This is a genomic window from Arthrobacter sp. BG5 (assembly GCF_056680155.1).
The window spans coordinates 3,055,218-3,285,903 of record NZ_CM155268.1; the positions used below are offsets into that span (position 1 = coordinate 3,055,218).

180 protein-coding genes, 2 tRNA genes and 1 riboswitch (2 of these 183 only partly in view) are annotated in these 230,686 nt (G+C 69.4%); of the genes, 106 read left to right on the forward strand and 76 right to left on the reverse strand.

The window, feature by feature from the left end:
- On the forward strand, positions 1–1,790 hold the 3' portion of the coding sequence (locus tag AC1MBE_RS14115; protein ID WP_479779139.1) for a catalase. 424 nt of this gene lie to the left of the window's left edge; only the last 1,790 of its 2,214 coding nucleotides appear in the window; the start codon falls outside the window, past its left edge; the stop codon is at positions 1,788–1,790.
- Between the two features lie 94 nt (positions 1,791–1,884).
- On the opposite strand, the gene AC1MBE_RS14120 is transcribed toward AC1MBE_RS14115, so the two are convergent.
- The 10 genes from AC1MBE_RS14120 to AC1MBE_RS14165 form a co-directional block, all read right to left on the reverse strand.
- Positions 1,885–2,418, reverse strand: coding sequence for a mucin-associated surface protein (locus AC1MBE_RS14120; RefSeq protein WP_479779140.1), 534 nt, complete (start codon positions 2,416–2,418; stop codon positions 1,885–1,887).
- Positions 2,419–2,420: 2 nt separating this feature from the next.
- On the reverse strand, positions 2,421–3,743 hold the full coding sequence (locus AC1MBE_RS14125; protein ID WP_479782617.1) for a serine/threonine-protein kinase: 1,323 nt from the start codon (positions 3,741–3,743) through the stop codon (positions 2,421–2,423).
- Positions 3,744–5,730: 1,987 nt separating this feature from the next.
- A complete protein-coding gene (locus AC1MBE_RS14130; RefSeq protein WP_479779141.1) occupies positions 5,731–6,801 on the reverse strand; it encodes a Gfo/Idh/MocA family protein in 1,071 nt (356 codons plus the stop codon).
- A 27-nt stretch (positions 6,802–6,828) separates the two neighbouring features.
- Entirely contained in the window at positions 6,829–7,536 is a 708-nt protein-coding gene (locus AC1MBE_RS14135; RefSeq protein ID WP_479779142.1) for an ABC transporter ATP-binding protein, read from the reverse strand.
- A 2-nt stretch (positions 7,537–7,538) separates the two neighbouring features.
- Positions 7,539–8,972 carry an ABC transporter permease gene (locus AC1MBE_RS14140; RefSeq protein WP_479779143.1) on the reverse strand — a complete coding sequence of 478 codons (1,434 nt, stop codon included), beginning with the start codon at positions 8,970–8,972 and terminating at the stop codon, positions 7,539–7,541.
- 256 nt (positions 8,973–9,228) lie between these two features.
- Positions 9,229–10,329, reverse strand: coding sequence for a substrate-binding domain-containing protein (locus AC1MBE_RS14145; RefSeq protein ID WP_479779144.1), 1,101 nt, complete (start codon positions 10,327–10,329; stop codon positions 9,229–9,231).
- Positions 10,330–10,392: 63 nt separating this feature from the next.
- A complete protein-coding gene (mmsB, locus tag AC1MBE_RS14150) occupies positions 10,393–11,661 on the reverse strand; it encodes a multiple monosaccharide ABC transporter permease (RefSeq protein ID WP_479779145.1) in 1,269 nt (422 codons plus the stop codon).
- Positions 11,662–11,706: 45 nt separating this feature from the next.
- Positions 11,707–13,263 (reverse strand): multiple monosaccharide ABC transporter ATP-binding protein, encoded by a 1,557-nt coding sequence (gene mmsA / locus AC1MBE_RS14155; protein ID WP_479779146.1) that lies wholly within the window; start codon positions 13,261–13,263, stop codon positions 11,707–11,709.
- Between the two features lie 130 nt (positions 13,264–13,393).
- A complete protein-coding gene (locus AC1MBE_RS14160) occupies positions 13,394–14,584 on the reverse strand; it encodes an ROK family transcriptional regulator (RefSeq protein ID WP_346960679.1) in 1,191 nt (396 codons plus the stop codon).
- Between the two features lie 104 nt (positions 14,585–14,688).
- Positions 14,689–15,207, reverse strand: coding sequence for a gamma carbonic anhydrase family protein (locus AC1MBE_RS14165; RefSeq protein WP_479779147.1), 519 nt, complete (start codon positions 15,205–15,207; stop codon positions 14,689–14,691).
- Positions 15,208–15,295: 88 nt separating this feature from the next.
- Here AC1MBE_RS14165 and AC1MBE_RS14170 point away from each other — a divergent pair, with 88 nt between their 5' ends.
- Positions 15,296–15,799 carry a DUF2231 domain-containing protein gene (locus tag AC1MBE_RS14170; RefSeq protein ID WP_479779148.1) on the forward strand — a complete coding sequence of 168 codons (504 nt, stop codon included), beginning with the start codon at positions 15,296–15,298 and terminating at the stop codon, positions 15,797–15,799.
- A gap of 342 nt (positions 15,800–16,141) precedes the next feature.
- Here AC1MBE_RS14170 and AC1MBE_RS14175 read toward each other — a convergent pair whose 3' ends face one another.
- Positions 16,142–16,555: a class I SAM-dependent methyltransferase gene (locus AC1MBE_RS14175; RefSeq protein WP_479779149.1), complete on the reverse strand. Its 414-nt coding sequence runs from the start codon at positions 16,553–16,555 to the stop codon at positions 16,142–16,144.
- A 67-nt stretch (positions 16,556–16,622) separates the two neighbouring features.
- Positions 16,623–17,483 (reverse strand): formyltetrahydrofolate deformylase, encoded by an 861-nt coding sequence (gene purU, locus AC1MBE_RS14180; protein ID WP_346959440.1) that lies wholly within the window; start codon positions 17,481–17,483, stop codon positions 16,623–16,625.
- Between the two features lie 30 nt (positions 17,484–17,513).
- Positions 17,514–17,599: riboswitch (ZMP/ZTP riboswitch) on the forward strand.
- 168 nt (positions 17,600–17,767) lie between these two features.
- On the opposite strand from purU, the gene glyA reads away from it, so the two are divergent.
- From glyA to AC1MBE_RS14230, 10 genes are all read left to right on the forward strand, one after another.
- Entirely contained in the window at positions 17,768–19,069 is a 1,302-nt protein-coding gene (gene glyA / locus AC1MBE_RS14185; RefSeq protein ID WP_479779150.1) for a serine hydroxymethyltransferase, read from the forward strand.
- Between the two features lie 4 nt (positions 19,070–19,073).
- Positions 19,074–20,018, forward strand: coding sequence for a bifunctional methylenetetrahydrofolate dehydrogenase/methenyltetrahydrofolate cyclohydrolase (locus tag AC1MBE_RS14190; protein ID WP_479779151.1), 945 nt, complete (start codon positions 19,074–19,076; stop codon positions 20,016–20,018).
- Positions 20,019–20,225: 207 nt separating this feature from the next.
- Positions 20,226–21,176, forward strand: a complete 951-nt coding sequence (locus tag AC1MBE_RS14195; RefSeq protein WP_479779152.1) for an ABC transporter ATP-binding protein — start codon at positions 20,226–20,228, stop codon at positions 21,174–21,176.
- Between the two features lie 10 nt (positions 21,177–21,186).
- Entirely contained in the window at positions 21,187–22,050 is an 864-nt protein-coding gene (locus AC1MBE_RS14200; protein WP_479779153.1) for an ABC transporter permease, read from the forward strand.
- Positions 22,047–22,907 (forward strand): ABC transporter permease, encoded by an 861-nt coding sequence (locus tag AC1MBE_RS14205; RefSeq protein ID WP_479779154.1) that lies wholly within the window; start codon positions 22,047–22,049, stop codon positions 22,905–22,907. Before AC1MBE_RS14200 ends, AC1MBE_RS14205 begins: the two co-directional genes overlap by 4 nt.
- Before the next feature lie 63 nt (positions 22,908–22,970).
- Positions 22,971–23,543, forward strand: a complete 573-nt coding sequence (locus AC1MBE_RS14210) for a hypothetical protein (RefSeq protein WP_479779155.1) — start codon at positions 22,971–22,973, stop codon at positions 23,541–23,543.
- A gap of 10 nt (positions 23,544–23,553) precedes the next feature.
- Complete coding sequence (locus AC1MBE_RS14215; protein WP_479779156.1) at positions 23,554–24,387, forward strand: exodeoxyribonuclease III; 834 nt, start codon at positions 23,554–23,556, stop codon at positions 24,385–24,387.
- 16 nt (positions 24,388–24,403) lie between these two features.
- Complete coding sequence (trpS, locus tag AC1MBE_RS14220; RefSeq protein WP_479779157.1) at positions 24,404–25,525, forward strand: tryptophan--tRNA ligase; 1,122 nt, start codon at positions 24,404–24,406, stop codon at positions 25,523–25,525.
- Between the two features lie 4 nt (positions 25,526–25,529).
- The gene (locus AC1MBE_RS14225) at positions 25,530–26,207 is read left to right on the forward strand and encodes a 2'-5' RNA ligase family protein (RefSeq protein WP_479779158.1); all 678 of its coding nucleotides are present in this window, start codon (positions 25,530–25,532) and stop codon (positions 26,205–26,207) included.
- Positions 26,152–27,315: a YihY/virulence factor BrkB family protein gene (locus AC1MBE_RS14230; RefSeq protein ID WP_479779159.1), complete on the forward strand. Its 1,164-nt coding sequence runs from the start codon at positions 26,152–26,154 to the stop codon at positions 27,313–27,315. Before AC1MBE_RS14225 ends, AC1MBE_RS14230 begins: the two co-directional genes overlap by 56 nt.
- Here AC1MBE_RS14230 and AC1MBE_RS14235 read toward each other — a convergent pair.
- From AC1MBE_RS14235 to sdhC, 5 genes are all read right to left on the reverse strand, one after another.
- Positions 27,272–28,042, reverse strand: coding sequence for an alpha/beta hydrolase family protein (locus tag AC1MBE_RS14235; RefSeq protein WP_479779160.1), 771 nt, complete (start codon positions 28,040–28,042; stop codon positions 27,272–27,274). The genes AC1MBE_RS14230 and AC1MBE_RS14235 overlap by 44 nt on opposite strands.
- Positions 28,043–28,136: 94 nt before the next feature.
- Positions 28,137–28,919 (reverse strand): succinate dehydrogenase iron-sulfur subunit, encoded by a 783-nt coding sequence (locus AC1MBE_RS14240; protein WP_354187049.1) that lies wholly within the window; start codon positions 28,917–28,919, stop codon positions 28,137–28,139.
- A 1-nt stretch (position 28,920) separates the two neighbouring features.
- On the reverse strand, positions 28,921–30,720 hold the full coding sequence (sdhA, locus tag AC1MBE_RS14245) for a succinate dehydrogenase flavoprotein subunit (protein ID WP_479779161.1): 1,800 nt from the start codon (positions 30,718–30,720) through the stop codon (positions 28,921–28,923).
- Positions 30,721–30,840: 120 nt separating this feature from the next.
- Entirely contained in the window at positions 30,841–31,323 is a 483-nt protein-coding gene (locus tag AC1MBE_RS14250; RefSeq protein WP_479779162.1) for a succinate dehydrogenase hydrophobic membrane anchor subunit, read from the reverse strand.
- 2 nt (positions 31,324–31,325) lie between these two features.
- Positions 31,326–31,706 (reverse strand): succinate dehydrogenase, cytochrome b556 subunit, encoded by a 381-nt coding sequence (sdhC, locus tag AC1MBE_RS14255; protein ID WP_082576094.1) that lies wholly within the window; start codon positions 31,704–31,706, stop codon positions 31,326–31,328.
- 307 nt (positions 31,707–32,013) lie between these two features.
- Between sdhC and AC1MBE_RS14260 the strand changes: the two genes are divergently transcribed.
- The 24 genes from AC1MBE_RS14260 to AC1MBE_RS14375 all read left to right on the forward strand — a co-directional run bounded on the left by AC1MBE_RS14260 (position 32,014) and on the right by AC1MBE_RS14375 (position 58,160).
- The gene (locus AC1MBE_RS14260) at positions 32,014–33,171 is read left to right on the forward strand and encodes a mannose-1-phosphate guanylyltransferase (protein ID WP_479779163.1); all 1,158 of its coding nucleotides are present in this window, start codon (positions 32,014–32,016) and stop codon (positions 33,169–33,171) included.
- A 125-nt stretch (positions 33,172–33,296) separates the two neighbouring features.
- Complete coding sequence (locus tag AC1MBE_RS14265) at positions 33,297–34,496, forward strand: amidohydrolase (RefSeq protein ID WP_479779164.1); 1,200 nt, start codon at positions 33,297–33,299, stop codon at positions 34,494–34,496.
- A 180-nt stretch (positions 34,497–34,676) separates the two neighbouring features.
- Complete coding sequence (locus AC1MBE_RS14270) at positions 34,677–35,126, forward strand: MarR family winged helix-turn-helix transcriptional regulator (protein WP_479779165.1); 450 nt, start codon at positions 34,677–34,679, stop codon at positions 35,124–35,126.
- 54 nt (positions 35,127–35,180) lie between these two features.
- Positions 35,181–35,612, forward strand: coding sequence for an organic hydroperoxide resistance protein (locus tag AC1MBE_RS14275; protein WP_479779166.1), 432 nt, complete (start codon positions 35,181–35,183; stop codon positions 35,610–35,612).
- Positions 35,609–36,634, forward strand: a complete 1,026-nt coding sequence (locus AC1MBE_RS14280) for an NADP-dependent oxidoreductase (RefSeq protein ID WP_479779167.1) — start codon at positions 35,609–35,611, stop codon at positions 36,632–36,634. The genes AC1MBE_RS14275 and AC1MBE_RS14280 overlap by 4 nt, the downstream gene beginning before the upstream one ends.
- A 309-nt stretch (positions 36,635–36,943) precedes the next feature.
- Positions 36,944–38,053 (forward strand): BMP family lipoprotein, encoded by a 1,110-nt coding sequence (locus tag AC1MBE_RS14285; protein ID WP_479779168.1) that lies wholly within the window; start codon positions 36,944–36,946, stop codon positions 38,051–38,053.
- A gap of 170 nt (positions 38,054–38,223) precedes the next feature.
- Complete coding sequence (locus AC1MBE_RS14290) at positions 38,224–39,837, forward strand: ABC transporter ATP-binding protein (protein ID WP_479779169.1); 1,614 nt, start codon at positions 38,224–38,226, stop codon at positions 39,835–39,837.
- Positions 39,838–40,117: 280 nt separating this feature from the next.
- A complete protein-coding gene (locus AC1MBE_RS14295) occupies positions 40,118–41,371 on the forward strand; it encodes an ABC transporter permease (protein WP_479782619.1) in 1,254 nt (417 codons plus the stop codon).
- A complete protein-coding gene (locus tag AC1MBE_RS14300) occupies positions 41,368–42,708 on the forward strand; it encodes an ABC transporter permease (RefSeq protein ID WP_479779170.1) in 1,341 nt (446 codons plus the stop codon). The genes AC1MBE_RS14295 and AC1MBE_RS14300 overlap by 4 nt, the downstream gene beginning before the upstream one ends.
- 2 nt (positions 42,709–42,710) lie before the next feature.
- Positions 42,711–43,154 carry a cytidine deaminase gene (locus AC1MBE_RS14305; protein WP_479779171.1) on the forward strand — a complete coding sequence of 148 codons (444 nt, stop codon included), beginning with the start codon at positions 42,711–42,713 and terminating at the stop codon, positions 43,152–43,154.
- Positions 43,151–44,473, forward strand: coding sequence for a thymidine phosphorylase (locus AC1MBE_RS14310; RefSeq protein WP_479779172.1), 1,323 nt, complete (start codon positions 43,151–43,153; stop codon positions 44,471–44,473). Before AC1MBE_RS14305 ends, AC1MBE_RS14310 begins: the two co-directional genes overlap by 4 nt.
- A 145-nt stretch (positions 44,474–44,618) precedes the next feature.
- A complete protein-coding gene (locus AC1MBE_RS14315) occupies positions 44,619–45,275 on the forward strand; it encodes a DedA family protein (protein WP_479779173.1) in 657 nt (218 codons plus the stop codon).
- A 181-nt stretch (positions 45,276–45,456) separates the two neighbouring features.
- The gene (locus AC1MBE_RS14320; RefSeq protein WP_479779174.1) at positions 45,457–46,182 is read left to right on the forward strand and encodes a DedA family protein; all 726 of its coding nucleotides are present in this window, start codon (positions 45,457–45,459) and stop codon (positions 46,180–46,182) included.
- 32 nt (positions 46,183–46,214) lie between these two features.
- A complete protein-coding gene (locus AC1MBE_RS14325) occupies positions 46,215–47,390 on the forward strand; it encodes an adenosine deaminase (protein ID WP_479779175.1) in 1,176 nt (391 codons plus the stop codon).
- 64 nt (positions 47,391–47,454) lie between these two features.
- On the forward strand, positions 47,455–48,126 hold the full coding sequence (locus tag AC1MBE_RS14330; protein ID WP_479782621.1) for a MazG nucleotide pyrophosphohydrolase domain-containing protein: 672 nt from the start codon (positions 47,455–47,457) through the stop codon (positions 48,124–48,126).
- Between the two features lie 128 nt (positions 48,127–48,254).
- Positions 48,255–49,535: a phosphopyruvate hydratase gene (gene eno / locus AC1MBE_RS14335; protein WP_346959465.1), complete on the forward strand. Its 1,281-nt coding sequence runs from the start codon at positions 48,255–48,257 to the stop codon at positions 49,533–49,535.
- Positions 49,536–49,643: 108 nt separating this feature from the next.
- Positions 49,644–50,393: an FtsB family cell division protein gene (locus tag AC1MBE_RS14340; RefSeq protein WP_479779176.1), complete on the forward strand. Its 750-nt coding sequence runs from the start codon at positions 49,644–49,646 to the stop codon at positions 50,391–50,393.
- A 141-nt stretch (positions 50,394–50,534) separates the two neighbouring features.
- On the forward strand, positions 50,535–51,203 hold the full coding sequence (locus AC1MBE_RS14345; protein ID WP_479782623.1) for a DUF501 domain-containing protein: 669 nt from the start codon (positions 50,535–50,537) through the stop codon (positions 51,201–51,203).
- Complete coding sequence (locus AC1MBE_RS14350) at positions 51,200–52,150, forward strand: Ppx/GppA phosphatase family protein (RefSeq protein ID WP_479779177.1); 951 nt, start codon at positions 51,200–51,202, stop codon at positions 52,148–52,150. Before AC1MBE_RS14345 ends, AC1MBE_RS14350 begins: the two co-directional genes overlap by 4 nt.
- Before the next feature lie 114 nt (positions 52,151–52,264).
- Positions 52,265–53,764, forward strand: coding sequence for a S8 family serine peptidase (locus AC1MBE_RS14355; RefSeq protein ID WP_479779178.1), 1,500 nt, complete (start codon positions 52,265–52,267; stop codon positions 53,762–53,764).
- Between the two features lie 34 nt (positions 53,765–53,798).
- Positions 53,799–55,256: an NAD(P)/FAD-dependent oxidoreductase gene (locus tag AC1MBE_RS14360; protein ID WP_479779179.1), complete on the forward strand. Its 1,458-nt coding sequence runs from the start codon at positions 53,799–53,801 to the stop codon at positions 55,254–55,256.
- 147 nt (positions 55,257–55,403) lie between these two features.
- Entirely contained in the window at positions 55,404–56,381 is a 978-nt protein-coding gene (locus AC1MBE_RS14365; RefSeq protein WP_479779180.1) for an N-acetyltransferase, read from the forward strand.
- Positions 56,382–56,441: 60 nt separating this feature from the next.
- Positions 56,442–56,515: transfer RNA gene (locus AC1MBE_RS14370), tRNA-Leu, on the forward strand.
- A 292-nt stretch (positions 56,516–56,807) separates the two neighbouring features.
- A complete protein-coding gene (locus tag AC1MBE_RS14375; RefSeq protein ID WP_479779181.1) occupies positions 56,808–58,160 on the forward strand; it encodes an ABC transporter substrate-binding protein in 1,353 nt (450 codons plus the stop codon).
- Between the two features lie 566 nt (positions 58,161–58,726).
- Here the strand turns inward: AC1MBE_RS14375 and AC1MBE_RS14380 are convergent.
- Genes AC1MBE_RS14380 through AC1MBE_RS14395 form a run of 4 tightly spaced genes read right to left on the reverse strand, consistent with a single transcriptional unit; the run spans position 58,727 to position 62,852 of the window.
- Positions 58,727–59,500, reverse strand: a complete 774-nt coding sequence (locus tag AC1MBE_RS14380) for an ABC transporter ATP-binding protein (protein ID WP_479779182.1) — start codon at positions 59,498–59,500, stop codon at positions 58,727–58,729.
- Entirely contained in the window at positions 59,497–60,603 is a 1,107-nt protein-coding gene (locus AC1MBE_RS14385; RefSeq protein WP_479779183.1) for an ABC transporter ATP-binding protein, read from the reverse strand. Before AC1MBE_RS14385 ends, AC1MBE_RS14380 begins: the two co-directional genes overlap by 4 nt.
- The gene (locus tag AC1MBE_RS14390) at positions 60,600–61,568 is read right to left on the reverse strand and encodes a branched-chain amino acid ABC transporter permease (protein ID WP_479779184.1); all 969 of its coding nucleotides are present in this window, start codon (positions 61,566–61,568) and stop codon (positions 60,600–60,602) included. The genes AC1MBE_RS14385 and AC1MBE_RS14390 overlap by 4 nt, the downstream gene beginning before the upstream one ends.
- A 9-nt stretch (positions 61,569–61,577) precedes the next feature.
- Positions 61,578–62,852, reverse strand: coding sequence for a branched-chain amino acid ABC transporter permease (locus tag AC1MBE_RS14395; RefSeq protein WP_479782625.1), 1,275 nt, complete (start codon positions 62,850–62,852; stop codon positions 61,578–61,580).
- Positions 62,853–63,376: 524 nt separating this feature from the next.
- On the opposite strand from AC1MBE_RS14395, the gene AC1MBE_RS14400 reads away from it, so the two are divergent.
- Positions 63,377–64,291, forward strand: a complete 915-nt coding sequence (locus tag AC1MBE_RS14400; RefSeq protein ID WP_479779185.1) for a Bax inhibitor-1/YccA family protein — start codon at positions 63,377–63,379, stop codon at positions 64,289–64,291.
- 74 nt (positions 64,292–64,365) lie between these two features.
- Here the strand turns inward: AC1MBE_RS14400 and AC1MBE_RS14405 are convergent, their stop codons facing one another.
- The 3 genes from AC1MBE_RS14405 to galT all read right to left on the reverse strand — a co-directional run bounded on the left by AC1MBE_RS14405 (position 64,366) and on the right by galT (position 67,983).
- Positions 64,366–65,601, reverse strand: coding sequence for an acetyl-CoA C-acetyltransferase (locus AC1MBE_RS14405; RefSeq protein WP_479779186.1), 1,236 nt, complete (start codon positions 65,599–65,601; stop codon positions 64,366–64,368).
- Between the two features lie 64 nt (positions 65,602–65,665).
- Positions 65,666–66,826 (reverse strand): galactokinase, encoded by a 1,161-nt coding sequence (galK, locus tag AC1MBE_RS14410; protein WP_479779187.1) that lies wholly within the window; start codon positions 66,824–66,826, stop codon positions 65,666–65,668.
- Entirely contained in the window at positions 66,823–67,983 is a 1,161-nt protein-coding gene (gene galT / locus AC1MBE_RS14415) for a galactose-1-phosphate uridylyltransferase (RefSeq protein ID WP_479779188.1), read from the reverse strand. Before galT ends, galK begins: the two co-directional genes overlap by 4 nt.
- Positions 67,984–68,066: 83 nt before the next feature.
- Between galT and AC1MBE_RS14420 the strand changes: the two genes are divergently transcribed.
- From AC1MBE_RS14420 to AC1MBE_RS14435, 4 genes are all read left to right on the forward strand, one after another.
- The gene (locus AC1MBE_RS14420) at positions 68,067–69,035 is read left to right on the forward strand and encodes an aldose 1-epimerase family protein (RefSeq protein WP_479779189.1); all 969 of its coding nucleotides are present in this window, start codon (positions 68,067–68,069) and stop codon (positions 69,033–69,035) included.
- A gap of 123 nt (positions 69,036–69,158) precedes the next feature.
- Positions 69,159–70,502: an AI-2E family transporter gene (locus tag AC1MBE_RS14425; protein WP_479779190.1), complete on the forward strand. Its 1,344-nt coding sequence runs from the start codon at positions 69,159–69,161 to the stop codon at positions 70,500–70,502.
- A 3-nt stretch (positions 70,503–70,505) separates the two neighbouring features.
- Complete coding sequence (ilvA, locus tag AC1MBE_RS14430) at positions 70,506–71,744, forward strand: threonine ammonia-lyase (RefSeq protein WP_479779191.1); 1,239 nt, start codon at positions 70,506–70,508, stop codon at positions 71,742–71,744.
- A gap of 9 nt (positions 71,745–71,753) precedes the next feature.
- Complete coding sequence (locus AC1MBE_RS14435; RefSeq protein WP_479779192.1) at positions 71,754–72,347, forward strand: rhomboid family intramembrane serine protease; 594 nt, start codon at positions 71,754–71,756, stop codon at positions 72,345–72,347.
- 60 nt (positions 72,348–72,407) lie between these two features.
- Here AC1MBE_RS14435 and greA read toward each other — a convergent pair whose 3' ends face one another.
- Together greA and AC1MBE_RS14445 are read right to left on the reverse strand one after the other, a co-directional pair.
- Positions 72,408–72,902, reverse strand: a complete 495-nt coding sequence (gene greA, locus AC1MBE_RS14440) for a transcription elongation factor GreA (protein WP_346959484.1) — start codon at positions 72,900–72,902, stop codon at positions 72,408–72,410.
- Positions 72,903–73,138: 236 nt separating this feature from the next.
- Positions 73,139–73,597, reverse strand: coding sequence for a DUF4307 domain-containing protein (locus AC1MBE_RS14445; protein ID WP_479779193.1), 459 nt, complete (start codon positions 73,595–73,597; stop codon positions 73,139–73,141).
- A gap of 96 nt (positions 73,598–73,693) precedes the next feature.
- Here AC1MBE_RS14445 and mca point away from each other — a divergent pair, with 96 nt between their 5' ends.
- The 4 genes from mca (at position 73,694) to AC1MBE_RS14465 (ending at position 77,926) form a co-directional block, all read left to right on the forward strand.
- Positions 73,694–74,599 carry a mycothiol conjugate amidase Mca gene (gene mca, locus AC1MBE_RS14450; protein WP_479779194.1) on the forward strand — a complete coding sequence of 302 codons (906 nt, stop codon included), beginning with the start codon at positions 73,694–73,696 and terminating at the stop codon, positions 74,597–74,599.
- Positions 74,600–74,680: 81 nt separating this feature from the next.
- A complete protein-coding gene (locus AC1MBE_RS14455) occupies positions 74,681–75,049 on the forward strand; it encodes a hypothetical protein (protein ID WP_479779195.1) in 369 nt (122 codons plus the stop codon).
- On the forward strand, positions 75,024–77,252 hold the full coding sequence (locus AC1MBE_RS14460; RefSeq protein ID WP_479779196.1) for a thioredoxin domain-containing protein: 2,229 nt from the start codon (positions 75,024–75,026) through the stop codon (positions 77,250–77,252). Before AC1MBE_RS14455 ends, AC1MBE_RS14460 begins: the two co-directional genes overlap by 26 nt.
- On the forward strand, positions 77,249–77,926 hold the full coding sequence (locus AC1MBE_RS14465) for an HAD family hydrolase (RefSeq protein WP_479779197.1): 678 nt from the start codon (positions 77,249–77,251) through the stop codon (positions 77,924–77,926). The genes AC1MBE_RS14460 and AC1MBE_RS14465 overlap by 4 nt, the downstream gene beginning before the upstream one ends.
- A 36-nt stretch (positions 77,927–77,962) precedes the next feature.
- Here the strand turns inward: AC1MBE_RS14465 and trhA are convergent, their stop codons facing one another.
- Positions 77,963–78,706, reverse strand: coding sequence for a PAQR family membrane homeostasis protein TrhA (trhA, locus tag AC1MBE_RS14470; RefSeq protein ID WP_479779198.1), 744 nt, complete (start codon positions 78,704–78,706; stop codon positions 77,963–77,965).
- A gap of 154 nt (positions 78,707–78,860) precedes the next feature.
- Between trhA and AC1MBE_RS14475 the strand changes: the two genes are divergently transcribed.
- Entirely contained in the window at positions 78,861–79,622 is a 762-nt protein-coding gene (locus tag AC1MBE_RS14475) for an isoprenyl transferase (RefSeq protein WP_479782627.1), read from the forward strand.
- A gap of 235 nt (positions 79,623–79,857) precedes the next feature.
- On the forward strand, positions 79,858–81,300 hold the full coding sequence (locus AC1MBE_RS14480) for a PhoH family protein (protein WP_479779199.1): 1,443 nt from the start codon (positions 79,858–79,860) through the stop codon (positions 81,298–81,300).
- 406 nt (positions 81,301–81,706) lie between these two features.
- On the opposite strand, the gene AC1MBE_RS14485 is transcribed toward AC1MBE_RS14480, so the two are convergent.
- Positions 81,707–82,357, reverse strand: coding sequence for a GNAT family N-acetyltransferase (locus AC1MBE_RS14485; protein ID WP_479779200.1), 651 nt, complete (start codon positions 82,355–82,357; stop codon positions 81,707–81,709).
- A gap of 94 nt (positions 82,358–82,451) precedes the next feature.
- On the opposite strand from AC1MBE_RS14485, the gene AC1MBE_RS14490 reads away from it, so the two are divergent.
- The 3 genes from AC1MBE_RS14490 to AC1MBE_RS14500 all read left to right on the forward strand — a co-directional run bounded on the left by AC1MBE_RS14490 (position 82,452) and on the right by AC1MBE_RS14500 (position 84,231).
- Complete coding sequence (locus tag AC1MBE_RS14490; protein WP_479779201.1) at positions 82,452–82,976, forward strand: prepilin peptidase; 525 nt, start codon at positions 82,452–82,454, stop codon at positions 82,974–82,976.
- Positions 82,977–82,985: 9 nt separating this feature from the next.
- On the forward strand, positions 82,986–83,456 hold the full coding sequence (locus AC1MBE_RS14495) for an NUDIX hydrolase (RefSeq protein WP_479779202.1): 471 nt from the start codon (positions 82,986–82,988) through the stop codon (positions 83,454–83,456).
- Positions 83,457–83,562: 106 nt separating this feature from the next.
- On the forward strand, positions 83,563–84,231 hold the full coding sequence (locus AC1MBE_RS14500) for a VWA domain-containing protein (RefSeq protein WP_479779203.1): 669 nt from the start codon (positions 83,563–83,565) through the stop codon (positions 84,229–84,231).
- A gap of 148 nt (positions 84,232–84,379) precedes the next feature.
- Here the strand turns inward: AC1MBE_RS14500 and AC1MBE_RS14505 are convergent, their stop codons facing one another.
- The 3 genes from AC1MBE_RS14505 to AC1MBE_RS14515 form a co-directional block, all read right to left on the reverse strand.
- Entirely contained in the window at positions 84,380–85,816 is a 1,437-nt protein-coding gene (locus AC1MBE_RS14505; protein ID WP_479779204.1) for a class II fumarate hydratase, read from the reverse strand.
- A gap of 64 nt (positions 85,817–85,880) precedes the next feature.
- Entirely contained in the window at positions 85,881–86,495 is a 615-nt protein-coding gene (locus AC1MBE_RS14510) for a carbonic anhydrase (protein ID WP_479779205.1), read from the reverse strand.
- 10 nt (positions 86,496–86,505) lie between these two features.
- Positions 86,506–87,195: a DUF4245 domain-containing protein gene (locus tag AC1MBE_RS14515; protein WP_479779206.1), complete on the reverse strand. Its 690-nt coding sequence runs from the start codon at positions 87,193–87,195 to the stop codon at positions 86,506–86,508.
- A 211-nt stretch (positions 87,196–87,406) separates the two neighbouring features.
- On the opposite strand from AC1MBE_RS14515, the gene glpX reads away from it, so the two are divergent.
- Together glpX and galE are read left to right on the forward strand one after the other, a co-directional pair.
- Positions 87,407–88,429 carry a class II fructose-bisphosphatase gene (glpX, locus tag AC1MBE_RS14520; RefSeq protein WP_346959535.1) on the forward strand — a complete coding sequence of 341 codons (1,023 nt, stop codon included), beginning with the start codon at positions 87,407–87,409 and terminating at the stop codon, positions 88,427–88,429.
- Between the two features lie 96 nt (positions 88,430–88,525).
- Positions 88,526–89,500 carry a UDP-glucose 4-epimerase GalE gene (gene galE / locus AC1MBE_RS14525; RefSeq protein ID WP_479779207.1) on the forward strand — a complete coding sequence of 325 codons (975 nt, stop codon included), beginning with the start codon at positions 88,526–88,528 and terminating at the stop codon, positions 89,498–89,500.
- A 58-nt stretch (positions 89,501–89,558) separates the two neighbouring features.
- On the opposite strand, the gene AC1MBE_RS14530 is transcribed toward galE, so the two are convergent.
- From AC1MBE_RS14530 to AC1MBE_RS14550, 5 genes are all read right to left on the reverse strand, one after another.
- Positions 89,559–90,530 carry a lipid II:glycine glycyltransferase FemX gene (locus tag AC1MBE_RS14530; protein WP_479779208.1) on the reverse strand — a complete coding sequence of 324 codons (972 nt, stop codon included), beginning with the start codon at positions 90,528–90,530 and terminating at the stop codon, positions 89,559–89,561.
- 3 nt (positions 90,531–90,533) lie between these two features.
- The gene (manA, locus tag AC1MBE_RS14535) at positions 90,534–91,805 is read right to left on the reverse strand and encodes a mannose-6-phosphate isomerase, class I (RefSeq protein ID WP_479779209.1); all 1,272 of its coding nucleotides are present in this window, start codon (positions 91,803–91,805) and stop codon (positions 90,534–90,536) included.
- A 69-nt stretch (positions 91,806–91,874) separates the two neighbouring features.
- Complete coding sequence (locus AC1MBE_RS14540; protein ID WP_479779210.1) at positions 91,875–93,515, reverse strand: LCP family protein; 1,641 nt, start codon at positions 93,513–93,515, stop codon at positions 91,875–91,877.
- Positions 93,516–93,526: 11 nt separating this feature from the next.
- Positions 93,527–94,051 (reverse strand): 5-(carboxyamino)imidazole ribonucleotide mutase, encoded by a 525-nt coding sequence (gene purE / locus AC1MBE_RS14545; protein ID WP_479782629.1) that lies wholly within the window; start codon positions 94,049–94,051, stop codon positions 93,527–93,529.
- A gap of 74 nt (positions 94,052–94,125) precedes the next feature.
- Entirely contained in the window at positions 94,126–95,274 is a 1,149-nt protein-coding gene (locus AC1MBE_RS14550; RefSeq protein ID WP_479782631.1) for a 5-(carboxyamino)imidazole ribonucleotide synthase, read from the reverse strand.
- A 253-nt stretch (positions 95,275–95,527) separates the two neighbouring features.
- Between AC1MBE_RS14550 and AC1MBE_RS14555 the strand changes: the two genes are divergently transcribed.
- A complete protein-coding gene (locus tag AC1MBE_RS14555; RefSeq protein ID WP_479779211.1) occupies positions 95,528–96,100 on the forward strand; it encodes a GtrA family protein in 573 nt (190 codons plus the stop codon).
- Between the two features lie 59 nt (positions 96,101–96,159).
- Here the strand turns inward: AC1MBE_RS14555 and AC1MBE_RS14560 are convergent, their stop codons facing one another.
- A complete protein-coding gene (locus AC1MBE_RS14560; protein ID WP_479779212.1) occupies positions 96,160–96,891 on the reverse strand; it encodes a TIGR03089 family protein in 732 nt (243 codons plus the stop codon).
- A gap of 383 nt (positions 96,892–97,274) precedes the next feature.
- On the opposite strand from AC1MBE_RS14560, the gene AC1MBE_RS14565 reads away from it, so the two are divergent.
- Genes AC1MBE_RS14565 through AC1MBE_RS14575 form a run of 3 tightly spaced genes read left to right on the forward strand, consistent with a single transcriptional unit; the run spans position 97,275 to position 102,998 of the window.
- On the forward strand, positions 97,275–97,820 hold the full coding sequence (locus AC1MBE_RS14565) for a WhiB family transcriptional regulator (RefSeq protein WP_479779213.1): 546 nt from the start codon (positions 97,275–97,277) through the stop codon (positions 97,818–97,820).
- 29 nt (positions 97,821–97,849) lie between these two features.
- Positions 97,850–101,254 (forward strand): glycosyltransferase family 2 protein, encoded by a 3,405-nt coding sequence (locus tag AC1MBE_RS14570; RefSeq protein WP_479779214.1) that lies wholly within the window; start codon positions 97,850–97,852, stop codon positions 101,252–101,254.
- On the forward strand, positions 101,247–102,998 hold the full coding sequence (locus tag AC1MBE_RS14575) for a DUF5719 family protein (RefSeq protein WP_479779215.1): 1,752 nt from the start codon (positions 101,247–101,249) through the stop codon (positions 102,996–102,998). The genes AC1MBE_RS14570 and AC1MBE_RS14575 overlap by 8 nt, the downstream gene beginning before the upstream one ends.
- Before the next feature lie 37 nt (positions 102,999–103,035).
- Here AC1MBE_RS14575 and AC1MBE_RS14580 read toward each other — a convergent pair whose 3' ends face one another.
- Positions 103,036–103,536 (reverse strand): metallopeptidase family protein, encoded by a 501-nt coding sequence (locus tag AC1MBE_RS14580; protein WP_479779216.1) that lies wholly within the window; start codon positions 103,534–103,536, stop codon positions 103,036–103,038.
- A gap of 209 nt (positions 103,537–103,745) precedes the next feature.
- Here AC1MBE_RS14580 and AC1MBE_RS14585 point away from each other — a divergent pair, with 209 nt between their 5' ends.
- The 5 genes from AC1MBE_RS14585 (at position 103,746) to AC1MBE_RS14605 (ending at position 108,776) form a co-directional block, all read left to right on the forward strand.
- Positions 103,746–104,135 carry a DUF3499 domain-containing protein gene (locus tag AC1MBE_RS14585; protein WP_479779217.1) on the forward strand — a complete coding sequence of 130 codons (390 nt, stop codon included), beginning with the start codon at positions 103,746–103,748 and terminating at the stop codon, positions 104,133–104,135.
- An 82-nt stretch (positions 104,136–104,217) separates the two neighbouring features.
- Positions 104,218–104,466 (forward strand): hypothetical protein, encoded by a 249-nt coding sequence (locus AC1MBE_RS14590; protein ID WP_479779218.1) that lies wholly within the window; start codon positions 104,218–104,220, stop codon positions 104,464–104,466.
- A gap of 135 nt (positions 104,467–104,601) precedes the next feature.
- Complete coding sequence (ahcY, locus tag AC1MBE_RS14595) at positions 104,602–106,089, forward strand: adenosylhomocysteinase (protein ID WP_479779219.1); 1,488 nt, start codon at positions 104,602–104,604, stop codon at positions 106,087–106,089.
- 142 nt (positions 106,090–106,231) lie between these two features.
- Entirely contained in the window at positions 106,232–107,455 is a 1,224-nt protein-coding gene (locus AC1MBE_RS14600) for a L,D-transpeptidase (RefSeq protein ID WP_479782633.1), read from the forward strand.
- A gap of 58 nt (positions 107,456–107,513) precedes the next feature.
- Positions 107,514–108,776: a L,D-transpeptidase gene (locus tag AC1MBE_RS14605; protein ID WP_479779220.1), complete on the forward strand. Its 1,263-nt coding sequence runs from the start codon at positions 107,514–107,516 to the stop codon at positions 108,774–108,776.
- A gap of 42 nt (positions 108,777–108,818) precedes the next feature.
- Here the strand turns inward: AC1MBE_RS14605 and AC1MBE_RS14610 are convergent, their stop codons facing one another.
- Entirely contained in the window at positions 108,819–109,625 is an 807-nt protein-coding gene (locus tag AC1MBE_RS14610) for an RDD family protein (RefSeq protein WP_479779221.1), read from the reverse strand.
- 82 nt (positions 109,626–109,707) lie between these two features.
- Here AC1MBE_RS14610 and AC1MBE_RS14615 point away from each other — a divergent pair, with 82 nt between their 5' ends.
- The gene (locus tag AC1MBE_RS14615; RefSeq protein WP_479779222.1) at positions 109,708–110,700 is read left to right on the forward strand and encodes a stage II sporulation protein M; all 993 of its coding nucleotides are present in this window, start codon (positions 109,708–109,710) and stop codon (positions 110,698–110,700) included.
- A 125-nt stretch (positions 110,701–110,825) separates the two neighbouring features.
- Positions 110,826–112,076: a TIGR01906 family membrane protein gene (locus tag AC1MBE_RS14620; RefSeq protein ID WP_479779223.1), complete on the forward strand. Its 1,251-nt coding sequence runs from the start codon at positions 110,826–110,828 to the stop codon at positions 112,074–112,076.
- An 87-nt stretch (positions 112,077–112,163) separates the two neighbouring features.
- Here the strand turns inward: AC1MBE_RS14620 and AC1MBE_RS14625 are convergent, their stop codons facing one another.
- Positions 112,164–113,993 (reverse strand): AMP-dependent synthetase/ligase, encoded by a 1,830-nt coding sequence (locus tag AC1MBE_RS14625; RefSeq protein ID WP_479779224.1) that lies wholly within the window; start codon positions 113,991–113,993, stop codon positions 112,164–112,166.
- A gap of 61 nt (positions 113,994–114,054) precedes the next feature.
- Entirely contained in the window at positions 114,055–115,809 is a 1,755-nt protein-coding gene (locus AC1MBE_RS14630; protein ID WP_479779225.1) for a dolichyl-phosphate-mannose--protein mannosyltransferase, read from the reverse strand.
- A 56-nt stretch (positions 115,810–115,865) separates the two neighbouring features.
- Between AC1MBE_RS14630 and rsmI the strand changes: the two genes are divergently transcribed.
- Entirely contained in the window at positions 115,866–116,798 is a 933-nt protein-coding gene (gene rsmI / locus AC1MBE_RS14635; RefSeq protein ID WP_479779226.1) for a 16S rRNA (cytidine(1402)-2'-O)-methyltransferase, read from the forward strand.
- Between the two features lie 189 nt (positions 116,799–116,987).
- Positions 116,988–118,487: an NAD-dependent succinate-semialdehyde dehydrogenase gene (locus AC1MBE_RS14640; protein WP_479779227.1), complete on the forward strand. Its 1,500-nt coding sequence runs from the start codon at positions 116,988–116,990 to the stop codon at positions 118,485–118,487.
- Here the strand turns inward: AC1MBE_RS14640 and AC1MBE_RS14645 are convergent.
- From AC1MBE_RS14645 to AC1MBE_RS14655, 3 genes are read right to left on the reverse strand one after another with little or no spacing between them, the layout of a single operon-like run.
- Positions 118,484–120,988 (reverse strand): transglutaminase TgpA family protein, encoded by a 2,505-nt coding sequence (locus tag AC1MBE_RS14645; protein ID WP_479779228.1) that lies wholly within the window; start codon positions 120,986–120,988, stop codon positions 118,484–118,486. The two genes, AC1MBE_RS14640 and AC1MBE_RS14645, sit on opposite strands and share 4 nt — an antisense overlap.
- On the reverse strand, positions 120,985–122,385 hold the full coding sequence (locus AC1MBE_RS14650) for a DUF58 domain-containing protein (RefSeq protein ID WP_479779229.1): 1,401 nt from the start codon (positions 122,383–122,385) through the stop codon (positions 120,985–120,987). Before AC1MBE_RS14650 ends, AC1MBE_RS14645 begins: the two co-directional genes overlap by 4 nt.
- A 15-nt stretch (positions 122,386–122,400) precedes the next feature.
- A complete protein-coding gene (locus AC1MBE_RS14655) occupies positions 122,401–123,528 on the reverse strand; it encodes an AAA family ATPase (RefSeq protein ID WP_479779230.1) in 1,128 nt (375 codons plus the stop codon).
- 161 nt (positions 123,529–123,689) lie between these two features.
- On the opposite strand from AC1MBE_RS14655, the gene AC1MBE_RS14660 reads away from it, so the two are divergent.
- The 5 genes from AC1MBE_RS14660 to AC1MBE_RS14680 all read left to right on the forward strand — a co-directional run bounded on the left by AC1MBE_RS14660 (position 123,690) and on the right by AC1MBE_RS14680 (position 130,028).
- Positions 123,690–124,607: a TatD family hydrolase gene (locus AC1MBE_RS14660; protein ID WP_479779231.1), complete on the forward strand. Its 918-nt coding sequence runs from the start codon at positions 123,690–123,692 to the stop codon at positions 124,605–124,607.
- Between the two features lie 283 nt (positions 124,608–124,890).
- Positions 124,891–126,090, forward strand: a complete 1,200-nt coding sequence (locus AC1MBE_RS14665; protein ID WP_479779232.1) for a ubiquitin-like domain-containing protein — start codon at positions 124,891–124,893, stop codon at positions 126,088–126,090.
- An 85-nt stretch (positions 126,091–126,175) separates the two neighbouring features.
- On the forward strand, positions 126,176–127,087 hold the full coding sequence (gene rsmA, locus AC1MBE_RS14670; protein ID WP_479779233.1) for a 16S rRNA (adenine(1518)-N(6)/adenine(1519)-N(6))-dimethyltransferase RsmA: 912 nt from the start codon (positions 126,176–126,178) through the stop codon (positions 127,085–127,087).
- A gap of 58 nt (positions 127,088–127,145) precedes the next feature.
- Complete coding sequence (locus AC1MBE_RS14675) at positions 127,146–128,108, forward strand: 4-(cytidine 5'-diphospho)-2-C-methyl-D-erythritol kinase (RefSeq protein ID WP_479779234.1); 963 nt, start codon at positions 127,146–127,148, stop codon at positions 128,106–128,108.
- 90 nt (positions 128,109–128,198) lie between these two features.
- On the forward strand, positions 128,199–130,028 hold the full coding sequence (locus AC1MBE_RS14680; protein WP_479779235.1) for an ABC-F family ATP-binding cassette domain-containing protein: 1,830 nt from the start codon (positions 128,199–128,201) through the stop codon (positions 130,026–130,028).
- 769 nt (positions 130,029–130,797) lie between these two features.
- Here the strand turns inward: AC1MBE_RS14680 and AC1MBE_RS14685 are convergent.
- Positions 130,798–131,397 carry a TetR/AcrR family transcriptional regulator gene (locus AC1MBE_RS14685; RefSeq protein ID WP_479782635.1) on the reverse strand — a complete coding sequence of 200 codons (600 nt, stop codon included), beginning with the start codon at positions 131,395–131,397 and terminating at the stop codon, positions 130,798–130,800.
- Between the two features lie 199 nt (positions 131,398–131,596).
- On the opposite strand from AC1MBE_RS14685, the gene AC1MBE_RS14690 reads away from it, so the two are divergent.
- The 11 genes from AC1MBE_RS14690 (at position 131,597) to sufU (ending at position 149,718) form a co-directional block, all read left to right on the forward strand.
- Positions 131,597–131,668 (forward strand) — tRNA-Gln (locus AC1MBE_RS14690).
- A 209-nt stretch (positions 131,669–131,877) separates the two neighbouring features.
- Positions 131,878–133,368, forward strand: coding sequence for a bifunctional UDP-N-acetylglucosamine diphosphorylase/glucosamine-1-phosphate N-acetyltransferase GlmU (gene glmU, locus AC1MBE_RS14695; protein WP_479779236.1), 1,491 nt, complete (start codon positions 131,878–131,880; stop codon positions 133,366–133,368).
- A 5-nt stretch (positions 133,369–133,373) separates the two neighbouring features.
- On the forward strand, positions 133,374–134,354 hold the full coding sequence (locus AC1MBE_RS14700; RefSeq protein ID WP_346960591.1) for a ribose-phosphate diphosphokinase: 981 nt from the start codon (positions 133,374–133,376) through the stop codon (positions 134,352–134,354).
- Positions 134,355–134,578: 224 nt separating this feature from the next.
- Positions 134,579–135,205 carry a 50S ribosomal protein L25/general stress protein Ctc gene (locus tag AC1MBE_RS14705; RefSeq protein ID WP_479779237.1) on the forward strand — a complete coding sequence of 209 codons (627 nt, stop codon included), beginning with the start codon at positions 134,579–134,581 and terminating at the stop codon, positions 135,203–135,205.
- A gap of 99 nt (positions 135,206–135,304) precedes the next feature.
- A complete protein-coding gene (gene pth, locus AC1MBE_RS14710; RefSeq protein ID WP_479779238.1) occupies positions 135,305–135,892 on the forward strand; it encodes an aminoacyl-tRNA hydrolase in 588 nt (195 codons plus the stop codon).
- A gap of 266 nt (positions 135,893–136,158) precedes the next feature.
- Positions 136,159–138,828: a helix-turn-helix transcriptional regulator gene (locus AC1MBE_RS14715; protein WP_479779239.1), complete on the forward strand. Its 2,670-nt coding sequence runs from the start codon at positions 136,159–136,161 to the stop codon at positions 138,826–138,828.
- A 10-nt stretch (positions 138,829–138,838) separates the two neighbouring features.
- Positions 138,839–141,526, forward strand: coding sequence for a helix-turn-helix transcriptional regulator (locus AC1MBE_RS14720; protein WP_479779240.1), 2,688 nt, complete (start codon positions 138,839–138,841; stop codon positions 141,524–141,526).
- Between the two features lie 224 nt (positions 141,527–141,750).
- Positions 141,751–144,486, forward strand: coding sequence for a helix-turn-helix transcriptional regulator (locus tag AC1MBE_RS14725; RefSeq protein ID WP_479779241.1), 2,736 nt, complete (start codon positions 141,751–141,753; stop codon positions 144,484–144,486).
- 60 nt (positions 144,487–144,546) lie between these two features.
- Positions 144,547–147,189 (forward strand): helix-turn-helix transcriptional regulator, encoded by a 2,643-nt coding sequence (locus tag AC1MBE_RS14730; RefSeq protein WP_479779242.1) that lies wholly within the window; start codon positions 144,547–144,549, stop codon positions 147,187–147,189.
- 735 nt (positions 147,190–147,924) lie between these two features.
- Positions 147,925–149,232 carry a SufS family cysteine desulfurase gene (locus AC1MBE_RS14735; RefSeq protein ID WP_479779243.1) on the forward strand — a complete coding sequence of 436 codons (1,308 nt, stop codon included), beginning with the start codon at positions 147,925–147,927 and terminating at the stop codon, positions 149,230–149,232.
- Between the two features lie 12 nt (positions 149,233–149,244).
- The gene (gene sufU / locus AC1MBE_RS14740; protein ID WP_479779244.1) at positions 149,245–149,718 is read left to right on the forward strand and encodes a Fe-S cluster assembly sulfur transfer protein SufU; all 474 of its coding nucleotides are present in this window, start codon (positions 149,245–149,247) and stop codon (positions 149,716–149,718) included.
- Positions 149,719–149,739: 21 nt separating this feature from the next.
- Here sufU and AC1MBE_RS14745 read toward each other — a convergent pair whose 3' ends face one another.
- The 4 genes from AC1MBE_RS14745 to AC1MBE_RS14760 form a co-directional block, all read right to left on the reverse strand.
- Positions 149,740–150,150, reverse strand: a complete 411-nt coding sequence (locus tag AC1MBE_RS14745; protein WP_479779245.1) for a VanZ family protein — start codon at positions 150,148–150,150, stop codon at positions 149,740–149,742.
- A gap of 170 nt (positions 150,151–150,320) precedes the next feature.
- A complete protein-coding gene (locus tag AC1MBE_RS14750; protein WP_479779246.1) occupies positions 150,321–150,542 on the reverse strand; it encodes an SCO4848 family membrane protein in 222 nt (73 codons plus the stop codon).
- Between the two features lie 3 nt (positions 150,543–150,545).
- Positions 150,546–151,043 carry a DUF2505 domain-containing protein gene (locus AC1MBE_RS14755; protein ID WP_479779247.1) on the reverse strand — a complete coding sequence of 166 codons (498 nt, stop codon included), beginning with the start codon at positions 151,041–151,043 and terminating at the stop codon, positions 150,546–150,548.
- A 48-nt stretch (positions 151,044–151,091) separates the two neighbouring features.
- Positions 151,092–152,615, reverse strand: a complete 1,524-nt coding sequence (locus AC1MBE_RS14760; protein ID WP_479779248.1) for an SDR family oxidoreductase — start codon at positions 152,613–152,615, stop codon at positions 151,092–151,094.
- Positions 152,616–152,836: 221 nt separating this feature from the next.
- Between AC1MBE_RS14760 and mfd the strand changes: the two genes are divergently transcribed.
- Both mfd and AC1MBE_RS14770 read left to right on the forward strand, forming a co-directional pair.
- The gene (gene mfd / locus AC1MBE_RS14765; protein ID WP_479779249.1) at positions 152,837–156,484 is read left to right on the forward strand and encodes a transcription-repair coupling factor; all 3,648 of its coding nucleotides are present in this window, start codon (positions 152,837–152,839) and stop codon (positions 156,482–156,484) included.
- A gap of 6 nt (positions 156,485–156,490) precedes the next feature.
- The gene (locus tag AC1MBE_RS14770; RefSeq protein WP_479779250.1) at positions 156,491–157,318 is read left to right on the forward strand and encodes a metal-dependent hydrolase; all 828 of its coding nucleotides are present in this window, start codon (positions 156,491–156,493) and stop codon (positions 157,316–157,318) included.
- Between the two features lie 530 nt (positions 157,319–157,848).
- Here the strand turns inward: AC1MBE_RS14770 and AC1MBE_RS14775 are convergent.
- The 6 genes from AC1MBE_RS14775 to nirB form a co-directional block, all read right to left on the reverse strand.
- Complete coding sequence (locus AC1MBE_RS14775; RefSeq protein ID WP_479779251.1) at positions 157,849–158,073, reverse strand: hypothetical protein; 225 nt, start codon at positions 158,071–158,073, stop codon at positions 157,849–157,851.
- 62 nt (positions 158,074–158,135) lie between these two features.
- Complete coding sequence (deoC, locus tag AC1MBE_RS14780; RefSeq protein WP_479779252.1) at positions 158,136–158,864, reverse strand: deoxyribose-phosphate aldolase; 729 nt, start codon at positions 158,862–158,864, stop codon at positions 158,136–158,138.
- Between the two features lie 114 nt (positions 158,865–158,978).
- Positions 158,979–159,854, reverse strand: coding sequence for an FAD-dependent oxidoreductase (locus AC1MBE_RS14785; protein ID WP_479779253.1), 876 nt, complete (start codon positions 159,852–159,854; stop codon positions 158,979–158,981).
- A gap of 148 nt (positions 159,855–160,002) precedes the next feature.
- Positions 160,003–161,151, reverse strand: a complete 1,149-nt coding sequence (locus AC1MBE_RS14790; RefSeq protein ID WP_479782637.1) for a uroporphyrinogen-III synthase — start codon at positions 161,149–161,151, stop codon at positions 160,003–160,005.
- Positions 161,152–161,156: 5 nt separating this feature from the next.
- A complete protein-coding gene (gene cobA / locus AC1MBE_RS14795) occupies positions 161,157–162,191 on the reverse strand; it encodes a uroporphyrinogen-III C-methyltransferase (protein ID WP_479779254.1) in 1,035 nt (344 codons plus the stop codon).
- Position 162,192: 1 nt separating this feature from the next.
- The gene (nirB, locus tag AC1MBE_RS14800) at positions 162,193–164,904 is read right to left on the reverse strand and encodes a nitrite reductase large subunit NirB (RefSeq protein WP_479779255.1); all 2,712 of its coding nucleotides are present in this window, start codon (positions 164,902–164,904) and stop codon (positions 162,193–162,195) included.
- 297 nt (positions 164,905–165,201) lie between these two features.
- Between nirB and nirD the strand changes: the two genes are divergently transcribed.
- Complete coding sequence (gene nirD, locus AC1MBE_RS14805; protein ID WP_479779256.1) at positions 165,202–165,585, forward strand: nitrite reductase small subunit NirD; 384 nt, start codon at positions 165,202–165,204, stop codon at positions 165,583–165,585.
- Here nirD and AC1MBE_RS14810 read toward each other — a convergent pair.
- The gene (locus AC1MBE_RS14810) at positions 165,582–167,336 is read right to left on the reverse strand and encodes a phospho-sugar mutase (RefSeq protein ID WP_479779257.1); all 1,755 of its coding nucleotides are present in this window, start codon (positions 167,334–167,336) and stop codon (positions 165,582–165,584) included. The genes nirD and AC1MBE_RS14810 overlap by 4 nt on opposite strands.
- A gap of 317 nt (positions 167,337–167,653) precedes the next feature.
- Between AC1MBE_RS14810 and AC1MBE_RS14815 the strand changes: the two genes are divergently transcribed.
- Positions 167,654–168,136 carry an RrF2 family transcriptional regulator gene (locus AC1MBE_RS14815; RefSeq protein ID WP_479782639.1) on the forward strand — a complete coding sequence of 161 codons (483 nt, stop codon included), beginning with the start codon at positions 167,654–167,656 and terminating at the stop codon, positions 168,134–168,136.
- A 26-nt stretch (positions 168,137–168,162) separates the two neighbouring features.
- Here the strand turns inward: AC1MBE_RS14815 and AC1MBE_RS14820 are convergent, their stop codons facing one another.
- Entirely contained in the window at positions 168,163–168,981 is an 819-nt protein-coding gene (locus tag AC1MBE_RS14820) for a purine-nucleoside phosphorylase (RefSeq protein WP_175322747.1), read from the reverse strand.
- Between the two features lie 82 nt (positions 168,982–169,063).
- On the opposite strand from AC1MBE_RS14820, the gene AC1MBE_RS14825 reads away from it, so the two are divergent.
- Positions 169,064–170,479 carry an NAD(P)H-quinone dehydrogenase gene (locus tag AC1MBE_RS14825; protein ID WP_479779258.1) on the forward strand — a complete coding sequence of 472 codons (1,416 nt, stop codon included), beginning with the start codon at positions 169,064–169,066 and terminating at the stop codon, positions 170,477–170,479.
- Between the two features lie 21 nt (positions 170,480–170,500).
- Positions 170,501–171,226: a hypothetical protein gene (locus AC1MBE_RS14830; RefSeq protein ID WP_479779259.1), complete on the forward strand. Its 726-nt coding sequence runs from the start codon at positions 170,501–170,503 to the stop codon at positions 171,224–171,226.
- 72 nt (positions 171,227–171,298) lie between these two features.
- Here AC1MBE_RS14830 and AC1MBE_RS14835 read toward each other — a convergent pair whose 3' ends face one another.
- The gene (locus AC1MBE_RS14835; protein ID WP_479779260.1) at positions 171,299–172,756 is read right to left on the reverse strand and encodes a benzaldehyde dehydrogenase; all 1,458 of its coding nucleotides are present in this window, start codon (positions 172,754–172,756) and stop codon (positions 171,299–171,301) included.
- Between the two features lie 125 nt (positions 172,757–172,881).
- Positions 172,882–173,748 (reverse strand): right-handed parallel beta-helix repeat-containing protein, encoded by an 867-nt coding sequence (locus AC1MBE_RS14840; RefSeq protein WP_479779261.1) that lies wholly within the window; start codon positions 173,746–173,748, stop codon positions 172,882–172,884.
- A 277-nt stretch (positions 173,749–174,025) separates the two neighbouring features.
- On the opposite strand from AC1MBE_RS14840, the gene AC1MBE_RS14845 reads away from it, so the two are divergent.
- The gene (locus tag AC1MBE_RS14845; protein WP_479779262.1) at positions 174,026–174,565 is read left to right on the forward strand and encodes a flavodoxin domain-containing protein; all 540 of its coding nucleotides are present in this window, start codon (positions 174,026–174,028) and stop codon (positions 174,563–174,565) included.
- Here AC1MBE_RS14845 and AC1MBE_RS14850 read toward each other — a convergent pair.
- Entirely contained in the window at positions 174,562–175,200 is a 639-nt protein-coding gene (locus tag AC1MBE_RS14850) for a hypothetical protein (RefSeq protein ID WP_479779263.1), read from the reverse strand. The genes AC1MBE_RS14845 and AC1MBE_RS14850 overlap by 4 nt on opposite strands.
- Before the next feature lie 173 nt (positions 175,201–175,373).
- On the opposite strand from AC1MBE_RS14850, the gene AC1MBE_RS14855 reads away from it, so the two are divergent.
- Positions 175,374–175,754 carry a hypothetical protein gene (locus tag AC1MBE_RS14855; RefSeq protein WP_479779264.1) on the forward strand — a complete coding sequence of 127 codons (381 nt, stop codon included), beginning with the start codon at positions 175,374–175,376 and terminating at the stop codon, positions 175,752–175,754.
- A 96-nt stretch (positions 175,755–175,850) separates the two neighbouring features.
- On the opposite strand, the gene AC1MBE_RS14860 is transcribed toward AC1MBE_RS14855, so the two are convergent.
- The 6 genes from AC1MBE_RS14860 to AC1MBE_RS14885 form a co-directional block, all read right to left on the reverse strand.
- Positions 175,851–177,404, reverse strand: a complete 1,554-nt coding sequence (locus tag AC1MBE_RS14860; protein WP_479779265.1) for an FAD-dependent oxidoreductase — start codon at positions 177,402–177,404, stop codon at positions 175,851–175,853.
- On the reverse strand, positions 177,401–179,614 hold the full coding sequence (locus tag AC1MBE_RS14865; RefSeq protein ID WP_479779266.1) for a molybdopterin oxidoreductase family protein: 2,214 nt from the start codon (positions 179,612–179,614) through the stop codon (positions 177,401–177,403). The genes AC1MBE_RS14860 and AC1MBE_RS14865 overlap by 4 nt, the downstream gene beginning before the upstream one ends.
- A complete protein-coding gene (locus tag AC1MBE_RS14870) occupies positions 179,615–181,081 on the reverse strand; it encodes an MFS transporter (protein ID WP_479779267.1) in 1,467 nt (488 codons plus the stop codon). It lies immediately after the preceding gene.
- 260 nt (positions 181,082–181,341) lie between these two features.
- The gene (locus tag AC1MBE_RS14875) at positions 181,342–182,049 is read right to left on the reverse strand and encodes a DsbA family protein (protein ID WP_479779268.1); all 708 of its coding nucleotides are present in this window, start codon (positions 182,047–182,049) and stop codon (positions 181,342–181,344) included.
- Between the two features lie 44 nt (positions 182,050–182,093).
- Positions 182,094–182,870, reverse strand: a complete 777-nt coding sequence (locus AC1MBE_RS14880) for a cation diffusion facilitator family transporter (protein ID WP_479779269.1) — start codon at positions 182,868–182,870, stop codon at positions 182,094–182,096.
- Positions 182,867–183,193 (reverse strand): ArsR/SmtB family transcription factor, encoded by a 327-nt coding sequence (locus tag AC1MBE_RS14885; protein WP_479779270.1) that lies wholly within the window; start codon positions 183,191–183,193, stop codon positions 182,867–182,869. Before AC1MBE_RS14885 ends, AC1MBE_RS14880 begins: the two co-directional genes overlap by 4 nt.
- Positions 183,194–183,384: 191 nt before the next feature.
- Here AC1MBE_RS14885 and AC1MBE_RS14890 point away from each other — a divergent pair, with 191 nt between their 5' ends.
- The gene (locus AC1MBE_RS14890) at positions 183,385–184,797 is read left to right on the forward strand and encodes an MFS transporter (RefSeq protein WP_479779271.1); all 1,413 of its coding nucleotides are present in this window, start codon (positions 183,385–183,387) and stop codon (positions 184,795–184,797) included.
- Positions 184,798–185,422: 625 nt separating this feature from the next.
- On the opposite strand, the gene AC1MBE_RS14895 is transcribed toward AC1MBE_RS14890, so the two are convergent.
- The 6 genes from AC1MBE_RS14895 to AC1MBE_RS14920 form a co-directional block, all read right to left on the reverse strand.
- A complete protein-coding gene (locus AC1MBE_RS14895) occupies positions 185,423–186,154 on the reverse strand; it encodes a glutamine amidotransferase (protein ID WP_479779272.1) in 732 nt (243 codons plus the stop codon).
- Positions 186,155–186,187: 33 nt separating this feature from the next.
- Positions 186,188–188,026 carry an acetyl/propionyl/methylcrotonyl-CoA carboxylase subunit alpha gene (locus AC1MBE_RS14900; RefSeq protein WP_479779273.1) on the reverse strand — a complete coding sequence of 613 codons (1,839 nt, stop codon included), beginning with the start codon at positions 188,024–188,026 and terminating at the stop codon, positions 186,188–186,190.
- Positions 188,027–188,150: 124 nt separating this feature from the next.
- Positions 188,151–188,834: a Maf family protein gene (locus tag AC1MBE_RS14905; RefSeq protein WP_479779275.1), complete on the reverse strand. Its 684-nt coding sequence runs from the start codon at positions 188,832–188,834 to the stop codon at positions 188,151–188,153.
- 105 nt (positions 188,835–188,939) lie between these two features.
- Positions 188,940–191,489, reverse strand: coding sequence for an MMPL family transporter (locus tag AC1MBE_RS14910; protein ID WP_479779277.1), 2,550 nt, complete (start codon positions 191,487–191,489; stop codon positions 188,940–188,942).
- Between the two features lies 1 nt (position 191,490).
- A complete protein-coding gene (locus AC1MBE_RS14915; protein WP_479779279.1) occupies positions 191,491–192,210 on the reverse strand; it encodes a TetR/AcrR family transcriptional regulator in 720 nt (239 codons plus the stop codon).
- A gap of 4 nt (positions 192,211–192,214) precedes the next feature.
- The gene (locus AC1MBE_RS14920; protein ID WP_479779281.1) at positions 192,215–192,706 is read right to left on the reverse strand and encodes a YbjQ family protein; all 492 of its coding nucleotides are present in this window, start codon (positions 192,704–192,706) and stop codon (positions 192,215–192,217) included.
- Positions 192,707–192,888: 182 nt separating this feature from the next.
- On the opposite strand from AC1MBE_RS14920, the gene AC1MBE_RS14925 reads away from it, so the two are divergent.
- The gene (locus AC1MBE_RS14925; protein WP_479779283.1) at positions 192,889–193,464 is read left to right on the forward strand and encodes a hypothetical protein; all 576 of its coding nucleotides are present in this window, start codon (positions 192,889–192,891) and stop codon (positions 193,462–193,464) included.
- Between the two features lie 118 nt (positions 193,465–193,582).
- Here AC1MBE_RS14925 and AC1MBE_RS14930 read toward each other — a convergent pair whose 3' ends face one another.
- The 4 genes from AC1MBE_RS14930 to AC1MBE_RS14945 all read right to left on the reverse strand — a co-directional run bounded on the left by AC1MBE_RS14930 (position 193,583) and on the right by AC1MBE_RS14945 (position 198,934).
- Entirely contained in the window at positions 193,583–195,043 is a 1,461-nt protein-coding gene (locus AC1MBE_RS14930) for a dicarboxylate/amino acid:cation symporter (RefSeq protein ID WP_479779285.1), read from the reverse strand.
- Positions 195,044–195,354: 311 nt separating this feature from the next.
- Positions 195,355–197,064, reverse strand: a complete 1,710-nt coding sequence (locus AC1MBE_RS14935) for a DUF885 domain-containing protein (protein ID WP_479779286.1) — start codon at positions 197,062–197,064, stop codon at positions 195,355–195,357.
- Positions 197,065–197,117: 53 nt separating this feature from the next.
- Entirely contained in the window at positions 197,118–197,339 is a 222-nt protein-coding gene (locus AC1MBE_RS14940; RefSeq protein WP_479782641.1) for an acyl-CoA carboxylase subunit epsilon, read from the reverse strand.
- Between the two features lie 11 nt (positions 197,340–197,350).
- Positions 197,351–198,934, reverse strand: coding sequence for an acyl-CoA carboxylase subunit beta (locus AC1MBE_RS14945; RefSeq protein WP_479779288.1), 1,584 nt, complete (start codon positions 198,932–198,934; stop codon positions 197,351–197,353).
- A gap of 370 nt (positions 198,935–199,304) precedes the next feature.
- Between AC1MBE_RS14945 and AC1MBE_RS14950 the strand changes: the two genes are divergently transcribed.
- The 15 genes from AC1MBE_RS14950 to AC1MBE_RS15020 form a co-directional block, all read left to right on the forward strand.
- Positions 199,305–200,210, forward strand: coding sequence for an SDR family oxidoreductase (locus AC1MBE_RS14950; protein WP_479779290.1), 906 nt, complete (start codon positions 199,305–199,307; stop codon positions 200,208–200,210).
- 192 nt (positions 200,211–200,402) lie between these two features.
- On the forward strand, positions 200,403–201,320 hold the full coding sequence (locus AC1MBE_RS14955) for a biotin--[acetyl-CoA-carboxylase] ligase (RefSeq protein WP_479779292.1): 918 nt from the start codon (positions 200,403–200,405) through the stop codon (positions 201,318–201,320).
- A complete protein-coding gene (locus tag AC1MBE_RS14960; protein WP_479779294.1) occupies positions 201,313–201,909 on the forward strand; it encodes a PH domain-containing protein in 597 nt (198 codons plus the stop codon). The genes AC1MBE_RS14955 and AC1MBE_RS14960 overlap by 8 nt, the downstream gene beginning before the upstream one ends.
- A complete protein-coding gene (locus AC1MBE_RS14965; RefSeq protein ID WP_479779296.1) occupies positions 201,899–203,224 on the forward strand; it encodes an adenylate/guanylate cyclase domain-containing protein in 1,326 nt (441 codons plus the stop codon). The genes AC1MBE_RS14960 and AC1MBE_RS14965 overlap by 11 nt, the downstream gene beginning before the upstream one ends.
- Before the next feature lie 150 nt (positions 203,225–203,374).
- Entirely contained in the window at positions 203,375–209,581 is a 6,207-nt protein-coding gene (locus AC1MBE_RS14970; RefSeq protein WP_479779297.1) for an Ig-like domain-containing protein, read from the forward strand.
- Positions 209,582–209,725: 144 nt separating this feature from the next.
- Entirely contained in the window at positions 209,726–215,863 is a 6,138-nt protein-coding gene (locus AC1MBE_RS14975) for an Ig-like domain-containing protein (protein WP_479779298.1), read from the forward strand.
- 96 nt (positions 215,864–215,959) lie between these two features.
- A complete protein-coding gene (locus tag AC1MBE_RS14980; RefSeq protein ID WP_479779300.1) occupies positions 215,960–216,931 on the forward strand; it encodes an AAA family ATPase in 972 nt (323 codons plus the stop codon).
- Positions 216,932–217,005: 74 nt separating this feature from the next.
- Complete coding sequence (locus AC1MBE_RS14985; protein ID WP_479779302.1) at positions 217,006–218,337, forward strand: DUF58 domain-containing protein; 1,332 nt, start codon at positions 217,006–217,008, stop codon at positions 218,335–218,337.
- Positions 218,334–220,838, forward strand: a complete 2,505-nt coding sequence (locus tag AC1MBE_RS14990) for a transglutaminase-like domain-containing protein (protein ID WP_479779304.1) — start codon at positions 218,334–218,336, stop codon at positions 220,836–220,838. The genes AC1MBE_RS14985 and AC1MBE_RS14990 overlap by 4 nt, the downstream gene beginning before the upstream one ends.
- Positions 220,835–222,292, forward strand: coding sequence for an RDD family protein (locus AC1MBE_RS14995; RefSeq protein ID WP_479779306.1), 1,458 nt, complete (start codon positions 220,835–220,837; stop codon positions 222,290–222,292). The genes AC1MBE_RS14990 and AC1MBE_RS14995 overlap by 4 nt, the downstream gene beginning before the upstream one ends.
- A complete protein-coding gene (locus AC1MBE_RS15000; protein WP_479779307.1) occupies positions 222,289–223,302 on the forward strand; it encodes a PP2C family protein-serine/threonine phosphatase in 1,014 nt (337 codons plus the stop codon). Before AC1MBE_RS14995 ends, AC1MBE_RS15000 begins: the two co-directional genes overlap by 4 nt.
- Positions 223,289–225,019, forward strand: a complete 1,731-nt coding sequence (locus AC1MBE_RS15005) for an FHA domain-containing protein (RefSeq protein ID WP_479779309.1) — start codon at positions 223,289–223,291, stop codon at positions 225,017–225,019. The genes AC1MBE_RS15000 and AC1MBE_RS15005 overlap by 14 nt, the downstream gene beginning before the upstream one ends.
- Entirely contained in the window at positions 225,016–226,701 is a 1,686-nt protein-coding gene (locus AC1MBE_RS15010) for a serine/threonine-protein kinase (RefSeq protein ID WP_479779311.1), read from the forward strand. The genes AC1MBE_RS15005 and AC1MBE_RS15010 overlap by 4 nt, the downstream gene beginning before the upstream one ends.
- A 71-nt stretch (positions 226,702–226,772) precedes the next feature.
- Positions 226,773–227,477 (forward strand): hypothetical protein, encoded by a 705-nt coding sequence (locus tag AC1MBE_RS15015; protein ID WP_479779313.1) that lies wholly within the window; start codon positions 226,773–226,775, stop codon positions 227,475–227,477.
- Positions 227,474–230,686, forward strand: the 5' portion of a protein-coding gene (locus tag AC1MBE_RS15020) for an FtsK/SpoIIIE domain-containing protein (protein WP_479779315.1). The gene runs 1,233 nt beyond the window's last position; only the first 3,213 of its 4,446 coding nucleotides appear in the window; it begins with the start codon at positions 227,474–227,476; its stop codon lies off the right edge, out of view. Before AC1MBE_RS15015 ends, AC1MBE_RS15020 begins: the two co-directional genes overlap by 4 nt.

The window sequence follows — 230,686 nt, forward strand, 5'->3', positions numbered from 1 at the left end:
CCCCGGTCTTCGTCCGTTTCTCCACGGTGCTCGGCTCGCGGGGCTCTGCGGACACGGTCCGGGACACCCGCGGCTTCGCCACGAAGTTCTATACCGACGAAGGCACGTTCGACCTCGTTGGGAACAACATCCCGGTGTTCTTCATCCAGGACGGCATCAAGTTCCCGGACATCATCCACGCCGGCAAACCCCATCCGGACCGGGAAATCCCGCAGGCCCAGAGCGCGCACGACACCTTCTGGGATTTCGTCTCGCTGCACACCGAGGCGCAGGCCCACACCATGTGGAACATGTCCGACCGTGCCCTGCCGCGCTCCTTCCGCACCATGGAGGGCTTCGGCGTCCACACCTTCCGTTTCGTCAACGCCGAGGGCAAGACCAGCCTGGTGAAGTTCCTCTGGAAGCCCAAGCAGGGCGTGCACTCGCTCGTCTGGGAGGAAGCGCAGCTGATCAACGGCATGGACCCGGACTTCCACCGGCGGGACCTTGCCGATGCCATTGAGGCGGGCGCCTTCCCGGAGTGGGAACTGGGCGTGCAGGTCTTCCCGGACACCGAGGAGGAGTTCTTCGAGGGCATCGACCTGCTGGACCCCACCAAGTTCATCCCCGAGGAGCTCGCCCCGGTGCAGCCGATCGGCCTGATGACGCTCAACGCCAACCCGGTGAATTACTTCGCCGAGACGGAGCAGGTCGCTTTCCACCCCGGCCACCTCGTGCCCGGGATCGACGTCACGAACGACCCGCTGCTGCAGGTGCGCCTCTTCTCCTACATCGATACGCAGATCAGCCGGCTGGGCGGGCCCAACTTCAGCCAGCTGCCGATCAACCGTCCGCACGCACCGGTCAACGACATGCTGCGCGACGGGATGCACCAGACGGCGGTCCACGGCGGGGCCGCACCGTACCACCCGAACTCCCTGGACGGCGGCTGCCCCTTCCTGGCCGGGGCCGACGTCGGCGCCTTCATCGATGTGCCGGAAGAACTCGCGGCAGCCGTGAAGGAACGGAAGTCCCCGGCCTCCTTCGACGACCACTACAGCCAGGCCCGCCTCTTCTTCCGCAGCCTGACACCGGTGGAGCAGGACCACGTGATCCAGGCGTACACCTTTGAACTGGGCAAATGCCGCGAGCAGGCGATCCGTGAGCGGCAGCTGCTGGCGCTCGCGAACATCGACGCCGGCCTGTGTGCGGCGGTGGCGGCGGGGCTGGGAATGGACGCCCCCGCAGCCAGCGAAGAGGTCCCGGACACGGCCCCGAGCCCGGCGGTTTCGCAGCTGGGCGGCAGCTGGCCGGTGGCAGGCCGGGTGGTCGGGATCGTCGCGGACGCGGACAGCGACCTCGACTCCGTCCAGGCGGCCCGGGAGGCGTTGAATGCCGCTGGCATCGTGCCGCTGGTGATCGCGCCGTCGGGCGGGTTTCTGGGCGGGCCCGACGGCGGGATCCCGGTCCAGCGCAGTTACCTCACCGCGCGCTCCACCGAGTTCGACGCCGTCCTGCTGGCGGGCTCGGGTGCGCCGGCGAAGGATGCGGCGGCGGGCCGGGACGCCAAGGCGGGCGAGCCGGGTGCCGCCGTCGACCCGCGGCTGGTGCTGCTCCTCGCCGAACTGTTCCGGCACTCCAAGGCAATCGGCGGCTGGGGAGAAGCCGGCAGCGTCCTGGACGCGGCGAGCATCCCGCAGGATGCCGCCGGACTGGCACTGGGGGAGGCGCCCGCGGATGTGGTGCCCCGGCTCACTGAGCTGCTGGCGGCGCACCGGGCCTGGGACCGGTTCCCGGCCGTGGGCGCCTAGGGACCGGGTGCCGGACTAGCGCCGGGGCGCTAAGGCTCAGGGGCGCCGGGGGTCAAAAACCTCCGGTGCCCGGGGATCCGCAGGGCGGGGGCGGTTAGCCTCCGCCTTTGCCTTTGTCCTTGCCCTTGGCTTTTCCGCCCGGCGCGTTGTTCACGGGTGCCGGGGCGGGAGCGGGCGCGGGCGCCACGGCCGCTGCGGCGGCCCGGGCTGCGGCGGCCGCCTTGGCGTCGGCTGCTGCTTTGGCTGCAGCCGCTGCCTTGTCGGCGGCGGCCTGCTTCGCCGCGGCGGCGTCCCGCGCGGCCTTGGCAGCCGCCGCTTGCTTGGCGGTGAGGTCGGCGCGGACGGCATCGATGGCGGCCGTGATGCTTTGGTGGCGTTTGAACGACACCTGGCCGTCCGCGGCGGCGGTGTCGAGCTGGGCCGCCAGCTCATCCAGCAGTTTCAGCGCGGCCGCGGTGTCCTCGGTGGCGGCCGCTTCGGTGACGGCCAGGACCTGGGACTGGAGCTGGCGTGCGGCGGCGCCGTCCAGGTCCGGAGCTGGCCCCGCACATCCGGACAGCGAGCCCGCGATCAGCGCCGCAGCGACCAGGGGGCCGGCTATAGCCAGAGTGCGACGCCGCTTACTCATGATCATGGTTCCACGCTTTTCTGCAGTTGTTTCAGGTGCTCACCCAGGTTGCCGGTGACGGCCGGGTAGGGGACGACGGCGGGCGGCTTCGGCGTGGCCAGGGAGAAGGCGACGGCGACCGCCGCCAGAAGGGCTACGAGGGCCAGGATCACGGCGGCCTTGGTGCGGCGGCGGGACCGCCGGAATCCTGCGGCCGTGCGGGACAGGGCGCCTGTGCGGCGCACCCGTCGGCTGGCGGCGTCCGGGGCCAAGGCGCGCCGGCCCGGCGTGCCGGCTCCGGTGGGCGCGGGTTGCGCCGGCTCCTGCGCGGTGTCCTGCGCCGTGTCCTGCGCCGTGTCCTGCGCGGTGTGGTGGAGGGCGTCCGGGGGATTCACCGGTGCGGTAACCCCCGCGGCGGAAGCCGAAAGCGGCGGCCTGGCGGGTGGGGCAGGCAGTACCCGGGTCCGCTCCTCGGCCAGGGGGCCGGGCAGGGAGTCAGGCGACACCAGGGCATGGCGCAGGGCAACTTCCAAGTCGGCGGCTGCGGGCCGGTCCAAGGGGTCCAACGCCGTCATTGCCCGGATCAGCTGCGCCCATTCGGCCGGAACGCCGTCCGGCACCACGGGGGCCCGGTGCAGCCGGGCCACAGCTGACTCGACGGCGCTTCCGGGGTACTCCACGGAGCCCTTGATGCATTCCAGCAGCACCAGTCCCAACGAGTAGATGTCGCTCGCCGGACCCATGTCCGCGCCGCGGGCCTGCTCGGGACTGAGGTACGCCGCGGTTCCCACCATCGTGCCGGTGGCGGTAAGCCTGGTCCCGTCCACGATCCGGGCGATGCCGAAGTCGGTCAGTTTCGGTCGCAGCGGTTCGCCGGGCCGGACCTGCACCAGCAGGACGTTGGCCGGCTTGATGTCGCGGTGAATGATGCCGAGCGAGTGGACGTAGGCAAGGGCGTCGGCGAGGCCTGCGCCGATGACGGCAAGCTCGTCGAACGGGACCGGGCTGTGCCGGATCCGGCTCCGCAGGTCCTGGCCGTCCACCAACTCCATGGTCAGGAACGGCCTGGGCTCGTCCGGGACCCGGGTGTCAGTGCCCGCGTCAAAGAGCGTGACCAGGCTCGGATGGTTGAGCGTGGCCAGCAGTTCGATCTCGGCCTGCTGGCGTTTGAGTTCGTCAGCATCCGCGGTCTGCGGCGCGAACAGCTTGAGCGCGACCTCCCGGCCCAGGTTCTCGTCCCGGGCCGAGTAAACGGACGCCATACCGCCCCGGCCGATCACATCGCCCAGACGGTAGCGGCCGCCGAGGATCTCGGTCGTGACCTTACTGGGTGAAGCGTCCACGATATTCCCCGTCTTTTTCCTGGCGCCTCGGTGGCGTCCCTAAAGAATAATACGGGTGCGGGTATCGGGTTCCGGCATCGGGGGCAGCCCGGCACCCGCCTCTCATCACGGTCATCTGTGGTTGCAGTTCCACCTTTCACGGGAAGGGATCGGTTCCCGCCGGAGCCCGCGGAGCCGTTGAATCCCCCAGCGGACCCAACGACTTCGCTCCGGCGGTAATGGACCTGGACGGGAGCGCCCGCGGTTAGGGCGGGCGTCCCGCGGCCGGGGCTATCGCGGGGGTGGGGTGCTGCGGCAGGAACGCGCGGCTTACGGCCGCCGGGCCCGCCGTCGGGGGCACTGAGACGGTGCGCCTAGCGGGGGTGGCGGTGGTGGTTGGCCGGACGCGGAGGGTGGTGTCCATGGGGAAAGCTCCTGAATGACTGGTGGCGGGCGCACATGGCAACCCGAAGGACCGTGCTCTGCGCAGGAAAATGGCAGAGGACGGCCCGACTAGTCAGGAGAAGACCCGGGATCGGCGGAATCAGCCGGATGGACGTGCTGTAAAGGGCCGCTGATGGGATCGGTGCCCATGGGCGGAATGAGGAAGAACGCGCTGGGGGTCAACGCAGCAGCGCCGGAGGGCCCGCTGGACGCGGACCCGCCGCCGGAAGCTGACCCGGGCGCCGCAGGCAGGGCGTTCGGCGCCGGCAGGCCGGGACCGCCGCCGTACGGGCGGGGCCCGTCGTCGCCGCCGGTGGGCGCCGCAGGGGCGCCGTCTCCAGAGGACCGGGGGTGGACCGGAGCGGGGTTTCCGCCAGTGGCCAGGTCAACGGGCGGACTCAGCGGGCCCCCGTGTATCGGCAGGGCGAGGAAGGCAAGGCCGCCGGGGAGCGCTGCAGGCTGAACGTCCATGCCGGCAAGGCGCCGCGGCTGTCCTCCGGCGTCCGTGCTGAGTGCCCTCGCAGGATCAGCCGCCGGGGAGGCAGCAGCTACGGTGCTCCGGGGCAGGACGCGCGGTGCCGGAGCAGCCGCTGGAGCGTTAGGACCGGCAACGGGACTGGTCCCCGGACTGGTCCCCGGGCTGGCCACGGGGGTGGGGACGGGCGGGACCACCGCGGGCGGCGTCGCCGGCGGCACAGTACCGGGGGCCGGGTCACCCGTCGGAAGCGTTGGCTCGGGAACAGGCTGGGTGCCGGGTTCGGTGCCGGGCAAGGGGGCGGAGTCCGGATCGGGACTCGTTACCGGAACGGCGGGATCAACGGCTGGCGGCGAAGGGTCGCCGATCGGGACGGGCCCGGGACCGGGGGCAGGCTCTGACACCGGCTCCGGTGCGGGGGGAACGGGGACCGGCGGCTCCGAAACCGGGGAAACGGGGACCGGGGGCTCAACAACCTGCGGGACCGGTTCCGGCTGCGCCGCCGGAGGCACGGCCGCCGGCTCCGAGGCCGGGGGGACGGGGACCGGGGCCTCAACAACCTGCGGGACCAGATCCATTTGCCCGACCGGCAGCAGCGGCAACGGGTCGGGAAGGGGAACAACCGGGGAAGAAACAGGCTCGGCAGGAACAGGATCAGCAACGGGCGCCGGAACCGGATCAGCAACGGGCGCCGGAACCGGAACAGGATCGGGGCCGGCGGCGGGCTGGGAGGGGGCATCCGGCGACTGGGCCACCGGGCTGGGCGCCAGCGGATCATCGGATTTCGGCAATTGGATCATGGTCACCACGGCCGAGCCAGGCACCGGAACCGCGCTGGAAACCGTGAGTTCCCCGGCGTTTGCCGGGGCCGCCGACAGTGCCAGCCAGGTCAGCCCGGCCCCCACCGCCAGGAGCCCCCGCCGCAGATAGCGGCGAACGTGGAGAGGGTGCGGGCGGAGAGGGCTTGCGGCAAATTCCATGCGCAACACACCTCCCCGAAAGCTATCGACGATTGGTCTACAGCGTAAGTCCGGGGGCCGGGGCGAGTCCATAGCGCAGCGCGAATTGGGGCCGACGGGCCCGGGTTTTAGGTCAGCGCACGTCGTTCGGGTAGCTCACCCCGAGTTGCGCGCGGACGCCGTCGAACAACCGCATGGTGTTCAGGGAATCCTCCAGCGGCATGACCGGGCTCTCGGTGAGCCCCTGCTGGATGCAGCGGGTCACTTCGCGGAGTTCGTAGCTGTAGCCGCGCCCCACCACACTGAACTGCTCGGTGCGCGGCTCCTCGAAGCCGACCCGCACCACGAGTTCCTTGGGGTTGCTGACGGACCCCAGGCTCTGCATGAAGCCCTCGCTGCCGGCGACGGTGGCGGCGCGCGGACCGTGGGCAAGGAGCGAGGACGTCAGCTGCGCCTGCGCACCGTGGTGGTAGCCCAGGGTCAGCGCGTTCTGGGCGTCCACGCCGTCGTCGTTGATCCAGCCAGTGGCACTGACCGTCTGTGGGAACCCCAGCGTGCCCAGCGCCCACAGCAGCGGGTAGATGGTGATGTCCAGCAGGGCGCCGCCGCCGTCCCTGGGCGCCCAGAGCCGGGAGGTGGGGGAGTAGGGGGCCGGGAAACCCAGGTCGGCCCCCACCCACTTGACCTCGCCGATCTCGCCCGAGGCCGCGATCTCGAAGGCCCGCTGCATGCTGGGCAGGAACCGGCTCCACATGGCTTCCATCAGGAACAGGCCCTTGTCCCGTGCCAGCTCCACGAGTTCGGCGGCCTCCCGGGCATTGACCGTGAGGGCTTTCTCGCACAGGACGTGCTTGCCGGCCTGCAGCGCTGCCAGGGCTATTTCGTGATGGTGGGCGTGCGGCGTGGCGACGTAGACGACGTCGACGGCGTCGTTGGCGAGCAGCCGTTCGTAGCCGGCCACGCCGTCCTGGTCGCCGTAGGCCCTGGCGAAGCCGTAATCGGACGCGAACGCATCGGCCGCAGCCTGGCTGCGTGAGCTCACCGCGTACAGCTCGGCATCGGAGAGCAGCTCCAGGTCCCGGGTCACGCCGGCGGCGATCCCGCCGGTGGCGATCACGCCCCACCGCAGCCTGGCTCCGGTGGCGGTCCGCGGATCCTGGTCGGGTTGGCTGGACAGCCAGGGCTTGGCGATGGGGGCAGTCATGATGCCATCCTCTCACCCGCGCCCGGTCTACCCGGCGGTTCCCGCCGTCGCGCGGTTCCTCGCGGTCTCCTCGGTGAGCCGGCCCTGCTGCAGACGGAAGCGCCGGTCCGTCTTGTTGGCCAGGGCGCGGTCGTGGGTGACCACGAGGATGGTGGTGTTGTGGTCCCGGCTCAAGGCACTGAGCAGTTCGATGATGTGCTCGCCGGTCTGCTCGTCCAGGTTCCCGGTGGGTTCATCCGCCAGGATCAATTTGGGCTCGTTCGCCAGGGCCCGGGCAATGGCCACGCGCTGCTGTTCGCCGCCGGAGAGCCGGTTGATCCGCCGCACATGCTTGTCCGGGTCCAGTTGCACCTGCTCCAGCAGCTGCCTCGCCCGCTCCAGCCGTGCTGCCTTGCGGATGCCGGCAAATTCCATCGGCAGCATGACGTTGTCCACGGCCGACAGGTTGGGGATGAGGTTGAACTGCTGGAAGACGAAACCGATGTCCCCGCGCCGGTACTGGGTCAGCTTCCCGTCCGGCATGCCGGCCAGGCTGACGCCATCCACCAGCACGTCGCCGCTGGTGGGCTTGTCGAGGGCTCCTAGCAGCGACAGCAGCGTGCTCTTGCCGCTGCCGCTCTTGCCCACGATCGAGGCGAGGGTGCCTTGTTCGAGGGCGAAGCTGACGTCATTGACCGGCTTGATGGTGCGGTCGCCGGACTTGAAGGTGCGGACCAGGTTCTTGACTTCAATCATGGCTATTCTCCTCGGAGGACTTCGATGGGGCGGATGCGGGCGGTGAGCAGCGCCGGGACGAGCGCACCGAGGATGGCGACGCCGAACACCGCCGCAATGCCCGCGGCGATGACGCCGGGCGAGGCGCTCGCGGTGACGGAGGTCAGCAGCTGGTTGGCCCCGCCGAAGGGGTTGCCGGCACCGCCGCCGGGGAACCCGACGCCGACCGGGAACCCGACGCCGCCGGGGCCGCGCTGGCCGGTGGTCGCCGCGGTGGTGCTGTTGGAGCTGATCAGTGCCGAGGCGATGCCGCCGCTGGCAAAGGATGCGACCGTGGCGCCCACCACGCTGCCGAGGGCCACGAGCACGAGGGCCTCGAGCACGAACTGCAGGCCGATCGTGCGGTTGGGGGCGCCGATGGCCTTGAGTACGCCGATTTCGCGGCGGCGCTCACGGACCAGCATGACCATGATCAGCAGAATGATCAGGCCCGCGGTTCCAAGGGCTGCGGCAAAGGCGATGAAGGAGATGCTCTTGACGCTGCCCAGCGAGCTAACGGCCGTCTGCAGGCCCCGCTGCCCCTGGCTGATGTCGGCCTTGCCGGCGCCGAGCGCAGACTGCAGGGCAGTCTTGGCGGCATCGACGTTGTCCATGCTGTTCACGGTCACGATCATCGCGGACAGTTCACCGGGCAAAGCTGCAAGGGTCTGGGCCGTCGGCAAGGTCAGGTAGAGGGCGTTGTTGCCGAAGGCCGTGCCGGCGTCGAACAGGCCCGCAACGGTAAATTTCTGGTCCTTGATGGTGAACGTCGAGCCCACGCTCAGGCCATTCTTCTCAGCCAGCGTGGTACCCAGGAGGGCCTTCATGGACGCGGCGTTGTAGTCGCCCAGACCGGTGCCCTGCGTCAGCTCCAGTGCCTTGCCCGTGGCGTCTACCTCGGCGCCGATACCGGTAGCGGTGACAGGGAGGGAGAACACAGGCGCCGCCTGGCCCGTGCCGCCGGTGCTGCCGCCGCCGGTCCCGGTCGAGGCCTGGTTGCGGTTGCCAAGTGTGCCGGCGTCGATGGCAGCCGTGAGGCTCGTGGTCACCGTGGTGGCTGACCGCCCGCCGGGACCGCCCGGCATGCCCCCGGCCTGACCGGCCGCTGCGGTGGCGTTACTCAGGCGCAGCGCCTTGGTGCCAACGACGCTGCTCACGTTGGGCACCGCGGCCGCGGTCGCTGCCTGCGCGGCGGTCAGCGGCTCGCCGCCGCCTTCGAAGCCCTGGCCGCCGGCCGGATTGACGGTCAGCACGGTGCCCATGGAGGCGTTCAGTTCGGCGACCTTGCCGGTGACTGCCTGGTTGGCCACCAGCATGGCCAGGGCAAGGCCGATGGCCACGGCCAGGACGGCGACGACGGCGGCGGTTCTGACCTTGTTTCGAAAGGCGTTGCCTACACTCCGGGCAAGGACGCTCACGGTACTCCTAGGGATCTGGCGCCGGACGGTTTGGCCGGCGGCTGCTCCCACACTGGTACCGGCGGCTGTGCGAACGTCCGGCCGATGCTGTGGATCCGCTGTGAAGGTGAAGGCCGCCGCAGCGGCGGCCCGCCGTCGGGCGTGGCCCGCGCGCCGCAACCCGGCCCGTCGTCGACGCCGCAGCCGGGCCGGGACACAAAAAAGGCCCCGGCCCTCCCTTGCGGGGGAGCCGGGGCCCAGGTGTTGGAGCGTCAGGCTACTTGGTGATCGGTCCGAGTACCGGATCGTCGACGTAGGCCGTCTTGACGTTTTCCTTGGTCACGATGACCGGTTCCAGCAGGTACGCCGGGACGGTCTTGACCTTGTTGTTGTAGGACTTGTCATCGTTGATCTCAGGCGTCTTGCCGGCCTGGATGTCCTTGACCATGGTGATCGCGTGCTCGACGAGCTTGCGGGTGTCCTTGTTGATGGTGGAGTACTGCTCACCGGCCATGATCGACTTCACGGACTCAACTTCGGAGTCCTGGCCGGTGATGATCGGCAACGGCTTGCCGGCGGCCTTGACCGAGGTCAGGACCGCGCGGGCCAGCGTGTCGTTCGGGGACAGCACGCCGTCCAGCGCAGCGCTGGCGTAGTTGCTGTTCAGCAGGGTGTCGGCACGACGCTGCGCGTTCTCTGCCTTCCAGCCCTGGGTAACGGCCTGGTTGAAGGACTTCTGGCCGGACTTGACCACGAGGGTGCCGTCGTCGATCTTCGGCTGGAGCACCTTCATGGCGCCGTCGAAGAAGACCTTCGCGTTGGCGTCATCGGGGGAACCGGCGAACAGTTCGATGTTGTACGGGCCTTCGGGCTTCTTGGCCTTCATGCCGTCCAGCAGGGCCTGGCCCTGCAGCTCGCCGACCTTGAAGTTGTCGTACGCCACGTAGTAGTCCACGTTGGGGGTGTTCAGGAGCAGACGGTCGTACGCGATGATGGTGGCGCCGGCGTCCTTGGCCTGCTTGAGCTGGGTGCCCAGCTGGGCGCCGTCGATGGCACCCACGATGATGACCTTGGCACCCTTGGTGACCATGGCGCTGATCTGGTTCTGCTGTTCCGAGACGCCGCCGTTGGCGAACTGCACATCTGCCTTGAACCCGGCACCCTTGAGGCCGTCGTTGAACAGCTTCTCTGCCAGCACCCAGTTTTCGCTGGTCTTCTGGGGGAGTGCGACGCCGATCGAGGAGTCCTTGGGGAACGCCTCGCCGCCGCCGCTGGCGCCACCGGAAGTTCCGCTGTCGGAACGGCCGCAGGCTGTCAGCGCCAGTGCCGCAATAGCAGCGATCGCTGCTGCCTTTCCTGCTTTACCAATCATTTGCATTGCTTGGTTCACTTTCTATAGATGGTGTTCGGAGAATCAGGGGTTCGGGAGCCGGGAAGCCGTTCAGGCTTCCTTGGCAATGACCTCTTTGGTGGAAGTGGTCTCGTCGGGCTTGATTTCATTGCCGCGGCCGAAGTTCTTCATCATCATGCCGATGATCGACCGCTTGCCCTGGGACTTGTTGTAGACGTCGAAGGCGACGGCGATCAGGAGCACGAGGCCCTTGATGATCTGGGTCAGGTCGGCGCCGACGCCGAGCAGCTGCAGGCCGTTGTTGAGCACGGCCATCACGAGGCCACCGACGATCGAGCCGATCACGGTGCCGACGCCGCCGGTTACTGCGGCGCCGCCGATGAAGACGGCGGCGATGGCGTCAAGTTCCCAGCCCACGCCGTCGAACGGGCCGGAGGCGGTGGAGCGGCCGACGAAGATCATGCCGGCCAGGCCGGCCAGGATGGACATGTTCATCATCACCAGGAAGTTGACCTTCTTGGACTGCACGCCGGACAGCTCGGCCGCGTGGCGGTTGCCGCCGACGGCGTAGACGTGGCGGCCGACGATGGTCTTGGAGGAGATGAAGCCATAGACCAGGACCAGGACGGCCAGGATCAGGCCCGGGATCGGGAACGAGGTGCCCGGGCGGCCGGTCGCGAACAGGTACGTCGCGTAGAGGATGGCGCCGCAGATCAGGACGAGCTTGGTGACGGTCACCCAGGCTTCGGGTACCTCGGCGCCCAGGGACTTGGCCTTCCGGCGGGAGCGGATCTCGCTGACGACGACGAACGCCACACCGGCCAGCCCCAGCAGCAGGGTCAGGTTGTTGTAGCCGGTGTTGGGCCCGAATTCAGGCAGGTAGCCGGAACCGATGTACTGGAAGTCGGCGGGGACCGGGATGGTGTTGGACTTGCCGACGAACTGGTTGAAGCCGCGGAAGAGCAGCATGCCGGCCAGCGTGACGATGAAGGCCGGGATGCCGACATAGGCGGTCCAGAAGCCTTGCCAGGCGCCGATCAGGACGCCGAGCAGCAGGCCGAACAGGATGCCGAGGTACCACGGGATGCCCCAGTCCTGGATCATCAAGGCGACGCTGACGCCGACGAACGCCGCGACCGACCCCACGGAGAGGTCGATGTGGCCGGCGATGATCACCAGCACCATACCGATCGCGAGGATCAGGATGTAGGAGTTGCCGTTGAAGAGGTTGATCACGTTGCCCGGGGTGAGGGTGTTGCCCCCGGTGGCGATCTGGAAGAAGACGATCAGTGCAACCAGGGCGAAGATCATGCCGAATTGGCGGGTATTGCCGCCAAAGAGCTTCTTGAGCGCGTTCATTTTGTCAGTCCTTGTTGTCCGGAATGTTCTGGATGGTCCAGAGGGTCAGGCAGTCTTGCGGGCGGAAGTCATGAGTTTCATGAGGCTTTCCTGGCTGGCTTCCTCTTTGTTCAGCACGCCGGTGATGGCGCCTTCGAAGATGGTGTAGATGCGGTCGGAGAGCCCCAGTAGTTCAGGAAGCTCCGAGGAGATCACGATGACGCCCTTGCCCTGGTTGGCCAGTTGCTGGATGATCCCGTAGATCTCGTACTTGGCGCCGACGTCGATCCCTCGGGTCGGCTCGTCCAGGATCAGCAGGTCCGGGTCGGTGAACATCCACTTCGCCAGCACCACCTTCTGCTGGTTGCCGCCGGACAACTTGGCGACGCCTTCCTCCACGGACGGCGTCTTGGTGCGCAGCGACTTGCGGTACTGCTCGGCGACGGTGAATTCCTTGTCGGCGTCGACGACGTTGTGCTTGCTGATTTTCTTCAGCGCCGCCGAGACCGTGGTGGCCTTGATGTCGTCCAGCAGGTTCAGGCCCAGGGACTTGCGGTCCTCGGTGACGTAGCCGAGGCCGGCGTCGATGGCCTGCTTGACGGTCTTCAGGTGCAGTTCCTTGCCGTCCTTGTAGACCTCGCCGGAGATGAAGCGGCCGTAGGAGCGGCCAAAGAGGGAACGGGCGAGCTCGGTGCGTCCGGCGCCCATCAGGCCGGCGAAGCCGACGATCTCGCCGCGGCGGACGAAGAAGTTGGAGTTCTTGCAGACCAGGCGGTCCTGGATCTGCGGGTGCCCCACGTTCCAGTTTTTGACCTCGAAGAACTTCTCGCCGATCTTGGGCTCGTGCTCCGGGAACCGGGATTCCAAGGTCCGGCCCACCATGCCCTTGATGATGCGGTCCTCGTCGACCCCGTCTGCCTTGACGTCGAGGGTCTCGATCGACTTGCCGTCGCGGATGATCGTGATGGAATCGGCGATCTGCTCGATCTCATTGAGCTTGTGCGAAATGATGATCGACGTGATGCCGCGGCCCTTCAGGCCCAGGATCAGATCCAGCAGGTGCTGGGAGTCGGACTCGTTCAGCGCGGCGGTGGGCTCGTCCAGGATGAGGAGCTTGACCTTCTTGTTCAGCGCCTTGGCGATCTCGACCAGCTGCTGCTTGCCGACGCCGATTTCCTTGACCGGGGTGTCCGGGTCCTCGCGGAGGCCGACCCGGGCGAGCAGTTCGGTGGAGCGGATCCGTGCCTCGGCCCAGTCGATCACCCCGCGCCGGGTGGGCTCGTTGCCCAGGAAGATGTTCTCCATGATGGACAGCTCGGGGATCAGCGCCAGTTCCTGGTGGATGATCACGATGCCGGCGTGCTCGCTGGCCCGGATGTCCTTGAACTGCTGGACTTCGCTCTGGTAGACGATGTCGCCGGTGTAGCTGCCGTAGGGGTAAACGCCCGAGAGCACCTTCATGAGGGTGGATTTTCCTGCGCCGTTTTCACCGCAGATGGCGTGGATCTCGCCGGCCTTCACCCGCAGGTTCACCTCGGCCAATGCTTTAACGCCGGGGAACTCTTTGGTGATGGAGCGCATCTCGAGAATTATCGGATCGCTGTGCGTGTTGAGGGACGTCATCTGCCCTTACGCCTCCAATGCATGACTTCGTTGTCCGCCCCTGCAAACCGCAGGGCCGTCTGATGGAAAAGTAAACTGGATCACGCCGTTGTCGTCAAGTCTTTAACGCAACGGCCTGGTAACGGCTGCTTTAGTTTCGCCGGATTCCGGCATGTTGGAAGACTAGGGCCGTGGCGCCCAGGGCCTCGGCGCGGTCGCCGAGCGAGGACATCGTCAGGGTGGTGGTTTCGCCGATCACGGGCACCGCGTGGCGCACCAGGCCGCGCCGGATCGGGTCCAGCAGCACCTCGCCGAGCCCTGCCAGCGGACCTCCCACCACGATCACCTCGGGGTTGATCAGGTTGGCGACGTTTCCCAGCGCACGGCCGACGGCGAGCCCGGCGTCGTCCACCACGCGGAGCGTTGCGGAGTCCCGGGCGAGGGCCTTGCGCACAATGTCCTCGGGGGTCAGCGGCTTGTCCTCGCCGCGGCCCAGGAGCTCGATCATGGTGGTGGTGGAGGCGATCGTTTCCAGGCAGCCGCGGTTGCCGCAGCGGCAGACGAGGCCGTGCTCGTGGATGGTGGCGTGGCCGATTTCGCCGGTGATGCCGACGTTGCCGTAGTACGGCATTCCGTTCAGGATCAGCCCGGCGCCGATGCCCGAGCCGATCTTCAAAAAGAGCAGGTTGCTGATGCCGGTGTGCGGGCCCCAGGTCACCTCGGACAGGGCGCCGAGGTTGGCGTCGTTGTCGACGAAAACCGGGAGATCCAGCGCGTCTTCGAGCCGTTCGAGGATGTTGATGCCCACCCATTCGGGCAGGATGGCGCCCTGCGCCACGGTGCCGGTGCGGCGGTCGATGGGGCCCGGGATCCCGACGCCGGCGCCCACCAGGGCGCTGCGTTCCACGCCGCTGCTGGCCAGCAGCCGGTCCAGCACCCCGACGGCGGCCGTGATGCCTTCCTCGGCGTGGTGGCCCAGCGGCAGCAGGACCGATTCCTCGGCGACGACGTGGTAGCTCAGCGAGGCCAGGACCACCCGCAGGTGGCGGCGGCCGAAGTCGATGCCGACGGCGACGGCGCCGTTGCTGTTGAGCCGGACGTTCAGGGCGCGGCGGCCGGAGCTGGTGATCGGCTCGGTGGACGCCAGCCCGGCGTCCTGCATGATCTTGACGATGTTCGAGACCGTCGCCGTGGAGAGGCCGGTCTGCCGGGCCAGTTCCGCCTGGGTGGACGGCCCGGCCAGCAGGCATTCGATGATCCGCTGCTGGTTCAGATGCCGAAGGGCGGACTGCGACCCGGGGTTTTTGGTGCGGCTCCTCGTTGAGCGCGTTGGTGAGGGCATGCAATGAAGAGTGCCCCATCATGGGCTTGTAGTCAAGAAGTTAACGCAACGGCCGGGAGCCGTGTCCCCGCGGGTCTCCCGCCCGGGTGCGCGGGGGCCGGCGGTCAGGCGTGCAGCTCGCGGTGGGCGCGCGCGAGGTCCTGGTAGTGGGCGGCGTTGTGCTTGACGCCGTCGAACTCATCATCGTTCAGTTCGCGGCGGACCTTCGCCGGTACCCCGGCGACGAGCGAGCGGGGCGGCACGACGGTTCCCTCCAGGACCACGGCGCCGGCAGCCACGAGCGAACCGGCGCCGATCACGGCCCCGTTGAGGATGGTGGCGCTCATGCCGATCAGGCAGTCGTCCTCGACCGTGCAGCCGTGCACCACAGCGCTGTGGCCCACGCTGACCCGGGCGCCGATAGTGCAGGGGAAATCCGGATCCGCATGCAGCACGACGTTGTCCTGCAGGTTGGTGCCGGCGCCCACGGTGATCGCGGCGGTGTCGGCGCGGACGGAGACGCCATAGAAGGCGCTGGAGTTCTCGGCCAGCGTGGCCTTGCCGATCACCGAGGCGCTCGGGGCGACGAAGGCGGATTCGTGGATGTCCGGGGTGTTGCCGGCGAAAGCGTATACGGGGCTCATGCCTCCAGCCTAGGACACCGGACCCTTGCGGGCCGGGCGGCGCTGAGTAGGATCGGGGCCATCCCAACGCACACCCCAGGAGGCAGTCATGTTCCTGCAGTTGATGAATCGGTTGGAAAACGCCGAGGTGCTCGACCCGGCCGTCCGGACCGCGGAGCCGCTGGCCGCCCGGCTGATCGCCGACCCGCGGCTCCGGCGCTTCTTCCACGGCGACGCGACCGGCATCCCGCCGCACACAATCCTCACCGATGTGCCCTTCGGCGCCTGGTTCATGGCGATGTTCCTGGACCTTTTTCCGGACGAGGGCAGCCGCCGCGCGGCCCGCAGGCTGGTGGGCCTCGGCGTCCTCGCGGCGGCGCCGACCGGGTTCAGTGGCTGGGCCGAGTGGGCGCGGGCCGATCCCGCTACGCGGCGGGTCGGCGTCGTCCACGCCGCCGCAAACCTGACCGCGACGCTGATCTTCCTCGCATCCTGGCGCGCCCGGCGCAAGGACCGCCACCGGCTGGGCATCGGCCTGGCAAGGGCGGGCGCCGTCCTGCTGGTGGGCGGCGGATTCCTAGGCGGTTACATGCGCAGCGTCCAGCGTCCCTGACAGACCCTCCCGCAGGTCTGGCGGTTTCGGAGGCGACCCTCCCGCAGGTTTGGCGGCTATTGACGGGACGCTCCCGCAGATCCGGCGGTTATCGGTGGAACGCTCGCGCCCTGCGTGCGGAGTTAGGGGAAGGCCGGGCTGATGTGCGGGAGCGTTGGAGGAAAGCCGGCCATACGTGAGGGAGGGTTGGAGGAAAGCCGGCCATACGTGAGGGAGGGTTGGGGAAAAGCCCTCCGGATGTGCGGGAGGGTTGGGGGAAAGCCCGCCAGACGTGAGGGAGGGTTGGGGGAAAGTCGGCCAGACGTGAGGGAGCGTGTGGTGAGAGGCGAACGGTGGGAGGGCCTAGCCGGGGTTGCGGAGGACCGTGAAGCCGCGCCCGATGTCCGGTTGCCCGGGTTCGGGCAGGACGACGGCGATCGGCGCGCCGGGTTCGGCCACGCGCTGAAGCTCGCGGACGACGTCGTTCCACTCCTCGGGCGGCCGTCCCGCCAGTGCGTCCACCGCCCAGACGGCAGGGAACGCGGCGTCCGCAAAGGGCAGCGCCTGCCCGGTGGCGACCGAGGCCGAGAGGCCCCGGGCCCGGGCGGCGTGGATGTTCTCCTCCGAGGGATCCACGCCGGCGAAGTGGATGCCGGCACGGACAAAGAGAAGCCCGTCGGCGCCCGGTCCGCAGTCCAGGCCCAGCACGCCGTGGCGGCCCTCGGCCTTGAGCAGGGCGAGGAAACCGGAGAGTTCGTCCTGCCGCGTGGTTGCCATGGCTCCAGTTAAGGGCGGCAACGGGTCGAAGACAAGCCCCGGCCGAGACAGGCCCCCGGCAGGGAACCTAGCTAAAGACCACGGTCCGGTTGCCGTCCAGCAGCACGCGGTGCTCGGCGTGCCACTGTACCGCCTGCGCTAGCGTGCGGCCTTCGACGTCGCGGCCCATCTGGACGAACTGCTCGGCGGTGCGCCGGTGGTCCACCCGGATGACTTCCTGCTCGATGATCGGGCCTTCGTCCAGGGCGGCGGTGACGTAGTGGGCGGTGGCGCCGATGAGTTTCACGCCCCGGGCGTGCGCCTGGTGGTACGGCTTGGCGCCCTTGAAGGAGGGCAGGAAGGAATGGTGGATATTGATGGCCTTGCCGGTCAGCTCCGTGCAGAGCTCGTCGGAGAGGATCTGCATGTACCGCGCCAGGACGGTGAGCTCGATGTCGTGCTCGGCCATAAGCTTGCGCAGCGCGTCCTCGGCCTCCACCTTGGTGTCCCGGGTGACAGGGATGTGGTGGAACGGGATGCCGTAAAACTCGGCCAGGCCGGCGAGGTCCCGGTGGTTCGAGACGATGGCCGGGATCTCGATCGGCAGGGTGCCGGAACGCTGCAGGAACAGCAGGTCGTTGAGGCAGTGCGCGGAGGTGCTCGCCATCAGCAGGGTGCGGAGTTTCCGGCCAGCCGGGTTGAGGCTCCACTGCATGCCGAACGCCTGGGCCACGGGTTCCAGCGCGGCGTGCAGCTCGGCCGCCGGGGCCGCCGTCGTCGCCTCCACCCGCATGAAGAAGGTTCCGGTGCCCTGGCTGCCGTACTGCTGCGAGTCCGTAATATTGCAGCCGGCCACCAGGAGGGCGCCGGCCACGGCGTGCACGATCCCGGGCCGGTCCGGGCAGGAAAGGGTGAGGATATAGGAGGCAGTCAGCTGGTCTTCAGTCACGAAGACAGCCTACCCGCGGCTGGGATAGTCTTGATGTGTCGCAACTGGCGTTGGGTGGCTAACCACCAGGGAGCGGCACGCACGCAGACCACGGATCGTACGCCTGGGCCGAGGGTCATGTTTTCCGGCCGGCAGCCACGCTGCCGCCCGCCGACGGCACCCTTCGCGGGTGCCCGCCCCGCCTTGCGGGTCCCGTTCCGGGCCCCGTAATTTAAGGGCGCCGCGGCGGGCCAGCCGGTAACCTGACCTTTAAGCAGTGACCGTTGCCAAGCCAGGAGTTCTTCGTGACTACTTCCGTACGCCTTACCTCAGCAGCCGTGAGCAACCAGCCGCTCGCTGAACTCGACCCCGAAATCGCCGCCGTCCTGACCCAGGAGCTCGGCCGCCAGCGCGGCACCCTGGAAATGATCGCTTCCGAGAACTTCGCGCCGCGCGCCGTGATGGAGGCGCAGGGTTCCGTCCTGACCAACAAGTACGCCGAGGGCTACCCGGGCCGCCGCTACTACGGCGGTTGCGAGTACGTCGACATCGCGGAGCAGCTCGCGATCGACCGCGTCAAGGACCTGTTCGGCGCCGAATTCGCCAACGTCCAGCCGCACTCCGGCGCGCAGGCCAACGCCGCCGCGCTGTCCGCGATGATCACCCCCGGGGACAAGATCCTGGGCCTCTCGCTGGCGCACGGCGGGCACCTGACCCACGGCATGAAGCTGAACTTCTCCGGCAAGCTCTACGACGTTGCCGCCTACCAGGTCGAGGAAGACAACTTCCGGATCGACATGGACAAGCTGCGCGAACAGGCCCTCGCGGAGAAGCCCCAGGTCATCATCGCCGGCTGGTCCGCCTACCCGCGGCACCTGGACTTCGCCGCCTTCCGCTCGATCGCCGACGAGGTCGGGGCGCTGCTCTGGACCGACATGGCGCACTTCGCCGGCCTCGTCGCCGCCGGGCTGCACCCCAGCCCGGTCCCGCACTCCGACGTCGTCACCTCCACCGTGCACAAGACCCTCGCCGGGCCCCGCTCCGGCGTGATCCTGGCCAAGCAGGAGTGGGCCAAGAAGATCAACTCCAACGTCTTTCCCGGCCAGCAGGGCGGACCGCTGATGCACGTCATCGCCGCCAAGGCCGTGGCCTTCAAGATCGCCGGCACCGAGGAATTCAAGGAACGCCAGGAGCGTGTGCTCGAAGGCGCCCGGATCATCGCGGACCGCCTGAACCAGTCCGACGTCTCCGACGCCGGCGTCTCCGTGCTCACCGGCGGCACCGACGTGCACCTGGTCCTGGTGGACCTGCGCAACTCCCAGCTGGACGGCCAGCAGGCCGAGGACCTCCTGCACTCGGTCGGCATCACGGTCAACCGCAACGCCGTACCCTTTGACCCGCGCCCGCCGATGGTCACCTCGGGGCTGCGCATCGGAACCCCCGCACTGGCCACCCGGGGCTTCGGTGCCGCGGAGTTCACCGAGGTCGCCGAGATCATCGCGACCGCGCTGAAGGCGGGTTCCGGCACCGACGTCGAGGCCCTCCAGGCCCGCGTGGACAAGCTTGCCGAGGACTTCCCGCTGTACCCGCAGCACGAGCAGTGGTGATCCGATGACCGCCACCAACTCCGCGCCCGCCAACTCCGCACAAGTCCAGGAGCACACCGCCCGGATCCTGGACGGCAAGGCCACCGCCGCGGCGATCAAGGCCGAACTGACCGAACGCGTCGCCGTCCTGAAAACAAAGGGCATCGTCCCCGGCCTCGGCACCATCCTGGTGGGCTCCGACCCGGGCAGCACCTGGTACGTGGGCGGCAAGCACAAGGACTGCGCCGAGGTGGGCATCACCTCGATCCGCCGCGACCTGCCGGAAGAGACCACCCAGGACGAGCTGCTGGCCGTGGTCCGGGAACTCAATGAAAACCCGGAATGCACCGGCTACATCGTCCAGCTGCCGCTGCCCAAGCACATCGACCAGGACACCATCCTGGAGGCCATGGACCCGGACAAGGACGCCGACGGCCTGCACCCGATGAACCTGGGCCGGCTCGTGGCGAACGTCAGCGGACCCATGAAGTCCCCGCTGCCCTGCACGCCCAAGGGCTGCGTGGAGCTCCTGACCCGGCACGGCATTGACCTCAACGGCAAACGCGTGCTGGTGGTGGGCCGCGGCGTCACGATCGGCCGCCCGGTCGGCCTGCTGCTCACCCGCAAGGACGTCAACGCCACCGTCATCCTGGCCCACACCGGCACCGTGGACCTCCCCGCCGAACTCCGGCAGGCCGACGTCGTGATCGCCGCGGCCGGGCAGCCGCACATGATCAAGGCCGCGGACCTCAAGCCGGGCGCCATTGTGCTCGACGTCGGCGTCAGCCGCGTCGACGACGGCTCCGGCAAGGCCGTGGTGACCGGCGACGTCGAGCCGGCCGCGGCCGACGTCGCCGCCTGGCTGTCGCCCAACCCCGGGGGAGTGGGCCCGATGACCCGCGCCATGCTGTTGGCCAACGTGGTGGAAACCGCCGAACGGCACCTCGAGGCGGAGCACGCTCCCGCCTAGGTGTAATTCACGCGCCTAGGTCACCCCCGCCGCAAAGGGCGCCCCCTCCTGACCGGAGCGGGCGCCCTTCTGCTGCCCCTGCAGTTCCAGCCGGACCTGGCGGCGCCGCGGAAAAAGTCCGGACTTTTTACGAAAAGACTCTTTCATAGTTTGCCGGGATCGACTACCGTGTTCCGGGTGTCTGAACTTGTGTCGAAAGAGTCTCCCGTGAGCAACCCCGAGGAGACCGGTTCTCCCCAGTACGTCATCACCGCAGAAAACCTCACCAAAAGCTACGGGGACGTCACCGCCGTGGACGGTATTTCCTTTCGTGTGCCCGCCGGCGAAGCCTTCGGACTGCTGGGCCCCAACGGCGCCGGCAAGTCCACCACCATGAAGATGATCGGCGGCGTCTCGCAGCGGACCTCCGGCAGCCTGAGCATCATGGGGCTGGACCCGGAGCAGCACGGCCCCGAGGTCCGCGCCCACCTCGGCGTGGTCCCGCAGCAGGACAACCTGGACGAGGAACTGAAGGTCCGCGACAACTTGCTGGTCTACGGCCGCTACTTCGGCCTGCCGATGAGCTACCTGAAACCCAAAGCAGACGAGCTGCTGGAGTTCGCGCAATTGACGGACAAAGCCAAGTCCAAGGTGGACGCCCTCTCCGGCGGCATGAAGCGGCGCCTCACGATCGCCCGCTCCCTGATCAACGAACCGCGGATCCTGCTCCTGGACGAGCCCACCACCGGCCTCGACCCGCAGGCCCGCCACATCCTCTGGGACCGGCTGTTCCGGCTCAAGGAACAAGGCGTCACCCTGATCCTCACCACCCACTACATGGACGAGGCCGAGCAGCTCTGCGACCGCCTGATCGTGGTGGACAAAGGCAAAATCATGGCCGAAGGTTCCCCCGCCAGCCTGATCCGCGAATATTCCACCCGCGAAGTCCTCGAACTGCGCTTCGGCTCCGAACGCAACGCCACGGTCGGCGCCGAGCTTGAGGGCATCGGCGAACGGATCGAAACCCTGCCGGACCGCGTCCTCATCTACGCCCACGACGGCGAGGCCGCCCTGGAGCAGGTCTCCGCCCGGGGCCTGCACCCGGTCACCTCGCTGGTGCGCCGCTCCTCGCTGGAAGACGTCTTCCTGCGGTTGACCGGACGGAGCCTTGTTGACTAAGAAAGCAGAGTTGACTGACCCGATCAACGCGGCGGGTACGACGGCGGCGCCCGCCCTGCGCGCGCACCCGCCGGCCGTCTCGGCGGCCCGCGCCCGCCGCTGGGGCGCCTTCTATTACGCCGAGCAGGTCCTGCGGGTGATGAAAGGCTACGGCTGGACCATCGTGATGTACGGCGTCGGCCAGCCGGTCGCCTACCTCTTCGCCATGGGCGTGGGCCTCGCCACCCTGGTGGACACCAACTCCACCGCGGCCTTCGGCGGCGTCAGCTACCTGACTTTCATCGCCCCCGCGCTGCTGATCTCCGCCGCCGTGATGACGGCGGCCAACGAGTTCACCTTCCCGGTGATGGACGGCTTCAAATGGCGCCGGGTCTACTACGGCCCGCACGCCTCGCCGCTGACCCCGGAACAGATCGCCGCCGGGCAGATCATTGCCGTCACGGTGCGGTTCCTGCTGCAGTCCGCGATCTACTTCGGCGTCGTGGCACTGTTCGGCGCGTCCCCGGGCGGCTGGGGCTGGGTCTCGATCCTGGTGGCCACGCTGGCCGGTTTGTCCTTCGGCCTGCCGCTGATGGCCTACGCGGCCACCATCAAAAACGACAAGGGCCAGTTCGCCATGGTGATGCGCTTCATCGTGATGCCGCTGTTCCTGTTCTCCGGCACATTCTTCCCGCTGGACACCCTGCCCCTGGCGGTCCGCTGGATCGGCTGGATCTCCCCGATCTGGCACGGCACCGAACTGGGCCGCGTGTTCAGCTACGGCTACGAGGAGGCGCCGCTGCTCACCCTGGTCCACGTCGTCTTCCTGCTCGGCCTCGCCGTCCTCGGCTGGGTCCTGACCCGGCGCCAGTTCGCCAGAAGGATGGCATCATGAGCGTGCTCGCCGGACACTACGATTCGGGAAAGCAAGACGCCGGCCGCAGCGTCACCGACGCCGCCCGCAACCGCCGCTTCGGGCCGCTCTACTCGCGCAACGTGCGCGCCGTCGTCGCCCGCGGGTTGATGGCCACCAAGAGCAGCAACTGGATGGTCATGCTCTCCGGGTTCTTCGAACCGGTGCTCTACCTGATCTCAATGGGGGTGGGTCTGGGCGCGATCGTCGGCGAGGTGCAGGGCCCCGGCGGGCAGCAGATCTCCTACGCCGCGTACATCGCCCCGGCCCTGCTGGCGGTCTCGGCCATGAACGGCGCCGTCTACGACTCCACCTGGAACGTCTTCTTCAAGATGAACTTCGCGAAGCTCTACCAGGGCATGCTCTACACCTCGCTCGGGCCGATCGACGTCGCGATGGGCGAAATCTTCCTCGCCCTGCTGCGCGGACTGATGTACGCCACCGGCTTCACCGCCGTGATGGGCGTGATGGGCCTGATCACCACGCCGTGGGCCATCCTGATGATCCCGGCGTCGGTGCTGATCGCGTTCGGCTTCGCCAGCTTCGGCATGGGCATCACCAGCTTCATGAAGACCTTCCAGCAAATGGACTGGATCAACTTCGTGATGCTGCCGATGTTCCTCTTCAGCGCCACCTTCTACCCGTTGAGCGTGTATCCCCAGTGGATCCAGTGGCTGATCCAGGCGATGCCGCTGTGGCACGGCGTGGAGCTGCTGCGGCAGATCAGCGTCGGCGTCTTCACCCCCGCCACCGCGGTGCACATCGGCTACTACCTCGCCATGATCGTGCTCGGTGTGGCGCTTACCACCGGCCGGCTCCGCAAACTGTTCCTGAAGTGACCGCGGCGTTCGCCCGGGGTGGAAGCGCAGCCCCGGGCCCGGCCGGTTTGCGATAATAGGCGCATGCGATCTCTGGACAACCCTTCTGCCAAGCCCTCCGCGTTCAACGCCGCCGCCGGAAAATTCCCCATGTTCCGCCTCAGCGGCCTCGGGATGACGGTCTTCATCATCGCGTTCCTGGTGGCCGTCATCTTCGCGGCGAACCAGAACGACGTCGTGGGCTGGGTTGTCGCGGTCATCGCCGCCTTCTGGCTCGCGCTGGCAGCCTTTGTGGTGTTCAGCATCCAGCGCGCCGCCAAGAAGGCCGGCGCCAAGCTGAACGAGGCGCAAAACGCGTTCAACTCCGCGGTGGGCCGGGCACCGTCGTCGGGAAGCGCCGACCACGGCGGCACGCGCCTGGTCGGTGACCGCCGCGAAACCGACGATATCCGCGACATGAAGCTGGACCACTCCTTCAAGATCGTCCAGGTGCAGGTCCGTGTGGTGGAGCAGGAACGCGCCAAGGGCGGCGCCGCGGACCAGGACACCATCCGCCGCGCCCTCGAAACCATCGAGATCACGGCCACCAACGCGCGGGACATGATCAAGTCCGCGGACGGCACCGACGAGCCGGTCCGCGGAACCATCATCGACTAGAGTGGAGCGGGTGAGCTCGGCATTGAAGAAGGACCCCCTTCGCATCGCATCGGTCAACGTCAACGGCCTCCGCGCCGCCTACAAAAAGGGCATGGCGGAGTGGCTGGCGCCGCGGGACGTGGATATTCTCTGCCTCCAGGAGGTGCGCGCGCCTGACGCGATCGTCCGCGAACTGCTCGGCGACGGCTGGTACATCCTGCACGCCGAGGCCGAAGCCAAGGGCCGCGCCGGTGTCGCCATCGCCTCGCGCACCGAACCGACCGCCACCCGCAACGGCATCGGCGATGACTACTTCGCCACGGCCGGCCGCTGGGTCGAAGCCGACTACATCGTCCGCGACGCCGCGGGGGAGGCCTCGCGGCTGACCGTGGCGAGCGCGTACGTGCACTCCGGCGAGGCCGGCACCCCCAAGCAGGACGACAAGTTCCGCTTCCTGGACGTAATGTCCACCCGGCTGCCGGAACTCGCCAAGCACAGCGACCACGCCCTCGTGGTGGGCGACCTGAACGTCGGCCACACCGAGCTGGACATCAGGAACTGGAAAGGCAACGTCAAACGTGCCGGCTTCCTGCCCGAAGAGCGCGCCTACTTCGACCGCTTCTTCGGCGAGGAAATCGGCTGGAAGGATGTTCACAGGGGCCTGGCGGGTACCGTCGACGGCCCCTACACTTGGTGGTCGCAGAGGGGACAGGCCTTCGACAACGACACCGGCTGGCGCATTGACTACCACATGGCCACGCCCGCTCTCGCCGCCGCGGCGGTGTCAGCAGTTGTTGACCGGGCGCCGTCCTGGGACACACGCTTCTCCGACCATGCCCCGCTGGTAGTGGACTACCGGCTCTAGTCTTAAGGTTTTTCCCATGACCTCTCCTTCCAACGCGTCGACCCTGGCTGGCGCCGACGCCGGCGTCGCACTCGACGTTGCCGTCTCACCCGCCGGGCAGACAGCGGCCGTTCCCGGTGCCAGGCATCGCATCCTTTCCGGCATGCAGCCCTCCGCCGACTCGTTGCACCTCGGCAACTACCTGGGCGCCCTGGTGAACTGGGTCAGGATGCAGGACGAATACGACGCCGTCTTCTTCATCCCCGACCTGCACGCCATCACGGTGCCGCAGGATCCTGCCGAACTGGCCCACCGCACCCGCGTCACCGCCGCGCAGTACATTGCCGGCGGCGTCGACGTGGACAAGTGCACGCTTTTCGTCCAGTCCCAGGTCCCGGAACACGCCCAGCTGGCCTGGGTGCTGAACTGCATCACCGGCTTCGGCGAGGCCTCCCGAATGACGCAGTTCAAGGACAAAGCCCTGAAGCAGGGCTCGGACCAGGCCAGCGTTGGGCTCTTCACCTACCCGATCCTGCAGGCCGCGGACATTCTGCTGTACCAGCCGCACGGTGTGCCGGTAGGGGAGGACCAGCGCCAGCACGTGGAGCTGAGCCGGGACCTCGCGCAGCGTTTCAACTCCCGCTTCGGTGAGACCTTTACGGTGCCCCAGCCCTTCATCCAGAAGGAGTCGGCCAAGATCTACGACCTGCAGAACCCGACGGCGAAGATGTCGAAGTCAGCGGAGTCGCCGGCCGGCCTGATCAACCTGTTGGACGACCCCAAGGTGATTGCCAAGCGGATCAAATCCGCCGTGACGGACGCGGAAACCGAAATCCGTTTCGACCGCGAGAACAAGCCCGGCGTCTCGAACCTGCTGACGATCTACTCGGCCATCAGCGGTCGGAGCGTAGAGCAGCTCGTCGCCGCGTACGAGGGAAAAATGTACGGCCACCTCAAGGTGGACCTCGCCGAGGTGGTCACCGAGCACCTGAGTCCGATCCGGGACCGGGCGAACCAGCTGCTGGACGATCCCGCAGAGCTGGACCGGCTGCTCGCCTTGGGCGCCGACAAGGCCCGGGAGATCGCCTCCGTGACGCTGAGGGACGTCTACGCCAGGGTTGGTTTCCTCCCCTATGCCGGAGCACGGGGAGTCCACTAGCCCAATGTCCTCCGCCAGCAAAGTCACCGCCAGCGACACCGGGCGCGGCAGCCACCACGGCGCCCGCCGGGGTTCGGGTGCCGCACCCCACCGGAGTGCGGCAACCGCCAGCGGTGGAACTCCGGACGAAGGCATCAGCATCGGCGTCATCCTGGGCTTCCCGCCGGACATCGCCGAGGAGCTGCAGCGCTGGCGCGCCTCGTTCGGTGACCCGATGGCCGCGACCATCCCGGCGCACATCACGCTGGTCACCACCACCGTGACGCAGGACTGGGAGGCCACGTGCCACCACGTCCGTGAGGTGGCACGCAAGCAGGAACCGTTCACCGTGACGATCGCCGGCACCGGTTCGTTCCGGCCGGTGTCACCGGTGGTCTTCCTGAACGTCGAAGACGGCTTCGGCGAGTGCGTCAACCTGCACCGCCAGCTCCAGGCCGGGCCGCTGGATCGTGAACTCCCGTTCGCCTACCACCCGCACGTCACCGTCGCCCACGACGTGGCCCCGGAAAGCCTCGACGAGGCCGAAGCGGCGCTCAAGGATTACAGGGCCAGCTTCCCGGTGGTTAGCATGGGACTTTACGAGCACGATGACAACGGCATCTGGCAGCTACGGGAAGAGCTTGACTTTGGCACCGAACCTGACGAGCACCGAGGCGCGGCCGGCGCCGCAGGCACCCGCTGACCCTCCACTTCCCACCGATCTCGCCGGGCTGAAACTGGAAGTCATCCGGAAACGGGTCGACTGGGGCAAGGCACGGCGCTCCTCCGGCGGGGGCCCGGCCGCGCCGCTCGCGATGGTCCAGTGGCTCATCGCCCGCCTCAACGTCCTCCGTCCGATGCGCGCCTTCCAGCACTACAACCTGCAGCACGGCCCGCTGCTGAGTGCCGGCATCGGCTTCCGGATGTTCTTCTCCATCACCGGCCTGCTTGCCACCGGCTTCTCCGTGGCGGGGCTCTTCCTCAGCGCCCAGCCCGTGCTGCTGGACCAGATCATCAAGAGCGTCGTCAGGGCGGCCCCCGGCCTGCTGAAGGTCGGCGGCCGGGACGGGCTGGTGGACCCGCAGGACCTGCTGAACCCCAACGGCCTCGGCTGGACGGCCGTGATCGCCGCCGTCGTCACCGTGGTGACCTCGCTGGGCTGGATCGGCGGCCTGCGCGACGGCCTGCGCGGCGTCCTGCGGCTGGGACCCCTCAAGATCAACCCGGTCCTGCTGAAACTGCACGACGTCGGCACCCTCCTGCTGCTCGGCGTCGCCCTGGTGATCAGCGCCGGCGCCTCGCTGGTCTTCGGCACCGCCGCCGGGTGGGTGGCAGAGCAGCTCCACCTGGACCCGCTGCTGGCCGGTCCGCTGACCACGTCCATCAAGATCGCGGTACCGCTGCTGCTGGGCTGGGTGACCGCACTGATCATGTTCCGGCTCGCCGGCGGCCTGAAACTGCGGCGCCGCGCCCTGCTGGAGGGCACCATCCTGGCCGCGGTGGGCACCAGCGTGCTGCAAATCTTCAGCGCCGAGCTCCTGGCCAGCGCCGGCCGGAACCCCATCCTGGCGCCCTTTGCGATCATCATCGGGCTGCTCATCTGGTTCAACCTGGTCAGCCAGGTCTACCTTGTCGCCGCCGCGTGGTCCGCGGTACGGGAAGAAGACCTCAGCACCGCCACGGCCGCCAAAACGACCGGCTGGGGAGCCCGCCAGGTGCAGCCGGGAAAGACCCCGGTGGAGCCGCGGGAGCGCCGCCTCCCGGCGGCTAGCTTCCGGCGTCGAGGTACTGGTCGGCCCACGCCGAAATAATCTTCGCCGCACGGGCCGCCTGGCCCTTGCCGGTGAGCAGGTGGTCGGAACCCTCGAGCGAGACAAAGCTGCGCGGGTGCCGCGCAGTCTGGAAAATGCTGCTGGCATTGTCGATCCCCACCGTGTTGTCGGTGGGGGAGTGCAGCACCATCAGGGGCTTGTGCAGCCGCCGGATGCAGTCGGTCAGGTCCGCGTTCTCCAGGTCCTCAACAAAATGCCGGCGGATCTCCACACGCTTGCCGCCCAGGTCCACCTCGGCGCTGCCCTCGCTCAGGATGCGGTCCAGCGCAGCGTCAAAGACGTGCGCGACGTGCTTGGGCGAGAACGGCGCACCTACCGTGGCGACGGCGTCGAGCTCCGGGATGCTCCCGGCGGCCGCCAGCACCGCGGCGCCGCCGAAGGAGTGCCCCACCAGCAGCGAGACGGGCCGGCCGGAGTCGCGCATAAACTCGGCGGCCTTGACGGTATCCGCCACCTTGTGGCTGAAGGACCCCTCGGACCAGAGCCCCGCGGACTCGCCCAGGCCGAGGTTGTCGAAGCGGAGCATGCCCACCCCGTTGTCCGCCAGGGCCTTGCACATCCGGGACGCCGAGGGGCTGTCCTTGCCCAGCGTAAAGCCGTGCGAGAACACACCCCAGCCCTTCACCGTCCCCTCGGGGAGGTCAAGGACGCCGGAGAGCCGCTCCCCGGTGGAACCTTCGAAGCTGACTTTTTCGGAGCGGGACACAGGGGCCTTTCGTTTACGGGGCTTACGACGGCGGCGCCCCCACCGGAAGGTGGGAGGCGCCGTCGTCGTTAAAGCTGGTGCGGTGGTGCAGGTGCTAGATCTTGCGGGACAGGATGGCCTGCTTGACCTCGGCGATGGCCTGCGTGACCTGGATGCCGCGGGGGCAGGCCTCGGTGCAGTTGAAGGTGGTGCGGCAGCGCCACACGCCTTCCTTGTCGTTGAGGATCTCCAGGCGCATGTCGCCGGCGTCATCACGGGAATCGAAGATGAAGCGGTGCGCGTTGACGATCGCGGCCGGGCCGAAGTACTGGCCGTCGGTCCAGAACACCGGGCAGGACGAGGTGCACGCCGCGCACAGGATGCACTTGGTGGTGTCGTCGAACCGCTCGCGGTCCTCGGCGGACTGCAGGCGTTCCTTGGTGGGCTCGTGGCCGCGGTTGATCAGGAACGGCATGACTTCGCGGAAGGACTGGAAGAACGGCTCCATGTCCACGATCAGGTCCTTCTCCACCGGAAGGCCCTTGATCGGCTCCACCGTGATGGGCTTGGAGGTGTCCAGGTCCTTCAGCAGGGTCTTGCAGGCGAGGCGGTTGCGGCCGTTGATGCGCATGGCATCGGAGCCGCAGACGCCGTGGGCGCAGGACCGGCGGAAGGAGACGCTGCCGTCGATTTCCCACTTGATCTTGTGCAGGGCGTCCAGGACACGGTCGGTGCCGTACATGGTGACGTGGAAGTCGTCCCAGGTGGACTCGTCGGAGACCTCGGGGTTGTAGCGGCGCACGCGCAGGTGGACGTCGAAGGACGGGATGTCCCCGCCGCCGCCGACGCCGGCGGGCAGTTCGATCTTGGAGGCTGGCTCAGCGAGTTCAGCGGTCATCTTAGTACTTCCTCACCATCGGCTCGTAGCGCGTAAAGACCACCGGTTTGGTGGCAAGCCGGATGCCGGCAATCGACTCGGCGGAACCGTCCGCCGGGGCGTGGTCATCCTTGTACGCCATGGAGTGCTTCATGAATTTTTCGTCGTCGCGCTCGGGGAAGTCCTCGCGGAAGTGTCCGCCGCGGGATTCCTCGCGGTGCAGGGCCGCCACGGTCATGACCTTGGCGAGCTCCAGCAGGAAGCCCAGCTCCACGGCCTCGAGCAGGTCCAGGTTGAAGCGCTTGCCCTTGTCCTGGACGCTGATCCGCTGGTACCGCTCCTCGAAGGACGCAATGTCCTTCAGGACCTGGTTCAGCGTCTCGGCGGTGCGGAACACCTGCATGTTGGCGTCCATGGTGTCCTGCAGTTCCTTGCGGATCTGGGCCACCTTCTCGGTGCCGTCGGCGGTGCGGACGTGCTCCAGCAGGTTCAGCGTGTACGCCTCGGGATCCGCGGGCAGTTCCACAAAGTCCGCGGTCTTGGCGTACTCCGCGGCCGCGATGCCCGCGCGCTTGCCGAAGACGTTGATGTCCAGCAGCGAGTTGGTGCCCAGGCGGTTGGAACCGTGCACCGAAACGCAGGCAACCTCACCGGCGGCGTAGAGGCCGGGGACGACGGTGTCGTTGTCCTGGAGGACCTCGGCGCTGATGTTGGTGGGGATGCCGCCCATGGCGTAGTGCGCCGTCGGGAAGACCGGCACCGGCTCCGTGTACGGCTCCACACCCAGGTAGGTGCGGGCGAACTCGGTGATGTCCGGCAGCTTGGCGTCGATGTGCGCCGGCTCCAGGTGGGTCAGGTCCAGCAGCACGTAGTCCTTGTTCGGGCCGCAGCCGCGGCCTTCCCGGACTTCGTTGGCCATGGACCGGGCCACGATGTCGCGCGGGGCGAGGTCCTTGATGGTGGGGGCGTAGCGCTCCATAAAGCGTTCACCCTCGGAGTTGCGCAGGATCGCGCCTTCACCGCGGGCGGCCTCGGAGAGCAGGATGCCCAGGCCGGCCAGGCCGGTCGGGTGGAACTGGAAGAACTCCATGTCCTCCAGCGGGATGCCACGGCGGAACGCGATGCCCATGCCGTCACCGGTGAGGGTGTGGGCGTTGGAGGTGGTCTTGAAGACCTTGCCCGCGCCGCCGGAGGCGAACACCACGGACTTGGCCTGGAAGACGTGCAGCTCGCCGGAGGCGAGGTCGTAGGAGACGACGCCGGCGACGCGCTTCTGCTTGTACGGCGTGCCGTCCTCGCGAACCGCGTCTTCCTCGACGGTCAGGAGGTCCAGGACGTAGTACTCGTTGTAGAACTCGACGTTGTGCTTGACGCAGTTTTGGTAGAGCGTCTGCAGGATCATGTGGCCGGTGCGGTCAGCGGCATAGCAGGCGCGGCGGACCGGAGCCTTGCCGTGGTCACGGGTGTGGCCGCCGAAGCGGCGCTGGTCAATCCGGCCCTCGGGCGTGCGGTTGAACGGCAGGCCCATCTTCTCAAGGTCCAGGACGGCGTCGATTGCTTCCTTCGCCATGACCTCGGCTGCGTCCTGGTCCACCAGGTAGTCGCCGCCCTTGATGGTGTCGAAGGTGTGCCACTCCCAGTTGTCTTCCTCGACGTTGGCCAGGGCTGCACACATGCCGCCCTGTGCCGCGCCGGTGTGGGAGCGCGTGGGGTAAAGCTTGGTCAGTACTGCTGTTCGCGCACGCTGACCGGATTCGATCGCGGCGCGCATGCCAGCGCCACCGGCACCGACAATGACGACGTCGTACTTATGGACCTGCATACCAGATGCTCTTTCTCTCAAAATTCGCTGTAAACACCGCCGGCGGAGCCTGCGCAGTGAAGTCTTGCGATCCTAGGCCCGCGCGGGCAGGCAGGGATCAACGCCCGGGGGACCGGGCTGCTACGGGGCGGGGCAGAACCCGCCGGGCAGCTGCACGCCGTCGACCACGGGGCACGGGTTGAAGGTGAAGATCACCAGGGTGCCGAGGATGATGATGGCTGCGGCGGCCGCGTAGAGCACGACCTTCAGCCAGAGACGCGTCGCGTCCTTTTCGGCGTAGTCGTTGATGATGGTGCGCACGCCGTTGGTGCCGTGCAGCATGGCGAGCCACAGCATGGCCAGGTCCCAGACCTGCCAGAACGGGTCGGCCCACTTGCCGGCGACGAAGCCGAAGTCGATCGCGTGGATGCCTTCGCCCACCAGCAGGTTGACGGTCAGGTGGCCGAAAATGAGGACCACGAGGACGACGCCGGAAAGCCGCATGAAGAGCCATGCCAGCATTTCGAAGTTGCCCTTCGAGGAGCCGCTGCGGTTGTACTGCGGGGCGACGCGTCCTGCGCCGACCTTCGCCGCGCGCGGGCTCTGAATCTGCGTTGCATCCATGGCTAGTGACCTCCGAGGGCGAGGGACAGGTGGCGGATGGAGAAGCCGACCATGACGACGACCCAGAGGGCCAGGACCGTCCACAGCATCTGGCGCTGGTACTTCGCGCCCTTCTTCCAGAAGTCGACGGCGATGATCCGCAGGCCGTTGAAGGCGTGGAACACGATCGCTGCGACGAGGCCCGTTTCACCCAGGGCCATAAGGGGGTTCTTGTAGGCGCCGATCACGGCGGTGTAGGCCTCGGGGGACACACGCACCAATGAGGTGTCCAGCACGTGGACCAACAAGAAGAAAAAGATCACTACACCGGTAATGCGGTGTCCAACCCAGGACCACATGCCTTCACGGCCGCGGTACAAGGTGCCAGCTGGTTTTGTCGGCACTGAATAAACCTCCCTGCAACACAGCGGCGCTGGCATGGGATCCACGCGGGGGGAACGCCTGCTGCGAGAGCACTCGTAAGCTCAAGCCTAAATCTAGGCTTCGCTGTCAGCTTATTCAATTCAGCGGATCGATGGTGACGGCGCCCGGCGCGGTTTTTGACCGGATTTGAGACGAACGCCACATTCGCGCACCGTCCGCTGACAGTTCCCCAAGCGCGCACGGTGCGCGCAGCGTGCGCCGCGGTTCTTCCGGCGCCGCGTGCGTGCCCCGCGGCCAACGGGCGGGGTTCGGCTAAAGTAGCCCGTGATGACTACACAGAATACGGACAGCCACGTTTCACCCGAGGGCGCTGCGGCGGACTCCCCGCTGAGGCGCTTCATCGCGGTGATTCCGGCGGGCGGTGTGGGGACCCGGCTCTGGCCGCTGTCCCGGGCCGCCGCGCCGAAGTTCCTGCACGACCTCACCGGGTCCGGCAGCACCCTGCTGCGCGCCACGTACGACCGGCTGGAACCCCTCGCCGGCAGCAAGGTGCTGGTGGTCACCGGGACCGCGCACCGCGAGGCCGTGTGCCGCCAGCTGCCCGAGGTGGACGAGGCGGACCTCGTGCTCGAGAGCGAGCCGAAGGATTCGGGCGCGGCCATCGGCCTCGCCGCGGCCATCCTGCACGAGCGCGATCCGGAGACCATCATGGGTTCCTTCGCCGCGGACCAGGTCATCAGCCCCGACTCGCTGTTCCAGGACGCCGTCCGGGAAGCCATCCACACCGCGGCCTCCGGCAAGATCGTCACCATCGGCATCAAACCCACGCACCCGTCCACCGGCTTCGGCTACATCCGGGCCGGCGACAAGCTGAGCGTGCCCGGCGCCCCCAGCGCCCACACCGTCGTCGAATTCGTCGAAAAGCCCAGCGAGGAAGTCGCCCAGCAGTACCTGGACAGCGGCGAGTACGTCTGGAACGCCGGCATGTTCGTCGCTCCGGTCTCGCTGATGCTCAAGCACCTCGAAGCCAACCAGCCGGAGCTTTTCGCCGGCCTGCAGGAGATCGCCAAGGCGTGGGACACCCCGCTGCGCGACGAGGTCACCGCCCGCGTCTGGCCCACGCTGCCCAAGATCGCCATCGACTACGCGGTCGCCGAGCCCGCCGCGGCGGCCGGGGACGTCGCCGTCGTGCCCGGCACCTTCCGCTGGGACGACGTCGGAGACTTCGCCTCCGTGGGCCGGCTCAACAGCGCCAAGGAAGTCGACGACGTCACCGTGATCGGCGAAGGCGCCCGCGTGTTCACCGAAAACGCCAGCGGCGTGGTGGTCACCGACACCAAACGGGTGATCGCCCTGATCGGCATCAAGGACGTCGTCATCGTGGACACCCCGGATGCGCTGCTGGTGACCACGAAGGCGCACTCCCAGCGGGTCAAGGCCGCGGTGGACGCGCTCAAGGCCAGCGGCGACACGGACGTGCTCTAGGCCGCTGACCATGGCGCTGCCGTGGCCGGGCCCCGGTCCCGCCACGGCGCCGGCCCATTGCCTGCGGCGGCGTAACCCGCCGACCGCGATGCCGCTATTTTTCCGACTCTCGCTAGAGTAATTGTGTGCGCAATTACACTACTGAAGCTGAGCCCACCACCCTTGTGGGGCCGTGGCTGGAGCCACTCCTGCCGGAGCTGATCGCCTTCCGCCGCGACCTGCACGCGCACCCGGAACTGTCCTTCAAGGAGTTCCGCACCACGGACAAGCTGGCCCAGCGCCTCGAAGCCGCAGGCCTGGCGCCGCGCCGGCTCGAGGGCACCGGGCTCACGGTCGACGTCGGCGAGGGCCCCATTGCCACGGCGCTCCGCGGCGACATCGACGCCCTGCCCATCATCGAGGAAACCGGGCTGCCGTTCGCCTCCAAAAATCACGGTGTCACGCACGCCTGCGGCCACGACGTCCACACCACCACCATGCTGGGCATCGCCCTGATCCTGCAGCGGATGCACGCGTCCTCGCCGCTGGGCGGCACGGTGCGGATCATCTTCCAGCCGGCCGAGGAGACCATGCCCGGCGGCGCCCATGCCTGCATCGAACAGGGCGTGCTGGAAGGGGTGCCGCGGATCCTGGCGCTGCACTGCGACCCCCGGATCGAGGTCGGCAAGATCGGCACCCGGATCGGCGCCATCACCTCGGCGTCGGACACCATCAAGATTGAACTGACCGGCCGCGGCGGCCACACCTCGCGCCCGCACCTGACCGAGGAGCTCGTCTTCGCCCTCGCGCAGATCGCCATCAACGTCCCGGCCGTGCTGTCCCGCCGCGTGGATGTGCGCAGCGGTGTGTCCGTGGTGTGGGGGCACATCTCGGCCGGCTCGGCCCCCAACGCCATTCCCGCGAGCGGCTACATGGCCGGCACCATGCGCTGCCTGGACCGCGACGCCTGGCACAGCGCGGGGGAGATCCTCGACGAGGTGGTTCAGCAGATCGCCGCGCCCTACGGCGTCGACGTGCACCTGGAACACACCCGGGGCGTGCCGCCGGTGGTGAACTCCGAACACGAGACCGCCCTGATCGAGGCCGCGGCCCGGGCCGAAATCGGCGAGAGCTCCGTGGTGCTGACCCCGCAGTCCATGGGCGGCGAGGACTTCGCCTGGTTCCTGGCGGACCTGCCCGGCGCCATGATGCGGCTCGGCACCAAGACCCCCGGCGGCGAGGAGTACGACCTGCACCGCGGCGATTACATCCTGGACGAACGGGCCCTGGGCCTCGGCATCCGAGTGCTCACGGCGGCGGCCCTCCGCACCCTCCGCGACCTCTGACCCCGCCCCACCCAGCGCGAACGTATTCTTGGGGCCCACTCACCCCGCGCGAACGTACACATGAGGCCCTTAAATCAATGATTTTTGGGGCCTCAAGTGTACGTTCGGCCTTCAGCCAGACGGTTTTGGGTTGTGCACGTTTGAATTGTGTGCAATTGAATTGTGGGCTATGGTTGAAGCATGACTGAAGCTACCCCTCTGGATGCGCCCCGGCTTGACCGGCAGGTGTGCTTCGCCATGTACTCGGCCTCACGGGCCGCCACCGCCGCCTACCGGCCCATGCTGGACGAACTCGGGCTGACCTACCCCCAGTACCTCGCGATGATGGTGCTCTGGGAAAACCAGCCCCGCAGCGTCCGCGAACTGGGCGAGGAGCTCGGCCTGGACTCCGGGACGCTCTCGCCGCTGCTGAAGCGGCTTGAGGCCCTGGGGTTCGTGGAACGACGGCGGTCCGCTGCGGACGAGCGGCGCGTCGAGGTATTCCTCACCGAGGACGGCGCCGCCCTGAGCGCCCGCGCCACCGGCATCCCGCAGCGGCTTGCCGAAGCCGCAGGCCTCTCCGCCGCGGAACTCGACCAGCTCCGCGAAACGCTGGGCCGGCTCACCGCTGCGCTGCACGCCCGGGGCTGAGCGCCGCCGCTCTCCCTAAAAACCTCCCTGACGTCCCAACAGATCGGAACCGAAATGAAGACTCTCTATACGGCCGAGGCGCTGGCCTCCGGCGAAGGGCGCGACGGCAACGCGCAGACGTCCGACGGCAAACTCAACGTCACCCTGGCCAGCCCGGTGGAATTGGGCGGCAGCGGCGAAGGAACCAACCCGGAGCAGCTTTTCGCCGCCGGCTACGCGGCCTGCTTCCACTCGGCGCTGCGCCTCGTCGGACGCCAGCAAAAGGCGGACCTGACGGACTCCGCCGTCGCCGCGAAGATCCACTTCGGCGCGCTGGCGGAAGGGCCCGGCTACGGCCTCGCCGCCGAACTTGAAATTGCCTTGCCCGCCGTGGACCGGCAGACCGCCGAGTCGCTCGTCGCCAAGGCCCACCAGATTTGCCCTTACTCCAACGCCACCCGAGGCAACATCACCGTAGACATCAAGATCCTGGAGGTCGCCGCATGAGCACCGAAATCACTACCCTCCCCACCACCACCCGCGAGGTCCAGCTGGCGTCCCGCCCGCACGGCCGGCCCGTGCCGGAAAACTTCCGGCTCGCCGAATCGGCCCTGCCGGAGCTGCAGGACGGCCAGGTCCTGGTCCGCAACCTCTTCATCTCGGTGGACCCGTACATGCGTGGCCGGATGAACGACGTGAAGTCCTACTCCGCGCCGTTCGCGCTGGACGCGGCCATGGAGGGCGGCGCCGTCGGTGAGGTGATCGCCTCCCGCTCGGCCGACCGCGCCGTGGGGGACACCGTCGTGCACAGCCTGGGCTGGCGCGAATACGCGGTGCTGGACGCCGGTGCCACGTCGCCGGCCCGCACCGATCTGGCGCCGGCGTCGGCGTTCCTCGGCGCACTGGGGATGACCGGACTGACCGCCTACGCGGGTCTGCTCAAGGTTGCCGAATTCAAGCCCGGCGAGGCCGTCTTCGTCTCCGGAGCAGCCGGCGCCGTCGGCTCCCTGGTGGGACAGATCGCCAAGGCCATGGGCGCTTCCCGCGTGATCGGCAGCGCCGGCACTCCGGAGAAGGTGGCCCGCCTCCTGGAACTGGGCTTCGACGCCGCGTTCAACTACCACGACGGCCCGGTCCGCGACCTCCTGAAGGAAGCCGCCGGAGAGAAGGGCATCGACGTCTACTTCGACAACGTCGGCGGAGAGCACCTCGAGGCTGCGCTGTCGGTGCTCAACGTCGGCGGCCGGGTGGCCATGTGCGGCGCCATCGCGCAGTACAACTCCACTGAGCCCACGCCGGCGCCGCGGAACCTCATGCTGGCGATCGGCAAGCAGTTGACCCTCAAGGGATTCCTGGTCGGCGGTTACTGGCAGTACATGGGGGAGTTCGTCGAGAAGCTTTCCGGGTGGCTGGCTGACGGCACCGTCCGCTACGACGAAACCATCGTGGACGGCCTGGAAAATGCGCCGCAGGCCTTTATGGACCTGCTGGACGGGGCGAACACCGGAAAGATGCTGGTCCGCATCTGACCCTGCGGCCCTGATCAGCAGGGCGCGAACGTACACTTGGGGCCCCGATTTCTAAGGATTTCGGGGCCTCAAGTGTGCGTTCGCGCAGGGAGGGCGGTACCGGTTGGTAACAAGTTCTCAACAATCCGGGAAACGGCTGTGAAGTGTGTTACTAGACGTGTTCCATGACACTAAAGTAGCTTCCATCAGTGCGCCTCGGCGCAGTGCTGCGAATCCGTCAGTGACAACAGTGTTTCGGGGGAAAACCGGAAGCAGACACTCATTGGACTTCCGTCGTAGCGCCTATCTCTTTTTCTTCCTGGAGGAACTTTGAAGAACTCACTGCGCGCAAACTTCAAGCGCGGTTCAATGGCCGGCGTCGCCACCGCAGGTGCGGCCGCCCTGCTGCTCACCGGTTGCGGGGCCGCCCCGACCGCCAGCAGCAGCGCCAGCGCCAGCGCTACCAACTACACGGGCTGCATCGTGTCCGACTCCGGTGGATTCGACGACCAGTCGTTCAACCAGTCCTCCTACGAGGGCCTGAAGAAGGCCGAAAAGGACCTGGGGATCAAGGTCAACCAGGTCGAATCGAAGACCAACAACGACTTCGAACCGAACCTGCGCGCCATGGTTACCGCCGGCTGCGACCTGACCGTCACGGTCGGCTTCCTGCTCGGTGATGCCACCAAGGCGCAGGCCACCGCGAACCCGGACAAGCACTTCGCGATCATCGACTTCGGCTACGACAAGCCGATCGCCAACGTCAAGCCGATCATCTACGACACGGCCCAGGCCGCCTTCCTGGCCGGTTACCTCGCAGCCGGCACGACCAAGACCGGCACCGTCGCGACCTTCGGCGGCATCAAGATCCCCACCGTCACCATCTTCATGGACGGCTACGCCGACGGCGTGAAGTACTACAACGAGAAGAAGGGCAAGAACGTCAAGGTTCTTGGCTGGGACAAGGCCAAGCAGGACGGCTCCTTCACCGGTGACTTCGAGAAGCAGGACAAGGGCAAGCAGTTCACCCAGAACTTCCTGGACCAGGGCGCGGACATCGTGATGCCCGTCGCCGGTCCGGTCGGCAAGGGTGCAGGCGCCGCATTGAAGGAAGCGAAGGCTGCCGGCAAGGACGTCAAGCTCATCTGGGTTGACTCCGACGGCTTCCTCACCGCCCCGGATTACAAGGACATCATGCTCTCCTCCGTCATGAAGCAGATGGGCGAGGCCGTTGAGACCGTTGTGAAGGAAGACAAGGACGGCAAGTTCACCAACACGCCGTACGTCGGCACCCTCGCGAACGACGGCGTCCAGCTGGCTCCGTTCCACGACCTGGATTCCCAGGTTCCGGCCGAACTGAAGTCCGAGCTGGACCAGATCAAGAAGGACATCGCCGACGGCAAGCTGAAGGTTGAGTCCGCAGCCAGCCCGAAGGCCTAACTTCCGCCGCTAAGCGCCACGGCCCGGACGGTCCCAGACCGCACGGGCTGTGGCGCTTTTCGTTGCGGCGGCCCCGCCCGGGCCGCGCCCGCAGGCACTAGGCTGGTCCTGCAGCCCCATCACCGGCATCCGGGCCGTGACCCGGACATACTTCGAGATTGGTCAGAGTTTTGAAACTTGAACTCAAGGGGATCACCAAACGCTTCGGCTCCCTGGTAGCCAACGACCACATTGACGTGGTGGTTGAACCCGGGCAGATCCACTGTCTGCTCGGCGAGAACGGCGCCGGCAAGTCGACGCTGATGAACGTCCTCTACGGGCTCTACGAACCCACCGAGGGCGCAATCCTCATCGACGACAAACCCGTCAGCTTCCGCGGACCCGGCGACGCGATGGCCGCCGGCATCGGCATGGTGCACCAGCACTTCATGCTGGTCCCGGTGTTCACGGTCGCCGAGAACGTGGCCCTGGGGGCGGAAACCACCAAGGCGGGCGGCTTCCTCAATCTCGACGACACCCGCCGGAAGATCCAGGAGATCTCCGACCGGTACGGCTTCGACGTCGATCCCGACGCCCTGATCGAGGACCTGCCGGTCGGCGTCCAGCAGCGCGTGGAAATCATCAAGGCCCTGGTCCGGGACGCCAAGGTGCTCATCCTGGACGAGCCCACCGCCGTGCTCACCCCGCAGGACACCGACGAGCTGCTGGACATCATGCGCCAGCTCAAGAGCCACGGCACCTCGATCGTGTTCATCTCGCACAAGCTCCGCGAGGTCAAGGCCGTCTCGGACACCATCACCGTGATCCGGCGAGGCAAGGTCGTCGGCACGGCCAGCCCCGCGGCCTCGACGACGGAACTCGCCTCGATGATGGTCGGCCGCGCCGTCAACCTCACCCTGGACAAGGCCCCCGCCACGCCGCAGGAAACCACGTTCCAGGTCAAGGACCTCACCGTGATCGCGCCCAGCGGCCAGCACGTTGTGGACGGCATCAGCTTCGACATCGCCCGTGGCGAGATCCTCGCCGTCGCCGGTGTCCAGGGCAACGGCCAGACAGAACTGACCGAGGCGATCCTCGGCCTGCAGGACCGGGTCCACGGCTCCATTCTGCTCGACGGCGAGGAACTCCTGGGGCGCAGCGTCAAGGACGTGCTCAAGGCCGGCGTCGGCTTCGTACCCGAAGACCGCTCGGTGGACGGGTTGATCGGGACGTTCTCGATCGCCGAGAACCTGATCCTGGACCGCTACGACCAGGAGCCGTTCGCCAAGGGCATCAGCATGAGCCCGGCCAAGGTGCTGGAAAACGCGAAGACCCGGATCGACGAGTTCGACGTGCGCACCCCGTCCGGCTCGCTCGCCGCGGGCACCCTGTCGGGCGGCAACCAGCAGAAGGTGGTTATGGCGCGCGAGCTGTCGCGCCCGCTGCGCCTCTTCATTGCCTCCCAGCCGACCCGCGGCGTCGACGTCGGCTCCATCGAGTTCCTGCACAAGCGGATCGTGGCCGAGCGCGACCACGGCACACCCGTCATGATCATCTCCACCGAGCTCGACGAAGTCATCGAGCTGGCGGACCGGATCGCCGTGCTTTACAAGGGCCGGCTGGTGGGCATTGTGCCCGCCGGCACCGGACGCGACGTCCTGGGCCTCATGATGGCCGGCCTGTCGCCAGACGAGGCTCACGCCGACACCACCAAGACCCTGGCGGCCGCTGCCGCCGCCCCGGCGCCCGCCGCCCAGCCCGCGCAGGAGTCCCGCTCCGGCGCCGTAGGAGAGCACCATGACTGATACCAACCACCCCCGCCACGCGGCTGAGCCGGACCCGTTGAAAACCCCGGAAACCCCCGACGCCGGAGCGGCCTCCCCGGCGCCCGAAACCCCGGAAACCCCCGACGCCGGAGCGGCCTCCCCGGCGCCCGAAACCCCGGAAACCCCCGACGCCGGAGCGGCCTCCCCGGCGCCCGAAACCCCGGAAACCCCCGACGCCGGAGCGGCCTCCCCGGCGCCCGAAACCCCGGACGCCACGGACGCCGCCACCGCGACCTCGCTGGACACCGCAGGAGGGGCGATGCGTCCCTCCGCCGTCCCGGTCTCGGCCCAGAGCGGCACCGTCCCCGGCGGCCCCGACTCCCTCCTGCGGAAGATCTTCACCGGCAGCGGCATGGTCTCCGTGCTCGCCGTGCTGCTCGCGCTGATCCTCGGCGGCCTGCTGATCGCCAGCACGGACAAGACTGTCAGCGCCACCGCCAGCTACCTGTTCGCCCGGCCCAGCGACTTCTTCTCCGCCGTCTGGTCCGCCGCCACCCGTTCCTACGTGGCGCTCTTCCAGGGTTCCGTGTTCAACCCGCGCGGCAGCGGGGCAGCAGGGCAGTTCGCCCCGCTGATGGAAACCCTCACGATCGCCACTCCGCTGATCACCGCAGGCCTCGGCGTCGCCCTGGCGTTCCGCGCCGGCCTCTTCAACATCGGCGCGCAGGGCCAGATCATCATGGCCGGCATCCTCGCATCCTGGGTCGGCTTCGCGCTGCACCTGCCGATGGGCCTGCACCTGCTGCTGGTCCTCGTGGCCGGCATCCTCGGCGGCGCCCTCTGGGCCGGCCTGGTCGGCTTCCTCAAAGCCCGGACCGGCGCGCACGAGGTGATCCTGACGATCATGTTCAACTACATCGCGCTGTACTTCCTGCGGTACCTGCTCAACACCCCCGCCTTCCAGCGCCCCGGCGAAACCAACCCGATTTCCCCGATCCTGGATCCCAGCGCCGTCTACCCGCAGATCCTGGGCACCCAGTACCGGCTGCACCTGGGCTTCATCCTGGCCATCGCTGCGACCGTCTTCGTCTGGTGGGTGCTGAACCGCTCCACGATCGGCTTCGAATTCCGGGCCGTCGGCGCCAACCCGAAGGCCGCGCTCACCGCCGGCATCAATGTGCCGCGCGCCACCATCCTGGTGATGGCGATCGCGGGCGCCCTGGCCGGCATGTCCGGCGTCGCCCAGGTGGCCGGCACCGAAAAGGTCCTCACCGACGGCGTCGCGGCCACCTACGGCTTTGACGCCATCACCGTTGCGCTGCTGGGACGCTCGACGCCGTGGGGCACCTTTGCCGCCGGCCTGCTGTTCGGCGCCTTCCGCGCCGGCGCCGTCCAGATGCAGATCCAGACCGGCACCCCGATCGACATCGTGCTGGTGGTCCAGTCGCTGATCGTGCTCTTCATCGCCGCCCCGCCGCTGGTCCGCGCGGTGTTCGGCCTGAACCCGCGCAAGAAGAAGGCCGCCTCGGCCGCCAAATCCAAAAAGGCAGCAACCACCGGAGTAGCAGCATGAGCACAACAGCAACGTCGCCCCAGCCGGGAAAGCCGCAGCCTGCGCCCCTCGGGGGCGGATCCCCGTCGCCGAAGCACCACAAGACGGCCGTGACCGCCAAGCCCGTGACCTGGAGACTCCCGATCACCCTGCTGGTGCTCGCCGTCGTCGCGTTCATCTTTTTCGGCCTCATGGGTCCGCACCAGACCGCCAAATTCGGCATTTCCACCGGCAGTGACTTCTTCCAGCTGCCGGCCCTGGAGATTCCGGCGTTCCTGGGCGGCATCGTCCTCTCCGTGATCATGCTCGCGCTGGCCGGCTACGCCGTGTTCCTCAAGACCCGCAACCGCAAGGTTCCGGGCTGGGTCGCGGTCGCCTTTATTGTGCTGTTCGTCGCCGCGTTCCTGATCTGGGTGGTCGGCGGGGCCCGGACCACCAGCATCTCCCTGGCCGGGCTGATCGCCGGGTCCGTGACGCTGGCCGTGCCGCTGGTGTTCGGTTCCCTCTCCGGCGTGCTCTGCGAACGCGTCGGCGTCGTGAACATCGCGATCGAAGGCCAGCTCCTGGGCGGCGCCTTCACGGCCGCGATCATCGCCACGCTGACGCACAACCCCTTCCTGGGCCTCATCGCAGCGGCGGTGGCCGGAGCGCTGGTGTCCATGATCCTGGCCCTGTTCAGCATCAAATACGTGGTCAACCAGATCATCGTCGGCGTGGTGCTCAACGTCCTGGTTTCCGGCGTCACCGGCTTCCTGTTCAGCACCGTCATGCAGGCGGACAAGGACAAGTTCAATTCCCCGGCGCACCTGGACCCGATCACCATCCCGGTGCTGGGCGACATCCCGCTGATCGGGCCGATCCTGTTCAAGCAGTCCCTGATCGGCTACCTGATGTACATCGCCGTGATCGTGGTCTGGGTCGGGCTGTTCAAGACCAAGTGGGGCCTGCGCGTCCGCGCCGTCGGTGAGCACCCGCAGGCCGCCGACACCATGGGCATCAAGGTCAACGCCACCCGCTTCTGGAACGTCACCCTCGGCGGCGCCGTCGCCGGCATCGGCGGGTCCTTCTTCACCCTGGTCGCGATTGACAGCTTCACCAAGGAGATCTCCGGCGGACGCGGCTTCATCGCCCTGGCCGCTCTGATCTTCGGCCGCTGGAACCCGATCGGGGCCTTCTTCGCGGCGCTGCTGTTCGGCTTCGCGGACAACCTGCAGAGCATCGTGACCATCATCGGCACCCCGGTGCCGAGCCAGTTCATGGCGATGCTGCCCTACCTGGTGACGGTGCTCGCCGTCGCCGGCCTCGTCGGACGCTCCAGGCCGCCGGCGGCCAGCGGCATCCCGTACGTGAAGGGCTGACCGTGGCGGACAACATCACTGATAACAGTGCCCAGGCACCCAACCCGGATTCCGGCGTCGACTGGGCAGCGCTGGAAGCCGCCGCCGTCACCGCGATGAAAAACGCCTACGCGCCGTATTCGAAGTTCGCCGTCGGGGCTGCGGCCCTCACCGCGGACGGCCGGATCGTCAGCGGCTGCAACGTCGAAAACGCCAGCTACGGGCTGACCCTGTGCGCCGAGTGCGCGCTGGTCGGCAACCTGCACATGACCGGCGGCGGCCTGCTGCGCGCCTTCTACTGCGTCGACGCGGACGGCAACGTGCTGATGCCGTGCGGACGCTGCCGGCAGCTGCTCTACGAATTCCGGGCCCCGGACATGGAACTCATGACCACACAGGGCATCAAGACGATGGACCAGGTGCTCCCCGACGCATTTGGCCCCCAACACCTGGAGGAAACCCGGTGACCCAGACCACCCAGAACACTGAAGCGTTCGACGCCGTCGACATCATCCGCATCAAGCGGGACAAAGGCGTGCTCAGCGCCGCCCAGATCGACTGGACGATCGACGCCTACACCCGCGGCGCGATCGCCGATGAGCAGATGGCCGCGCTCAACATGGCCATCCTGCTCAACGGGATGGACCGGGCCGAGATTTCGCGCTGGACCGCGGCGATGATCGCTTCCGGCGAGCGGATGGACTTCTCCAGCCTGCGCCGGCCCGACGGCGGTGTGAAGGCCACCTCGGACAAGCACTCCACCGGCGGTGTCGGGGACAAGATCACGCTGCCGCTGGCCCCGCTGGTGGCCGTGTTCGGCGTCGCCGTCCCGCAGCTTTCCGGCCGGGGCCTCGGCCACACCGGCGGGACCCTGGACAAGCTCGAGTCCATCCCGGGCTGGCGCGCGGCGCTGAGCAATGAGGAAATGCTGGCGCAGCTGCAGGACGTGGGCGCCGTCATCTGCGCCGCGGGCGCGGGCCTGGCCCCGGCGGATAAGAAGCTCTACGCCCTGCGCGATGTGACCGGCACGGTGGAGGCCATCCCGCTGATCGCCTCCTCGATCATGAGCAAGAAGATCGCCGAAGGCACCGGATCGCTGGTGCTGGACGTCAAGGTGGGCAGCGGCGCGTTTATGAAGGACGAGGCCCGCGCCCGGGAGCTGGCCGAAACGATGGTGGCCCTGGGCAAGGACGCCGGTGTGAACACGGTGGCGCTGCTGACCAACATGAACACGCCCTTGGGCCTCACCGCCGGCAACGCGATCGAGGTGGAGGAGTCCGTGGAGGTCCTCGCCGGCGGCGGCCCGGAAGACGTCGTCGAACTCACCGTCCGGCTGGCCGAGGAGATGCTCGCCTGCGCCGGCGTGCACGACGCCGACCCGCGCGCCGCACTTAAGGACGGCCGCGCCATGGACGTCTGGAACCGGATGATCCAGGCACAGGGCGGCGACCCCCGTGCCAAGCTGCCGGTGGCCAAGGAATCCGAGACCATCTACGCGCCGGCCGACGGCGTGCTGGTCGAGCTCGACGCCATGGCCGTGGGCGTCGCGGCCTGGCGCCTCGGCGCCGGACGTGCCCGCAAGGAGGACCAGGTCCAGGCCGGAGCCGGCGTGCGGATGCACGCCAAGCCGGGCGCCACGGTCCGGGCCGGCGAGCCGCTGATGACCCTGCTGACGGACACCCCGGAGAAGTTCGAGCGGGCCAAAGAAGCACTGGAACACGCAGCCGTGATCGCCCCCGAGGGATCCCGCCCGGCCCAGCAGCTCATCATCGACCGCATCGCCTAGGTCCCTCCGGTTGCTCTCTCACTTATGGTCCCTAAACCCCGTGTTCAGGGACCACAAGTGAGAGAGCAACCGCGGCGGGGCCGGCAGTACACTGGCACCACAGTATTTCCGGGAGAAACCGGGCACCGCCGTGCGTTAGGAAACCGTGCAGGCAATCAACGACTTCATCCTGGCAGCCGCAGGCCAACCCTGGGTCCTGGTCCTCGTGTTTGCCTGCTGCCTGATCGACGGCTTCTTCCCGCCGGTTCCCAGCGAGTCGGTGGTGGTGGGCCTGGCCGCCGTCGCCGCCTCGGCCGATGTGCCCAACCCGCTCCTGCTGATCGCCGTGGCAGCCGCCGGCGCTTTCTCCGGGGACAACATCGCCTACCTGATTGGCCGTGCCACCGGAACCGGGCGCTGGGCGTGGATGCGCGGGTACCGGGCGCAGCGGGCGTTCCTCTGGGCCGGCAACGAACTCCGCAAACGGCCCGCGTCACTGATCATGGTCGCCCGGTTCGTCCCGATCGGACGGGTGGCCGTCAACCTGACCGCCGGTGCCACCAGCTACCCGCACTCCCGTTTTGTTGGCCTGACGGTGCTGTCCGCGGTGCTGTGGGCCGGCTATTCGGTAGGCATCGGCCTGTTCTTCGGGCAATGGTTCGAAGAAAACCACCTGCTGGGTGCCACCATTGCGATCATTTGCGCGGTCATCCTCGGCATCGCCGTCGACGTCGTCCTCGGCCGGTTGCGCGGCAGGGCGCCGGGGGAGCCGGCCACGGACGACAGGGGCCGGGGCCGGGCCGTGCCGCCGGCGGACGGCTAGGGCCCGCGCCGGAACCGCCCGCGCCGGCACCGGATTCATGGTGCCGTGCGCGTAGCGCAAGATGCCCCGCCCGTGGGACACTTAGGTGCGATTCACGTCACGTCTGTGCCGTGTGCGCTTTGCCGTAAGTCCTGTCCGTCCCGGGTACGTCCCCCATCAGTTTTCTAGGAGCACAGCCCGCGTGGAGTTCATTAATGAGGCCGTGCTCCATGCAGCGGGGCAGTGGTGGATCTATCCGCTCCTGCTGGTGTTCTTCTTCGTCGACGGCTTCGCCATGGTGGTCCCCAGCGAGACGTTGATTGTGGCCCTCGCCGCGTACTCCCGGCACAGCGGCCAGCCCAACCTCTGGATCCTCGGCCTCACCGCCCTGGTCGGCGCCATCGCCGGCGACAACATGGCCTACCTGCTGGGGCGCAAGATCGGCATCGAACGGTTCCGCTGGATGCGCAAGCCCAAGGTCCAGCGGGTCTTCGCCTGGGCCCGCTACGAACTGGAAAAGCGCGGGGCCGTCCTGATCTTCACGGCCCGCTACATCCCCTGGGGCCGGGTGGCCGTCAACTACGTCGCGGGCACCACGGGCTTCCCGCACCGCAGGTTCTTCCTCCTGGACGCGTTCGCCTGCGTCACCTGGGTCCTCTACTCGATCGGGATCGGCATCCTCGCCAGTTCCTTCCCCTGGCTGCACCACAACCCGCTCCTGAGCGCCGGGATCGCCGTCGTCTTCGCGATCGTCCTCGGCATCGCCGTCGACCACGTGCTGCGCTGGTGGCACAAGCGCCTCGGCCGGCACGACGAGCCGGGGGACACCGAGCCGGCGGAGGACACCGCGGCGGAGCCCGCCGCGGTTCCCCGGCCCGAGTCCGTGCTGACCGCCCGGTCCGCGGAGACCGGCCCCGTCGGCAAGTAGCGCGCGGCGCCGTCCGACCCTATGGTTGGAACGTGACTGAGACTATTCTTGACGCTGCCCCTGACCTCGAATTCGACCTGAAGGGCCTCCCCAAGGTTTCCCTTCACGACCACCTGGACGGCGGACTGCGTCCGGCCACCATCATTGAACTTGCCGAAAAGGCCGGCCACACCCTGCCGTCCACCGACCCGGTCGCGCTGGGGGAGTGGTTCCGTGAATCCGCTGACTCCGGCTCGCTGGTCCGTTACCTCGAAACGTTCGACCACACCATCGCGGTGATGCAGACCAAGGAAGGCCTGTTCCGCGTCGCCAAGGAGTTCGTCGAGGACCTCGCGGACGACGGCGTCGTCTACGGCGAGGTGCGCTGGGCCCCGGAACAGCACCTGCAGCAGGGCCTGTCCCTGGACGACGCCGTTGAGGCCGTCCAGGCCGGCCTCGACGCAGGCGTCGACGCCGTTGCCGAGACCGGCCGCGAGATCCAGGTGGGCCAGCTGATCACCGCCATGCGCCACGCCGACCGCGGCCAGGAAATCGCCGAACTTGCCGTCCGCCACCGCTACAAGGGCGCCGTCGGCTTCGACATCGCCGGAGCCGAGGACGGCTTCCTGCCGTCCCGCTTCAAGGACGCCTTCACCTACCTGGCCCAGCACAACTTCCCGGCCACGATCCACGCCGGCGAGGCCGCCGGGCTGGAGAGCATCCAGTCCGCCCTGGTCGACGGACGGGCGCTGCGCCTGGGCCACGGCGTGCGGATCGCCGAGGACGTCACCGTCGAATTCGAGGACGCCGATGACGCAGCCGGCGCCGCCGCCGTCGATTCGGACAGCGACGAAGTCGACGACAACATCGGCCTCGTGACCCTGGGCGAGCTCGCCAGCTGGGTCCGGGACCGCGGCATCGCGTTGGAAATCTGCCCCTCCTCCAACCTGCAGACCGGCGCCATCGCGGGCTTCGGCGAGGGCATCGACAGCCACCCGGTGGACATGCTCTACCAGCTGGGCTTCAACGTCACGATCAACACGGACAACCGGCTGATGAGCGGCGTGACCCTCACCGACGAGTTCGAACTGCTCGTGGAGACCTTCGACTACGACCTGGACGACCTGCTCGAGCTGACGCTGAACGCCGCCGAAGCCGCGTTCCTGCCGCTGGAGGAGAAGGAAGCCCTGGTCGAGTACATCAACGAGGCCTACGCCGATCTTGGCTAAGGACTCCAACGCAGTGGGCGCGCTGGTCGATTGCATCAGCGAGCTGCGCGTCCACTGCCCCTGGATGGGTGCCCTCACCCACGAATCCCTCGTGGAGTACCTCCTCGAGGAGGCCCACGAGGTGGCGGAAACCATCGAGGCCGACGGCGGCGACGCCGAACTGCAGGCCGAACTGGGCGACGTCCTGCTGCAGGTGGTGCTGCACGCCCGGCTTGCCGAGGAACGCGGCGCCTTCACCTTCGACGACGTCGCTCACGGCCTCCGGGACAAGATGATCCGGCGCAACCCGCACGTCTTCCGCCCCGACGGCACCCTGCAGGACTCCTTCCCGGCCACGGTGCAGGAGATCGTGTTGAAATGGGACGCCGTTAAGCAGGCCGAGAAGCCGGAACGGGGCCACGCCTTCGACGGGGTCCCCGCGGCGTTGCCGGCACTGGCGCGGGCGCAGAAGCTCCTGGACCGGGCCGAGCGCGCCGGACTCCCGGCAGGGCCGGAGGCCGCTCCGCCCGCCCCGGAGGCCGCCGCGCCCGCTGTAGCGACCGCCGTCGGCGGTGCCCCGGCAACCCCCGCCCCGGCGACCGAGGAGGAGCTCGGCGAGCTGCTGTTTGGCATCGTCGCGGCGGCCCGGCGCAACGGACTCGACGCCGAACGCGCCCTGCGCGGCGCCAACCGCCGCTTCCAGGACACCCGGCCGGGCGGCGCCGGCGCCGCAGCACCGCGTCCGGGGACTGGATAGCTTTCCGTAACTTACCCCACTCTCGACTAGGCTAGGGGCGACGAGGACGTCGGTTTCCAGCTTGATCCACCGCTAGATTTCCAGCAGTCAGATTCCCAGCAGATCGCTTCACCCAAAGGAGCATATTCATGGCGCTTATCGATGCCATCCACGCCCGCGAGATCCTCGATTCCCGTGGCAACCCGACCGTAGAAGTTGAAGTCCTGCTCTCCGACGGCCAGATCGGCCGCGCAGCAGTTCCCTCCGGTGCCTCCACCGGCGAACACGAGGCCGTAGAACTCCGCGACGGGGACAAGGGCCGCTACCTCGGCAAGGGCGTCCAGAAGGCCGTTGACGCGGTCATCGACCAGATCGCCCCGGCCCTGATCGGCTTCGACGCCACCGACCAGCGCAGCATCGACCAGGCCATGATCGACCTGGACGGCACCGCCAACAAGAGCAAGCTGGGCGCCAACGCGATCCTCGGCGTCTCCCTGGCCGTCGCCAACGCCGCGGCTGCCTCGGCGGACCTGCCGCTCTACAAATACCTGGGCGGCCCCAACGCGCACGTCCTGCCGGTGCCGCTGATGAACATCCTCAACGGCGGCTCGCACGCCGACTCCGACGTGGACATCCAGGAATTCATGGTTGTCCCGCTCGGCGCCGAAACCTTCTCCGAGGGCCTGCGCTGGGGCGTCGAGGTCTACCACGCGCTCAAGGCAGTCCTGCAGTCCAAGGGCCTGGCCACCGGCCTCGGCGACGAGGGCGGCTTCGCCCCGAACCTGCCGTCCAACCGCGCCGCCCTGGACCTGATCCAGGAAGCCATCAAGAACGCCGGCTACACCCCGGGCAAGGACATCGCCCTGGCCCTGGACGTCGCCTCCTCCGAGTTCTTCAAGGACGGCGCCTACCAGTTCGAGGGAAAGACCCTGAGCTCCGCCGAGATGAGCGCCTACTACGCCGAGCTGGTCGCCGACTACCCGCTGGTCTCCATCGAGGACCCGCTGGACGAGAACGACTGGGACGGCTGGAAGACCCTCACCGACTCGATCGGGGACAAGGTCCAGATCGTGGGCGACGACCTGTTCGTCACGAACCCGGAGCGCCTGCAGACCGGCATCGACTCCAAGACCGCCAACTCGCTGCTGGTCAAGGTCAACCAGATCGGTTCACTGACGGAGACCCTCGACGCCGTGTCCCTCGCCCAGCGCGCGGGTTACACGACCATCACCTCGCACCGCTCCGGCGAAACCGAGGACACCACGATTGCTGACATCGCGGTGGCCACCAACGCCGGCCAGATCAAGACCGGCGCCCCGGCCCGCTCCGAGCGCGTCGCGAAGTACAACCAGCTGCTGCGCATCGAAGAGGAACTCGACGACGCCGCACGCTACGCCGGACGTAGCGCGTTCCCGCGTTTCAAGGGCTAGTAGCCGCAAAAACCAGGAACCGGTGGCTATGGTGGAAAGACCATGGCCACCGGTTCTGTTTTGGCCGGTTCTATTGTGGCCGGTTTTTGGCCTGTTTGAAGGAGTGACATGGCAACCCGCCGTCCCAAGGTTCCCCGGGCCGCCGCTGCGGCCCCGAAGTCTGCGGCCACCGGCCGGGGGGAAGCCAGCGGCGGTGACGTCATCCAGGCGGACTTCGGCGGTGCGCGGCACGACGCCGGCCGGCCGGTCAACCACGACGCCGGACGGGCCGCTGCCGAAGCGGCGGGCGCCGGGTTGCGCGCCCCGGCCCAGGGAACGGCGCCGGCAGCCAGGACAACCGCCGGCAGCGGCACCCCCGCCAAGCCCGCGGGCAGGCCTTCCGCCGGCAGCGCCGGGCAGGCTAAGGGGCCCTCTAAGGGGGCGTCCGCGAAACCCGGCCAATCCGCTGAGTCCGACGGGCTGGACCCCGTTCCGGCCAAGGCCTTCTCCGGCCGGCTGCTGGCGCTCGGCGTCGTGATGATCGCCATCACCATCATGCTCGCGCCCACGGTCCGGATCTTCCTCGAAAAACGCGCCGAAATAGCGGCGCTGGAAGCGGATATCTCGGCCAAGCAGGCGAAGCAGACGGACCTGAAACGCCAGGTCTCGCGCTGGCAGGACCCGAACTATGTGAAGCAACAAGCCCGCGACCGCATTAACATGGTTATGCCCGGCGAAACCGGCTACTGGGTTTACGGCAGCGATCTGCCTGCCGCGACCTCCGGTGCCGGCGCCTCAGCAGCAACAGCCACAGACCCGGCCAATCTGCCGTGGGTGGACACTCTCTGGGAGTCCATCCGGCGTTCGGCAACAGACTAGGAGCGGCGCCCGCCGCCGGATTACCGCCACCCGGTGATTCCAACAGGGCAGGAAGGTGCCGCGCCAGTGGACCAGAACCGAGTGGACCAGTCCCCGGCAGCCGGGAACCCCAACAACGCGACCCCCGAGGACGCCGCCCCTGTGCCGGCCGAGTCCCGCCAGCCGTCGGCCCGCGACCTCGACGTGCTGAGCCGCCAGCTGGGGCGGCCGGTGCGCGACGTCGTCGAAATCCCCGCCCGCTGCGTCTGCGGCAACCCGCTGGTGGCGGCGACCTCGCCGCGGCTCAGCAACGGCACGCCGTTCCCCACCACCTTCTACCTGACCCACCCGGTCATCACCTCGGCCGTGTCCCGGCTCGAGGCAGCCGGGCTGATGAACGAGATGAACGACCGGCTCGGAGCCGACGACGCCCTGGCCGCGGATTACCGTGCCGCGCACGAAGCGTACCTGCGCTCCCGTGACGAGATCGGCGCCCGCTCCGGCATCGGTGCCGTCCCGGAGATCGACGGGATCTCCGCCGGCGGCATGCCCACCCGCGTCAAATGCCTGCATGTCCTGGTGGGGCATGCGCTGGCCGCCGGCCCCGGCATCAACCCGCTCGGCGACGAGGCCCTCACGGCCATCAGCGAGTGGTGGACCCGCGACCGGTGCTACTGCGACGGCGCGTGGGACACCGGCGGAGAGGCCCCCTCGCGGGACCTGAGCCGCCACGGCCCGCAGGGCCTGCCGGAATTCGTCGGACGGCCGGCCCCGGTGCGCAAGTCCCGCGCCGCTGACGCGGCCCACGATGGCACCGGAGCGGCCCAGTGACCCGCGTGGCCGCCATCGACTGCGGCACCAACTCCATCCGCCTGCTCATCGCCGATGTCGGCGCCGCCGGCGGCACCTCGCCGAAGCTGACCGACGTCGTCCGTGAAATGCGCGTGGTCCGGCTCGGGCAGGGCGTCGACGCCACCGGCGAATTCGCCCAGGAGGCGCTGGACCGCACCCTTGAGGCCACCGCCGACTACGCCGAGCTGATCCGCCGCCACGGGGCCGGGAAGATCCGCTTCGTGGCCACCTCCGCCACCCGGGACGCCCGCAACCGGCAGGTCTTCATCGACGGCGTCCGGGAACTGCTCGGCGTCGAACCCGAGGTGATCAGCGGCGACGAGGAAGCCGCGCTGTCCTTCGCCGGCGCCAGCAGCGTGCTGCCCTCGCGCGGCAAGGACCCGGTGCTGGTGGTGGACCTGGGCGGCGGCAGCACCGAGTTCGTGCTGGGCGACGCCGACGGCGTCATCGCCGCCAAGTCCGTCGACGTCGGGTGCGTCCGGATGACCGAACGGCACCTGCAGGCCGACCCGCCCACGGCGGAACAGATCGCCGCCGCGGAGGCCGACGTCGACGCCGCCATCAGCCATGCCGCGCTGACCGTACCGCTCGACCGCGCCACCGCCGTGATCGGCGTCGCGGGGTCCGTCACCACCATCACCGCCCACGCCCTGAAGCTGGCCGAGTACTCGGCCGCGGCCATCCACGGCACGGAACTGGAGCTGGAGACCGCCCGCGACGCCTGCAGTTCGCTGCTGAACATGGCCCGCGAGGACCGCGCCGCCCTGCCGTACATGCATCCCGGCCGGGTGGACGTGATCGGTGCCGGCGGCCTCGTCTGGCGCCGCGTACTGGAACGCATGGCGGACGTCACAGACGGCCGCATCAAAACTGCCATCACCAGCGAACACGATATTCTTGACGGGATTGCCCTGAGCATCAGCTAGCCCCGCGCCCGTACCGGCGCCGCCCAGCACGGGCGGACCCGGGGCCGGGCAGCCCCCGCCGACTGCCGCGCCCGACTCCGCGGCGCCCGCAGACATACCGCCGATTGGACCCGAATGACCAGAGCAACAGCCCGGCACCGCCGGACCGCCTCGGCGTTGATGGCCCTGGCACTTGCCGGCGGCAGCGTCGCCGGCACCCTGACGGCGGCCCCGCCGGCCTACGCGGACTCCACGCGGGACAAGGAATACTGGCTGGCAGGGTCCGGAATCAAAAAAGCCTGGGAAGTTTCGAAGGGCGCCAACGTCAAGGTCGCCGTGATCGACAGCGGTGTGGACGGCAAACACCCGGACCTCAAGGGCGTGCTGTCCGGGGGAACCGACGTCTCCGGCGCCGGGGGCGCCGACGGCCTCAAGAGCATCGGCGCCAAACCCGAACACGGCACCCTCGTCGCGACCATGCTTGCCGGCCGCGGCCACCAGCCCAAAAAGTCCACGGCCAGCCCCCGCCCCTCGGCCTCCGCCGGCGTCGGCCCGGACGGGATCGTGGGCGTCGCCCCCGAGGCCCAGATCCTCTCCGTCTCCACCTGGCTGGGATCGGCCAACCCCGGCGGAAAGAGCGACCAGGACCAGATCCCCGAGGCGGTCCGCTGGGCGGTCGACAACGGCGCCCAGGTCATCAACATCTCCCTCGGCAGCACCTCGCCGGAATGGCCGCAAAGCTGGGACGCCGCCTTCCTGTACGCCGAACAGAAAGACGTGGTCATTGTGTGCGCCGCCGGCAACCGGGTGGGCGGCAACATCCAGGTGGGTGCACCGGCCACCATTCCCGGCGTGCTGACCGTGGCCGGCCTGAACCGCAAGGGTGTGGCCAGCATCGATTCCTCCTCGCAGGGCATCAGCATCGGCGTCGCCGCACCGGCCGAGAACCTGGTGGGCGGCATGCCCGGCGGCGGCTACGCAGAGTGGGCCGGCACCTCGGGCGCGACCCCCATCGTCGCCGGCGTCGCTGCACTGATCCGCTCCAAGTGGCCGGACATGTCCGCCAGCCAGGTCATCAACCGGATTGTCAGCACCGCAAAGGACGCCGGGCTGCCGGGCAAGGACCCGCTGTACGGCTTCGGCGTGCTCAACGCCGAGGCTGCCCTCAAGGCCGATGTCCCGGAAACCAGTGCCAACCCGCTGGGAACGATCTCCGACTGGATCCGGGTCCACCGGCGTGGCAACCCGGTGAGCTCCGCGGCCCCTGCCGCGCCTGCCCCCTCGAGCGCGGCGCCGACCCTGCCCGAACCGACCGTGCCCGTTGCGGCGGCCCCGTCACCGGCCGACAGCGCCGTCCCGGCCATGGTGGTGCTTGGCTTCGGCGGGCTGTTCGTCTGCATCATCGCGGCGGCCGCCATCCAGCTGCGGCGCGCGCTCCGCGGGCCCGGGTCCGGCTCGGAGGCGGATCCCGGGGCGGAGCCTGACGCGGCGCCCGGCGCAGCGCCTGAGGTTGCGCCCGGCGCAGCGCCTGAGGCTGCGCCCGGTGGAGCACCTGAAACGGGCCCGGGCGCAACGCCCGGCGGGACTTCCCAAAGCACCCCGGATTCCGCGGAAACCCGCGCCGCGGGGAGTTAGTGAAGTTTTTCACAAACTACGGTATTCTTGAACCATGGCATCCACCCCTCAGCTCCAGGACCGTCCCAGGGTACTCGTCGTCGGCGGCGGGTACGTCGGCCTGTACGTAGCCCTCAAACTGCAGAAAAAGATCGCGAATGCCGGTGGCATCGTCACCCTCGTTGATCCGCTGCCCTACATGACCTACCAGCCCTTCCTGCCGGAAGTGGCCGGCGGAAACATCGAGGCCCGGCACGCCGTCGTCTCGCACCGCAAGCACCTCAAGCAGACCGAACTGATCCAGGGCCGCGTCACCTCGATCGACCACGCCAACCGCACGGCCGTGGTGGCACCGGCCGACGGCGGCGAGAACTTCGAGGTCCCGTACTTCGACGTCGTGCTGGCCGCCGGCGCCATCACCCGCACGTTCCCGATCAAGGGCCTCGCGGACAAGGGCATCGGCCTCAAGACGATCGAGGAAGCCGTCGCCCTGCGCAACGGTGTCCTCGAGCGCATCGAAACCGGCTCGCTGATGACCGATCCGGTCGAGCGCGCCCGCGCCCTGACGTTCGTCGTCGTCGGCGGCGGCTTCGCCGGCATCGAGTGCATCACCGAAATGGAAGACCTGGCCCGCGCCGCGGTCAAGAACAACCCCCGCGTCAAGCAGGAGGAAGTCCGCTTCGTCCTGGTCGAGGCCATGGGCCGCATCATGCCCGAGGTCACCGCCAAGCAGGCCGAGTGGGTCGTCGAGCACCTGCGCAGCCGCGGCATCGAGGTACTGCTGAACACCTCGCTGGACAACGCCGAGGGTTCCCTGAAGCTGATCAACCTGCCGGACAAGACCCCCGCGCAGGAATTCGAATCCGACACCCTGGTCTGGACTGCCGGCGTGCAGGCCAACCCGATGGTCCGCTCCACCGACTTCCCGCTCGAGCCCCGCGGCCGCGTCCGGGTCCTTCCGGACCTGCGCGTCTCCGGCGACGAAGGCATCATCGACAACGCCTGGGCCGCCGGCGACATCGCGGCCGTGCCGGACCTCACCGGCAGCGGCCTGCCGGACGGCACCTGCGTCCCCAACGCCCAGCACGCCCTGCGCCAGGCCAAGCGCCTTGCCAAGAACCTGTGGGCCTCCCGCTGGGACAAGGAGCTCAAGGACTACAAGCACAAGAACCTGGGCGCCGTCGCCGGCTTCGGCGAGTGGAAGGGCGTTGCCAACATCAACCTCATCGGCCGCATCGGCCTCAAGGGCCCGCTGGCCTGGCTCGCACACCGCGGCTACCACGGCCTGGCCATGCCAACGTTCGAGCGCAAGATCCGCGTGATCTCCGGCTGGTTCTGGGCCCTCTTCCTGGGCCGCGACACCACCCAGCTGATGGACCTCGACAACCCGCGCGGGGCCTTCGTGGCCGCAGCGACGCCGGCCCCCAAGCCGGCCGCCGCACCCGCGGCACCGGCGGCCGACAAGCCCGCCGAGGCCCCTGCCAAGGAAACTGTCTCGGCCGACGCCAAGTAACCCGCAGCAGCCCGACGACGGCGGCCGCTCCCTTCGAAGGGGAGCGGCCGCCGTCGTCGTTGGTGCCGCCGGCCAGCGCCGGCCACCGCCGCCTGGATTGGCGGGCGGATTGGCCGGGAGGCGGGCCCACCTGCCTAGACTGGGCCCATGACTCCCGCTGAAAAGGACCTGCATACCCTGCTCGCAACCATGCGGCCGGTGATCCGCGAGGGCGAGTACGTTTACGCCCTGTGGCCGCACGGCAAACCGCTGGCCGGCCACATGGCGGCCGCGGTCCGGGAAGCGGAGGGCCTGACCGTGGTGCTGCCGCGGGCCGACGCCGACGCCCTCGGCCTGCAGTACGACTTCGTGGCCGCATGGATCACCCTGCAGGTGCACTCCTCCCTGGAAGCCCTCGGGCTCACCGCGGCCGTCAGCGCCGCCCTGACCGAGGCGAAGATCAGCTGCAATGTGCTGGCCGGCTTCCACCACGACCATCTGCTCGTTCCGGTGGCCGAAGCAGAGCGGGCCCTCGAAGTTCTCCACGAACTGTCCCTGAACAGCCGTTCGGCGAACGGCGGAGGGCAGCAGCCGGCGCCACAACTGGTCCTGCGCTCCGAGCTGCCTGAGGACCGGCCGGCGCTCCTGGACCTCACCGCGGCGGCCTTCTCCATCTCGCCGGTCACGGGCCTGCCGGTTGACGGGGAGCCGGAGGAAGTTGACCTGCTGCGGCGGCTCTTCGAGTGCGGCGAATACCTGCCGGAGTTCAGCATTGTCGCTGAGCTGGACGGCGAGATCGTCGGCCACGTCATCAGCACCCGCGGCCGGGCGGATGAGCTGGAGCTGCTGGGGCTGGGCCCGATCGGGGTGCTGCCGCGGCTGCAGCGGCACGGCATCGGCTCGGCGCTGATGAAGGAAACCATCGACCGGGCCAACGCCGCGGGGGAGCGGGGCATCGCGCTGCTCGGCAGCCCCGACTACTATGCCCGATTTGGCTTTGTGCCCTCCACCTCGCTGGGCGTGCAGGCACCGGATCCCGCCTGGGGTGAGCATTTCCAGCTGCTGCCGCTCGCGCTCTGGCCGGGCGGCGTCAGCGGGGCGTTCCGCTACGCGGCGCCCTTCGACGAAGCCCCGGCCACACCCTAGGAAGCTCCGTCGGATGACCTCCGGCGGGATAGCCTCCACGCGGGATACCATTGACCGGGCGCCCCAGTAGCCCAATTGGCAGAGGCAGCGGACTTAAAATCCGCGTGTTGTGGGTTCGAGTCCCACCTGGGGCACTTCACAATTGCCGCATCCTGCGCCACAATTGCAGTCCCGTGGCCTTTAGCGCCTCCGGCCCGGCCGCAGCCCCAACGGGAACGCGAAGGCGAACGCCCGGTTTTGGGCGGCTGGAGGTCGTCTATGGCGCTTTTGCCGCCGCCTGATTTCCTCTATGCAACGAGTGTTATAAGGATGTGACCGTAGTCACTTCTGTCCGCGCGGAAATTGCACTAGCTTGAAGCTAAATCAGGAACACCTGATCTTTCGCATCAAAGGCCGTTCGCACCTTTAGATCGAGGAGATTTCTCTATGACTTCACTCCCCCAGGTGGCGCCGCGCATCGCTAAGCTCACAGCGCTTAGCCTCGGCGTCGCCCTTCTGGCTACGGCTTGTGGCGGTTCGTCCACGCCGTCGGCAACCACCGGCTCGGCATCCGCCCAGGCCGCCGGCATCGCTTGCCCGGCCCCGAGCGCAACCGGTGGAGCCACCAGCTCGGCCAGCGCGGAAGGTTCCGTGCCTGCGTCCTCGACCACCACGGACACCCCGCTCAAGATCGGCTCCCTGCTGCCGACCACCGGTTCCCTGGCCTTCCTCGGCCCGCCCGAAATCGCGGGCGTGAACCTTGGCATCAAGGAAGTCAACGACGCCGGCGGCGTCCTCGGCAAGCCCGTCCAGGTCATCCACCGCGACTCCGGTGACACCAAGACGGACATCGCCACGCAGTCCACTACTGCGCTGCTGGGCCAGGGCGTCAGCGCCATCATCGGTGCCGCTTCCTCGGGTGTCTCCAAGACCGTGATCAACCAGATCACCGGTGCCGGCGTCATCCAGTTCTCGCCGGCCAACACCTCGCCGGACTTCACCTCATGGGACGACAAGGGCCTGTACTGGCGCACCGCCCCCTCTGACGTGCTGCAGGGCAAGGTCCTCGGCAACTACATGGCCACCTGTGGCGCCCAGACCGTTGGCATGATCGTACTGAACGACGCTTACGGCACGGGTCTGGCAAAGAACGTCAAGTCCGCGGTGGAGGCCGCCGGCGGCAAGGTTGTGGCGGAAGAGCTCTTCAACGAAGGCGACTCCCAGTTCAGCAGCCAGGTGGACAAGGTCCTCGCGGCCAAGCCGGATGCCATTGCCTTGATCACCTTCGACCAGGCCAAGAGCATCGTTCCGCTCATGACGGGCAAGGGCATCAAGCCCACCCAGATCTTCATGGTGGACGGCAACATGTCCGACTACAGCAAGGACTTCAAGGCTGGCACCCTGAAGGGCGCCCAGGGCACTATCCCGGGCACCTTCGCCAAGGATGACTTCAAGAAGAAGCTCCTCGCGATCGACCCGGCGCTCAAGGATTACAGCTACGCAGGCGAGTCCTACGACGCCGTGAACCTGATCGCGCTGGCCTCCGAAGCTGCCAAGAGCACCAAGGGCGTCGATATCGCCAAGCAGCTCAAGGCAGTCTCCGAAGGCGGCGAGAAGTGCAACGACTACGCCTCCTGCGTCACCCTGCTCCGCAACGGCAAGGACATCGACTACGACGGCCAGTCCGGCCCCGTAACGTTCTCCGACGCCGGCGACCCGACGGAAGCCTACATCGGCATCTACGAGTTCCAGGATGACAACAGCTACAAGCCCGTCAAGGAAGAATTCGGCAAGCTGTAAAGCCGCTTCCCCAGACAACCAAGAGACCCCCGTCCCCTCCGGACGGGGGTCTCTTGCGTGCGGGGGAAGGTGCCGGGGGCCTGCGTCACGCACAGCCGACTTTTGACCGCGGGGGAAGTACCCGACGCCGGAAACCCGCCCCGCGCCGCCGAAAGCCGCCCCAAGAGCCTGCGCAGCGTGACGCCGTCGAGGTTCCGGCGGGGAAGACGAACGCCGAGGGCCGGGGGACCGGCGGACGGCGTCGGGCCCGGCCGCAGGCGCTGAGGGGCTGCGGAACCGGATTTTCGCTACGGCACAGGACGAGGGCACCGCGGATCCGGGGTGCGCCAGTCCGGAACTGCCGCGGAAACATGGCCCGCCGCGGATAACGTTCGGTGAGAGTAACGCTAAGGGCGACGGAGGCAGGCGCTTGCGAAAGCGCCGTTGTTGCGTGAGGAACGAGCGCAGGCGCCGAGCAAGTGGCTGCGGAGGCGCCCGGAGCGCAGCACACACGCCGGGCACGCGGAAGGGCCGCCACCGGCTGGTGACGACCCTTCTGGACGGCTCCTGCGGGGCCGCCGCCACAGCTAGTCGACTGTGTCGGCCAGGGTGCCCAGGTACAGCTGGATGACCTTGGGGTCCTTCATGAGTTCCCGTCCGGTACCCGTGTACGCGTCCTTGCCCTGGTCCAGGACGTAGCCGCGGTCACAGATCTGCAGGCAGCGCCGTGCGTTCTGCTCCACCATGATCACGGAGACGCCCGCGCGGTTGATCTCGTGCACCCGCAGGAACGTCTCGTCCTGCTTGACGGGGGAGAGGCCTGCCGAGGGCTCGTCGAGCAGCAGCACGGCCGGGTCCATCATCAGGGCCCGTCCCATGGCAACCATCTGGCGTTCACCGCCGGAGAGCGACCCGGCGCGCTGGGCCCGGCGCTTGGCCAGCTCCGGGAACAGCTCCGAGACGAAGTCGAAGCGTTCGGCGAAGTCCTTCGGCCGCTGGAACATCCCCATCTGGAGGTTCTCTTCGATGGTCAGGGCCGCGAAGACGTTGTTGGTCTGCGGCACGAAGCCGACGCCCCGGCTCACCAGCTTGTTGGCCTTCAGCCCGGTGATGTCCTGGCCTCGGACCACCACGGAGCCGGAGTGGACCTTGACGAGGCCGAACATGGCCTTCAGCAGGGTCGATTTGCCGGCGCCGTTGGGGCCGATGATGCCGATCAGCTCACCCTTGCGGGCCTCGATGCTGCAGCCGTTGAGGATGTTGACGCCCGGAATGTAGCCGGCCACCAGGTTGGTGACTTTGACGACCGAGTCGCCGTCGTATCCGTTCTTAGCGGCGGGGGCCGCGCTGGTGGCGCTCATTCTGTGTCCTTCTCTCTCCGGTTGGGCTCGCCGAGGTGGGGCTCCTCGGCGCTCCGCCGGCCGTGTGGTGCGCCGTTGGCGGTGTCGGGCCCGGGCGTCTCCGTGACGAGCACATCGGAGGAGATGATGCCCGCGTTCTCGGTGCCGACGATTGATTCCTCGTCGGCTTCGAGTTCGGCCGCGAGTACCTTGATCCCTTCCGAGTCGCCCAGGTCCACATCGTGGTGCGCGCCCAGGTAGGCGTCGATAACGGCCGGGTTCTTCATGACCTCAGCGGGTGGCCCCTCGGCCACGATTTTGCCCTCGGCCATCACCACAACCCAGTCGGCGATGTGGCGGACCATGTGCATGTCGTGCTCGACGAACAACACGGTCATGCCCTCGGCCTTGAGGTTCTTGATGTGGTCCAGCAGGGACTGGGTCAGTGCCGGGTTGACGCCTGCCATCGGCTCGTCAAGCATCACGAGCTTGGGCTTCACCATGAGCGAGCGGGCCATTTCGAGGAGCTTGCGCTGGCCGCCGGAGAGGGACGCAGCGTAGTCGTCCTTCTTGGCGTCGAGCTTGAACTTCTCCAGCAGCACGTTGGCTTCTTCGGTGATCTTCTTTTCCTGGCCGCCCCAGATTCCCTTGAACAGGGCTTTGGAGAGCTTCTCGCCGGACTGCTGCGAGGCGCCCAGGCGCATGTTCTCCATAACGGTGAGCTTGCCCATGACCTTGGTCAGCTGGAACGTGCGGACCATGCCCATCCGGGCCACCTTGTAGGAGGAGACGCCGGCCAGGCCGTTGCCCTCGAACTGCCACTTGCCCGTGTTCGGTGTATCGAAGCCCGTGAGCAGGTTGAACAGGGTGGTCTTGCCGGCGCCGTTGGGACCGATCAGGGCCGTGATCTTGTGCCGCGGGATTTCCAGGTATTCGACGTCGACGGCGTTGATGCCGCCGAAGCTGCGGGTGACGTTTTCCGCCACCAGGATCGGGTCGCGCTTCTTGCAGCCGGGGGCGGTCTCGCCCGCGGCAATCGGACGCGAGTCCGTCATGTAGTCGATGGTCTCGGCGGCGCCGGAGGTCCCGGCGCCTGCCTGTGGTTCTTCGCTGTGCATGCTCATGCGAACGCCAGCTCCTTCTTGTTGCCGAAGACGCCCTGGGGCCTGAAGATCATCAGCAGCATCAGTGCGATGCCGACCAGGATGTAGCGCAGCTGGCCGGCCTGGACCGTGTTCAGCCACGTGACGGCGCCCGATTCGATCAGGCCGTAGAGCACGCCCTGGGTGAGGGACAGGACGACCCAGAAGATCATCGCCCCGACGACGGGGCCCAGCACGGTGCCGAGTCCGCCGAGCAGCAGGCAGGTGTAGAGGAAGAACGTCAGCTCGGTGCCGTAGTTCGCCGGCTGCACCGCGCCGCGGGGGAGGGTGAACACCATCCCGGCGAGGGCTCCGAGCACGCCGCCGATCACGAGGGCCTGCATCTTGTAGGAGTAAACGTTCTTGCCGAGTGAACGGACAGCGTTCTCGTCCTCGCGGATGCCCTTGAGGACGCGGCCCCACGGGCTGCGCATCAGGAGCCAGACCACCAGGCAGCAGACGATCACGAGCCCCCAGCCGACGACGCGGATGAAGAAGTCGCGGTTGTTCATGCCGAAGTAGGATCCGTCGGGGAACGGGTTCATCGCGTAGAAGTCGCCCTCGAAGGCGGCCAGGCCGTTGGCCGAACCGGTCACCGAGGTCAGCTGGTTGGTGGTGACGATGTAGCGGACGATTTCCGCGGCCGCAATCGTGACGATGGCCAGGTAGTCGGCCCGCAGCCGGAGCGTGGGGATGCCGAGCAGCAGGGCGAAGATTGCCGAGCAGACGACGGCGATCAGCAGGCCGACGAAGAACGGCACGTGGAACGTCAGGGTGGAGATGGCGAAGCCGTAGGCCCCCACCGCCATGAAGCCGGCCTGGCCGAAGTTCAGCAGGCCCGAGTAACCGAAGTGGACCGCCAGGCCGAGCGCGGCGAGGGCGTACGCCGCCGTCGTCGGGCTGAACAGTTCACCGGCAGCGCTGGTAAGAATAAATCCGAAGTCCATGTCTGTCTCCTAACCCACGCGCTCGCGGCGGCCCAGGATGCCCTGAGGCCGGAACAAGAGGACAACGATCATGATGAACAGCGCTCCCACGTACTTGAGGTCGGCTGCGAGGCCGAAGACGGTGGTCAGCTCCACGAAGATGCCGACGATGATGGAACCGAACAGGGCGCCCCAGACGGTGCCGAGGCCGCCCAGGGTCACGCCGGCGAAGATGAGCAGCAGGATCTGCGAACCCATGTCGAAGGTGACGCCGGGACGGTAGTACGCCCAGAGAATGCCGCCGAGCGAGGCGAGCATGCCGCCGGTGACCCAGACGATCCGGATGACCGAGTCAACGTCGATGCCGGAGGCTGCGGCCAGTGCCGGGTTGTCGGCCACCGCGCGGGTGGCCTTGCCCAGCCGGGTCTTGAGCAGGACGACGCCGAGCACGGCGATGACGACGACGCTGATGAGCAGGGACCAGAGGTTGTTGGGCGAGATCGACACCGGCCCGATCTGGATTTCCGCGCTCTGGGCGAAGGGCAGCTGCTGGGTGGCGCCGCCGAAGTAGAACTGGATCACGTAGCGGACGGCGAGGGCGAGGCCGATGCTGACGATCATCATCGGGACCAGGCCGGTGCCGCGGCGCCGCAGCGGCTTCCAGAGCCCGGCGTCCTGGACATAGCCGAACAGGCCGCCGCCGAGGAGCGCAAGGATGATGGAGAGCCAGAACGGCAGGTTCATGGCGTTGAAGCCGAAGACCAGGACGGCGCCGAGCGTGACCATCTCGCCGTGCGCGAAGTTGGTCAGGCCCGTGGTGCCGAAGATCAGGGACAAGCCCACCGATGCCAGGGCCAGGAGCAGGCCGAAGCTCAGGCCGGCGACCAGCCGGTTAAGCAGGTTCTGGCCGAAGTCCTGTTCCTGGACCACGATGCCTTTGCCGAAGGCGAAGATCACCGAGAGGTTGGACGTCTGGCTGAAGGTGACCTTGCGCGGGTTTTCCTGGCCCTCGGCGAGCTTGATGCCCTCGGGGAGGGTCGTTTCGTCCAGCTCGACCTCGTACGTCCCCTGGGTGGGGACGCCGATGGTCCAGGAGCCGTTGGCACCCGATTTGGTCGTTCCGGTGAAATCACCGCTCTTGGCGGTGATGGTGACATCGGCGAGCGGAGCGCGGTCATCGCCGCGCAGGAAGCCGCTGATGCTGTTCTGGAACGAGGTGCTCGACGGGGATGGTGTCGGCGACGGCGTCGCGGCCTGGGACGCCGGGGCGACGATGAGCAGAAGGGCGGCCACGGCGGCGAACATGGCCCCCACAGCTTTCAGCAGTCTGCCGCGCCGTCTCTGCGACAGGCCTTTCGGTGTGCTTCTCAAATTGAAAACCTCCACATGGGGATGGTCTGGGTTGCGCCTTTGCAACCGCTGCGAACGGTCAGGGGGACGGGATGGAGCGGTTACTGCGATGCGACGGAGCAACTGCCTTCCGGCAGCCTTCCTTGTGACGTTCGTCACCCTGTTGGCCCAATGTTACAGCCCGGGCAGGCCAACTATTGCCGCCGCGAGCAGGGATAACGTCGCGATCGCGTAACAACCGTGAAGCCGGACCCGCGGCGCGGTTTAGCAAGGCTAAAGAAAACTTTTGTTGTTCCCGAGGATTCCTAAACAGTGGGCCCGACAGCGTCCGGGATGGGCCCCGCCACATCACGGTTGGGTTGCGGCCGGAACCGGCCGGGAACTATCCCTGCCCGCCGGGCGTGGAAATTGGTAGCGTGAGTCATAACGATCTTCACCACCGATCATCACTTACCCCCTTAATTTGGAGGACACCAGCAATGGCACTTGGCGGAAACCCGATCTTCAACGGAAAGAACTTCCGTGGAGCCACCCAGGCACCGCCTGCCCCCTACGGGCAGGGCTACGGCCAGGCCCCGTACGGCCAGAACGGCTACGGCCAGCCCCAGTTCGGCCAGGCCCAGGCCGGCTGGAACCCGGCGCAGCAGGCGATGAGCAGCGACCAGCTGCAGGACATGTACAACCGCCCTGCCGCCGGACCGGCCGACAGCGGCCGCATGACCTTTGACGACGTCATCATGAAGACCACGGCCTGCCTCGCGGCCGTGATCGCGGGCGCGGCCGTCACCCTCGTGGTGGCGCAGGGCCTGGCCTCGATGCTGATGATCGTCGGTGCGCTGGGCGGCTTTGTCCTGGCACTCGTCAACACCTTCAAAAAGCAGCCTTCGCCGGCGCTGATCCTCGCCTACGCCGCCCTTGAGGGCCTGTTCCTCGGCGGCCTGACCCGGATCCTCGACGGGATGTTCCCCGGTGTCGGACTCCAGGCCGTGATCGGCACGCTCTCCGTCTTTGCCGTCACGCTGGTCCTGTTCAAGAGCGGCAAGGTCCGCGCCACCCCCAAGGCGATGCGCTTCTTTATGATCGCCATGATCGGCTACGCCGTCTTCGCGCTCATCAACATGGTCATGATGTGGACCGGCGCGGTGGACTCCCCGTTCGGCCTGCGCACCAGCTTCGAGATCTTCGGGATCCCGCTGGGTGTCTTCATCGGCCTGCTCGCGATCGGCCTGGCCGCCTTCTCGCTGATCATGGACTTCACCAGCATCGAAGCCGGCGTCCGCAGCGGCGCCCCGCAGCGCTTCTCCTGGACCGCGGCGTTCGGCCTCACGGTCACCCTCGTCTGGCTCTACGTCGAGATCATCCGCCTGCTGGCCATCCTCCGCGGCGACGACTAGCCGCAGCCGAACCACAGCGTAACGAACGAAGCGGGCCCCGCCGGATGGCGGGGCCCGCTTTTTGTCGCCGGCCCTTAGCCGAGCCGCTCGAAGACGACGGCCATGCCCTGGCCGCCGCCGACGCACAAGGTGGCCAGGCCGAGGGTGCCGTCGCGCTCGCGCAGCCCGTTGAGCAGTGTGGTGGCCATCCTGGCGCCGGTCATGCCGAACGGGTGCCCCAGGGCGATGGCTCCGCCGTGGACGTTGAGCCGGTCCGGGTCAATCCCCAGTTCCCGGGCGCTGGCGACCACCTGGACGGCGAAGGCCTCGTTGAGTTCGACGAGGTCAAGGTCGCCGATCGAGAGGCCGGCGAACTTCAGCGCCCGCCGGGTCGCCTCGACGGGCCCCATGCCCATCAGCTCCGGGGACAGGGCGCTGACCCCGGTGGAGACGATCCGGGCCAGCGGCTCCAGCCCGAGCTCCCGGGCACGGGAATCGCTCATCACGACGACGGCGGCGGCGCCGTCGTTGAGCGGGCAGGCGTTGCCGGCCGTGACGGTTCCCGCGCTGCGGAAGACCGGCTGCAGGGCGCTCACCGCGTCGAGCGTGACCCCTGCCCGGGGCGAGTCGTCCCGGTCGATCACGGTGCCGTCCCGGCGCGTGTAGGGCGTGATTTCACGGGCGTAGAACCCGGAGGCGATGGCCGCCTCGGCCCGGTTCTGGCTCTGCACCGCCCAGGCGTCCTGCTCGGCGCGGCTGATGCCGTAGCTGGTCGCGACGTTTTCCGCGGTCTGGCCCATGGAGGTATAGATGTCCGGCATCCTGCCGCCGAGCCGGGGATCGGTCCACGGCGTGTTGGACGCTGCCCTGGCGGCGGTGCGCTTGCCGGCGGCGTCGAAGCGCGGGTTATGGCTGCCGGCGTCGGTTTCCCCGGCGCCGGCCCAGTCGCGGTAGCGGGAGACCGCTTCGACCCCGGCCGCGACGAAGGCGTCGCCCTCGCCGGCCTTGACGGCGTGGAACGCCATCCTGATGGTCTGCAGGCTGGAGGCGCAGAAGCGGTTGATGGTGGCGGCCGGGACGTTGTCGAGGCCGGCCAGGATGGCCACCACCCGGGCCATGTTGGATCCGGCCTCGCCGCTGGGCTCGGCGCAGCCCAGGTAGAGGTCGTCGAGGCCGCGGCCGGTGTCCTGCGGGTCGAAGGCGGGCACTTTGGCGAGGGCCGCGGAGACCATGGCGGCGGCAAGATCGTCGGGCCGCTCGTCCTTTAGCGATCCTTTGAAGGCGCGGCCGATGGGGCTCCGGGCGGTGGCAACGATGACGGCTTCCGGCATGCGCCCAGCCTACGCCCGAACGGGCCCGGACCGGCAGGAACGGGCCCGGACCGGCAGGAACCGGTCAGGCCAGCCGCAGCGCTCCCGCCGCGGGGCTCACCCGGAAGACATCCGGGGCGGCGTAGCCGGCGCGCGCGAAGGCCCGTCCGACGTCGGCCCGCACCCGCTGCTCCGTGTCCGCGGGGATGAGGGCGATCGCGGAGCCGCCAAACCCGCCGCCGGTCATCCGGGCGCCGATGGCGCCCGCGGCGCGGGCCGTGTCCACCGCGAGGTCCAGTTCGGGGCAGGAGATTTCGAAGTCGTCCCGCATCGAGGCGTGGGAGGCGTCCAGCAGCGCGCCGATCGCCTGCGGGCCGGTGCCCTCGAGGAGCTCCACGGTCCGCAGCACGCGGTCGTTCTCCGTGACGACGTGCCGGACCCGATGGAACGTTTCCGTGTCCAGCAGTCCGGCGGCCTCCTGGAGATCCGCGAGTCCGACGTCGCGCAGCGCCCGGACGCCGAGCACATCGGCGCCCAGTTCGCAGGACGCGCGACGGGCCGCGTAGCCGCCGCCGGCGTGTGAGTGCGAGACCCTGGTGTCGATCACCAGCAGCACCAGGCCGGCGGCCTCGGCGTCGAACGGCACCAGCCGGACGCTCTGGTCGCGGCAGTCGAGGAACACGGCCCGGCCTGCGGCGCCCCGGAGCGAGGCTGACTGGTCCATGATCCCGGTGGGCGCGCCGACGAAGTCGTTTTCCGCTCGCTGGGTGGCCAGCACCATGTCTTCTGCGCTGAGTCCGGCGCCGGTCAGTTCGTTGACGGCCAGGATGACGGCGCATTCAATGGCATGCGAGGAGGACAGCCCGGCTCCGCGCGGCACATCCGAATCCAGCAACAGGTCCAGGCCGGGAACGGCGAGGCCGCGCTGCTGCAGGGCCCACAGGACGCCGAGCGGATACTTGGTCCAGCCCCGGGCCGCGGCGGGGTCCAGGGCCGCGGTGTCCGCCGTCGTCAGCCCCTGGTTTCCGAAGGTGGACAGCATCCGCAGCGTGGTGTCGGGCCGGACCCGGACTGCCACCCGGGCGGTCCGGTCGATGGCGAACGGCAGCACGAAGCCCTCGTTGTAGTCCGTGTGTTCGCCGATCAGGTTGACCCGGCCGGGGGCCTGCCAGACGCCGTCGGGGTCCGCCCCGAAGACGTCCGCAAACCGGGACTGGAGTTCACTGGTGCCCAGCGGGACGCTCATCGTGCGCTGCCTTCCGTGCCGGCCGTGGAGCGTGTGGCGGTTGCGCCGCGCAGCCGGGCCGCGACCTCCTCCGGCGTGGTGTCGTTGATGAAGGCCCCCATCGCGGCCTCGGACCCGGCCAGGTACTTCAGCTTGTCCGCGGCGCGGCGGGGCGAGGTCAGTTGCAGGTGCAGGTAGCCGGCGGGCCGCAGCAGCTCATCCAACGGCGCCTGCTGCCACGCTGCGATGTAGGGCGTGGGTGTGGGGTAGAGGGCGTCCAGGCGCCGCAGCAGGTCCAGGTACAGCCGTGCCAGTTCGTCGCGCTCGCCGCCGTGGAGGGCGGCGAGGTCGGGGACCTGCCGGTGCGGGACCAGGTGGACCTCCAGCGGCCAGCGGGCGGCGAAGGGCACGTAGGCGCTGAAATGCCGGCCCTCGAGCACCATCCGGCTGCCGTCCGTGCGTTCGGCCCGCAGCAGCGAGCCGGTCAGCGTGTCCCGGCTCCCGGCGTCGTCGTAGAACTTCCGCGCGGCGGCGGCCAGCACCGCGGCGCGCGGCGGAAGGTAGGGATAGGCGTAGATCTGGCCGTGCGGGTGGTGCAGGGTGACGCCGATTTCGGCGCCGCGGTTCTCGAACGGGAAGACCTGGCGGATCCCGGGCAGTGCGCTGAGCGCCGCGGTCCGGACGGCCCAAGCCTCCACCACGGTGCGGGCCCGGGCCTCCCCGAGGCCGGCGAAGGAACCGGCATGGTCCGGGGTGAAGGAGACCACCTCGCAGCGCCCGTACGCCGGCAGGCTGGTTCCCCACGCGGGCTGCTCCGGGAGCTGTCCGAGCTCGGGGCCCAGGGAGGGGAAGCGGTTTTCGAAGACGACGACGTCGTAGTCCGGCGCCGGGATTTCCGAGCGGCGCTCCGGGGTGCTGGGGCACAGCGGGCATTCCTCGGCCGGCGGCAGGTGCGTCCGGGACTGGCGGTGGGCGGCGATGGCGACCCATTCACCGGTCAGCGCGTCGAAGCGCAGCTCGCCGGCGGGACCGCGTGCGTCGAGGGTCCTGCCATCGGCGGGCGCCCGCAGGGCAGCATCGGCACCGCCGCCGTCGCGGCCCTCCCCGCCGGCGTCAGCGAAGTAGAAGAGCTCCCGGCCGTCGGCGAGGGTTCCCCTGGTAAGGCTGTTGGCGCACATTCCATCATTCGATCAGACTTCACGAGTTTCCGGCAAAGCCCCGCCGTGTACGGGCGGGCGCACGGTTCGGTACCGTGGTGCCCATGGACCTCACCGCTTCCCCGGCTTCCCCTTCCTCCGACCCGTCCGCCGACACCTCCGCCCGGCGCTACGCGAGCGGCCGGCAATACGAGCTGCGCCGCGGCGACGCCCTGGCCGTGGTGACCGAACTCGCGGCCGGCCTGCGGCTGTACAGCCGTGCCGGCGTCCAGCTGACGGAGAGCTACGGGGACGCCGAGATCCCGCCGGGCGCCACCGGCATCACCCTGGCGCCGTGGGCAAACCGGGTGGAGGACGGCCTCTGGCACCTCAACGGGAAAAAGCAGCAGCTCGACATCACCGAGGTGGCCAGGAACAACGCCAGCCACGGGCTTCTGCGCAATGCCTCCTACGACCTGGTGGACGAATCGGAATTCTCCGTGACCCTGGAGGCGCCCGTGTTTCCGCAGCACGGTTATCCGTTCCTGCTACGGCACCGGGTGCGCTACGAGCTGGACGAAACCCTGGGGCTCTCCGTCCGGCAGACGCTGGTCAACGACTCCATGGACCCGGCCCCTTTCGTCCTCGGGGCGCACCCCTACCTGCGGCTCGGCGAGGTGCCCAGCGGGGAACTGACCGTCACCGTCAGCGGCCGCACCCGGCTGGTGACGGATGACCGGCTGATTCCACGCAGCACCGAACCGGCCGCCGGGGACTTCGACCTCCGGGCCGGCCGGCTGGCCGGGCACCTGGACCTGGACAGCGCGTACACCGACCTGGACTTCGACGGCGGCGTGGCACGCAGCACGCTGCGCGCCGCCGACGGCCGCAGCGTGAGCCTCTGGCAGGACGAGCACTGCCGCTACGTCCACGTCTTCGTCACGGACCAGTACCCCGGGCGGGCCAAGGCGGTGGCGCTTGAGCCCATGACGGGACCGGCCAATGCGTTCAACAGCGGCGACGGGCTGCGCTGGCTGCCCGCGGGGGAGTCCTTCACGATGAGCTGGGGAATCACCGCGTCACTGGCGAGCTAGCCCCGACCGGGCCCGGGACGCGGTGCGGCGGCGTCCTGCCCCCAAGGGCCTGCGGCCGCTTGGGCGGGCCCGTTTTCCCTGCCGCCGTTTCCCTTGTGGGCCGCACTGGGGAATTATTGGGCTATGACGCCAGCTGAGGACGCCACCGCCCGCCCCGACTCCGAGCTGCCCGGGTATGCCGCCCCCGGGCTCTCCGCCCCGCCTGCCGGCACCCCCGCAGGCCTGCCCGCCGCCCCGGAAGCAGGTCCGCGCGACACTGCGCCGACCGCGGCTTCCCGGGTCCGCAGCGACGAGGAAGTTGACGAGGACATTCCCTACGGTGTGCGGATCGCGGCGTCGTGGGCGTGGCGGATCGGCCTGATCCTGGTGGTGACCGGGGTGCTCGTCTGGCTGCTCAGCAAGATCAGCTTCCTCATCATCCCGGTGATGGTCGCCGCCCTGCTGGCCGGACTGCTCAGCCCCGTCACCCGCTGGCTGCGCAGGCGCCGGGTGCCCAACGGCGCCGCCGTCGCTATCACCCTGCTCGGCTTCATCGGACTCATCGCCGGCGCGCTCGCCCTGGTCGGCCGCCAGCTCACCGCCGGCTTCGGCGAGCTCTGGGGCCAGGCACTGGAGGGCGTGCAGCAGGTCCAGACCTGGCTGGCCGACGGCCCGCTGCACCTGACAGCCGCCCAGATCGACACCTACGTCAAGGAAGGGGCCGACGCGCTGCAGAAGAACAGCAGCAGCATCCTCAGCGGCGCGCTGACCTTTGGCAGCACCGCCGGGCACTTCGCCGCCGGGCTCCTGATCGCCTTGTTCGTCACGATCTTCTTCCTGCTCGAGGGAGACCGGATCTGGGGGTTCCTGGTCCGGCTGATGCCGCGGAAGGCCCGCCCGGCCGTCAACGGCGCCGGCCGGCGCGGCTGGAGCTCCATGGTCAGCTACACCCGGATCCAGATGTTCGTCGCGTTCGTGGACGCCGTCGGGATCGGCGTCGGCGCCGCGATCATCGGTGTGCCGCTGGCGCTGCCGCTCGGCGTGCTGGTGTTCATCGGCTCGTTCATCCCCCTGGTCGGCGCACTCGTCACCGGTGCCGTCGCCGTGCTGCTGGCACTGGTGGCCAACGGCCTGGTCAACGCGCTCATCATGGTCGGCATCGTGCTGCTGGTCCAGCAGCTGGAGGGCCACATCCTGCAGCCGCTCGTGATGGGCAAGGCCGTGTCGCTCCACCCGGTTGCCGTCATCCTGTCCGTCGCCGCCGGCTCCTACCTGGCCGGCATCCCGGGCGCCCTGTTCTCCGTGCCGATCCTCGCCGTAGCAAACTCGGCCGTTCGGTACATTGCGGCCAGAACGTGGGAACATGATGGAGAGCTGGCAGCCGCGAGCCGGCAGGGAGCCCCTGCCCTCGCCGGCGCCGGCCAGGACCCGGATTCCAGGGAGGTCCACCGCCCTGGCGCCGACGCCGGAACCCCCAAAGGAGACTAGTTCGTGAATACCCTCGAGAGCCTGCCCGTCACGCTGGACGATGTCCTGGAGGCGCAGAAGCTGCTCGACGGGATTATTACGCGGACCCCGGTGGAGTCATCCCGGGCGCTGGGCAGCATCGCCGGCGGCGACGTCTACTTCAAATGCGAGAACCTGCAACGCGCAGGCTCCTTCAAGGTGCGCGGCGCCTACGTCCGGATGGCCAAGCTCTCCGCCGAGGAGAAGAAGCGCGGCGTCGTCGCCGCCTCGGCCGGCAACCACGCCCAGGGCGTGGCCGTCGCCGCGAAGGCCCTCGGCATCAAGGCCCGCATCTACATGCCGCTGGGCGTCGCCCTGCCCAAGCTCGCCGCGACGCGCAGCCACGGCGCCGAGGTGGTGCTGCACGGCCACAACGTGGACGAGGCGCTCGCCGAGGCTAAGCGCTACGCGGACGAAACGGGTGCGGTCTTTGTGCACCCGTTCGACGACGTCGACGTCGTCGCCGGCCAGGGCACCGTCGGACTGGAGATCCTCGAGCAAATCCCCAACGTGGACACCATCCTGATGGGCGTCGGCGGCGGCGGGCTGCTGGCCGGCGTCGCCGTGGCCGTGAAGGCCCGGGCCAAGGAACTCGGCCGGGAGATCCGGATCATCGGCGTGCAGGCCGAAAACGCCGCCGCCTACCCGCCCTCGCTCGCCGCGGACGCGCTCGTGCCGCTCAAACGCGTCTCCACGATGGCCGACGGCATCGCCGTGGGCCGGCCGGGACAGCTGCCGTTCAGCATCATCCGCGAGCTGGTCGACGACGTCGTCACGGTCAGCGAGGATGCGCTGGCCCGGGCGCTGATCTTCCTGCTGGAACGGGCCAAGATGGTGGTCGAACCGGCCGGCGCCGTGGGCGTCGCCGCGCTGATGGAAGGCAAGATCGAGAACCCGGGAACCGTCGCCGTCGTGCTCTCCGGCGGCAACATCGACCCGATGCTGATGCTCAAGGTCATCCAGCGCGGCCTCTCCGCAGCCGGACGCTACATGACCGTGCGGATGATGCTGGACGACCGTCCCGGCTCGCTGGCGACCATCGCCCGGATCATTGCCGAAAACGACGCCAACGTCACCGGCCTGGACCACACCCGGGTGGGCGGCTCGATCAGCATGGGCGACGTGTCCATCACCGTCAACCTGGAAACCAAGGGCCACGAGCACTGCGAGCAGGTCCTGGGCGCGCTCCGGGCCGAGGGTTTCCAGCCGATCGTGGTGCACTAGGCGGCCGCCGTGCTCGAAGCGTCCCCAGGAGAACGGCGCTGTGACACCCCTGCGGCCCGGGCACGGCAGGGCCTGCTGGTGGTGGGCTCCTTTGTGCTGCTGCTCTACGCGATCGAGATCCTCAATACCCTGCTGCTGCACTCGCTGAACGGCACCTTCGGGCTGCGCCCGCGCTCCGCCGACGGGCTGCTGGACATCGTGACGTTTCCGTTGCTGCACGCCAACCTGGCCCACCTGCTCTCCAACACCCTGCCGCTGATCATCTTCGGCTTCCTGGTCTTCCTGTCCGGGGTGCGGGTCTTTGCGACGGCGCTGGCCTCAAGCTGGGTGGGCTCGGGCGCGACGGTCTGGCTGATCGGCGGCCACAACATCACGGTGGGGGCGTCCGGGCTGGTCTTCGGGCTCTTCGCGTTCCTGCTGGTGCGAGGCTTCTTCAACCGCCACTGGGGCCAGATCCTGCTGTCCGTGGTGCTCTTCCTGGCCTACGGCGGCATCCTCTTCGGTTTGCTGCCCATCGTGGCGGGCTACGTCTCCTGGCAGGCCCATCTGGGCGGGGCCGCCGGCGGCGTGATCGCGGCCCTGCTGCTGCGCCGCAGACGCTAGTTAAATGCCGACGCCGGCCCTCCCGCTGCAGGGGAGGGCCGGCGTCGTGCGCTGCTGCACTTAGCCGACGTACGGCTTCGCGGAGATGATCTCCACGGTGATGTCCTTGCCGTTCGGGGCGGTGTAGCTGAGCTTGTCGCCTTCCTTATGGCCGACGATGGCGGAACCCAGCGGGGACTTCTCGCTGAAAACGTCCAGGTCCGAGTCGCCGGCGATTTCGCGGGAGCCCAGCAGGAACGTCTCTTCGTCCCCGGCGATCTTGGCCACGACTATCATGCCCGGCTCGACGATTCCGTCGTCGGCAGCGGCTTCGCCCACGTGCGCATCGCGGAGCAGTACGGTCAGCTGGCGGATGCGGGCCTCGATCTTGCCCTGCTCTTCCTTGGCCGCGTGGTAGCCGCCGTTCTCCTTGAGGTCGCCTTCCTGGCGGGCAGCTTCGATCTTCTGAACGATGTCTGCACGGCCGGCGCCGGAGAGGTGGTCCAGCTCTGCCTTCAGGCGGTCAAAAGCTTCCTGGGTAAGCCAAGCTGCAGTTGCGCTGTTGGTGGTCGACACGGACTTCTCCTTTTGGTGGTCAAACAAGCTGGTCAAACAAGCAAAGACCCCGCCACGGTGGCCACTTATGGATCTCAGTAACCAGCTCAGCGGGGTAGAGGTATTGATCCATTGTAGTCAATGCTGTGGATAAACCCAAGAACCCCTGCGGCGCAGATCACACCGTGTTACGCCAGGGCTCGCTCCCGGACCCCGGCGGCCGGCCCGGTGCGGCCCGGGCTCCTGCCGGCGGACGGCTACTTGGCGGCGTCCGGAATCCAGCAGTTGTCGACGACGGCGGACACGGACTGCGATTCGGTGCGCACGCTCACCCGGTGCACGGTGGTGCGGCCGCCGTCGGTGCCGGCATCGGCGGCGTGGGGGCCGACGTCGACGACTTTCCAGCCGACGACGGCGAACTTGGCATCCAGGGCCTTGACGGCGCACTTGGCCGCCGTTTCCGGATTCTTGGTGACCTGGAAATCGACCTCGGCCACGGTGGCGTCGGGGGTGCTGTAGCCGATGTCCTTGAAGCTGACGGATTCCGTGGCCGCCGACGTCGAAATCCAGGCCATCAGGCCAATCCCGGCCGCGAGGGCAGCGATCAGGATGTTCCGCTTCGTCCGGCCGCCCAGCACGCGCTTTTGGCCGCCGTAGCGATTGGCTAGGCTGGTAGATGCCGGCGCGGGCGCGGCGGGCTGCTCCTCGGAAGTCACCAGTCCAGTTTAGTGTGGATCGGGCGGGGGAGTCGCCGCACCGCTGTTCCGCCCGTCCAGCACCGAACCCGCAGAAGAAAGAGGAGCCGTCCCACGATGACAGCGTCCCCCAGCCCGTCAGCCCCGCTTCGGCTGCTCGCCGTCCACGCGCACCCCGACGACGAGTCGAGCAAGGGCGCCGCGACCATGGCCATGTACGCAGCCTCAGGCATCGACGTGATGGTGGCCACCTGCACCGACGGGTCTCGCGGTGACATCCAGAACCCGGCTATGGAGAGCGCGCCGCACCCCAAGCGGGACATGGCGGGCGCCCGCCGGCTGGAGATGGACAATGCGGCCAAGGTCCTCGGAATCCGCCAGCGCTGGCTGGGTTTCGTCGACTCCGGCCTGCCCGAAGGCGACCCGCTGCCGCCGCTGCCCGTCGGCTCGTTCGCCACCTTGCCGCTGGAGCGGGCGGCCGCGCCGCTGGTCCGGCTGGTCCGCGCGTTCAAGCCCCAGGTCATCCTCAGCTACGACGAGAACGGCGGCTATCCGCACCCGGACCACATCATGGCGCACCGGGTCGCCGTCGAAGCGTTCGAGGCCGCCGGGGACCCGGCCCGGTACCCCGGAACCGGCGAGGCCTGGGAACCCAGCAAGCTCTACTACGACCGGGCCTTCAGCCCCGAACGGTTCCGCGCGCTGCATTACGCCCTGGAGGAAGCCGGGCTGCAGTCGCCGTACGCCGAACGGCTCGCGGCGTGGCTGGAGGCCGACGCCGAGGGGCACACCCCGCCGGCGCCCACGCACCCCACCACAACCCAGATCGAGTGCGGGGACTTCTTTGAAGCCCGCGACGACGCCCTGCGCGCGCACCGGACCCAGATCGATCCGGAGGGGTTCTTCTTCGCCGTGTCGCCGGCGATGCAGCGGCAGACCTGGCCGTGGGAAGACTACTCGCTGATCCAGTCCCGGGTCCCCGCGGACCTGCCCGAAACGGACTTCTTCGCCGGGCTAAGATAGATCCAGCAGGGACTTCTATGCCGCGTAGAAGAGCGGTATCGGAAGACCCGCAGAAGACGTTCCCCACAGAAGGTTTCCACCGTGCATTCCTTGCTCACCGCCTTGGCGACATCCCCGGCGCCCACACCGACGCCGTCGCTGCGCCCGGGGCTCAACCAGGACCAGGTCACCCCGGGCCTGCTGGGCTTCCTGCTGACCGCGTTCATCGTGGTGCTCACGGCGCTGCTGATCGTGGACATGGTGCGCCGGATCCGCCGGGTCCGGTACCGCGCCCAGGTGGAGGAAGAGCGCGCCGCTGCCGAAGCCGCCCTGAACGACCCCGACCTGAACGACGTCGGCGGGGACCTGACCGGGCTGCCGGAAAGCGGCGGCCCTGCCGGCCGCCCGCCGGCCCGCGAGGTGGACACCCGGCCGGAGCCCAACGGTGACGCAGGATCCGGAAACCGCTGACCGCGGTCCCTCCGAGGCCCGGCCCGGGGCAGCCAACGCCCTGGGCCGGGAACCCTCTGCCTACCTCCGCCAGCACGCCGGCAACCCGGTGCACTGGCAACCCTTCGGCGATGAAGCCTTCGCCTTCGCCGCCGCCCGCGACGTCCCGGTGTTCCTTTCGATCGGATACGCGGCGTGCCACTGGTGCCACGTCATGGCCCGCGAGTCCTTTGAAGACCAGGATACCGCCGACTTCCTGAACACCAATTTCGTCGCCGTGAAAGTGGACCGGGAGGAACACCCCGACGTCGACGCCGTCTACATGACCGCCACCCAGGCCATCAGCGGCGAGGGCGGCTGGCCGATGTCCGTTTTCCTCCTGCCCGACGGCCGCGCGTTCCACGCCGGCACGTACTACCCGCCCCGGCCGATGCCCGGCCGTCCCTCCTTCCGCCAGGTGCTGGAGGCGGTCCGCGAAGCCTGGCTGGAACGCCGCAGCGCCCTCGAAAAGAACGCCGAGTCCCTGGCGCGCGGCATCGCCACGGCCCAGACGGGTTCCGCCGTCCGGCTCGACGCACCCCCGCCCGCCCTTGACCCGGCGCTGCTCTCCGAGGCGGTGCGTGCGCTGGCACGAACCGAAGATGCCGCCGGGGGATTCGGCGCCGCCCCCAAGTTCCCTCCGTCGGCCGTCCTGGAGTTCCTGATCCGGCACGCCGCCGCGGGTTCCGGGACCGCGGCGGCGGCCGCGGACCTGGCCGGCCGCACGCTCGCGGCGATGGCGCGTTCGGCCCTGTTCGACCAGCTCGACGGCGGCTTCGCCCGCTACTCCGTGACCCGCGACTGGTCCGTCCCGCACTTCGAAAAGATGCTTTATGACAACGCCCAGCTGCTGCGCTGCTACACCCACTGGGTGCGGCTGGGCGGCACGGACGGCTACCCGGCCGGGGAGGCCGCCGCCGTCGCCGGCAGCACCGCGGACTGGATGCTGTCCTCGCTGGGGCTCGCGGAGTCCCCGGTAGCCACGGAGTCCCAGGTGGCCACGGAGTCCCCGGTGGCCCGGGGCAGTGCCGGCGGCGCCGCGGCGCTGGCGTCCTCCCTCGATGCGGACACCGTGGTGGACGGGGAACACTCCGAGGGTGCCAGCTATCTGTGGACCCCCGCGGAACTGACGGCGCTGCTGGGACCGGACGACGGCCCGGCCGTGGCCCGGCTGATGCATGTCCGCGACGCAGGCACCGTCTCCGACGCCGGTTCGCCGCTGCATCCCGGCCGCGCGCTGGACGGCCCGGAAACCGGGTTGTGGCGGCGGGTGCGGCCCGTGCTGCGCCAGGCCCGCGCGGCGCGGCCGCAGCCTGCCCGGGACGACAAAGTGGTGGCCGGCTGGAACGGCCTGGCCGTCGCGGCCCTGGCCGAGGCCGGCGCCGTGCTGGACCGGCCCGAACTGGTGGCCGCCGCCGAAGGGATCGCCGGCTACCTCGAGCGGGTGCACTGGAGGCCCGGGCCCGGAGCGGAGCCCGGCCGGCTGGTCCGGGTCTCCCACGACGGCGCCGCCCGCGGGATCGGCGGCCTGCTGGAGGACTACGCCTTCTGCGCGGAGGGCTTGTTCGCCCTCTACGCCGTCTCCGGGCGGACCCGCTGGTATGCCCTCGCCGACGCCATCGTGGCTGCGGCCTGCTCTCGGTTTGCCGCCGGCGGGGCGCTGCGCGACGCCGCCGGGGAATCGGCGCAGGTCCTCAACGCGCAGGGCGGCCGGGCCGGAATGGATCCCTTCGACAACGCCGCCCCCAGCGGCGCGGCCGCGTTTGCCGGGGTCCTGCTGTCCTCTGCCGCGCTGTCCGGATCCGCGGATCGCCGGGCCATGGCCGGCAACATCCTGTCCCTGCTGCCGCCGCTGGCCACCAACGCACCCCGGGTGGCAGGGTGGCTGCTGGCCACGGCGGAGGCCGCGCTGGCGGGCCCGGTGGAGGCCGCCGTCGTCGGAGCCGACACGCCGGAGCGGAGGGCGCTGCACCGCGCGCTGCTGCACTCGCCCAGCCCGGGGCTGGTGATCGCGCTCCAGGACCCGGCCGCCGACGTCGATGATGCGCAGGTGCCCCTGCTGCGGGGGCGGGCGGCGGCGCCGGACGGGGCGCCGCTGGCCTACCTGTGCCGCGGCATGGTGTGCACGCTTCCGGCGGGTTCTGTCGCGGCGCTCCGGGACCGGCTGGCTAGCATGGCTGAATGACTTCTGTGCCGGTGGTCCCGGACCCCTTTGAACTGGTGGTGTTCGACTGCGACGGCGTCCTGGTGGACTCCGAGGTGATCTCCGTCCGGGTGGACCAGCGGGTGCTGGCCGATCTCGGTTGGGAGCTGGAGATCGAGGAGATCGTGCGGCGCTTCGTCGGCCGGAGTGAGGCCAACTTCATCGCCACTGTGGAACGGCAGTTGGGCATCGAACTGGCTGAAGGCTGGGACCGGAGCTACCAGCCGTGGTACCACGAGGCCTTTGAGCGGGACCTCACGGCCGTCGACGGCGTGGAGGAGGCCCTGGACCGGATCCGGCTTCCGCACTGCGTCGCCTCCAGCGGCAGCCACGCCAAGATGCAGCGCACCCTGGGCCGGACCGGCCTGCTGCACCGCTTCGCCGGCCGCATCTTCAGCGCCACCGAAGTCGCCAACGGCAAACCCGCCCCGGACCTCTTCCTGCACGCGGCCGGGACGCTCGGGACGGCGCCGCACCGCTGCGCCGTCGTCGAGGACAGCGCCTACGGCGTGCAGGCCGCGCGGGCCGCGGGGATGCAAGTGTTCGCCTACGCGGGCGGCGTGACGCCGGCGAAACGGCTGGCCGGCCCCGGCACCACGGTCTTCCACGACATGCGCCAGCTCCCGGAGCTCATCGCCGCTGGCCGGCCGGACTGAACGGTCAGCCGACGGGAACAGCGGGCGGAGGGCGGGTCAGCCGAGGACGGCGATCGCGATCGCGATGTAGTGGGCGGCAAAGGCGAAGACGGTAAAGGCGTGGAAAAGCTCGTGGAAGCCGAAATGCTCGTAGCTGAAGTTCGGCTTCTTTAGCGCGTAGAAAACGGCGCCGGCAATGTAGAGGGCGCCGCCGACGCAGATGAGCACCGCGGCGGGAACGCTGGCGGCGAAGAAATCCGGCAGGTAGAACAGGGCGCCGCAGCCCAAGGCGATGTAGATCGGCACGTAAAGCCAGCGCGGCGCATGTGTCCAGAGCAGGCGGAAGAGTACGCCCAGCACCGCGCCGGACCAGATCACCCACAGCAGGACGACGGCGGTGGGCCGGGCCAGGAGCGCCCACGCCAGCGGTGTGTAGCTGCCGGCGATGACCAGCATGATGTTCGTGTGGTCCAACCGCTTCAGCACGATCTTCACGCCGGGGGACCAGTTTCCGCGGTGGTAGACGGCGCTGACCCCGAAGAGCAGCACACCCGTGAGGGCATAGACCGCCGAGGCGATTTTCAACTCCGTGGTGGGGGCCAGGAGCACCAGCACCAGGCCCGCGGCGAAGGCCAGCGGCGCGGTGACGGTGTGGATCCAGCCCCGCCATTTCGGCTTGATCATCAGGAGCTCGGCGATCCTGGCGGCTGCGTCGTCCACCGGGCTGTTGTCGCGGCGCGCCGGGCCGGTGCCGCTGTCCGCGGACCGTCCGGGTCCGGGCTCGGGACTGGTGCTCTCCATCCCGCCATAATAACCTACGGTGCGGTAAGTTACCGGTGAGTAGCAAAGCTGGCGGGCATGAATCGCGGCCGGGGTGCGCGCGGGAGGAGCCGTCCGGCGGGTAGCCTAGGAATGCACTGCCGTCAGACCTCAAGGAAGCCAGGTGAATCTCCGGATGGAACTGCCCGGGTTCCTGTATGGCTTCTACGAGCGCAGCCTCCAGCGGTCCCTGGACCCGGAGCGCGTCCCCAAGCACATCGGCGTGATGGTCGACGGCAACCGGCGCTGGGCCCGGCAGTTCAACGCCCCCACCAGCCAGGGCCACCAGGCCGGAGCGGACAAGATCCACGAGTTCCTCGGCTGGTGCCAGGAGCTCGGGATCAAAGTCGTCACGCTGTACATGCTCTCCACGGACAACATGAACCGTTCCGGCGAAGAGCTGGACCTGCTGATGGGCATCATCGCCAACACCCTGGACCGCCTCGACGAGGACGCCGACATCTCGGTCCACGCCATGGGCGCCCCGGAGCTGCTGCCGGACTACCTCGCCGAGCGGCTGCACAAACTCACCGCCCGTACGCCCGTACACGAAAAGATCCACGTCAACGTCGCCGTCGGCTACGGCGGCCGCCGGGAGATCGTCGACGCCGTCCGCGAACTGCTGCACGACGCCGTCGCCCGCGGCGCCGACATCGGCAAGCTGGCCGACGAACTCAGCGTCGACGATATTTCCCGCTTCCTCTACACCCGCGGCCAGCCCGATCCCGACCTCGTGATCCGCACCTCCGGGGAGCAGCGGCTGTCCGGCTTCCTGATGTGGCAAAGCGCCTACAGCGAGTTCTACTTCTGCGAGGCTCTGTGGCCGGCGTTCCGCAAGGTGGACTTCCTCCGCGCGCTGCGCGACTACGCCGGCCGGCAGCGCCGCTTCGGGTCCTGAAGCAGTTCATCCGGGCTTCACCTGATGTCTTCAAGAATCGCCGAAAAATAGACCGGCAATGCGCGGGCCGTGGACGTACGTTAATCCCATCAGCGGGCAAACCGCCGGCTGATCGGGGAGGCCAGTACATGGAGCGGAAGTTCGCACCGAATGTATGGGAGGCCGCGTCCGGCCTCGAGGCCGAGCCGCCTCACCAATAACAATTCCGGGCCAGCGGCCCGGGGCTGGAGTCGATGTGGCTATTTCTGCAGAACTGCCCGGCGTCATTTCCGACCAGGGCAAGAAAGCTACCTCTCGCGCCAAGCGAGCCACTTCCAAGACCGGCGCAGCGCATTCCGACGCTGCCGCCGGTCTTGCTGTTTCCGGGGAAGGAACAGCAAGCCGGGAGACCGCCCGAAGCTACGTCATCGACACCTCCGTTTTGCTCTCCGACCCGCGGGCGCTGCTGCGCTTCGCCGAGCACGAAGTCATCGTGCCGATCGTCGTCATCACCGAGCTTGAAAGCAAACGGCACGACCCCGAACTGGGCTACTTCGCCCGAAAGGCGCTGCGCCTGCTCGATGACCTCCGCGTGGAGCATGGCGGCCTGGACCGTGCCATCCCGCTGGGCAACGACGGCGGCACACTGATGGTCGAGATGAACCACATCTCCGCCGAGGTGCTGCCGGCCGGATTCCGCGGCGGTGACAACGACAGCCGGATCCTCGCCGTCGCCAAGAACCTCGCCAACGAGGGCCGCGACGTGACCGTGGTGTCCAAGGATTTGCCGATGCGGGTCAAGGCGTCCGCCATGGGGCTGCTCGCCGACGAATACCGCAACGAGCTGGTCAAGGATTCCGGCTGGACCGGCATCGCGGAGATCGACGCCGCCGAGGACGAAGTCGCCACCCTCTACGGCCACGAACCCGTCTTCATCCCCGCCGCGGCCGAACTTCCGGTGAACACCGGCCTGGTGCTGCTCTCCAACCGCGGCTCCGCCCTGGGCCGCGTCGGAGCCGACAAGCAGGTCCGCCTGGTCAAGGGCGACCGGGACGTCTTCGGCCTGCACGGACGCTCGGCCGAGCAGCGGCTCGCGATCGACCTCCTGATGGACCCGTCCGTGGGCATCGTGTCCCTCGGCGGCCGGGCCGGCACCGGCAAGTCCGCCCTGGCCCTGTGCGCCGGCCTCGAAGCCGTCCTGGAACGCCGGGAGCACCGCAAGGTGATCGTTTTCCGGCCGCTCTACGCGGTCGGCGGCCAGGAACTCGGCTACCTGCCCGGCTCCGAGTCCGAGAAGATGAACCCCTGGGCCCAGGCCGTCTTCGACACGCTGGGCGCGCTGGTGAGCCAGGAAGTGGTCGAAGAGGTGATGGAGCGCGGCATGCTGGAGGTCATGCCGCTCACGCACATCCGCGGCCGTTCACTCCACGACGCCTTCGTGATCGTGGACGAGGCGCAGTCGCTCGAAAAGAACGTGCTGCTCACGGTGATGAGCCGGATCGGCCAGAACTCCAAAATCGTCCTGACCCACGACGTCGCCCAGCGCGACAACCTGCGGGTCGGACGGCACGACGGCGTGGCGGCCGTCGTCGAGACCCTCAAGGGCCACCCGCTCTTCGGCCACATCACCCTCACCCGCTCCGAGCGCTCGCCGATCGCTGCGTTGGTGACGGACATGCTCGAGGGGGCTGAGATCTAGGTCGGCTTTCTTCGGCTCGCCTACTGTGGGGGCCGTGGTGGGGTTCGCCGGCCACGGCCCCTTCGCCGTGGTCTGGTTCGCCGTGGTTGGGTTCGCCGGCCACGGCCCCTTCGCCGTCGCTTAGACACGACGGTTGCCACCCGCTTCGGTCGCTGGGCGACCTTCGGGGCGGCAAGCGTCGCGATGCGCGACTACGCGAAGGAGCCGCGGCGCGGCGGGTTCGAACGGCGCCTATTGGCGAGGGCCCGCGGCGCGGCGTGTGCGTTCGTCACCGTCGCGGGGACGCGGTGTCCCGCGTAGGAGCGCATCGCCGACCAGAGCGAAGCGAAGGTCGCCCAGCGACCGCAGCGCAGCGACGGGAGGTGTCTAAGCGACGGCGGGACGCCGTGGCCCCGCTTGCGGGGTCCTACGGTTCGATCCCCAGGTATTTGGCGGTGGGGTCGTGGCCTTGGACGTCCAGGGTCCAGTCGGGGCGTTTGAAGGTGGCGGGGGTGAGGCGGACCCGCTGGGAGTCCTGGCGTTTGCCGCCCCAGTTGGCGCGGGTGGTTCCATTGAGCTCGTAGCCGAGGGAGCGGGAGACACCGAGGGACTGCTGGTTCCAGGCGGCCGCCTCGGATTCGGCGACTTCGGCGCCGAGCCAGTCAAAGGCGTAGAGGGCGACGGCGGCGCGCATTTCCTTGCCCAGTCCCTGGCCCTGCGCGCTGCGGGTGAGCCAGGAGCCGGTGCTGACCGTCTTTAAGGTGGCGAAGTCCTTGGCTTCGACGTCCTGGCAGCCGATGAACTCGCCGTCGTGCCAGATGCCGAGCAGCAGGGTCCATTCCTGCGGCGACATATTCCCGCGGCAGCGCCAGTACCATTGCGCCATGTTTGGGCCCAGCTCCTCGACCGGCATTTCCGCCCAGGGCCGGCTGAACGGGCTGCGGCCGGGTTCGTGGACGCCGTCCAGGGCCGCCTGCACCGCCGCCGGGATGTCCTCATCCCGGATGGGCCGCAGCGTCAGGCGGGGCGTGGTCAGCGTGAGGGCGAACGGTGGCCAGCAGGAGTCCGGGGAAGTCATCCCGGAAGCCTAGCGCCGCGTCCGCGCGGCCGCCAGTCACACACGCCCCGCGGGGGAGCGGCCCGGTAGCGGCAGAATCCAGTAGCATCCGAGGGTGATCCATCGACTCGGCGAACTCGGGGGAGCCGCCCCGCTGGCTTTCTGGCTGGTGCTGCTGGCATGCGCCTACTTCGCGGTAATGGCCGCGCGGCTGACGGTCATCGACGTCAGGCACCACCTGCTGCCCAACCGGATTATTTTTCCCTCCTACGCGGCGGCCGGCGTGCTCCTGGTCGGCGCGGCGGTAGCCGGCGCGGGCGCCGGGCTGTTCGGCGTGCCGGGGCTCCGGGTCGTGGCCGGCGGGGTGGTCCTCTGGCTGTTCTATTTCCTCCTGCGGGCCGTCTATCCGCCGGGGATGGGCTTTGGCGACGTCAAACTCGCCGGGGTGCTGGGCATTTATCTTGGATTTCTCGGCTGGGGGCACGTCTTTGCCGGAACGTTTGCGGCGTTCCTGTTCGGCGGGCTGTGGAGCGTGGCCCTGCTGGTTTCGCGGCGCGGAACGCTGAAATCGGATATCCCGTTCGGCCCTTTTATGCTGGCCGGCACTGCCGCTGCGATGCTGCTGCTGCCCGCGGGCTAGGCTGTCGTGATGGCCACCCCGGAATTCATCCTGAAACTGCGCGAAAAGATCGGCCACGAGAGCCTATGGATCCCCGGCGCCCGCGCCGTGGTATTCGACGACGCCGGCCGGGTCCTGCTCGGCCAGCGGGCCGACAACGGCCAGTGGGGGCTGATCACCGGGATCCTGGAACCGGGCGAGGAGCCGGCGCCCGGCCTGCTGCGGGAGGTGCTGGAGGAGACCGGCGTGGTTGCCGTCGCCGAGAGGCTCGTCTCGGTGGATGCGGTGGGCCCCACCATCTACCCCAACGGGGATGTCTGCCACTTCCTGACCATGGTGTTCCGGTGCCGCTATGTCTCCGGCGAGGCGCGGGTCAACGACGACGAATCCCTCGCCGTGGGCTGGTTCCGGCCGGAGGAGTTCCCCGAGCTGATGCCGGGCCATCTGGAATCGATCGACCAGGCCAGGGATCCGGACGGCGCAGCGCACTTCCGGAACTGACCGTCCCGGCAATATTGTCGCAGCCCCGCCGTAGCCTGCTGCCATCCAGCTCTTCAGCTGGCGACAGTGGGCCCGGGTCACGCACCCGGGCCGGAAATGGGGAAGCATGACAGATTCAGCACTGACGCACGTGTACGTGCTCCTGGACCGTTCCGGTTCCATGAGCTCCATCGCCGACGACACGGTGGGCGGCTTCGCCGCGTTCGTCCGCGAGCAGCAGGCCGTGGCGGGCCGGTGCAAGCTCTCGCTGGCGCAGTTCGACGACGTCTACGAGCTGGTCTACACCGCGGTGGATATCCAGGATGTGCCGCCGTTGGTGCTCCAGCCCCGCGGAAGCACGGCCCTGCACGACGCCATGGTACGGCTGGTCGGGGAGGCCGGCGCGGAGCTGGCGGCGCTGCCCGAACACGAACGCCCGGGCACGGTGCTCGTGGCGGTGCTGACCGACGGGCACGAAAATTCCTCCCGCGAGGCCAGCGGGGCCATGGTTAAAGCGCTGGTCGAACGCCAGCAGCACCAGTGGGGCTGGCAGTTCACCTACCTCGGAGCGAACCAGGACGCCGTCCTGACGGCGCACGGGCTGGGCATCCGGGCCGAAGACGCCCTGACCTACGCTGCCGGCAACGTGGACGCTGCCTTCTCCGGCCAGTCAGCCAAAACCCGGCGGCTGCGGGAGGCCCGGATGGCGGGCGCCAGCCTGGATGAGGCCGCAGCCTACTCCGCCTACACCGCGGAGGAGCGCCGAGCCGCCGGTGGCGAGGTTGCCCTGGAGTAGGGGCCCTGCCCGCGCCGGGGGAAGGGCAGCCGGACAGTTAAACGGAGGACGGCGGCCGGCACCTTCCGCTGGGAAGATGCCGGCCGCCGTCGGATGCTGTGCCCTGCGGGCCTCGGGCGCCGGGGTCCGGACCGGGGTCCGGGACTGACTAGGCCTTGTGCGGCGGACGCGTCATGGACATGACGTCCAGGGCGGTGTCGAGCTGCTCTTCGGTCAGCTCGCCGCGCTCCAGGAAGCCCATCGCGACGACGGTCTCGCGGATGGTGAGGCCCTCGGCAACAGCCTTCTTGGCGATCTTGGCGGCGTTCTCGTAGCCAATGAACTTGTTCAGCGGCGTGACGATGGAGGGCGAGGCCTCCGCGAGGAAGCGGGCGCGCTCGACGTTGGCGGTGATGCCGTCGATCATCTTGTCCGCCATCACGCGGCTGGTGTTGGCCAGCAGGCGGACGGATTCGAGCAGGTTGGCGGCCATCACGGGGATGCCGACGTTCAGCTCGAAGGCGCCGTTGGTGCCGGACCAGGCGATGGCCGTGTCGTTGCCGATGACCTGGGCGCAGACCATGATGGAGGCCTCGCAGATGACCGGGTTGACCTTGCCGGGCATGATCGAGGAGCCGGGCTGCAGGTCCGGGATCGCGATTTCGCCGAGGCCGGTGTTGGGGCCGGAACCCATCCAGCGCAGGTCGTTGTTGATCTTCATGAAGGAGATCGCGATGTTGCGCAGCTGGCTGGACGCTTCGATCAGCCCGTCGCGGTTGGCCTGCGCCTCGAAGTGGTCGCGGGCCTCGGTCAGCGGCAGCCCGGTGTCGGCGGCGAGGAGCTCGATGACGCGCTCCGGGAACCCGGCCGGGGTGTTGATGCCGGTGCCCACAGCGGTGCCGCCCAGCGGGACCTCGGCAACGCGGGGGAGGGAGGCGTTGATGCGCTCGATGCCGTAGCGGACCTGCGCGGCGTAGCCGCCGAACTCCTGGCCGAGCGTGACGGGGGTGGCGTCCATCAGGTGGGTGCGGCCGGACTTGACGACGTCCTTGAACTCGACGGCCTTGCGGTCCAGCGAGTCGGCGAGGTAGCCGAGCGCCGGGATCAGGTCGTTGATCAGGGCGGACGTGGCAGCCACGTGGACCGACGTCGGGAAGACATCGTTGGAGGACTGCGAGGCGTTGACGTGGTCGTTCGGGTGGACGACCTTCTCGCTGCCGGCCGCCTTGAGCGCGCGGGAGGCGAGCTCGGCAATGACCTCGTTGGTGTTCATGTTCGAGGAGGTTCCGGAACCGGTCTGGAAAACGTCGATCGGGAAGTCGCCGTCGTACTTCCCGGCGGCAACCTCGTCGGCGGCATCCGCAATCGCCTGGGCCAGCTCGCCGTCGAGCACTCCCAGTTCCGCGTTGGCCTGGGCGGCAGCCTTCTTGACCCGGGCGAGGGCCTCGATGTGGGCGCGCTCCAGGGTCTTGCCGGAGATCGGGAAGTTCTCGACTGCACGCTGCGTCTGGGCGCGGTACAGCGCGTTCACGGGGACGCGGACTTCGCCCATCGTGTCGTGTTCAATGCGGAACTCTTCAGTGTTCAAATCTGCTGTGGAAGTCATGGGGCTAGCTTATTCGGCCCAAGCGTCCCACCGAAAACCGTGAACCGGCGCTGAAACGAAGCTCCTAGAGCTCGCCGATTCCTGAGACGAGGTCCGCCCGGCCCTCGGCGAGGCGGTAGGCGAGCCCGATCACGGCGGCGCGGCCGCCCTCGACGGCGTCGGAAATCACCCGGGAGCTGTCCACGAGGCGCTGCGAAGTCTGCTTGACGTTCTCCACCACCATGTCGTTGACGTCGGTCTGCTCGTTGCGCAGGGACGTCAACACGGCGGGCGTGATGCGTTCGACCAGGCTGCGGATGAAGCCCGCCGGCATCTGGCCGGTCTCCACCGCCTCCTTGGTGGCGATAACCGCGCCGCAGCTGTCGTGGCCGAGGACCACGATCAGCGGCACGCCCAGGACGCCGATGCTGTATTCCAGCGAGCCCAGGACGGCGTCGTCGATCACCTGCCCGGCGGTGCGGACGACGAAGGCGTCCCCCAGGCCGAGGTCGAAGATGATCTCCGCGGCGAGGCGGGAATCGGCGCAGCCGAAGATGACCGCAAAGGGGTTCTGGGTCTCCACCAGCGAGGAACGCCGCGAGGCGTCCTGGTTCGGGTGCGAGGATTCGCCGGCGACGAAACGGTCATTGCCTTCGCGCAGGCGGCGCCAGGCGAGGGCTGGAGTCAGCGTAGTAGTCACCCTGCTTACTTTACGGCGCCGGAGTGCCCGACGGGGAACTTGTTGCGGCCGGGTTACTTTCCAGCGACTTCACCACCGCGGCGGCGAGCACGGAGAACTCCTCCAGCTGCGCGGGCCCGGTCAGGATGACGGTGGTCCCGCGGTAGTCCAGCACCATGGACTTCTCGCCCTTGCCCGTGTCGCGCAGCTCCCAGTCGCGGCCGCCGGCGTTCCGGGTGCCGGTCACCGGGGCGTTTTTGGTCTGCTGCAGCAGCCAGGTCGGATTGGCCTGCCGGGTCTGGACCAGGCCGATGAAAGATTCCTTGGGCGTCAGGTAGCCGACCTCCCAGGTGGCCACGCCGCTGCCGGAGCCGGACTCCCAGCGGGCGTAATTTGACCGGAATGTGTCGCCCGTTTCCGGCGCGACCGGTGTGAATCCCGCCACACCCGCGGCGTTCCCTGCGATGGCGCTGACGTTGATGTCCGGGCGGTAGCCGTCGCTCTTGGGCGACGGGTTCATTAAGACCACCGGCAGGAAGGCGCCGATGCTCAGGACCAGCGCAATGATCATGCCGATCACTGAGGCGTTGGCCCGCTTTGCCGCCGCGGCGCGGATGACGGGCCTGACGGGCTGCTCGCCGGCGGCGCTGTTGGTGTCTTGTCGTGCTCCGCCGGCGGGCGATCCGGCAGCCTCGGGCGGCGTGTCCTGCAATTCGTTCACCCCTCTATAGTCGCCCATTTCGGACCGATCTCACATTCGGCGGTTGGGCGCCGGGCGCAAGCCGGCGTTCCACGGTTCGGCCATTCCATGACCGATGGAGGCCGCCGCGACTATGATCAGTAACAGACGAATCACCGCGGCCGCCGGAGACCGGCTGCCACGGGTTCAATGATCGCCACTCGAAGAAGAGGTTCACGTGTCACCAGCGTCCATGACCCAGAAGTACTCCACGCTTTCCCCGTCGCTCGCCGTCGGCATCGACGAGCCTGACCGCAACCTTGCTCTGGAACTGGTCCGCGTCACCGAGGCCGCGGCCATCGCCGGCGGCCACTGGGTCGGGTTCGGCGACAAGAACAAGGCCGACGGCGCCGCCGTCGACGCCATGCGCTCCTTCCTGCAGACCGTCCACTTCAACGGCGTAGTGGTCATCGGCGAAGGCGAAAAAGATGAAGCCCCCATGCTGTTCAACGGCGAGCGTGTCGGCGACGGCACCGGCCCCGAGTGCGACGTCGCCGTCGACCCGATCGACGGAACCCGGCTGACCGCGCTCGGCATCAACAATGCCCTCGCTGTCCTGGCCGTGGCCGAACGTGGTTCCATGTTCGACCCCTCCGCGGTGTTCTACATGGAGAAACTGGTCACCGGCCCGGAGGCTGCCGACATGGTCGACCTGCGCCTCCCGGTCAAGCAGAACCTGCACCTCATCGCCAAGGCCAAGGGCGTCAAGGTCAACCAGCTCAACGTGATGATCCTGGACCGTGACCGGCACCGCCCGCTGGTCGAGGAAATCCGCGAGGCCGGCGCCCGCACGAAGTTCATCATGGACGGCGACGTCGCCGGCGCCATCGCCGCGGCCCGGGCCGGAACCGGCGTCGACGCCCTGATGGGCATCGGCGGAACGCCGGAAGGCATCGTCGCGGCCTGCGCGATCAAGTCCCTCGGCGGCGTCATCCAGGGCCGGCTGTGGCCCACCAGCGACGAAGAGAAGCAGAAGGCGATCGACGCCGGACACGACCTGGACCGGGTGCTCTCCACCAACGACCTGGTCTCCAGCGACAACTGCTACTTCGCTGCCACCGGCATCACCGACGGCGACCTGCTCAAGGGTGTCCGCTACTCCAAGGACAAGGTCCTCACCCAGTCCATCGTGATGCGCTCCAAGTCGGGCACCATCCGCTTTGTGGACGGCGAGCACCAGGCCAGCAAGTGGGAGGGCTACGCCCGCAAGAACTAGCGCGGGTGCCGCTTGGGCAGATCCCGGGATGCCGTCTGCGGGGTCTCCCGGGGCCCGCCTTGCCGTGCTTCAGCCGTCATTGGATAGGGTGGAGCCATGACTTGGCTTGTTACTGGCGGTGCAGGATATATCGGTTCCCATGTGGTCGCGGCGTTGCGCGCGGCGTCCATGCCGCCGGTGGTGGTGGATTCGCTGTCCAGCGGCCACCGCGAGTTCGTCCCGGACGAGGTGCCTTTTGTGCACGGAAACATCCTCGACGACGAGCTCATGGCCCGGACCATGCTCGACCACGGGGTGACCGGCGTGATCCACCTCGCCGGTTTCAAGTACGCCGGCGTCTCCGTCCAGGAGCCGCTGCTCACCTATGAACAAAACGTCACCGGCACCGCGGCACTGCTGAAGGCGATGGAGCTCGCCGGGGTGGACAAGCTGGTCTTCTCCTCCTCCGCAGCCACGTACGGCACCCCTTCCGGGGACATTGTCACCGAAGACACCCCCACCCGGCCGGAATCCCCGTACGGCGAGAGCAAGCTCATCGGCGAGTGGCTCATCCGCGACCAGGGACGGGCACGCGGGCTGCAGCACACCTCGCTGCGTTACTTCAACGTCGTCGGCTCCGGATCGCCCGAGCTCTACGACACGAGCCCGCACAACCTTTTCCCGATCGTGCTGCGGGCGCTGACGTCGGGGAAGATCCCAAAGATCCTCGGCACCGACTACAACACTGCCGACGGCACGTGCGTGCGCGACTACGTCCACGTTGCCGACCTCGCGTTGTCCCACGTGGCGGCCGCCCAGGCCCTCGCTGCGGGCCGGCCGCTGGAACGTGTCTACAACCTTGGGTCCGGCGACGGGCTCTCGGTCCGGCAGATCATGACGGCCATGGCACAGGTGACCGGCATCGACTTTGAACCGGAGATCGGGCCCCGGCGGCCCGGGGATCCTGACCGGATTGTCGCCGACGGCGCCCTGGCCGCCCGCGACCTTGACTGGAAGATGCGCCACTCCGTCGAGGCGATGGTGGCCAGCGCCTATGAGGCACAGAAACGCGCGGTCTCGGCCGGAGGCTAGCCCCGGCGTTCCGTCGCCGGCGCGCTGCCCCGGGTAACTGTGCCCGCTGGTGTCCGCGCTACCTGCGGACCTTGGCGCGCAGTCCGGCGGCGAGCTTCTTCCCGGACTGGGCGGCCTTGCGCGCGAGCTGGTACGCGCCGTAGCGGAGCTTCTGCACCGGCAGGTCCCAGGTCCCCGGATACGCGGCCTCGTATCCGCCGAAGGACTTCTTGAACGCCGTGAAACCGGCCCATTTATGATCGGGCTGGTCCGCCGGCGCCACACCCCAGAGGTCCACGTGCGCCAGGCCCTTGTCCTTGGCGTCGGCCATCAGTGTCACCAGCAGCGGAATGCCGGCGCTGAGCTTCCGGTAGGTGTCGTCCAGGGCGGCGTGGGCGTAGGTGCGGGTATCCGCCGAGTCGTAGGCCAGGGCGGCGGCGATCGGCTCGCCCTCCAGTTCCGCGATGAACAGCGTGGCGGCGCCGGCCGGCATCAGCGACCGCGCCACCTGGCTGAGGTACTCGTCACTTTGCGGCTTGAAGCCGTTGCGCGCCGCGGTCAGGTGCAGGAACTTCAGCAGCACGGATATTTCCGCCGGATCCTGGCTGGACCGGAACGTCACGCCCTTCTTATGGATGTTGCGGTAGAGGTTGCGGTTTACCGGCTTCATGTCCGCCAAGACGTCCTTGAAGTCGCGGCCCAGGTCCACGATCCAGCTCAGTTCGGGCTGCAGGTTCGCCGGCGCGGGCTGCAGGCCGCGGCTGCGCAGCACGGTCCCGGCGTCGGAGGCGGCAAACCCGGCGTCGACCGGTTCCAGCCGGACAAACACCGCCCCGCACCGGCGGGCCAGCGCCGTCAGGGACTCGAGGGCGGCGTCGAAGGCGGGGAGCGAATCGGCCAGCGGCCCGTACGGCACGTAAAGCAGTTTGCCGGCCGGGTTGCTTTCCTCCACGGCCAGGAAACGCCAGCCGTCGCCGGAGAGTTCGTGCACGGTGCGGCCCAGGGCGCGCTGGACGTCGGCCCAGTGCGGGCCCTGCAGGAAGTAATCCACGGTTCAGGCCTTCATTCCGGTAGTAACAGCAAAGGCCACGGCGGGCCCGGTGGCACCGGCGACGGGGTGCACGTTGACCGGCGCCTCGGCGGCCGGCAGGAACGCGGAGGCGCCGCGTTCCAGCTGCAGGTCGCCCTTGGGGGAGTCCAGCAGGACCGCGCCGGAGACCACGATGATCACTGCGGCCCCGGACTGCGCCAGCGGGACCGGCTCCGCGCCCGGCAGCAATTCCACCCGCTGCAGCGCGAATTCCCGGAACGGCGGCCGGTAAAGTTCCTGGCCCAGCATGGTGGTCTCGGCGGAGAGCATGGGGACGCCAACGGCTTCGAAGGCGACCGTGGACAGCAGCTCCGGTACGTCCACGAACTTCGGCGTCAGGCCGCCGCGGAGCACGTTGTCCGAGGAGGCCATCACCTCGATGCCCAGGCCGCGCAGGTAGGCGTGCACGTTGCCGGCCGGCAGGTACACGGCCTCGCCGGGCGCCAGCGAGATCCGGTTCAGCAGCAGCGAGACCAGCACCCCGGGATCCCCGGGGTACTCCTGGTTGAGGTTCACCACCGTGGTCAGCTCCGCCACGTGGGGCCCCATCGGCGCTCCGGAGACCAGCGCAGCGACGACGGCGTCCGTCGCCGCCGTGACATCCCCGCCGCCGGCGATCAGCCGCTCGAAGGCGGAGCGCAGCGCGGCCGGCTCGTCCGGCCGGGCCAGGTCGTCCAGCAGCCGGGGGAGCAGGGCCGGCAGCTCCAGTCCGGCGAGGTCAAAGGCCGCCGCCAGGTGCGCGAATACGGCCCGCGACTCCGCCGCCGGGCGGAAGCCGCACAGCGCCTCGAACGGCGTCAGGGCAAAGATCATTTCCGGCTTGTGGTTGTCGTCCTTGTAATTCCGCGTGGCGGCGGAGCGGTCGACGCCGGCCGCCTCCTCGCGGGCGAACCCGGCCCGCGCCTGCTCCAGCGTCGGGTGCACCTGCAGGGACAGCGGGCGCTCCGCAGCCAGGACCTTGAGCAGGAACGGCAGCCGCGGACCGAACTCCGCAACACTGTCGGCCCCCAGATGGTGTTCCGGGTCAGCGGCAATCAGCCCGTCCAGGGCCAGCCGTCCGCCGTCGTCCGCCGCGGGCCCTTCCGCCCCGGTGAGAGCCAGGGAGGGGGAATCCGGGTGGGCGCCGATCCACAGCTCGGCCTCCGGGCCGCCGGACGCCGGCCGGCCAAGCAGCCCGGCAATCGCGGTGGTGGACCCCCAGGCGTAGGGCCGGAGGACGTTCTCAAGTTCGTACACGGAATACCTATCTGCTCGGGGAGAGCCGGGGACTGGAGCGTGCGGATAAGACGGACCAAGCGCCCGGTGCTACAAGGGGGCGCACTGGCCGTTGGTCGCAACCAGGTTGCGGATGGACTGCTCATCCCCGTTGCGCTTGAAGTCGTTGAGCATCTGTTCCGTGATCGGCTCGCCCTCGGGCGTGGTGGTCACGGGGGTGAAGTCCGGCGACGGCGACGGCGCGGGCTGCGTGCCGGGAACCGCCCGGGGCACCCCGCCGGCGGCGGAGAGCGGACCGGGCGCCGCGGCCGGCTGCCGGACGGAGTCGTCGGCCGGCCCCGCCACGGGCGCGGGACCCAGCAGCTTGTCCACCGCCTGGTGGATCTTGTTGAAGTCCGGCACCGTGGAGAAGGAAGCGTCGAAGTCCGGCGGGCCGATTGTCAGCCGGCTCACGGGCTGGCCCTTGGACTTCATCGCGAGGTCCACGAAGCTGCCGAGCTGGCTGGCGGAGACGTTGGAATCGACCACCTTGGTGCCGGCCTTGACGATGCCCTCGAACTTCGAAAGCAGCGTCGCCGGATCCATCTGCTTGAGCATTGCCTGCTGGACACACTGCTGGCGTGCGATGCGGGCGTAGTCGTCCACGAATTCGCGGGAACGGCCGTACCAGAGGGCGTGGTAGCCGTCCAGCTTGTTGTCGCCGGCCGGGATCCAGCCCAGCGGCATACCGTGGATGCCGTTGGCTTCGTCAATCGTCTCGCCGCTGATCGGGACCCAGCCGCCGGCCTTGATCCGGATGCCGCCCATCGCGTCGATGAGCTTGGCGAAGCCGTCCATATCCACCAGGACGTAGGCCTGGACCTTGATGCCGAGGGTGCCGGACACCGCCTCCAGCGTGGCCTGCGCGCCCGGATCCTGCACCCCGGGATAGAGGTCCTCGTACTTGTTGGTGACCTCGGTGTTGATGGCGTTGATGAGGCACTCATTGCCGCAGTCGTAGCCGTCCGGGTAGATCTTGCGCATCGGAGAGTCCGCGCTGAACTGGGCGTTCTGCAGGTTGCGCGGTATGGAAATGATGGCGGCCTTGCCGGTCTTGGCATCCACGCTGATCACGGACAGGCTGTCCGGCCGGCGGCCGGTGCGGTCCGCCCCGGCGTCGCCGCCCATCATCAGGAAGTTGTAGCGGCCCTCGGACGGTTCCATCGCGGGGCCGTTGGCGAAGATGGTGCCGATCGCGTCCCGGCCGACGTTCAGCAGGTAGGCCGCGTAGCCCAGGCTGCCGCTGCTGAGCAGCATGGCCAGTAGCAGGGCGACGACGACGGCGGCCCGTGTCCCGGTCTCGAGCAGAACCGGGCGGATCAGGCGGAGGGTGTTGAGGAACAGCGCCGCCCAGCCGAGGGCAAGAGCCGCGAGTACGACGACCAGCACCAGCGCGGTGGCGGGGTTGGCGATGAGGTTGATCAGGGTCGGCCGGGACACCACCAGCAGGACGAGCGCCGCTGCCACCAGGAACCAGGCCGTGAGGGTGACCCGGAGTGCGATGCGCCCCAGCCGGCGGTTGCCCGCGACGGTCTGCGCACTGCCCGGGACCAGCAGCGTCATCAGGATCAGCAGGAAGGCGCGCTTGGCCAGCACCGGCGACGCGGCTCCGGCGGGGTAGCGGACCGGGTCCGTCAGGACGCCCCGCGGCGGCTGCGATTTTTCCCGCGCAGCGGCGAAACCTTTGCTCATCTGCGCAATCCCTACCGGCCGCCCCGCGGAACGTTGTTTTCGTCGGAAAAGACGTCGGCCACCTTGCTGCGCAGGTTCGCGCCCTTGCGGGTGGCGGCGTCGTTGAGTTCCTGGGCAAACTGCAGCAGATCGGCCCGCAACTGGTCCGCGAGGGCATCCGTGCCCGAGGCCAGCATCCGCACCGCGAGCAGGCCGGCGTTGCGGGCTCCGGCGATCGAGACCGTGGCGACCGGGACGCCGGCGGGCATCTGCACGATGGACAGCAGCGAGTCCATCCCGTCCAGGGTCTTAAGCGGCACCGGCACGCCGATCACCGGCAGCGGGGTCACGGAGGCGAGCATGCCGGGAAGGTGCGCAGCGCCCCCGGCGCCGGCAATGATGACGCGCAGGCCGCGCTCGTGGGCGGTCTGCCCGTAGCGGATCATCTCGGTGGGCATGCGGTGGGCGGAGACGACGTCGGCCTCGAAGGGAATGCCGAATTCGGCCAGCGCCTCGGCGGCGGCCTCCATCACGGGCCAGTCGGAGTCCGAGCCCATCACAAGCCCCACCAGCGGGGCGGCCCCGTTGCCGGAGGTCCGGGAGGCGGAATCCTGGGCTTCAATGCTGGCGTTCACGCGTTCTCCTCCGAGGTCCCCGCGGCGGAACCGGCGTGCGCCCGTCCGTCCCGGATGATGTTGGCGACGGTGCCGGCCCGTTGCCGGACAGAGTCGACGTCGGCGGCCGACGTGCCGACGAGGTTGACGTGGCCGATCTTGCGGCCCGGCCGCACGGCCTTGCCGTAGCAGTGGACCTTCGCGGCCGGTTCGCTGGCGAGGGCCGCGGGGTAGGCGGAGAACAGGTTCTGGTTCGCGCCGCCCAGGAAGTTCTTCATGACCACCACCGGCCCCAGCAGATCGGTGGCCCCGAGCGGCAGGTTCAGGATGGCGCGCAGATGCTGTTCAAACTGGCTGGTGACCGAGCCGTCCTGGGTCCAGTGGCCGGTGTTATGCGGGCGCATCGCGAGTTCGTTGATCAGGAAGCCGGCGCCGACGCCGGGGGTCTCGAACATCTCCACGGCCATGACGCCCGTGACGCCGAGTTCGTGGGCGATCCGGATGGCGGCATCCTCGGCCGCCGCGGCCGCCTCCACCGGGATGTCCAGGGCGGGGGCGATGACCTCGTCGCAGACGCCGTCGACCTGGACGGTGTGCACCACCGGCCACGCGCGGCATTCGCCGTCGGGGGTGCGGGCGACCATCGCCGAGAGCTCACGGCTGAATTCGACCTTGGCCTCGGCCAGCAGCGGGGACATGGACTCGAACCAGTCCGCCGACTCCGCGGCGTCCTGGGCGGAGGCTACGATCCGCACGCCCTTCCCGTCGTAGCCGCCCCGGGGAGTCTTGAGCACCACCGGCCAGCCGGCGTCGTCGCCGAAGGCCACCAGTTCCCCGACGTCGGCCACCGCGGCCCAGCGCGGATTGGGCAGCTCCAGCCGGTCGACCGCGGCGCGCATCACCAGCTTGTCCTGGGCGTTAACCAGGGCGTCCGGGCCCGGGTGGACGTTGACGCCGGCCTCGATCAGGGCACGCAGGTGCCCGGTGGGAACGTGCTCGTGGTCGAAAGTCAGCACGTCGAGCCCGCGCGAAAACTCGAGCAGGTGGTCAAGGTCCGTATAGTCGCCGACGGGGGCCTTGGCCACGGCGGCGACGGCGGAAACGTCCTCAGCCTCGGCGAGGACACGGAGTTCGAAGCCGAGGGCGGTCGCGGCCGGGGCCATCATGCGGGCAAGCTGGCCGCCGCCAACGACACCGATTACTGGAAAAGTCACATCTCCCAGCCTACCGAAAAGCTCACAGGAACCGGCCCTTGACCGCCCCGGCGGCAGAAACAGCGCCATTTCCTGGGGACGGATTGCCCGGCCCGGCCGCCCGCACCGGCGGCGGCCGGGGGCGTGTACCCGGAAAACAGCGCTAAAATGGGCCGTTGGCCGATTGGCCGCCAGCTTCCCCAGATTCAACGGGCCATGGAGGGTCATGATTAACACACTTGCAGATCGAGCGCGCGGGCTTGCCTCGCTCTTCTGGCGCGAAGTGGCCAAGTTCGGCGCCGTCGGCGGTGTGGCCTTCATCATTGACAACGGTCTGACGTATTACCTGATGCACGGCCCCATGTCCGACAGTGAGGCGAAGGCCCGCTTCGTCGGGGCGACCGTCGCCACGATTTTCTCCTGGATCGCGAACCGCTTCTGGACCTTCCGCCACCGCCGCCAGGAAAACGTGCTGCGCGAGTTCGCGATGTTCATTCTGATCAACGGCATCGGGATCGGCATTTCCACCGGTTTCACGGCCCTCGCCAAGTACGGCATGGGCATCACGGATAAAAACATGCTCTTCTCCGCCGGGATTGTCGGCATCCTCGTCGCCACGGTCGTGCGGTTCTTCGCCTACCGCTTCCTGGTCTTCAACAAGGAACTGGATGACGAGCCGGAGTTCTCGCACGACCACGAGATCATCGAACGCCACCCGCACGGCCAGGATGCCGTCGGCGTTCCCGGCCAGGCCGTCCAGGAACCGGACGGCCCCGGCACCACCCCCGAGCGCCGCTGATCCGCCCCCCGCTGGTCGTGTCCCGCTGAACCGCTCCCCGCTGGTGCTGCCGCTGCGGGTCAGCTCCGGCTCACGCGCTCGTCACTGAGCAGCCGCTCGGTCACGGCGACGTCGGGGTGGACCAGCACGACGGAACCGTCCCGCTGCCACGCTCCCAGGGACCGGGCCAGGACCGATTCGAGTCCCTCGCCGGCCCGGACGAGCACCCGCTCACCCGCTTCGGCAGACGCGCCGGCCGGCGTTGCCGCCGAGGGCGCCGCAAAACCTGCCAGCAGGCCGCCGTGCGCGTGCACGGTGCCGGCGGCGCTCCGGACAGCCCGGCGGTCCGCCTCCGGCTCCACGTGCGGCATAAAGAAATCGCCGTGGGACCGCACCTCGGCGGCATAATCCAGGACGCCGGAGGGCAGCTCGCCCGGCCACCGCATCGCCAGTGCAGGCAGCGCGACCGCCATGACGGCGTCGAAAGCGCCTTCGGCGGCCGCCGGCCCGGGCTCGGCCGTGGCGAGCAGTTCGGCTTCCGCCGCGTCAAGCACCACCTCCATGCCGAGCTGCCAGGCCGCCAGCGCCAGCACCAGCGACTTCCAGTGCGCCGGCAGGTCCAGGCGCAGCCGCGTACCGGGCTCCGCGTCCAGCTCGTCCTGCAGCAGGTTGCTGGTCTTGGCCACCCAGTTGTCCAGCACCCGGCCGGACAGTTCCACCCGTTCACCGGCTGACCCGTACCAGGTCAGCCGGGGCGAGGTGGACTGGCCGGAACGCAAGGCAGACATCAGGTCGATTGCCGGGATACTCATGCCCTCATCTTGCCACGGCGGCGTGTACGTGATCTCTGTCACGCCAGCGGCGTCCTGGTGTCCGCCCCGGCGGCGGGCCTCCGGAAGCCGGCGGGGGGAAATCAGCGTAAACGCAGGAAATTCCCAGGAAGAACGCAGCGCTGACGCAAGAAAGTACTCAGTAGGCTGTCAATTCCGCGCCCGCATGCGGCGGAGGCCGGAAAACTCCCGGGCGTGGCGTGCACGGCCAATGCGGCGGAAATTGATTATTATCTCCGCCGCGGCTTGACTCCCGGATACTTACACACGTGTAATTAGGTATCGAAAGCCAATGCACATCAGGCGGCACACAACCGAGTGTCCGAGGGTCAGGCAAAGGCTGCAAAATCAGAGAGGGAACGCCAATGGGGCTTGCAGAGCGTATCCATGAAGATGAAGTCGTCGCCGGCCAAGCGACGGCGAAATACCGTTCACGCGGGGTGCCGAGTGATTGGTACGTAGACCCCGCCGATCCGGACGCCGCGGAGCGGTACAACGAACAGACCCAGGACTCACTGCAGGACCAGGCCACGGCCTTCCTCGCAGCCCACGAAGCACTTCTGGCGGGGAACCCGGAGCAGGACGACGATCCGCTCGACCCGCCCATGGAACTGCAGACCCTGCACTCCGGAACCACCGCCCAGCCGGTGTGGATCGGACTGCCGTCCCGGCAGGACTTCGATGACGAAGGCGAACTGGGATGGCAGACCGACGCGCTGTGCGCGCAGACCGACCCGGAGGCCTTCTTCCCCGAAAAGGGCGGCTCCACCCGCGACGCCAAGAAGGTGTGCGGTGCGTGCAACGTCCGTTCACAGTGCCTGGAGTACGCCTTGTCCAACGACGAGCGCTTCGGCATCTGGGGCGGCCTCTCCGAGCGGGAACGCCGCCGGCTTAGGAAGCGGGCAGTCTAATTCTTCAAGAAGTACGAGTCACCGCCGTTGTGGTAGCCCACAACGGCGGTGACTATCTCCCCAGGACCCTGGCGGCATTGGCGGCGCAGACGCGTCCGGCGGATGCGGCCCTCGGGATCGACGCCGGCTCCCGCGACCACTCGGCGGCCCTGCTTGGCCAGGCCCTTGGCGCGGCGAACGTCACCGTCGTCGAGCCCGGCCGGAGCGGCATGGGCGGCGCCGTCCAGGCCGGGCTCAAGGCACTCGCGCCCTGGCGCGGGGAGGCCGCACCCGCGGCCTCCGAATGGATCTGGCTGCTGCATGACGACGCCGCACCGGCCCCCGAAGCCCTCGCCGAGCTGCTGCACGCCGTGGAGCGGGCCCCCTCCGTCACCGTCGCGGGCTGCAAGCAGCTGGACTGGCACGCCGAACGCCGGCTGATCGACGTGGGACTCTCCACCAGCCGCTGGGCCGAGCGCCTGACGCTGATCGAAGCCGACGAACTCGACCAGGGCCAGTACGACGGCCGCAGCGACACCTTCGCCGTTAACTCGGCCGGCATGCTGGTCCGCCGCGACGTCTGGGAAGACCTCCGCGGCTTCGACCCGGCCCTTCCGGGCAGCGGCGACGACGTCGACTTCTGCTGGCGCAACCGGCTCGCCGGCCACCGGGTGGTGGTGGTCCCGAGCGCCCGCATGTTCCACGTGTCGCACCGCCCGCACGCCCAGGGCAACGCGGCGGCGGCCCGCAAGGCGCAGGTCCACCTGCGGCTCAAGCACGCCCCGGCCTGGAAAGTCCCCGTTCACGCCGTCGGGGCCCTGCTGGGCAGTCTCTTCAAACTGGTCATCAGCATTGCCGTCAAGGATCCCGGCCACGGTTTCTCCCAGCTGCTGGCAACCCTGGGCGCCCTCGGCCGCCCCGCCGCCGTGTTCCGCGGCCGCCGGAACGCGGCCCGCACCCGGCGCATCCGCCGCTCCGTCATCAAGGGCCTGCAGACGCCCCGGCGCGAGGTCTGGGCGCACCGCCGCTCGCTGATGGAGGCGCTCGGATCAGACGATTCCAGCGACACCGCCGGCCCGGACCTGCTCGCCGACCAGCCCAGCGGCGATTCCACCGACGACTTCGCGGCGCTGGGCACCACCGAGCGCGGCTGGGTGGGTAACGGTGCCCTGCTGGCGTTGCTGGTCACCGCCGCGGCGTCGCTGATTGGCCTGCTGGGGCTGTTCCGCGCCGACGCCGTCACCGGCGGGGCGCTCATCCCGGTCTCGGGCCGGCTGGGCGACATCTGGGACCATGCCTCGAGCTGGTGGGTTGAGCTCGGGGCCGGACTGCCCGGCCACGGCGACCCGTTCGGCTATGTGCTCTGGGTGCTCGGCGTGCTCGGCGCGGGCAACGCCAACGGCGCCGTGGCCTGGCTGCTCATCCTGGCCATGCCGCTGTCCGCACTGGGGGCCTGGTTCGCCGCCGGAGCCCTGACCCGCCGGCGCAGGCTCCGTCTTGCGGCCGCACTCCTCTGGGCCGGCGCGCCCGCCCTCCAGGTCGCCCTGAACCAGGGCCGCCTCGGCGCGCTTGTAGCGCACGTCATGATGCCGCTGCTTGTCCTTGCCCTGCTCCGCGCCACCGGGTCCGTCCCGGGCCGCGGGCGCTTCGCGGTTCCGGTGCCGGGGGACCGGCGCTTCACCGAAAAGCCTCCCGTCAAGCCCGGCGTCAACGGCACGCCGTCCTGGACCGCGGCAGCCGCTGCGGGGCTCGCGCTGGCCGTCATCACCGCGGCCGCCCCGTCCCTGCTGCTGCCTGCCGCCGTCGTCGTGACGCTGTGCGGTGTGTTGCTGCGGCGCCGGGGACGCACCATCTGGTGGGCGCTGCTTCCCAGCCTCGCCCTGTTCCTTCCCTTTGCCCTCCCGGTCCTGGACCGGCCCCGGGCCCTGCTCGCCGATCCGGGCCTGCCGCTGGGCTTCGACGCGGCGCCGCTCTGGCAGCAGGCGCTGGGCCAGCCGTTGCGCTTTGAGGGCACCGCAGGCCTCGCCGGGCTGTCCACCTTCGGCCCCGGGGCTGTGCCGTGGGCGCTGCTGCTCGCCCTGCTGATCGGCCTGCCGGTCCTGGTGCTGGCGGTCACCGCCCTCTTCCTCCCGGGCCGGCGTGCCGCGGGACGGCGGCCGTGGCTGGCCCGCTGCCTCTGGGCCGCGGCCGTGCTGATGCTGGCGGGCGGCTGGCTGGCCGGACACATCGCCACCGGCGCCAGCGCCGATGTCCTGGTCACGCCGTTCAGCGGCCCGGCGGTCTCCGCCGCGGCGTTCGCGCTGCTGGGTGCGGCGCTGATCGGTGCCGAAGCCCTCCTGGACGCCGCCGACGCGTCCGCCGCGAGCGGTCTTGGCCGCAAAATTCTGGTCCGCGGCACCGCCGTCACCGCAATGGTGCTCCTGCTCGCCGGTCCGCTGGCCGGACTCGCTGCGTGGGCCGCCCACAACGTGCTGCAGCCGGGCCCGCCCGCGGCCGCCGCCACCGACCCGGACGGAGCCCCCGCCGCTGCCGGAATCATCGGTTCCGCCGACGCGGGCACCGGCGCCGGCCCTGACGGGGCGCTCGGCGTCCGCCGGCTGGTCCAGGCCGGCACGCCCCGCCTGCTCCCGACGACGGCGATCGACCGGGGGGAGGGCCCGGAACAGACCCGGACGCTGGTCATTGCTGCCAAGGAAGACGGAAGTTTTGCCGCCTCGCTGATGCGCGGTGACGGTACCCGGCTGGACGCCCTCTCCGCCGTCGCCTCCGCCCGCCCGGTAACCGGCGCCCCGGGGAAGGAAACAGTCCGCGACGACGACGCGGTGGCGGCTTCCCTGCGCAGCGTGGTCGCCACGATCGCCGCCGGCCAGGGCGTGGACCCCCGCCGGCAGCTGGAGCAGCTCGGCGTCGGCTTTGTCGTGCTCGAGGCCAGCGACGGCTCGGCCGAACTGACCGCCAGCCGGATGGACGCCGTCCCCGGCCTCGTCGCCGTCGGCCGCACCGACGCAGGCTGGTTGTGGCGGATCAACCCGCTGACCGAGAAGGAAGCCAAGGCCGCCGACGTCGCGCACCGCGTCCGGATCGTCGACCGGGCCGGAACTACCGTCGGGCTGCTGCCGGCGGAGCCGGTCTCCGCCGACGCCACCGTACCGGCCGGACCGGAAGGCCGGCTGGTGGTCCTCACCGACCGGGCGGATCCGGGCTGGAGCGCCTGGCTTGACGGCCGCCGCCTGACCGCCACCACCGCGGACTGGGCGCAGGCCTTCACCCTGCCGGCCCAGGGCGGCCGGCTCAGCATCCGCTACGAAAACCCGTGGGCACTCTGGACCGGCATCGGCCAGGCCGTCGTGATCGGCCTGACGGTCCTCCTGGCCATCCCCATGCCGGCCCGCCGGCCGAACACTGGGCTCTCCAGGGACGAAGGCTCCTTGCGTAAGGAACACCAGCATGCATGACGACAACGAGGGCGTAACGCCCCCGGAACAGCTTGCCTCCGCAGGGCAGCCCCGTAACCTTGAGGCCCCGGCAACGGAGAACAAACGGGACAGGGGCGGGCGCGGCGGCACACCCCGCACCGCGGCGGTCCGGGTTGCGCTTCCGGCCCGGCTGAAGAGCGTTTCCGGGACCGTGGGCGGGGTACTTTCCGCCCTGCTGCTGGTCGCGGCTGGCGGCGGTCTGGTGGCGGCGTCCGCCGTCTCTCCGCAGAACACCGGCAGCAGGGAGCTCCAAGCGCCGCTGGCCGCGGTGCCGGCCGGCGGCAACGTGGGCATCTGCCCCGGGCCGGCACGGCTGCTTCAGGGCACGCCCGTGGGCACGGACCCGCAGTTCAGCCCTGAATCGGCCACCGCCCGGAGCGCGGTCAGCGCGGTCGTGCTGAGTTCCAGCGCCGGGGTGCTTCCCGGAAGCCGGCTTGCCGCGCTCACCGGCACCCCGCTGGTGCAACTGGCCAAAGCCACCCCGGCGTCCACCCCGGCGTCCGCTACGGCGACGCCGCCGGCCCCCGCCGCGACCGCACTGCGCGCCGGAGTTGTACCGGAGCGCGGCGTCGACGCCGTCAGCGTGCTCAGCGCGGACGCGCAGGGAAACCAGCAACCCTCGGCCGGCGCGGTGATGAGCTACACAGCCACCGACGGGGACCTCCGCGGGGCTGCCGCCGCCGCCTGCCAGCGGCCGGCCAACGATCTGTGGCTGGTCGGCGCGAACACCGCCTTGGGCCGGACCGCGGTCCTGAAAGTCAGCAACGCCTCCGGCACGCCCGCCACCGTCAGCCTGGATCTGTTCGGCGCCAAGGGCGCCATCCAGGCTCCCGGAAGCCGCGGACTGCTGGTGGCGCCGGGCAGCACCCGGTCCATCATCCTCGCCGGGCTGGCGCCCGGACAGGAACGGCTGAGCGTGCGGGTGCGCAGTACCGGCGGCCCGGTCTCAGCCGTCATCCAGCAGAGTGTGCTTCGCGGGCTGACCCCGGGCGGGGTGGACTTCATTTCGCCGGGAACAGTCCCCGCCACCGGGCAGGTCATCTCCGGCATTGACCTGCAGGGCCCGGCGGCGCTGGCATCCCTGGGCACGAAACCCGGCTTCGCCGACGCCAAGCCCGCCCTGCAGATCGCTGTCCCCGGCGCCGCGGACGCCGTCGTTGAAGTGAAACTGTTCGGACGCGACGGCCAGAAGGCGTTGCCCGGCGGCGTGGTCACCGCGAAGGCGGGTGCCGTCACGGAGGTTTCCCTCGCGGGTGTGCCGGCCGGCCACTACACCCTTGCGGCCAGCTCGGACGTTTCCTTCGTCGCCGCGGCCAGGGTCACCCGCGGGCTCAAGGCCGAGGACGCTGTGGACTTCGCCTGGGCACCGGCCTCGACGCGGCTCGGAAGCCAGCACGTGGTCCCGGTGCCGCGGACTGGCGAGCGTTTCCTGATGTTCGGCGCCCCGGAAGGCCGTGCCAAGATCTCCTACACGCCAATCACCGCCGACGGCAAGATCCGCGCCGCAGCCACCGCGGACATCGCCGGCGGAACCACCGCCTCGATCAAAATCCCCGGTGACGTCGGCGGCTCGCCGCTGGTGGGGTACCTGGTCTCGACGTCGGGGGACGCGGCCTACGGGGCCGTGCTGCTGGAACAGGACGGCAGGGCCGACATTGCGAGCATCCCGGTCACCCCCGGCGCGGCCGGCCAGGAGCAGGTCCCGGTCACCCTCGGGTACTAGCCCGGGCAGCGGCCAGGGGTTAGCCGCTGGCCGGCGCCTAGTAGCGGCGGCGGTACACCGGGTCCAGTGACTCCGGCGGCACGCCGAGCATCTCGGCCGTTCGCTCCACGACGACGTCGTGCACGAGGTCCTGGAGTTCTTCGCGGCTGCCGCAGGCCTGTTCCACCACCCGGCGGTAGAGCGTGATCACGGGACCGTCCTCCGCCGTCGCCGGAGCGTAGGATCCCATCGGCGCCGGGGTGCCGTCGGCCACAAGCTGCTCCAGCCCGGGCGGGATCTCCTCGACCGCGAAGCGGACGCCGTCCAGCGGTTTGCCCCAGATATCGTGCAGGCGCTGCGCCGAATCCAGGACAAAATCATCGAAACGGTCCGAACGGGTCCGGTACCCGGGCAAAGTCGGGAGCATCAGCTCGCCGCGCAGGCCACGGCCGTGCCGGTTCCTGCGGCGCTGACGAAAGCCCTTCCCCTGCGCGGTGCCGCCGGCGCCGGGGTCAGCCAACCGGACCGTAAAGCCGGGATCATGGTGCGATGACTGCATACCTTGACTCTAAACCCGGCACCTGAATTCTGCGATATGGCGGCAGCCGCGACCCGCCGTCGGCACCTCCGGACGCCCCGGCCGGGCGTGCCGGTGCAGGGGCGTTACACGGCAAAGGGGCGGACAGCCGGCCTGCGGGGCAGGCCGCGGGGCCGGTGGGGCGTTTCAATGCGCGGACGCGCTGCCCCGGGGGAGTAGTCTGTGATGTCGTGGGTGCAATTCGTCAGTGTTCAAGGTCAGCCTGCCGCAATTCGGCGGTAGCCACTTTGACGTACGTGTATGCCGACTCCACGGCCGTCCTCGGCCCTCTGGCCACCTACGCCGAACCCCATTGTTACGACCTCTGCGAACAGCACGCCGGTACCCTGACGGTGCCGCGGGGCTGGGAAGTCCTGCGCCTCGCGATGCCCGCCACCCCGGCCGGTCCCGGGCCCGATGACCTGCTCGCCCTCGCCAATGCGGTCCGCGAAGCCGCGGCGCGGCCCGCAGCGGCGGAGCCCGTGCAGGGCCGGCGCGCCGCGCACCCGGCGCTCGAAGCACCGGCCGCCGGCGAAGGAACCCGGCGGGGGCACCTGCGCGTCCTGCGCGAACCCTCCTGAGCCGCGAACTGGCGGTAGGCTGGGAACTGAAATTTCCGTACGCCACCGGCGCCAGCGGCGTCGCCCCCAGGGAGCCTTCACCATGCCACTGATCAGTCCCGAACTGCTGTCTGTCCTGCGCTGCCCCGTGACGGGCTCGGCCCTGGTGCAGGAGGGCGACGAACTCGTCGCCGCGACCCCCGATGCGGACGGGCAGAAGCCGCGTTACGCGATCGAGGACGGCATCCCGCTGCTGCTGCCGCCGGAGTTGCTGGCCGCGGCCACCGCGGCCCCCTCCGACCAGCACGACGGCGGCCGGGCCGACGGCGCGCCCCGCCACGCGGCGGAATAGCCCCCGCCGGAACCGGCGCGGGCACACGGCGCCGGGCGACGGCGGGAAAATCCGCGGCCCGGCCCATCGGCAGGTGCCGCGGCGCCGAACCACTTGCAGTCCCTTCAGCACATCCGGCTACCACAAAGGATCCCCATGACTTTCGATTACAAAATTGCGGACATCTCGCTGGCCGAGGCCGGCCGGCACCAGATCCGCCTCGCCGAGCACGAGATGCCCGGGCTGATGTCCCTGCGCGAGGAATTCGGCGCCAGCCAGCCGCTGAAGGGCGCCCGGATCGCCGGTTCCCTGCACATGACGGTCCAGACGGCCGTGCTGATCGAGACCCTCACCGCGCTCGGCGCCGAGGTCCGCTGGGCCTCCTGCAACATCTTTTCCACCCAGAACGAGGCGGCCGCCGCCGTCGTCGTCGGCCAGGGCACCGTCGAGGACCCGCAGGGCGTTCCGGTGTTCGCCTGGAAGGGCGAGACGCTTGAGGAATACTGGTGGACGGCCGAGCAGATCCTGACCTGGCCGGGGGCGGACAGCAACCCGGACCTGGGCCCGAACATGATCCTCGATGACGGCGGCGACGCCACCATGCTGGTGCACAAGGGCGCCGAATTCGAGGCCCTCGGCGCCGTCCCGGCCGCCGGCGACGACGAATCCGAGGAAGGCCGCGTCTTCCTCGAGGTGCTGCGCGCCTCGCTGCAGCAGGACCCGCAGAAATGGACCCGGATCGGTTCTCGCCTGCTCGGCGTGACCGAGGAGACCACCACGGGTGTCCACCGCCTGTACCAGCTCGCGGAGCAGGGCAAGCTGCTGTTCCCGGCGATCAACGTCAACGACTCCGTCACCAAGAGCAAGTTCGACAACAAGTACGGCATCCGCCACTCGCTGCCGGACGGCATCAACCGCGCCACCGATGTGCTGATGGGCGGCAAGGTCGCCGTGGTCTGCGGCTACGGCGACGTCGGCAAGGGCGCCGCGGAGGCGTTCCGCGGCCAGGGTTCACGGGTGATCGTGACCGAAATCGATCCGATCTGCGCGCTGCAGGCCGCGATGGACGGCTACCAGGTAGCCACGCTGGAGAGTGTCCTGGAAGAAGGCCACATCTTCATCACCACCACCGGCAACAAGGACGTCATCATGGCCGAGCACATGGCCGGGATGCGCGACAAGGCGATCGTGGGCAACATCGGCCACTTCGACAACGAGATCGATATGGCCGGACTGGCCCGGATTCCCGGCATCAAGAAGGTCGAGATCAAGCCGCAGGTGCACGAGTGGGTCTTCGAGGCCGATCCCGCGACGGGCAAGGACAGCCGCTCCATCATCGTCCTGTCCGAAGGGCGCCTGCTGAACCTCGGCAACGCCACCGGGCACCCCTCCTTCGTGATGAGCAATTCCTTCGCCAACCAGACGATCGCGCAGATCGAACTGTTCACCAAGGCGGGCCAGCCGGAGGGGGAGCGGGAGTACGAGAAGCAGGTTTACGTGCTGCCGAAGATCCTCGACGAGAAGGTCGCCCGGCTGCACCTTGACGCCCTTGGCGCGGAACTGACGGAGCTGACCAAGGAACAGGCCGCCTACCTGGATCTCGACGTCGCCGGCCCTTACAAGCCGGAGCACTACCGCTACTAGGCGCCACCCCAGCTGCATAGGGGCCCCGGACCGTGCGTCCGGGGCCTCTTTTGTGACCGTATCGTGGCGCTGGCCAAGGCAGGCCGCACCGGAAATTCACTTATGCTGTCAAGGTAACGTCTGGAAGGACCCGAGTATTGTGATCGCACCCAAGACCTGGAGCACCGGCCGGAAGGCCGCCGTACTGGCGGCGGCGTGCGCGCTGGCGGCCGGCGGCGGAGTGTTCGCCGCGGCAGGACCCCTGGCCCACCCTTCCTTTGCGTCCGAAGCCGGTTCGCCGGAGCGGTCCACCCAGGGGCTGGCCTTCCCGGTCGTGCCGCCGCTGCAGCTCGCCGCCGCGCCCGCCGACGCGGCCGTCCAGGTCAACCCCGCCGCCCCGGTCACCCTGAAGGTGGGCAACGGCCGGATCGAGCGAGCCGCGCTCACCAGCGATTCGGGTGACGCCGTGGACGGAAAGCTCAGCACCGACGGTTCCAGCTGGGCCGCCGCCGGGCCGCTGCAGTTCAACACTCGCTACACCTACAGCTACTCCGTGGTCGACGGTGCGGGACGCAGCACGGACGCCACCCGCAGCTTCACGACGGTGAGCACCGCCAACGAGGCGGATGCGGCCATCTATCCGCTGGACGGCATGAAGGTCGGCGTCGCGCAACCGCTCCAACTCACCTTCAGCGAACCGGTGCTGAACCGCGCCGCCGTCGAAAGAGCGATTAAGGTCAGCTCCACTTCGGGGCAGGCCGGCGAGTTCCACTGGTACAGCAACACCATGGTCCGGTACCGGCCGCAGAACTTCTGGGCGGCCAACAGCACCGTCACCATGGACATCAAGCTCTTCGGCGTCGACCTCGGCAAGGGCCAGATCGGCAACTTTAACAAGAAAGTCACGGTGCACATCGGCGACAAGAAGGTCGCCATCGCCGACGCCAAGGCGCACACCTTCACGGCCTCGGTCAACGGCCGCCAGGTCGGCAGCTGGCCGGCGACGCTGGGCGACACCCGTTTCCCGTCGGCGCGCGGCTACCTCGTCCTGATGGAAAAGTACCGGGTGGAGCACATGGACGCCTCCACCATCGGGCTGAAGCCGGGCGACCCGGCCTACTACGGGCAACTCGACGTCAATTACGCGACCCGCCTGACGACCAGCGGCGAGTTCATCCACCAGGCGACCGAGTCCGCCATGCCCTACATCGGCAAGGTGAACCTCTCCCATGGCTGCATCGGGCTGGGCCCGGCCGGCGCCAAATGGGTTTTCGACAACATGACGACCGGCGACGTGGTCCAGGTGGTCAACACCGACGGGGACTACGCGGCCAACGACGACGGCTACGGGGACTGGAACATCCCCTGGGCGAAGTACGCCAACTAAAGCCGCGGAGAATTGTGGTTGGGGGAAGGACTTTGGGGGACACCGGATGGACGAGACGATGAGCACCGGCACTGGCCCCGGTAGGAACGCCGGGAAGAGCACCAAAAAGAGCACCGGGAAAATGCTGGCCGTGGCCGGGATCTGCCTTGCCATCGGCGCCGGCGGGATCGGCGTTGCCACCGGCCCGGTCTGGGCGGACAGCGACCTGCCCTCGGAGTCGGCGTCGCCGATGCGCAACGTCCCGGGCCTGGCCGCGCCCGTGGCGAAAGCCGTCGAACTCGGGGTGACGCCGCTGGACGGCGCCACGGACGTCAACCCGGCCGCCCTGCCCTCGGTCAAGGCCGTCAACGGGGTGGTCAAGGACGTGCGGCTGGAGCCCGACGCCGGCGGCGGCCCCGTTGCCGGGACCCTCAGTGCGGACGGTTCCACCTGGACCGCCGGAGACCCCCTCGCGTTCAACACCCGGTACCGCTACAGCTTCACGATTGTTGACGGAGCCGGCCGGGAGACGAAGCAGGAGCGAAGCTTCACGACGGTCGGCACGGCCAACGAGGCAGACGCCGCCGTCTATCCGATCAACGGCAGCACGATCGGCGCCGGGCAGCCCGTCGAGATCGTCTTCAGCGAGCCGGTGCTCAACAAGGCGGCCATGGAGAAGGCCGTCAAGGTCAAGGTTTCCTCGGGCCAGGCCGTCGCCTGGCGCTGGTACTCGGACCGCCGGGTGCGGATCCGGCCGGCCAAGTTCTGGGCGGCCAACAGCCGGATCACCGTGGACCTGAGACTGTTCGGCGTCGACTTCGGCAACGGCATGGTCGGCAACTCCAATGTTCCGGTGTCCTTTACGGTGGGCCCGCAGCGCATCGCCGTCGTGGACGACCTCACGAAGACCATGAAGGTCTACTTTGACGGGCGGCTGGTCAAAACCGCGCCGGTCACCCTCGGCGGCGAGGACTGGCTCTCGCCCTCCGGCTACGCGGTCATCATGGAGCAGGAGCGCCGTTCCAAATTCAACGCCGGCAGCATCGGCCTCAAACCCGGCGACAAGGGCTACTACCCGCCGCTGACGGTGGAATACGCCAACCGGCTGACGACGTCGGGCGTCTACGTGCACCAGGCGCTGGAGTCCGCATGGGGTGCGGTGGGCAGGTTCAACGTCTCGCACGGCTGCGTCGGGCTGCTCCCGGCGGACGCCCAGTGGTTCTTCAGCAACATGAAAACCGGCGACATTGTGCAGACCCTGAACACCGGCGCGGCGCCGGTGGAGCCGCTGGAAGGCTTCGGCGACTGGAACATCCCGTGGGCGCAGTACGCCCAGCGCTGAGCAACCCAACGCTGACTAGGGCCCCGGGCCCCGGTTCCGCCGTCAGGGCTCCCGCTGGTGCGGCAGCCGGCCCAGCCGGACGCCGAGCCTGGTACTGCGTTCCCGGGTGAGCCGCAGCCGATCCAGTTCGCGGCGGCTCCGCTCGCCGAGCGCCGCCGCCAGGTACTCCTCCGGTCCGGTTCCGGCCGGCGGCGGGGGAGCGACGTGCGCCGCCAGCTCGCCGGCCAGCGATTGCGCCATCCCCGCCCTCGAAGCGGGCGCCATCCGGCCGGCCTGGCGGAGAAAGAGCGCGGCGCGGCGGGCCGCGGCGTCCGGGATCCGGCCGATATCCGCCATCGCCACCCAGGGCTGCAGCTGGAACGGGACGCTGTGCAACACCGGCGCCTCGGCCCGCACCCGGCGCCGCAGCGAGTAGGTGCCGGCCACCAGGTCGCCGAGCCGCTTGGACTTTCCGTTGAACAGCGCCACGGCGACCGCCAGGCCGCCCACCGTCGCGTAAATTTCGAGGAACCCGATCAGGCCCCGGATCAGGGCGTGCCGGAAGCGGATGGCCCCGCCGTCGTCGCGCACAATCCGCAGCCCGGCGGCCAGCTTGCCCAGGGACAGGCCGCGGCTGAGCGTCTCCACCGTGACGGGCAGGACAACAAAACAGAAGACGACGGCGACGGTGACCAGGGCGCCCAGCGCAGCGCCGTCCAGCTCGGGGGCGGCGGCGCCGACCACCGTGAGAAGGCCCCACAGGGCGGCGCCGTGCACCAGGACATCCACCAGCAGGCCCAGCGCCCGGGCGGCGAACGACGCCGGACGCAGCTCAAGGACGACGGCCTCGCCTGTGATGATGGAACTCAAACCGGACCCCCGCTTCCGTGCCAGTGAGGCACAGTCTAACCATCATCCGCCGCCGGTCGGGGAGTGGGGCTAGGGTGGTGCCGTGGACATCGAGGCGTTCTCCCTGGTGAACGGGGACAAGTGGGCGCGGCTGCACGCGCTGGCGCACCAGCGCAGGCTCAGCGGCGCCGACGCGGACGAGCTGCTCCGGCTCTACCAGGGCGCGTCGGCGGACCTCTCGCTGCTGCGCTCCGTGGCGCCCGAGAGCGGCCTGTCCGCGGCGCTCTCGGCCAGCCTGGCCCAGGCCCGGACCCGGTTCACCGGGGCGCGGTCCAACTTCATGGAGGACCTTGCCCAGTTTTTCGTCATCGCGCTGCCCGCCGCCCTGTACCGGATCCGCTGGCTGACGCTTTGCTGCGGGCTCGCGTTCTGCCTGGTCGCCGCCGCCTACGCCGTCTGGATCGGCAACTCCCCGGAGGCCCTGCGCGCCCTGGGCTCCGACGCCGCGGTCCGCCGCTACGTGGAGCAGGACTTCGTCAACTATTACTCCGAGAACCCCGCCGCGTCCCTCGCCGGCCTGGTGTGGACCAACAACGCCTGGATCGCCGCGCAGGCCGTGGCCCTGGGTATCACGGGCTTCTGGGTCCCGATGGTCCTGATCGGCAACGCCCAGGGTGTCGGCGTCGCCGCCGGGGTCTTCGCCGGTGCCGGGAAACTTGACGTGTTCTTCAGCTACATCCTGCCGCACGGCCTGATGGAACTGACGGCCGTTTTTGTGGCCGGCGCGGCGGGGCTGCGGATCTTCTGGGCCGTGGTGGCTCCCGGCCCGCGCCGACGCTCGCAGGCGCTCGCCGCGGAGGGCCGCTCGCTCATCACGGTGGCCCTGGGGCTGGTCCTGGTGCTGCTGGTTTCGGGCGTGGTCGAAGGCTTCGTGACACCCAGCGGTCTTCCGGTCTGGGCCAAGATCAGCATCGGTGCCGCGGTCCTCGCCGCCTACTGGGCCTATGTCCTGAGGTTCGGCGGCCGGGCATACCGTGCCGGCGCCAGCGGGGACCTGGACAGCCGGGATGCCGGATACACCGAAATTTCCGCCTGAATCGGACGGGCCACGGGGTGGCACCTCGCCGGGGTTGAGGCCCTGACGGTAGGCTCGGAGTCAGAGATGTGGCGCTGCCTGGCCCAAGGCACGGCGGCGCGGAAACCTACGGAAGCGAAGCTGCAGTGACGGAAAAAAGTCCCACCCCTCCGAATCGGCAGGATCCGGACCTGGACCCTGCCGATGACGCCGGCGAGCCCGCTTTCGAGTGGATGAAGCCGGCCGCCGCGGGCGAACGCCAGGGCCGCCGCGCCGAGCGGAAGGCCGCCGACGCCGGCGCAGCCAGCAGTGCGGGCGCATCCGCCGGAGCCACAGCAGCCACAACCGACGGGCCGGCAGCGGAACACTTCAGCGAGTCGCTGCCCACCTCGGCGCTGCAGGTCCGGCCGCCGCAGGAGGAGGTGGAACGGCGCAACGCCGAGCGGGAACATGCCGCCAACGCCAAGCCCGTGGCGCCCCGGGTAATGCAGGTCCTGCTCGCGGTCTGCTACCCGGTCATCCTGCTGGTCCTCGCGGTCCGCGCCGTGACCAGCCCGCTGTTCCTCTGGGTCGAGTACAACCGCCCGGGCTTCCCGGGGGACGGCTACGGCTTCAGCACCGACGACCGGATGACCTACGGTTCCTACGCGGTCGACTACCTGAGCAACTGGTCCGGTCCGCGGTACCTCGGGGAGCTCGTCAACCGTGCCGGGGAACCGCTGTTCAAGCAAGGCGAAGTCAGCCACATGGCCGACGTCAAGCTCGTTATTCTGTCCGCCTTCGGCGCCGGCGCCCTGCTGATCCTGCTCAGCCTGGTTGCCATCCTCTACCTGCGCCGCCGCAGCACCGGGGGAGTCCGCCGCGGGCTGTTCGCCGGTTCGATCGTCACCCTGGTGATCATCGTCGGCCTCGGTGTGCTCGCGGTGCTGGGCTGGGAGCAGTTCTTCACCGAGTTCCACCGGATCTTCTTCGCCAACGGCACCTGGACCTTTTCCCTGGAGGACACGCTGATCCGACTGTTCCCCGGCCAGTTCTGGGTGGACGCCGGGATTGTGATCGGCGCGCTCGTCCTCCTGGCCGCCCTCCTCACCCTGGTCCTCACCTGGCCGACCCGCAAACGCCGCGGGCTGCCGCCCCGGCGGAGTGCTGCTGCGGCCGCCGCGGACGGGTCTGAAGCGTCGGACGCCGCAGACCCCGCGGGCAGCGCAGCGGACCACTCCGGCAGCGCCGCGGACGCGGCCGGGCCGAGGGGCCGCCGCTTCAAGCGCAGCCGGAACGGCGCCGCGGACAGCCCGGCCGGCAGCGATGCGGACGCCGGGTCCGGCGCGGCGCAGGACCGGGCGCAGGACCCGACGCTCGAGCAGAAGCTGGAGCAGAAGCAGCAGGACCGCAGCTAGCAGGACCGGAACGAACCACGGCACAACAAAGCGGCCGGCACTACGGTGCCGGCCGCTTTTGTGTGCGCCGCCTGGTGGCCAAAGACCCTAGCCGTAAATCCGGTTGATCTGTGCCTCGAAATCGCGCACGACGGCGGAGCGCTTGAGCTTCAGGGACGGTGTCAGATGCCCGGATTCGACGGTAAAGTCGGCGTCGAGCACCACGAAGCTGCGGATCGACTCGGCTTTGGACACCAGCGTATTGGCCGCGTCAACGGCTGCCTGGATGGCCGTGCGGACCTGATCGTTGGACGCCGCCTCGGCGGTCCCCATAACGGGAACACGCTGCGCGGCGCACCAGTTCTCCAGGCCTTCCGGGTCCAGGTTGACCAGCGCCGACACAAACGGCCGCCCGTCACCGACCACCACGGCCTGCGCCACCAGCTGGTGTTCGCGGATCTTCTCCTCCAGCGGTCCGGGCGCCACGTTCTTCCCGCCCGCGGTGACCAGCAGGTCTTTCTTCCGCCCGGTGATGGTGAGGAACCCGTCCGCGTCGAGGGCGCCAAGGTCGCCGGTGCGGAAGAACCCGTCCACAAACGCCTCGGCGTTGGCCGCCGCGTTGGCGTGGTAGCCCTTGAAAACGCCGATGCCCTTGACCAGGATCTCGCCGTCGTCAGCAATCCTGATGGTGGTGCCCGGCACCGGGATGCCCACGGTGCCTACCTTGGTGCGGGTCGGGGTGTTGGCCGTGCACGGCGCTGTGGTCTCCGTCAGGCCGTAGCCTTCAAGGACCGGGACGCCGGCGCCGCGGAAGAAGTGCGCGTCATGGGAACTGAGCGGGCTCGCCCCGGAGACGGTGTAGCCCAGGCTGCCGCCGAACGCCTGCCGCAGTTTCGGGTACAGCAGCCGGTCGAAGACGGCGTGCTTGGCACGCAGCATCCAGCCGGGACCGGCGCCCCCGCCGCGGGCCGCGGCATCAAGGGCTTTGGAGTAGTCGATCGCGACGGCGGCGGCCGCCCCGAAGAGACGTTCCTTGCCGGCCAGCGCCGCCTTGTGCTCGGCTCCGGCGTAGACCTTCTCAAAGATCCTGGGCACCACCAGCAGGAAGGTGGGCTGGAAGGTGCCAAGATCCTCCAGCAGTTCCTTGGCGTTGGAGGTGTGGCCCAGCGTGGTCCCGGCGCTCAGGCAGATCACCTGGACGGCGCGGGCCAGCACGTGGGCCAGCGGGAGGAACATCAGCGTGCGGGTGTGTTCCTGGAGCAGGATTTCGGGCAGGAACAGGACGATGTTCTTCGCGACGAGGGCGAAGTTGCCGTGCGTGATTTCGCAGCCCTTGGGCCGTCCGGTGGTGCCGGAGGTGTAGACCAGCGAAGCGACGTCGGCCAGGCCGGCCGCGGAGCGCTGCCGCTCCAGTTCGGCGTCAGTGACCCCGGCGCCGGCCGCCGCGAGGCTGGCGAGGTTCGGGGCGGCGCCGTCGTAGTCCATCCTGACGACGCCGAGCAGCCGGCCCGCGAGCAGGCCGGAGCCGTCCAGGACGCCCTGGACCAGCGTGGCCTTCACCTGGTCTTCGACGAAGACGCGGCGGGCGCCGGAGTCGTGCAGGATCCATTCGACCTGGCTGGCGGAGGAGGTCTCGTAGATGGGGACGGTGACACCGCCGGCGAACCAGATGGCGAAGTCCACCACGGTCCATTCGTAGCGGGTGGCGGACATGACGGCGACCGTCTCACCCGGAGTGAGGCCGCCGGCGATCAGGCCCTTGGCCAGGGCCTTGACCGCATCCAGGAACTGCCGGGCCGGAATGTCGGTCCAGCCGGACGGCCCCTTGCGGGAGTAGAGGGCGTGCACCGGGTCCTTGTCGTGCTGCTCCAGCAGCAGGTCCGTCACGTTGCTCGCCGGGTCCAGCTCGACGAGCAGTGCGGTGCTAGCTTCTCTCACAACCATGTCTCCCGTTCCGGTCCGCGGCCCGGCGGACGCGGGCTCCGCTAGTCATCCTGCCCTAGATCCAGGACGGCATCCACATCCGCAGCCGCCAGTCCTGGTACGAAATCAGCTCCGCGGTCCAGACCGGGTAGAAGAAAGCCGAGAGCAGTACGGCCGCGACGACGAACAACGCGACGAGGTAGAGGCCGGAGCGGCGCCGCCAGAGCGGGTCGCTGCGCCGGCCCAGGACCAGCCCCAGGCAGTACACCAGGGCGAGCACCAGGAACGGTTCGAAAGACACCGCGTAGAAGAAGAACATGGTGCGTTCCGGGTACATGAACCAGGGCAGGTAGCCGGCGGCCACGCCGGCCAGGATGGCCCCGGCCCGCCAGTCGCGGCGGCCGGCCCACCAGAAGAGCAGGACGCCCAGGCAGGCCGCCGCGCTCCACCAGATCAGCGGGTTGCCGACCGAGAGGATGGCCGACGTGCAGCTGGGCAGCTCACAGCCGGCGGTGCCCTGCTTGGACGATTCGTAGAAGAAGGAGGTGGGGCGGCCCATCACGAGCCAGCTCCAGGCGCTCGCCTCGTAGGGGTGTTCGGCGCTCAGGCCCTGATGGAACTTGTAGGCCTCAAGGTGGTAGTGGGCCAGCGAGCGGAGCGAATCGGGCAGCCAGCCCCAGCCCGCCGAGGGGTTGGTCTCGGCCCAGTGCCGGAAGTACGCGTTGTTGGAGCGGAACCAGCCGGCCCAGGTGGCCAGGTAGACCAGGCCGGCGACCGGGACGATGCTCAGGAAGGCGCCGATGCCGTCCTTGAGGATGCCGCCGGTGATCCAGCCGTGGACGCCGGCGATCCGGCGTGCGCTCAGGTCCCACAGCACCGTCATCAGCCCGAAGCCGGCCAGGAAGAACAGGGCGGACCATTTGGTCCCGACGGCCAGGCCGAGGCAGACGCCGGCGGCCAGCCGCCACCAGCGGATGCCCAGCCACGGCCCGGCGGCGAGCTGCAGCCGGGAGGGCCGGCCGTCCGCGGAGGCCGCGGCCTGCCTGCCGAGCCTGGCCGCGAGCCGGCGCCGGCCGTCGTCGCGGTCCATCAGCAGGGCACCGAAGGCGGCCAGGATCCAGAACATCAGGAAGATGTCCAGCAGCGAGGTGCGGGACATCACGAGGTGGTGCCCGTCCACCGCCAGCAACACGCCGGCCAGGGCGCCCAGGGTGAGTGAGCGGAAGAGCTTCTGGGCGATCAGGGCGAGCAGGAAGATGGAGAGGGTGCCTGTCAGGGCCGCCCCGAAGCGCCAGCCGAAGGAGCTTTCGGGGCCGAAGAGCCACATGCCGGCGGCGATCATCCACTTGCCGACGGGCGGGTGGACCACGTACTCCGGGCTGTCCAGCAGCACCCCGGGGTTGCCTGCGATGAAGGAGTCGTTGGCTTTGTCCGGCCAGGCACGCTCGTAGCCGCTGACCAGGAAGGAGTACCCGTCCTTGACGTAGTAGGTTTCGTCGAACACCAGGTTGTGCGGGGAATCCAGCCGGACGAAGCGCAGGATGCCGCCCAGCAGCGCGGTGAGGGCGGGGATCAGCCAGAACCAGAGCCGCAGCGACGGCGGATAGTCCCGCCAGCTGCGGAGATTGCCGACCAGCCGCTCCGTGAGCGCCCCGGCGGTGAACGCCTCCCCGGGGCGGCTGATCCAGCGGTGCCCCTCAAGGTTGCGCCCGGCACCGGCAGGGTCCGGCCTGCCGGCGGGGCGGGGGTTGTCCGGGCTGGCATCGGCGGGCACCGATGCGGCTGAACCGGCCTCGGCAGGCCGCATGGGGGTCTGCGTCACGTTGCCCATGCTACCTTTCGCGGCCGTGATCGTCGGTCCCGCGCGCCCGGCAGTAGGCTGGTGGGGTGGATCCAGAACAGCGCACGTCACCGAGTACTTCACCGGCCCCGTCCGCCGCCGCCGCGGCAGCGGCCGACGCGGCTCCGGCAGCGGGGACGGCCGCCGGTCCGGGCCGGATTGTGCTGGCCGCCACCCCGATCGGCAACGTCGGGGACGCCTCCGCCCGGTTGATCGGACTGCTGGAGACGGCGGACATCGTCGCCGCCGAGGACACCCGGCGGCTGCACCGGCTGGTCCAAAGCCTCGGCATCACCGTGGCCGGCCGGGTGATCAGCTACCACGAGCACAACGAGGCGGCCAAGACCGGCGAGCTCCTGGACCAGGTGCGGTCCGGGAAAACGCTGGTCATGGTGACCGACGCCGGCATGCCCTCGGTCTCGGACCCTGGCTTCCGCCTGGTGGAGGGCGCCGTCGCCGCCGGTCTCACTGTCACCGCCGTCCCCGGCCCCTCGGCCGTGCTGACCGCGCTCGCCCTCTCCGGCCTGCCGACCGACCGCTTCTGCTTCGAGGGATTCCTGCCGCGCAAAGCCGGCGAACGGGCCTCCCGGCTCGCGGACCTCGACGCCGAACGGCGCACCATGGTGTTCTTCGAGGCGCCGCACCGGCTGGAGCCCATGCTCCGCGCGCTGCACGATCGCTTCGGCGCAGACCGCCGCGCGGCCGTCTGCCGGGAGCTGACCAAGACCTACGAGGAGGTGATCCGCGGAACCCTGCGTGAACTCCTCGAATGGACCGAAGCGAACGAGGTCCGGGGCGAGATCGCCGTCGTCGTGGGCGGCGCGCCGGAACGGGAGCCCGGCAAACCGGAGGATCAGGTCGCTGCCGTGAATGCGCTGATCGCGCAGGGCATCCGGCTCAAGGAAGCCGTCGCCGCTGTCGCGGAGGACGCCAGGGTCAGCAAGCGCGAACTGTATTCGGCGGTCCTCGCCGCGCGCTGACCCGGTCCCGGCGGGACGCGGATCGCCCTTGTGCAGCTGCACAGCACAACCCGCGGGGGCTAGTGCGCGCAAGCGTAGACACTCCGGAGAATCCGGCAGTACCGTGGCAGTAGTCCAGCCCCGCGGCGCACGACGGCGCGGGCGCCGATCATCGATTTTTTCCAACCCATTGCCGACGAGGGAGTCATTGTGACTGTAACTGCCCAGCCCACCGTTACCGCGGAGCGTGAGGCCGCACTGCTGGCCACCGTGCCGACAGGCCTGCTGATTGACGGGCAGTGGCGCCCGGCCGCGTCCGGCAAGACGTTCGACGTCGAGGATCCCGCCACCGGCAAGGTGCTGCTGAGCCTCGCCGACGCCGGCCCCGAGGACGGCGCCGCCGCCCTGGACGCCGCCGCCGCCGCGCAGGAGTCCTGGGCCAAGGTCCCGCCGCGGGAACGCGGTGAGATCCTGCGCCGCGCCTTCGAACTCGTCACCGAACGGGCCGAGGACTTCGCGCTGCTGATGACCCTCGAAATGGGCAAGCCGCTGGCCGAGGCCCGCGGTGAAGTCACCTACGGCGCCGAGTTCCTGCGCTGGTTCTCCGAGGAGGCCGTCCGCGCGTTCGGGCGCTACTCGGTGTCCCCGGACGGCAAGTCCCGGCTCCTGGTGACGAAGAAGCCGGTGGGGCCCTGCCTGCTGATCACGCCGTGGAACTTCCCGCTGGCCATGGCCACCCGCAAGGTCGCCCCGGCCGTGGCGGCCGGCTGCACCATGGTGCTCAAGTCCGCGAACCTGACCCCGCTGACCTCGCAGCTCTTCGCCGCCGTGATGCTCGAGGCCGGCCTGCCCGCCGGCGTGCTGAACCTGATCCCCACCTCCACCGCCGGTGCCACCACCGGGCCGCTGATCAAGGACTCCCGGCTGCGCAAGCTCTCCTTCACCGGCTCCACCGAGGTCGGCCGGCGGCTGCTCGCGGACGCTTCCGAGACCGTGCTGCGGACCTCGATGGAGCTGGGCGGCAACGCGCCCTTCGTGGTGTTCGAGGACGCCGACGTCGACGCCGCCGTGGCCGGGGCGATGCTGGCGAAGCTGCGGAACATGGGCGAGGCCTGCACCGCGGCGAACCGGTTCATTGTGCATGAGTCCGTGGCGGACGAGTTCGCGGAGAAATTCGCCGCGAAGATGAAGGACATGACCACGGCCCGCGGCACCGAGGCGGACTCCAAGGTGGGCCCGCTGATCGACGCGAAGAGCCGCGACAAGGTCCATGAGCTGGTGACCGACGCGGTCTCCGCGGGCGCCGTCACGGTGCTGGGTGGCTCCGCCGTCGAGGGTCCGGGCTACTTCTACCAGCCCACGATCCTCAAGGGCGTTACCGAGGGCACCCGGATCCTGACCGAGGAAATCTTCGGACCCGTCGCCCCGATCATCACCTTCGACACCGAGGACGAGGCCGTCCGGCTCGCGAACAACACCGAGTACGGCCTGGTGGCCTACGTCTTCACCAGGGACCTGAACCGGGGCATCCGGATGGGCGAACGCCTGGAAACCGGCATGCTGGGCCTGAACGCCGGCGTCGTGTCCAACGCGGCCGCGCCGTTTGGCGGCGTCAAGCAGTCCGGCCTGGGCCGCGAGGGCGGCCTCGAAGGCATCGAAGAGTACCTCTACACCCAGTACATCGGCATCGCCGACCCCTACGCCGGCTAGTTCCGGCGCAGCCGGCGCACGGCGCCGCGGAGCCTGGACCAGGACCGCGCGGCGCCGTGCCCGGTACCCTTCCCGGGCTGCAGGGCCGTGGCGCGCGGCGTCGGCACCCGGCGCCGCCAGCGGGCCGTCAGCGAGGGCGGCAGCCAGGTGGCGCGCAGCCGTGTCCGCCATGACGCATGCGCCCGCAACGCGTCCTGCACCGCTGCGATCCTGTCCGCGGGGGCGCCGCCGGGCCGTGGGGCACCGGCGGGGGAGTCCGTGTCCGGGCGGCCGTACTGTTGGCGTTCGTAGTCGCCGGTCAGGGCGTCCACGGCAGCGTGGGCCGGGGCGTCCACCCCGCCCGCTGCGCCCAGCGCCGCTGAACCGCGCAGCCGCGCCGAAAAGTGCCGCGGTGTTTCGCTGCTGTGCGGCGGGACCCGGAAGTCCGTGGCGAGGTCCCGCAGTTCGTCCCAGGCCGGGCCCGCGGACCCCGCCGCGCCGGTGTCGGACGCCTTGAGCCGCCGCCGCCGGACGCCGCCGCGGAGCAGGGCCGGGGCCGCCACCAGCAGCAGGACCAGCAGCAGCCCGCCGGCGCTGTACAGCAGGGCCGGCAGCGGGTTGCCGGTGCCGTCCTCGCCCGCGGCGGCGGGCGCCGGCAGCGGGGCCGGCGCGGGGGCCGACGTGGGCTTGGGGTCATCCTCAGGGACCAGACCGTCGTTGTTTTCGTTGGTGCTGGCCCCGCTGGGCGCCGCCGGCTCCGTGGCGTAGGCCGGCACCACGCCTCGGGAGGGTGTCGGCTCGAAAGCCACCCAGCCCACCCCCTGGAAGTAGAGTTCGGGCCAGGCATGCGCGTCGCGGGCGTCGACCTCGTACTCGGGCAGCGCCCCCTGGCCGGCGATCGACACGGTGGCCCCGGTGGCGCGGCCCGGGGCGTAGCCGACGGCGATCCGGCTGGGAATCCCCTCCAGCCGCGCCATCACGGCCATCGCCGAGGAGAAATGGATGCAGTAGCCGCTCTTCTGGGCCAGGAAGTCCGCGAGCACGGACAACCCGTTGCCGTCGTAGCCGCCCTGCACGGGGGACTGGAGCGAGTAGCTGAACTCCGCGGAGCGCAGGTAATTCTGGATTGCCATGGCCTTGGCGTAGTTGCTGCTGCTTCCCGCGGTGACGCTCTCGGCGGTCTGCCGCACGATCTGCGGAACGTTGGCGGGGGTCCGGGTGAAGGTGTCCGGCACCCCCTGCGCCCGGTCCGGGGAGTCCGCCAGCACCGCCCGGGTCAGCTTGGGGGCAACCGATGTCACCACATACTGCTGGTTGCGGGAGTTGGTGTCCAGGCCCTTGATGCTCAGCGTTGCCGGATCCCAGCTCCACCGGCCGGTCAGGCCGTTCACCGCCTGGGGCGCGTAGGGGACCGGCAGGTAGGGGCTGGTGAACTGGCCGGCGTTCACGGCCGTGACCACCCGGAGCTGTTCCTCGACGTTGGACTCGGGACCCGGGTCGATCCGTCCGGTGCCGGGCTGCCGGCTGGAGTCACGGTCATCCGGGGACCATGCGTCGCCGTCGAAGCTGTCCACAGTGACGGAGCGGAGATACGGCGCCTGGGCGGCGCTGGTGGCGTAGGTGATCCGCCCGTCTCCCGTGGGGCTGCGCAGGTTGTTGCCGAGGCTGATCATCGGGTTCAGGCCGCTGGCCGGGCCCCAGGGATTCAGCCGGGATCCCTGCGGGAAGGTGCCCTGGTCGAAGCCCGGGATGACCAGCTGGAACAGCAGCGTCAGGGCCAGCGCCATGGCTCCGGTGAGGGTGGCGCGCTTGAGCTGGCCGGGGTTGCGTGCCGTGTCCATCCGGGTCCGGGAGGCCGGATGGAACCAGTGGCTGCAGGCCAGGATCATCAGGTAGCCTGCCGCGGCCCCGGCGAACCCCAGCCAGCCGACGCTCTGTGGCTTCACCATGGCCGGCACCACCAGGACGGCCAGGACGCCGAGGCCGCTGGTTGCCGGCAGGGCGAGCGGGACGGCGAGGGCGTCGACCAGGATGACCACCAGGCCGAGCACCCCGCAGACCAGCAGCACGATCCCGGCGTTCGGCGCCACCGGGGAGCTCTCGGCCAGCACCGTCTCGCTGGCCCGCCGGAGGTAGCGCTGCAGCTGGGCCATGGTGTCCGCGGACGGGATGAAACCGGCGATGCTGTGCTGCCGGAAGAACGTCGAGGTGAGGACCAGGGCCAGTGCCGCGAAGCCGCCGGCGCCGACCAGGATACCGCGCAGCCGCAGGGCCCGGAGCCCTGCCATGGCCAGCGCGACGGTGAACACCGTGGTCAGCACTGACGGGTACCAGGCCCAGCCGCGCAGCACACCGTTGAGGCCCAGCGCCGCGCCGGAGACGGCCAGCGGGACTGCGACCCCCATGGCCCAGGGTTCGACGCCGGCCCCGGTCCGGCCCGCGCCGCCGCCGGGGGCGGGCGGCGTTCCGGGGCCGGGCGCGGACGCTTCCGGGGCCATGCTGCGCTGCGGTGTCAGGGTCATCGCCGGCCTCCCGCGGCGCGCCGGACCTCGGCGGCAGCCTCCAGGCCGGCGGCAGCCTGCAGCCCGGCGGCGCCGCCCTGGTCGAAGGCTGCCCAGGCGGCCGGCAGCGGGGTGGCCGCGGTGACGGCCGCCGCGCGCCAGCCCCCGCGGCGCAGGATTTCCAGGACGGGGCCGGCGTCGGACGGACGGTCGGTGACCAGCAAGGCGAAGGCATTCGCGCCGAAGCCTGCCGCCGGCGCCAGCGCCCGGGCCTCCGCCGGCGTGAGGCGCCCGAGGATGGCAAGGATGGGCCCGCGCAGCCGGTGCGCGGAGAGCTTGTCCATCAGCCGGTCGTCGAAAGGCTGCGGCCCGGCGTCGGACGAGGCGTGCCGGGGACCGCTGAGCGCGATGGCGGCGAGGCTCTCGGCTATGGACTGCAGGCCGCCGGCCCCGGTGAACTCGTCCGCGTCCGGTTCCGGCGCCGAAGGCGAATTCAGGAAGGCGGGCCCGCCGGCGGGGTCCAGGCAGCGCAACGCGTAGTTGCGTTCACCGAGGTGGGTGCTGATGGACATGGCGGCGGTGACGGCCCATTCGAAGGTGTCGCTGGTGACCAGCTCGTGGCCGTCCGCGGTTCCGCCGGAAACGTACCCGGCGCCCTGGGCGTAGGCGTGGAACCGCTGGTCCAGGATGATCGTGGCCTCCGGCGTGGTGACGGATTCCTCTTGCCGCACCATCAGGGCGCCGTGGCGGGCCGTTGCCGCCCAGTGCACCCGGCGCATCGGATCGCCGTGCCGGTATTCGCGGGTCATGATGTCGTCGTCGCTGGGGTTGGCGCGGATCCGGGTCGCGGTGACGCCGTCGCTGCCGCGTGCGCCGGCCAGACCGGTCACCGGGAGCTCGACGGCGGCCGGGGTCACCGTGAGCAGGTCGCCGTCGTCGATCGCGTGGCGGTGGACGGAGAGCCCGAAGGGGTCGCTGAATTCGGCGGTGACCGGCCCGATCAGGAACTGGCCGCGTTTGGCGCTCCGCAGCTGGTATTCGTAGCGGCTGGTCCCCGCGGCGGCGGTCCGCGCCGGGAAGCGGAACACCGGGGAGTGTCCGAACCGGTCCGGCAGTTGCTCCTCCATCAGGGCCTGGCCGGATCCGGGCCCGGTGCGGGCCACCGCCAGCCGGACTGTTGTCGTGGCCGAAGTCTCCACCGGGGCCGGGCTGAATTCGCGGTAGACCCGGAACCGGGGCTTGAGCACACGGGTCCCGGCGAGGGACAACAGCGGCAGGACCAGCAGCAGGAGCGCCAGCGCCAGCAGGTCGCGGCGTCCCATCACCTGCGCGGCCAGCAGCGAGAACACGCCGGCCCCCAGCAGGCCCCAGCCGCGGGAGCTGAAGATGTGCCTCGGGAACAGGTCCAGCAACGCCACGGCCGCGTCAGCCCCCTAGCGTCCGGTGGGCTGGGTCGAGGGCCGTGCCGCGTCCTGGCCCACCGGCACCTTCGCCAGGATGGAGCGGATCACGCTTTGCGGGGTCTCCCCGGTGCTGGCGGCCTTGCGGTCCAGGATGATCCGGTGCGCCAGCACCGATTCGGCGACGCTCACGACGTCGTCCGGCAGCACGAAGTCCCGGCCCTCCAGGGCGGCGGTGGCCTTCGCCGCGCGGAGCAGCTGCAGCATGGACCGGGGGCTCGCGCCCAGCCGCAGCAGGGCGCTCTCCCGGGTGGCACGGCCCAGGGCCACGGTGTATTCCTTGATCGAGCGGGAAACGTACACCTGCTGGACGGTGGCAATCATGGCGGCCACCTCGTCCGCGCTGACCACGGCCGTGACCCGGGTCAGCGGGGACGTGGCCTGGTGGGTCTCGAGCATCTCCATCTCGGCGTCCCGGTCCGGGTAGCCCATCGAGATCCGGGCCATAAAGCGGTCGCGCTGCGCTTCCGGGAGCGGATAGGTGCCCTCCATTTCGATCGGATTCTGCGTCGCCACCACCATGAAGGGTTCGTCCAGCTGGTAGGAGTTCCCGTCCACCGTGACCTGGTGTTCCTCCATGCATTCCAGCAGGGCGGACTGGGTCTTGGCCGAGGCGCGGTTGATCTCGTCGCCGATCACAATGTTCGCGAAGACCGCGCCGGGCCGGAACTCGAACATCCGGGAGGCCTGGTTGTAGATGGACACGCCCGTCACGTCGGAGGGCAGCAGGTCCGGGGTGAACTGGATCCGGCTGACCGAGCAGTCGATGGTGCGCGCCAGGGTCTTGGCCAGCAGGGTCTTGCCGACCCCCGGGACGTCCTCGAGGAGCAGGTGGCCCTGGGCGAGCAGCACGGTGAGGGCCAGTTTGGCCGCTTCGGCCTTTCCGTCGATCACGGTGTTGATGGCGCGCAGGATGCGCTCGCTGGCGGCGTGGAAGGCCGCGGCCTCCATCGGCCCGGGCAGTGCGGCCCCGTGTTTGCGCGCGCCTGATCCCACCGCGGCGGCCCGTGTCTCACCTGCCCCTGTCACACCGGCTCGCGCCGGGAGGTCGTGCGGCTCGGGCAGTGCTTCGTCCACGGAGGTGCGTCGGTGGTAGTCCATCGGCAGCCTTTCAGCCCTGGTGCGGCCCGGGCGGAGCGGCAGGAAAGCCGGTCCCGCCTCTGGTGCACGCCTGTCTTGGTATCAGCGTACTAACACAACTGACAAAGCAGACAGAGAGTTCCGGGGTAATTCTGCGTCCGGGCCGCGGCTAGGCTGGAAGGATGTGCGACCCGCTGACTCCCGCCCCCTTCCGCGAGACCGGCAGCGACGGAAGCGGCGGCGCTTCGTCCAAGACCGGCCCGTCCGGCCGGAAGCCGTATCCGCCGGCCCCGGAGCCACTGCCCGTCCCGGTGATGGACAACCACACCCACCTGGACTTTCCGGACGCCGGGACGGCGGTCAGCATCAAGGACGCCCTCGACGCCGCGGAGGCCGTCGGGGTCCGGGGAGCCGTGCAGGTGGGGTGTGACCTGGAGTCGTCCCGTTTCACCGTGCAGGCGGTGGACCAGGATGCCCGGCTGCTGGGCGCCGTCGCGCTGCACCCCAACGACGCCCCGGCCTACGCCGCCCGCGGCGAGCTGGAAGAAGCGCTGGCGGAGATCGAAGCGCTGGCGGCGCACCCGCGGATCCGTGCCATCGGCGAGACCGGACTGGATTTCTTCCGCACCGAGGGGGAGGGGCTGGCCCATCAGCGGTACTCGTTCCGCCGCCACATCGATATCGCCAAACGGCTCGGCCTGACGCTGCAGATCCACGACCGCGACGCCCACGATGACGTGGTGCAGGTGCTCCGCGAGGAGGGCGCCCCGGAGCGTGTGGTGTTCCACTGCTTCTCGGGCGGCGAGGAGCTCGCCCGGATCTGCAACAGTGCGGGCTGGTACATGTCTTTCGCGGGCACGGTGACCTTCAAAAACGCGGCGAACCTGCGCGCGGCACTGGCCATTGCCGACCCGGCGCGGATCCTGGTCGAGACCGACGCCCCGTTCCTCACCCCGCACCCGCACCGGGGGAGGCCGAACGCCAGTTACATGGTCCCGTACACGGTCCGGGCCATGGCCGAATTGACAGGCGCCGAGCTCTCCGCGCTGTGCACCCAGCTGGCCGAAAATACCGTGCAGGCATACGGATCCTGGGACTAAAACCCACATCCGGCGTCACTCTGGCAACATACGGGGTATGCACAAATTCTTGGTTGGTTTATAACGCTACGGTTACAGTGGTCAACTATTAGCCGGGGTCGGGGAAGGCCTTCGGATAATTTCACTACCTCAGGGCGCGCACCGTGGCAAAGGATCCACGTGTGCGCTCTCGTTTGGAAGTGTGGCGGTGCCCGCGTTTTCCGCAAATATCCGGACCTGTTCCGGAACGGCCCTTTGGGGGTGTTTGCGCCGGGGAAACGTGCGCGCTTTTCCCCGTGCCCGGATGGTCCGAAAGATATGGGCAATCGTGGTCAAGTTCTTCACATCGGATGGCAAGTTCAGCTTCGTCAAGGTCGGTGCGCAGCTGGTGGTGCTCGTGGCACTCGTGCTGGGCCTGGTCGCCTTTGTTGGCAACAACAAGACGGTCACCCTCAACGTCGACGGAAAAGTGAGCTCCGTCCAGACTTTCGGCGGCACCGTCGGCCAGGTGGTCCGCGGCGCCAAGGTGGAGCTGCAGGCCGCGGACAAGGTGTCGCCCTCGGCTGAGTCGCATGTGCAGGACGGATCCGTCATCAAGGTGAACCTCGCCAAGGCCGTCAAAGTCAACCTGGACGGCGCGGAGCGGACCATTAACACCACCTCCCCGACCGTCGAAGGGCTCGTGACCGAACTCGGCGTCGCCCCCGCCTCGGAGATTTCGGTTCCCAAGGACGCCCAGCTGGCCGTCTCCGGCTCCTTCGTTAGCATCACGACGCCGAAGGCCGTCACGCTCGTGGCGGACGGCAAGGCCAGCAAAACCACCACGACCGCGGCAACAGTCGCCGGTCTCCTCGCCGACGCCGGCGTCAAACTCGGCGCCAGCGACCGCACCTCGCAGCCCGGCAACGCCCCGGTCGTGAACAACATGGTGGTCAAGGTCTCCCGCGTCGACGTGACCAAGACCGCGGCCACCACCGAAGCCGTCCCGTTCGAGACGCTGACCGCCGAGGACGCCGCCCTGCCCAAGGGCGAGCAGAAGGTCGTTCAGGCCGGTGTTGCCGGCACCATCAGCAAGAGCTTTAAGCTGGTCCTCGTGGACGGCCGTATCGCCTCGAAGACGCTCGTGGCCCAGAAAGTCACCCGCGAGCCGGTCACCGAGAAGGTCAGCATCGGCACCAAGGAAAAGCCCAAGGTGGAGTCGGCCGCCAGCGCAGCGGCCAGCACCGGCGGCAACACCGGGGCCGCTGCCCCGGCGATGATGAACGAAGCCATGTGGGACAAGATCGCGCAGTGCGAGTCCGGCGGCAACTGGTCCATCAACTCCGGCAACGGCTACTACGGCGGACTCCAGTTCGACGTCCAGACCTGGCTCGGTTCCGGCGGCGGCGCGTACGCACCGAACGCCAGCCAGGCCAGCAAGGCCCAGCAGATCGCCGTCGCCAACCGGGTGTACGCGCAGCGCGGCCTGCAGCCCTGGGGTTGCGGTTGGGCAGCCTCCAGCTGACACCCCACCACGGCGGAACACATCAAGGCCGGTCCCGGATCCGGGGCCGGCCTTCGCCGTTGCCGCCGCGGGATAGGATACCTAGGTGACTGAACCGACCCCCTCCGCCCCTGCCGAGCCTGCCGGAAATCTGCCCTCCGGCGCCCCGGCGCAGCTTCTGGGCGCCACCGACATCCGCAGGCTGGCCGAGGAAATCGGGGTCCGCCCCACCAAGACGCTGGGCCAGAATTTCGTCATCGACGGCAACACCATCCGGCGGATCGTCGCCGCCGCGGACATCGGCGCGGAGGAGACGGTCCTGGAGGTCGGCCCGGGCCTCGGCTCGCTGACCCTGGGCCTGCTGGACGCTGCCAAGTCGGTCGTCGCCGTCGAGATCGACCCGGTCCTCGCCGGCAGGCTCCCCGCCACCGTCGCCCGGTGGCGGCCCGACGCCGTCGCGGACTTCCACCTGGTCCTTGCCGACGCCATGAAGGTGACCGAGCTTCCGGTGCAGCCGACAGCGCTGGTGGCCAACCTTCCCTACAACGTGGCGGTGCCCGTGGTCCTGCACCTGCTGCAGCACTTCCCGAGCCTGCGCCACGGCCTGGTCATGGTCCAGGACGAGGTCGCCGACCGGCTCGCGGCGCCCCCGGGCTCCAAGACCTACGGCGTCCCGTCCGTCAAGGCTGCCTGGTACAGCGGCATGCGCAAGGCCGGAGTGATCGGAATGAACGTCTTCTGGCCGGCACCCAAGATCCACTCCGGACTCGTCGCCTTCACCCGCCGGGAACCGCCGGCCACCACGGCCACCCGGGAAGAGGTCTTCGCCGTGATCGACGCGGCCTTCGCACAGCGGCGCAAGACCCTCCGGGCCGCGCTGGCCGGCTGGGCCGGCAGCGCTGCCGAAGCCGAACGCTGCCTCCGGGCCGCCGGGGTCGACCCCACCGCACGGGGCGAAGTGCTTGATGTCGCCGCCTTCGCCCGCATTGCCGAAGCGCACGCCCAGCCCGCTTCCTGACCGGGACTGCCGCGGTGCCTGCTTGGAGCCACAGCCCGCCATGCCATAGCGTGGAGCCATGAACGCAGTGAGAGGGCGCTTTTCCGCGAGGACTGTCCGGGTCAAGGCACCCGGCAAAGTAAACGTCTCACTGGATGTCGGACCGCTGCGCGCGGACGGCTACCACTCGGTGGCGAGCGTGTACCTGGCCGTGTCCCTGTATGAAGAGGTCGCCGCCACCAGCACGGACACCGGCGGGATAACGGTCAGCATCAGCCCGGCCAGCACCCTGGACCTGGACGGCGTGGACATCCCGCTCGACGAGCGCAACCTGGCGTACAAGGCCGCGGCCATCATGGCCGACGTCTCCGAGCACTCCACCGGCGTCCACCTCGAAATCACCAAGCGGGTTCCCGTCGCCGGGGGCATGGGCGGCGGCTCGGCCGACGCCGCGGCCACCCTGCTGGCCTGCGACGCGCTGTGGAACAGCGGACTCTCGCGGGACGAACTGGCTCACCTCGCTGCCGAGCTCGGGGCCGACGTGCCGTTCTCCCTGCTGGGAGGGACCGCCGTCGGACTGGGCCTGGGCGACGAACTCTCCCCGGCGCTGGTCAAGGCGCAGACGGACTGGGTGCTCGTCACCGCGGACTTCGGCCTGCCCACCCCGGAGGTCTACAAAACCCTCGACCGGCTGCGCGCGGACGAAGGGGTGGAGGTCGAGGCGCCCACCGCCGTCGATCCCCGCGTCCTCGCCGCCCTCCGCAGCGGCGACGCCGACGCGCTCAGCCGGGTCCTGGTCAACGACCTGCAGCGCGCCTCGATCGAGCTGGCACCCGGGCTGCGCGACGTCCTGGGGCTGGGCGAATCCTGCGGCGCGATCGCGGGAATCGTCTCCGGCTCCGGTCCCACCGTGGCACTCCTGGCGCACAGCCCCGCCGCTGCCGAAGGACTCGCTGACGACCTGCGCCACCACGGCCTCGACGCCCTGGCGGTCCACGGCCCGGTGCACGGCGCACGCATCATCTCCGATACGCTCCTTTAAGAGGATTGTGGTCGTGATCCGCCCGGCATCCCGGGCCCGGGTCCGCCGAACCCCGCTCAACAGTAATTTTCTCTAGGAAAGCAGTTCCCAGTGGCACACCTGCTCGGCGGCGAGAACCTCACGGTCTCGTACGCAACCCGTACCGTCCTCGATGGCATTACCCTCGGCCTTGAAGAAGGCGACCGGATCGGCATGGTGGGCCGCAACGGTGACGGCAAGTCGACCCTCATGCGACTGCTGGCGATGCGCTCCACCCCGGACTCCGGCCGGGTGACCAAGCGCAGCGAGGTCAATATCGGCTACCTGGACCAGAGCGACGTGCTCGACGGGGACCTCACCGTCGGTGCCGCGATCGTCGGCGACCAGGCAGACTATGAATGGGCCCGCAACCCCCAGATCCGCGAAGTCATGGGCGGCCTGGTGTCCGACGTCGACTGGCACGCCAACGTCCATGCACTCTCCGGCGGGCAGAAGCGGCGCGTGGCGCTGGCCAAGCTGCTGATCGAGGACCACGACGTCATTATGCTCGACGAGCCCACCAACCACCTCGACGTCGAAGGCGTCGCCTGGCTGTCCCGGCACCTGAAGACCCGCTGGCGGGCCAACCAGGGCGCCTTCCTCGTGGTCACCCACGACCGCTGGTTCCTCGATGAAGTCTGCAACAAGACGTGGGAAATCCACGACGGCATCATGGACCCGTTCGACGGCGGCTACGCCGCGTATGTGCTGGCCCGCGCCGAACGCGACCGCTCGGCGTCGGTCATGGAAAGCAAGCGCCAGCAGCTGGTGAAGAAGGAACTGGCATGGCTCCGGCGCGGTGCCCCTGCGCGCACGGCCAAGCCGAAGTTCCGGATCGAGGCGGCCAACGCCCTGATCGCGGACGTCCCCGAGCCGCGCGACTCGACGGCGCTGAGCAAGATGGCCACCGCCCGGCTGGGCAAGGACGTCCTGGACCTCGAGAACGTTTCCCTCGACTTTCTCGGCGGCGACGCCGGGCAGAAGCTCTTCGACAACATCACGCTGCGGCTCGCCCCTGGTGAACGGCTGGGCCTGGTGGGTGTCAACGGCGCCGGCAAGACCACGCTGCTGAAGCTGCTCAACGGCGAGATCCAGCCCAGCTCCGGGAAGGTGAAGCGGGGCAAGACGGTGGTCACTGCGGTCCTGACCCAGGAGGTCAAAGAACTCGACGACGTCTCGGACCTGCGGGTCATCGAGGTGATAGAGCGGGAAAAGCGCTCGTTCAATGTCGGCGGCAAGGAATTCACCGCCGGACAGCTCGTGGAACAGCTGGGCTTCACCAATGAGAAGCAGTGGACTCCGGTCAAGGACCTCTCCGGTGGCGAACGCCGCCGGCTCCAGCTCCTGCGCCTGCTGGTGGGGGAGCCCAACGTGCTGATGCTCGACGAGCCCACCAACGACCTCGACACGGACACCCTGGCCGCCGTCGAGGACGTGCTGGACGGCTGGCCCGGCACCCTCGTCGTCGTCAGCCACGACCGCTACCTGCTCGAACGCGTCACCGACCACCAGATGGCACTGCTGGGCGACGGCAAGATCCGGGCGCTGCCGCGCGGCGTGGACCAGTACCTGGAGCTGCGCGAGGCGGCGCTGGCCGGGTCCACCATCACCGGCGGCGGCAACCCGGTCACCGCCGCGGGCGGAGCGTCGGCCCCCGCCGCCGCCGGACCGTCCGAGGCCGAGAAGCGGGATGCCCGCAAGGCCAAGAACCGGATCGACCGCCAGCTGGGCAAGCTGCAGCAGCAGGAGGACAAGATCCACGCCCAGATGACGGCCGGTGCCGGGGACGCCTCCAAGTTCGACGAGCTCGCAGCCCTGAACGCCAAGCTCCAGGAACTCGCCGCCGAACGCGAGGCCCTCGAACTCGAATGGCTCGAGGCCCTCGAAGTCCTCGGCGAGTAGCTCTGCCCGCGCCGGCGCCGGGTTGGGTGCCGCAGCCGGCGCCCGCGCCCGCGCCGGCGCCTGCGTTACCGCGGGACATGCCCGTCCGTGGCTTCAGCACTGGGCATGCCCCCTCCCACCCCTCAGGACAAAGGGACATGCCCAGCGTCTGGGCTCAGGAATGAGCAGATTGCCCATATGTCCACTGCCCGCGGCCACGGGAGGGCATGTCCTCGGGTGGCCGCGGACCAGGGCGGCTGGGCATGCCCTGTTCGCGTCCCGAGGAATGGGCATGCTTCTTCCCGCCCTCCAGGACTAGGGGGCATGCCCAGCGGCCGGGCTCAGGAAGGAACATAGTGCCGGTATGTCCATTGCGCGCGACCAGGGGAGGGCATGTCCCTCGGGTGGCCGCGGACCAGGACGGCTGGGCGTGCCCTGTTCGCGTCCCGAGGAATGGGCATGCTTCTTCCCGCCCTCCAGGACTAGGGGACATGCCCAGCGTCTGGGCTCAGGAATGAGCAGATTGCCCATATGTCCACTGCCCGCGGCCAGGGGAGGGCATGTCCCGCGAAGTTCTGTTGCTGCCTGTCTGCTGGGAGAGGGTCCTGGGCGTTGTGGCTACTGCCCGGCGCCAATCCGTTTCCGCAGGAGCACTTTTCTCAGAGTGAGGCCGGGAAACGGTTATCCGGAAGCGTGCGTCTAAGCGAGGAACGAGCGAGCACGCGCAGGATGGCCGTTTCGCGGACTCACCGAATGACAGCCGGCCGGGCTCAGGACTGGCCGCGCAGACTCAGGCCTCGCTGCGGAGCTCCGGGTCCTTTTGCAGGCCGGTGAGGCCGTTCCAGGCGAGGTTGACCAGGTGCGCGGCGACTTCGCGCTTGTCCGGGGTCCGGCTTTCCTGCCACCACTGCCCGGTCATCGCCACCATGCCGACGAGCATCTGGGCGTACATGGCGCCGTCGGCGGAGCCAAAGCCGCGGTGCGCGAACTCGTCGGCCAGGATGTACTCCACCCGCTTTGTCACCTGCGAGAGCAGGGTCGAGAACGCGCCTTCGGGCTGCGACGGCGGGGCATCGCGCATCAGGATCCGGAACCCGTCCGTCCGGTCCTCGATGTAGCCCAGCAGTGCCAGGGCAGCCCGTTCGACCTGGACGCGCGGCTTGGCCTCCCCGGAGAGCGCATCGTTGATGGAGTTGAGCAAGATCCGGAACTCGTACTCCACCACCTGGGTGTAGAGGCCTTCCTTGGAGCCGAAGTGCTCGTAGATTACCGGCTTCGAGACGCCGGCTGCAGCAGCGATCTCTTCGAGGGTGGTCCCGTCCAGGCCGCGGAGTGCGAAGAGTGCCCGCCCGATGCCGATCAGCTGGATGCGGCGCTGCGGCCCGGTCATCCGCGTCCTGGGGATGTAGCCCGGAGCCCGCACCGGCCTGCCGGTGCGGTGGTCCGCCCCTCCGGACACGCCTGCGCTGTTGCTCACAGCACCATCATGCCCTACGGCCGTCGCCGCCCGCCCGGCTGCTGAGTCGCACGAGCAACATCCTTCGTGGCAGAATTGTCTCTTGTGCCACCGGCTTGATGCGTTGGCACGGTCCGCTCTGGTGTAATGGCAGCACCCCGGCCTTTGGAGCCGTGGAGTATAGGTTCGAGTCCTATGGGCGGAACTGCCGCGCGCGGCCGGCAGGACCGGTCCCGGCGGACGCGGTCCTGCGGCAGTCCAGTAGGATGAAGAGGATGCCGCGACCGGAATGCGGTCCGGCACGGACACGCGGCGCCGGCAACGAGGTGGACCACCTGGCTGTCGCCCACGGGTCAACTGAGATCGACCGAGCAGTGGCACTGAGTCAGGCTACTGAGCAAGGAGAGCCCGTACGTGAGCCCCGAGAACACCGGCCCCGCCGCCGTCATTGTCCTAGCTGCAGGTGCCGGTACCCGGATGAAGTCCCGTACCCCCAAGATCCTCCACGAAATCGGCGGACGCTCCCTCGTTGGCCACGCCCTTAACGCCGCCCGTGCCCTCCGGCCGCGCGAGCTGGCCCTGGTGGTCCGCCACGAACGCGAGCGGGTCGCCTCGCACATTGCCGAGATCGATCCGCAGGCACTGATCGTCGACCAGGACGACGTCCCCGGCACCGGCCGCGCCGTCGAAGCCGCCCTCGAAGCCCTCGACGCGCTTCACCCCGAGCGCCGGCTGAGCGGCACCGTCGTCGTCACTTACGGCGACGTGCCGCTCCTCACCGGCGAACTCCTGTCCGAGCTGGTCGCTGTGCACGAGGCCGACGGCAACGCCGTCACCGTGCTCACCGCCGTCCTCGACGACGCCACCGGCTACGGCCGCATCCTGCGCGGCGCGGACGGGACCGTCACCGGCATCCGCGAACACAAGGACGCCAGCGACGCCGAGCGCGAGATCCGGGAGATCAACTCCGGCATCTACGCTTTCGACGCCGCTGCGTTGCGCGACTCCCTGGCGCACGTCACCACCGACAACGCCCAGGGCGAGAAATACATCACCGACGTCCTCTCGCTGGCCCTCGCCGCCGGCGGCAGGGTCGCCGCAGTCGTCACGGAGGACCGCTGGCAGGTTGAAGGCGCGAACGACCGCGTGCAGCTCTCCGCCCTCGGCGCGGAACACAACCGGCGCATCGTCGAGGCCTGGATGCGCGCCGGCGTCACCGTCGTCGACCCGGCCACCACCTGGATCGACGCCACGGTGACCCTCGACGAGGATGTCCGCCTGCTGCCCAACACCCAGCTGCACGGCGCCACCACCGTGGCGCGCGACGCCGTCGTCGGCCCGGACACCACGTTGACCGACGTCCGGATCGGTGAGGGCGCCAAGGTGGTCCGCACCCACGGGTCCGGCTCCACGATCGGCGCCAACGCGAGCGTCGGCCCGTTCACCTACCTGCGCCCCGGCACCGTCCTGGGCGAGACCGGCAAGATCGGCGCGTTCTACGAAACAAAGAACGTCACCATCGGCCGCGGCTCGAAGCTCTCCCACCTCGGCTACGCCGGCGACGCGGAGATCGGCGAGGACACCAACATCGGCTGCGGCAACATCACGGCCAACTACGACGGCGAGAAGAAGCACCGCACGGTGATCGGCTCCGGTGTCCGCACCGGTTCCAACACCGTGTTCGTGGCCCCGGTCCAGATCGGTGACGGCGCGTACAGCGGCGCGGGCGCCGTGATCCGCAGCGACGTGCCCGCCGGCGCCCTGGCGCTGTCGCTGGCCAAGCAGCGGAACTCCGAGGGCTGGGTCGTGTCGCACCGCCCGGGCTCCATCTCCGCCGCGCTGGCCGAGGCCGCCGGCGCCACCTCAACATCTTCCAGTACTCCGGCATCGACAGAAGAGGGCTAGCAAACATGAGCGAAATTACGGCACACGGGGAGAAGAAGCTGGTGCTTGCCGCCGGGCGGGCACACCCGGAGCTGGCGCGCGAAATCGCCAAGGAGCTGGGCACCGAACTGTTGCCCTTGGACGCCTACGACTTCGCCAACGGCGAGATCTACGTCCGGGCCGGCGAAAGCGTCCGCGGCACCGATGCCTTCGTGATCCAGGCGCACCCGGCACCGCTGAACAACTGGCTCATGGAGCAGCTGATCATGATCGATTCGCTCAAGCGGGCTTCCGCCAAGCGCATCACCGTGGTCTCGCCGTTCTACCCCTACGCCCGCCAGGACAAGAAGGGCCGCGGCCGCGAGCCGATCTCGGCCCGCCTGGTCGCGGACCTGTACAAAACCGCCGGCGCCGACCGCATCATGAGTGTGGACCTGCACACCTCGCAGATCCAGGGCTTCTTCGACGGCCCCGTGGACCACCTGATGGCGATCCCGCTCCTCGCGGACTACATCCGCACCCGCGTCGGCTCCGACAAGATCACGGTCGTTTCGCCGGACACCGGCCGCGTCCGCGTGGCCGAGCAGTGGGCCGAACGCCTCGGCGGCGCACCGCTGGCCTTCGTGCACAAGAGCCGCGACCTCACGGTGCCCAACCAGGCGGTCTCCAAGACCGTGGTGGGCCAGATCGAAGGCCGCACCTGCGTGCTGATCGACGACATGATCGACACCGGCGGGACCATCTCCGGCGCCGTCCAGGTGCTCAAGAACGCCGGCGCCAAGGACGTCATCATCGCGGCGACCCACGCGGTGTTCTCGGACCCGGCCTCGCAGCGCCTCGCCGAATCCGGCGCCCGCGAAGTGGTGGTCACCAACACCTTGCCGATCTCCGCGAGCAAGCACTTCCCGCAGCTCACCGTGCTCTCCATCGCACCGCTGATCGCCCGGGCCATCCGCGAAGTGTTCGACGACGGCTCCGTCACGAGCCTCTTCGACGGCAACGCGTAGCAGCCGCCCTGCCGGGCCCCGTTTTCGCGACGGGGCCCGGCACTGCTAAACTCGTTCCGATACCTTGGCGAGGGAGAGCGCCGGCTTTGACAGCCGGACAGCTGGTCTCCGTTATCGACTGGGTCTGAATCTCCCTTCGGAAGGGCGGCCCGGCCGCCCGGCGTTGAAGGTCGCTGACAGACCTCCGCCCTTGCTGAACACCGCTAGTCCCTGAGGAGACACCCATGGCTGAGCAGAAGCTCGCAGCAGAAGTACGCACCGAATTCGGCAAGGGCTTTGCCCGCCGCGCCCGTATGGCCAACCTGATCCCGGCCGTCATCTACGGCCACGGCGCCGAGCCGATCCACATCACCCTCCCGGCCAAGGCCACCACCCTGGCCGTCCGCACCGCCAACGCCCTGCTGTCCCTGGACATCAACGGTGAAGAGCACCTGGCGCTGGTCAAGGACATCCAGCGCAACCCGATCAAGCAGATCATCGAGCACCTGGACCTGCTGACCGTCCGCAAGGGCGAGAAGGTCACCGTGGACGTCAACGTCCACGTCTCCGGTGAAGTTGCCCCCGGCAACGTCCACAACCTCGAGATGACCACCGTCTCGCTTGAGGCCGAGGCCACCCACGTGCCGTCCGCCGTCGAGGTCAGCATTGAAGGCCGCGCTGCCGGCGAGCACATCCACGCGGCCGACCTGGTCCTGCCGAAGGGCACCGTGCTGCTGACCGACCCCGAAGCCCTGGTCGTCAACGTCTCCGAGGCCGTCGAAATCGCTCTCGAGGAAGAAGAGACCGGCGCCGAGGCCCCGGCCGCCGAAGCCGCGGAAGCCGAAGAGTCCTCCGAGGCTGCTGCCGAGTAATTCCGGCGTATTCTCAGGTGGCCGGGTCCCTACGGGGCCCGGCCGCCGTCGTTTTCGCTCCCGCGCCCCGCGCCCCGCGCCGCTATGAAGGATGGATCCATGACTGACACCTGGCTGATCGTAGGCCTCGGCAATCCGGGTTCCGAGTACGCCCACAACCGGCACAACGTCGGCCAGATGGTGCTCGACGAACTGGCGCACCGGGTCGGCGGCGGCTTCAAATCGCATAAGTCGCGGGCGCAGGTCCTTGAAGGCAGGCTGGGCATCGGCGGCCCCCGGGTGGTGCTGGCTAAGCCGATGAGCTACATGAACGTCTCGGGCGGCCCGGTGTCCGCGCTGGCGAAGTTCTTCGATATCGAGCCGGATCACGTCGTTGCCGTCCACGACGAGATCGACATTCCCTTTAACACGGTCAAACTCAAGATCGGCGGCGGCGAGGGCGGCCACAACGGGCTGCGCGACATCTCCAAGGCGCTGGCAACGAAGGACTACCTGCGCGTGCGGGTGGGCGTGGGGCGGCCGCCGGGCCGGATGGACACCGCTGACTTTGTGCTGCGGGACTTCGCCACGCCGGAGAAGAAAGAACTGCCGTTCCTGATCGACGAGGCAGCCGACGCCGTCGAGGCGCTGGTGCGCGACGGACTCCAGTCAGCCCAGCAAAAGTTCCACCCCGCGAAGGCCCAGTAACCCCCGCCTCCGGGCCCCGACGGCGGGGACCCGGACGCCGCCCGCCCATCTCACGGACCGGATTTCCTTTCCAAGCGTCCGGCCATGCCGTTATGATCTGTCTACTCTGTTGTCGGGGGATAGGGTTACGCTACTTCTAGGCGGACGGGCTGGGGATTGCCGTCCGCAGAGCGGTAAGAGGAAACTGTATGTCGAGGGATTCACTGGGCTGGGGGAATGTTTCCATTGCATTGGCACCTGCCGAAGTCCAAGAGGCCGCGGGGGCGGTGAGCAGACACGCGTGGTCGGGACTGGCACGTGGTGCCGACGCTGACCGTGTCCGGAACGCCCTCACCGCACCCGACAGCATGGGTGTGGTCATCACGGGGGATCGGGGCGTAGGAAAATCCCTGGTCGGGCGCAGTGCCCTCGCGGGCTTCGGTCCCGACGTCTACACCCTGCAGCTGAGAACCACCGGCTCAGGCTCAGCCACACCCTACGGATGCCTGGCGTTCACCCTGGCCCGGCTGCCGCAAAGCGCCCTCGGATCACCCACCGCGATCCTGCACGGCATCACCTCGCTGATCCGCAATGACGCCGCGGGACGAAAGTGCATCATCCTGCTGGACAACGCGGGCCCCCTGGACGAACAAAGCACCGGGGTCCTGCTCAACCTGCTGCAAACCGGCACGGCCAAGCTGGTCGCCACCGCGCAGCGCACCACCGACCTGCCGCCCGACTTCTACTGGCTCATCACCTCCGGCCAGCTGGCCGAGGTACGGCTCGCGAACATGACCGAGATCGAAACCCAGCAGGTGCTCCAGGCCGCCCTCGGACACCGGGTCTCGACGGCCCTGGCTTCGCAGCTGCATGAACTCGTCGGTGGCAGCCCCACTCTGCTGCAGGCCGTGGTCTCCGAGCAGATCGAACGGGGCAACCTGGTGCTGTCCGGCTCGGTGTGGACGCTGGTCGACGAGGTCGTCCTGGACGGCAGGACCGCCCTGGAGGATATCGTCAGGGCGCGGTACGCCAGGGAGTCACCGGAGGCGCGCGAGGTCATCGAGGTCCTCTCCTGCGCGCGCTCCATGTCCCTGTCCCGGCTGGCGAGGATGTACGGCCCCGGGCTGATAGCGGACATGGAAGAGGCGGGGCAGATCGTCGTCGACCGCACCGACCGGCACTTCGTTACGCTGGGGGACCGGTATTTGGGGGATATTGTCCGGAACTGGCTCAGCGTGGAGCGCCGGTTGGAGCTGCGCGACAAGGTCCCGGGACATCAGGAAGATCAGCTGGCGGAGCTCACAGTCGAGGACCTGCTTGCCTACGCGGCGTGGACGCACGACTGCCATGCCGAGCTGGCGCCGGCCCATGCGCTGGCCGCGGCCCAGGCCGCCGTCCGCCTGTTCGACCCGAAGTTTGCGCTCAAATGCGCCGGCAGTATCAGCTCCGGGGACAGTGAGTGGGCGGAAGGACAACTGCAGAAGGCCGCCGCGTACCTGCAGCTGGGGCTTCCGCTCCAGGCGATGTCCTCCCTCGACGACGTCTCCGATGCGCAGGTCAACCGGCTCGGGCCGGAGGCCTTTGCCGAGCTGGTCGCGGCCAGGGCCGATTGCATGGCGTGGCTGGAGGACCGTTGCGGGAAGGTCCCCGAACTCATCCGCCAGGCCCGGCTGAGGCTGCAGGAATTCACCCGGGACGGGGAACCGGCCGGCACGAGGGTCCTGGCCCGCGCGGGGCTCTGCCTGGACCTGTGCGAGTTCAACTACCTGTCCTTCATTGGCGACTACGAGCCGATGATGGACCGGCTCCGGGCCGCCGCAACGGCCGCCGACGCCGACGCCATCAACCCGGTCCACCGACTCCGGACCTCGATCATCCTGATGGAAGCCCTGTGCGTGACGGGCAAGGAAGTTGAGGCGCGCGAGCTGATGCGCGACATCGGGGGCAAGCTGGGCGAATGGTCCAACGTCCCGCGGATCCGCGAAAACTTCGCTTGGCGGGCCTTCAACGTCCTGCTGCTCTCCGGCCAGTGGCGGCAGAGCATCGACATGCTCAAGGACGCCAGCGGCCGGGCCGGGCACGGCCTGCATTCCGGCAGCGCCGCCACCGACCTCGCCGTCGGTCTAGCCTATGTCTACGCGGGCCGGGGGCACCTGGCCCTAGACCCGCTCCTGGCCGCGATCGCCCAGCTGGAAGTCAGGACCAGCCTGCATGCGCTGCGGCAGGCCTACGCCGCCACGGCCTTCGCCTACGCGCAGATGGGGAACTCGGTGCAGGCCACCGTGTACCTGGACCGCGCACGGTCGGCGGACGGGCCGGCACGTTTTGTGGTCAGCAGCTCGGCCGAGTTTTGCATGGACATGGCCTCCCGGTGGCTGGGCGACCCGGGGGCGAAGGACCGGCTGGTCCAGGCCGCCGAACGGCACTACCGGAACGGCCGCTACACGCTGGCCGGCATCTGCATGCTGGGCGCCACCGTCAACGGCACCGCCAAGGACTTCCAGTTCATGGAAGACATCGCCGCGCACCGGCAAGGCCCCCTTGCGGAGCTTTCCCGGGTGGTGGCGGTGGGTAGCCGGAAGAAGGACCCCGCCACGATGCTTGAGGCCGCCGGCCTGGCCGCCGCCCTGGAGCTCGACGCCGTCCAGGCCCGGTGCGCGGCGCTCGCGTTCGATTTTGCCAAGTCCGCCGGGCTGGCAGGAAGCGCGACCGCGGCCCACACCATGTTGGAATCCCTGTCCGAATCGGTGCCGGCGCTGCCGATCGTGCCCAGGAGCAAGGGGCCCCTGCTGACGGAACGGGAGCGGCAGATCGCGGCCCTCGCAGGGAACGGAGTGACCAACAAGGACATCGCCCTGGAAGTGGGTATTTCGGTTCGAACGGTGGAGGGGCATTTGTACCAGGTATTCACCAAGCTCGGGGTATCGTCACGGAGTGATCTGCTTGGACTCATCTAGGGTCCGCGCGGTGACCCCCGCCGATGAGGAGCACCGCGCCCTGACCGGCCGCACCGAGGACGTCAGTTCGGCGGTGGAGGCCCTCCAGGGTGGCACCCACGTCGCCGTTTTGCTGCTCGGCGACCACGGAATCGGCAAGTCGAAGCTGATGGAGGCTGTCGCCGCGGCGCTTGACGGCCAGGTGACGCCGGTGCGCCTGCACGGCAGCCCGGCCCTGACCCATGTGCCGTACGGGGTGCTGGCGCCCTTCATCGTGGACCTGCCGGTGGAGGATGCAACTTCCCAGCTGGCAGTGCTGCGGATCTTCTGGAGCTACCTCGAAGCGGAGCGGCGGGCGACCCAGAAGCCGCTCCTGCTGATCGTCGACGACGCCCACGACCTGGACGACGCGACGGCCGGTGTCCTGGTGGAGCTCGCGGCCGCGGGCTGGGCCAAACTGCTCGTCGGTGCGGCGGCCCGGCCGGGGCTGCCGGAGCCGCTCCTGCAGCTCTGGTTCGAGGGGATTGCCGAACGGCACGACCTGCGCCCGCTCACCAAGGAACAAACGACCGAGCTCCTGGCGCACGAGCTGGGACCCCAGGTCCTGCCGGCCGTCGCCGAGGTCCTCTGGGAAGCGTCCGCCGGGAACCCGCTGCTGCTCAACTGTCTGGTTGACGATGCGAAAAGCGACGGAACGCTGCTGCAGCGCAATGGGGTGTGGCTGCTCACCCGGCAACTGAACAGCCACGGGGAACGGCTGACCGACGTCGTCCGCCGGCAGCTGCTGCGGCGCTCCGCCCAGGAACGGAAGGCCCTGAACCTCGTGGCGCTGGCCGAACCGGTGTCCAGGCGCCTGATTGAAGCCATGGTGGACGAGGCAACCGTCGCCGGCCTGATTGAACAGGAACTCATCAGGGTCTCCGACGCGCCCGACCCCGAACTGCGGCTGTGGCATTCGGTGTACGGCGACACCCTCCGGAACCTGATTTCCCCTGCTCGCAGCCTCCAGCTCCGGCAAGGCCTGCTGCGGCTGATGGACCGGGAACCGGCTTCGGCTGAGGGGCTCCTGCGCCATGTGAGCTGGTCCATGGAATGCGGCGTCGAGGTCGAGGACCGGCAGCTGCTCCGGGCCGCGGTGCTGGCCAGCCGGCTCTTCGAAGACGAACTGGCCCGCAAGGCCGCTTCCCAGGTCAAGGACCCGGAGCTGCAGCTCGCTGCGCGTTCGGTGATAGCGCGGACGTACTACAACACCTCAAACCATGCGGCCGCACGGGACATCCTGGAGGCGGATTTCGCCAAGGGACGGACGGTCTCCGGCCTGCTGACCGGGTCCCTGCTGTGGGCTGCGGTCCTGTCCGCGCTGGGGCACTCACCGGCCGACATCATGCAACGGGCCACCGCGCTGTTGGCCGCCGGGGAGCGGCTGGCCAGGGAGAATCCCGGCGACGCCGAAGGCATCCTGGCCGCCACGAGGGACCGGTTGCGGACCATCCGCAGCATGGTCCTGGCCCTCGCCGGGGGCGACGGCGGGGCTTCCGACGGGGACGCTGATGGGCCGGACGGGGACGCTGACGGGCCGGCCAACAACCTTGAGAAGGCCTTCCGGCTGGCCCTTGAAGCGGAGCAACTGCTGGTGCAGGGCAAGCCGGACAGCGCCTACGCTGCGGCCGCCGCAGCCCTTGGCGCGGCCGGCGCCGACCACGGGGAGCTGTACTTCCTCTCCGACTTCCTGGCCGTCCGTGCCGTCACCGCGCTGATCCACGGCGGTGACTGGAGCGCGGCGGAATCAGCGCTGGGCGGATTCGTGGCGGCTTTCGGCCCCAGCCTGATCTCCTTCGGCGGCGGGGTCCACGCGGCCACCGGCATCATTTTGCTGTACCAGGGCAGGGCAGCCGAGGCCAAACGGACGCTGCGTGCGGCTCTTGAAGCGCTGCGGGTCGCCGACCCGCAGCAGCTGTTTTCCCTGACGGCGGCGATGGCCTTTGCCGCTGCCGCCGATGCCGGCGCCAGGGAGAAATCGGCGGAGTTCCTGTCGGACTACGAATCGGCCCGGCCGGCTGTGTCCCGCTACCTGCGCACGCTCGCCCAGATGGCCGTGGTGTACGGCAAGGCCCGGCTGGACGGCCACGGCAGCGCGTCGAAGGAGCTCGAGCAGCTGGGACGGCCCGACGTCGGCCGCAACACCGCGGGGCTGGAGTTCGATGCGCTCTGCTTCAGGCTGGCCCTGGGCGACCAGGGCGCGGCCGTAAGGCTGCGCGAACTCGGGCCGCTGCTGGAGGGCCGCCGGGCGGCAGCCGTCTGCGGCTACGCCGCTGCGCTGGAGACGGGGCAGCCCGCCGAGCTGAACGACGCTGCCAAGGTCTGCGAAGAGGCGCAACTCTGGGGCGTCGCCGCGCTGGCGTACGACGCCGCTGCCGCTGCCTACCGTGCGGCCGGCGACACGCTGCGGGAGCGTGTGGCAGCGTCGCAGCGGCAGCGCTGCCGGGACCGGGCCGAGAGCCTCCCCGGCCAAGAGCCGGCGGGCCAGGACGACAGCCTCGGACTGCTGACCCGCCGGGAACGTGACATCGTGGCGCTGGCATTGCGCGGCCTCAGCGACCGGCAGATCGCTGCCGAGCTGCAGGTCTCGGTCCGGACCGTCGAGGGCCATCTTTACCGCAGCTACGCCAAGCTCAACATCAAGGGGCGCGATGAGCTCCGCAACGTGGCCGCGGAGTAGGTGTTTCCCTTTTAGCCGCAGCGAAACACCCCGGCGGCACTTGAAGACCCCTGGCGACTACTTGGTTTGCCACCCCCGGGCGCCCGATGGTTTCCGAGTACAGCCACGTAGAGACCGGAACAGTACCCGCACGTAATCGAGTACTACCTACGGATGCCTTCGCGGAGGTTAGTCCATAGCGTGGAGCTATCACTGGTCAAACATTGATTGCGAAGGTCTCTCCCATGTTTCAGCAAGAAGCCGGCGTGCCTGCTGGCAGCGGTAAAACGGACGCGATTTCACCAGCACACCGGCCATCCCAGGGACGGCGGGACGAACCATTCACCCGGCAGCAGACCGTTTCGGACATTGTCGAAACGCTGACATCAGGTGCCGGCTGCGGCGTCATCCTCGCTGGCGAGCACGGGGCGGGCAAGTCCTTCATCGCCCAACGCGCCCTGGAGCGGCTGGGCGATGACTACCTCGTGGTGCAGGTACGGGGCAGTTCCATTGCCTCAAAACTCCCGTACGGCGCGCTGAGCGTCCTGCTCAACGACCTGGATGCCTCCCACCTGGAACACCCCCTCATGGTGCTGCGCGGGCTGACGCACTTGCTGCACAGCAGGGCCCAGGGGCGTGCCGTCGTCCTGTTCGTGGACAACGTCAACGACCTTGACGACCTGTCCTGCATGATGGTGGCCCAGCTCAGCGCGGGAGGCCATGTGAGGCTGCTGGCCGCCTGCGTTGACCTTCACCATGTCGGCGGCGACATCATGGGGCTCTGGAAGGATGACCTGCTCCGCCGCGTGGACCTGGAGCCGTTCGACTTCGCCGAGACAGCTGCCACGCTCAACCAGGAGTACCGCGGACACTTCTCGCATGCGGCTGCCCGGGCGCTCTGGAGCGCCAGTGGCGGGAACGCACTCTTCCTGCACTCGCTGGCGCGGGAACAAATCAAGCTCGGCACGGTGGTCCGGCGGGACGGCGCATGGATCCTCGACGGCCGTCCCATCACCTTGACCGGGGAGGTGCGCGACGTCGTCAAGGCGCGGCTGAACAGGCTCAGCCCCGGACAGCGGGACGTCTTCGAACTCCTGGCGCTCGCCGGCGCCGTCCCGCTGCAGACGCTGATGAGAATTTTCAATCCGCAGGACATGGACAACCTCCAGGAGCGCGCCCTCATCCAGGTCAGCCACGACCACCCGCCGATGGTCAGCGTCGTCAACTCGGTCACCGCGGCCATCGTGGCCAGCGTGGTTCCGCCCGGACGCAGCGCGGAACTTCGGCGCCGGCTCACGGCCGTGCTGCCGGATACCGGGCAGTCGGAACCGGGCCGGGCCACGGACATCGCCTGGGCACTGGATTGCGGGGAACGGATCAACGCCGAAACCGCCCTTGCTGCCGCCCATCTGGCCAACGACGCCTCGGATCCGACCTCGGCGCTGCGGTTCATCCACGAAATCGACGGCTGCGCGGCGCTCGCCGGCGCGGCCGTGGAAACCGTGCAGGCCCACCTCGCCGTCAACAACAAGGAGTCCGCGCGGCGCCTCCTGCAGGGCCTGGACGGGGCCGCGGGTGAGGAATATCCGCTGGCCGAGTGGGTTACCCTGCAACTGCTCCGGGTTGAAATGGACCACCGCAGCCCGGCCGCCGCAGCCCAGGCCAGGGCCCGGCTGGAGCTGGTCCGGGAGCGCCTCTCCGCGCAGTCCGCTGACGCTTCGGCCGCGGTGGAACGGGCCCGCGGGCAGGTGCGGCTGGCCGAGATCAAGCTGGCGGCCTTCGAAGGCCGCTATGACGACGTCCTCGCCGTGAGGGCCGATCTTGAGCCCGATCTGGGCACCGAAACCGGAATCCTCACCGCGAGCCTGCTCTGCGAAACCATGGCAGTCAGTGGAAATGTCCTCGGCGCCATGGCACTGGGTAAGCAGATCATCGCCGCGGCCGCGACCGTTCCGCTGGCCGACCGCACGGTGCGCGACATCAGGGGCCGCTTCCTGCTCCTGCTGCTGCTTTCCGCGAAGTTCCGGGAGGCGTCAGCCTTCATTGCAGCCGCCTCCGGCACCGCGGAGCCGCAGGCCCGGCTCGGCGGGATGTTCGAAATCGGGCAGGGCGTCATAGATCTCCATGCCGGGCGCCTGGACAGTGCTGTTCCGTTGCTGGAGGCGGGGATGTGGCAGCTTCGGGCCCTCGACCCCGAGGGCCTCGCGGGCTTGGCCACGGCCGCGTGTGCCTACGCCGCCGGGCTCGCCGGCGATGAGGAAAAAGCCAGCCTGCTGCTCGCCGAAGCGGCGCAGCCGAAACGCCACAGCTCCTGGCTGGTGGGCCGGGTGACACGCTACTTCGAGCTTTGCGCGCTGGCCGAACTTGGCCAGCGCGCGGCCGCCATCCGGACTCTCGTCGCCGAAGCGGGCAGCGAGGCGGACGCCGGCGCCCCGGCCATGGGACTGCTTTTCCTGTCCGCGGCGGCCCGGCTTGGCGACCGCCAGCTGTGCCAGAAGCTTGCCGGCCTCGCCACCCAGGTCACCGGGCAGTTCGCCCAGCTCTGCCTGCGCCTGGCAGACGGGGTAAGGGACGGCGCCAGCGAGCAGTTGCTGGCCGTGGCCAAAGACGCGGACGCCGCCGGGAACGCGGTGTTTGCCCGCGACGTCGCCCGTCGGGCGGTTTTCTGCGCCAATGAAGCCGGGAACCGGATCGCGCTCCGCATTTCGCAGCGCACCGAACAGTCTCTCGATGACAGGTTCGGAAGCCCGGGAAACGGCCTGCATTCGCTGACCACCTCGACCCTGACCGCACGCGAATGCGAAGTGGCTGTCCGGGCCGCGGCCGGAACCTCCAACCGCAAAATCGCTGAACAGATGCACGTCTCGGTCCGCACGGTCGAAGGCCACCTCTACCAGGTCTACTCAAAACTCCACGTCGCGAGCCGCTCGGAGCTGAAGGATGTCATCTCGGCACCGGCGGCCAGCGCCCGCATCGGCTGACCGGGAAAGTGACAGACCCGGTGTGCCGGATGCGGCCGACGCCGGCGGGAGGAGCCCTCCGTGGAAAGCCTGACTGATGCCGCCGCACTGATCGGTCGATCCGGCGTCGTCAAGGATGTGGTCCACTGCCTGCGTGACGAAGGCCGGGCCGGCGCACTGATCATCGGGGGTGCGGGGTCGGGAAAAACCGTCGTCGTCAAGGCCGTGCTGGCGGAACTTCGGCCGCCGGGAACCGTGATCCGGCTCGCGGCGACTCCGGCGCTCGCGTCGGTCCGGTTCGGGGCGCTGACGCCGTACCTGGCGGGCCTTCCGGACCACGACCTTGATTCCTATGCGGCCGTGCTTGGGGCAGTGACCGCCAGCCTCAGGTCCGAGCCTGCCCTGGCGCTGTTCGTGATCGACGATGCCCAAAACCTGGACAGGGGGACCATCCAGCTGATCGCCCAGGCGGTAGCTACCGGCGCGGCGCGGCTGCTCGCCGCGTCCCGGCCCGGTCCGCTGGTCCCTGAAGAGTTCCTTGCGCTGTGGGGCGACGGCCTCATCTCCAAATTCGACCTGGCACCCCTGAGCCGGGCCGAGGTGCACCAGCTCTGCGAGCAGGTGCTGCGGTCCGATGTTTCTCCCTGGGTGAGCGAACTGTTCGCCAATTTGACCGCGGGCAACCCGTTTATGCTGATGTCCCTGATCGAGCACGCCCGGACCACCGGTGCCATCGGACAGCGCCGCGGGACCTGGTTCCTGCTGGCTCCGCCGGAGCTTGGCGACGTTCCGGCCGCAGACCTGGTGGACCACCAGGTCCATGCCATGGCACCGGAGGAAAAGACCGCCGCCGCCGTTGTTGCCCTGGCCGGCCCGCTGTCGCTGGGCCAGATTCTCCGGTTTAGCAGCCCACGCGCCGTCGACGCCCTCGAAATGGCCGGGATCATCACCGTCTCCAGGGACCTGGACCGCATCGTCAGGCCCGCCAGTCCGCTGATTGGCGAGATCATCCGGCGCCGGGTCCCGGCGGGGCGCAGCGCTAGCCTCCGGTCGAGCCTGCTGGCCCTTCCCTGGGTAGGTACAGTGCTCCCGGACGCCTTCCTGAACCAGTTGCGCTGGTCGCTGGATTCCGGTGCGGAGCCGGCAGCCCCGGAGCTGCTGGAGGCAGCCACACAGGCCAACGTACAACTGGACACCGCGACCGCGCTCCGCGCCGCGGGTGCCGTGGGCGAGGGCCCCTTCCTGTCGGAGGCCAGGATCCAGCTGGCCTACGCCCACTACATCCTGGGCCGTCGCGACGACGCGGCCGCCGACCTGGAGACCGCGCAGCCGTTGCAGTACGGCCGCGGGTCCTATCTTGCCGCCCTCCTGGCCGCCAGGCTCGGCCCCGCGGCCGCAGGCCTCGAGGTGCCGCGCGAGCCGGGCACCGGCGAACCGGCATCCGGCGGCCCCGACCGGCAGGCCGGGACGGCACCCACCGTGGGCCGCGCCTCCGGCCTCCTGCTGGACAGTTGGGAGGGCAGGCTGGCCAAACTGGAGAACGGGCTCCAGGAGCTCGTTGCCGCCGCCGAAAGCGAGCCGGACATCCGAATCCCGGCAGTGTCCCGCCTTGCCGCGATCTGGAACGCCCAGGGAAGGGTGCTGGCGGGACTCGGTCTCAGCCGGGAGGCATGGCGCGGGGTGCGTGAGGACGGGCTGGCACTACCGCTCGTCTACGAGGACGTGCTGGCCCGGTACTGCCTGAGCCTGATCCGGTCCGGAGAATGGGAAGAACTCGCCTCGGTCCTGGACGACTATTCCTCGAAGCTGCCATCGCGGCTGCTGTACAGCGGGGGACTGCTGCACGTGATGCGCGGATACTCCCGGCTGCGGCAGGGACGGGTCCCCGAAAGCCTGGCCGAGCTGCTGCTCGGCGTCGAAGAACTTCTGATCGCCGACCCTTGGCAACTGACCGCCTTCGCCCGCGCGATCACGGCTTACGCCGCCTCCGCCGTCGGGCATTCAGCTGACGCCGCGGAGCAGGCGCAAGCCTTCCGCAGGGCCGACTACCGCGCCCCGGAAACGCTTCGGCTCCTCGCAGAGGCCTACTGCACCGCCGCCGAACAAGCCTCCGGCCGGGACACCGGCGACGCGCGGCGGGAGCTGGCCCGCCTCGCGGACGAGGCGCAGCGCCAGGGACTGCGCGCCATTGAAACTGACATCCGCCGGCTCGCCCTCCGCGGCGGGGACACTGCGGCTGCCGCAGGCCTGGCTGCCGGCGCCAGCAGCGTGGACGTGCCCGAGGGGCGCCTGCTGGGTGCCTACGCGCTCGCCGTGACCGCCGCGGATGCGGGCGGACTCATGGCGATCAGCGACCAGGCCGCGAGCGCCGGACACCTGCTTTTAGCGCTCGAGGCCGCCCAGCAGGCCGAACGGCTGCTGGAAAACGATCCGGAAAAGTGGAAGCTCACGGCGGTGCAGCGCAAGGTGCACCACCGGATGGTCGCGGCCGGCATGTCCGGCCATTTGAACATTGTCCACGGCGAACGTCATGCCGCTCTCACCGCCCGGGAGTCCGAGATCGTCAAGCTGGTGGCGGGCGGTGACACGAACGCGGAAATCGCTGCCAAGCTCACCGTTTCGCAGCGGACCGTCGAAGGGCACCTCTATCGGATCTTCGGAAAGCTCGGCATCAGCCGGCGCGGCGAGCTCGTGGGAATCCAGAAGGATCTCCAGCCGCCGTGACGCGCGGACCTGCGTCTCCCGAGCAGTACTCGGACGCCGCGCGAGTATGCCCAAGTAGTGCAGCCTCGCCCGTGGCGGAAGAAGTCGGGTAAATCCTACTCGTGTGCAGATCGGGCCCCCGCGATTGACTTGAGTCAGTCCCGGGAACGAATCAGCAAGAACCAAACCCAGGGACTCAACCTAGTAACAACAGCCCAGAACTGAAAACAGACTAGGGGAGGAACCCGACTGCGGGCAGCCGCAGCAGCCAGGCGGAAACCATGGCCGCGTCGACACCTCCCAACCCGACTTCCTTCGTTGGAAACCGTACGGTGCCTTCACCGGCAGCCGTACCCCAAAGACGGAGCCGGCGGCGTCAGAGCCTTCTGAGACCGAGGCTCTCCCCCCAGCCGCCGCCGGCTCCCTTTATCGGTCTGCACCACTGAAAGATGGGGAACTGCCGGAGCCCGGCGAGGACACCGGGCCGGCACCCTAGAAGAGGCAGAAGAGGCAGAAGAGGCAGAAGAGGCAGTAGAGGCAGTCGTTGGAATCGACGCCCCGCCCGGGTCAGACGGCCCGCCGGCGGGGCGTTTCGGCGTCCCGGGATCTGGTCCCGGGACCAGGCGCCGGCACCCCGCCACCTGGTGCCGTCGGAACGTGGGACAATTAGGTCTAATCTGTGTGACGTAATAGGAACCGGCCCCCGCCGGCCAACGCGCTACGCCGCAGCGACGACCGACCCAGGAGTTTCAGCCCATGGTTGCCACACCAGCCCATCTCCTCCGTTCAGCCACGGCGCTGGGCAATGATGAGGTCATGCGGATCCGCAACGACTTCCCCATCCTGCACCGGTCCGTCAACGGGCACCCGCTGGTCTACCTGGACTCCGGGGCGACCTCGCAGAACCCGCTCAGCGTTCTGGAAGCCGAGCAGGAGTTCTACGAGCAGCGGAACTCCGCGGTGCACCGCGGCGCGCACTACCTCGCGGTGGAAGCCACCGAAGCCTTCGAGGATGCGCGTGAAACCGTGGCGGCCTTCATCGGAGCGGGGGCGGATGAACTGATCTGGACGTCCAACGCCACCGAAGGCCTGAACCTGCTCAGCTACTCGTTCCTGAACGCCTCCCTGCCCGGCGCCCCGGCCGAGGCCGCCCGCTTCGCGCTCGCCGCCGGCGACGAGATCGTGGTCACCGAGATGGAGCACCACGCCAACCTGATTCCGTGGCAGCAACTGGCGGAACGGACCGGCGCCACCCTGAAGTTCATCCCGGTCGACGATGCCGGGGCCCTGGACCTCGACGCCGCCGCCGGCCTGATCGGCGCGCGCACCCGCGTGCTGGCCTTCACCCACGCCTCCAACGTCCTGGGGACCATCAACCCGGTGGCCGCGCTGGTTGCGCTTGCCCGGGCCGCCGGCGCCCTTGTGGTGCTTGATGCCTGCCAGTCCGCGCCGCACCTGGCCCTCGACGTCAAGGCGCTGGACGTGGACTTCGCCGTCTTCTCCGGGCATAAGATGCTTGGCCCCACCGGGATCGGCGGCCTCTACGGCCGCTCGGAACTGCTCAATGCCATGCCGCCCTTCCTGACCGGCGGTTCCATGATCACCACCGTCACCATGGAGCGTGCCGCGTTCCTGCCCAGCCCGCAGCGTTTCGAGGCCGGCACCCAGAAGATCTCGCAGGCCGTGGCCCTCGCCGCGGCCGCGAACTACCTGAGTGAGACGGGCCTTGACCGGATCCACGCCTGGGAGGCGCAGCTGGGCCAGCGCCTCGTGGAAGGCCTCGCCGGCATCCCCGGGATCCGTGTGCTGGGTCCGGCCGCCGGGCAGAAGCGGATCGGTCTGGCCGCGTTCGACGTCGCCGGGGTGCACGCGCACGACGTCGGGCAGTTCCTGGACAGCCGCGGCATCGCGGTTCGGGTGGGGCACCACTGCGCCCAGCCGCTGCACCGCCGTCTCGGGATCACGGCCAGCACCCGGGCCAGCACCTACCTTTACAACACCACGGACGACGTCGACGCGTTCCTCGACGCCGTCGCCGGTGTCCGCGGATACTTTCAAGCCTGAGGACGGCACTGCATGAGTCTTGACCAGTTGTACCAACAAATCATCCTGGAGCACTCCAAAGCCCGGCATGGCAGCGGCCTCGCGGGCGCCGGCGTGCCCGAGGGGGCCAGCAGCGGCCAGTCGCACCAGCTCAACCCGGTCTGCGGTGACGAAATCACCCTGCGGGTCTCGGTCTCCGGGGGCAAGGTCAGCGAGCTGCGCTGGGACGGGGATGGCTGTTCGATTTCGATGGCGTCGGCCTCCGTCCTGACGGAGCTCGCCGAAGGCCTGGACCCGGAGGAACTGCACAGTGTGATCGACAGCTTCCGCGAGGTGCTGCGCTCGCGCGGCAAGGTGCCGGCTGACCCGGAAATCCTGGGCGACGCGGCTGCCTTCGAAGGCGTGTCCCGATACGCCGCCCGGGTGAAATGCGCCATGCTCTCCTGGGTTGCCGCCGAAGATGCCCTCAGCCAGGCGCTCGCTGAGCAGCAGGGCACCCGGGCCTAGGCGCGGCGGCGAAGCGCACCGTCAGGGCCGCCGTCGTCCCAGCAGCGCGGCGAGCAGGGTCCCCAGCAGGGCGCCCAGGGTGTTCGCCAGCACGTCGGCGGCAGTGGGGTAGCGCGCCGGCAGGAAAACGAACTGCGCGGCTTCGATGGCGCATGAGGTCAGCAGCCCGGCTGCCGTCCCCAGCCACCAGAAGCCGCGGCCCGCGAGCCGGGTCACCAGGAAGCCCAGCGGGACGAAGAGCAGCACATTGGCGGCGGACTCCACCAAGCTGTAGTCGACCCAGCCCGGGACTCCGCTGCGGTGCAGCCAGCCGAGCGTTGAGCGCAGCAGCCCGGCGACGGGCCGGTCCACCGGCTGCGGCCAGAGGGCGACAGCAGCCAGCACCGCGAAATAGGCGATGAGTCCCCACGTGGCCACGCGCTGGGGCCGCAAGGCATCCCCCTTCAGCAGAGCAGTGGGCGGGCGTTTTCCTGAGTTTAGCCCCGGTGCCGCTGCCGCGGCGCGGTTAACCCAACCGGCTCGCCGTTGGTGCAGTCCTGAGGGGTCAGGACGGCACCAACGGCGAGCCAGTCGGGCGGCGCGGGGAAGGTTCCCTGGCCAACCTAGGCGAGCAGGCCAGCGATCCCGATCGCCGCCGTCGCCGCGCCGAGCAGCATCGAGATGCTGACCAGCACAACGTGAACGGTGAGGAAACGGGTGGCCTTGCCGCCGGCGTCGCGCGCCCGCGGGTCCTTCATGACCCGGCGCAGGAACTGCGGCCAGACGGCCAGGGACCAGACACCGGCCACAATCAGGACGACGGCGAGTGCCGCGGGAAGTTCCATCGGCTAGTGGCTCTCGAGCCAGGCCTGGGCCTGGGTGGACTGGATGTTGAGGGCCTTGCCAACCATCGGCTCGGCCGCATCGGCGATCTTGCCGCCCAGCAGCGGCACGGACGAAGTGACCGTGCCTTCCAGCTCGATCCGGGTGCTGCCGCCGTCGGCGACGAGGCGCTGCACGGCGTTGACATCCAGCGGGGCGCCGGCGACCTTCAGGGAGATGTTGCTCTGCCGCGAACCGTCGGCCTCCGGGGCGCCCCAGCTCTCCAGCTGCGTCACCTTCAGGCTCTCGCCGACGAACTTGCGGGCCAGGTCGGGCATCCGGTTGGTGGGGATGGTGCGGACCGTCGTGGTGCTGAAAGCGCCGGCCGGGTCGCCGTCGACGGCAAACGATTCAAGGGTCCCGCCGACGAGCTCGCTGGTGTGCCGCAGGAAATCCTCGTTGACGAAAACTGCCGTGACGCTCTCGACGCTGTGCGGCAGGGTGGTGGATGCACTCAGGGCCATTGGGGGTCCTCCATGGGGTCTGGCTGGTCGTTTCGGGCTCCCAACATCCTACGCGGTGGGCCCCGCCGGTTCCGATTCGGCGGCTGTCTCCGTCTCTGCGAGGCGTTGCGCCGCGGCCGTGATGTTCCGCGACATGGCGGGGAAGATCAGGCTGTGGAACGGCAGCACGGCGAGCCAGTACAGCTTGCCGCTGAGCCCCTTGGGGAAGAAGATTGCCCGCTGCCGGTAGCGGCTGCCGGTGCCCTCCGGCTCCACCGAGAGTTCCAGCCAGGCCCGGCCGGGGGCGCGCATCTCCGCGCGCAGCCGGAGCAGCCGGCCCCGGTCGATCCGCTCGACCCGCCACCAGTCGACCACCTCGCCGTCGGCCAGCAGGTGCGGGTGCCGGCGGCCGCGCGCCAGCCCCGCCCCGCCGGTGAGCTTGTCCAGCCAGCCGCGCACACTCCAGGCCAGCGGCAGCGAGTACCAGCCGTTGCGGCCGCCGATGCCCTCGATGATGGTCCAGACGTGTTTCGGGTCCACCGCGCTGGAGTAGCTGCGCTCGTCGACGTAGACGCGGTGCCCGGCCCAGTCCGGGTCGCTGGGCAGCGGATCGGCGTCGGCTCCGGCGTTGGCCCATGTCGTTTCCACCTGCCCGTCCCGTTCTTTGCCCAGGGCCAGGGCGACGGCGCGCCGGTAGGGGGTCAGGCCGCCGTCGGGCAGCGGGATGTAGGAGTCGATGTCATGCTCGCGGGAGACGGCGTCGTGCTGCAGCGACTCCACCAGCGGCAGCGACATGGACAGCGGGATCGGCGTGGTCAGTGCGACCCACATCCCCGCAAGCTTCGGCGCGGGGATGGGCAGGGCCAGCACCACCCGGTGCGGCAGTCCGGCCTCGGCCGCATATTCCTGCATCATTCCGGCGTAGCTGAGCACCTGCCGGGAGCCGATGTCGAAGGTGCGGTTGATCCGGCCCTCCAGCGACGCCGCGCCGACGAGGTAGTGCAGCACGTCCCGCACCGCGATGGCCTCGATTTTGTTCCGCACCCAGCTGGGGGCGGGCATCACCGGCAGCGTCTCGGACAGGTGCCGGATCATTTCGAAGGACGCCGAGCCGGAGCCGATCACCACGCCGGCCTGGAACACCACCGCGTCCACCGCCCCGTCGAGGAAGACCTTGCCCACGGCCTCGCGGGAGCGCATGTGGGTGGAGAGCTCGGCGCCGGAGGGGTGGAGGCCGCCAAGATACACGATCCGCCCGACGCCGGCCGCCGCAGCCGCCTGCGCAGCGGTCTCGGCCATCGCCTTCTCCTTGGCCTCGAACCCGGAGCCGCCCGCCATCGAGTGGACCAGGTAATAGAACACGTCGACGCCGTCCAGCGCCTCCCGCAGCTTCGCGCCGTCGTCGAGGCTGCTCTGGACTACCTCGACGTCCTCCAGCCACGGCACCCCGGCGATCTTCGCCGGGGTGCGGACCAGGACCTTCACCCGGTGCCCGGCCTCCAGCAGCCGGGGGACCAGCCTGCCGCCGATGTAACCGGTGGCGCCTGTCACCAGCACGGTTTTCGGGTTCGCAGCCTTGGGGGTGCCGTTCATGGGTGGCTCCTTCTCGTCGGGGACATCAGCCAGCGGACATAAGCCATTCGGAGCGCGGGCCCCGCCGGACTGCAGCCGGTGCGGCCAGCACCCGTCCTGCCAGCTTAGCCCCGGGTCCCGGCCCGTCGCCGGGTCGCGGTAGGCTGGAAGGACCCGGGATTCTTGCGAATTTCGGGTATTCGTGTTGCCTGCATGCCCATGATCACCTCAGGAGTTCCGCCATGAGCCTCAACGGCCCCTCTCTCACCGGTCTGCGGCGTGTCCTCGCCGAGGACAAGACCTTCGCGCGGGTGCAGGCGGAGGCGTCCCGGCCGGTCACGGCCCGCAGCGAGGACTACCAGATCAGCGCCCCGGCCGGGCTGCGCGCTGCGCTGCTGGCGGAGATGGCTGACGGGCTCGCGTCGGGATCCGCGCCCGACGGCGGCGCGGACGGCGGCGCCGCGCCGGTCGTGCTTGCCGTCACCGCCACCGGCCGCGAAGCCGAAGACCTCGCCGCCGCGCTGGGCGCCTTCCTGCCCGCGGACACGGTCGCGGAGTTCCCCAGCTGGGAGACCCTGCCGCACGAGCGCCTGTCGCCGCGCTCGGACACCGTCGGCCGCCGGCTCTCGGTGCTGCGCCGCCTCGCGCACCCGGACGCCGGCGGCGCCCTGCGCGTCGTGGTCGCCCCGGTCCGGGCCGTGGTCCAGCCGATCGTGGCGGGCCTCGGCGAGCTGGTCCCGGTGACCCTGAAAGTCGGCCAGGACGTCCCGTTCGGCGACGTCGTGAAGAACCTCGCGGACGCCGCCTACGCCCGGGTGGACATGGTCACCCGGCGCGGAGAATTCGCGGTCCGCGGCGGCATGCTGGACGTCTTCCCGCCCACCGAGGACCACCCGATCCGGGTGGAGTTCTTCGGCGACGAGGTCGAGCAGATGCGCTGGTTCGCCGTCGCCGACCAGCGCTCGCTGACCGCGCCGGGCGTGCACCACCCCACCGAACTGCACGCCCCGCCCTGCCGCGAAATCCTCATCACGCCCTCGGTGATGTCCCGGGCCGCGACGCTGAAGTCCCAGCTGCCGGCCGCGGCGGACATGCTGGAGAAGATCGCCGGCGGCATCGCCGTCGAAGGCATGGAATCGCTGGCCCCGGTGCTGGTCGACTCCATGGTGCCGTTCCTGGACCAGTTCCCGGAGGGCTCCATCTCGGTGGTGATCGAACCGGAAAAGGTCCGCACCCGCGCCCACGACCTCGCCGCCACCAACGAGGAATTCCTCGAGGCCGCGTGGTCCACGGCGTCCGACGGCGGTACCGCCCCGCTGGATTTGAGCTCCGCGGCCTCGGCGGCCCTGCATTCGGCGAGTTTCCGATCGCTGGGCGAGACCCGCAGCACGGCGCTCGCGCACGGCGTGTCCTGGTGGTCCATCAGCTCGCTCGCCAGCGACGAGGAGCTGCTGCCCGAGATCGATGTGCTGAACCTGCACGCCCGCGAACCGCGCGGCTACCAGGGGGACGTGGCGGAGATGATGGACTTCATCGGCTCGCACGTGCGGGAGCAGTGGCGGATTGTCGTCGCCACCGAGGGCCCCGGCCCGGCGCAGCGCCTCGCCGAGCTCTTCCACGACAATGACATCCCGTGCGCCCGGGTCGAAACCCTCGACGCCGACCCGCAGCCGGGCCTGATCGAGGTGACCACGGCCGCCGTCGGCCGCGGTTTTGTCCTGGATGGGCTGAAGGTGGCCCTGCTGACCGAGGCCGATCTGCTGGGCCGCACCTCCGCCGGCTCCACCAAGGACATGCGGAAGATGCCGTCCAAGCGGCGCAACGCGGTGGACCCGCTGCAGCTGCTGGCCGGCGACTTCGTGGTGCATGAGCAGCACGGCATCGGCCGGTTCGTGGAGCTGATCCAGCGCAAGGTCGCGGGCGGCGGAGACGGCGTGCGCGAATACCTGGTGCTCGAATACGCGCCCTCCAAGCGCGGCGCCCCGGGTGACCGGCTCTTTGTCCCCACCGACCAGCTGGACCAGGTCACCCGCTACGTCGGCGGCGACACCCCGGTGCTGAGCAAGATGGGCGGCTCGGACTGGGCCAGCACCAAGTCCAAGGCCCGCAAGGCCGTCAAGGAGATCGCGGGCGAACTGATCCGGCTGTACTCGGCCCGGATGGCCTCCCGCGGCCACGCCTTCGGCCCGGACACCCCGTGGCAGCGCGAACTTGAGGAAGCCTTCCCCTACGTGGAGACCCCGGACCAGCTGACCACCATCAACGAGGTCAAAGCGGACATGGAACGGGAGATCCCGATGGACCGCTTGGTCTCCGGCGACGTCGGCTACGGCAAGACCGAGATCGCGGTCCGGGCCGCGTTCAAGGCGGTCCAGGACGGCAAGCAGGTGGCCGTCCTGGTGCCCACCACGCTGCTGGCGCAGCAGCATTACGAAACCTTCACCGAACGCTTCTCCGGCTTCCCGCTGCGGGTCAAGCCGCTGTCCCGCTTCCAGGGCGCCAAGGAGGCCAAGGAAACCGCCGAAGGTGTGAAGAACGGCTCGGTGGACGTCGTCATCGGCACGCACCGGCTGCTGTCCAAGGACTTCGCCTTCAAGGACCTCGGCCTCGTGATCGTGGACGAGGAACAGCGCTTCGGCGTCGAACACAAGGAAGCGCTCAAAAAGATGCGCACCAACGTGGACGTCCTGGCCATGAGCGCCACCCCCATCCCGCGCACCCTGGAGATGTCCCTGACCGGCATCCGCGAGACCTCCACGCTGGCCACCCCGCCGGAGGAGCGGCACCCGGTGCTGACCTACGTGGGCCCGTACACGGACAAGCAGACCTCGGCCGCGATCCGCCGCGAACTGATGCGCGAGGGGCAGGTCTTCTTCGTGCACAACCGGGTCTCCACGATCGAGCGCACGGCCGCGAAGATCCGCGAACTGGTTCCCGAGGCACGCGTCGAGGTGGCGCACGGCAAGATGTCCGAGAGCCGGCTGGAACAGATCATCGTGGACTTCTGGGAGAAGCGCTTCGACGTGCTGGTCTGCACCACCATCATCGAGACCGGGCTGGACATCTCCAACGCCAACACCCTGATCGTGGACGGCGCGGACAAGTACGGGCTCTCCCAGCTGCACCAGCTGCGCGGGCGCGTGGGCCGCGGCCGGGAACGGGCGTACGCCTACTTCCTCTACCCTTCGGAAAAGCCGCTGGGCGAGGTGGCGCTGGAACGGCTCAAGGCGGTCGCGACGCACAACGAACTTGGTGCCGGCATGCAGCTGGCCATGAAGGACCTCGAGATCCGCGGCGCCGGCAACCTGCTGGGCGGCGAACAGTCCGGCCACATCCAGGGCGTCGGCTTCGACCTGTACATCCGGCTGGTCGGCGAGGCCGTGGCGGACTACCGCGGCGAGGCCGAGGAGAAGGCCGCGGAGATGAAGATCGAGCTGCCGGTGAACGCGCACCTCCCGCACGACTACGTGCCCGGCGAACGGCTGCGCCTGGAAGCGTACAGGAAGCTGGCCGCAGCGCTCAGCAACGAGGCAATCGACGAGGTCGAGGCCGAACTTGTGGACCGCTACGGCGAGCTGCCGCTGCCGGCGCAGAACCTGGTCGCGGTGGCCCGCTTCCGGGTCGGCGCGCGCGAGGCCGGCCTGACCGACGTCGCCCTGCAAGGCAACTTCATCAAGTTCTCGCCCGCGCAGCTGCCCGAGTCCAAGCTGATGCGGCTGGCCCGGATGTACCCCGGTTCGCAGGCGAAGCCGGCCCTGGACGCGGTGCTGATCCCCAAGCCGAAGACGGCCCGGATCGGCGGCCGCGACCTGCAGGACGCCGAGATCCTGGCCTGGGCTAACGGTGTGATCGAGGCGATCTTCTCCGACGTCCCGCTCTCGGTCGGCTAGGCCGTGATGGGAGGACACCACGCCGCGTCTGGGGCCGCGGCGTGGGTGGCTATTGCCTCGACCGGGCCGTACGCGCTGGGCTGGTATCCGCTGGACGCCACCGGCATCGTGATCGGCGGGATGGCGACGGCGGGCACGGCCCTGGTCTGCGACTGGGACCACCGCTCCAGCACGGTGGCGCACGCCCTCCCGCCGCTGTCCAACCTCATCGCCGTGGGCATCGAAAACGCGTCCGGCGGCCACCGGCAGGGCACCCACTCGGTGCTGGGCGCGGCGTTCTTTGTGCTGCTCGCAGCGCTGACCGGGCAACTCCAGCTGCAGACCGACTGGGGCCTGCTGTCCGTGGGTGCCGGCCTGCTGTGCATGTTCATGATCAACATCGCCGCGAAGGCGCTCAAGCTGTTTCCCAAGTACGGCTGGATCAGCAACTGGGTGTTCGCCCTCACCATGGCCGGGCTGGTGACCTGGTTCGCGCCGGACCAGTGGACCTGGCTGCCGGTGTCCATGCTGACCGGAGTCCTGGTACACATCGTGGGCGACATGATCACCACCGGGGGAGTGCCGCTGCTCTGGCCGATCGTGGTGAAACCGCCGAAGTTCCTGCGCAAGCTGCCGCTGGTTAAGGACGTCTGGAAAGCCAACGGGGCATTCTCCATCCCGCTGCTGGGCCGGGCCGGCTCGCGGCGGGAATGGTTTGTGCTGATCCCGGTCAGCGGCTACGCCATGGTCGGCATGTTCTCCGCCGCGCTGGCCGTCGCCAAGGGCCACTTCCCGGCGGCGCTCGCGCTGGGGACCGCGTTGGTCGACCGCCTGCTGGCCGCCGTCGGAGCCTAGGGCCGTCCCCTCGGCCCCGCCGCGTCGGCCGTCCGGGGCGGCTATGGCTCCTGTTTCCGCTTCTAGGCCTCCGCCGGGCGGCGTGTCCGTGTCAAAGTGCCCCCGGAACGCACCTCCCCGCGACGAGGTCGGCGGTGGGATGGGGCTGATCAGCCGTTTGGCGGGCGGCGAGGGTGACGCGTCAATGGCCTGCCCGACGTCGGGACGCCCCCGCGTTGGCCGTCCGGGGCGGCTATGGCTCCTGTTTCCGCTTTCAGGTCTCCGCCGGGCGGCGTGTCCGTGTCAAAGTGCCCCCGGTATGGACCTCCCGGCGACGAGGCCGGCGACGGCGGGGCGCGACCGCCTGCTGGCCGCCGTCGGAGGCTAGGGCCGACGGCGGGGCCGCGCTGCGCTTTCCGCTACGGTTTCGGACGGACGCGGCCCGGGCCCGGGGTGCGTTGGTCCGACACCGCCGCAGTTTTCCGGAACCGCAGCTTAAACAACTGTTGCCCCGGACAGCCGGGGCAACAGGAAATCAACGCGAGGTGCGGTTAGCTCTCGCCGGCGGAGTCCGAGCGGCCGGTGATGGTCTGCGGGATCCAGAACGCCAGGGCGAACAGGATCAGGCAGGCGGCCATCGGCCACGGGTTGCCCAGGCTGAGGAAGGACAGCGAGTACAGGGCGCCGAAGAACAGGGCCATCATGATGACAAACAGCACGATGCTGGATGCCAGGCTGTTCTCGCCCTGCGGGGTCTTGGTGTTGTTGCTGGACATTCGTTCCTCCTCGGCCCCGCGGGGCTTAAAAACTGTGGCGGCTGCGGCGGTGTTCGTTGCGGTCAGTACGCGGATGAACCCTGTTCACCCTTGACGATCGCGATGCCGGAGCTGGCGCCAATACGGGTTGCACCTGCAGCAATCATAGCCTGCGCGTCGGCCAGGGAACGCACGCCGCCCGAGGCCTTGACGCCCAGTCCCGGACCCACCGTGCGCCGCATCAGGGCAACGTCCTCCGCCGTGGCGCCGCCGCCGTTGAAGCCCGTGGAGGTCTTCACGAAGTCGGCCCCGGCCTCGACGGAGGCCTCGCAGGCGAGCACCTTCTGGGCGTCGTCCAGCAGCGCGGTCTCGATGATGACCTTCAGGATGGCGCCGCCGGCGTGGACGGCCTCGGCGACGGCGCGGATGTCATCAACCAGCGCGCCCTTGTCATTGGCGCGGGCCGCGGCGATGTTGATCACCATGTCGATCTCGTCGGCGCCGTCGAGCACCGCACCGCGGGCCTCGAAGGCCTTGACGTCGCTCGGCGTGGCGCCCAGCGGGAAGCCGATCACGGAGCAGGTCAGCACCCCGGAGCCCTTGAGCGCGGTCTTGACGGTCTTGACCCAGATCGGGTTCACGCAGACGGACTTGAAGTGGTACTCGGCCGCCTCGGCGCAGACCTTCAGGACCTCGGCCTCACTGGCTTCCGGCTTGAGCAGGGTGTGGTCGATGTACGAGGCAATGTTGCCCGCGGTGCCCTGGTGGTCGGTGCCGGCCGCGCCGGCAGCCGTGGTGGCTTCGTTGCTCATGGTGGTCCCTTTCCTGCCGGCCCAGGGTGGTGCCCGGCCCGGCCTGCTGACACGGCGTGTGTCGTGGCTTCTCAGTGCACCATCTTGCCATAACGGGACCGGACGGCGCGGGCGCTATGCCGCCTGCGCGAGGGGCCCGGACAGGGAGGCTTGGAGCAGCCCGGCGGCGCAGACATTCGCGGCGGAACCGGCGGCGACCAGCAGGCCCAGCCGGACGCCGTCGTACGCCGCCGCGTCGCCGATCGCCCAGATCCCGGGCACCGAGGTGCGGTAGTCCTGGTCCACCACGATCCCGCTCTGCGCCGCGGTGGCCAGGCCGGCGGTGCGGGCGAGGCTGTCGCGGGAAATGCGCTCTTCGGCGAGGACCACCAGGTCCCCGCTCATGCTCGAGCCGTCGTCGAAGACGATCCCGGCGGCGGGCAGCGCGGAGCCGGCGAGGGTGGGGACGACGGCGGACGGGCGCAGCGTGGTGCGGACCGGCCGGACGCCGCGGGCCCGGAGCACGGCCTCGGCCTGGCCCGCGGCGGTGCCGGTGCCCACCAGGATGCCCAGCGGCCGGCGGCCCAGGACCCGCGTGACGTCCTTGACGGCGTCGCCCAGGCGGGCGGCGTCGTCGATCGTGGAGTAGCTCAGGCAGCGGCCCTCGCCCTCGATCGGCGCCAGGGCCGGCGCCGAGCCGGTCGCGATCACCAGCTGGTCGTAGCTGAACTCCATCCCGTCCGCCGTCGTGACCCGCCGCTCCGCGGCGTCGATGAAGCTGGCCGGCTGGCCGAAGCGGACCGACACCTGGGGCAGGGCGGCCAGGTCCAGCAGCTCCTCCGGGGCGTCATCGCGGTTGCTGAGCACCGTGATGCCGCCGGCGAACGGGGTGCGGGTGAGCTGGCGGACCAGCGCCTGCGCCGCCGGGCCGGCGCCGGCGATGACGATCCGCGGCCGGGTCTGGGGCGTGGCGGACTCGGTGGGGATGGCGGACGCTTCCGTGACGGACATGTGCTGGCCCTTTCGCTGGTGGGCCGGATGTGGCCCGAGTTCTTGATGTTCCCCAGCGTAGGGGGCCGATTTTTCGCGGAGGTTACCGCCCTGTTGCAGTATTTTCGCGGTTCGTTCGCCAACCGTTACCAGCCGGTAATGCCGTGGGTCACACCCGGATCCGGTAGCCGCGCTTGACCACCGTCTCCACCAGGCCGCCGTCCGGCAGCGCGGACCGGAGCCGGCTGACCGTCATGTCCAGGGCATGCACCGATCCGCGCAGTTCCAGCAGCTCGGAGAGCGCCTCGCGGGAGAGTACGGCCCCGCCGGCGCCCAGTAGCGCCCGCAGCAGCAGCAACGGGGCCGGCGCCAGTTCCACCGCCTCGCCGTCGATCCGCAGCGACCGGCCGCGCAGCTCCACCGCCCCCGTGGCAGTGTCCAGGCGCCGCACATGGTTCAGGGACAGGTGCTCCACGACCAGCCGGATCAGGGCGCCCATCCGGAACCGTTCCGGGATGAGCGGCTGCACCCCGGCGTCGATCAGCGGCTGGGCGGTGATGGGGCCGACGACGGCGGTGGCCACCGTGGTCTTCAGGCTCTCGACCAGCTGCTTGTAGAGGCCCATCTCATGCGCGGTGCTCCACAGCGCGTCGACGGCGGGCGCACTCGTGAAGGTCAGCACGTCCAGATTGCCGCTGCACGCCGCCTCGATTAGCTTGGGCAGCCGGTCGGCGCCGTCGGGCTTGACCCAGCGGTAGGGCGTGACGGTCATGACGTTGGCGCCGGACATCCGCAGCCGCTCCAGCTGGCGGACGTCGGTGTAGCCGTGCAGCTGCACCGCGACGGTCTTTCCGCGTACACCCTCGGCCAGCAGCATGTTCACCAGGGTGGCGGTGGTTTCGTCGCTGCTGATCCCGACGTCGGCCAGCCCGGCCGCGCGGACCGCGCCGCGGGCCTTGGGGCCGCGGACGAACATCCGGGTGGCGCCGAGGGTTTCCAGCAGCTGCTCGCCGATGCCGAAGGTGTCCGCCGCCTCGCACCAGCGCCGCATGCCGTAGGCGGTGGTGGCGATGCAGAGTTCGGGCCGGGCTTCGATGATGGCGCGGGTGTCCTCGATCAGCCTCAGGTCCTCCTGGACCGGGGCGATCTTCAGGGCCGGGGCGTGCAGCACCTCGGCGCCGCGCCGCTCCAGGGCTTCGACCAGGTCCTGGGATCGCCGGTGCGAGGTGACCCCGATCCGGAATCCCTCCAGCGGCAGCTCCGCCTTCTCCGGGGCCTCGTCCCCGGCGGTGCCGGCGAGGGCTTCGAGCGCGCTCACGGCGTTCACGCTCCCATCAGGGACGCGGCGAGGCGGTCCAGCTCGGCTTCGGCTTCCGCGCAGCCCCGGTTGGCCTCCGCCACCCTGACCACCTCGCCGATCACCAGCACGGCGGGGTTGCTGCAGCCCGCGGCCGCCGTGGTGATGCTGCCCAGCTCGGCGATGGTGGTCCGCTGGCCCGGGCGGTAGCCGCGTTCGACGACGGCCATCGGCATGTCCGCCCGCATCCCGGCGCGGCGCAGTCCGGCGGCCAGGTGGTGCAGGGTCCCGATGCCCATCAGCACCACGATGGTGCCGCCGAGACCGGCCAGGTGGGTGTGCTCCTTCTCGGTCAGCGGGGCGTGGCCGGAGACCACGGTGAACAGGTGGCTGACCTCGCGGTGCGTGACCGGGATGCCGGCCGCGGCGGGGACGGAGATGGCGCTGGTGACCCCGGAAATCACGCGGACGGGCACGCCGGCCTTCACGCAGGCGGCCACTTCCTCGCCGCCGCGGCCGAAGACGTACGGGTCGCCGCCCTTGAGCCGGACCACGTTCCTTCCGGCCAGCGCAGCCTCGACCATGAGGTCTTCGATGCCGGCCTGGCTGACCGGGTGGTGGCCGGGGCGCTTGCCCACGTCCACCAGCTCCGCCGTCGTGAGGCCGGGAAGCTCCTGGTAGGGGGCGAGCCGGTCGTAAAAGACGACGTCGGCGTCCCGCAGGGCCGTGACCGCCGCGACGGTCAGCAGTTCGGCGGTTCCCGGGCCGCCGCCGACCAGGGTGACGTGCCCGGCGGGGCCGGCGGCCGGCTCGGCGGCGACCGGGATGCCGGTCGCGCGGCAGCGCTCCAGCAGGCCCGCCCAGCCCGGCTGGCCGTCGTCGACGGCGGCGACCAGGAAGGGCCGCTCCGGCAGCGGGCCGTCGTGCGCTCCGCCGTCGGGGCTGCTGAGCCGGGACACCACGGCGCCGGCGGCCCGGTAGCGCCGGACGGCCTGCCGCGCGGCGGTGTCCGAACCGGTGACGAGGACTTCGCGGCCGGTGAGATCGATGCTGAGCTGCATGTTAGGCCTGGCTTTCGGTAGGAGCAGAAGTGGCGGCGGGGGTACCGGTGGCGGCGTCGGCGGGGCGGACCGGGATGCTGGCGGCGACCAGCACCGGCTGCCGGCCGGCCTGCGCCTTCTCCTCGGCGGTGGCGGGGCGCATCTGGCCGCGCTCCAGGACGAAGGAGATCGAGTCGTCCTTTTGGTCCGGGGCGTTGACGAAGGAGCGGAAGCGGCGCAGCCGTTCGGGATCCTTGAGCGTCTCAGCCCACTCGTCCTGGTAGGTGTCCACGTGCTTTGCCATGGCCGCCTCAAGGTCCGCGGCGATACCGAGCGAGTCGTGCACCACCACGTCCTCGACGTGCTTCAGGCCGCCGTCGAGGTCCTCCTGCCAGCGCGCGGTGCGCTGCAGCCGGTCCGCGGTGCGGATGTAGTACATCAAGTAGCGGTCGATGTACCTCAGCAGGGTCTCCTCGTCGAGGTCCTGGGCGAGGAGCTGGGCGTGGGCCGGCTGGAAGCCGCCGTTGCCGCCGACGTAGAGGTTCCAGCCCTTGTCCGTGGCGATCACGCCGACGTCCTTGCCGCGGGCCTCGGCGCATTCGCGGGCGCAGCCGGAGACGCCCATTTTCAGTTTGTGCGGGCTGCGCAGTCCGCGGTAGCGCAGTTCCAGCGTGATCGCGAGGGCGACGGCGTCCTGCACGCCGAAGCGGCACCAGGTCGACCCGACGCAGGACTTCACGGTCCGCAGCGATTTGCCGTAGGCCTGGCCGGACTCGAAGCCGGCGTCCACCAGTTCCTTCCAGATGTCCGGGAGCTGTTCCAGCCGGGCGCCGAACATGTCGATCCGCTGGCCCCCGGTGATCTTGGTGTACAGCCCGTACTTTTCGGCGACGGCGGCGATGACGCCGAGCTTCTTCGGGGTGATCTCACCGCCCGCGATCCGCGGAACCACGGAGTAGCTGCCGTCCTTTTGCATGTTGGCGAGGGCGCGGTCGTTGGTGTCCTGCAGGGTGCCGCGGCCGGCGTCGAGCACGTAGGCGCTGTGCTGGCTGGCGAGGATGTTGGCGATGGTGGGCTTGCAGATGTCGCAGCCGGTGCCGGTGCCGTAGCGGGCCAGGATGTCCTCGAAGGAGGCCAGTTCCAGGACCCTGATGGCGTCGAAGAGTTCCTGCCGGGAGAGTTCGAAGTGCTCGCAGAGGGCCTTGGAGACGGCGACCCCGGACTTGGCCAGTTCGCCTTCCAGCAGCTTCTTCAGCATCGGGACGCAGGAGCCGCACTGGGTGCCGGCGCGGGTGCAGGCCTTGAGCCCGCCGAGTTCCTGGACCGGGGCGTTGCCCTCGCAGGCGCCGCAGCCGTTGACCGCGTCGCGGATGGCGCCGGCGGCCACGTTGTTGCAGGAGCACAGGATCGCGTCGTCCGGCAGCTCGGTGTCCGGGGCCCCGTCGCCGCCGGCCGCGGTGAGGTAGGCGCCGGGTTCGGCGGCCAGTTCGCGGCCCAGCATGGGGCGCAGCGAGGTGTACGGGGTGGCGTCGCCGACGAAGATGCCGCCCAGCAGGGTCTTGGCATCGTCGGTGGTGACGATCTTCTGGTACACGCCGCGGGCCGGGTCGGCGTAGACAATTTCAAGCGCGTGCTCGGTTTTGGCGAAGGCGTCACCGAAGCTGGCCACGTCGACGCCGGAGAGCTTGAGCTTGGTGGCGGTATCGAAGCCCGGGAAGGTCGCCCCGCCGCCGTGCAACCGGTCCGCGACGATCTCCGCCATGGTGTTGGCCGGGGCCACCAGGCCCAGGCACATGCCGCCGAAGTTGGCGACCTCGCCGATCGCCCAGACGCCAGGCACCTGCGTCTCACAGCCGTCGGAGATGACGACACCGCCGCGCGGGCCGAGCTCGAACTGCTGCACACCACCGTCTTCGGCCCGGAACAGCTCGTCGCGGGGCCGCACGCCGATCGCGACGATCACGATGTCGGCGTCGACTATCCGGCCGTCGGCCATCAGCACGCCGGTGACCTGCCCGTCGTCGTCGGAGAGGACCTCGGAGGGGAAGACGCCGCCGTGAACGGTGAAGCCCTTGGCCTCAATCAGCCGTCCGAGGGCCTGGCCGGCGCCCTCATCCAGCTGGGTGTTCATCAGCCAAGGGGAGCCGTTGATGACGATCGGGGTGGCGCCGAGCTGTTCGGTGCCGGCCGCGGATTCGAGGCCCAGCAGGCCGCCACCGATCGTGACGGCGTTGACCTTGCGGCCCAGCTTAGCGGTGAGCTCGGCGATGGCCCGGTTGATGGACCAGACGTCTTCGAGGGTGCGGTAGACGTGGGTGAGTTCGGCGCCGGGGATCGGCAGGCGGGCCGCGTCCGAGCCGGTGGCGACCACCAGTTCGTCGTACGGGTAGACGGTGCCGGCAGCGGTTTCAACCGTTTTCGCGGCGGTGTCGATGCCGGTGACGCGCTCGCCGGTCCTGAGCGTGAGCGCGTCGTGGTCCCACATTGACGCGCTGCCGAGGGTGAGGTCCACGTCCGCGTCGGTGAGCGCCTTGCTCAGCGCGACCCGGTCGTAGGGCAGGTGGGCTTCCTCGGTGAGGACGGTGACCTGCCAGCCGCCCAGGCCGCGGGCATGCATGGCATCGGCAAAGCGGTGCGCGGCGGGTCCGCCGCCGGCGACGATGACGCGGCGCGGGGTCTGCCCGGGTGCCGTCTCAGGAGATGCGTTTTCGGGGCTGGCGGTCTGTCCGGTCACGGGTGGCCTTTCGTTGGGCCGCAGGCGGTGCTCTGCAACGGTTCGATCCAGCTGTTTCGATCGACTCGTGCTCTCAGCAGCTTCGATCAGCTGGTCCGGTCAGCCTAGGGATTGGCAGTTTCGCTTCAGTTTCCCTTTTGTTTCGTGATCTTAACTTCTGCATCACGGGCGCATTTCGGGCCGCGTGAGGTCTCTTTTACCGGCCGGACACATTGGCCGCATGCCGTTGAAACACCGCGGTCCTAGCGTGGGGGGATGGCCGCAGCAGTGGCCGTACGAACCTGGAGAGGGGCCAAGATGACTGCCGTACTGGAAAGCGCAGCCCGCAGCTTTGTGGAGCGCGTCGCGGGAGAAGGCGGAGCCGGCTGGCACCGGGTATGCGCCGTCGAGGACCTGGAGCCGGGCTGGGGCGAAGCCGCGCTGATCGCCGGACGCCAGGTGGCACTGATCCGGACCGCCGCCGGCGAGGTTTTCGCCGTCGAGCACGCCGATCCCGCCACCGGGGCGCATGTCATGGCCCGCGGCATCACCGGTTCCCGCGGCGCCCGCCCCACGCTGGCCTCGCCGCTGCACAAGGAGATCTACGACCTCGGCACGGGGGAATGCCTTGGCGATCCGGAGCTGCGCCTGGGCACCTACCCCGTCCGGGTCACGGACGGCATCGTCGAGGTGGAGCTCTAAAGCCCCAGCGCCTCCTGCACGTCGGCCAGGACGCCGTCCAGGGCGGCGCGGGCCTCGAGCCGCGCCTGCGGCAGTTCGGCGGCGGATCCGACGCTGCGGATCACCTCGAGGTAGCACTTGAGCTTCGGTTCGGTGCCGCTGGGGCGGATGATGACGCGGCTGCCGTCCTTCGTCAGGTAGAGCAGCCCGTCCGTGGGCGGAAGCTGGTCGCTGCCTTCGGCCAGATCCGCGGCGGTTTCGACGGCGGATCCGCCGAACGAGTCCGGCGGGCTGACCCGCAGCCGGTTCATCATGGCATCCAGCAGCCCCAGGTCGGCGACCCGGATGCTGAGCTGGTCGCTGGCGTGCAGGCCGTGCACCAGGTAGAGCTCGTCCAGCGTGTCGAAGATGGTCTTGCCCTCGGCCTTGGCGGCGGCCGCGAGCTCGGCGATCAGCACGGCGGCGGAGATCCCGTCCTTGTCCCGCACCAGTGACGGCGCGACGCAGTAGCCCAGCGCCTCCTCGTAGCCGTAGAGCAGGCCGGGCACCCGGGCGATCCATTTGAAACCGGTGAGGGTTTCCTCATGGGCATAGCCCGCGGCGGCGGCGATGCGGGCCAGCAGCCGGGAGGAAACGATCGAGTTGGCGAAGACGCCGTCGGTGGCGCCGCCGGCGGCACCACCAGCGGCGGCGGCCAGCCGGGCCACGACGTGCGCGCCGAGCAGGGCGCCCACCTCGTCGCCGCGCAGCATCCGCCAGGCGCCGGTGTCCGGGTCCTTCGCAGCCACCGCGGCGCGGTCGGCGTCGGGATCGTTCGCGATCACAATGTCGGCGTCCACCCGCGCCGCGGTTTCCAGCGCCAGGTCCAGCGCGCCGGGCTCCTCGGGGTTGGGGAAATTCACGGTGGGAAAGTCGGGGTCCGGTTCCGCCTGCTCGGCAACGAGCGTGACGTCGGCGAAGCCCGCGGCTTTGAGTACGGAGACGGCGGTCTCGCCGCCCACACCGTGCATGGGGGTCAGGACGATCTTCAGCTCGCGGGCCGGGAAGCGCTCCGGGACGGCCAGGGCGGCGACGGCGGCCTCATAGTCGGCGGCGATCGAGGGATCCAGCACCGTCCAACCGTCGCCGGCCAGCGCGATCGAGTCCAGCGCGCCGACGGCGTCGATCTCCGCGGCGATCAGCGCATCGTACGGCGCCACGATCTGGGCGCCGCGGCCGCTCTCTTCGACGGCGTGCCGGCCCAGGTAGACCTTGTAGCCGTTGTCCTGCGGCGGGTTGTGGCTGGCCGTGACCATCACGCCGCCGTCGCAGTCCAGGGCGCGGACCGCATAGGCGAGCAGCGGCGTGGGCAGCGCGGCGGGCATCAGGAACGTCTCGATGCCGGCGGCGGTGAAGATTGCCGCGGTCTCCTCGGCGAAAATGTCCGAGTTGTGGCGTGCGTCGTAGCCGACGACGGCGCGCGGCCGGGTTCCCGGGGCGGACTGCGCGACGGCGGTGCCGAGGAAGGCAGCGATGCCGGCGGCGGCGCGGCGCACCACAACGCGGTTCATCCGGTTCGGTCCGGCTCCGAGGGCGGCCCGCAATCCCGCGGTGCCGAACTGGAGCGTGCCGCTGAAGCTGTCGGCGAGTTCCTGCCGGGCTGCCGCGACTCCCTCGTCGGAGAGGCGGACCAGCTCGGTCAGGGCGGCGGCGGTCCCGGGATCCGGGTCCTGGGCCGCCCACGTACGGGCGTCGCTCAACAGTTGGGCCAATGCGGCATCGGAAGACGTCATGAGTACCAAACTAGCGTCAAACTGCGGCGCGGTGCGCCCCGACAAGCGCGGGCCGGGCTTACAGTTCCATCACACCCGGGCCGGCGGAAGTCCCGTCCGGTCCTGTCACGTACCCGCGTTACGGCCAACTTGACGCTGTCTTGGCGCCCGCCGAAGGGGCCGCCGAAGTGACACTCCGCGGCAATGTTCCCGGCCGGGACTGCCGCGGACTGCCAGCTCGGCGCAGGGTCAGCGAAAGATCGGCGCAGAACCGGGGTCCCGGGGCGGTTGCTCATTGACACCCGATTTTCCGGACACGTAACGTCTGGAATATGAAAATGGGCCGTGGGGTGGAGTGGGCTTTGCACTCTTGCGTCAACATGTCATGGACGCCGCCGGGGGAGGCCGTGAACAGTGCCCGGCTGGCGGCTTTCTACAAGCTGCCCGCGGCGTACCTGAACAAGCAGCTCCAGGCCCTGGTCCGGGCCGGCATCCTGACCTCGGTCTCTGGCCCGCGCGGCGGCTTCCACCTGGCGCGCCGGCCGGAGAATATCTCCGTGCTGGACGTGGTGCTGGCCCTGGAAGGAACGGAGCCGGCCTTCCGCTGCGAGGCCATCCTTGGCGACATGCCGGACGCGGACCGGCAGGAGAACTTCATCCGGACCTGCCTGATCTCCCAGACCATGCGGCAGGCGGAGCTGGCGTGGCGGCAGGCACTGGCGCGGCAGACCATTGCCGGAATCGCCGACTCGATGGAACGCCGGTTCCCCGATGACCGGGCCAAAGCCGTCCGGCAGCTGACCCCCGCCCCCGGCAGCTGACCGCCCCTGGTCCAGGGGCGCCTGGCTCAGAGCTTGGCGATGATCTCCGCGAGCAGCTTGGAGATGCGCGGGCCGGCAGCCTGGCCGGCCTCAAGGACCTCGGCGTGGCTCAGCGGGACCGGGCTGATGCCGGCGGCGAGGTTGGTCACCAGCGAGATGCCGAAGACCTCCATGCCCGCGTGGCGGCCGGCAATGGCCTCGAGCGCGGTGGACATGCCCACCAGGGACGCGCCGATCCGCTTGGCGTACTGCACCTCGGCCGGGGTCTCGTAGTGCGGGCCGGTGAACTGGGCGTAGACGCCTTCGTCCAGGCTGGGATCGACCTCGCGGGCCAGGCCGCGGATCCGCGAGGAGTACAGGTCGGTCAGGTCCACGAAGGTGGCGCCTTCCAGCGGTGAGGTGGCGGTGAGGTTGATGTGGTCGCTGATCAGCACGGGGGTGCCCGGCGCCCAGTCCTCGTTCAAGCCGCCGCAGCCGTTGGTCAGCACCAGCGTCTTGCAGCCGGCGGCGGCCGCGGTGCGCACGCCGTGCACCACCGCGCGGACGCCCTTGCCCTCGTAATAGTGCGTGCGGGCGCCCAGAACCAGGGCGCGCTTGCCCTCGCGGGTCAGCACCGAGCGGATGGTGCCGACGTGGCCCACCACGGAGGGGGAGGAGAAGCCGGGAACCTCGTCCGCGGAGAGCGTGGCGGTGGTCTCACCGATCAGTTCGGCGGCGTCACCCCAGCCGGAGCCGAGCACCAGCGCCACGTCGTGGCTGTCGACGCCGGTCTCTTCGGCGATGTAGTCGGCGGCGGCGCGGGCGGCGTCGAAGGGGTCCGTGTTCAGGAATTCTGTATTACTCACTGGTACAAGCTACCGTGCCGCTACCGCCCAGCCCAGCATCTTTATTGGTGGCGCCGGTCCGGATGATGGACAATGGATGATTGTGACTACGCATCCCGATTTCAGTGCACCCCGTATCGCGATTCTCGGCGGAGGGCCCGGCGGTTATGAAGCCGCCATGGTCGCCGCCTCACTGGGAGCGCAGGTCACCATTATTGAGCGAGCCGGGCTCGGCGGATCCGCGGTGCTGACCGACGTCGTACCGTCCAAGACGCTGATCGCGACGGCGGACCTGATGACCCGCGTGGGCGAGGCCGGTGAACTGGGCGTGAAGTTCGACCTCGACGGCGGCGACTGCAGCCCGACGATGCGCGCGGACCTCAAGCACATCAACGACCGCCTGCTGGGCCTGGCCCGGCAGCAGTCCTCCGACATCCAGAAGGGCCTGGAGGGCCAGGGCGTCCGCATCCTCCTCGGCTCCGGCAAGATGCTGGACAACCACACGATTGAGGTCCTCACCGCCGAGGGCACCGAGACCATTGAAGCCGACGCCATCCTGCTCGCCGTCGGCGCCCACCCGCGCGAGCTGCCCACGGCCCGCCCGGACGGCGAACGCATCCTGAACTGGGCGCAGATCTACAACCTGGACGAGCTGCCCGAGGAACTGATCGTGGTCGGTTCCGGCGTCACCGGCGCCGAGTTCGCCTCCGCGTACAACGGCCTGGGCTCCAAGGTCACCCTGATTTCTTCCCGCGACCGGGTACTGCCCGGCTCGGACACGGACGCGGCGGAGGTGCTGGAAGGCGTCTTCGAGCGCCGCGGCGTGAAGGTGCTGTCCCGGGCGCGCGCCGAGACCGTGGAGCGCACGGACGACGGCGTCGTGGTCACCCTCGGCGACGGCTCCAAGGTCACCGGTAGCCACTGCCTGGTGGCTGTGGGCTCCATCCCGAACACCGCCGGGGTCGGCCTGGAGGAGGCCGGGGTCGCGCTGACCGAGAGCGGCCACATCAAGGTCGACGGCGTCTCGCGCACCACCGCGCCGAACATCTACGCCGCGGGCGACTGCACCGGCGTGCTGGCCCTCGCCTCGGTCGCCGCGATGCAGGGACGCATCGCGATCGCGCACTTCCTTGGCGACAGCGTCACCCCGCTCAAGCTGCACCAGGTGGCCTCGAACATCTTCACCTCCCCGGAGATCGCCAACGTCGGTGTGTCCGAGGCCGAGATCGACTCCGGCAAGTACCAGGGCGACGTCGTCAAGCTCTCACTGCGCAGCAACGCGCGCGCCAAGATGCGCAACCACAAGGACGGCTTCATCAAGATCTTCGCCCGCAAGGGCTCCGGCACCGTGATCGGCGGCGTCGTGGTGGGGCCGAACGCCTCGGAGCTGATCTTCGCGATCTCCCTCGCGGTGACGCAGAAGCTGCACGTCGACGACGTCGCCAGCACCTTTACCGTCTACCCGTCGCTGAGCGGTTCCATCTCCGAGGCGGCGCGGCGGTTGCACGTCCACATGTAGCAACTAACGGAGGCAGTAGCCATGCAGAGTCCCCGCACCCTGGTTGAGTCCGTGGAACACCATCCCGCGCTGCCGTCCGGCCCGGAGGAACGCTTTGCCGGCTACGGCGTGATGGGCGTTCCGTTCAGCTCCGGCTACATCCTGGCCCTGCGGCGTTTTGCCGCGTCCTCCGTCGGCCCGGGCTACAGCTCGGTCTGGATCCGTGACCCCGCCCGGGTCTGGACGATGCACAGCACCACCGCCGCCGCGTCGTCCTGTCCACGCTACTTCGGCAGCGCCCTCGGCTCCTCGTCCACGGTGGGGATTTCCATCCGCTGGCATGACGACTACTCCTTCAGCGTGGAGGTAGGTGACGGGGTGGACCTGGCCTGGGATCTGACGCTGGCTGCGACGCCGGTCACCCGGCTGATGTCGGCGGTGGCGGGGTCGGTCCCGGAGCCGCTATGGCGCAACCGGACATTTCTGCGCGCCATGGGGGCCGTCGCCGGACCGGTGCTGGGTGCCGGGCACATCGGGCTGACGGGCAGGGTGCCCAACGGCCAGACGTTCGGTGCGCGCCCGCGCCGGATGTGGTTTATCCGCGACAGCACAGCGCACTTGCGGGGGCATAGCCTGGGGCAGGCTTCGGCGCTGCCGGTCCAGGACAGGCTGGGGGACTTCTGGATTCCCCAGCGCGGCATCTTCATGATCGGTTCGTCGGTGTTCGAGCCATTTGATCCCGCCACGCACCTCGCCGCGGAACACTGAACCGGGCAGGGGAACCGGCGGCAGTTGGCGCCGGTTCCCCCTGCCTTCTCCCGTAGAGAACGGGCCCGAGCCTTAGAACGGGTACGGTGCGATGTCCGGGCGCATGGTGAGCCACTGGATCTCGGTGAAGGACTCCATGTTGGCGTGGTGCCCGCCGATCCGTGAGCCGTTGCCGGAGTTCTTCGTCCCACCGAACGGGGAGTTGGCCTCGTCGGAGACCGTCTGCTCGTTGATGTGGACCTTGCCGGAATCCAGCCGGTCCGCGATGGTCATGGCCATGCCGACGTCGCCCAGGATGCCGATGGACAGCCCGTATTCGTTGTCGTTGGCCAGCGCCACGGCCTCGTCCAGGGTGGAGAACTTCATCACCGGGGCCACCGGGCCGAAGACTTCGTCCTTCCACGCCGGGCTGTCCTGCTTGAGGTCCACCAGCACGGTGGGCTGGTAGAACCGTCCGTCGTGGGTGCCGCCGGCGGCCAGCCGGGCGCCGGCCTGCACCGCGTCCTGGACGATCCCGTCCACCCGGTGCAGCTGGCGTTCGTCGATCACCGGGCCGAGTGCCACGGTGCCGCTCTTCGGATCTCCCACCGGCAGGTGCCCGGCTTTTTCGGCGAGGGCGGCGACGTAGTCGTCGTAGATGTCCTCGTGCACAATGTGCCGGCCGGCCGCCATGCAGATCTGGCCCTGGTGCATGAATGATCCGAACGCCGCCGCGGAGGCCGCCCTGGCCAGGTCGGCGCCGGGCAGCACGATCAGTGCGTTGTTGCCGCCTAGTTCGAGGTGCGCGCGCTTGAGCAGCCGGCCGGCGGTTTCGCCGATCTTGCGGCCGGCCGCCGTCGAGCCGGTAAAGGCGATGACCCGGACCTCGGGGGCCTCGACGACGGCGGCGCCGATCTCCGCGCCGCCGGGGAGCAGGGAGAGCAGCCCCGACGGGAGGCCGGCCTCCTCGAAGATCCGCATTACCGTCACCCCGCCGCAGACCGCGGTGCGCGGGTCCGGCTTGAGCAGCACGGCGTTGCCGAGGGCCAGGGCCGGGGCGACGGCGCGGATCGAAAGGATCAGCGGGAAGTTAAACGGGGCGATCACCGAAACCACGCCCACCGGCCGGCGCCGGGCGAAGGACCAGCGGTTTTCGTTGGAGGTGAGCACGTCGCCGGCCGGGAGTGAGGGCAGCGCGGACGCGTCGTAGCATTCGTTGGCGGCGATGTGCGTTTCCAGCCCGGCCTTGGGCGGGATGCCGCCGGATTCGCGGACAATCCAGTCCTGGATTTCGGCGGCGTGCTCCTCCCAGAGCTGGCCGGCGCGGCGCAGCACGGCGGCCCGGTCCTCGGGATTGCGGGCGGCCCATTCCCTTTGTGCCTTGGCAGCGGCCGTGGCGGCCTCCCGGACATCCGCAACGGAGGCGACACCGTAGCTGCCCAGGGTGTCGCCGGTGGCTGGTTCGACGGCGTCAGCGGTCCCGCCGCCGCCGGTGCGCCAGCCGTTGAGGTAGATCTTGCCCTCCCAGAGGGCGGAGTCGAGCAGGGACATGAGGTGTCCTTTCATCGTGGGATGTCGCTTGACCGAAGCCTACCGAAGCGGGATCGCCGCGGCACCCAAGCGGCAGGCCGGCGCAGGGCATCCCTGTGGAGTGCCCTGCGCCGGAAGGGCCTGGCTTAGCCTGCGTTGACGAACTTGATGCACTGCCCCTGGTTCTTGAAGGCCGGCACGAAGCTCTTCCAGCCGCTGTCCTTGCAGCTCTCGGCCGACAGCGGCACGACGACCTTCTCTCCGTTGCGCTGGTCCCACGCGGACATGCCGTTATTCGCCGCGCTCAGGGCTGCCATGGACGGGTACCGGTCTGCGCTGGTGCCGGCGAAGACGACGAAGCCCCACTCGCTGGGCTGGGCCGCATCTCCAGCGCGGTTGTCCTGGAAGGTAAAGTCGGCGTTGTCGATCAGGAAGTCGCCCTTGGTGTTGTAAAGCGTGTTGCCTTCGATCACGCCGCTGCCGTTCGGGTTCAGGTACGCGCCGCTGCGCAGCGAGTGGAAGGTGTTCCCACTCAGGGCCAGTCCGGTGATGCTGCCCTGGGTGACGACGCCGCGGTTGGCAATCCAGCCGGTCATCGGCAGTGCCTGGTTGGGGCCGTAAACCGTGGTGCCGGAAATGGTGACATCGGCGGCACCGACCTGGATAAATTCCTTGGGGTACGGGACGCTGCTGGTGATTGTGAGGTCCGTCAGGCTCGATCCGTCGGCGGCCAGCAGGACGGTCACGGCATCCGAGGTCTGCTTAAGGGTGGCGCCGCTGGTGCCCGTGACCGTGACGTCTTTGTTCACGATGGTGGTGCCGGACACTGTCAGTGCGCCCTGGACCTGGATGGTGTCTCCGGGTTGGGACGCGTCCACGGCGGACTGGATGGAGGTGTAGCTGCAGCCCTCGGCGCAGACGGTGTGGAGCGCGGCAGCGGAGGCCGCCGGCGCCGCGATCCCGGCTCCCGCGAAACCGGCAGCAAGGAGCACGGCAAGGAATGGCTTTTTCAAAAGAGGTCCCCCAGAACTTGGTATGGATGGAAGCCGTCCTCGGCTCCCGCGTCCCCCGCGCAGGATCCCTCAGGTTTCCTGCGGCAGGATTTCAGCTAACCCTAAAACACTGATCGCGCCCGAGCCGGCTACCGGAGTACTCGTTTTCTTGGGTGCCACTACTTGGTTTTGTGCCGCGGCCGGCGTTGCCGCCTTGCCGCTCGCATAGGCCCTCCCCTGGCCCGCAGGGTGACGTTCGGCCCTAGCCCGGCGCTGATGGGCGCTCGCACAGTGGACCATGGCCAACATCTACCTTCCGTTCGGGACCGTCGAGGGCCAGACCGCCCGGATCGCCGAGTACCTCGCCTACGTCATCCGTGAACACGGCCACGAAGCCCGGACCGCCGACCTCCAGACCTCCGGCACCGCCCTCCCGGACAACTACGACGGCGTCATCGTCGGCGCCTCGGTCCACATGGGCAAGCACGAGGGGGTGGTCACCGACTTTGTCCGCGCGAACAAGGCGGCGCTGGAACGTCTCCCCTCGGCGCTGTTCTCGGTCAGCCTCGCCGTGGTCGGGGACGAAGAACGGGCGGAAGGTTACGTGGAGAAGTTCGAGGAGGAAACAGGGTGGCGCCCGGCGCATGTCGGCTTGTTCGGCGGGGCGCTGCTCTACAGCCAGTACGGCTTCCTAAAGCGGCACATGATGAAGAAGATCGTCAGGGGCCAGGGCTCCTCGGACACTGACATGTCCCGTGACTACGTCTACACCGAGTGGGACGGCGTCCGCCGCTTCGCGGAGGACTTCCTGGCCGGGCTGCCTGCAGCCGGCGCTTAGACGGCCGCGGCCCGCACGTTCCCCGACGTCGAACTTCCCCGGGCCATCCGGGCGGCGACCAGGTAGACGATTCCGGTGATCAGCGGGACCACGCTTGCCGCGGCGAGCGAGGCCGCCGGGCCGGACCTGCCCAGGACGGTGATCAGCAGCGGCAGCGCCCCCAGCGCCAGCAGCAGCCACCCTGCCAGAGCGGTGCGCTTCAGACCGAGGACGGCGGCCGGGAATGCGAGGGCGACGACGCCCACAGCCAGCACCGGCCCGTTGGCAGCTTGGAAGCTGCGCGCCGTCGCCGGGTCGACGGCGAACCACACGCAGACGGCGATGAAGGCGGCAGTCAGTACCATCAGTAGGGGAGCGGTTCCGGCCGGCCAGAACCAGGCGAGGGCGGCAAGGACCAGCATCGGCGCAGCCCAGGCCAGGATCATCATCAGCCCGGCAGACCCGCCCGGTTCCTCCATGGCGTAAGCGCCGATGAACGCGCCGCCGAAGACGGTGAAGACCGCCATCAGCACTACGCCCGTCCTCGTCAGTACGGTCGCCCGCCGCTGCGGATCCTTCTGCCGGTTGAAGACAACTCCAAGCACGACGGCGACCACGACGATGGCGGCGACCGCCAGGATGACGGGAACGGACATTGCTGCCTCCTGGAGACGGTGAGAACCTGCGCCCATTGAAACCGCGTGGGGCGGATAAGCCAAGGGGACAAAGGCCTGATGGGCGTGGACCACACGGACGACGGTTCCGGTGCGGGCGACCAGGGATTAAGTCCTCTATCTCCGGCTGTGGCGGCTATGTCATAGTGTCCGCCATGGGAAAATCCCGCAAAAATGACGGACCGTCCGCCGGCCTTGTAGTCGCGCTGATCGCCATTGCGCTGGTGGTCACGTTCTGGCAATGGATCCTGCTCGGAATCATCCTCTACGTACTTTTCCGGGTCCTGTGGAAGGTCCATCTGAGCAAGAACGCCGACCCGTATCCGGCGCCGAGAACGCAGCGGCCGCCCATGCCCCAGCCCGTCCTGGCCATGCCTGTGCCTAGGGGCGGCCGGGAGTCCTTAGCCAAGCCCAAGCCTATGCCGGCGCGTGAGCTGCCGGCACCGGACTACCTGCCCAGATGGACCACCACGCGCCGGTTTTACACTGATCGCGAGCATGATGACTGGCAGAAGCAGTTCGACAGCGTGACTTAGCGAAGCCCCGTCGGAGGCGCGGGTGCACGGGAGTGATCGCTCCTGAACTTGGCTTAGGTATAGGTCTGTCCGCCTGACGTCAGTGCAGTCACGCCCTCAAACCTTTACGCCCTGGAAATGCTTCTCGATAACCCCCTTGATGTCCTCGTGGCAGCCGCCGCAGCCGGTTCCGGCGCGGGTGGAGGCTGAGACCTCGGCCACCGTCCTGCAACCGGAGGAAACCGCGGCGGCAATGGAAGTCCCGCTCACTCCGGCGCACCGGCAGACGGTGCGCTCCGGATCGGTAACAGGAGAAGCAGCTTGGTCCGGTCCGTCCAGGCGCAGCAGCAGCGACCGGTCCGCGGGGAGTTCCGCGCCGCGCTCGAAGAGCTGCATCAGCTCCGCCGCGGTTCGGGGCATGCCCACGGCCACCAGGCCTTCCAACACCCCTGCGCGCGTGGTCATCTTGACGTAGCGGCCGTGCTCGGGGTCCGCCCACTGCGCGACCTGCAGCCGCGCCCGTCCGACGGCTGCCCCCGCCGTCAAAGACTCCTCGTCCCACGGCTCGGCAGACACTTCCCCGGCCACAGCCAGGGTCAGCCCTCGGGCCTTGAGCACCAGCACCCCCGGCTGTTCGGCCGGCAGCGGCGGCAAAGCTGCGGCTTCGGAGGAAGCGCCGGCTGCCAGGAGAGCCAGGTAATGAGCCAGCCATTCGGCCTGCCGCCAGCCCGGTCCCACCAGCCCGGACGGGCCGCGTGCGCTCCGGCAGGCCACGCACTCCGGGTCGGGGCAGCGGACCTCGGCGCAGTCGCCAATCGCGAAGATGTGGGGCTCGTGGTGCGCCCGCAGCCGGTGGTCCACCAGGATGCCGGCCGCCGTCGACAGCCCGCAACCCGCCGCGAGTTCGGTCCGCGGCCGGACGCCGCAGGAGAGCACCAGCAGATCGCCGTCGATCGCGGAACCATCCGCCAGCAGCAGCGCCGAGAAGCCGCCGTCGGGCCCGGTCTCCACTGAAACCGAACGCGCGTTGCCGGCCACCCGCACGCCGCAGTTGCGCAGCGAAGCGGCGAGCACCGCGCCGCCGCCGCGGTCGATGTTGCGGCCCAGCGGGTGCGGTCCGTTGTGCACCACGGTGACGGCGGCGCCCTCCTCGGCCGCGGCCAGCGCCGTCTCGAGGCCGAGCACACCGCCGCCGAGGACCACCACGCGCTTGCCGCCTGCCACCGCCGCCTGCAGCGCCGAGGCATCCGCCAGGTCCCGCAGCGCCGTCACGCCGGCGGGGAGCACCGGGGCGGCCGGGTCCGGGTTGAGGCCGGTGAGGTTGGGGATCGCCGGACGGGAACCGGTGGCGAAGACGAGACGGTCGTAGCCGGGGGAGCTGCCGTCGCTGAGCAGGACCCGCTGCCGGGCGCGGTCCACCCGGCGGACCCGGGTACCCAGCCGCACGTCCACGCCGTCGGCCACCAGCGCCGCCGCGTCCGCCAGCGCCAGCGCCCCGGCTGTGGTCCGGCCGACGCCGAGGTCGGCCACCAGCACCCGGTTGTAGGCCGCTTCCGGCTCTTCGCCGACCACCGTCAGTTCCACCAGTCCGTCCCGCACCGCGGGCAGCAGCTCATCGATCAGCCGCGCCGCCACCGGGCCGAAGCCCACCACCACAATCCGCTCCGTCATGGGGCACCTTCCATCTGCAGAACTTCGGCGCGGGAGCCCGACGACACGGCCGGCCGCACCCACACCATGCTGGTCTTGAACTCCGGCATCCCGGAGACCGGATCCGTGGCCGCCTCGGTGAGCCGGTTGGCGCTCTCCAGGCCCGGGAAGTGGAACGGCAGGAACACGGTTTCCGGCCGGATTTCCGCGCTCAGCTCCGTCCGGCACAGGACCTCGCCGCGCCCGTTGGCAATCACGACGGCGTCGCCCTCGGCGATGCCCTGCGCCGCGGCGGCGGCCGGGTGGATCTGCAGCCGGGCCCCGGGCCGGGCGGCGGCGAGGGCGGCCACCCGGCGGGTCTGGGCGCCGGACTGGTAATGCTCCAGCAGTCGCCCGGTGATCAGAGTCATCGGGGTGCCGGCCGGGCCAGCGTCCGCCGGGCCGGCGGCCGTCCCGGCAGGCGTAGGCGTCCGACGGCGGGGCGCCACCGGAGTGAAGACCGCACGGCCGTCCGGATGGGCGAAGGAGTCCAGGAACAGCCGCGGCGTCCCGGTGCTCCCGGCCGGGTAGGGCCAGTAGGCTTCCTCGCCGCGGTCCAGCAGGGCGTAGTCGATCCCGGAGTAGTCGGCCAGGCCGCCCGCGGAGGCGAGCCGGAGTTCCTCGAATACGGTCTCCGGGTTCTCGCTGTACGTCGAGGGCGCCTCGAGCAGGCCGGCCAGCCGGGTCATGATCCAGAGTTCGCTGCGCACGCCGGGCGGGGGAGCGATGGCCCGGCGGCGGCGCAGCACCCGGCCCTCGAGGTTGGTCAGGGTGCCTTCCTCCTCCGCCCACTGGGTGACCGGCAGGATCAGGTCCGCCTCGGCCGCGGTCTCGGACATAAAGAAGTCGCAGACCACCAGGAAGTCCAGGCTGCGCAGGCCGGCGATCACGGCGTTCGCGTCCGGGGCGGAGACCGCCACGTTGGCGCCGTGCACGAACAGGCAGCGGACGCCGTCGGGCCGCCCCAGGGACTTCAGCAGCTCGACGGCGGGGACGCCCGGCCCGGGGATCAACGCCTCCGGGACGCCCCACACGCCGGCGACGTGGGCGCGGGCTGCGGGGTCGGTGATCTTGCGGTAGCCGGGGAGCTGGTCCGCCTTTTGGCCGTGCTCGCGGCCGCCCTGGCCGTTGCCCTGGCCGGTGAGGGTGCCGTAGCCGCTGCGGGCCGAGCCCGGCAGGCCCAGCAGCAGGGCGAGGTTGATGGCGGCGGTGGCGGTGTCCGTGCCGTCCACGTGCTGTTCCACGCCGCGGCCGGTGAGGATGTAGCTGCCGTCCTGCCGCGCCCCTTCGGCCAGTCGGCGGGCGGTGTCGCGGATCAGCCCGGCCGGGACCCCGGTGAGGGACTGCACGCGCTCGGGCCAGTAGGGGGCGACGCTGCGGGCCAGGGCGTCGTAGCCGGTGGTGCGGTCCGCGATGTACCCGGCGTCCGTGAGGCCCTCGTGGACCACCACGTGGGCCAGGCCCAGCAGCAGGGCGAGGTCCGTGCCCGGCAGCGGCTGCAGGTGCAGGCCGCCGCCGTCGGCCGTGAACGCCGCGGTGGCGGAGCGCCGCGGGTCCACGACGATCAACCCGCCGGCGTCGCGGGCGCCCTGCAGGTGCTGGACGAAAGGCGGCATGGTCTCGGCGACGTTGGAGCCAAGCAGCAGGATGGTGCTGGCGGTATCGAGGTCCGCCAGCGGGAACGGCAGGCCCCGGTCCAGGCCGAAGGCGCGCATCGCGGCCGCGGCGGCCGAGGACATGCAGAACCGGCCGTTGTAGTCGATCCGCGAGGTGCCGAGGGCCAGCCGGGCGAATTTGCCCAGCTGGTAGGCCTTCTCGTTGGTGAGGCCGCCGCCGCCGAACACGCCGACGGCGTCCGGCCCGGACGCGGCGCGGGTGTCCCTGACCGCCGCGGCGGCGAGCTCCAGCGCCGTGTCCCAGCTGACCGGGCGGTGCACGCCGTCGGGGCCCTTGAGCAGCGGCTCGGTGACACGCCCCGGGTGCTTCAGCAGCGACGCCGAGGTCCAGCCCTTGCGGCACAGCCCGCCGCGGTTGGTCGGGAAGTCGCGGCCGGCCACCTCCAGCGGGGCCTCCGGAGCCGCCGCCGGAGCCTCCGGAGCCGCCGCCGGAGCTGCATCCGCCGCCGGAGCGGTCAGCGTCATGGCGCACTGCAGCGCGCAGTACGGGCAGTGGGTGGCGGCGCCGTCGCCCATTTAGACGTGTCCTTTGCCGTGGCGTGCTGCCGGGCGCAGGTAGCAGGCCCAGCAGACGGCCAGCATCACCAGGTAGGCCGCGACGAAGCCGTAGAAGGCCGGGGTGTAGGAGCCGCTGGCGGTGTTGGAGGCGTTGAGGACCTGGGGGATCACGAAGCCGCCGTAGGCGCCGATCGCGGAGATGAGGCCCAGCGCGGAGGACGCCAGCCGCTGGGTGTTCACCGTGCTGGCCCCGGAGAGGGCTGCCCGGCTGTGCAGGGCGAAGATCACCGGGATCATCCGGTAGGTGGCGCCGTTGCCGAAGCCGCTGGCCGTGAACAGCGCCAGGAACAGGGCCAGGAAGAGCCAGAAGTTGCCCAGCGGCAGGGTCCAGACCATGGTCAGGGTGATGACGGCCATCGCGGCGAACGCGGTCACGGTCATCCGCGCGCCGCCCAGCCGGTCCGCCATCCGTCCGCCGTAGGGCCGGGCCAGTGACCCGACCAGCGGGCCGAGGAACGCCAGGGACAGGGCCACGGTGCCGACGCCGATCGAGGAGAACGCCGGGAAGTAGTCCTTGATGAGTTTGGGGAACACGCCGGCGAAGCCGATGAAGGAGCCGAAGGTGCCGATGTAGAGCAGCGCCATGACCCACAGGTGCGGTTCCTTGACCGCGGCAAGCGAACCGGCGACGTCGCCCTTGGCGCTGGTCAGGTTGTCCATGTACTTCCAGGCGCCGAACGCGGCGAGCAGGATCAGCGGGATCCACATCAGCCCGGCCACCGGCAGGTTCACGGTGCCGGCGGCCAGTACGGTGATGGCGACCGGCACGGCGAGCTGGGCGACGGCGGCGCCCAGGTTCCCGCCGGCGGCGTTCAGCCCCAGCGCCCAGCCCTTTTCCCGGGCCGGGTAGAAGAAGGTGATGTTGGCCATCGAGCTGGCGAAGTTGCCTCCGCCGAAGCCGGCCAGGGCGGCCACGAGCAGCATGACGCCGAACGGGGTGCCGGGGTTGCCCACGCACAGGGCCAGTCCGGTCGACGGGATCAGCAGCAGCATGGCTGAGACAATCGTCCAGTTCCGGCCGCCGAAGCGGGGAACCATAAAGGTGTAGGGGATCCGGAGCGTCGCGCCCACCAGGCTGGGCATCGAGATCAGCCAGAAGATTTCGTTCGTGGAGAAGCGGAAGCCGGCCGCGGGGAGCTGGACCACCACGATCGACCAGAGCTGCCAGACCACAAAGCCCAGGAACTCGGCGACGATGGACCAGTTCAGGTTCCGGCGCGCGATGCCCCGGCCCAGGGACTCCCACTGGGCCTTGTTCTCGGCGTCCCAGTTGGCGATCCAGCGGCCCGGGCGGTACTCGAGGGCGGGGGCGCCGACGGCGGTGCGTTCGGCGAGCGAGGCGCGTTCCGGGGCGGCAGGTGCGGAGTCGGCGTCGTGGTTCGGGGAAACGCCGGTAGCGGCGTCGGCAATGCGTTCAGCAGTCACGGGGACCTCCTTCGGGGTGTCCCTCAAAACTAGGGACGCCGCGTTTCCGGGAGGCTCGCGCATTGTTAACGTGCTGTGACGTTTGCCTATCGGCGGCTATGTAACGGCGTGAGGCCGCGGCTCTTCAGCGCTTCTATGACCTGGCCGGCGGTCGGCGCGCCCGCACGGCCGCCGGGCGTCGGGTAGATGCGGCAAGCGAGCTCCCCGCTGGGCGGCCCGCCGGGGAAGATGTCGGAGCTGGTTCCTGTCCGGTCTCCGGCCTACTTAGCGGCGTCGGTGAGTTTCTGGCGGAATTCTTCTTCGCTGTTGAGGACGAGCTTTTTGCCGTTGAGGAAGAACGTGGGTGTCCCGGTCACCCCCAGGGCCGTGCCGTCCGCGACGTCCTGGCGGATCCGGGCTCTCGTCTTTTCATCCGCCACGGCGGCGTCGTAGGCCTTCAGGTCCAGGCCCAGCTCCTGCGCGAAGGTCCTGAACACCGCGCTTTGGGAATCCTGCTTGTTGCCCCACTGCGGCTGGGTTTCGAACAGCTTTGCGGCCATCTGTTCGTACTTGCCCTGCGCGGCCGCGGCTTCGACGGCGAGGGCGGCGTTGCCGGAGTTCCGGTGCCCGGGGAGCGGGAAGTAGCGGTGGACGAACGTGATCCGGTCCCCGTACTCCTGCTTCAGCTCCTGCACGAGCGGCTCGGCGGCGTGGCAGGATTCGCACTCGAAGTCCAGGAACTCGACCAGCTGCGCCTTCTCCGTGGCCGGGGAGGTCACCCGGTGGCTGTCCTCCCGGACGAGCTGGGCGTCCGCGGCCGCAGGCGGGGGTGCGGGTGTGGGTGTGGGTTTGCTGGCGGTGAAGGCCGCGTACCAGATGAGCCCGCCGAAGACGACGAGTCCCAGCAGGATCCAGATCAGCAGGCGGGCCGTCCGGGCCGTCCTTGCCGGGTCGCTGGGGGACGGCTTGTTATTCAGGGTCTGTGTCATCGGTGGCGGATGCTGTTCTCTTCGGTGCGGGCGGGGTTCATAGCTCAGCCGTGCCGTGGCGGGATGGGGAGGCTGGCGACTTTGGGTTCGGGACCGGATCCGCAGCCCTCGCAGCAGCCAGCGGCGTCGACGTCGTCGACGTCGGTGGCATCGGCGTTGTGGGCGGCGTCGACGTCGTCGGCCACGGCGTGGGGGACGGCGCAGCAAACGTCGCCTTTCCAGGCGTTGATGCCTTCGCGCATGGCGATCCCGGCGATGACCAGGGCCGCGCCGGCGTCCGCCCACCACCATCCCAGCATGCTGTTCAGGACGAGGCCGAGCAGCAGGACCGCGGAGAGGTACGTGCACAGCAGCGTCTGCTTGGAATCTGCCACCGCGGTCCTGGAGCCGAGCTCGCGGCCGGCCCGGCGCTGCAGCCAGGAGAGGACGGGCATAACGGCCAGGCTCAGGGCAGCGATGACGATGCCCGGGATGGAGTGCTGTGCCTCGCCGCCTCCGGTCAGCGACCTGACGGAGTCCACGGAGACGAACAGCGCCAGGGCGAAGAAGGAGATCGCGATGATCCGCAGGGTCAGGTGCTCACGCCGTTCCGGGTCTTTCGCGGAGAACTGCCAGGACAAGGCGACCGCGGAGGCGACCTCGATCACCGAATCAAGTCCAAAGCCGATGAGGGCGGACGAGTCCGCGAGGTTGCCTGCCCAGAGCGCGACGACGGCCTCAACGATGTTGTAGGTGATTGTCGTGGCCGCGAACAGCCGGATCCGCCGGCTGAGGGTGGCACGGCGGGCGGCGGTAGGGGCTGCTTGGATTGTTGTGGTCATGCCAGGCACGTCCCGTCCGGGGTGCAGCAGGCGGGGTCAACGGCCAGCACGACGCCGAGCAGGTCACTGATCGCGTGCCCCAGCCGGGCGTCGGCGAGCTCATACCGGGTCCGCCGGCCGTCCGGGACGGCCACCACCAGGCCGCAGCCCCGCAGGCAGGTCAGGTGGTTGGACATGCTCTGCCGCGAGACCCCCAGGGAATCGGCGAGCTCCGAGGGGTACGCGGCCGCCTTCGCCAAAGCCAGCAGAATCCGCGCCCGGGTGGGGTCGGAGACCGCGTGGCCGAACCGGGCCAACACCGGCGCATGCGTGAGGGTTTCCATCTCCCCAAAGTACATCGGCGCATGTATTCAGGCAATTTTGTATTGAGCCGTATCCGGACGACACGCGGCGTCCAAATAGTGGAACATTTGTCCATTGTGTGGACGCGGCGAACTATTATCGGAGCTATATCCATTCCTTTTGCCGGTCGTCTTTTCGCAGGGCGGGCCGGTCTTCATGAAAGCGTCACTACATGTCATCCACTGCCACTTCAGCGGAGCAGGGGTCTGCCAAGCAGGTGAACTCGCGCGGCCGCGTGATCGTCGCCAGCCTGATCGGCACCACCGTTGAGTTCTACGACTTCTACGTCTATGCCACGGCCGCCGTCTTGGTCTTCCCGAAGCTCTTCTTCCCGGGCCAGAACGAGACGACCCAGCTGCTGAGCTCCTTCGCCGTCTTCGGCGTCGCCTTCATTGCCCGCCCGCTCGGCTCGATCGTCTTCGGCCACTTCGGTGACAAGTTCGGCCGCAAGGGGACCCTGGTCGCCTCACTGCTCACCATGGGCATCGCGACCTTCCTGATCGGCTGCCTCCCGACGGCGACCGTTCCCGGCTGGACCTTCTGGGCCCCGGCACTGCTGGTGGTCATGCGGTTCGCCCAGGGCCTCGCCCTCGGCGGCGAATGGAGCGGCGCGGCCCTGCTGGCCACCGAGAACGCCCCGGCGAACAAGCGGGCCATCTACGGCACGTTCCCGCAGTTGGGCGCGCCGATCGGCTTCATCATCGCCAACGTTATCTTCCTGGTCTTCAGCTACACCCTGTCCCCGTCGGCCTTCGAGGCCTGGGGCTGGCGTGTGCCGTTCCTGCTCAGCGCCGTGATGGTCATCATCGGCCTGTACGTCCGGCTCAAGCTGATCGAAACCCCGGCCTTCACCAAGGTCCTCGAATCCAACGAGGTCGCCAAGCTGCCGCTGGGCCGCGTCTTCAAGACGAGCTGGCGCCAACTGATCCTGGGCACGTTCATCATGCTCGCCACCTACGTGCTCTTCTACCTGATGACCACGTTCACGCTGACCTACGGCACCCGCGCGTCCACCCTGGACGCCGCCAAGGCCGCCGCAGAGAAGGCCGGCAAGCCGATGACCGAAGCGGCCGCCGCGGCGTTCGTTCCGGGTCTGGGCTACACCCGCAACGACTTCCTCTGGATGCTGATTGCCGGCGTCGTGTTCTTCGGCATCTTCACCCTGGTCTCCGGCCCGCTGGCCGAGAAGTACGGCCGCCGCAAGATGCTGATCGCCGTCACCGCGGGTATCTTCGTTTTCGGCCTGCTGTTTGTTCCGCTCTTCAGCGCCGGCTTCGCGGGGACCATGGGCCTGCTGATCATCGGCTTCTCGCTGATGGGCCTGACGTTCGGTCCGATGGGCGCGCTGCTGCCTGAACTGTTCCCGACCAACGTCCGGTACACCGGCTCGGCCGTCAGCTACAACGTCTCATCCATCCTTGGCGCGGCCGTGGCGCCGTTCATCGCCGTCTGGCTCTGGGAAATGGCGAAGGGCAGCCCGGTGCTGGTGGGCGTGTACCTCACCGCCATGGCCGTGCTGACGCTGATCGCCCTGTTTGTTAGCAAGGAAACCCGCGACCTGGACTACGAGAACAACGTAGCCTGACGCTCCAGCCCGGTTCTTGGCCGAAAAGCCCGGTGTGTTCTGCGGACACGCCGGGCTTTTCCGCGTCCCGACGCTCCCGCAGGTTGTGCCGGCGTGGGCCCGACGCTCCCTCAGGTCCGGTGGTTGTGGGCCCGACGCTCCCTCAGGTCTGGTGGTTGTGGGCCCGACGCTCCCTCAGGTCTGGTGGTTGTGGGCCCGACGCTCCCTCAGGTCTGGTGGTTGTGGGCCCGACGCTCCCGCAGGTTGTGCCGGCGTGGGCCCGACGCTCCCTCAGGTCTGGTGGTTGTGGGCCCGACGCTCCCGCAGTTCCTGCCGGCGAGGATCCGTCACTCCCGCAGGTTTAGTCGCTACGGGCCGTCGCTCCCGCAGGTTTAGTCGCTAGGGGCCGTCGCTCCCGCAAGTCCATTTCGGAAAGTGCAGGAGCGTCGTCCTCATGACGGCCCGATTTGCGGGAGGGTCGTGGAAGCGGCGGCCGGATGTGAGGGAGCGTCCTGGAAGCGGCGACCGGATGTGCGGGAGGGTCGTCGAATGGGGTGCCGGATGTGAGGGAGCGTCCTGGAAGCGGCGGCCGGATGTGCGGGAGGGTCGTCGAGTGGGGTGCCGGATGTGAGGGAGCGATTCTGCGCTACCGGGCGTAGCGCTCCACGAAGTTCCGCAGGATGGCCATCGGCTCGGTGACGTTGTGCTGCCTGGCCTGCGCCATCAGCTCCTCGGCGGAGTCGGGCGGGAAGTAGCCGGCGTGCCGGTAGATGTCGATCCGGGTGGTGAGGCCCTGGACGTCGAGCTCGGGGTGGAACTGGGTGGCGTAGAGGTTGGACCGGATCCGGAACATCTGCACCGGGCAGGTCTCGGAGCTCGCCAGCAGCACCGCCCCGCCGGGCAGCACGGTGCACGCTTCCTTGTGGCCCACGAACGCCGTGAACTGCTCCGGGAGTCCGCGCAGGAGCGGGTCCTGCTGCCCGGCGGAGGTCATGCTGACGGTAACGCCGCCGAGCCCCTCGCCGTAGGTCCGGTCGATCACGGCGCCCTGGTGCAGGCCGAGGGTGCCGACGCCGTAGCAGGCGCCCAGGAACGGGAAGTCCTCGGCCACGATCCGGTCCAGCAGGGCGAACAGTTCGCGCTCCACCCGGTGCTGGGTGTCGCTCTTGTGCTCGGCCGGGTCGCTGGAGGTGAAGGGGCTGCCGCCGACAATCACGCCGGAGTACTCGCTGAGTTCCAGCCGGGGCAGCGGCGCGGCTTCCATCCGGATCCGGTGCAGCTGGGCCTCGGCCAGGCCGGTGTAGCGCAGGTAGGCGAGGTATTCGTCGTCGGCGGCGGCGTCCTCGGCACGGGAGGCGAGGAGCAGGAATGGCTTCACGTAACTAAGTCTGCCCCCGCCGCACCGTTGCCGCTATTCGGCCGCGTCGCCGTCCTCGATCATGGCGATGACAGCGCCCGCCGAGACCGTCTCGCCGGCCGACGCGGAGAGCCCGATCACGATGCCGGCCCGGTGCGCGGTGAGCGGCTGTTCCATCTTCATGGCTTCGAGCACGACGACGAGGTCGCCTTCGGCCACCCGCTCGCCCTCGGCGACGGCCACCTTCACGATGGTGCCCTGCATGGGGGAGGTCAGGGCGTTTCCGCCGGCCGGTGCCGCCGTGCCTGCGGCGCGGGTACGCTTTTTGGCCTTGGCGGGCTTGCCGCCGCCGGAGACGGTGCCCAGCGAGGCCGGCAGCACCACTTCCAGGCGCTTGCCGCCGACCTCGACGACGACGCGCTGGCGTTCGCCGGCGTCGGCCGTTTCCGCCGCGGTGCCGGCCGGCGTCCAGGCGGGGATGTCGTTGACGAAGGCGGTCTCGATCCAGCGGGTGTGGACCTTGAACGGGCCCTCGGCGGGGGCGAAGTCGGGGTTGGAGACGACGGCGAGGTCGAACGGGATGACGGTGGGGATGCCCTCCACCACCATTTCCTCGAGGGCGCGGCGGGAGCGCTGCAGCGCCTGGGCGCGGGTGGCGCCGGTGATGATCAGTTTGGAGAGCATCGAGTCGAAGTTGCCGCTGATCACGTCGCCCTCCTCCACGCCCGAGTCGATCCGTACGCCCGGACCGGTGGGGTTTTTCAGCCCGGTGATGGTGCCGGGGGCGGGCATGAAGTTCCGGCCCGGGTCCTCGCCGGTGATGCGGAATTCGATTGAGTGGCCGCGGACCTCGGGGTCGCCGTAGCCGAGTTCCTCGCCGCGGGCCAGCCGGAACTGCTCGCGGACCAGGTCGATCCCGGTGACTTCCTCGGAGACGCAGTGCTCCACCTGGAGGCGGGTGTTCACCTCGAGGAAGGAGATGGTGCCGTCCTTGCCCACGAGGAATTCGCAGGTGCCGGCGCCGAGGTAGCCGGCTTCCTTGAGGATGGCCTTGGAGGATTCGTAGAGCCGCCGGTTCTGCTCCTCGGTGAGGAACGGCGCGGGGGCCTCTTCCACCAGCTTCTGGTTGCGGCGCTGCAGCGAGCAGTCGCGGGTGGACACGACGACGACGTTGCCGTGCGCGTCGGCGAGGCACTGGGTCTCCACGTGGCGCGGGGCGTCCAGGAAGCGTTCGATGAAGCATTCGCCGCGGCCGAACGCCGCGGTGGCCTCGCGCACCGCGGATTCGAAGAGTTCGGGGATTTCCTCGCGGGTGCGGGCCACCTTGATGCCGCGTCCGCCGCCGCCGAAGGCCGCCTTGATGGCGACCGGCAGGCCGAACTTGTCGACGAATTCGAGGATTTCCTCGGCGGACTGGACCGGGTCGGCGGTGCCGGGGACCTGGGGGGCGCCGACCTTTTCGGCGATGTGGCGGGCCTGGACCTTGTCGCCCAGGGCCGAGATGGCCTCCGGGGAGGGGCCGATCCAGGTGATGCCGGCGGCGATCACCTTGGCCGCAAAGTCGGCGTTTTCGGCGAGGAAGCCGTAGCCGGGGTGGATGGCGTCGGCGCCGGAACGCTGGGCCACCTCGATCAGTTTGTCCATCACCAGGTAGGACTCGGCGGCGGTGTTGCCGCCCAGGGCGTAGGCCTCGTCGGCGAGCTTGACGTGCAGGGCGTCGCGGTCCGGATCCGCGTAGACCGCCACGGAGGCGATGCCTTCATCGCGCGCGGCGCGGATGATGCGCACGGCGATTTCGCCGCGGTTGGCGATCAGCACCTTGCTCAGGGGATGGGTGCCCGGGGTGGTGGCTGCGGGCACTTGCGTGGCGGACTGCTCCGAATTTGCTGACAAGGCGTCTCCTTCTTTCCTTCAGGGAGCCTAGCGCGGTTTTGTGGGTTCCGCCGATATTACTTGCGGATCCCGCGCGTAAACCGCCGATCCTTTGTGGGGTTCCTACAAGGCGGTGCGAAATGGCTCACTCGGCGCGGATGTCGGCCGGATCCGCGGCGCCGCCGGTCCAGAGTTCGGTGACGTTCACCTTGGCCTGGCCCAGCAGGCCGCGCAGGGTCGAAATGGAGAGCCCGACGACGGTGTGCGGGTCGCCGTCGACCTTGCGGATGAAGGCCCCGCCGTAGCCGTCGATCGTGAAGGAGCCGGCGCACTGGAGCGGCTCGCCGGTGGCGATATACGTGTCGATCTCCGCCTCGCTCATCTCCATGAAGTGCACCTCGGCGGAGGAAACCGCGCCGAGCGTCGCGCCCGTGCCGGCGCCCGCGCCGTCGTCCCGGGAGCCCGGGTCGGTGTCGCGGCAGTCCACCAGCCAGTGGCCGGTGTGCAGCACGCCCATGCTGCCGCTCATCCGGAGCATCCGTTCCTTGGCGACGTCGGCGGTGTACGGCTTGCCGTGGGCCTCGCCGTCGAACTCGAAGACCGAGTCGCAGCCGATCACCAGGGCGCCGTCCGCCTCCGGCAGCGAGGCAACCGCCTCGGCCTTGGCACGGGCCAGCAGCAAGGCGGTGTCGTGCGGGTCGGTCACGCCGTAGCGGGCCTGCACGGCGTCCTCATCGACGTCGGAGACGAGCACGTCGTGGGCGATCCCGGCGTTGCTGAGCAGCTTGGTACGGGCGGGGGACTGGGAGGCAAGAATGAGGCGGGTCACGGCTCCAGCCTAGTTCACCGCGGCACAGCAACGCGGGGCCACTTCGCGCCCACCCCAAGGGGATTTATGGGCGCGAAGTGACCCCGAGTTGCTTTGAGGCGGTGGTTAGCGCGCGGCGACTTCCTCCGGCTCGCCGGCGTCTGCCGCGGCGGCACCGCCGTCGGCGTCCGGCTTGCGCAGCTTGGCGCCCTCGACGTCGACGTCCGGCAGGATGCGGTCCAGCCAGCGCGGCAGCCACCAGGCCTTGCGGCCGAGCAGGTACATCACGGCCGGCACGATCGTCATGCGCACCACGAAAGCGTCCACCAGCACACCGAAGGCCATCGCGAAGCCCAGCGGCCGGACCATATTCAGGTGCGAGAAGATGAAGCCGGAGAACACGCTGACCATGATGATCGCGGCGGCGGTGACCACGGCCGCCGCGTGGCTGAAGCCGGAGCGGACCGCGTGCCTGGCCGTCTCGCCGTGCATGTACGCCTCGCGCATACCGGAGGCGATGAAGACCTGGTAGTCCATGGCCAGGCCGAAGAGCACGCCGATCAGGATGATGGGCAGGAAGCTAAGCACCGCGCCGGGGTTCTCGACGCCGAACACGGTCCCCAGCCAGCCCCACTGGTACACCGCCACGACGCCGCCGAACGCGGCAGCGAGCGAGAGCAGGAAACCGCCGGTGGCCAGCAGCGGAACCACGATGGACCGGAACACCAGCAGCAGCAGGACCAGGGAGAGCCCGACGACGATCGCCAGGTACGGCGGCAGGGCGTCGCCCAGCTTGGTCGAGACGTCCACGTTGCCGGCGGTCTGGCCGGTGAGGCCGATGCTGACCCCGGTGGTGTCGTTGATCCGGGCCTTTTCGGCGCGGAGTTCGGAGACCACGTCGACGGTGCTGGCGCTGGCCGGGCCTTCCTTGGGCAGGACCTGGAAGACTGCGGTGCGGCGGTCCTCGCTCAGCGCCAGCGGCACGGCGGCGGTGACGCTGTCCGCCTTGCGCAGGATGTCCGCGACGTCGAACTGCTTCGCCTGCGCCTCTTCGGCGCTGAGCCCGGCAGGGAAATCGCCGACGACGATGATCGGCCCGGTCATGCCTTCGCCGAAGCTCCGCTTGGTGACGTCGTAGGCCTTGAAAGCCTGCGAGGCGACCGGCTCGGAACTGGCATCCGGCAGGGCGAGCCGGAGCTGGCTGGCGGGCAGGGCCACCACGCCCAGCAGCAGCACGCCGGCCACCAGCGAGAGCCAGGGGTGCCGGGTGACAACGCCGCCCCAGCCGTGGCTGCTGCGGTATTCGTCCCGGGCCCGGTCCTCGGTCTCGTGGCCCGGCGCGGCGTTGTGCTGCTCCGCCTTGGCCCAGGCCCGCCTGGAAATCAGTTTGCGGCCTATTAGAGACAGCACGGCCGGCGTCAGGGTCAGGGCGACGACGACGGCGACGGCCACCGTGGCGGCTGCGGACAAGCCCATCACGGCCAGGAACGGCAGCCCCGGCACCACGAGGGCGGCGAGGGCGATGATCACCGTGAGGCCGGCGAAGAGCACCGCGTTGCCGGAGGTGCCGGTGGCCAGGGCCACGGATTCCTCGGGATCCATGCCGGCGCGCAGCTGGCCGCGGTGCCGGTTGACGATGAACAGGGAGTAGTCGATCCCGACGGCGAGGCCCAGCATGAGGGCCAGCATCGGGGAAATGGAGCTCATGTCCACGGCGCCGCTGAGCGCGAAGGTGCCGCCGACGCCGACGGCCACGCCGACGATCGCCATCAGCAGGGGGAGTCCGGCGGCGACGAGGGTGCCGAGCATGACGATCAGCACCAATGCGGCGACGGCGATGCCGATGATCTCCGCGGTGCCGAAGATCTCGGAGATGTCCTCGCTGATTTCCTTGCTGGGCAGCGCGGTCACGTTGGCGGCGGAGACCTCCTTGACGATGTCCTGGACTTCCTGCCGGACCTCGGGCTTCAGGCCGTTGATTGAGGTTTTGAACTGGACCTGGGCGATGGCGGCCTTGCCGTCTTCGGAGACAAAGCGCAGGCCCTGGGACGCTTCGAGCTGGCGTTTGCCGAGCGCCAGCTTGGTGTTGCCGGCCTCGAGGTCCTTGGTGCCGGCGTCGAGCTTTGCCTGCCCGGCGGCGAGGGCGGCCTTCTGCTGGCCGAGCTGGGCCTCGATGGCCGCGGGCGGGAGCCCGGCGGCGGCCATCTGCTGCTCGGCGCCGGCCAGCTGGGCCTTGCCGGCGGCGAGGTCCGCGGCGGCCTTGTCCAGCTGGGCCTTGCCCGCGGCGGCCTTCTGTTCGCCGGCGGCGAGGTCCGTGACGGCCTTGTCCAGCTGGGCCTGGGTGGCGAACGGGTCCACCGTGCCCTGGACGTCGGGGATGGTCTTCAGCTTGGCCAGCGCGGCGGACACCGCGTCCTTGCCGGCCTGGCTGAACTGCGCGTCGTTGGCTTCGAAGACGATGCTGGCCGAGCCGCCGGAGGAGGACGGGAGGTCCTTCTTAAGCTTGTCCGCCATCTGCTGGGTTTCGGTGCCGGGGATCTGGAAGTTGTTGGACAGCGTGCCGTGGAACGCTGCGGCGGCACCGCCGACGGCCACCATCACGGCGAGCCAGAGGGAGATGACGAGCCAGCGGTGGCGGTAGGAGAACTTGCCGAGACGATAAAGCAACAGGGCCATGTCAGAACCGATCTGGGGAAGGGGCGGCGGTGGGGCTGGCGGCCGGGTCGGCCGCCGGGGACGCGAATCCGGAGCCCAGCAGGCTCATGGAATCGATCAGTAGTTGGCGCAGGTTGGAGAGTGATTCGGGGGAGAGGGAGCCCTCGCAGCGCGCGAACCAGACGTCCATCGCGGCCTTGCCGCAGGAGATGACGGAGCCGGCGAGGGCGCGCAGGTACAGTTCGTCAATCTCGACGCCGGAACCCCCGGCGGAGCCCTGGGCGAAGCGCTCCCGGGCGGCGTCGATGATCTCGGCGGTGCAGTGGTCCCAGGCTTCCAGCTCGGAGCGGTTGAGCTGCGGGTTGGACTGGCCAAGGCTGTAAAGCTCGGCCAGCGGGGCGATCGTCATCGGGTCGGCGAGTGCCACCAGGGCCGCACGCGCAGATTCCAGGACGGGCTCGCCGGCGGGCCGGAGGCGGAACTGCTGGAGCGCGGTGTCAAGGAATCCGCGGGTCACCGAGGCGATGACCACTTCGGTGCTGCTGAAGTAGTTGAAGAACGTCCGGCGGGAGATGCCGGCGGCTTCGGCGATGTCTTCCACCGTGAAGTTGCCGGGCCCCCGGGTGCGGAGCAGGCCCAGGGCGGCGTCCGTGATGGCCTGCCGGGTGGCGGCCTTGTTCAGCTCGCGCCGCGACGGCGCCGCAGCCCCGTCATCGGGGCCGGAGAGGGGTGGGGTGGGCATGGACTTACACTATGTGCATGTTTGCACTCCGGGCAAGTTTAGCTCCCGGCGGTGTCCGGGCCGGTGCCGCCGGCCGCGCCGCCAGCAGCGGCCGGGCCTGCTGGGCCCGGGTTCTGCCGGCGGCCCTTGTGCCGGTCAGCTGGATGGACTGTCCGGTGGCGCCGGCCTCGCCGTCGGCCAGCGGGATCGCGTATACCGCCGTGCCGTAGGCGCAGATCTCCGTCCAGTTGTTGGCCATGTGGGCGGTATCGAACCGCATGGCCACAATTGCGTTGGCACCGCGCTGGGCGGCCTCGGCGGCCATCCGCGCCATGACTTCCTGCCGGCTCTCGTAGAGAACCTGGGTGAGTTCGCGCAGCTCGCCGCCGGCCAGCGAGCGGAGTCCCGCCACAACCTGGGCGCCGACGTCCCGCGAACGGACGGTAAGTCCCATGACTTCGCCGAAGACGGCATCGATCCGGTGGCCGGGTATGTCGTTCGAGGTGACGATCAGCATGACCCGAGCCTAGCCACTTTGCGGCACCGGACAAGGGAACAGTGTCGCCGCAAACATTCACAGGAAGAAGAAAGGTTCTGGACAGCTCCCGCCGAAGCCGGCGGCACACACTGGAGTCACGTCTTGAAAAAGACTTCCGACAACGCAAGCCGTCGCCGTACGGCAGATCCAGGAGACAGCACATGTCACGTACGAAGAGAATCACGCTCGGCATTTCCGCCGCCGCCCTGGCGCTGGGCGCCGGCGTCGGCGTCGCCGGGATGGCTTCCGCCACCACCACGCCGGCCCCCAGCCCCAGCTCTACCGCTTCCACGGACGGCAGCGCCACGCAGGGTGACGGGATGGGAATGGGAATGCGGGGCGGCCACGGCCACGGCGGCGAACGGGGCGGCTTTGGCGGGGCGAAGGCATCCGAACTCGCCGCCAAGCTCGGCGTCGATGAAGCCAAGGTCACCGACGCGCTGAAGGCCTTCCGCGACGCCCACAAGCCCACCACCCCGCCGGCCGAAGGCACCAAACCGGACCGCACGGCGATGGAGGCTGAACTGGCCAAGTCCCTCGCAGCGTCGCTGGGCATCGACGAAGCCAAGGTCACCGCGGCCCTGACGGAACTCCGCACGGCGGAACAGACGGACCGCGCCGCCGCGCTGAAGACCAGGCTGGACAAGGCCGTCAGCGACGGCACCCTGACCCAGGCCGAGGCCGACGCGGTCACGAAGGCCGTCGAAAAGGGCGTTCTCGGCGGAGGCCGTCACTAGCCTGCTCCAGCCCTGGGGCGCCAGCACCAAGGCAAAATAAATACGGCAAAAAAGTAGTCCCCGAGAAAATCCCGGGGACTACTTTTGTGCTGCGCGGGTGCCCTGCGGCGGTGAAGCCTTAGGCCCGCGTGCCAGCCATTTTGCCGCCTTCGAAGGCGTCGGACCCGGCGCCGCGGGTACCGGCGGCCGCCGAGGGGTCGACGTCGTCGGCGGTGAGAACAACGTCGTCGCTGAACGGGTCACCGTTGCGCGGGGCGTTGTAGAGCGCCTCGTCCAGGATGCCCTGGCGCTTGGCAACGATCGTGGGGACCAGGGCCTGGCCGGCCACGTTGACCGCGGTGCGGCCCATGTCCAGGATCGGGTCGATCGCGAGCAGGAGCCCGACGCCGGCCAGCGGCAGGCCCAGCGTGGAGAGCGTCAGGGTAAGCATCACGACGGCGCCGGTGGTGCCGGCGGTCGCGGCGGAGCCCAGCACGGAGACCAGTGCGATCAGCAGGTACTGGCTGAAGTCCAGCTGGATGCCGAAGAACTGGGCCACGAAGATCGCGGAGATGGCCGGGTAGATCGCGGCGCAACCGTCCATCTTGGTGGTCGCACCCAGCGGCACGGCGAAGGAGGCGTAGGCGCGCGGCACGCCCAGGGAGCGTTCGGTCACGCGCTGGGTCAGCGGCAGGGTGCCCACCGAGGAGCGCGACACGAAGGCCAGCTGCACGGCCGGCCACACACCGGAGAAGTACTGCTTGACGGACAGGCCATGGCTGCGGACCAGGACCGGGTAGACCACGAACAGCACCAGGGCAAGGCCGACGTAAATGGCGAAGGTGAACTTGCCCAGCGAACCGATGGTGTCCCAGCCGTAGACGGCGACGGCGTTGCCGATCAGGCCGACGGTGCCCAGCGGGGCGATCCGGATGATCCACCAAAGGACCTTCTGGATCACGGCGAGGGCGGACGCGTTGAGGTTCAGGAACGGCTCGGCGGCCTTGCCCACCTTGAGCGCGGCAATGCCGACGGCGATTGCGATCACCAGGATCTGCAGGACGTTGAAGCTCACCGCGGTGGTGGCGACGCCGTCGGTGACGGTGGTGCTCGCGCCCAGGCCCAGGAAGTTCTTCGGGAACAGCCCGGTCAGGAAGGCCCACCAGTCACCGGACTTGCCGGCGTACTTGGCCTGCTGGGTGATGCCGGTGCTCGCGCCCGGCTGCAGCAGTACGCCCAGGCCGATGCCGATCAGCACGGCGATCAGCGAGGTGATCGCGAACCAGAGCAGCGTGTTCCAGGCCAGCCGGGCCGCGTTGGCGACGGCGCGCAGGTTGGAGATGGAGCTGACGACGGCGGTGAAGATCAGCGGCACGACGGCGGTCTGCAGCAGCGAGACGTAGCTCGAGCCGATGGTCTGCAGCGTGGCGCCGAGGGCGTTGGGGTTCGTCTTGGTGCTGCCCGTGTACTTCGCGAGCAGGCCAAGGCCCAGGCCTACGATCAGGGCGGCGATGATTTGGAAGCCGAAAGAGCCGGTCCATTTGGGCAGCCGGAAACCGGGCTTGCCTGCGGTTGCGGGGGTGCTTGTCTGAGTGGTCACCCGACTACGCTAGGACCGGCCTGCATAACACGGCGAACGAACGTTGAGAAATATTACGCGGCCCGAATATTCCCCCGCGCACAAAATCCCCGCCAAGACGCCGAAAGACGACCCGTTTATGAAGTTATTCCGGTCCCGGGTGTGGCGATTGTCTCGCGCGGAGTCCCGGGGGAGCAGGCATCCGGCAGCGTGCGTCTAAGCGTGGGCCCACGCCGTCAGGGTTCCCCGGCCGAGCTTGCGAGGCTAGGGGGACGGTGGGGAGAACGAGCGAGCACGCAGAGGATGTCTGTCCCCCGGGACTATTGCCGGCCCTACCCCAGCAGCGCCCGCTTCAGCGTGTCCAACCCCACCGAGCCCATGTTGAGGGCATTGGTGTGGAAGGCCTTGAGGTCGAAGCCCGGACGGGATTCGAGCTCGCCGCGGATCTGTTCCCAGAGCCGCTGGCCCACCTTGTACGACGGCGCCTGCCCCGGCCAGCCGAGGTAGCGGGTGAATTCGAACTTAAGCTGCCCCTCGCTGATCGCGAGGTTCTGCTTCAGGAATTCGTACCCCGTGTCCGGCGTCCAGGTGCCCGACCCCCAACGCTCGGGCACCTCCAACTCCAGGTGCACGCCGATGTCGAACACCACCCGGGCCGCCCGCATGCGCTGCATGTCCAGCATGCCCATGTGGTCGCCCGGATCCTTCAAATAGCCCAGTTCCTGCATCAGCTTCTCGGCGTACAGCGCCCAGCCCTCGCCGTGGCCGGAGGTCCAGCAGACGTTCCGGCGCCACTTGTTCAGCAGCTCACGGCGGTAGGTGGCGGTGGCGACCTGCAGGTGGTGGCCCGGTACACCCTCGTGGTAGACCGTGGTGGTCTCGGCCCAGGTGGTGAAGGTGTCCTCGCCCGGCGGCACGGACCACCACATGCGGCCCGGCCGGCTGAAGTCGTCCGACGGGCCGGTGTAGTAGATGCCGCCTTCCTGGGTGGGGGCAATCTTGCATTCGAGCGTCTTCATCGCGTCCGGGATATCGAAGTGCACGCCGGCGAGGTCGGCCACGGCCTTGTCGGAGAGCTCCTGCATCCAGGCGCGGAGCGCGTCGGTGCCCTTGAGCTGGCGGGACGGATCGTTGTTCAGGATCTCCTTGGCCTCTTCGACCGTGGCGCCGGGACGGATCTGGTCGGCCACGCGTTCCTGTTCGGCGATCAGCCGGTCGAGTTCCTGGACGCCCCACGCGTAGGTCTCCTCGAGATCCACGGTGGCGCCCAGGAAGGAGCGGGAGGCCAGGGCGTAGCGCTCGCGGCCCACGGCGTCCTTCTCCGGGGCGGCGGGCAGCAGTTCGGATTCTAGGAAGCCGGCCAGCCGGGCGTAGGCAGTGCGGGCGGCGGCAGCGCCGGCGTCGAGCCTGGACTGCACGTCCGCGGGGAGCGGGCCCTCGGCGGTCTTGGCCTCGGCGGCCAGCTTGGCGAAAAACCCGTCGTCCGCGGCGTGCTTGGTGGCCTGCTCGATCACAATCCGCACCTGGCGGGCGGCGGAGACCCGGCCGGCGTTGCGGGCTGCACGGAGCGATTCGATGTAGCCGTCCAGGGCGGCCGGGACGTTGTGTGCGCGGCCCGCGATGTGGTCCCACTGCGCGGCGGTGTCCGTCGGCATCAGGTCAAAGATCGCGCGGATCTCCTGGGCCGGGGAGGCGATGTTGTTCAGCTCGGCCAGGTCCCAGCCGGAGTCGTGGATTTCCAGCTGCAGGCCGAGGCGCTCGCGCATCGCATCCAGGGTGACGGCATCGACGTCGTCAGCCGGCTCCAGCCCTTCCAGCGCGGCGAGGGTTTCGCGCGCCGCGGCGGCGAAGTCCTCGTGCCCGGCGGGGGAGAAGTCCTGGTACTCCGTCTCGTGGCCGGGCAGGCCAAGTTCGGTGGCGAAGCTCGGGTTGAGCCGGATCAGCGTGTCCGTGAAGGCGTCGGCGACGGCGTCGATCGCGGTCTGCGGGCGTGCCGGAACCGGGGTGGCGGGCGTGGTGTTCTCAGTTGTTTCGGTAGTCACCCGAACGAGACTAGCCGGGCCGCGCCGGTTATGAAAGGGTTACTGAACTTTTCTTAGCCGCGGCTGCGCTTCCACGAGCCGGGGCCGGGCTTCGGCGCCAGCTGCAGCTGCTGCCGGCGGAGCCAGTGCCGTACGCCCGGCTTTTCCGGGGCGGCGGATTCGCTGCTGCCGAGGGAAAGGACGACGGCGGTCAACGCCGCGAGCTCCTCCGCCGTCGGCTCGCCCTTGACGACGGCCAGCAGCGGCTGTTCCACCGGCGTGGTTCCGGGGTCCATCTCGGGTGCCGTCACAGCGGGATGTTCCCGTGCTTCTTGGCGGGCAGGCTGGCTCTTTTGTCGCGCAGGGCGCGCAGGCCCTTGACGATTTGCAGCCGGGTCTCGGAGGGGGCGATCACCGCGTCCACGTAGCCGAGCTGGGCAGCCTGGTAGGGGTTGAGCAGCTCCTCCTCGTACTGCCGGATGACCTCGGCGCGCTTGGCCTCGACGTCGCCGCCGGCCTCCGCGACCGCGGCGAGCTCGCGGCGGTACAGGATGTTGACCGCGCCCTGGGCGCCCATCACGCCAATCTGCGCGGTGGGCCAGGCCAGGTTGAGGTCCGCGCCGAGCTTCTTGGAGCCCATCACGATGTAGGCGCCGCCGTAGGCCTTGCGGGTGATCACCGTCAGCTTGGGCACGGTGGCCTCGGCGTAGGCGTAGAGGAGCTTGGCGCCGCGGCGGATGATGCCCTGGAATTCCTGGTCTTTGCCCGGCAGGAAGCCCGGCACGTCCACGAGCGTGATGATGGGGATGTTGAAGGCGTCGCAGTGCCGCACGAAGCGGGCGGCCTTTTCCGAGGCGGCGATGTCCAGGGTGCCCGCGAACTGCATCGGCTGGTTGGCCACGATCCCCACGGTGTGGCCCTCGACGCGGCCGTAGCCGATGATCACGTTCGGCGCGTAGAGCGACTGCATCTCCAGGAAATGCGCGTCGTCGACGATCTGCTCGATCACCTTGCGCATGTCGTACGGCTGGTTGGCGGAGTCCGGGATGAGCACATCGAGGGCGAGGTCGTCGTCGTCGAGCTCCGGCTGCTGGCTGTGTTCCAGCACCGGGGCCTCGGCGAGGTTGTTGGAGGGCAGGAAGTCCAGCAGTTCGCGGACGAACTCGACGGCGTCCGCCTCGTCAGCGGCGAGGTAGGTGGAGGTGCCGGTGTTCGCGTTGTGCTGCCGCGCCCCGCCAAGGGTCTCCATGTCCACGTCTTCGCCGGTGACGGTCTTGATCACGTCCGGGCCGGTGATGAACATGTGCGAGGTCTTGTCCACCATGACCACGTAATCGGTCAGGGCGGGGGAGTAGGCGGCGCCGCCGGCGGAGGGCCCCATAATCAGTGAAATCTGCGGGACGACGCCGGAGGCGTGGACGTTGTTGCGGAAGATGTCCGCGAACATGGCCAGCGAGGCGACGCCTTCCTGGATCCGGGCGCCGCCGCCGTCGAGGATACCTACCACGGGGCAGCCGTTGCGCAGCGCGAACTCCTGGACCTTGACGATCTTCTCGCCGTTGACCTGGCTCAGCGACCCGCCGTAGACGGAGAAATCCTGGCTGTAGACGGCCACGGGCCGGCCGTCCACGGTGCCGTAGCCGGAGACCAGGCCGTCGCCCAGCGGCTTCTTCTTCTCCATGCCGAACGCGGTGGAGCGGTGCACGGCGAGGGCGTCGAACTCCACGAAGGATCCGGCGTCGAGCAGCAGTTCGATGCGCTCGCGGGCGGTGTTCTTGCCGCGCGCGTGCTGTTTCTCGATCGCTTCCGGGCCGGAGGGCTGCTCGGCACGGGCCTGGCGGTCGCGGAAATCGGCAATCTTTCCCGCAGTCGTGGTCAGATCGTGGCTCATCAAGTGTCTCCGGCTCTGTTGTTCTTAGCTGTTCTTCGTTACGGCTGTCGCTGGCCCGTGCGGTGGCGCTTAAGTGGATTCCACACAAAAACATGGCCGTGCTGGCAAGTCTAGTGACGGTATTCGCCCGCGCCGCTGTAGAAAACCTACAATTTTCCCCACGACTCTCGCCGGACCAGCCGTCCCCGGCCGCGGCGTTCCCGCCCGGTTCTTCGCCGTGGCACCCCTGCCGCACCCGGCCGGGCCCCTGGGTTTCCGCGGCCGCGGGGCGCATTTTCCGGCCCGGTCAGCCAAGAACCGGGCAGGAACGCCACACCGCCGCGGGCCGCCGCGTATGTTACTGACCAGTAACATCGGCTAAGGTGGGCCTATGACTTCAAGCAACGACGCTTCGGCCACGTCCCCACACTCCCGCCAGCAGGGGCCGTACCAGGCCTCGGGTTCCCTGGCCGGCCGCACCATCCTGATGTCCGGCGGCAGCCGCGGCATCGGCCTGGCGATCGCCATCCGTGCCGCCCGGGACGGCGCCAACATCGCGCTGCTGGCCAAGACCGGCCAGCCGCACGCCAAACTCGAGGGCACCGTCTACTCCGCCGCCGAACAGATCGAGGCGGCCGGGGGACAGGCGCTGCCGCTGGTCGGTGATGTGCGCAACGACGACGACGTCGCCGGCGCCGTCGCCGCCGCCGTCGAACGCTTCGGCGGGATCGACATCGTGATCAACAACGCCTCCGCGATCGACCTGTCCAAGACCGACGCCGTGGACATGAAACGCTACGACCTGATGCAGGACATCAACGTCCGCGGCACCTTCCTGCTCAGCAAGCTCGCCCTGCCGGCGCTGCGCGAATCCGCGGCCGGACAGATCCTCACGCTCTCGCCGCCGCTGAACCTGGACCCCAAATGGGCAGGCCTGCACCTGGCCTACACCATGGCCAAGTACGGCATGAGCCTGACCACCCTGGGCCTGGCCGAGGAACTCAAGGTGGACGGCATCAGCGTGAACTCGCTCTGGCCCTGCACCCTGATCGACACCGCCGCGATCCGCAACATGCCCGGCGGCGAGCAGATCGTCCGCGGCGCGCGCGGCCCGCAGATCATGGCCGACGCCGCCCACGCCGTGCTGACCGCCAGCAACGCCATCCCCGAATCCGGCAGCTGGAGCGGCAACTTCTACACCGACGAGCAGGTGCTGGCCGCGGCCGGTGTCACGGACTTCACGCCGTACAGCCTGGGTGCGCCGGAAGACCAGCTGGTTCCTGACATTTTCCTCTGAGTTTCCGGCGGCTTCCCGCCGCTCAGGGACGGCCCGGGCAGCCGGAATTCCCCACTCTTGCGTGTTCGACGCCGGAATACCGCGGCGTGTCGGTCCGACCCGCCGGCAGCGGCGTCCAAAGATGGGGACGTTCCGCCGGGCCGGTGCGCCCGGCCCGGCGCTGCGGTGTCGGTTACTCGGTAGGATTCAAGCATGCACGCCGCGCACGAGACACCGGACCGTCCACCCCTGGACCAGGAGGCGCTGGGCGACGCCGCATTCCTCTCCGCCCACGGCATCCCGCAGCTGACCGTGGTGGAGTCCACCGGGTCAACCAATGCGGACCTGCTGCGCGGCGTGGCCGTGGATCCCCGGGCCTGGCCGGATCTGTCCGTGCTCACCGCCGAGTTCCAAAGCGCCGCCCGCGGCCGGCTGGACCGGCACTGGGAAGCCCCGGCGCGCAGCTCACTTTCCGTCTCGATCGTGCTCCGGCCGGTCAACGCCGAGGGCCGCCCGCTGCCCACCCAAAGCTATTCCTGGCTCTCGCTGCTTGCCGCCCTCGCGCTGCGGGAGGCGTTGCTGGAAACCGCCGGGATCCCCGCCGAGCTCAAATGGCCCAACGACGTCCTGGTCCGCGGCAAAAAGATCGCCGGGATCCTCGCGCAGCTGGGCCCGATGGGTGACGGCGCCGTGCCGCCCGTGGTGCTTGGCACCGGCCTGAACGTCACCCTCACCGAGGCCGAGCTTCCGGTGCCCACGGCCACCTCCATCCTGCTGGAACACCCGACGACACTGGACCGGACCGCGCTGCTGAAGAGCTACCTCTCCCGGTTCGCCACGCTCTACCGCAGCTTCTGCAACGCCGACGGCGACCCCGCCGCGGGCATGGCCGGCGGTCCCTCGCTGCACAAGCGGGTGGAACACGTGCTCACCACCCTCGGCAAGCAGGTCCGGGCCCAGCTCCCGGGCGACCACGAAATCATCGGCCACGCCACCCGGCTGGACGAGTACGGTTCCCTGCTGGTGGTCGACTCCGCCGGGCACGAGCACGTGGTGACCGCCGGCGACGTCGTGCACCTGCGCCCCTGGACCCCTCCCGGCGAAGCCGGCGGCGAAAGCGGCTATGCGTAAAGAGCTCCTCCCGGGCGAGCAAGTCATTGTGGTTACCCGCCCGCAACCGCGGACACTTATTGTCCCGGCACTGCTGTTCATCCTGGTCTGCGCCCTGACCGCCTTCGCCTGCGCCTGGATCCTGAAAGGCGGCCCGGCCAGGCTCGTCCCGCTCATCACCCCGGAGTGGACGCCGTGGCTGATCGGCGGCTGCCTGGCGCTCGCGGCGTGGGTGCTACTGGCTGCCTGCCTGCCCAAAGTCGTGACCTGGCACGCCAGCCGCTACACGCTGACCAGCCGGCGCCTGGTTGCCCGTTACGGCATGTTGCGCCGGCGCGACCAACAGGTTCCGCTGGCCGCAGTCCGTAATGTGTTCATCGAACAGACACTGCTCCAACGGTCCTTGCGCTCGGGGAATATATCCTTGGAGACCGGGTACCCCTCCGGCACCGTGATTCCGGACGTCCCCGAGGTGATGACGTTCCGGAACTTCATCCTCGACGCGATAGACGAACTTCCGGAGGGCGAACTGCTTGAGGCCGACGACACGATGCCCGGCTCCGGCGGGTGGCCATGGGAAATGAGAGAAGGTGGAAGAGATGAACGCTGAGCACGTGCACCCTGACACCGGACTCCTGGCGGCCGAACCCTCGGACGTCCCCGAAGCGGTCCTGGACACCGCCTCCCTGGAAGCCGCCGTGCTGGACTCCGTCGCCGCCTCCGACGACGACGCTGCCGCCGGCGCTGCTGGAGCTCCCAACGCCGATGCCTCCGACGCTGACGACGAAAGCGACGACGACGGCGCAGACCCGGCAGACGACGCGGACGACGACGGCCCGGCTGCGGTCGAAGAGCCCCCGGCCGCGCCCCCCACCGGCACCATGTCCGCGGAACGCCTCGCCGCCAAGGCCCTGGAACAGCGGCTGCTGGGCGGCGAACGCAAGCTGCGCCGCCGCGAGGTGGCCGCCGGCGCCGGGTTGTCGCTGCTGTCGGCCCGGAAACTCTGGCGCGCCCTCGGGTTCCCCAACCTCGGCGACGAGGACGTGGCATTCACCGAGAAGGACCAGACCGCGCTGAACACGATCGTGGACCTGGTCCGCACCGGCAAACTCACCGAGGAAGCCGCCATCTCCGTCACCCGCGCCATCGGCCAGATGACGGACCGCATGGTGGTCTGGCAGATCGAGGCCCTGGTGGAGGACATGGTCCAGAAACAGGGCGTCACCGACGCCGTCGCCCGTAAACGGCTGGTCAGCGAACTGCCCTCCCTTGTGGACGCGCTCGAGGAAATGCTGGTCTACTCCTGGCGCCGCCAGCTCAACGCCGGGGTGCAGCGACTCGCCGTGCGCGCCGAGGCAGGCCTGGCCTCCAGCGAGGAAGGCCGCGAGGGGGACGAGGACGACGCCCCGCTGCCGCTCGCGCGCGCCGTCGGCTTCGCGGACCTGGTCTCCTACACCAGCCTGTCCCGCCGAATGAACGAAAAGACCCTCGCGCAGCTGGTGCAGCGCTTCGAGAACAAGTGCGCCGAAATCATCTCCGTCGGCGGCGGCCGCCTCGTCAAAACGGTCGGCGACGAAGTCCTCTACATCGCCGAAACACCCGCCGCCGGCGCCGAGATCTCGCTGGCCCTCTCGCAGGCCTTCAACGAGGACGAAATCCTGCCCCAGGCCCGGGTGGCGATGGTATGGGGCCGCATCCTCTCCCGGCTGGGCGACATCTACGGGCCCACCGTGAACCTGGCAGCCCGCCTCACGGCGCTCGCCGACCCGGGCACCGTGCTGGTCGACTCCATGACGGCCGCCGCCCTGGAACACGACGAGCGCTTTGTGCTGCTGCCCCGGGACGCCGAAAACGTCCGCGGCTTCGGCGAGATCCACCCCGTGGAGCTGCAGCGCGGCAGCGGAAAGGGCCTGGTCCTGGACTAAGGATCCCGGCGACGGCCGGCGCCGCCCGCGCAAACCGGCCGGCAGGGTTTCTCAATTCGATGGTCAATATGTCATAGTCGTGGTGATCCGGCCACGCCAAGAGCACTTCACCACGCCCGGCGGGCGTGACACTGGGGGACAGCAGGAAACATGAAACGCATCCTCGATGCCGTGCGGGCAAAAACACGCCCCGGCTTCCGCCCTGCCTGGAAGAACAACCCCACCAACCGGACCGGCACGCAGGCCCGGAACCGGAAAAAATACCTGACCGGCACCTCGTTGGCGGCTGTGGCGGCGGTGTTGGTGACGGGGGCGGTTATTTATCCGGGGTTCAAGACTGCTGAGGTGGAGTTGAACGATGGTGGTGTGTGGGTGGTGTCGAAGGCGAAGAACGCGGTGGGGCGGTTGAATTATCCGTCGCGGGTGTTGGATGGTGCGGTGACGCCGGCGTCGACGACGTTTGATGTGTTGCAGGATGCGGGGACGGTGTTTGTTGATGATGCCTCGGGTTCGACGTTGAACCAGGTGTCGGCGGCGCAGATGCGGTTGGGCGGGGATAAGAAGTTGCCGGGTTCGGCGGTGGTGAGTTTCGGGTCGCGGGTGATTGCGGTGACGGATGCGGCGCGGGGCCGGGTGTGGGCGTTGTCGCCGTCGACGGTGAATGGTTTTGATGAGGAGAACTCCGAGCCGGTGCTGGCGGGGGCGGCGGGCACGGTCTCGGCGGTGGGCTCTGATGACCGGATTTACAGTGCTGATCCCGGGTCGGGGCGGGTGACGGTGACGTCGGTGGATGCCGAGGGCCGGGTGACGGATTCGCAGGCGGAGACCTGGGAGGGGTTGAAGGGTGCGGGGGATCTGCAGCTGAGTGTGGTGGGGGACCGGCCGGTGGTGCTGGACGCGGGCGCGGGGAAGTTGTTTTTGCCGGGCGGGCGTGAGGTGTTGTTGGCGGAGGCGCGGGACGCGCGGTTGCAGCAGCCCGGTCCGGGGGCGGATGCGGTGGCGGTGGCGACGTCGAAGGCGCTGCTTGAGGTGCCGTTGGATGGTTCGGCGGCGAAGACTGTGACGTTTGGCGGGCAGGGGGTTCCGGCGGCGCCGGTGCAGTTGGGCGGGTGTGTGCATGCGGCGTGGTCCGGGGCGAATAAGTATGTGCGGGATTGCGTCGATGATGCCGGTGACCGGAATGTTGCGGTGCCGAAGGCGTCTGCGTCGCCCAGTTATGTGTTCCGGGTGAACCGGGAGCTGGTGGTGCTTAATGATGTGAATTCGGGCAATGTGTGGCTGGTGAACCAGAACATGCAGCTGGTGAACAACTGGGACGATGTCATCCCGCCGCAGCAAACCTCGGACGACGCGGACAAGGATTCCGCCGACGAGGTGCAGCAGACCGTCCTGCCGGACCGCACCAAACCCAACAGCCCGCCGGTCGCCAAACCGGACACCTTCGGGGTCCGTGCCGGCAAGACCACCATCCTTCCGGTCCTGGACAACGACACCGACCCCGACGGCGATATCCTCACCGTCCGCACCCCGGAGCCGCTCAAATCCGGGCTGCTCGCGCCGATCTACGGCGCCACCGGCTACCAGGTCAGCGTCGGCGCGGACAAGGCAGGGACCGAAACCTTCAAATACACCGTCGACGACGGCCGCGGCCTCTCCGCCTCCGCCGACGTCACGCTCAACATCGTCCCGCCCGGGGAAAACTCCGCGCCGCGGCAAAAACCCAACCGGAACACCACCCTGGTGGTCCAGACCGGCAAGACGGTCAGCCAGAACATCCTCACCGACTGGACCGACCCCGACGGCGACGATCTGTTCGTCGTCGGCGCGACCGGCAGCGACCCCCGTGACCAGGTGAAGGTCCGGCCCGACGGCCTGCTCAGTTTCCAGGATTCCGGCTCCGAACCCGGCCGCAAAACGGTTACCGTCACCGTCTCCGACGGCCGGTCCACGTCCGAGGGCAAGGTCACCGTCGAGGTGCGCCCGCCCGGGGCCCTGCCGCCGATCGCGAACGCGGACCACCTCGTGGCCGTCGCCGGCGTGAACACGGTGATTGCCCCGCTGAAGAACGACTCCGACCCGCAGGGCGGTGCGCTGCGGCTGGCGCAGGTCACCCCGGACGGCAACTCCACCGCCACCCTGGGCGCCGACCAGCAGACCTTCACCTTCAACTCCACCGCCCAGGGCGCCCACTACGTCTCTTACCTCGTCACCAACGGACCGGCCAGCGCCCAGCAGCTGGTCCGCGTCGACGTCGTCCCCGGCGGCGGCGACGGCGCGCCGGTGGCGGTCCGCGACACCGCGCTGCTGCCCTCCGGCGGCAGCGTGCTGGTGGACGTGCTCGGCAACGACTCCGACCCCTCCGGCGGCGTCCTGGTGGTCCAGTCCGTGACCGCGGCGGACGGCCTGCCGCTGAGCGTGGCCGTCTTGGACCACTCGGTCATCCGGATCACCGACATCCGCGCCCAGGGCCAGCTCAACGTCAAGTACACGATCTCCAACGGCAAGTCCTCCGCGAGCGGCGAAATCGCCGTCCTGGTGGTCCCCGCACCGTCGAAGCTGCAGGCCCCGCAAGCCAAACCCGACGAGGCCACCGTCCGCGCCGGCGACGTCGTCACCATCCCCGTGCTGGACAACGACACCGACCCCAACGGCGGCAGGCTCACGCTCGAACCGGAACTGGCACAACAACCGGACGCCGCCGACGGCCGCATCTTCACCTCCGGCCAGACCCTGCGCTTCATCGCCGGCGAGGTCCCCAAAACGGTCTACGCCATCTACAAGGTCACCAACGCCTCCGGCCAGTCCGACTCCCAACAGGTATCCATCCGGATCCGGGCCCGCGACGATGAACGCAACACCCGCCCCGAACCGAAGAACCTGACCGCCCGCGTGGTGGCCGGCATGACCGTGCGCATCCCGGTGCCGCTGGACGGCGTGGACACCGACGGCGATTCGGTTCAGCTGACCGGGGTGGACAAGGCCCCCGCCATGGGGACGGCGGTGGTCAAGGACGGCTACCTCGAATTCACCGCCGCCGGCACCGCCGCCGGCACGGACACCTTCAGCTACCGGGTCCGGGACCGGATCGGCGCCGAAAACACCGGCACCGTGATCGTCGGCATCGCGCCGCAGGAAACCAACAACCAGAAACCCATCGCGGTGGACGACGCCGTGGACGTCCGGCCCGGTCGCAAGGTCGCCGTCGACGCCCTCACCAACGACTCGGACCCCGACGGGGACCCGATCAGCCTGGTCGGCAACGGCTTCGAAGCCCGGCCGGAGCTCGCCGTCGAGCCCGCCGACGGCGGCAAGGTGCTGCTCACGGCGCCCGGTGCCGCCGGGAACGAGAGCATCAGCTACAAGATCCAGGACGACAAAAAAGCCCAGGGCAGCGCCGTGATCCGGGTCCGGGTCAGCCCGGACGCCACGCTCAAGCGCCCGCTCGCGAAGGACGACGTGGTCACCCCGGCGGAGACGCTGGGCAAATCCGCCGTCGACGTCCCCGTGCTGAAGAACGACGCCGACCCGGACGGGATCGCCGCCGAGCTCAAGATCGGCCTGCCCGACGGCAACCCGAACGCCCGCGTGGCCGGCGACGGCACCGTCCGGGTGGCCCTTGCGCCGACGGACCAGCTGGTTCCCTACACCGTCACCGACGTGGACGGCCAAAGCGCGACCGCCGTCATCTGGGTCCCTGGCCAGGGCGAACAGCACCCTACCCTGGCCAGGACCGAGCCCGTCGAAGTGATGGCCGGCAAGGACGTCACCCTGGACCTGGCCGAGTACGTCCGCGTCCGGGACGGCCGCACGCCGCGGATCACCCAGGTGGACAAGGTCAAGGTCCAGGGCGCACAGCCGGAGAACGTCGTGGCCGGCAACGGCAGCGCCCTGCGCTACGCCGCCCTGAAGGACTACGTGGGACCCGGCTCGGTCACCTTCGAGGTCACCGACGGCACCGGACCCGAAGACCCGGCGGGGCTCAAGTCCACCCTCAGCATCATCACCAGGGTCATCCCGGACCCCAACGCCAACCATCCGCCCACCTTCAGCGGCGCCACCCTGGACGTGCCCAAGGCCGAGTCCGCAAGCCTGGAGCTCGCCAACCTGGCCAAGGACGTGGACTCCGGGGACCAGGACAAACTCCGGTTCGAACTCGACGGCACCCTGCCGGAAGGCTTCAAGGCCAGCATCGACGGCGCCACCCTGAAAGTGACGGCGGACGCCGCCAAGGCCGCCGGCTGGAAGGGGAGCATCCCGCTCAAGGTCACCGACGGCCGCTCCGAGCCGGTCCGGGCCACCGTCACGGCCACCGTCACGGCCTCCAACCGGCCGCTGCCGGTCGCCAACGAGGACGTCGTGGAGAAGGCCGACGCCGGCAAGGCGGAGACCGTCAACGTCCTCGCCAACGACTTCAACCCCTTCGCGGAGACGCCCTTGCGGATCGTCGCCGCCACGGTGGAGACCGGTTCGGCCGCCGGCCAGCCCGCGGTGGCCGGCGACTCCATCACCGTCACCCCGGCCGCCGGTTTCAAGGGCGTGATGGTGGTGCGCTACACCGTGATGGACAAGACCGGGGACCTGTCCCGGCAGACCGACGGCCGGGTCCGGATCACCGTCCGGGACAAGCCCGACGCGCCGTCGGCACCGTCCGCCACGGATGTCCGCAGCCGCACGGCCGTGCTCAAATGGACGCCGCCGTCGGACAACGGGGCCGCCATCACCAAGTACACCGTGCGTTCCGGCAACGGCTTCAGCCAGGACTGCGCCACCACCACCTGCACCTTGAGCGGACTGACCAATGACGTGAAATACGTCTTCACCGTCACCGCCACCAACGAGGTCAACGAATCCGACCCCTCGCCCGCTTCCAACGAGATCCGGCCGGATGAAAAACCGTCGCCGCCGGAGGCTCCCACGGTCAAGGCCGGCGACAAGAACATGGTGATCGCCTGGCCCGCGGCGAAGACCGAGGGCTCCGCGGTGAAGAACTACAACCTGGAAATCTCGCCGCCGCCGGCCAGCGGGGTCGCCGTGAAGAATGGTGTGACCGGGCTGAATTACACCTGGCCGGGCCTCAGCAACGGCGTGCGGTACAAGGTCCGGGCCCAGGCCGTTAACGAACTGGGCCCCTCGGACTGGGGACAGTACTCCGCCGAGGACAACCCGGCCGGCGTCCCGGCCGCCCCGGGCGCGCCGACGACGTCGGTGGCGTCCGCCGTCGGCACCTCCAACCAGCTCAAGGTGACCTGGGACGAGCCGTACACCAACGGCGACGCGATCAAGAACTACTACGTCACCATGAGCGGCGGCGGCGGTGCGGACCAGACCCAGCGGGTCGCCGGCACTGTGCGGACGGCGAACTTCACCGCCAATAACTCCGAAGCCTCCTACACCTTCACCGTCCAGGCCGAGAACAAGGCCGGCAAGGGCGCCGTCAGCGCCGCGTCCGCCCCGCGCCGCGCCACCGGCAAACTCAGCCAGGTCTCCGGCGTGAGCGCCACCGAGGCCAACACCGGCGGCGCCGGGCGTGCCGTCACCATCAACTTCCGCGAGCTCAGCGCCGCGGAACGCAACGGCTCCGCCTACTCCGAGGTGGGCTACACCTACCGGGCCAGCACCGGCCAGGCCGGCCCGATCAAGCCCGGCCAGACCGTCGGCGGCTTCGCCAACGGCGCCGCCACCACCATCACGGTGACGGCCAACTCGTCCGTCGCGCCCAGCTCGGACGCCAGCGCCGGGGCCAACGCGAACCCGTACGGCTCGCCGGGGACCCCGTCCGCTTCCGGCAGCGACGGGGCGGAGAACCAGCGGAACCTGACGCTGAACTGGGCCTCGCCGGACGCCGGAAGCCACGACATCGCCTATACCCAGATCAAGATCGACGACGGCGGCTGGGAACGGGTGGCCGCCTCCGGCAGCCGCACGGTCAATACCAGCGGCTTCAACGAGCGGCACACGATCCAGGTCCAGACAGTCAACTCGCGCGGCACCGGCGGCCCGATCGCCTCGGCGTCCGCCCAGTCCGGGGCGGAGAAAACGCGCTGGTCCACCCGACTCAACTCCGGCATGGACCGCAGCTGCACCGACCTGCCCGGCGCCACCTCCTATGACCCCAAGAAGTTCACCTGCGACGGCAAGAGCGGCTACGACCGGCCCTGGATGTCGCACTTCGACAGCTTCGACATCATGTGCTGGAAGCCGCACGGCACCACCTACAGCGGCGACGGACAGTGGTACTACATCATGCGCGGCTCACCGAACGGGACCCGCTGGATCCAGTCGCTGCACACCACCCTCGGCTCCCCGGCGCAAAGCGGCGTGCCGCTGTGCACCTTCCCGACCGGAGCCACGCCATAGCCGGCCCGGGCCGGCACCGGCCGGCGGGCAGTCCTCCCCATCGCACTCCCGGGGACGGTTGGGTAGGCTGTCGCGGGAAGTGGGGGACCGGTCTCGGATCCACCGGGGGAACGAGCACCACAATCTTGAAGGAAATCTAACGCTGTGACACGACTTTTCGCCATGCTGGGTGCCAGGAAGCCGGGTTTCATAAAACCGCGCTCACGCACGCGCCGCAAGGTCGTCACCGGCACCTCGTTGGCTGCTGTGGCGGCGGTGTTGGTGACGGGGGCGGTTATTTATCCGGGGTTCAAGACTGCTGAGGTGGAGTTGAACGATGGTGGTGTGTGGGTGGTGTCGAAGGCGAAGAACGCGGTGGGGCGGTTGAATTATCCGTCGCGGGTGTTGGATGGTGCGGTGACGCCGGCGTCGACGACGTTTGATGTGTTGCAGGATGCGGGGACGGTGTTTGTTGATGATGCCTCGGGTTCGACGTTGAACCAGGTGTCGGCGGCGCAGATGCGGTTGGGCGGGGATAAGAAGTTGCCGGGTTCGGCGGTGGTGAGTTTCGGGTCGCGGGTGATTGCGGTGACGGATGCGGCGCGGGGCCGGGTGTGGGCGTTGTCGCCGTCGACGGTGAATGGTTTTGATGAGGAGAACTCCGAGCCGGTGCTGGCGGGGGCGCAAGGCACGGTCTCGGCGGTGGGCTCTGATGACCGGATTTACAGTGCTGATCCCGGGTCGGGGCGGGTGACGGTGACGTCGGTGGATGCCGAGGGCCGGGTGACGGATTCGCAGGCGGAGACCTGGGAGGGGTTGAAGGGTGCGGGGGATCTGCAGCTGAGTGTGGTGGGGGACCGGCCGGTGGTGCTGGACGCGGGCGCGGGGAAGTTGTTTTTGCCGGGCGGGCGTGAGGTGTTGTTGGCGGAGGCGCGGGACGCGCGGTTGCAGCAGCCCGGTCCGGGGGCGGATGCGGTGGCGGTGGCGACGTCGAAGGCGCTGCTTGAGGTGCCGTTGGATGGTTCGGCGGCGAAGACTGTGACGTTTGGCGGGCAGGGGGTTCCGGCGGCGCCGGTGCAGTTGGGCGGGTGTGTGCATGCGGCGTGGTCCGGGGCGAATAAGTATGTGCGGGATTGCGCCGATGATGCCGGCGACCGGAATGTTGCGGTGCCAAAGGCGTCTGCGTCGCCGTCGTATGTGTTCCGGGTGAACCGGGATTTGGTGGTGCTTAATGATGTGAATTCGGGCAATGTGTGGCTGGTGAACCAGAACATGCAGCTGGTGAACAACTGGGACGACGTCATCCCGCCGAAAAACCAGTCCGATGACCAGGACCAGGAGTCCGCGGACAACAACACCATCAACATCCTGCCGGATCGCACCAAACCCAACCGGCCGCCGGAAACCAAACCCGACGGAGTCGGCGTCCGCCCGGGCCGCACCACCGTGCTCAGCGTGCTGGACAACGACTCCGACCCCGACGGCGACGTCCTCACCGCCTCGGTCGCCGGCGCCGGCCCCGAGGCCGGCCGGCTGCAGAACATTTACGGCGGCACTGCCTTCCAGATCACCGTCCCGGCCGACGCAAAGCCCGGCACCGAAACCTTCGGCTACAACGCCGCGGACGGCCGCGGGCTCTCCGCCGGCGGCAGCATCACCCTCAACGTCGTCGGCCCGGAGGAAAACAAGCCGCCGCTGTTCAAACGCGGCGAGCCCACCACCATGCTGGTGGAGCAGGGCAAAACGGTCAGCCAGAACATCCTCACCGACTGGACCGACCCCGACGGCGACGACCTGGTCCTGCTGGACGCCAAGGCCGACAACGACCAGGACCAGGTCAAGGTCCGCCGCGACGGCCTGCTCAGCTACCAGGACTCCGGCGCCGCCCCCGGCAAAAAGACCGTCACAGTGACGGTCTGGGACGGCCGCGCCACCACCACCGGCAAAGTGACGGTCAACGTCCAGCCCCCCGGAGCCCTGCAGCCGGTGGTCAACGCGGACCACGTGACCGCCGTCGTCGGCCAGGACCTGGTCATCGCCCCGCTGAAGAACGACGTCGACCCCAACGGCGGCGCGCTGCGCCTCGCCCAGGTGGAGGCCGCCGGGACCGCCGAACTGGGGCCCGTGACCGACGGCGGAACCTTCACGTTCCGCAGCGGCACCCCGGGACCGGTCTACCTGACCTACATCGCCAGCAACGGCCCGCAAAGCACCCAGGGCCTGATCCGGGTGGACGTCGAGTCCGGCAAGGACACCGGCGACCCCGTCGCCGTGCACGACGTCGCGCTGCTCCCGGCCGGCGGCAGCGTGCTGGTGGACCCGCTCGCGAACGACTCGGACCCGGCCGGGGGAGTGCTGGTGCTGCAGTCCGTGCAGTTGCCGGAGAACGCCACCGCCTCCGTCAGCGTGATCGACCATGCCGTGCTGCGGATCACCGACATCAGCGGCAGCAAGGACCCCTTCGTCTTCCGCTACACCATGTCCAACGGCAGCAAGTCCGCCACCGGCAGCGTCTCCGTCGTCCCCGTCCCGGCACCCGCCGTGGTGGAGGCGCCGCAACCCAAACCGGACGAGGTAAACGTGCGCGCCGGCGATGTCGTTACCATCCCGGTGCTGGCCAACGACACGCACCCGCAGGGCGCCAAACTGACCGTGGACCCGGTGCTGCCGCAGCCCGTCCCGGCCGCGGACGGCAAAAGCTTCGTCTCCGAAAACACGCTGCGTTTCATCGCCGGCGCCGCGCCCAAGACCGTCCGGGCCATCTACAACGCCGTGGACCCGCAGGGCCAAAAGAGCGCGGCCGCCGTCACCATCCACATCCTGCCGCTGGAAGGCGCCGAGAACTCGCGGCCGCAGCCGAAGAACCTGACCGCCCGGGTGGTAGCCGGCGGCTCGGTCCGGATCCCCGTGGAACTGGACGGCATCGACCCGGACGGCGACTCCGTCCAGCTCACCGGCATCGACAGCACCCCGGCGATGGGCACCGCCGCCGCCGGGAGCACCTTCATCGACTTCACCGCTGCCGGCGACGGCGCCGGCACCGACACCTTCCGCTACAAGGTTGTGGACCGGCAGGGCGCCGTGAACACCGGCACCGTCACCGTCGGCATCGCCCCGCGCGGGGAGACCAACCAGAAACCGACGCCGGTGGACGACGCCGTCGCGGTGCGCCCCGGCCGGCAGATCGCCGTCGACGCCGCCGGCAACGACACCGATCCGGACGGTGACCCGATCCGGATCCTGACCAACGGGATCGAGGCCGGCCCCGAGCTCGAAGCCACCGTGAGCAAGCAAAGCGGCCGGATCATCCTGCTGGCCCCCGGCCAGGAAGGGACCGTCAACGTCCGCTACAAGGTCGCCGACGACCGCGGCGCCACGGCGCAGGCCGCCGTCGCCGTCAAGGTCCAAAAGGACGTGCCGCTGCAGGCGCCGATCGCCCGGGACGACCGGGTGACCTCCGCGCAGACGCTCGGCAAGACCGCCGTCGACGTCCCGGTGCTCAAGAACGACGAGGACCCCGACGGCGTCGGTGAAAACCTCAAGGTCGGCAGCGAGGTGAAAACGGCGCGACCCGGCCCGGACGGCAACCTGATCGTGGAACTCACCGAGCAGCCGCAGCTGGTCCCGTACACCGTGGAGGACGTCGACGGGCAAAAGTCCACCGCGATCGTCTGGGTCCCCGGGTTGGGGCAGCAGGTCCCCACCCTGGCCAAGGACGATGTCGTGGAAGTTGTGGCGGGACAGTCCGTCACCGTGGACCTGAAGGAATGGATCAAGGTCCGCGAGGGCCGCTCGCCGCGGATCACCCAGACGGACCGGATCAAGCTGATCGGCGCCGACGGCTCGGACCCCGTGGCCAACGGCGGCACCGCGCTGAAGTACACGGCCGGCAAGGACTACGCCGGCCCCGGTTCGCTGAGCTTCGAAGTCACCGACGGCACCGGCCCGGACGACCCGGCCGGGCTGAGGTCCACGCTCAGCATCCGGACCCGGGTGCTCCCGAACCCCAACCGGAACAACCCGCCCGAGCTGCTGGGCAGCGAGGTGGACGTGCCCACCGGCGACGCCGCCAGCCTCGACCTCGGCCCGCTCACCACCGACCCGGACGACGGGGACGTGCAAAACATGAAATACGAGCTGGTGGGCGAGGTCCCGGCGGGCTTCACCGCCGGCGTCGACGGGAAGACCCTAAAGACGTCGGCCAAGGACGGCACAGATGTCGGGTCCACCGGGGCCGTCCAGGTCAGGGCCCGGGACCCGCGCGGCCTTGAGGCCACGGCGACCTACCGCTTCACCGTCACCGCCTCCAACCGGCCCAAACCGGTGGCCAACGATGACCTGGAACCGAACGCCGCCGCGGGCAAACCCGTCACCGTGCCGGTGACGGCCAACGACGCCAACCCGTTCCCGGAAACGCCGCTGAAAATCGTGGCCGCGACCACGGAAACCGGCTCCGGCAAGGTCGCCGTCGACGGCGGCAACGTGGTGGTCACCCCGGCCGAGGGCTTCTCCGGGACCATGGTGGTGGCCTACACCATCGCCGACAAGACCAACGACCCCTCCCGGCAGGCAACCGCCCGGATCCGGCTGACCGTCAAGGACCGCCCGCAGGCCCCCACCACCCCGTCGGCGGCCAGCGTGGGGGACGGCACCGCCCTGCTGAACTGGGCGGCGCCGGCGGACCGGGGATCGCCCATCACCAAGTACACCGTCTACGGCGACGGCGGCTTCCGGCAGGACTGCCCGGCGAACAGCTGCACCCTGACCGGGCTGACCAACAACACCAAGTACCACTTCCAGGTCACGGCCACCAACGCCATCGACGAATCCGAGCGGTCCCCGGCGTCGGCCGAGGTGCGCCCGGACGTCAAACCGGAAACCCCGGCCGCGCCGTCGCTGAAGTTCGGCGACCGGCAGCTCTCTATTGCATGGACCGCCCCGGCCTCCAAGGGCTCACCGGTCAAGTCCTACGACCTGGAGATCTCGCCCGCGCCGCCCGGCCAGAACGCCCAGCTCCAGAACTTTACGTCGGTCAGCTACGTCTGGAAGGGCCTGGAGAACGGCGTGGCCTACAAGGTGCGCGTCCTGGCCCGCAACGACGCCAAAGAACCCTCCGAATGGAGCGCCTACTCGGCCGCCGAGACCCCCGCCGGTGTGCCCGTCACCCCGGCGGCGCCGCGCGCCAGCCAGGCCGGCTCCGTAGGGACGCAAAGCCAGCTCCAAGTCAGTTGGGCCGCGCCGAACAACAACGGCGACGCAGTCTCCTCCTACAAGCTGACCACGCTCCGCGGTGGAGCCGTGGTGGGCAGCCAGCAGGTGTCCGGCACCTCGCAAAACATCACGGTGGACAACTCCGAGGCCGACTACACCTTCACGGTGGCCGCCACCAACAAGGCCGGCACCTCCGGAACCAGTCCGCAGTCCTCGCCCGTCCGGGCAGCCGGCAAGCCGGGCACCGTGTCCGGAGGCACCGTCGCGGCCCCGGGCAACAGCGGTGAGCTCAAAGTGGCCTTCACCCCCCTGACCCAGGCCCAGCGCAACGGCTCGCAGGCCTCGGAGATCAGCTACCGCTGGTCTACGGCCTACGGCTCAGGCCCGATCAACGCCCCGGGCGGCACCATCACCGGCCAGCCGAACGGCAAGAACGTCACCGTCAACATCATCGCCGTCTCCACGAAGAACAACGTCTCCGGGGACGGCAAGAACATCGGCTCCGCCGTTCCCTATGGCCAGCCGGGGCGCCCCAGCGTCACCGGGGAGACTTCCACCAAGGGCGACGGGCAGGTGCACTGGACCTGGACCCAGCCGAACGATGGCGGCCGGCCGATCAACCGGTACGAAGTGAACTACGACGGCACCGGCTGGAAGAGCGTCGGTCTGACCCTCCGCTACGACCACAACGCAGGCGGCTGGAGTCAAACCCACACCCTGAAGGTCCGAGCCTGCAACGGCACAGACGGCAACAACGACTGCGGCTTCGATGACACCGCCACCTCCACGTCCGGGGCGGACCCCACCCCGCCGCCGCCGACCTCGTGGGACATCCGCGCCACCCCGGTGCGCACCTGCACCGAGCCCAACAGCGGCACGAACAGCTACCGGAACACCAACCCGGACCAGTGCATCAGCCCCGGCAAGTGGTTCGACACCGGGATCACCGCGCAGGCGGACTACTACGTCCGCTGGGGTTCGTCCGGCCGGCTCTGGTACCACCTGACCTCCGGGCCCGCCGCCGGAAACTTTGCCCGGGGCGACACCACCAGCCTGGGCTCCACCCCGCCGCCCGGAATGCCCCGGCGGTGAGCGCAAACCCGTCGCCTAGACTAAACGCCGGACAATGCGGGGACTCCCTGCCGGCGGACCCCCGATGCTTAACCCGAATGGAAGAGGAACCACCGTATGACTATGACCACTGAGCAGGCCGAATGGTTTGCCGGCACCTTTGAGAAGCTCGTTGCCAACGTGGGGCAGGCCGTGCTGGGCAAGTCCCACGTCATCCGGCTGACCTTCATGGCGATGCTGGCCGAGGGGCATGTCCTCTTCGAGGACGCCCCCGGCACCGGCAAGACCTCGCTGGCCCGGGCCCTCGCGGCCACCGTCCAGGGCTCCAACAACCGCATCCAGTTCACCCCGGACCTGCTGCCCTCGGACGTCACCGGCGTGACCATCTACGACCAGAAGACGCAGAAGTTCGAGTTCCACAAGGGCCCGATCTTCAACAACATCGTCCTCGCCGACGAAATCAACCGCGCCTCGCCCAAGACCCAGTCGGCGCTGCTGGAGGTCATGGAGGAATCCCGCGTCACCGTCGACGGCGCCACCTACGAGGCCGGCCGCCCCTTTATGGTGATGGCCACGCAGAACCCGATCGAGCAGGCCGGCACCTACCGCCTGCCCGAGGCCCAGCTGGACCGCTTCCTGATCAAGACCTCCATCGGCTACCCGGACCACGCCTCCACCGTGCAGCTGCTCGGCGGCGCCAACCTCAAGGACCGGTCCAAGGACATCACGGCCGTGATCACCACCCAGGCCGTCGCGGACATGGCCGACCTCGCCGCCACCACCCACGTGGACACCGCGGTGCTCGAATACATCTCCCGGCTCTGCGAGGAGACCCGCAGCGCCCCGGAGACCCGCCTTGGCGTGTCCGTCCGCGGCGCCCTCGCGATGGTCCGCGCCGCCAAGGTCTGGGCGGCCAGCCAGGGCCGGAACTTCGTGCTGCCCGACGACGTGAAGGACCTCGCCGCCGTCGTCTGGACCCACCGCCTGGTGATGGACCCGGAAGCGGAGTTCTCCGGCGCCACCCCCGACGCTGTCCTGGCCCGGGTGCTCGCCGACGTCGCCGCCCCGCAGCAGCGGGCCGCCGTCTAAGCGGCGCATCCGACCGAGTCCAGCCGCGGGGCCCGATTCCAGCCCCGCAACCATGCACGAACAAAGGCCACCCTATGTCCACCGGCACACCGTTGACCCGGCTTGCTGAACGCCTGAAGCACCCCCTCGCCGGGGGCGGCAGGCCCGCCCGGCTGCACCCGTCCGCCGTCTGGGCCGAAGCCCGCAGCACCGCCGCCCTGGCGCTGGCTCCGGCCGGACGCGCCGTCCGGGAGCGCTTCCGCCGGCACCTCTGGCCCGTGCTCTCGGTGGTGAGCGTGCTCGGCTGGTCCGTGCTGGCGGCCGCGGCGCTGCTCTGGACCGCCGGCCAGGCCTACGGCTGGCAGGAGGCCAAGGCCGCCGCGATCGCCGGTTTTGTGCTGCTGGTGCTGGCGGTCGGCTTCATCCTGGGCCGCTCCTCCTACGGCGTGCTGCTGGATCTCGCCCGGACACGGGTGGCCGTGGGGGACAGCGCCGTCGGCAGCATCGCGGTGTCCAACACCTCGGCGCGGCCGCTGCTGCCCGCCGTGCTGGAACTCCCGGTGGGCGCCGCCACCGCTGTGTTCCACCTGCCCCGGATGAATCCCGGGCAGGTCCACGAGGACCTCTTCACCATCCCCACCGCCCGCCGGGCCGTGATCGTGGTGGGCCCGGTCCGCTCCGTGCGCGCCGACCCGCTGCACCTGCTCCGCCGCCAGGTGCTCTGGACCGAACCGCAGGACCTCTTTGTGCACCCCAAGACCGTGGCCCTGGCCGGCTCCGCCGCCGGCTTCATCCGCGACCTGGAGGGCATGCCCACCACGGACCTCTCCAGCGCCGATGTCTCCTTCCACGCGCTGCGCGACTACGTGCCCGGAGACGACCGGCGGCACATCCACTGGAAGACCACGGCCCGGACCAACAAGCTCATGGTGCGCCAGTTCGAGGAAACCCGCCGGGCGCACCTGGCCATCTCGCTCTCCACCAACACGGACGAGTACGCCTCCGAGGAGGAGTTCGAGCTGGCCGTCTCCGCCGCCGCCTCGATCGGGCTGCAGGCCATCCGGGAGCAGCGCAACCTCGACGTCCTCACCCAGAAAGGGCCGCTGCGCTGCGAGACCGGCCGGAACCTGCTCGATGACCTGACCCGGGTGGTCGGGGCGCCGGAACGCAAAAACGCCGTCGACCTGGCCCGGACCCTCGCCGACACCGTCCCGAACGCCTCCGTGGTGTTCTTAGTCGTGGGCAGCAACGTGACACCCACCCAGCTGCGCTCCGCCTCCGCCTCGGTGCCGCCGGGGGTGCGCAGCCTCGCGGTCCGGATCCAGGCCGGCGCCGCCCCGGCCCGGGCGAACATCGCGGACCTGACCGTGCTCACCCTGGGCGATCTCTCCGAACTGGCCATCGTGCTGAGGAAGGCGGCCGCATGAGCACCGCCACGGGCCGCCGTCCCCGCAACAACCCTCCGGCCAGCGGCCGCTCCGGCTTCGCCGGCAGCCAGCCGGCCTGGCACTACGCGCTCGACGCCGGCGCCCTCACCGTGCTGCTGGGGCTCGGCGTGCTCGGCTTCAGCCTCAGCTTCGGCGGCGACCCGTACTACCTGGCCGCCGGCTTCGGCGGGATCCTGCTGGGCCTGGCCGTCGCCGCCGCCAAGGTGCACTTCCGGCTCGGGGTGCTGATCACCACCGCGCTGGCGGTAGGCGCCTACCTCGTCTTCGGCACCGCCCTGGCCGTCCCGGAGGCCTCGATCGCCGGGGTCCTGCCCACCCTCGAATCGCTCCGGACCCTGCTGGCGGGCGTGGTCTTCGCTTGGAAGGACATGCTCACCGTCGGCGTGCCGGTCGGCACCGCCGGCGGCACCCTGATCGTCCCGTTCCTGAGCTCGCTGCTGACCGCCCTCGCGGCCGGACTGCTGACCTGGCGGCTCAGGAGCCCGTACTGGCCGCTGCTGCCGGTGCTGGTGCTGTTCGTCACCGGCATCGCCTTCAGCACCAACGCCGGGTTCCTCACCGTGGAACGCGGCATCTCGCTGACCGTGGGCGCGATCGCCTGGGCCACGTTCCGCCGGGACGCCCTGCGCAGCGGCGACACCCGCAAGGTGTCGGTGAACCGGCCGGACACGGACAAGGCCGCGGCCGGCGCCGCGCGGCTCCGCCGGCTGGGCACCGCCGCCGCGGTGATCGCCGTCGCCGTCGGGATCACCGCCGTCGCGTCCCCGCTGGTGACCGCGGACGATGACCGGAAGGTGCTGCGCAACACGATCGTGCCCCCGTTCGATCCGAAGGATTACGTCACCCCGCTGGCGAGCTTCCGCAACTTCGTCAAGGACAAAAAGGACGACAACCTCTTCCTGGTCAAGGGCCTGCCCAAGGACGGCCGGGTCCGCCTCGCCGCCCTGGACTCCTTCAACGGCACCAACTACACCATGGACCCGAACGGTTCGGGCAGCTTCAGCAAGGTGGGCGACGCGAAGTCCCTCAACACCCTCGCCGACACCACCGGGATTGTGCCGACGAACAACTACACGGTGGGCATCACGATCGAGGACTACCAGGGGTACTTCCTCCCGGGCGGCCGCAAAACCACCGGCATCAGCTTTGCCCGGGACGGCTCCGGCGCGGCGTCCGGGCTGTACTTCAACTCGGGCACCGACACCGCCGTGACCACCCGCGGACTGGGCAATGGCGACTCCTACAGTGTGCAGGTGGCCGACCCGGCCATGCTCGAGCACGGGCAGCTGACCCAGTACGACTTTGCCAAGGTGTCGCTGCCGGACCCGGCCGAGGTCCCGCCGGTGGTCGGCTCGCAGGCCAACGATCTCGCCGCGGACGCACCCACCGCGATCGACCGGGTGCGCCAGATCGAGGCGCACTTCCAGAAGCAGGGCGCCTTCAGCAACGGCCTGATCGCCGACGGGCAGCTGCCCAGCGTCTCCGGCCACAGCGCCAACCGGATCCGCAGCCTGCTCACGGCCAAGCAGATGCTCGGCGACGACGAGCAGTACGCCGTGGCGATGTCGCTGATGCTGCGCCACCTGGGCATCCCGTCCCGGGTGGTGATGGGGTTCTACCCGGATCCCAAGAGCCTCGAGAACGGCGCCGGCGAGGTGCAGATCACCGGCAAGGACGTGCACGCCTGGGTCGAGGTGGCTTTCGACCGGGTGGGCTGGGTGTCCTTCGACCCCACCCCGCCCAAGGACAACGTGCCGATCCCGCCGGACCCGGAGAACAAATCCAAGCCCAAGCCGCAGGTCCTCCAGCCGCCGCCCCCGCCGCAGGAGCCGGCCGAGCTGCCGCCGGACTCCTCGCCGGACGCGCTGGACGCCGACGAGAAGAAGAACAACCCCTGGCTGTTCTGGGGGCCCCTGCTCGCCGCGATCGGCACGGCGCTGATCCCGGTGGCGGTCCTCGCGCTGCCGCTGCTGCTGATCGCCCTGCTGAAGTCCCGACGCCGGAAGGCCCGCTTCACCGACGGGCACCCCGCGCAGCGCGTCGGCGGCGGCTGGAACGAAGTCCTGAGCCTGGCGACCGACCTGGGTGCCGGGGTGGACCACCGCGCCACCCGGCGGGAGTCCGCCGCCGTGCTCGGCGAGGCCTTCCCGGCAAGCCAGGGCAGCACCACGCTGCTGGCGCACCGGGCCGACGCCGCGATCTTCGGCGCGGGCCAGCCAAGCGAGGACCAGGTGCGTGAATACTGGGAGATCGTGGACGGCTCGCTGAAGGAGATGACCGGGACGGTGGGCTTCTGGCGCCGCCAGCAGGCCCGTTTCTCGCCGCGTTCGCTGCTGGCCGACGGCCGGGCCGCGCTGAAGTTGCGCGGGCTCCGCCCGGTGTTGCCGGGCCGGGGCCGCAACGCTCCAGCTAGTACAGTGGAGCCCGGTCCGAACCAGGAACCGCAGGGAACAGCCAGGAAGAACCGCAACGAGCCATGACCGACGACGTCGAGCGCTGCCCGCGCTGCCAGCAGCCGATCCGCCCGGGCGCCGCGTTCTGCACCTCCTGCGGGGCGCCGCTGGGGAACCGCTCGGCGCGCAGCGCCCGGCGGCCGGACGCAACACCCGGTACTATCCCGGTAGCGCCTTCGGGGCAGGGCGGACCGTCCGTGCCGGGGCAGGCGGGCCCCGGACAGGGTGTCCGCGGACAGGGGGGAGGTACCGTTTTGCCGAACAAGCTTGAGCTGGTTCCCGCCGACGCCGGAAAGCGGCTCGGGGCCGCGGTGCTGGACTGGACCGGCCCGGCGGCGCTCCTCGTGGTGCTCTTCGCTGTCGGTTTCGCCGGGGTCACGCAGACACGCAGCGGCGGTTCCATCATCTACAACACCTCCTCACTGGTCCTCTACGGCGGCATCGGGCTCGGCGCGACTTTGGTGTACATCCTGGTCCAGGCCGCGCTGGAGGGCCGGTCCGGCGCCACCCTCGGCAACCGCATCGTGGGGATCCGCAGCGCCGACGCCGACGGGTACGCGCCCGGCGGCGGAGCCGTCTTCCTCCGAGGCCTGATCACCGGAGCCGGTGTGCTGCTCGCCGCCCTCGCCGCCGTGCTGGTGGTGGTTTTCCAGTGGTTCGGAGCCGCGCTGGTCCTCCTGGGGCCGCTCGCCCTGCTGGGTGCCGGCTGGGCCGTCCTGGTGGTGATCTCCAACCGCTGGGACAACAACAGCAGGTTGCGCGGCTGGCACGATACCGCCGCCAAGACCCTGGTCTTCGATATCAAGGCCGGCCGGAACCCGATCACCACCGGCGGCATCCAGGGACCCCAAAGCTTTGCCCCGCTGGACCTTCCTCCGGTGCAGCAGGTCGCCTCACCGGTGGCGGGCGCCGCCCGGCTCCAGCCGCAGCCCGCGCCCGCGCCCGCCGGGGCCCTGGCTCCCGCGGCCCCGGCGTCGTTCCAGCCCGCGCCGTTCCAGCCGGCTCCCATGCCCGCCTCCGCCGACCCCGGGCCCGCGCCGATCGAGGCCGCCCGCAGCCGGGCCGTGAACAGCCGGGCGTTCAGCCCGCACCCGGACGACGACCACGACCGCACCCAGGTCCGCGGCGACGGTTCCGCCCCGGTCACCGTCGCCTTCCTGCGGATCAGGATCGACGACGGCCGGGAGGTTGAACTGGACGGCTCCCTGCTGATCGGGCGCAACCCCGCCGGCCACCCCGGCGAGGAATCCGTCCAACTGCTGCCCGTGGCCGACCCGGGACGCTCCATCTCCAAGACCCACCTCCATGTGCTGGCCGGAACCGGCGGCATCTGGGTGACGGACCGCAACTCCACCAACGGAAGCGCCGTCACGACGCCGGACGGCATCCGCACCGCACTGGCACCCGGGGAACCCACCCACGTACGCCCCGGATCCACCGTGCACTTCGGTGACCGCTCCTTCTACCTAGGACAGGCATGACATCCCAGCCGGCTTCCGTTCCTCCCGCCAAGGCTTCCGCAGCCTCCTCCGGAACCGACCCCAGCACCGCCCCCGGCAGTGTTCCCAGCAGTGCTCCCAGCGGTGTTCCCAGCAGTGCTCCCAGCCTCCGGCTCAGCTGCGGCTACGGCACCGACCGCGGCCTGCGCCGCGAGATGAACGAGGACTCCTTCATCGCGGCCGACCCGGTCTTCGCGGTCGCCGACGGCATGGGCGGCCACGAGGCCGGCGAAGTCGCCAGCGGCATCTGCGTGCGTACCTTGTCAGAGATCCCCCAGCTCGCCACGGGGGAGCGGGATGCTACCGCCGCCGTCGTCCAGCAGTACCTGCTGCAGGCCGATGCCGGCATCCGCGAGGAGACCGGCTCCCGCGCCGGCACCACGCTCTCCGGCGTCGTTGTGGTGGAGCAAATGGGGATCCCGTACTGGCTGGTCCTGAACATCGGCGACTCCCGCACCTACCGGCTCAGCCAGGGCAAGCTCAGCCAGGTCAGCGTGGACCACTCCGAAGTGCAGGAGCTGGTGGACGCCGGCGAGATCACCGCGGCCGAGGCCGCGGTGCACCCGCGCCGGCACGTCGTCACCCGGGCACTCGGCACCGGCGACGAGACCGAAGCCGACTACTGGCTGTTGCCCGTTGAGGAAGGCGACCGGATTCTGGTCTGCTCGGACGGGCTCAACGGCGAGCTCGACGACGAGCAGATTGCCCGCATCCTGGTTTCCGAACCGGACCCGCAGGCTGCCGTGGACCAGCTGATCCAGGCGGCCCTGCGCAGCGGCGGCCGTGACAACGTGACCTGCATCGTGGTGGACGCGAGCAACGTTGCCAGCGAGGACGGCAGCCAGACCGCCCCGCGCACGCCGGCGGAAGCCGAAGACGAAAACACCCTGCCGCGCACCGAGGTCCTGGATGTAGCCCCCGACGGTGCCGTCGGCGGGAACGAAGGCGGATCCGCGGCCGGCTCCGGCGAGGGGCGCCATGGCTCCCGCTAGCCGCACTGCCGCCGTCAGCTACACGCCGGGAACCTGGCTGGGTGTGGTCCGCTCCGGAACGGTGGTGCTGCTGCGCCCGGACACGGACCGCGCCCTGGTCGACTCGCTTTGGACGCTGCTGGCCGGCAGCCCGGAGATCCCTGAGGTCCTGGACGCCGTGACGTCGGCCTCGGGCGGTCCGCTTGCGCGGCTGCCCTGGTTCGGGATCGTGGGGCTGCGCGGTTCTCTGCAGGTCTTCCTGCGCGGCGGGATCGACCTTGACGTCCGGCTGGACGGCGGGGAATCCGTCGAGCTCAGCGGCCGTGACGTCACCACATGGACCGAGCGGCGCTTCGCGGCCCCGGACGGCTTCAGCATTGCCGTCCCCGAGGCCGCTTTCGCTGCCGGCGCCGCGGCGGCTGCCCATGCCGCGCCGCTGCCGCTGGGCGACGGCGTGGTCCTGCTGCAGGGGCTGCACTGCGCGCTGACCGGCGACGGGACTTCCGCGGACGTGCCGGTGGCGGCTGTGGCTGATTCCGCTGTGCCGGGTGCCGCCGTCCCCGTTGATGCTGTCCCCGATTCCGCGGACGCTGGTGCCGCTGCACCGGGTGCCGCCGGGGACGAACAGCTGCTGGCCGCCGCCGAGGCGGACATCGCCGTCGAGCAGGCGGAGCACGACAGCTCCGCGGAGACGGTGCTGGACTTCCCGGCAGAGGACCTCGACGCCGGTCCCGACCTCGCGGGCACCATGCAGGACACCCCGGCGCCGGACACCGCCGAAGACGAGCCAACCGGCAGCTACGACCACCTCTGGGAACAGACGGTAATGCGGAGCATTGAAGACGCCGCCGTGCGCGAGGACCCAGATGCGGAACCGGAGCCCGGCCCGGGACCCGCCGCGCCGGAGCCCGCCGACGCGGAGGACCCCACGGCTGCTCCGGCGTCCGACGCGGCGGAAAAGCCCGCCGAAGAGGAGCCGGCAGCGGCTCCGGCGGCCGAGCCCGCGCACGTCTCGGCGGTCCCCACCGGCCTGATCGACTCGGTGCCGTGGCAGACCGGCGGTGAGCGGCCGGCGAACGCGGTCCCGCCGGCGCCGCGCGCCGCCGCCGGGCCGGACGCTCCGCCGTCGCTGTTTACCCCGCCGCCGGTCCCGCCACTGCCCACCGCGCCGGCCGATGACGCGGACCACGACGGCCAGACCATCATGAAAAACGCCATCGACGGGCCCGGCACTGCCGGGCAGCGCGCCGCGCCGTCGGACGCCCACAACCCCGGCACCGGTCCCATGGTGCTGGCCAGGGTGTGCCCGCAGGGCCACGCGAACCCGCCCACCAACGCCCAGTGCGCCTACTGCGGCCGGGCGCTCCCCGGCGACGGCGTCCAGGTCCGGCGCCCGCGGCTGGGCCGGATGCGGCTGTCCACCGGCGAACTGATCGACCTTGACCAGTCGCTCATCGTGGGCCGGCAACCGTCGGTCTCCCGCGTCCAGGGCGCCGTGATGCCCAAACTGGTCCAGGTGGCGAGCCCCGGCGGCGACATCTCCCGCTCGCATGTGGAGGTCCGGCTCGAGGGCTGGCACGTGATGCTCTGCGACCTCAAGGCCACCAACGGCACCGTGCTGCTGCGCGAGGGCCAGGCCCCGCGCCGGCTTGCCCAGGGCGAAATGGCGATCCTGTTCGACGGCGACATCGCCGAACTGGGCGACGGCATCCAGTTGCGCTTCGAGGAGCTGCTGTGAACGCCAAACGCCCCGTGGCCCCGCCGCCCAGCATCCCGGGGTTCAGCTACATCAGCCTGCTCGGCTCCGGCGGATTCTCCGACGTCTACCTCTACGAACAGGACCGGCCGCGCCGCAAGGTGGCGGTGAAGGTGCTCCTCTCGGACCTCAAGACCGAGGGAGCCCGCCGCCGCTTCGAATCCGAGGCGAACCTGATGGCGCAGCTGTCCTCGCACCCCTACATCGTGACGATCTTCGAAGCGGAAATCACCGATTCCGGCCACTCCTACCTGGCCATGGAGTACTGCTCGCGGCCGAGCCTGGATGTCCGCTACCGGCGCCAGCGCTTCAGCGTGGACGAGGTCCTGGCCGTCGGCATCCAGGTGGCTTCCGCCGTCGAAACCGCGCACCGCGCCGGGATCGCGCACCGCGACATCAAACCGGCAAACATCCTCGTCACGGACTACAACCGGCCGGCGCTGACCGACTTTGGCATCTCCGGCACCCTGGCGGGAGACCAGGACGAGGACGCGGGCATGTCCATCCCGTGGTCCCCGCCGGAACAGTTCAGCGACCGGCAGGTCGACGGCGTCCTGGTGGACGTCTGGGCGCTCGGCGCCACGCTCTATACCCTGCTGGCCGGCCGGTCCCCGTTCGTGCTGCCGGGCGCGGACAACTCCCAGCGCGAGCTGATCTCCCGCATCACCAGCCTGCCGGTCCCCAAGCTGGGCCGCGCCGACGTCCCCGAGTCCCTGGAACTGGCCCTGGCCACGGCGATGGCCAAGTCGCCCGACTCCCGGTACTCCTCAGCCCACGCCTTCGCCCTGGCGCTGCAGCGCATCCAGGCCGAGCTGAACCTCTCCGTGACACCGTTCGAGGTCCTCGAGGAGCCCCGGACCGACGAGCCGCACCCGGATGACAGCTTCGAGGAAACCCGGGTCCGCAGCGTCGCCGCGATCGACCCGGATGCCACCGGGCACGCCCCGACCTTCCCGACCCGGCTGCCGGGCGCCGCCGCGCCGGACGACTCGACGACGTTCAACAACGGCGTCAACACCGGGACCGGTAGGGACGCCGGAAGAGACACGGTCCAGCGGCCCGCGGCCGTACCCGGCTTCGCCGCGCCGTCCTTCTCTGCCGCGCCGCCTGCCGCGCCGCGCCCGGCCGGAGACGACGACGTTGCGGCCACCGTCAACCGCTCCAGCGTCGCGCCGCGGGACGGGGCCGGAGGCGGAACCCCCGCCGAACCTGCCGGCGCCGCTCCGGCCGGCCACGGCCGCCGGAACCTGGTGCTATCGATCGTGGGCGGCGCCGTCCTGGCCGTCGCCGTCGTGGTCGGCATCATTGCCGGCACCACCAGGCCCGAGCCGGCCCCCAGGGCGTCCGAGCAGGTCAGCAGGCCGCCCGCGGACGCCATCGATGAGGGCACCGTCCCGGACGTCGAAGACCTGGCCGGGCGAGTGGATCAAGACGGTTACGCCTACTTCACCTGGACCAACCCGCAGCCCAAGTCCGGCGACAAATACAAGTGGCGGACCTACTCACCGACCGGCAACGGGGAATTCCAGGCCGCCAAGCAGGCGCCCGTCCGCGTGAAGCCCCGCCCGGAAGGACAGACCTGCATCCAGGTGATGATCGTCCGCTCGGACGGCGCGTCCTCACCGATGGAGCAGGACTCCATCGCCTGCGCCGGGAAACCCTGAGCAGCACACCACGGGCGCCCTGCCCGGCCCACGAACAGCACGGCTTAGCGCCCAACAAGGAGACACGGACAATGGGGGATCTGGCGATAGATTTCTGCGGCGAATGGCACGAGCCATCCGACGAGGACATCTTCAGCATCGGCCGCGAGGGCGACCTCGAAGTGGACGACAACCCGTACCTGCACCGGCAGTTCCTGCAGATTGCCCGGTATGACGGCATCTGGTGGCTCAGCAACGTCGGCAGCATGCTCTGCGCGACCGTGGCCGACGCCTCCGGCGGCATGCAGGCCTGGCTCGCGCCGGGTGCCCGGATCCCGCTGGTCTTCAGCCAGACCAACATCATTTTCACCGCCGGACCCACCACCTACGAGTTTGCCGTCCATCTCCGGACGCCCGCCTTCCGGCAACAGGCCCGCAGCGAGGACAGCGGCGGCGACACCACAATCGGCCCGGTGGTCTTCACCGACTCGCAGAAGGCCCTGATCGTGGCCCTCGCCGAACCGATGCTGCGGCGCGAAGGAACCGGCTTCAGCGCCATCCCTTCCTCCGCGGAAGCGGCCAAGACCCTGGGCTGGGCGCTGACCCGGTTCAACAGAAAGCTGGACAACGTGTGCGACAAACTTGACCGGGTGGGCGTCGCCGGCCTGCGCGGCGGCAGCGGCAAGCTCGCCACGAACCGCCGCGCGCGGTTGGTGGAACACGCCGTGACCTCCCACCTCGTCACCGCGGCCGACCTGGTGCTGCTGGAAACGCAGCGCGGAGGGGACGACGCATGAGGATCCGGCTGACCCTGCGCCGTGACCCTGCCGAGGCCAAGGACCTCGCCGTCACCGTAGACGGCCTCGCCACCGTGGCGGACATCGCCACCGAACTCTGGGCGGCTGACCCCGCGCGGCGCGGCACCGCCCCGCCGTCGAACCTCTCACTGAGCATCGAGGAGGCCTTCGCCGCCGGCGGCCTGAACGGCAGCGTCCTGAACCGGGAGGACAACCTGCTCGAATCCGGGCTGCGGTCCGGCTCGATCGTCTCGCTGACCCAGGTGAGCGAGCAGTTCGGCGTCCCCGGGGCGAACCGGGGACCCGCGGCGGCGACCCTGCGCATCCTCTCCGGCCCCGACGTCGGCCGCGAATTCCCGCTGCCCTCCGGCACCAGCTATATCGGCCGGGACCGCGACGTGGACATCCGGCTGACCGACCCGCTGACCTCCAAGCGGCACGCCCGCATCACGGTGGGCGAAACCGTGGAGATCGTGGACACGAACTCCGCCAACGGCCTGCTGATGGACGGCCTGCCGGTCAGCCGCGCCACGCTGAACTCCTCGGACACCGTCACGCTCGGTGACACCACCGTGTCCGTGGTGTCCCTGGGCGGCAGCCAGGGCGCCGCGCCGAGTTCACCGCTGATCAATTTCAACCGCTCGCCGCGCGTGGTGCCCCGCTTCGAACCGCACAAACGGACCCTGCCGGCCGGTCCCAAACGCCAAGAGCACCACCCGTTCCCCTACATCATGCTGGTGGCCCCGCTGATGATGGGCGCCGTCCTTTTCGCCGTCACGCAGAACATGATGTCGGTGCTCTTCATGATGATGATGCCGCTGTTCATCGTGGGCCATTACGTGGACCAGAAAATGCAGTCCAAGCGGGAACGCAGGGAACAGCTCAAGGCGTTCCGCGCCGCCATGGCCGCGTTCCGCGCTGACATCACCGAGCTGCAGAAGGTGGAACGCTCCGTCCGGCTGCAGGAGGCGCCGTCGGTCAGCGACACCGTGGACTCCATCTACAAACTCGGCCCGCTGCTCTGGACCCACCGGCCCGAGCACGACGGCTTCCTGGGGCTGCGGTTCGGACTCGGCACGGCACCGTCCCGGATCCAGTTCGAGGAGCCGCAAAGCAACGAGACCGAGCCCGAGTACATGGCCGAGATCCAGCAGTGCATGGCCCAGTTCGGCAGCATCGAGGGCGTGCCGATCGTCTCCCAGCTGCGCAGCTCCGGCTCATTCGGCCTTGCCGGTGCCCGCGGCCTCGTCGACGACGTGGCCCGCGGCATGGTGCTCCAGCTTGTGGGGCTGCACTCGCCCGCCGAAGTGGTGCTCACCGCCATCACCTCGGCCCAGTCCAAGGAGCGCTGGGAATGGCTGCAGTGGCTGCCGCACGCCGGTTCCGGCCACAGCCCGCTCAGCGGCGACCACCTCGCCGCCGGTCCCGCCGGCGGCTCGGCCCTGCTGTCCAGGCTGGAAGACCTGATCGACCAGCGCGAGGCCGCGGCCCAGTCGCCGCGCCCGGAACTGCGCCCCGGAATCAAACTTGAGGGCGCCGACGTGCCAGGCCCGCAGCTGCCCACCGTGCTGCTGGTGGTTGAGGACGACGCCCCGGTGGACCGCGGGCGGCTCACCCGGGTCCTGGAACGCGGACCGGACTCCGGCGTCCACGTCATGTGGGTGGCCACCTCGGTCCAGCAACTCCCGGCAGCCTGCCGCGATTTCATGGCGGTCGACGGCGAACACGGCACCACCACCGGCCAGGTCCGGCTGGGCCGGCACACCTTCCCGGTCAGCTGCGAAAGCCTCGACGCCGGGCTCGCCGCCCAGCTGGCGCGCATGCTCGCCCCCGTCGTCGACGTCGGCAAGCCGCTCGAGGACGACTCGGACCTGCCCCGTGCAGTGTCCTACGCGACGCTGATCGGCAAGGACTTCCTGGACAACCCGCAGGCCGTCGCGGACCGCTGGACCGAGAACAACTCCGTGCACGCCACCGCCAAACCGAACCGCAAGGACAACGGCACGCTCCGGGCCCTGGTCGGGTCCAAGGGCATCGAACCGCTCTACCTGGACCTGAAGAACGAGGGCCCGCACGCCCTGGTCGGCGGCACGACGGGTGCCGGCAAGTCCGAGTTCCTGCAGGCCTGGGTGATGGGCATGGCCGCGGCGTACAGCCCGGACCGGGTCAGCTTCCTGTTCGTGGACTACAAGGGCGGGGCCGCGTTCGCGGACTGCCTGCACCTGCCGCACACGGTGGGCCTGGTCACGGACCTGTCGCAGCACCTGGTCCGCCGCGCCCTGACCTCGCTCCGGGCCGAGCTGCACCACCGCGAGCGGCTGCTGAACCGCAAGAAGGCCAAGGACCTGCTGGAACTGCAGCGCCAGGCGGACCCGGAAGCTCCGCCTTACCTGATCATCATCGTGGACGAGTTCGCGGCCCTCGCCACCGAGGTACCGGAATTCGTCGACGGGGTGGTGGACGTCGCCGCCCGCGGCCGTTCGCTGGGCCTGCACCTGATCCTCGCCACCCAGCGGCCCGCCGGCGTCATCAAGGACAGCCTGCGCGCCAACACCAACCTGCGCGTGGCGCTGCGCATGGCCGACGAGGACGACGCGGTGGACATCCTCGGCGTGCCCACCGCGGCGTACTTCGACCCGTCCATCCCGGGACGCGGTGCGGCGAAAACCGGACCGGGTCGGATCCAGGGCTTCCAGACCGGCTACGCCGGCGGCTGGACCACGGAGAAGCCGCAGCGGCCGCGGATCGACGTCGTCGAGATGGCGTTCGGCTCCGGCGCCGCCTGGGCCGCGCCGGCCGCCGAGGCTCCGGTGCGGGAGGAACCCGCCGGGCCCAACGACATCGCCCGGATGACGGCCAACATCATCAAGGCGGCTAACGTGCTGGCCATCGAACCGCCGCGCAAGCCGTGGCTGGATGAGCTCGCCACCACCTATGACTTCTCGCGGCTGCCGAACCCGCGCACCGACGAGCGGCTGCTCCTCGGCGTCGCGGACGACCCCGCGCACCAGGACCAGCCGACGGTCTTCTACGAACCCGACCGTGACGGCAATATGGCCATCTACGGCACCGGCGGCTCCGGCAAGTCGGCCGCGCTGCGCGGCATCGCGATCGCCGCCGCCGTCACGCCGCGCGGCGGCCCGGTCAACGTCTACGGCATCGACTGCGGCTCCTCGGGCCTGAAGATGCTCGACGAGCTGCCGCATGTC

Coding starts and splice junctions, on each gene's coding strand:
- AC1MBE_RS14400 (WP_479779185.1), top strand. CDS start 63,377: ATGGCACTTGGCGGAAACCCGATCTTCAACGGAAAGAACTTCCGTGGA.
- AC1MBE_RS14210 (WP_479779155.1), top strand. CDS start 22,971: ATGCGATCTCTGGACAACCCTTCTGCCAAGCCCTCCGCGTTCAACGCC.
- sufU (WP_479779244.1), top strand. CDS start 149,245: ATGAGTCTTGACCAGTTGTACCAACAAATCATCCTGGAGCACTCCAAA.
- AC1MBE_RS14375 (WP_479779181.1), top strand. CDS start 56,808: ATGACTTCACTCCCCCAGGTGGCGCCGCGCATCGCTAAGCTCACAGCG.
- ahcY (WP_479779219.1), top strand. CDS start 104,602: ATGACTTTCGATTACAAAATTGCGGACATCTCGCTGGCCGAGGCCGGC.
- AC1MBE_RS14360 (WP_479779179.1), top strand. CDS start 53,799: ATGGCATCCACCCCTCAGCTCCAGGACCGTCCCAGGGTACTCGTCGTC.
- deoC (WP_479779252.1), bottom strand. CDS start 158,864: ATGAGCAACGAAGCCACCACGGCTGCCGGCGCGGCCGGCACCGACCAC.
- AC1MBE_RS14130 (WP_479779141.1), bottom strand. CDS start 6,801: ATGACTGCCCCCATCGCCAAGCCCTGGCTGTCCAGCCAACCCGACCAG.
- AC1MBE_RS14300 (WP_479779170.1), top strand. CDS start 41,368: ATGAGCACAACAGCAACGTCGCCCCAGCCGGGAAAGCCGCAGCCTGCG.
- glpX (WP_346959535.1), top strand. CDS start 87,407: ATGACCCAGAAGTACTCCACGCTTTCCCCGTCGCTCGCCGTCGGCATC.
- pth (WP_479779238.1), top strand. CDS start 135,305: ATGACTGACACCTGGCTGATCGTAGGCCTCGGCAATCCGGGTTCCGAG.
- AC1MBE_RS14860 (WP_479779265.1), bottom strand. CDS start 177,404: ATGACGGAGCGGATTGTGGTGGTGGGCTTCGGCCCGGTGGCGGCGCGG.
- AC1MBE_RS14165 (WP_479779147.1), bottom strand. CDS start 15,207: ATGAGCCCCGTATACGCTTTCGCCGGCAACACCCCGGACATCCACGAA.
- AC1MBE_RS14890 (WP_479779271.1), top strand. CDS start 183,385: ATGTCATCCACTGCCACTTCAGCGGAGCAGGGGTCTGCCAAGCAGGTG.
- AC1MBE_RS14770 (WP_479779250.1), top strand. CDS start 156,491: ATGGGAGGACACCACGCCGCGTCTGGGGCCGCGGCGTGGGTGGCTATT.
- AC1MBE_RS14390 (WP_479779184.1), bottom strand. CDS start 61,568: ATGGACTTCGGATTTATTCTTACCAGCGCTGCCGGTGAACTGTTCAGC.
- AC1MBE_RS14175 (WP_479779149.1), bottom strand. CDS start 16,555: ATGGCAACCACGCGGCAGGACGAACTCTCCGGTTTCCTCGCCCTGCTC.
- AC1MBE_RS14420 (WP_479779189.1), top strand. CDS start 68,067: ATGGACCTCACCGCTTCCCCGGCTTCCCCTTCCTCCGACCCGTCCGCC.
- AC1MBE_RS14250 (WP_479779162.1), bottom strand. CDS start 31,323: ATGGATGCAACGCAGATTCAGAGCCCGCGCGCGGCGAAGGTCGGCGCA.
- AC1MBE_RS14405 (WP_479779186.1), bottom strand. CDS start 65,601: ATGCCGGAAGCCGTCATCGTTGCCACCGCCCGGAGCCCCATCGGCCGC.
- AC1MBE_RS14960 (WP_479779294.1), top strand. CDS start 201,313: ATGCGTAAAGAGCTCCTCCCGGGCGAGCAAGTCATTGTGGTTACCCGC.
- AC1MBE_RS14485 (WP_479779200.1), bottom strand. CDS start 82,357: ATGACTTCCCCGGACTCCTGCTGGCCACCGTTCGCCCTCACGCTGACC.
- AC1MBE_RS14395 (WP_479782625.1), bottom strand. CDS start 62,852: ATGTTCGCCGCCGTGGCCGCCCTTCTGCTCATCGTCGCCCCGGCGTCC.
- AC1MBE_RS14225 (WP_479779158.1), top strand. CDS start 25,530: ATGTCCTCCGCCAGCAAAGTCACCGCCAGCGACACCGGGCGCGGCAGC.
- AC1MBE_RS14425 (WP_479779190.1), top strand. CDS start 69,159: ATGACGCCAGCTGAGGACGCCACCGCCCGCCCCGACTCCGAGCTGCCC.
- AC1MBE_RS14920 (WP_479779281.1), bottom strand. CDS start 192,706: ATGCTGATCGTCACCTCGAACGACATACCCGGCCACCGGATCGATGCC.
- AC1MBE_RS14240 (WP_354187049.1), bottom strand. CDS start 28,919: ATGACCGCTGAACTCGCTGAGCCAGCCTCCAAGATCGAACTGCCCGCC.
- purE (WP_479782629.1), bottom strand. CDS start 94,051: ATGGGCTCGGACTCCGACTGGCCCGTGATGGAGGCCGCCGCCGAGGCG.
- AC1MBE_RS14190 (WP_479779151.1), top strand. CDS start 19,074: ATGACCGCCACCAACTCCGCGCCCGCCAACTCCGCACAAGTCCAGGAG.
- AC1MBE_RS14675 (WP_479779234.1), top strand. CDS start 127,146: ATGAACGCAGTGAGAGGGCGCTTTTCCGCGAGGACTGTCCGGGTCAAG.
- AC1MBE_RS14330 (WP_479782621.1), top strand. CDS start 47,455: ATGGGTGCCCTCACCCACGAATCCCTCGTGGAGTACCTCCTCGAGGAG.
- AC1MBE_RS14500 (WP_479779203.1), top strand. CDS start 83,563: ATGACAGATTCAGCACTGACGCACGTGTACGTGCTCCTGGACCGTTCC.
- AC1MBE_RS14135 (WP_479779142.1), bottom strand. CDS start 7,536: ATGATTGAAGTCAAGAACCTGGTCCGCACCTTCAAGTCCGGCGACCGC.
- mca (WP_479779194.1), top strand. CDS start 73,694: ATGACAGCGTCCCCCAGCCCGTCAGCCCCGCTTCGGCTGCTCGCCGTC.
- AC1MBE_RS14260 (WP_479779163.1), top strand. CDS start 32,014: ATGACTACACAGAATACGGACAGCCACGTTTCACCCGAGGGCGCTGCG.
- AC1MBE_RS14725 (WP_479779241.1), top strand. CDS start 141,751: ATGTTTCAGCAAGAAGCCGGCGTGCCTGCTGGCAGCGGTAAAACGGAC.
- AC1MBE_RS14865 (WP_479779266.1), bottom strand. CDS start 179,614: ATGGGCGACGGCGCCGCCACCCACTGCCCGTACTGCGCGCTGCAGTGC.
- AC1MBE_RS14645 (WP_479779228.1), bottom strand. CDS start 120,988: ATGACCCTGACACCGCAGCGCAGCATGGCCCCGGAAGCGTCCGCGCCC.
- AC1MBE_RS14835 (WP_479779260.1), bottom strand. CDS start 172,756: ATGTCCCTGCTCGACTCCGCCCTCTGGGAGGGCAAGATCTACCTCAAC.
- AC1MBE_RS14660 (WP_479779231.1), top strand. CDS start 123,690: ATGTGCGACCCGCTGACTCCCGCCCCCTTCCGCGAGACCGGCAGCGAC.
- AC1MBE_RS14665 (WP_479779232.1), top strand. CDS start 124,891: ATGGTCCGAAAGATATGGGCAATCGTGGTCAAGTTCTTCACATCGGAT.
- AC1MBE_RS14145 (WP_479779144.1), bottom strand. CDS start 10,329: ATGCAAATGATTGGTAAAGCAGGAAAGGCAGCAGCGATCGCTGCTATT.
- AC1MBE_RS15000 (WP_479779307.1), top strand. CDS start 222,289: ATGACATCCCAGCCGGCTTCCGTTCCTCCCGCCAAGGCTTCCGCAGCC.
- AC1MBE_RS14705 (WP_479779237.1), top strand. CDS start 134,579: ATGGCTGAGCAGAAGCTCGCAGCAGAAGTACGCACCGAATTCGGCAAG.
- AC1MBE_RS14925 (WP_479779283.1), top strand. CDS start 192,889: ATGTCACGTACGAAGAGAATCACGCTCGGCATTTCCGCCGCCGCCCTG.
- AC1MBE_RS14735 (WP_479779243.1), top strand. CDS start 147,925: ATGGTTGCCACACCAGCCCATCTCCTCCGTTCAGCCACGGCGCTGGGC.
- AC1MBE_RS14950 (WP_479779290.1), top strand. CDS start 199,305: ATGACTTCAAGCAACGACGCTTCGGCCACGTCCCCACACTCCCGCCAG.
- AC1MBE_RS14760 (WP_479779248.1), bottom strand. CDS start 152,615: ATGAACGGCACCCCCAAGGCTGCGAACCCGAAAACCGTGCTGGTGACA.
- eno (WP_346959465.1), top strand. CDS start 48,255: ATGGCGCTTATCGATGCCATCCACGCCCGCGAGATCCTCGATTCCCGT.
- AC1MBE_RS14270 (WP_479779165.1), top strand. CDS start 34,677: ATGACTGAAGCTACCCCTCTGGATGCGCCCCGGCTTGACCGGCAGGTG.
- AC1MBE_RS14785 (WP_479779253.1), bottom strand. CDS start 159,854: ATGTCCGTCACGGAAGCGTCCGCCATCCCCACCGAGTCCGCCACGCCC.
- mmsB (WP_479779145.1), bottom strand. CDS start 11,661: ATGAACGCGCTCAAGAAGCTCTTTGGCGGCAATACCCGCCAATTCGGC.
- AC1MBE_RS14365 (WP_479779180.1), top strand. CDS start 55,404: ATGACTCCCGCTGAAAAGGACCTGCATACCCTGCTCGCAACCATGCGG.
- nirD (WP_479779256.1), top strand. CDS start 165,202: ATGACTGCCGTACTGGAAAGCGCAGCCCGCAGCTTTGTGGAGCGCGTC.
- AC1MBE_RS14700 (WP_346960591.1), top strand. CDS start 133,374: ATGAGCGAAATTACGGCACACGGGGAGAAGAAGCTGGTGCTTGCCGCC.
- AC1MBE_RS14495 (WP_479779202.1), top strand. CDS start 82,986: ATGGCCACCCCGGAATTCATCCTGAAACTGCGCGAAAAGATCGGCCAC.
- AC1MBE_RS14465 (WP_479779197.1), top strand. CDS start 77,249: ATGACTTCTGTGCCGGTGGTCCCGGACCCCTTTGAACTGGTGGTGTTC.
- AC1MBE_RS14945 (WP_479779288.1), bottom strand. CDS start 198,934: ATGAGCCACGATCTGACCACGACTGCGGGAAAGATTGCCGATTTCCGC.
- AC1MBE_RS14560 (WP_479779212.1), bottom strand. CDS start 96,891: ATGAGTATCCCGGCAATCGACCTGATGTCTGCCTTGCGTTCCGGCCAG.
- AC1MBE_RS14605 (WP_479779220.1), top strand. CDS start 107,514: ATGAGCACCGGCACTGGCCCCGGTAGGAACGCCGGGAAGAGCACCAAA.
- AC1MBE_RS14985 (WP_479779302.1), top strand. CDS start 217,006: ATGTCCACCGGCACACCGTTGACCCGGCTTGCTGAACGCCTGAAGCAC.
- trpS (WP_479779157.1), top strand. CDS start 24,404: ATGACCTCTCCTTCCAACGCGTCGACCCTGGCTGGCGCCGACGCCGGC.
- AC1MBE_RS14815 (WP_479782639.1), top strand. CDS start 167,654: ATGGGCCGTGGGGTGGAGTGGGCTTTGCACTCTTGCGTCAACATGTCA.
- sdhA (WP_479779161.1), bottom strand. CDS start 30,720: ATGCAGGTCCATAAGTACGACGTCGTCATTGTCGGTGCCGGTGGCGCT.
- AC1MBE_RS14565 (WP_479779213.1), top strand. CDS start 97,275: ATGGGGCTTGCAGAGCGTATCCATGAAGATGAAGTCGTCGCCGGCCAA.
- AC1MBE_RS14990 (WP_479779304.1), top strand. CDS start 218,334: ATGAGCACCGCCACGGGCCGCCGTCCCCGCAACAACCCTCCGGCCAGC.
- AC1MBE_RS14340 (WP_479779176.1), top strand. CDS start 49,644: ATGGCAACCCGCCGTCCCAAGGTTCCCCGGGCCGCCGCTGCGGCCCCG.
- trhA (WP_479779198.1), bottom strand. CDS start 78,706: ATGGAGAGCACCAGTCCCGAGCCCGGACCCGGACGGTCCGCGGACAGC.
- AC1MBE_RS14555 (WP_479779211.1), top strand. CDS start 95,528: ATGATTAACACACTTGCAGATCGAGCGCGCGGGCTTGCCTCGCTCTTC.
- AC1MBE_RS14540 (WP_479779210.1), bottom strand. CDS start 93,515: ATGAGCAAAGGTTTCGCCGCTGCGCGGGAAAAATCGCAGCCGCCGCGG.
- AC1MBE_RS14915 (WP_479779279.1), bottom strand. CDS start 192,210: ATGCCCACCCCACCCCTCTCCGGCCCCGATGACGGGGCTGCGGCGCCG.
- AC1MBE_RS15005 (WP_479779309.1), top strand. CDS start 223,289: ATGGCTCCCGCTAGCCGCACTGCCGCCGTCAGCTACACGCCGGGAACC.
- galT (WP_479779188.1), bottom strand. CDS start 67,983: ATGTGCGCCAACAGCCTTACCAGGGGAACCCTCGCCGACGGCCGGGAG.
- AC1MBE_RS14995 (WP_479779306.1), top strand. CDS start 220,835: ATGACCGACGACGTCGAGCGCTGCCCGCGCTGCCAGCAGCCGATCCGC.
- AC1MBE_RS14205 (WP_479779154.1), top strand. CDS start 22,047: ATGAGCGTGCTCGCCGGACACTACGATTCGGGAAAGCAAGACGCCGGC.
- AC1MBE_RS15015 (WP_479779313.1), top strand. CDS start 226,773: ATGGGGGATCTGGCGATAGATTTCTGCGGCGAATGGCACGAGCCATCC.
- AC1MBE_RS14505 (WP_479779204.1), bottom strand. CDS start 85,816: ATGACTTCCACAGCAGATTTGAACACTGAAGAGTTCCGCATTGAACAC.
- AC1MBE_RS14685 (WP_479782635.1), bottom strand. CDS start 131,397: ATGACCGGGCCGCAGCGCCGCATCCAGCTGATCGGCATCGGGCGGGCA.
- AC1MBE_RS14590 (WP_479779218.1), top strand. CDS start 104,218: ATGCCACTGATCAGTCCCGAACTGCTGTCTGTCCTGCGCTGCCCCGTG.
- AC1MBE_RS14580 (WP_479779216.1), bottom strand. CDS start 103,536: ATGCAGTCATCGCACCATGATCCCGGCTTTACGGTCCGGTTGGCTGAC.
- AC1MBE_RS14940 (WP_479782641.1), bottom strand. CDS start 197,339: ATGGACCCCGGAACCACGCCGGTGGAACAGCCGCTGCTGGCCGTCGTC.
- mfd (WP_479779249.1), top strand. CDS start 152,837: ATGAGCCTCAACGGCCCCTCTCTCACCGGTCTGCGGCGTGTCCTCGCC.
- AC1MBE_RS14830 (WP_479779259.1), top strand. CDS start 170,501: ATGCAGAGTCCCCGCACCCTGGTTGAGTCCGTGGAACACCATCCCGCG.
- AC1MBE_RS14810 (WP_479779257.1), bottom strand. CDS start 167,336: ATGACGTCTTCCGATGCCGCATTGGCCCAACTGTTGAGCGACGCCCGT.
- AC1MBE_RS14655 (WP_479779230.1), bottom strand. CDS start 123,528: ATGGACTACCACCGACGCACCTCCGTGGACGAAGCACTGCCCGAGCCG.
- AC1MBE_RS14295 (WP_479782619.1), top strand. CDS start 40,118: ATGCGTCCCTCCGCCGTCCCGGTCTCGGCCCAGAGCGGCACCGTCCCC.
- AC1MBE_RS14550 (WP_479782631.1), bottom strand. CDS start 95,274: ATGATGGCCCCGGCCGCGACCGCCCTCGGCTTCGAACTCCGTGTCCTC.
- AC1MBE_RS14120 (WP_479779140.1), bottom strand. CDS start 2,418: ATGAGTAAGCGGCGTCGCACTCTGGCTATAGCCGGCCCCCTGGTCGCT.
- AC1MBE_RS14575 (WP_479779215.1), top strand. CDS start 101,247: ATGCATGACGACAACGAGGGCGTAACGCCCCCGGAACAGCTTGCCTCC.
- galK (WP_479779187.1), bottom strand. CDS start 66,826: ATGAGCGTCCCGCTGGGCACCAGTGAACTCCAGTCCCGGTTTGCGGAC.
- cobA (WP_479779254.1), bottom strand. CDS start 162,191: ATGCAGCTCAGCATCGATCTCACCGGCCGCGAAGTCCTCGTCACCGGT.
- AC1MBE_RS14355 (WP_479779178.1), top strand. CDS start 52,265: ATGACCAGAGCAACAGCCCGGCACCGCCGGACCGCCTCGGCGTTGATG.
- galE (WP_479779207.1), top strand. CDS start 88,526: ATGACTTGGCTTGTTACTGGCGGTGCAGGATATATCGGTTCCCATGTG.
- AC1MBE_RS14955 (WP_479779292.1), top strand. CDS start 200,403: ATGCACGCCGCGCACGAGACACCGGACCGTCCACCCCTGGACCAGGAG.
- AC1MBE_RS14775 (WP_479779251.1), bottom strand. CDS start 158,073: ATGTCCAGCAACAACACCAAGACCCCGCAGGGCGAGAACAGCCTGGCA.
- mmsA (WP_479779146.1), bottom strand. CDS start 13,263: ATGACGTCCCTCAACACGCACAGCGATCCGATAATTCTCGAGATGCGC.
- AC1MBE_RS14850 (WP_479779263.1), bottom strand. CDS start 175,200: ATGTCCGTTCCCGTCATCCTGGCGGTCGCCGCCATCGTCGTGGTCGCC.
- AC1MBE_RS14755 (WP_479779247.1), bottom strand. CDS start 151,043: ATGGCCCTGAGTGCATCCACCACCCTGCCGCACAGCGTCGAGAGCGTC.
- AC1MBE_RS14170 (WP_479779148.1), top strand. CDS start 15,296: ATGTTCCTGCAGTTGATGAATCGGTTGGAAAACGCCGAGGTGCTCGAC.
- AC1MBE_RS14980 (WP_479779300.1), top strand. CDS start 215,960: ATGACTATGACCACTGAGCAGGCCGAATGGTTTGCCGGCACCTTTGAG.
- AC1MBE_RS14965 (WP_479779296.1), top strand. CDS start 201,899: ATGAACGCTGAGCACGTGCACCCTGACACCGGACTCCTGGCGGCCGAA.
- AC1MBE_RS14380 (WP_479779182.1), bottom strand. CDS start 59,500: ATGAGCGCCACCAGCGCGGCCCCCGCCGCTAAGAACGGATACGACGGC.
- AC1MBE_RS14910 (WP_479779277.1), bottom strand. CDS start 191,489: ATGGCCCTGTTGCTTTATCGTCTCGGCAAGTTCTCCTACCGCCACCGC.
- AC1MBE_RS14630 (WP_479779225.1), bottom strand. CDS start 115,809: ATGGGCAACGTGACGCAGACCCCCATGCGGCCTGCCGAGGCCGGTTCA.
- AC1MBE_RS14885 (WP_479779270.1), bottom strand. CDS start 183,193: ATGGAAACCCTCACGCATGCGCCGGTGTTGGCCCGGTTCGGCCACGCG.
- AC1MBE_RS14970 (WP_479779297.1), top strand. CDS start 203,375: ATGAAACGCATCCTCGATGCCGTGCGGGCAAAAACACGCCCCGGCTTC.
- AC1MBE_RS14845 (WP_479779262.1), top strand. CDS start 174,026: ATGGCCAACATCTACCTTCCGTTCGGGACCGTCGAGGGCCAGACCGCC.
- AC1MBE_RS14475 (WP_479782627.1), top strand. CDS start 78,861: ATGGAACTGCCCGGGTTCCTGTATGGCTTCTACGAGCGCAGCCTCCAG.
- AC1MBE_RS14385 (WP_479779183.1), bottom strand. CDS start 60,603: ATGAGCATGCACAGCGAAGAACCACAGGCAGGCGCCGGGACCTCCGGC.
- AC1MBE_RS14855 (WP_479779264.1), top strand. CDS start 175,374: ATGGGAAAATCCCGCAAAAATGACGGACCGTCCGCCGGCCTTGTAGTC.
- AC1MBE_RS14160 (WP_346960679.1), bottom strand. CDS start 14,584: ATGCCCTCACCAACGCGCTCAACGAGGAGCCGCACCAAAAACCCCGGG.
- AC1MBE_RS14275 (WP_479779166.1), top strand. CDS start 35,181: ATGAAGACTCTCTATACGGCCGAGGCGCTGGCCTCCGGCGAAGGGCGC.
- AC1MBE_RS14880 (WP_479779269.1), bottom strand. CDS start 182,870: ATGACCACAACAATCCAAGCAGCCCCTACCGCCGCCCGCCGTGCCACC.
- AC1MBE_RS14875 (WP_479779268.1), bottom strand. CDS start 182,049: ATGACACAGACCCTGAATAACAAGCCGTCCCCCAGCGACCCGGCAAGG.
- AC1MBE_RS14280 (WP_479779167.1), top strand. CDS start 35,609: ATGAGCACCGAAATCACTACCCTCCCCACCACCACCCGCGAGGTCCAG.
- AC1MBE_RS14750 (WP_479779246.1), bottom strand. CDS start 150,542: ATGGAACTTCCCGCGGCACTCGCCGTCGTCCTGATTGTGGCCGGTGTC.